Source organism: Gammaproteobacteria bacterium (assembly GCA_015709615.1).
GTDB lineage: Bacteria > Pseudomonadota > Gammaproteobacteria > Burkholderiales > Nitrosomonadaceae > Nitrosomonas.
The window spans coordinates 1,203,999-1,434,684 of sequence record CP054179.1 but is presented as its reverse complement, the minus strand read 5'-3'; the positions used below and the strand labels follow the sequence as shown (position 1 = coordinate 1,434,684).

Here is a 230,686-nt window from a genome sequence, read left to right as displayed (position 1 = left end):
AAGCGCCGTCACCGACGGACAATGCTTCATCGATCACCAGAATATCCGGATCGACATTAATGGCCACGGAGAACGCCAGGCGCACGTACATGCCACTGGAATACGTTTTGACCGGCTGGTCGATGAAGTCGCGGACGCCGGAGAAGTCGATGATGGATTCGATGCGATCGGCGACTTCCGCGGGATTCAGTCCCAAGATTGCCGCGCTCATGTAAATATTTTCGCGTCCGGTGAATTCCGGATTGAATCCGGCACCCAGTTCCAGTAGCGCGGCGACGCGGCCGTTTATCCGCACTTCACCCTGTGTGGGTGTCAGTGTGCCGCAAATCAATTGCAGTAACGTCGATTTTCCCGAGCCGTTTTGCCCTACGATGCCGACCACTTCCCCCGGCATGATCAGCGCATTGACATCATGCAGTGCTTTCAATTCGCGGTAATACTGCCGCGAACCCAACCAGCGGTGCGGCCATAAAAACTGTTTTAAACGATCGGAGGGGTGCTGATACAGCTGATAGCTTTTGCCGAGATTAAGCGCTTGTATGGCTGGCCCGGAATCCGTGGCATTAAAGGACATCGGCGAATCCTTTGCGTGTTTTTTTAAACCATGCCAAGCCAAACCAAGCGATAAAAAAGGCGAGCGGATAGTATAGCGCCAGGCTGCTCCAGCCCGGCGGCTGACCATAGAGAATCACGGCGCGCGCCTGTTCGATAATCAGCGTCAGCGGATTGAGGAACAAATAATCGCGGATGGATTCCGGTAAAGCGGAAGCGGGATAGAAAATCGGGCTGAGGAACAGCAGCATGGTCAGGATCAAGTTGATCAATTGACCGATATCACGGACAAAAACTCCGAGCGAGGCCAGTATCCAGGATAATCCCACGGTAAGCAGCATGAGTGGAAACAAGATGATAGGGAGAAAAACGATGGTCCATTCGATCGGATGTTCCATGATCAACAGAAAAACGAATAATACCAAGAAACTGATTCCGGCATGAAACAGCGCGGAGCCAAGTGAAACCAAAGGCAAAATTTCCAGAGGAAAGATCACTTTCTTGACATAATTTACGTTGGCCAGTATCAACCCCGGTGCGCGTGATAAGCATTCGGAAAATAAATTGAACAGAATCAATCCAGTGAACAACAACATGGCAAAAGCAAACTTATCATCGTGCAGATGACTGTTTTGCGGTTCCAGGCGGACTTTAAACACCACGCCAAATACAAATGTATAGATGGACAACATGAGAACAGGATTGATTAATGTCCATAGCAAACCCAGAAACGAACCCCGATACCGGGCAATGATTTCCCGTTTGATCATTTGCAAAATGAGCGGAAAGTGTTGTCTCAAGCTGGAAAAGTTATTGAAAATAAGCAAGAAGTGGATGTGAAGTTATAAAACAAGTTTGGATATTATCGCAAAAAAATACGTAAAATTAACAAACCGGAAAAAATCACCCGGTTTTTTGTAGTTCCACGGATTTAATATTTCTAATTTTAAAGCAGATGGTGTTCAAAATTTAGAGTTACGAATGTTTGGACTTTTTCTCGGGTATTGGGTATTTTTTGGTTCTTCATTCAAATTTTATTACGATAAAAAATAGTTGCTTATGCGATGTTTTTATAAGTGAAATATTAATTAATGTGAGAAAAGGCACATTTTTATTGCTTATTTTAGATTTAAAATAGACGATAGCTCTGTTAAGGTACTAAATACTTTATATTGTTGCAAATAAGCAACATTCTAAATGGAAACTTCAGTCGCATACTTGCAAAGCGGGTTTGTTTTGGGCAGAATGCGCTTTAACTTGGCTTTTGTGGTAACTTCTGGTAAAAGAATTACTTATTGCACAGGGGTTACATAGAGACAAAGTGAGAAGTGAAAAACTTGCAAGTAATTTACTTTCGTAACTATTTTTAATTTTTTATCAAGGGAGCTCCCATGGCTATATCGAGTACACAGCAAACTGAAATTTTGAAGGTTGTTGCAGGTTTGTTTAATGCGGCACCGGGCGGTGTCTATTTGTCTGAATTGGCAGGTCTGGTTGAAGGTGGAATGACCACAAGCCAATTGGCCGATACTTTGGCTGCTAGTCCAGTATTCACGACTGGAGTTCTGGCCGGTAAAGTTACGGTTGATGATCAAGTCGACGTTCTGATGAAAAACTTCGGTGTGACTGCTGATAGCGATCCTGCCAGCGCGGGTTCTCAAGCAAAAGCGTACTTTACTGAACAACTTACCAACGGTGTCGGATTCGGTAAAATTGTTTTTGATGCAGCATCATTTCTGACAACTACCACTGATACCGCGTTTGCGACAGCAAAAACATTGCTGGAAAACAAGGTGTTGGTGGCGGCTGCTTATTCTAAAACAGCTTCTACCACTAACTTAGATACTTTGCAAAGCGTATTGAGTCCAGTGACAGGAGATCATCCTTATACTGCCGAAGAAGCAGCAAAAATCGCTAATCCTGGCGGTGATCCTGGTGAGGTCGGTCAAACATTTACGCTGACCAATACAACGGACAATATCACCGGTACTTCCAAGAACGATATTTTTATTGGTGATGGTACTTCGGCAAGTGCGGGTGATACGCTGGTTGGCGGTAACGGTACCGATACGTTGAGAATGTTTGGAACGGCCATTGTTCCAAATCTCTCCGGTATTGAGCAGGTGTATTACAACACTCCGGGTGCTGGTATTGATTACTCAACGAAATCGGATGTGAAATCGATCGAGCTGGATACCTTTGGCACAAACACAGTGACTGTTGGCGCTGATCAAGCCGTCAAACTGACGAATCAAGCGTCTGGTACAACTGCTACTATTGCCGGTAATACACCGACAAGCTTGGGATTGACATTGGATAAAGCAGGCAACAAAACCGGCGGTAATGCGACTGTAGCATTGACGGGAACGGCATTGACCACATTGAATACAACCGCTTCAGGAAATGATAGTTATGTCACATTAACGAATGCGGGTGGTAAGCTTGCTACGATCAATATAGCTGGCGATAAGAACCTCAGTTTGGATACATCAGGTATAGCAACAGTTACCAAAATCGATGCGAGTACAGCAACAGGTAACGTGACAGTTGGTCCAACCGCAGTAGCTGCTTCTGACTTGACCTTCACTGGCGGCAAAGGTGACGACAAGATTGTAATGGGTGCAACAATCGATGCTAAAGATGTTCTGACCGGCGGCGACGGCACTGACACCTTGAGCGTTTCCGATGCTGACACAGTGGATACAGCAGCGGAAGTAATTGGTATTTCAGGATTCGAAACGTTTGAAGCGGCTGGTGCTGATGCGACAACCTACAATTTGGCAATTATCGGTGCTAAAAATACCCTTACCGGCCTGGTTATCAGCGAGACCGGTGGCGCAGCAACCGTATCAAACATCAACGCTGCTACGACGGGTAATATTACTATTAACGGTGCAGCGCCAACCACACTGACATTGACCGCAATTGATTTCGTATCAGGCGGTACCAGCGATACTACAACGATTTCGTTGGATAACAGCGTTACTAAGAGCGGTACTGGTATTGATGTTACCTCACTGGTGTTTGCAAATGCCGACGTAATTAACTTGAAATCGATCGGTGATGGTTCTTCAACCAAAACCGTAGGTGGTGCAGAAGAAAACTCAGTAATTCTGACTGCAACCGATGTCGAGAAAGTGGTTATCACAGGCGACGAAGCATTGAATTTTGCAACGGCAACCGGAACGAATCCTACCGAAGTTGATGCGTCAGGATTGACTAATGATGCAGCAGTAACTATCGACACCGATGCATCGGCCATCACATCGCTGTTGGCTAAAGGTACTGGTAAGAACGATACCATCGATATTGATAATGCGGCCACACTGACATCAACATTGTATACAGGCGGCGGTTCAGACACCTTATTAGCAACAGGTGGCGGTACTGCAGCTCACACAATGATATATACAGCAACCGCGTTAAATGCAGGCGATATCAAGGCAGGCGATTCTTCAACGCTTACACTAGCTGGTGCAGCAGCAGGCGATACTGTAACGATCAACTTCACAGCGGCTTTGGAAGGACTGCTGAAGAGTGGAAGCACATTGTTATCGGCAACAGGTGCAAACATCAATGTTCATGGTACAACAATCAGTGCAACCACAAATATCGCAGCAGCAGAAGCTGGCGGTGTTATGACGCTGCAAATCGATATCAATGGTGACGGTTCTTACACTGCAGCAGATGACTATCAACTGACCATTACCGGTACAGGCACCGACGATACGTTGATTTACAACGCGTCTACCGATACCCTGGTATTTACAGTTGTATAAGAAAAAAACGAACTTAGCAGTCATAAGTTTGTAACTGCAAAGGCCAAATCAGAATTGATTTGGCCTTTGTTTTTTTGTGTACATGTATCTAAGGTGCATGTGGCCAGAATTGCCAAGAGTTCAGGAGCTAGAAATAAAATTAATAGATCTCAGCAATGTATCTAGCGTATCTAGCCTCTCTACCATCGTATATTAAAAATTAATGTTATGAACGACTGGACTAGTGGATATGTAGCAGATATAGGCTATACCTATGGTTATTATTCCGAGTTAAATCCACTGAGAATCAAGCAAATTCTGACGTTTGCCGGTTTGAAATATCCGGAAGTAGGAGCTGCTTGCGAATTGGGTTTCGGTCAAGGAGCGAGTGTCAATTTTCACGCTGCTGCATCTTCCATAGAGTGGTATGGCACTGATTTCAATCCCACGCAAGCAGCTTTCGCGCAAGAAATGGCGGATGTGTGTGGTTCTGGTGCAAAGTTATATGACGATAGCTTTGAAAGCTTTGCCACGCGCTCCGATTTGCCGGATTTTGATTTTATCGGCGTGCATGGTATCTGGAGCTGGATCAGTGATGAAAATCGTGCGGTTATCGTGGATTTCATTCGCCGCAAACTGAAAGTCGGCGGGGTACTTTATATCAGTTACAACACTTTTCCAGGTTGGTCATCGTTTGCGCCCATGCGGCATCTAATGACCGAGCATGCCAGAATTTTTGGGGCGGAGGGACATGGCATCATCAATCGCATTAACGGCGCATTGGATTTCACGGAAAAATTGCAGACGGTAAATCCGGGATTCTATCGGGTTAATCCGCTTATTCCGGAGCGGATGAAAAAGCTGAAAGAGCAGAACAGGCATTATTTGGCGCATGAATATTTCAATCGCGATTGGCATCCCATCTATTTTTCGGCCATGCAGGATTGGCTGGCACCGGCAAAGCTGAATTATGCGTGCTCAGCGCATCAATCGGACCATTTGGATATCATCAACTTATCAAACGAGCAGCAAGTGTTCTTGAACGGGATTCCCGACATAACATTCCGCGAAAGTGTGCGGGATTTTATCGTGAATCAGCAATTCCGCCGCGATTACTGGGGTAAGGGGTTATGCAAGTTGTCAGCCGTAGAACAAATGGATCGGTCACGCGTTATCCGGGTTGTTCTGACCGTGCGGCGCACCGATGCGGAATTAAAAGCAACGGGTATACTCGGTACAGCGACGTTTAGCGAACCGATTTACGTTCCTATCTTGGATTATTTGGCGGATCATAAAGTCAGAACTCTAGGACAAATAGAACAGGCGGTGAAGGACAAAGGCATTACGCTGCCGCAGATTATCCAGTCGGCGATGTTTCTCATTGGTTCAGGTCAGTTGGCTTTGGCGCAAGAAGAAAATGTCATTGTCAAAGCGAGGAAACAAACTGAAAAACTGAATAGCTTTATTCTACGCAAGGCGAGCAGCAGCGGAGAAATTTCTTATTTGGCAAGCCCCGTCACCGGCGGCGGTGTAGCAGTCGGCCGTATTCAACAGCTCTTTTTAGTAGGATTGGGAAAAGAATTGAAGCAACCGGGAGATATTGCGCAATTTACTTGGCAAATAGTTTCCGCGCTAGGGCAGAAAGTGATTAAAGAAGGTAAAAGACTGGAAACCGATGCGGAGAATATCACCGAACTGACCGAACAGGCCAAAGCGTTCTTGGAAAAACAGTTGCCCATTCTGAAAGCGTTGCAAGTTGTCTAGTCTTTGTCGCGACATCATTGTGGTAAGGAAGCAGTAGCGAAGATCGAAAAGCAGGAAACCCGGAAACCCGGAAATGGATTCTAGCCTGCATCGGCAATTTCTGCATTCAATCGTTGACACATGAGAAGTGGATCGCTGGCTTGCGTAATCGGCCGTCCGATGACCAGATAACTGGCGCCATTACGCATAGCTTGCTGCGGTGTGGTAATTCTTTTTTGGTCGTTAGCTTGACCATCAGCCGGACGGATACCCGGTGTGACCAGACAGAAATCAATGCCGAATTGTTGTCGTAAATTGGCCGCTTCCAGCGCTGAACAGACCACGCCATCCAATCCGCAATCTTTGGTCAATTTTGCCAAGCGCGCAACAATTTGTTCCGGTTCTCCTTGTAATCCGATATCTGCAATGTCGTTTTGATCCATGCTGGTCAGCAAAGTAACGGCGATCAGTTTGGTTGATCCTTGTGGAATCGCATCACGTGCTGCAGCCAGCATTTTCCGCCCGCCCAATGCATGTACATTGATCATCCACACGCCGAGACTGGCAGCGGCCTTGCAAGCGCTGGCGACGGTATTAGGAATGTCGTGAAATTTAAGATCGAGAAAAACTTCAAAATCCAAAGCCATCAGCTGTTCGATCAGCTGCGGACCAGCCGCAGTGAAAAGCTCTTTGCCGACTTTCAGTCGGCATAAATGAGGCCTGAGTTTTCTGGATAAAAGTAGTGCATCCTCGGCGCTAGAAAAATCCAGCGCCACAATAATGCGAGGGTCGTGCATGGACAATAAAGGTGGTTTATTCGCTGGAATTGCAGCGGCAGCGGACAAATATAGCGGTAATGAGAGCGCCTAGTGCAAAGAAAATCAACAGGGCCACGCTAAAGGGGATCTCTATAGATTGATCCAGATAATATTGAAGCGTAACAGGTTGAGAGTTTTTTGAGGCGAATACGGCGAGAACAACAAAGACAGCGATGCGCAAAAGCCAATTAATTAGATTCATCATGATAAGTCGCCTACGAGTTGATAGATTGTAATTATTTAAACTAATAAAACAAATTAATTCACAATTGCTAATTCACGGGTAATCAGTTGTGCTTTTGAGAATAGGAAAGAGTGCTTCAAAGATTCTGAAGCACTCTTCTGCATTTTATTTCTTTTCCTTGTAATCAACACGCTCACGCATTTCCTTACCTGCTTTGAAATGCGGAACATATTTCTCGGGCACTTTGACTTTTTCTCCTGATTTCGGGTTACGCCCGATCCGTGGCGGTCTGTAATTCAAGTCAAAGCTGCCAAACCCGCGAATTTCAATACGTTGACCTTTTGCCAGGCTTTTCGCCATGGCATCGATAATCATCTTGACTGAGAGCTCGGCATCTTTGGTTACCAGTTGCGGAAAACGCGCCGCAAGCCGGGTAATTAATTCAGATTTCGTCATGAATTTTCCTTATTGCTCGGTGTTCTTGCTATCCATTTTCGCTTTCAGCAAAGCGCCCAGGCTGGTGGTGCCAGCGTTGGCAGGTGCTTTGATTTTTTGCATAGCGGTAGATTCATCCGATTTATCTTTGGCCTTAATGGAAAGATTGATGGAGCGATTTTTGCGGTCAATGTTGATAATCATGGTTTCGACCTTATCGCCTTCTTTCAAATGTGTGCGAATGTCTTCGACGCGATCGCGCGAAACTTCGGAAGCACGTAAATAACCTTCCACATCGTTGGTTAAGGCAATGACGGCGCCCTTGGCGTCAATGGATTTTACCGTGCCTTCGATAATGCTGTTTTTATCGTGTTCTGCGACAAAACTGGTGAATGGATCGCCTTCCATTTGCTTGATGCCGAGTGAAATACGTTCGCGTTCGACATCGATGGAAAGGATAATAGCTTCAACTTCATCGCCTTTCTTGTAATTCAGCACGGCTTCTTCGCCAGGCTGATTCCAGGATAGATCGGACAAATGCACCAGGCCGTCGATATTGCCAGGCAAGCCGATAAATACGCCAAAGTCGGTGATCGACTTGATTTGGCCTCGAACTTTGTCGTTTTTTTCATGATTGGCGGCAAATTCTTCCCACGGATTGGTCTGGCACTGTTTCATGCCAAGCGATATGCGACGGCGTTCTTCATCGATTTCAAGAATCATGACTTCAACTTCGTCGCCTAATTGCACAATTTTGGAAGGATAAACATTCTTGTTGGTCCAATCCATTTCGGAGACGTGCACCAAACCTTCGATGCCTTGTTCAATTTCAATGAATGCGCCGTAATCGGTCAAATTGGTGACTTTACCGAACAAACGGGTACGCGCCGGATAACGCCGCGACAAACCAACCCACGGATCTTCACTCAACTGTTTCATGCCCAGTGAAACGCGATTTTTTTCCTGATCGAATTTGAGAACCTTGGCGGTAACTTCATCGCCGATATTGACGACTTCGGATGGATGCTTAACGCGACGCCATGCCAGATCGGTAATATGCAACAGGCCGTCTATGCCACCCAGGTCGACGAATGCGCCGTAGTCGGTGATATTCTTAACGATGCCGTGAACGATCGAACCTTCCTGCAAATTGGACAGCAAGGTTTCGCGATCCGCACCTTGGGTTGCTTCCAGTACTGCGCGGCGGGATACCACCACGTTATTGCGCTTACGATCCAGCTTAATAACTTTGAATTCCATTTCCCTGTTTTCGTAGGGGGTGGTGTCTTTGACCGGACGAATATCGACCAGCGAACCGGGAAGAAACGCGCGAATGCCGTTGATCATGGCGGTCAAACCGCCTTTTACTTTGCCGTTCACCATGCCGACTACGATCTTACCGCTTTCCATTGCTTCTTCCAGATCATGCCAGGCGGTCAGACGCTTAGCTTTATCGCGGGAGAGCCGGGTTTCTCCATAGCCGTCTTCCAGAGATTCGATGGCAACACTGATAAAATCTCCCGGCTTAACTTCGATTTCACCGCGATCGTTTTTAAATTCTTCAACGGGAATAAAACTTTCGGATTTGAGGCCGGCGTTGACGATCACGATGTTGTAGTCGACACGGACCACTTCGGCGGTAATTACTTCACCTACGCGCATTTCTTGGCGCGCAAGGCTTTCTTCAAAGAGTGCGGCAAAACTTTCGGGAGATTTTTGGTTTGCAGTGGAAGCTTTAGTCATTATAAAAATACCTGATGTGTCATTCCGTCTGGATGAGTATCCTGCGGACTGGGTTGGTTAATAAAAAATGTTCGAAACGGTTACTCCATTTTCCTTTCTGCATGGGAATGTTAAGAAAAGCGGCTGGATTTCGTGTTCAAACGCGGGTTTTTGCAAAGATGTCATTATACCAGGAGAGAACGGTATCTTGCGCCTGGGATATGGTCAATGAAGTCGTATCCAGTAGTTTGGCATCAGTCCCTTGTTGCAGAGGCGCGATACTGCGATTACTGTCGCGTTCATCCCGTTTCCGGATATCCTGCAATAAGTTGGCGATATTAGCACTCATTCCTTTCTCTATCAACTGTTTATGCCGCCTTTGCGCGCGCTCTTCGGCACTGGCGGTTAAATAAATTTTCAGATCGGCATCGGGAAAGATAACGGATCCCATATCCCGTCCATCCGTGACCAGTCCAGGCGGTTGGCGGAATGCGCGTTGACGCTCGGTAAGGGCTGCACGCACCTGCGCATACGCAGCCAGTTGGGAAGCCATGATGCCGCATTGTTCGGTACGAATATCATCCGTAACGATTTTACCGTCCAGGTAAATTTGCTCGTCCTTGAAAAAAACATTCAAATTTCTGGCAATTTCCGCAAGTTGACCGGAATTTTGCATATCCGTATCCAGTTGGATCGCTTTTAAAGCCACCAAACGATAAAGCGCGCCGCTGTCGAGATAATGAAACCCAAGCTTGCGGGCAACCAATTGGGCGATGGTACCTTTGCCGGACGCGGATGGACCATCGATGGCGATGACGGGGATCTTGTTCGTATTCATGAAACGATGCTGTGATTAATTTAAATGAACGAGGTGAAAATTATTTCATTTCAGGGTGAATTATTTGTGAAAATTTTTCAAAATAATCAGGAAATGTTTTGGCGACGCAACCGGGATCGTTAATGCGCACCGGTGCTCCCAAGGATGCCAGGGCGAAACACATGGCCATGCGGTGGTCGTCATAAGTATCGATCGCAGCATTTGGAATTAAGCCGTGCGCGGGCGGTGTAATGCGCAAATAGTCCGCACCTTCTTCCACGATTGCGCCCAGTTTGCGCAATTCGGTGGACATCGCCGCGAGGCGATCGGTTTCTTTTTGACGCCAGCTGGCGATGTTGCGCAGTGTGGTGGGGCTTTCGGCGAATAATGCGGTAACGGCTAAAGTCATGGCAGCATCTGGAATGTGATTGCAATCCAGATCGATGGCGCGTAACTTGGCTTCGCCGTTGCGTGCGCCAGCACTTGCTTCAATCCAGTTGTCGCCCATGGATATTTTCGCGCCCATTAATTCCAATGCGGCTGCAAAGCGAATATCCCCTTGCACGCTGTCGCGGCCTACACCTTGAACGCGCACCGGACCTTGTCCGATCGCGCCGGCCGCCAGGAAATACGAGGCGGAAGATGCATCGCCCTCGACAAAAATGCGGCCAGGGCTTCGGTATTTTTGTTGCGCCGGTATCACGAATTGCTGCCAGCCGCTGTGTTCGACTTGCACGCCAAAACGGCGCATTTGAGCAAGTGTGAGTTCGATATAAGGCTGCGAAATGAGCGTGCCGGATACATTGATAATGGATCGTTTTTCGCTCAATGGCAGCGCCATGAGTAATCCAGTGAGAAACTGACTGGAAACATCGCCTTTAACTGTGACGTTTTGTATGTCATCTGGCGCGCTCAATGCTGCTGGTTTGATTTCCAAAGGCGGGAAACCGGGATTGCCCAGATAACGGATGTCCGCGCCCAATTGCCGCAAAGCATCGACCAAATCCGCAATGGGCCGTTCGTGCATGCGCGGTACGCCGGATAACCGGTAATGTCCTTGCATTAAGGACAATACTGCCACCAGAGGCCGGAAAGCGGTGCCGGCATTGCCGAGAAATAAATCAACTTCCTTGATTGGGAAGATACCGTGACCGCCTGTGACCGTGTAATCATTTTTGTCTGTTTGTGTGACGGTAATGCCCAGTTTGGTCAGCGCATCCAGCATGCGGGCGGTATCGTCGGAAGCCAATAAATCATGAATTTCCGTCACACCTTCCGCCAAAGCGGCCAGTAACAGAATCCGGTTCGAAATGCTCTTTGATCCAGGCAACCGCACAGCGCCTTGAGCATTCTTCGCAAATGGAAGGTCAAGCCATTTCATGATGCGTGCAATGATAAAATTGCTAGATAATATCCGATAACGATACTCGAAGCTAAAATTATTGATTTTTAGACAGTGCGAATTCTATTGAAATTACCAGGATTGATTTGCCGTCTTTGGAAAAATCTTTATTAAACCGTCTTGTTTAAGGTAATCTATCCCTTTTACCAAAAAGACACTTTCACATATAAAAAGAGGTTGAAGAATGCAAGATGCAGAAATTGTTTTAATGTTTTCTTTATTGATGATTCCGGTTGCCGTCTGGCTGCAATTATGGGTAAAAAATCGTAGAGAGAAACGCAAGAATGATTTGGGAGAGGAAGAGTTTGAAAATACGGCGCGCGCATTCGCATCGATTATTCTGGAGGGTGCGGCCATTGTCGGCGGACTTATCATGATTATCATGGGGTCCAGCGGCGTGCTCAAGTACGTTCTAAATTTTTATAATACATAAATTCATTGAGATTATTGAGCGGTTGTCCGGGCAATTGGCATGTGCTGATGCCCGGATTATGAAGCAGTGCTGTCGGCTGCTTGAGTTTTTGCTTGCTTGGTTTTCGATCTCGTTCCGGTAGTTTTCTTCGGCGTTTTCTGTTCAAACTCGAAACCAATCTTGCCATCCGCATTTCTGACCAAGTAGGCTGAAAAAGGCTTGCCTTTTTTCGAGATGAATTTTGTCAGCAAGTCTGTTTTGCCGGTTTCCAGCAATTTAGTGATCTGTTCCCGTTCGATCGGGCGTGCCAGAATGATTTTGCCGGTTTTAAAATTGCAGGTGCGGTCAGCACCGACAGATTTCTCGCACACATACTGCATACCGTGCTCGTACACTGCATGACTGCATTTCGGACATTTGCCCAAGGCTGTTTGAGCGCTGAAATCGACGGCTTCCTGGTTTTCGTCGCTGTTGCCAAAATCAAATTTCATTTCGAACGTATCGGTTAATTTGATGATGGCGCTGAACGGTTGTCCCATTTTGCTGCGAAAACCCTGCAGCGGACCGACTTCACGCTGCGTGATGAGGGTTTCCATTTCCTCTACTTCGAATTGGCGGCCGGCTAAAATTTTCCACAGCGCGAAATCACATTTCTGGCACTGAAATTTTTTATAGGTTTCATGCACGGTGCCGCCGCATTTAGGACATGGAGATTTGAGTATCGAGAAATCTCCCGCGATGGTTTCGCCGCGGTGTGTTTTGGCTTGCTCCACGATATGCCGCGTCATGTCGGCAATTTTTTCCATAAACGCAGCGCGTTTGAGATTGCCCTGTTCAATCTGGCGTAACTGAAATTCCCAATTACCGGTTAATTCGGGTGAGATCAATTCCGGGATCTTGAGACCGCGCAGAAGCGTGATTAAAGAAAAAGCTTTGGCCGTTGGATGTAGTTCGCGGCCAACGCGCTGGATATAATTTTCCAGTACCAATCCTTCGATAATCGCTGCGCGCGTTGCTGGCGTTCCCAATCCTTTGGTGTTCATCGCTGCGCGCAATTCTTCGTCTTCCACCAGCTTGCCCGCGCCTTCCATCGCAGAAAGGAGCGTAGCTTCATTAAACCGCGCTGGGGGGCGAGTCTGATTGGCGACGATCTCGATTTCCTCAGTGGCGACGGGTTTGCCGGGTGTAATGGCTACGAGCGTTGTATCTTCTTCCTCGTCGTCCGGTTTGACGGATTTGCCGTAAACCGCTCGCCAGCCCGGATTGACCATGACTTTGCCTTCGGTTTTGAATGGCTCATTTTCAACTCGGGTAATGCGGGTGGTTACCAGAAATTCAGCAGCAGGAAAGAAAATGGCTAGAAAACGCTTGGTAACCAGATCGTACAGCTTCGTCTCGGCTTCGTTCAATTTGGACGGATTCAACGACGTCGGAATAATGGCAAAGTGATCCGAAATTTTGGCGTTGTTGAAAATGCGTTTGTTCGGCACTACCCAGCCGGATGCCAGAATTTTCCGGGCAAATTGTCCGTAGCCGGTATTTTCCAGATTGAGCAAAGTATCTTTAACGGTCGCAATATAGTCTTCCGGTAGTGCACGTGAATCCGTGCGCGGATACGTCAGTACCTTATGTTTTTCATACAGCGCCTGCGCCAGACCGAGCGTCGTTTTGGCGGAAAAGCCGAAGCGGCTGTTGGCATCGCGTTGCAAGCTGGTCAAGTCGTAAAGTAACGGACAGATTTCTTTGCTGGGTTTGCTTTCTTCGCTGACATGACCGGGCTTTCCTTGGCATTTGTTGCGGATGGCTTCGGCTTGTTTTTGTTCCCACAGCCGCTCTGGTTTCGCTTCCTGCGCGGCTTTATCCTTGTTGAATTTTTCATCAAACCATCTGCCGGTATAGTCGCCGCTACCGGTTGCAAACGTGGCATGGATTTCCCAGTAATTTTGCGGACGGAATTTTTTAATCTTTTCTTCGCGTTCGACCAGAATCGCCAATGTCGGCGTCTGCACACGTCCCACAGTGGTTTTGTGGAATCCACCCTCCTGGGAGTTAAAGGCGGTCATGGCGCGCGTGCCGTTAATGCCGACCAGCCAATCCGATTCCGAACGGCTGACGGCTGCCTCGGCCAGCGATTGTACCGCCGAGTTGTCGAGTAGCTGGGTGAATCCTCCGCGGATGGCATCGGGTGTCATCGATTGCAGCCACAGGCGTTTAACCGGCTTGCTGGAACCGACATGGCGCAGGATGTAGTAGAAAATCAATTCCCCTTCGCGTCCCGCGTCACATGCGTTGATCAGCGTTTCGATATCTTTGCGCTTGATGAGCTTGCTGAGAAGTTTCAGGCGTGCGGAAGTTTTTTCGATCGGACTCAAATCGAAATGCGGCGGGATAACCGGCAGATTGGCAAAACTCCATTTGCCGCGCTTGACTTCAAATTCTTCCGGGATGACAAGTTCAAGCAAATGACCAACCGCTGAAGATACAACGTATTGGTCGTTCTCAAAATAATCGGTATGCTTGGTAAAACCGCCCAATGCCCGGGCAATATCCGCTGCAACAGAGGGTTTTTCCGCGATAATCAGTGATTTACTCATTAAACTCCAAACAAAAATCATTATCCGGCAATGAACTGCCGGATAGGTGTGTCGTTACTAAACTGGAAGAATGAGTAAGAAGTGCGAACATGATCGGAATTTGATGCGTGTAAAAGAAAATTAGCTCCGGTAGCTGTTTTAACTCAGTCTGATTCAATAAAAAATACAGTGAGCTTAGTGCCGGTAATGAGAATCGCTGACAATCAGCAATTTCTCAAGAATGGAATCATCCGTAAGCTGGTTTTGAATCCATAACTCCGTTAAAACAATCAGTTTGATTTTTTCCAGACTCGATGAATTTTCATCCATCGCAAGCACGCGATCGATCAACAGTTCACGTTGTAACGGGTTAATGATGCCGGCCTGCTCCAGGAAGAAAATAAACCCTCTCCCTTCCGTATCGATTTTTTCCATTTCATATTCGGTATAGCAGCGGAAAGAATCGTTTTCGGCAAAACTGGCCGGATAACTGCCGATGTCATGGCGTTCGAGTTCCGAGAGCCAGTTTAAAGTCTCGCTGATATCCTCATCGGCGAATCCGGCCATCGTCAGTTTGCGAGTCAATGTCGCAGAGTCCGGATAACTGCCTGAATCAAAAAAATTTTCAAATAAATAAACGAGTATATCGAACATAATGGTATTTAAGAAAGCGAGTATATTTACAGATTAGTACCTTTGGTTAATGCCATCATGCATTACTGAATTCGCTGATAACACCCTCCCGGTAAACTGCTGATATGGCCGTCAAGCTCAAGTGTTAATAGCATGGCTGATACAACTTCAGCCGTCAAGCCACTGCGCGAGCAGAGCGTATCGATATCAACGGCATCATATCCTAGGTGTTTGAGTAATATTACGTTTTCAGTTCCTTTTTTAACAACCAATTCTTTTTTTGCGGCAATTTCCTCATTTTGGACTAAGGTTAAATAATTTAATTCATCCAAAATATCCTGCGTATTTTCAACCAGCTTGGCGCCTTGTTTAATCAATGCATGGCAACCTTTGGATAACGGTGAATGAATGGAACCCGGGATCGCCATGACTTCGCGCCCTTGTTCCAGCGCTTGGCGTGCGGTGATGAGCGATCCGCTTTGCAATGCCGCTTCCACCACCAAGCAACCGTGACTCATGCCGCTGATGATACGATTTCTGCGCGGAAAGTTCCTGCCGATAGCAGGGGTACCCAGCGGAAATTCGGAAATTAATGCGCCTTCTTTCGCCAATTTGTGGGCAAGCGGGTGATTTTTCGCCGGATAAACGATGTCCAATCCGGTGCCGACCACGGCGATGCTGGCAGCGGAGCCGCGCAAGCCGCCGTGATGTGCGGCCGTGTCAATGCCCAGCGCCATGCCGCTGATGATGCAGAGTCCGGCGTTGCTGGCGGCTTCGGAGAACGCTTCCGCATTCGATAAGCCTTGCGGCGTGGCATTGCGGCTGCCGACGACCGCCAGGGCGGGCTGTCGCAAAAGTTCCCGGCGCCCTTTGAAATACAGCAGCGGGGGCGGAGCGTCAATATTGAGTAATTGAGCGGGATAATCCGGATCTGCCAGGGTGATGATGGCGTTGAATGGATCCTCCAGCCATCGCAGCACGGCGGCAATTTTAGCGCGGTTAGCGCCTTGCGCGATGCGTTGAGCGAGCGGTTTTTTAACGATGCGCTCCAATGCGCTGGGGTGTGCCGATAGAATGGCAGCAGGATTGCCAAAAGCGATCAAAAGCTTGCGGATGGATTCGCCACCCACGCCATCAATCAGATTAAGACTCAGCCATGCTTCAAGATCCGGTGCATGTTTCATGACGATACGAATGAATTTCAGGGCGTTTTGACGGCGTCCGATACTTTGATGGATTGTGTGCTTTGTACCACCAGCGCATAGGCTATTTTATCAAAGACCCGGAACACGAATACCAGCCCGGTTCTCTCATCCGGCAATTGCACCATCTGTCCTTGCAGAGACTTTACTTGACTTCTCCGGTATATGGCTAGAACATGACCCATTTCCAAGCCATCCAGTTCACCCTTGTTGAGTGCGACAATATCGCCTCTGCCGATTTCTGTGACGCCGCCATAAACCGAAATGATCCGTCCGTTGAGCGAAAAATCCGGTGCATGGGGCGCGTAGTTATTGAAGATGGTGCCGGGCGCGGGAACCAGGCGATCGCCTTTCAAAATTTCTTCCGATGCGTGCGTGATGATTACCGTGCTGACATCCGCAAAAGCGGTTACTTTGGCGTTTCCCAGGTAAGTCGCTTCATAACCCAGAACGGAATCTTTTTGATCCGGATCCTTCAGTGCTTTGCCGGGGCGGAAAATTTGCCATGCTGTGCCTTTGTTCTTGGGCAGTTCGCTGACATAAGCGGTATTGCCCGTGCTCAAAGCGACTCGGCCCTCGCTGGAGCCCAGTATATACGGCGCATTGTCGAGGCCGTTTTTTTCGATAATCAGCGGTTGACTCAGGAAAGGTTCGATCGCGGCTGCCGGAATGCTGGGAATTGCCGAAGTGCCCGATTGTTCGGTGCGGATTTTCGGCGATAATTTAACGGTTTTGACGCCGTATTCATCGTCTTCGGAAAGGCGTAGGCGGGCTCCGCGCAGTGTTTTTTCCAGGATGACAACGTCGCCGGGGTAAATCTTATGCGGATTTTTTACCTGCACGCGATTGAGTTCCCAGATTTCCGGCCAGCGCCAAGGGTCTTTAAGAAACCGGGAAGCGATTCCCCACAGCGTATCGCCCGGCACGACTACATGACGATCGGGTGAGTCATCGCGCAGCGCTATCTCGTCAGCTTTGATCGGTGTGATGGAAAGCAGGCTCGGAATTAAAATCAAAGTTATAATAAGCTTTCGCATGGATGATCCCAAAGGCAGTGATAACGCATACAGAATGATTGCTTAATGATACGGTCTAAATGCGGCGCTAGGTTTACTAAACTACACATTTTTTTCATGGCTATTTTAAAAATACTACAATATCCAGATGAGAGGCTCCATACTGTAGCGGTTCCAGTCGCACAAGTCACGGATGAAATCCGTTTGCTGATAAAGGATATGGCCGAAACGATGTACGCTGCGCCTGGTATCGGGCTGGCGGCAACGCAGGTGGATGTGCACGAGCGTATTATCGTGATCGATACCTCCGAGACGCGCGATCAGTTGCTGGTTTTGATCAATCCGCAAATTATCGCCAGTCACGGCTTATCGGATTATGAAGAAGGTTGCTTGTCGGTGCCCGGCATATACGGGAAAGTGCAACGTGCCGAGTTTGTAACTGTGAAAGCCTTGAACGCCCAGGGCGAATCGTTTGTTCTGGATGCCGATGGTTTACTGGCGGTGTGTATTCAGCACGAAATGGATCATTTGGCGGGAAAAGTGTTTGTGGAATACTGGTCACGGCTTAAACAAGCGCGCACATTGGCAAGATTGAAAAAGAAACAACGCAGCACTATGTAGTTCAGCGCCGATATGAAGCAAGCTGCGATCGGTATCGCGCGGATTGGATAAAATCGCGATTCTCATCAATATAATCAAATCCCTCCATTACTAATTAAAAAGTGATCAATGCGTTAGCATGAAAGTTATATTTGCTGGAACCCCGGTGTTTGCTGCTGTGGCGCTGGATGAGCTGATTCGGGCCGGTCATGAGATCGTCATGGTACTGACCCAACCGGACCGGCCTGCGGGCAGAGGCATGAAGGCAGCCGCCAGCGCCGTTAAATTGCTTGCCGAACAACATCATCTGGCATTGTTGCAGCCGTTGACCCTGAAAACTGCCGAAATACAACAACAGCTACAAGCGCTGCATGCGGATGTGATGGTGGTGGCGGCATATGGATTGATTTTGCCGCAGGCGGTGCTCGATATTCCCCGTCTGGGTTGTCTGAATATCCACGCTTCGTTATTGCCGCGCTGGCGTGGCGCTGCGCCGATTCAGCGTGCAATTCTGGCGGGCGATCGCGAAACCGGTATCACCATCATGCAAATGGATGCCGGACTGGATACCGGCGGTATTTTGCTCATGCACAGCATGGAAATCACGCCGCAGGATACGACGCAATCGTTGCACGATAAATTGGGTTTGCTCGGTGCGCGCAGCATTGTTGAAGCACTTGCATTACAACCTCAAGGAAAACTAGTTCCCGAAACGCAAGATGGAGCGCAAGCCTGTTATGCGGCCAAAATAACCAAAACCGAGGCGGAAATCGATTGGCGCCAAAGTGCGCAACAGATAGACCGGCTCGTGCGGGCCTTCAATCCGAACCCGGGTGCTTATACGCATTTCCGGGATGCCGCGCTGAAGATCTGGCAAACCAAGGCGATTGAAGGAAGGGCAGAAAAGCCGGGAGAAGTCGTTGCGGTTGACCAGGCAGGCATTACGGCAGCCTGCGGTTCGGGTCTGTTGCGGCTGGAAATGGTGCAGAAGCCCGGCGGCAAGAAAATGAGTGTGGCGGATTTTCTGGCCGGTAATCCGGTACAGCCGGGTGAATGCTTTATGAGCGCGCTTCATTCCGCTGCGCCGCATGATTAAAACGCAACTGGCGGCGGCTTCCGCGATCGGTAAGGTATTGGCCGGATCAAGTTTGACCGAGGTGCTGCAGGAAATCTGGCGTGCCGATCCGGTGTTGTCGAAACAGCAAAGGGGGGCGATTCAGGATTTAAGTTATGGTGTGCTGCGTTTTTACGGTCAATTGCAAGCGATTCTTGGGTTGCTGCTGAAAAAAGCGTTACGCGATAAAAACCTGCATCATCTGCTGTTGGTCAGCTTGTATCAATTGCAGTACAGTAAGTCATCTCCGCATACGGTGGTGGATCAAGCCGTTTCAGCTTCACGCACCTTGGCGCAGGGTAAAGGAATGCAGGGGCTGGTAAATGCCGTGTTGCGTAATTTTATCCGGCAGCGCGAAAGTTTGCTGCAACAGGCGATGGTGAAAGAAGAGGGGCGTTATTCGTATCCGCAATGGTGGATCGATAAATTGCGCCAACAATATCCGGAAAAATTTCGTGCGGTACTGGAAGCCGGTAACAAACGGCCGCCGATGACGTTGCGGGTGAACCGGCGCAAGATGAGTGTGGAAGCTTACCGCGGTTTATTGACAGACAATGGAATGACAGCGGAATTGTTACAGTCCGATGCGCTGCAATTGGGTCAGCCGGTTGCGGTGGAGAATTTGCCCGGCTTTGCCGAGGGTTGGGTGACAGTGCAAGACGCCGGCGCGCAGCTTGGGGCATCGTTTCTGGATGTACACGGCGGCATGCGGGTGCTGGACGCCTGTGCGGCGCCGGGAGGGAAAAGCACGCATGTGCTGGAATTGGCCGATGTGGCACTGACGATACTGGAGAATGACGCGGCGAGGCTGGTGCGGGTGCAACAGAATCTGCAGCGCTTGAACATGACGGCGGAAAGAATGGTATGCGGTGATGCAGCGAATCCCGATACCTGGTGGGACGGGCGTCCCTATGACCGAATTCTGGCTGATGTGCCGTGCTCGGCATCCGGCGTGGTGCGCCGCCATCCGGATATCAAATGGTTGCGGCGTGAAAGCGATTTGGTTAAATTTGCGCAAAATCAACAGGCGATTTTGCATGCGTTGTGGAAAATTTTGAGTAAGGGTGGTAAGTTGCTGTATGTGAGTTGCTCAGTTTTTGCTGAAGAAAATACCATGCAGATAGAGAAATTTCTTAAACACCATCCGGAAGCGCAATCATTGCCGCTTCCGGCTACGGCAATGTCAATGTATGAGGGACAACTGTTACCTGCTGTTCAACACGATGGCTTCTTCTATGCTTTATTGCAAAAAGCCTGACCCGCACGTCCGCCGAGTAAAGCCGCCATTCTTTAATCTGATCGTTTTGTTATTGATTTTGCTGTTGCCGGCGGCGACTGTTCAGGCGGCCGGCATTCAGATAAAGTCCGTCAATCTGACGGCGGCTGAGAGAGGTTATGAAATCAGCATGGACTCGGAGATTGCGCTCAACGATACGCTGGAGCAGGCGCTCGAGAAAGGTATTGTGCTGTATTTTGTCACCAAATTCAGCTTGTTCGATGCACGCTGGTATAAGCTGAATGATGAAGTGGCGCGTAGCAAGTTTGTGGTCGGTTTGCGCTATTATGCGCTAACCCGGCAATATCATCTGAATCATCCTGTATTTTCGCAAAGTTACTATTCACTAAAGGAAGCATTGCAAGCGCTGGGACGGATCCGCGATCTACCGTTGACCGTTAAATCCGAATTGAAACCGGATGCTGATTATGTGGCGTCAGTTCGAGTGTGGCTGGATCTGACGCGTATGCCCAAACCGTTCCAGGTTGAGACCATCGGCTCCAGTCAATGGGATTTGAGTTCGGACAAGCTGGAATGGCGCATGAAGCTGCCCACGCCGGAGGAGCCGGTGCGGATTAAAGGCCATTGATGAAATACGTGCTCATTGTCGGCGCCGGTGTCGGAGCGGTGATGCTTTTTCTGTTGGCTACCGCGGGCGCCAATACCGAATTTTTTGAACGAAAATACCGCTTATTGCTGGGCATCAATATCGCCTTCGTCGTATTTCTCATGGCGATCCTGGGTTTTTTGTTGTGGCGCTTCAGGCGCCGCCTCAAATCGGGGGTTTTCGGGTCCAGGCTGGCGCTGCGTTTAATGCTGGTTTTTTCCCTGATGGCGACACTGCCCGGTGTTTTGGTGTATGCCGTATCGGTGCAGTTTCTCGAGAAGAGCATTGAATCCTGGTTCGATGTGAAAGTGGATCGGGCACTGGAAGGCGGATTGAATCTGGGGCACACCATGCTGGATAACCTGCTGGAGGAATTGCAGCGGAAAGCGCAAGCGACCGCGCTGATTCTATCCGATCCCGCCAATCCGCCTTTGTTGGTGCTTAATGAATTGTTGTTGCAATCTCAGGTGGAAGAGGCGACTTTGTTTAATCAAGATGGCAAGGTGATCGCATTTTCCAGCGAGAGCAACCTGGCGTTATTTCCTGGGATACCGAACGCGGTTGTGATGCGCTATATCCGCATGCAGAAAGCTTACGGCGCAATCGAGTCGATTGCCGACAAGGGTTTGTATTTGCGTGTGGTTGCACCTGTCAACGTATTGAGTTTGAAAGAGGACATCCGGATATTGCAGCTGCTGCAGCCGGTTCCGCTGCAATTGGCAAAGGACGCCGAGCGGGTGCAAGCGGGTTATCAGGATTATCAGGAGCTTTCCTTGTCGCGTCACGGATTGACCCGGTTGTATAGCGTCACTTTGACGTTGGCGTTGCTGTTATCGTTGTTTTCGGCTTTGGCGACAGCCTCATTGCTCAGTGAAAAGCTGAGCGCACCCTTGGGCATGCTGGCGGAGGGTACGCGCGCGATTGCGCAAGGCGACTACAGCCGCCGCCATCTGGTGCAGAGTAGCGATGAGCTGGGCGTTCTGACCGAATCCTTCAATTTGATGACGCAACAGCTGGAAGAAGCGCAGGCAGCTGCGCAGCATAATCAGCGGGCGGTCGAGAGCGCGCGCGCGCACTTGGAAAGTATCCTGGCGAATTTGTCGTCGGGTGTGTTGGTGTTCGACGATCAGCTGGTGTTGTCCAAGGCAAACCGCAGCGCGGAGCAGATACTGCAAATACCGCTGATCAGTCTGGACGGCTCGATTATCGAGGGTTGCGTGCACAATGAGCCGCAACTGAATGCCTTGATCACCGAGATCAAGGCGGGTTTTAATTCCGGTGAAAGTGGCGTTTGGCAGCGCCAATTGACGCGTTCGGACGACGGTCGCAATCAGGTTTTATTGCTCCGCGGAACGCGCCTGCCCAGGTTGTCGGGTGGCGGCGGCGTGGTGGTTTTTGACGACATTACCAATCTACTGCAAGTGCAGCGCGCGGTTGCTTGGGGTGAGGTTGCGCGCCGCCTGGCGCATGAAATTAAGAATCCGCTGACGCCTATTCAGCTCTCGGCCGAGCGCGTGCAGCACAAATTGATCAATAAGCTGAGCGAGGAAGACGCCAAGTTTTTGCGGCGCTCAATTGAAACCATTGTCGATCAGGTGGAAGCGCTGAAAAAAATGGTGAATGAATTTAATCAGTACGCGCGCATTCCCGAAATGGAATTGCGTCAGCTGGACTTGAACCGGTTGGTGCGCGAAGTATTGTCGCTTTATGAAACAGCGAATATGGCGGCTGAAAATAACCAGCATGTGCATGCGCACATCCAGCAGATATTGGCGCATGATTTGCCGCTGATCAGGGGCGATTCGGCGCAATTGCGCCAAGTGCTGCATAATTTGCTGCAGAATGCACAAGATGCCTTGATTGACACCCCGGAGCCCGTGATCGAAGTGAAAACCGAGAAGGTGCACGGTGGCGTTCAATTCAGTGTGCGTGATAACGGTTGCGGTTTCTCGGATGAGATCAGAGCCCGGGTTTTTGAGCCCTACGTTACGACTAAGCCGAAAGGAACCGGACTGGGATTGCCGATTGTGAAAAAAATTGTGGAAGAGCACGAAGGCATCATCCATGTCGAAAATATCAAACCGCATGGCGCGCAAATTTCAATTATTCTGCCGGCGGTGGAAAAGAGTGCGGCCGCGGAACATGACCGGCCGGTATTGAATTCATCGCATAATAATCGGTAACGGCAGAAAAGATATACGGAATCTTTGTTACCAGGGTATTCGTCAATCAAAAAACTTGAAATTCATAGTTGACCGGGAAATTTGACAGTTGTAACCAAGCTGATTAGATTCCGGTCGTGGAGAGAATGCTAAATGATAACGAACAATACAATACTGATTGTCGATGACGAAATTGGCATACGCGAATTGCTGTCCGAAATTTTGCGAGACGAAGGTTATCGGGTGGCGCTGGCGGAGAATGCCGAGCAGGCGCGAATCTGGCGTGCGCAAACGCGCCCCGATCTGGTGCTGCTGGATATTTGGATGCCGGATACGGATGGCATTACTTTGCTGAAAGAATGGGCCAGTAACGGTCTGCTGACGATGCCGGTGATCATGATGTCCGGGCACGGCACGATTGATACGGCGGTGGAGGCTACGCGCATCGGTGCCTTCGGTTATCTGGAAAAGCCGATACCGTTGCAAAAATTACTCAGCACCGTGAGCAAGGCTTTGCGTGGCGGGCAAAACAAGCAGCAATCGGCGCTTTCGCTGGTTTCGCTGGGCAAGGGCGCATTGATCAGCGATCTCAGAAAGAAATTGGAACAAGTGGCGAATCTGAAAACGCCACTGTTGTTGATGGGCGAGCCGGGCGCCGGCGCGGAAATCTGTGCGCGTTTCATGCACCGTCCCAATACGCCCTGGGTGGAGCCCGAGACGCTGACGGTATTGGCCGAATCGCCGCTGCAATTGCTCGAGCTTGCGCGCGATGGTTTGTTGTTTCTGAAGGATGTCGGTGAAATCAGCAAACTGGCGCAAAAAGGTTTGTTGTTATTGCTGAGCAAGCTGCAGAAATACAACGTCCGGTTGGTTTGCGCAACCTCTCAACCACTGGCGGAGTTGACGGCGCAAGGCGCTTATCATCCCAAGTTGTACGAAATATTGAGCAGTCTCAGCATCGGCATTCCGGCATTGCGGGCGCATCGGGAGGATATTCCCGAACTCGCTAATCAGATTTTGTCGCGCTTCGCGGAATCGGGAGAAGCGCCATCCACGTTGCAATTCAGCACTGCGGCGCTCAATTGTTTGCGCAATTATGACTGGCCTGGCAATCTGACTCAATTGACCGGCGTGGTGCATTCTTTAGCGTTGACTTGCAGCGGCGATGAGATTTCCGCTGAAGCCGTGCAGCAAGCGATGGCTTTTCCGGAATCGACTTCGACATCGGTTGCTCCGGAGATTCCCCTCGATCTTTCGTTGCGCGAAGCGCGCGACCTGTTTGAGAAAACTTATTTTGAGCGATTGATCGATCAAGAAAGCGGCAACATGACACGGGTTGCCGAGCGGGCCGGATTGGAGCGAACCCATTTGTACCGCAAAATAAAATTACTGGGAATCAAATTGCGGGGGAACTGATTTTGTCAGGATATTCCGCTGCTAGCAGATTGGTTTTAGACACAAAAAAGTGAAGATCTCTAGTTGTCGTATCCTCTATCTTAGGGGATAATACCGCATTTTATTTAGTGCCGATACGATGTGCTCCTAATAAGGGGGTGCAGTTAGGCGTTTTCTATATTAGGGAGTTAGTATCAATGGGGACATTCAAGGATTTTGACGCGCCGGTGTTTAAGGAATTAACCAGTGCGATACGCGCATTGGCGATGGATGCCGTGCAAAAAGCTAATTCCGGTCACCCCGGAATGCCGATGGGTATGGCGGAAATTGCTGAAGTGCTGTGGATTCATCATCTGCGTCATAATCCTGGCAATCCCGCGTGGGTTGATCGTGACCGTTTTATTCTTTCCAATGGGCATGGATCGATGCTGATCTATGCATTATTGCATCTGACCGGCTACGATCTGCCGATGGAAGAAATCAAGAAATTCAGGCAGTTTCATTCAAAAACACCAGGTCATCCTGAGTACGGCTATACCCCGGGTGTAGAAACCACGACCGGCCCGCTGGGTCAAGGCATTACCAATGCAGTAGGTATGGCACTGGCAGAGAAAGTGCTCGCTGCTGAATTTAACCGTCCCGGTTATAACATTGTCGATCATTTTACCTATGTTTTCCTGGGAGACGGCTGCTTGATGGAAGGTATTTCGCACGAAGCTTGTTCTTTGGCGGGTACCTTGGGATTAGGAAAACTGATTTGTTTTTACGATGACAACGGCATCTCCATTGACGGTCATGTGGAAGGCTGGTTCACCGACGATACGCCGAAGCGTTTCGAGTCTTACGGCTGGCACGTCGTACCCAATGTGAACGGCCACGATCCGGTGGCGATCGAAGCAGCCATTGAGGCCGCCAAGAAAGTGAACGACAAGCCGTCGATGATTTGCTGCAAAACGGTCATCGGGATGGGATCACCCAATTTGGCTAATACCCATTCGGTGCATGGCGCTGCATTGGGTGACGCTGAAATTGCCGCAGCGCGTCCGCATATCGGTTGGCATCATCCGCCGTTTGAAATCCCGCAGCATGTCTATAGCGCCTGGGATGCCAGAGCGAAGGGGCAGAAACTGGAAACCGAATGGAATGAGAAATTCACCGAGTATGCGGAAAAATATCCTGCCGAGGCGGCCGAATTCAATCGCCGCATGGCGGGTGAATTGCCTGCCAACTGGCGCAGTCATGCCGATGGCGTCATCAATCAGGTCAATGCAAAAGCGGAAACCATTGCGAGCCGCAAAGCTTCACAGAATGCAATTGAAGGTCTGGCACCCGTTTTGCCTGAATTGATCGGCGGTTCCGCTGATTTGGCAGGCTCCAATCTGACCTTGTGGTCGGGTTCCAAGGGGATCAGCAAACAGAATGGCGGTAACTACGTATACTACGGGGTGCGCGAATTTGGCATGAGCGCCATGATGAACGGCTTGTCGTTGCACGGCGGTCTGATTCCTTATGGCGCAACCTTCCTGATGTTCTCCGAATATGCGCGTAATGCCTTACGCATGGCGGCATTGATGAAGATTCGCAATATTTTTGTCTTTACGCATGATTCGATCGGGCTGGGTGAAGACGGTCCGACACACCAACCGGTAGAGCAGACTTCAACCTTGCGTTTAATCCCTAACATGGATGTATGGCGTCCTTGCGATACGGTTGAGTCAACCGTGTGTTGGGCGCGTGCCATCGAACGCAAAAACGGTCCGTCGACATTGATATTCAGCCGTCAGAATCTGCCGTTCCAAAAACGCGACGCTGCTACCATTAAGCTGATCGATAATGGCGGTTATGTGTTGTCCGAAGCCGGTAATGGCAAGCCGCAAGCCATTCTGATCGCGACAGGCTCGGAAGTGGGTTTGGCGATGAATGCGCAAAAAGCGCTGGCGGACGAAGGCATTCATGTGCGCGTGGTTTCCATGCCTTGTACCAACGTATTCGATCGTCAGGAACCATCGTACAAAGACAGTGTCTTGCCAAAGGGTGTTAAACGCGTTGCAGTAGAAGCGGGTGTGACCGATTTCTGGCGCAAGTATGTCGGTCTGGACGGCGCGGTCATCGGCATGGACACGTTTGGTGAATCAGCTCCGGCCGACGTATTGTTCAAACACTTCGGCTTCACCGTCGAGAACGTCGTCAAAACAGTTAAAAGTATTCTCTAAAACGGATTTTAATTTAAAGACCGGAGTTTAGATCCGGCGAACAGGTTTTTTATTTAAGGAGTTTAGAATGACAATAAAAGTAGGTATTAACGGGTTTGGTCGTATCGGGCGCATGGTTTTCCGCTCAGCAGTGCAAAATTTTCCAGATATCGAAATCGTTGCAATCAATGATTTGCTCGAGCCGGACTACTTGGCTTATATGTTGAAGCATGACTCAGTGCACGGACGTTTTCATGGCGACGTTTCCATTGATGGCAACACGCTGGTGGTGAACGGTAAAAGAATCCGCTTAACCGCAGTTAAAGATCCGGCCGAACTGAAATGGAATGAGGTGGGCGCGGAAGTTGTCATCGAGTCGACCGGTTTATTTTTGACCAAGGAAACTTGTGAAAAACATCTGACAGCGGGTGCTAAGAAAGTCATCATGTCGGCGCCTTCTAAAGACGATACGCCGATGTTCGTATACGGCGTGAATGATAAGTCTTACAAAGGTGAAAGCATCATTTCCAATGCTTCCTGCACCACCAACTGTCTGGCGCCGATTGCCAAAGTATTGAACGATAAATGGGGTATCAAACGCGGTCTGATGACCACTGTGCATGCGGCAACAGCAACGCAGAAAACCGTGGATGGCCCATCCAATAAAGATTGGCGCGGCGGCCGCGGTATTTTGGAAAATATTATTCCTTCTTCAACCGGCGCTGCCAAGGCTGTGGGCGTGGTTATTCCGCAACTGAACAAAAAACTGACCGGTATGGCTTTCCGTGTTCCGACATCGGACGTGTCGGTAGTTGATTTGACCTGTGAGCTGGAAAAAGAAGCGACCTATGACGAGATTTGTCAGGCAATGAAAGAAGCTTCCCAAGGTTCGATGAAAGGCGTTCTCGGCTATACTGATCAGAAAGTGGTGTCCACCGATTTCCGTGGCGAAAGCTGCACTTCCATTTTTGATGCCGAAGCAGGCATGGCGCTGGATAAAAGCTTCGTCAAAGTGGTTGCGTGGTACGACAATGAATGGGGCTATTCCACCAAAGTACTGGAGATGGTTCGTACCGTCGCCAAGTAGTCGGGTGTTTTCAGATCGGCAATCAAGCGTTAGGATCCTGATTGCTATCTGATTTCAATAGTTAATTTATTAAGACATAAAGGGTAGCGTTTGCTATCCTTTATACTTTCTTAAAGACAATTCTGGAGCTTAACGTGTCTGTTATTAAACTTGTCGACCTTGATCTTAAAGGTAAACGTGTATTCATACGCGCCGATCTCAACGTGCCCGTGAAAGATGGGAAGGTGACCTCGGATGCCCGTATCACCGCTTCGATGGCAACCATTAATCACTGTATCAAGCAAGGCGCCAAAGTGATGGTGACTTCTCACTTGGGCCGTCCCGAAGAGGGCGTATGGACGGAAGAAAATTCTCTGAAACCGGTGGCCGATAATATCGCCAGCCGCCTAGGGAAGCCGGTTCGTCTGATCAAGGATTGGGTTGATGGCGGATTTGATGTGGCAGCTGGAGAGCTGGTGGTATTGGAAAATTGCCGCATTAATAAGGGTGAAAAGAAAAATGTAGAGGAAACCGCGCAGAAATATGCGAAGTTGTGTGATGTCTTTGTCATGGACGCATTCGGTACCGCGCATCGCGCGGAAGCTTCAACGCACGGGATCGCCAAATATGCGCCGGTGGCTTGCGCCGGTATCTTGCTGACAGAAGAATTGGATGCGCTGACTAAAGCACTGTTGAGTCCGGCGCGGCCGATGGTGGCGATCGTCGGCGGTTCTAAAGTTTCCACCAAGTTGACGGTGCTGGAATCGTTGTCCGAGAAAGTCGATCAACTGGTGGTCGGTGGCGGTATCGCCAACACATTCCTGAAAGCGACCGGTAAAAATGTCGGCAAATCGTTGTGTGAAGATGATTTGGTTCCGACAGCCAAAGCATTGATGGAGAAAATGGCGAAACGCAATGCCTCGATCCCGGTTGCGGTTGATGTCGTAGTGGGTAAAAAATTCGATGCGAACGAACCGGCGGTATTGAAAGATGCCGGCAGTGTGGCCGACGATGATATGATTTTTGACATCGGCCCTAAGAGCGCGCAAGAATTGACGGACATCATCATGAAAGCCGGTACGGTAGTCTGGAACGGTCCGGTGGGCGTGTTCGAATTCGATCAATTCGGCGCCGGGACCGAGAAAATCGCGCGCGCGATCGCGGAAACGAAAGCATTCACGTTAGCGGGCGGCGGTGATACCATTGCGGCTATTCAGAAGTATGACATTTACGACAAAGTTTCTTATATCTCAACCGCGGGCGGTGCGTTCCTGGAGTTTCTCGAAGGTAAAAAACTACCAGCTGTGGAAATACTGGAAATGCGCGCCAAATAACCTGCAATAAAATTATGATCCGAAGAACGAAAATCGTCGCAACACTGGGGCCCGCTTGCAACAATCCTAAAATCCTGGATCGCCTAATCCGGGCCGGTGTTGACGTCGTTCGGATCAATTTTTCCCACGGTACGCGCGAGCAGCATATCGAATTTGCCGAAATGACCCGTTCGTTGGCCCGTGCGGCCGGTTTGACGGTCGGTGTGCTGGCCGATTTACAAGGGCCGAAGATACGCGTCGGCAAATTCGAGCATGGCAAAATCCGCCTTGAAGTCGGCGATCAGTTCATTCTGGATGCCAATTGTGAGCTGGGTAATCAGGAACGCGTCGGCTTGGACTATAAAGAACTGCCGAATGACCTAGAAACCGGCGCCACGCTGATGCTGGACGATGGTCGCATCGTGCTCGGTGTTTCGCACGTGAAAGGACATCAAGTATTCTGTGTGGTCGAGCAGGGTGGCATACTGTCGAACAATAAAGGCATCAATCGCAAAGGCGGCGGGCTCGGCGCGCCGGCGTTGACCAGCAAGGATCTGGAAGACATCAAAACCGCTGCGGAATTCGGCGCGGATTATTTGGCCGTATCGTTTGTCCGTTCCGGAGACGATATCCGCCAGGCGCGCGCATTGTTGCATGAGGCGGGTGGCAGAGGCATGGTCATGGCCAAGATCGAACGTTCCGAGGCCATTCTGGCGTTGGATGACATCCTCGAAGCATCGGATGCGATCATGGTGGCGCGCGGTGACTTGGCAGTCGAAGTCGGCGATGCCGCCGTTCCGGCGCTGCAAAAACGGATGATCCGTTCGGCGCGGGCAAATAATAAAACCGTCATTACCGCTACGCAAATGATGGAGTCGATGATTACCAATCCTATACCGACACGCGCTGAGGTTTCCGATGTGGCCAACGCGGTATTGGACGGCACCGATGCGGTGATGCTGTCGGCGGAATCCGCCGCTGGAGAGTATCCGGTGGAGGCGGTTGAGGCGATGGCCCGGGTTTGTCTGGAAGCGGAAAAGGAATATTTGGTCAACACCGACCGGCGCATGCAGAATATTAACCCGGCCACGATCGAAGAAGCGATCGCCCGCGCGACGATGCATACCGCCAGCGGTTTGCAGATCCGCGCCATTGCCGCATTGACGCAAAGCGGCGTGACGGCGTTGTTGATGTCGCGCCGGAGCTCCAAAGTACCCATCTTCGCTTTGAGTCCGAATGAAGAAACGCGCCGCCGAGTGACGCTGTTCCGCGGCGTTTATCCGGTCGAATTCGGCGCGGGATTGAACGATCCGGAAGAAATCTTGAACCTGGCGGAGCAAGAATTGCTCAATCGCGGTGTAGTGCGGAATGGCGATATCATGGTGATGACGATTGGAGAACCGGTGGGTAAAACCGGCGGCACCAATACGATGAAAATTATCAAAGTCGGTGAGTGGAAGACAAGACAGGGTATTGATGCAACTTGAGCAATCGGTTGCATCACTGCTCAGATAAGCGCACTGGCAATCACGCAAGAAATAATCATGCGGTATTCATGCGACATAATCGCATATACTAACGGCTATAGAATTTTATTAAGTAAATATAAGGAGATCTAAATGGCACTCGTATCATTAAGACAACTACTCGATCACGCGGCGGAAAACGGCTACGGTTTACCGGCTTTCAACGTCAACAACCTGGAACAGATCCAAGCAATCATGCAAGCAGCGGATGAATGCAACAGCCCGGTGATCATGCAAGGTTCCGCCGGTGCGCGCAAATATGCCGGTGAAGCATTCTTGCGTCACCTGATTGAAGCAGCCGTTGAATCTTATCCGCATATACCGATTGTGATGCATCAGGATCACGGCGCTTCTCCATCGGTTTGCGTGAACGCGATCCGTAGCGGTTTCTCGAGTGTCATGATGGACGGTTCCCTGCAAGCGGATGCTAAAACACCATCGACCTACGAATACAACGTCAAAGTCACATCGGATGTCGTAAACATCGCGCACTCTGTTGGCGTATCGGTAGAAGGCGAACTGGGTTGTCTGGGATCTCTGGAATCCGGTATGGGTGAAGCCGAAGACGGTCACGGCGCGGAAGGCGTGTTATCGCACGATCAACTGCTGACCGATCCGGAAGAAGCTGCCGACTTTGTGCGCAAAACCGGTGTGGATGCCTTGGCGATTGCGATTGGAACCTCGCATGGCGCGTACAAATTCACCCGCAAACCTACCGGCGATATTCTGGCGATCCAACGCATCAAGGAAATTCACGCGCGTATCCCCAATACTCACCTGGTGATGCACGGTTCCAGCTCAGTACCGCAAGAATGGCTGGAAATCATTCGCCAATTCGGCGGCGACATTAAAGAAACCTACGGTGTTCCGGTCGAAGAAATTCAACAAGGCATTAAATATGGCGTGCGCAAAGTCAATATCGACACCGATATCCGTTTGGCCATGACCGGCGCGATCCGCCGTAGCCTGGAAAAAGACAAAAGCAATTTCGATCCACGCAAATTCCTGAAAGAAGCAACCGCAGCAGCTAAAGACATTTGTAAAGCACGCTTCGAAGCCTTCGGCTGCGCCGGACAGGCCGGAAAAATCAAACCGATTTCTCTAGAAAGTATGGCGAACCGCTATGCTAAAGGCGAATTGAACGCGGTTATTAAGTAGTCAAAGTCCAGTAGTATTCAATATTCCCATGATTGATTGCGCGGTTTGCATTATCAATCATGGGATTCAGGTTAGAAAACTGTAGTAGTCTTTTCTTTCTTCACACGTGCCTAGCGCAACAATCAAATATTCCTGGTTTACGGAGATCCTAAACGGCTTCGTACTGCGGAATTGTCGAATTGGACTGGAAAGGCTGTCGCCGGTCCCAGAAGTGAGTTTGAAGGGGTCTTTTCTCGTGAAGAATCGAGCGGTGCGGGAGTCTATTTTTTGACGGGTTCCGATCCTGAGTCGGGAAAACCCGCAATCTATATCGGTGAAGCTGAGAGCATTCGCGATCGAATCAAAGCTCACTTGGAAAAAGATTTTTGGAATCAAATCATCTTCTTTATCAGCAAAGACGAGAACTTAACTAAGGCACATATCCGCTTTCTTGAAGGAAAGCTAATAGAACAGGCGCGCAAATCTGGACGAGCAGTGGTTACAAACGGTCAAAGTAGCGGAGCTCGATTGCCTGAATCTGATCGAGAGGATATGGAAATATTTTTAGAGAAGATTAACCAACTATTGCCAGTTCTCGGGGTCGAGCTCCTCGTGCCAACAGCAGCAGAAGCCGTCACAGAATCCGAACACAAGAAACTGTTCTGCGAGATTAAGGGGGTTAGAGCAGAGGGTCATTTGGCACCGAATGGTTTTGTGGTACTTAAGGGTTCTCAAGCTATTTTGAACGATCGGGCTTCAGCTCAAAAGTGGCCATGGACAGTGAATATGCGACAGCGCTTAAAAGATGAGGGTGTATTAGAGATCAAAAACGATACATTGGTATTTACAAGAGATGCGGAGTTTACAAGCCCGAGTTCGGCAACAGCGGTTATTCATGGCGGACATGCAAATGGACTCACCGCATGGAAAGATAAAAGCGGGAAAACTCTTAAGGAAATAGAATCTTTATAACCAGCCATTTCACACGGCGCTGTTCGATAAAAGTTCGTCTATGATTTCAATGTTATGTTTTAGGTATATGTCAAAAATTAAGATTAATTCTTAGGAGGCACATACCCCGCTGCCTGTTCCGCGCCTTCCCCAAAAAAATGCGCTTCCATTTGTTCCGCCAGGTATTTACGGGCTTTCGGGTCTGATAGATTCAAGCGGTTTTCGTTGACCAGCGTAGTTTGGTGTTTGATCCACTGGCTCCAGGCTTCCTTGGAAACATTCTCAAAAATCCGCTTACCCAGTTCGCCGGGGTAAGTTTGAAAATCCAGGCCTTCTGCTTCGCGGCCCAGTTTGATGCATTTCACCATTCTTGCCATTTCGTATCCTTGCTCCGAGTCAGTAAAAGAGTATTGGAAATTCTCTAAAAAAACTTGTTGCTGTGCGTTCCGAACATGCCGAAGGACATAACCAGAGTTTCCTTTTGAGGAAAGACCGGCATTATGAAACGTTCGTTTCATTGAGTAAACAGCCGAAGCGTATTTTGTATGAAAAATTACAAGTGCTTGATCAGCACTTTCGAGCGGCGCTGGTAGTTATATAAATTCTGTTTGGTTTTCGGTAATTCGGCCGGGGTGGCTTGGCTGAAGCCGTGTTCGATGAACCAATGCGTGGCATGCGTGGTGAGTGCGAACAGTTTGTGGATGTCCTGCGCGATGGTTTTGTTTTCGATGTGTTTGAGTAAGCGTTCACCGTGCCCCTGGTCGCGATAATCCGGATGGATCGCCAGACAGGCGAGCTCGCAGGCGTGTTCCTCGGGGAATGGATATAGCGCGGCGCAACCGAGGATAATGCCGTCGTGCTCAAAAACGGTAAAACGATCGATTTCGATTTCCAGCAATTCCCGTCCGCGTCTAACCAGGATGCCTTCCGCTTCGAGCGGCTCGATCAATTGCAGAATGCCGCCGACATCGTCGATTCTCGCTTTGCGCAAGGCTTGCAGGGTTTCCTGCGAGATCATGCAACCGATGCCGTGGTGTGTGAACAGCTCTTGCAAAATGGCGCCATCGTTATGACGGCTGATCAGATGCGCGCGCGCGACACCTCTATCGCAGGCTTTGGTGGCCGATTGAAATGCTGGTAAAACTGTCTCGGGTATTTTGCGTGTGTCGGCGGGAATTTTCTGTTCCAGCAGCAATTTGCTTTCGGCAACGGTCAATTCGCGCGGTAGCATTCCGGCTTTGTTTTCCTCGGCAGCTTTGCAGTCGATGGCATCCAGCAGAAAAATCAGTTTGTCGGCGCGTAGCGCGATAGCGGTTTCGGTCGCAACATTTTCCATCGTCAAGTTAAAAATTTCACCCGTGGGTGAGTAACCGAGCGGCGAAATCAGCACTACATCGCTTTGTTCCAGCCGGGAATGAATCGCCGGTGCGTTGATCTTGCGCACTTTTCCGGTGTGCATCAGGTCGATGCCTTGAATCACGCCCTGCGGACAAGCAGTGACGAAATTTCCGCTGGTGACGCGGATGGCGGCGTTGGCCATCGGCGAATTGGGTAAGCCCATCGACAGCAATGCGGCGATTTCGTGATGTACGCGTCCCACGGCTTCCTTGACGCACTGCAACGCGGCAGGATCGGTGACGCGCATGCCCATGACCGTTGGCGTTTCCAATTGCGATTCGTCCAAGCGCAACTGGATTTGCGGACGCGCGCCGTGCACCAGCACCAGCCGGACACCGAGACTGGCAAGCAAATTGACGTCGTGGATAAAATTGACAAAGGCCGCGTTCGTGACCATTTCACCGCTGAAACCGATGACGAAGGTTTTCCCTCGGAATGCGTTGATATACGGAGCGACCGAGCGGAACCAGGCGACAAATTCAGCGGGTGAGTTCATGGTGTGTGAAGATGGCGGATTTTTGTTCATACGATCGATTAAAAATCACCCCATAAAGTTTGTATCGCGGCGATTGCCGCCAAAGCGGCGCTTTCGGTGCGCAGGATGCGTTTTCCTAGCCGTATCGGGGTAAAACCGCCGCTGTGCAAGATGGCGGCTTCTTCTTCCGCCGTAAATCCGCCTTCGGGGCCGGTCACAAGTGTTACATGGGCGTTGGCAGCCGGTTTTACGATGTCATGCAGACTTTGCGAGGCTGTTGGAGAGAGCATGAGACAGAGATCGTGAGGCGATTTGTCCACTTTTTTTTGGCTCAGCCACTGTGGCAGTGTCATAAGTGGAGACACTACCGGTACTTGGTTTCTGCCGCATTGTTCGCACGCGGAAACGATGATTTTTTGCCAGTGCTGCTGGCGTTTGCTGGCGCGCTCGCCGGATAGATGAACGATGCTGCGTGCGGTGGAAACCGGCTGAATGTGCGTTACACCCAGCTCTACCGTTTTTTGTATGATCCAATCCATTTTTTCGTTGACACAGATCGCCTGCGCAAGCTCGATGAACAGCGGCGATTCGCGGTCAATGTCGTGATAAGCGCCGACCAGAACGGTTGTGCCGGATTTTCTAACTTGGTCGATGTGCGCGGTGAATTCACCACCCTGGCCATTGAACAGCGTAACCGCATCGCCTTTTTTCAGCCGCAACACTTGCGCGGCGTGATGCTGATTGGCATCGGATAATTCGATGAGCTGTCCGGCGGAAATTTCCGCGGGGTGATAGAAGCGCGCGTGCATGATGGGAGTTTAGCCGGGGTAAGTAACCATTTCGATAAATAGACTCATGATAATATAGCACGTTATGCATCCGGCATTGTCTGAGCGCTGTTTCGATCCGGAACGCGGCAAGCCGGAAAATCGATTTTTAAGAATATATTGTAGGAGAAAAAGATATGGCAAGTTTGGAAACACCGGTCTGCGATTTTGGCTGGAAAGCGGTTGATTTTGATTTATTGGGTGTCGACGGCAAGCGCTATAACCTGGCTACGGCAAAAGGGGAGAATGGTTTGCTGGTGATGTTCATTTGCAACCATTGTCCGTACGTGAAAGCGGTGCAGGACCGCATCATTCGCGATGTGAATGAGTTGAAAGCGCATGGCATCAGCGCCATCGCCATCATGTCGAACGATCCGGCCGATTACCCGGAAGATTCGTTCGACAATATGGCGCTGGTGGCGAAAAAACTGAATTACCCTTTCCCGTACGTTTGGGATGAAACGCAGGAAATAGCGAAACGCTATGGCGCGGTGTGTACGCCTGATTTTTTCGGCTTCAACAGCAAATTGGAATTGCAGTACCGCGGACGACTGGATGCATCGCGCAAAGAAGCGGCGCCGGCCGATGTGCGCCGCGATTTGTTCGAAGCCATGCTGCAAGTGGCTAAAACCGGTCGCGGTCCGGCGGAGCAAATTCCAAGTATCGGTTGTTCGATTAAGTGGCGTGTGGAGTAAATGTGCTGGAAAAAGTGATCACAGCAGTAAGAGAAGTTGCGCAGCAAGTTATCATGCCGCGCTATTTGCAAGTAGACCGGCAAATTAAATCGGATGGCAGTTTCTTTACCGAAGCCGATGTGGCGGCGCAGCAGGCTTTGCTGGAAAAGCTGCAAGCGATTCATCCCGCCGCTGCGATGGGTGAGGAAATGACCGAGCAGGAGCAAGAGACGCAGTGGATCAAGGGGCAATCCGGATTGTGGAGTATCGATCCGATCGATGGCACGTCCAATTTTCTTAACGGATTACCGTACTTTGCCATTTCGGTGGCCTTCATGGAACAGGGAAAAAGTGTTCTGGGTGTGATCTATAACCCGGTGACTGACGAGATGTTTTATGCCACGAAAGGCGGCGGCGCTTTTTTGAATGGCGCTGCATTGCCACTGAAGAAACATGTGCCGGCATTATCCGGCGCGATGGCCAATGTCGATTTGAAACGGCTGGACCGGGAATTTGCCGCCCGGGTGGCGGCCTATCCGCCGTTTGCTTCGCAGCGTAATTTTGGCGCGTGCGCGCTGGAATGGTGCTATACCGCCGCCGGTTATTTTGATTTGTATTTGCACGGCGGGCAAAAGCCGTGGGATTACGGCGCGGGTTCTTTGATTCTCGCCGAAGCGGGCGGGCATATGTGCGGTTTCGAGCACGACGATTACTGGGCGGGGTCGCCGTGGACACGATCCGTGATCGCGGCGCTGGATCCCGGACTATTTGCGCAATGGCGCGATTGGGTGCGCGAGAACCGCAAAGGATAGGCTGTTTAATTGAAAATCATCATTCTGGGCGCAGGCCAAGTCGGTTCATCGGTGGCGGAAAGCTTGGTCAGCGAAGCCAATGACATCACGATGGTCGATGTCAATCCCAAGCGTTTGGCGTTATTGCAGGATCGTCTGGATTTACGCACCGTCGTCGGCAATGCTTCGCATCCGTCGGTGCTCGTTAATGCCGGTGCGCCCGATGCGGATATGGTGCTGGCGGTCACCGAGCACGATGAAACCAATTTGGTGGCATGCAAGCTGGCCGCCACGCTCTTTAATACGCCGACTAAAATTGCGCGTATTCGCTCGACCGAATATTTGGCGCACCCGGAAATTTTTTCCACGGAAAACTTCTGTGTCGACTTTGCCATTTCTCCCGAGCAGATTCTGACCGAATATATCGAGAAACTGGTCGAGTTTCCCGAAGCTTTGCAGGTGCTCGACTTTGCGTTGGGGAAAGTGAGTCTGGTTGCGGTGCGCGCATTAAAGGGCGGCTCATTGGTCGGGCAGCAGTTGCAGCAATTGCGTAAACATGTGCCCAATGTGGATACCCGTGTGGCGGCTATTTTCCGCCAAGACCGGCCGATTATTCCGGAAGGCGATACCATCATCGAAGCGGAAGACGAAGTATTCTTTATTGCCGCAACGGAAGATATCCGCACGGTGATGCGGGAGTTGCGCAAAATGGATAGACCGGTCAGGCACGTCATGATTGCCGGTGGCGGAAGAATCGGTAAGCGCCTCGCAATGACATTGGAAAAAGATTATCAGGTGAGAATTATCGAACGCGACTACCCGGCTTGCGAGCGCCTGGCGGGTGAATTAAGTAATACGCTGGTGCTGCATGGCGATGCAACGGATGAGGATCTGCTGGACGACGAGAATATCGCCGAGATGGATTTGTTTTGCGCGCTGACCAATGATGAAGAGAACAATATTATGGCTGCGCTGCTGGCGAAGCGCATGGGAGCGCATAAAGTCATCGCGTTGATCAACCGGCGCGCGTATGTGGATCTGGTGCAAGGCAGCCGCATCGATATTGCAATTTCGCCAGCGCAAGTGACGATCGGCTCACTCCTCGCATACGTGCGTCATGGTGATGTTGCTGCCGTGCACAGCTTGCGGCGTGGTGCGGCGGAAGCATTGGAGCTGGTTGCGCATGGCGATGCGCGATCGTCAAAAGTGGTCGGGCGCAAAGTTGAAGAAATCAAATTGCCGAAAGGTGCAACCATTGGCGCAATCGTACGCGGTCTGCCGAAATCGGAAGCATTGTTTGGTGAAAGTCTGGTTTCCGGGCAGGAAACGGAATTATCAGAATCGATTCACGCGGCGCGCGTTATCATCGCGCATCACGATACGGTGATTGAATCGGAGGATCATGTGATCTTATTCGTGATTAACCGCAAAATGATCCGCGAAGTGGAAAGACTGTTTCAGGTAAGTGTCGGTTTTCTGTAGCCAATAACCGTATGAATCGTTTGTTTGCTGTTGTTAACGTGCTCGGCAAGATGGTGCTGGTGTTTGGTCTGACCATGTTGATTCCGCTGGGTTTTGCGATGTGGAGCAACGACGGCACGCACGTGGTCTTTGGAAAATCCATCATCGTTACGCTGGGCAGCGGGTTGATCATGTCGATTGCAACGCAGCGCTTTAAGCGCGAATTGCAAACACGAGATGGCTTCTTGCTGGTTGTGCTGGTGTGGTCGGCACTGCCGGCGTTTGCCATGCTACCGCTGTTGTTGCAGCTTCCGGAGCTTAATCTCAGTATGGCCTATTTTGAAGCGGCTTCGGGTTTGACCGCGACGGGCGGCACGGTATTGTCCGGTTTGGATACGTTGCCGCCATCCATCAATTTATGGCGCGGCGAAATGGTATGGCTTGGCGGTATGGGATTGATCGTATTGGCGGTCGCGATTTTGCCATTGCTGGGGGTGGGCGGGCGGCAATTGCTGAATGCCGAGATACCGGGGCCGATGAAGGAAAATAAGCTGACGCCGCGTATCGCCGAGACTGCAAAGGGGCTGTGGTCCATTTATGCGAGTCTGACACTAGTTTGTATTGTCGCTTATAAGTGGGCTGGCATGAATTGGTTCGATGCGGTGATGCACGCCTTCACGACTTTGGGATTGGGCGGTTTTTCTTCGCATGATGCGAGTTACGCTTACTGGAATTCGCCGCTCATCGAAGTGGTTGCGATCGTATTCATGTTGATTGCCGGGATAAATTTTGCCACGCATTTTCTGGTGTGGCGTGCTAAAAATCTGATCTTTTACCGGCATGATTCTGAGGTGGGATGGTATATCGTGATTGTGTTTGCGAGCTGCATGGGGCTGGCATTTTATCTATGGTTTTCCGGTATTTATGCAGAACCTCTGACCGCATTACGTTACGCCGCTTTTAACGTAGTTTCGGTGGCGACAACCACTGGCTACAGCAATACCGATTACAGCTTGTGGCCGATATTTGCTCCGCTTTGGATGTTGTTTTTATCTGGGTTTTGCACCTCCTCAGGTTCCACTGGGGGCGGCATTAAAATGATACGGGCGCGAATTTTATATCAGCAACTGTATCGTGAAATTATCACGATCATGCATCCGAGTGCTGTTATTCCGGCCAAATTGGGTAGAAGTGTGCTGGCAAATCGAGTCATTCTTGCGGTGCTGGTATTTCTGTTTGTGTATACGGCGAGTATCGTGTTGATGACGCTCGCTTTAACGCTTAGCGGATTGGATGTCATCACATCTTTTTCTGCAGCAGCGGCTTGTATTAATAATCTGGGACCAGGACTCGGCGATATCGGGCCGGCAACAACCTACGCATCACTGACGGACTTTCAAACATGGGTTTGCAGCTTTGCCATGTTGTTGGGTAGATTGGAGTTTTTTACAGTACTCGCTATATTCACGCCGGCATTCTGGAGGAAATAAATTCAATAGCGGTATGCTGATTTTATAAGCTGTTGCCAAATTTTCATAAGGAGCGTGGGTGGATAATACCGGTGTGTTGAAAGGTATCAAAGTCATGGTGATCGATGACAGTAATACAATCCGGAAAAGTGCTGAAATTTTTCTAAAACCTTTTGGTTGTCAGGTTATATTGGCGGAAGACGGATTTGAAGCGATGTCGAAAATTGTGGAAAACCAACCTGATATTATTTTTGTTGATATTACAATGCCGCGTTTGGATGGCTATCAAACGTGCAAGCTGATTAAGAATAATCCGATTTATCAATCGACTCCGGTAGTTATGCTATCCAGTAAGGATGGGTTATTTGATAAAGCCCGAGGCAGGATGGCAGGGTCGAATGATTATCTGACAAAGCCATTTACCGCAGAGGGTTTATTGAGCATAATACGAAGCTATACTTTGCAGTCAAATTGAGTAGCGTATTTGGGTGTTGAGAATGCGATTCGTATCTTCAATTGAGTTTAGTAAGAAGATTGAATTTGATTTGAATATATCTGAAGATTATTCTCTTAGTATTTGTATGCGAAGTAGAATCAGGCATTTAGTAAATAAGAAGCCCCTGAGGGATGGAGGGGATTTTATGACAAATGACTTGACTTTGGACCCCAAGGTCGACTAGCCTGAGAGGTGTGGTTAAATTAGGTTGCAGGAGAGGCTAATTTAGCTGCCGAGATCTAGCAGTACTAATTAATTAGTATTAGGAAGTAGAACGAGAAAGAAGAACGAGAAGTAGTTTTGATTAACAGTTAGGAGGTAGAAACATGGCAACAACCTATGGCACGTCAAGTGCATCAAGCGCAAGCTATGACATGTCGCTGTGGTACGACTCGAAGTACTACAAGCTGGGCATGTTAACAATGCTGTTGGTAGCGATATTCTGGATCTGGTACCAAAGGACGTTTGCATACTCACACGGTATGGACTCGATGGAACCGGAATTTGACAAGGTATGGATGGGACTGTGGCGCGTTCACATGACCCTGATGCCGCTGTTTGCGTTGGTAACCTGGGGCTGGATACTGAAGACCCGCGACACCAAAGAACAACTGGACAATCTGGACACCAAACTGGAAATTAAACGTTATTTCTACTGGATGATGTGGCTGGGTGTGTATCTGTTTGGTGTTTACTGGGGCGGTAGCTTCTTCACCGAGCAAGACGCATCGTGGCACCAAGTGATTATTCGTGACACCAGCTTCACACCAAGTCACGTAGTGGTGTTCTACGGCTCATTCCCGATGTACATCGTGTGTGGCGTAGCATCCTACCTGTACGCGATGACCCGTCTGCCGTTATACAGCCGCGGTACATCATTCCCGCTGGTTATGGCGATTGCCGGCCCGCTGATGATTCTGCCGAACGTTGGTTTGAACGAATGGGGTCACGCATTCTGGTTCATGGAAGAACTGTTTAGCGCGCCACTGCACTGGGGCTTTGTAATTCTGGGCTGGGCAGGTTTATTCTCGGGCGGTATTGCAGCACAAATCATCACCCGTTACTCGAACCTGACCGACGTAACCTGGAATGGTCAAAGCAGAGAGATTCTGAACAACAGAATCGTACCTTAATTCTTGAGGTTAATTCTTCCTGCCCGGCTGGGCGGGAAGGATAGAAGAATTTAAGAAAGATTAGCAGCAGTCATGAAAACGGCCGATAGGCTGACGACAAAAAGAAGCAAGGGAATCGTCAAGTTTTCATAATTTAATATCACACGAAATGAAGAAGGGAGGGTCTAGTGAGTAGAACAGACGAAATTTTAGCAGCGGCGAAGATGGTGCCGGAAGCGGTCAAGATGTCCAGATACATAGATGCGGTATATTTTCCGATTCTGTGTATATTGCTGGTAGGAACCTATCACATGCACTTCATGCTGTTAGCAGGAGACTGGGATTTCTGGTTGGATTGGAAAGACCGTCAATGGTGGCCGGTAGTGACACCGATTGTAGGTATCATGTACTGTGCAGCACTGATGTATTACCTGTGGGTAAACTATCGCCTGCCATTTGGCGCGACACTCTGTATCGTATGCCTGTTAGTAGGTGAATGGCTGACCCGTTACTGGGGCTTCTACTGGTGGTCACACTATCCGCTCAACTTTGTACTGCCATCGACCATGATTCCAGGTGCGTTGATGATGGATACGATTTTACTGTTGACGGGTAACTGGCTGATCACAGCCCTGTTAGGCGGCGGCTTCTTTGGTTTATTCTTCTACCCGGGCAACTGGCCGATTTTTGGCCCAACCCACTTACCGGTGGTTGTTGAAGGCGTATTGCTGTCAGTAGCTGACTACACAGGTTTTCTGTACGTACGTACGGGTACACCTGAATACGTTCGCCTGATTGAGCAAGGCTCACTGCGTACCTTTGGTGGTCACACCACAGTGATTGCAGCGTTCTTCGCAGCATTCGTATCCATGCTGATGTTCTGCGTATGGTGGTACTTCGGTAAACTGTACTGCACCGCTTTCTACTATGTTAAAGGCGAAAGAGGACGCATATCAATGAAGAACGACGTAACCGCGTTTGGTGAAAAAGGCTTTGCACAGGGGATTAGATAATGAACATAAGAAGCATATTTAAACTGGGCGTATTAGGCCTGTATGGAGCAGCGATTGGAGCGGCATCGCTGGCGATGACGCTGACGCTAGATGTTAAGACAGCAGCGGCACACGGTGAACGTTCACAAGAACCGTTCCTGCGTATGCGTAGTATTCAATGGTACGATTTGAAATGGCAACCGAAAGTCACCAAAGTCAACGACATTGCGACGATGACTGGTTTCTTTCACTTAGCGGAAGATTGGCCACGTGCGGTAGGTAAACCAACACGCGCCTTCTTTAACGTAGGTAGCCCAAGCCCGGTGTTTGTACGTTTAAGCACCAAACTGAACGGCGAACCGACGTTTATTTCAGGTCCTTTGGAAATTGGCCGTGACTATGCATTTGAAGTCAGACTGAAAGCCCGCATTCCAGGACGTCATCACATGCACGCGATGGTAAACATCAAAGACGCAGGTCCTATTGCAGGTCCAGCCTCATGGATGAACATCTCTGGCAGCTGGGATGACTTTACCAACCCAGTGACCACACTGACCGGTAAAACCATCGACCTGGAAACGTTCAACTTCAGCAACGGCTTATTCTGGCACATCGTATGGCTAGGCTTAGGCTGCTTCTGGATTGGCTACTTTGTAGCGAAACCGATGTTCCTGCCACGTAGCCGTGTACTGCTGGCGTATGGTGACGAATTATTGACCTCACCAACGGACAGAAAAGTAGGCCTTGCAGTAGCGATACTGACCTGCGCGATCGTCTGGGGCGGCTATCGTTACACCGAAAGCGTACACCCCTACACAGTACCGATCCAAGCGGGCGAATCGAAAGTGGCGCCGTTGCCGATTGCACCGAACCCTGTTGCAATCAAAGTAACGCATGCTAACTACGACGTACCAGGTCGTGCACTGCGTGTAACGATGGAAATCACCAACAACGGTGACTCAGCGGTCAACATTGGTGAATTCACGACAGCGGGCGTACGCTTTGTGAACGAACTGGGCCGCAAGCACCTGGATCCTGACTATCCAAGAGAACTGGTAGCGACCGGTTTGACGATGGATGATGACAAAGGCGTCCAACCTGGCGAAACCCGCGAAGTTAAGATGGAAGCTAAAGACGCGCTGTGGGAAGTACAACGTCTGATGGCACTGTTGGGTGACCCTGAGAGCCGTTTTGGCGGGTTGCTGATGACCTGGGATGAAGCAGGCAATCGTTATATCAACAGTATTGCAGGCGCGGTAATTCCAGTCTTTACCAAGCTGTAAGAGAAGTTAAGGTAACAACACCGGTACACCACTGTCGCAAGACAGCCGGTGTACCGGTTTTTTTATCGGTCAAAGAAATAAGTAAAAATTTAAGGCAGTAAAAGAATGCAGACACAAGAACTGGCAACATTAGATGCACTCATCCAAGAGGAGGATTTGTCGTGGTCAGGCAAATAGCACAAACGGGGATTGCGGTCTTGACACTTGTGATGGCGCTGTATACGAACACTGCTGGCGCACATGGCAAAGTAACCATGGAAGAAGACAGCTGTATGCGCCGGATCGGTGAAAACATGATTCACCTCAGCACCTATCAACCACAAGTAGACGAAGAAGGTCATTACTGCACGGAAATACCCAAAGCGGGTAATGCCATACTCGTGATAGATTTGGTAGATCCTGCGCTGCGCGAGATGCCGATAAGCCTGAAAGTTGTGCAAGGCAGCAAAGCAGGTGAAGGAGAAGCGGTCACAAATTTGCGTCCGGCGATGTATCAGGACGGCGTGATCAGCACGCAAAGTCAATTAGCGCAAGGGAAGTATCTGGTACAGATTACAGCGGAAGGCGTACCGCCGTTAAACTATGAATATCACTTGCGGGTAGAGATGATCAACTACGCGGAAGTATTCAGAGCCGCCATAGGACCGGCAGTCGGCCTATTGCTGACCACAATACTTGGGTATAAACTCACCCGCTCAAGACGCTTCAGAGACTGGCTGGCGACGCGTCGGTCGGACAAGAATTGAACAATCCGAAAGCAGAAAGAATATATTAGAGACTAATCATTTATCGACACAGGAAATGCAAACAATGTCAGCAAGACTAATAGATATAAAACAAGCGATACTCACGATAATACTCGCAACGGGCATGATATTCACCTCACAAGTACAAGCGCACGGTGGTTTGGCACTGGCGGATGACATGTGTGTGCTGACGGTAGGGCCATACCGGATGCACTTTACCGGCTATCAACCGCTATCTCAGGAAGAAGAATTCTGCGAAGACATACCGGAAACAGGCAAGACAGTGATAGCGCTGGACTATATACAAGAAGAATTGCGACCGCTGACGACGGAAGTACGGATAATCCGGGATACGGGATCGGAAGCGAATCTGGACGAAATCACGGTATTCCATTTACCGCCCAAAGTATATCCGTCGGCATCGATAGCGGTGGAGCATGTATTTCCGGAGAAGGGCAAGTTTGTAGGATTGGTGACGGTAACGGGCGGGGCGCAGGAATATGTATCGCGTTTTCCGTTCTCGGTAGGTGAAGGCCGTCCGACCCCGAAAGCGGCGATTATTGCACCGGTGGTACTGGTCATCGCCGTTGCTGCTTTCTTCTTCATGCGTAAGCGTAAGCCGAAAGCTGCTTGATAAGACATAGCAAGTCAAAAAATACAAAAAGCACAACAGGAAATTTCCTGTTGTGCTTTTTTTCTATCCAAAAATTAGAAATGCGCGCTGTTTGATCAACGGGTATCACTAGTTGATTCATCCATGCGATTGTAAAACCTTATACAACCGCGCCATCATTATCTAAAGGTTTCTTCTCAATCTTAACAAGATCTTCGCGTTTGACGCCTAGAAGCATGATGATTGAACTTCCGACCATAATCGACGAATAAATCCCGAACCAAATACCGATGGTCAATGCCAGCGCAAAGTAGTGAAGCACTTCACCGCCGAATAAAAGCATCGCGATGACGACCATCTGTGTGCTTCCATGAGTAATGACTGTGCGTGACATCGTTTGTGTAATGGCGCTATCGATGACTTCGGTAATGGATGCTTTGCGATATTTACGGAAATTCTCGCGAATGCGATCGAAAATAACGACCGACTCATTAACTGAGTAACCCAGTATGGCCAATATGGCGGCGAGTACCGTGAGCGAAAATTCCCATTGGAAAAAAGCAAAGCAGCCAACGATGATAACGACGTCATGCAAATTGGCAATAATACCCGATACGCCAAATTTCCACTCGAACCGTACTGCCAAGTAAGCAACGATACCCAGTGAAACAAATAGTAAGGCAAGCGCACCGTTTTCCAGCAATTCTGCTCCAACTTGCGGACCGACAAATTCCACCCGTTTCATTTCGACGGATGAGTCAACTTGTTTCAGCGCAGTCATTACAGTTTCCGATAACTGGGCACTGGAGATTTCAGGTTTGATCGGCAGACGTATGAGAACATCGCGAGAAGTGCCGAAATTCTGCACACTGGCGTCCGGCATCTCGAGACTGGCCAATACCCCCCTAACTTTCTCAAGATCGGCGGTTTGGCCGTAACTGACTTCCAATACGGTTCCGCCTGTAAAATCGACGCCGAGATTGAGTCCTTTTGTGGCAATAAAGAAAACAGATAGAGCAAATGTCACAATTGAAATGACAGCCCCGACCCGTCTCCATCGCATAAAGGGAATGTTACGATTAAATCTAAAAAATTCCATGATTTACTTTACTTCCTTATAAATCCGATCAATCAGCTTTTGGATTGCTTGGTATCAGATGATTTCCGCTTGTTTTTAGCCTTACCCGGCTTTCTTTCGCTCGATTCAGCTTGAACATCAAGATCAGTTTCTTGGATAACTTCAGTTTTAGCCTCAGGCTGTTCTGTAACTTTTTTCTGAATATCGATCGATTCTTCGCCTGCTTTGCTACGAGCTAATGCAGTTCTATGAGCAGTCTTATTTTGTTCCGGTATCCAGATTTTTCCAATCGGGACATAATCAAGTCTGCGACGACTTCCATAGACCAAATTGACTATGCCTCTTGTCACAAAAGTGGCGGTAAATACGGAAGTCATAATGCCTAAGCAAAGTACTACCGCAAATCCTTTTACCGGACCTGAACCAAAAGCAAACAACGCAATACCGGCAATGAGGGTGGTAATGTTGGAATCAACAATCGTACCGAAGGCACGCTCGAATCCGGCATGAATAGCCAATTGCGGAGAAGCGCCGGTGCGTAATTCGTCCCTAATCCGCTCATTGATCAGCACATTGGCATCAATCGCCATGCCGACCGTCAGGGCCAGTGCAGCCATTCCGGGGAGTGTCAGCGTAGCCTGCATGATGGATAATAAACCAACCAGCAGCAATAGATTCATGGCCAGTGCAACGACCGAGATCATGCCGAACGCCGTGTAGTAGATGGCAACGAAGATAGCGACACCCAAGAAACCATATAATGTCGAGTTAAAGCCCCGGGCAATATTCTCCGCGCCCAAGCTTGGTCCTACTGTGCGCTCTTCAATGATGTCCATCGGTGCTGCCAAAGCACCAGCACGCAGTAATAACGCAACATCGCGCGCTTCCTTGCTGGTCATGCGCCCGCTGATCTGCACGCGCCCGCCGCCGATTTCTTCACGAATGACCGGCGCGGTGATGACTTCCGCTTTATTTTTCTCAATCAGTAAAATGGCCATTCTTTTGCCGACATTATCTCGTGTTAATTGTTTGAAAATGCGCGATCCGCCATTGTCTAAATTGAGATGTACCGCAGGCTGATTGTCTTTATCAAAGCCAGGTTGCGCATCGGTGATATGTTCACCCGTCAACAATACTTGTTTTTTAACGAGTAATGGACTTCCCCCCCGCTCTTCATATAGTTCGGTACCCGCTGGCACCTTACCCCGCAACGCGGCATCGAGATCGTGTTCGTCATCGACCATGCGAACCTCCAGCGTAGCGGTGCGTCCGAGGATGTCTTTGGCTTTGGCGGTATCCTGCACGCCCGGCAATTGCACGATGACACGATCCACGCCGGCTTTCTGAATGATCGGCTCCGCAACCCCTAATTCATTGACGCGATTGCGCAGGGTTGTGATGTTCTGCAATACCGCCGAGTCTTGCATGCGGGCGATCGCTTCGGTTTTAATTGTTGCGATCAAGTGGTAGCGGCTATCGAGATTTTCTTCCTTCCAACCGAGATCCGGGTAATTCGACTTCAATTCGGTCTCGGCTTTTGCACGTGATTCGGCATCGCGGAATTTCAGAGTCAGTCTCTTAGCATGTTTCTCAAGTCCGGCATAGGAAATTTTTTGTTCGCGCAATTTGGCGCGTATATCCGCGCTGTAGCGATCCAGTGACTTGTCGAGCGCACCTTCCATATCGACCGCCAGCATGAAATGCACGCCGCCGCGCAAATCCAGCCCTAAATACATCGGCAAGGCGCCGAGATCGGTCAGCCACTGCGGAGAATTCGGCAGCAAATTCAGCGCGATTATATAGTCGCTGCCAAGTGCGGATTCCAGCAAATCTTTAGCTTTGATTTGGGTATCCGTATCGGCGAAACGTACCTTGACGCTTCCTTCTTCCAGAAGTGTTCCATCCGTTTCAAGATTGGCTTGCTTCAATGCGTCTTCGACTCGTTGCAACAAGGCGGTATCAGTGCTTGCGGAAATCCGTAAAGGAGAAATCTGTACTGCGGGCGATTCGCCGAAGAAATTCGGCAAAGTGTAAAGCAGGCCGAGTAACAGTGAAACCGCAATAATCAGGTATTGCCAAAGTGCGTAGCGGTTCATGTGTGTCAGTTAATAATTAATAGATGATAAAAGGTAAAAAAGAGGTGTCATGCCAGGCAGTGCAGTCAATACTTTTTCTTGCCTGCGCAGCTATTTTTTTGCGCTATGTTGTTCAGCTTCGGCATCCTTACCGGCTGAGTTTTCTGCTGTTTCCGCCTCATTATTTTCTAATGTGGCGGTTGTTTTGGTTATTTTGGATTTTTGTGTTTTACCTTTCGGTTCGATACTCTTCAATGTTCCTTTCGGCAGCAAAGTCTGCACCGAAGATTTCAGAACGGTGACTTCAGTGGCAGGCGCTATTTCGATAATGACATAATTCTCGCTGACATTGAGAACCTGCCCGAGGATACCGCCGTTCGTGATGACTTCGTCACCTCTTTGCAAACTATCCACCATTTGCTTTTGTTCTTTTGCGCGTTTGGCCTGTGGACGGATCAGCAGAAAATAAAATAACAACAATAATCCGAACATCGGCAGCAGACTCATCCAATCTGCAGTGTCTTGTGCCGACGAAGCGGCTTGGGCAAATGCATCATTAATCAGCATAAAACTCTCCCTTTTCTAAAAAGGCTACATATTAACATGATGATCCCTTATGCCAGAAATTCTTCTGCATATTCCTCAAATTGTTTGTTTTCGATTGCACTACGGATTTCTACCATTAGTTGCTGGTAGTAAAACAGATTGTGCACGGTGTTCAGGTGCGCGCCCAACATTTCATTGATGCGCTGCAAATGGTGCAGATAAGCGCGGCTGAAATGCCGGCAGGTATAGCAACCGCACTGCTCATCCGGCGGCGAGGTATCCAACCGGTAACGGCTGTTGCGCAATTTGAGGATGCCGTGGCGCGTATACAGCCAGCCGTTGCGGGCGTTGCGCGTCGGCAGCACGCAATCGAACATGTCAATGCCTTGCGCTACGGCATGCACAATATCCGCGGGCGTGCCGACGCCCATCAAATAACGCGGCTTATTGGCGGGCAACAGCGGTGCCGTATGTGTCAGGATGCGCTGCATGTCTGCCTTGGGTTCGCCCACGGATAATCCGCCGATCGCGTAGCCGTCAAAACCGATGGTCTGCAAACCGGCCAATGACTGGTCGCGCAGATGCTCGAACATGCCGCCTTGCACGATGCCGAATAACGCATTCGGGTTATCGTGATGCGCTTGTTTGGAACGTTCCGCCCAGCGCAGGCTGAGTTCCATGGATAACTGAGCAGTGGTTTCATCCGCCGGATAAGGCGTGCATTCATCAAAGATCATCACAATATCGGAATTGAGCGTGTGTTGAATCCGCATCGATTCTTCCGGCGATAAAAAACAGTTGTCGCCATTGACCGGCGATTTGAAGTGAACGCCTTGCTCGGTGATTTTGCGCAATTCACCCAAGCTGAAAACCTGGAAACCGCCCGAATCGGTCAATATCGGGCCGTGCCATCCCATGAAGTCATGCAATCCGTTATGCGCTTCGATAACTTCCAAGCCGGGGCGCAGCCACAAATGAAAGGTATTGCCCAGAATGATTTGTGCGCTCGTCGCTTGCAGCGCGGCGGGCGACATGCTTTTGACCGCGCCGTAAGTGCCCACCGGCATGAAAACCGGGGTCTCGACCGTACCGTGCGCGAGCGTTAATGTTCCTCGGCGAGCGGCTTTATCAGTTGAATGCAACTGAAATTTCATGACTTCCTCTCAATCAACATGGCATCTCCGTAACTGAAAAAACGATAGCGTTCATTAACCGCATGCTGATAAGCGCGCCGGATATTATCCATGCCGGCAAATGCCGAGACCAGCATCAGCAACGTCGAACATGGTAAGTGAAAGTTGGTCAGCAAGCGTTCGACCACTTGGAAACGATGGCCCGGCGTAATAAAAATCCGCGTATCGCCATAGCCTGCAACCAACTGACCCTGGTGCAGCGCTGCGCACGATTCCAGCGCCCGCAGCGAGGTGGTGCCGACAGCGAGAATGCGTCCGACCGATTGCTTGGCTTGTCGGATTGCATCCGCGGTGGCTTGGGGGATATGGTAGGTTTCGCGGTGCATGACGTGATCGGCGATATTGCTAACCCGCACCGGTTGAAATGTTCCTGCGCCGACATGTAAGGTGACATAAGTGATCATGACGCCCATCGCACGCAATTGATCCATCATGCCGGCGTCAAAATGCAATCCGGCCGTCGGCGCAGCGACAGCGCCCGCATTTCGCGCATAAACCGTTTGATAACGCGCTTCGTCTGCCGAAGTGGCCGGGCGGCCAATATACGGGGGTAACGGCAGTTGGCCGTAGCGTTCGAGCAATTCCGCAACCGTCTTTTCATGCTCGAAGCGTAAAGTATAAAATTCCAGCTCACGCGTGACCACGGTCGCCGGTATTGCATCCGCCAGCAGTAACGTTGAGTCCGGTTTGGGCGCATGGCTGGCGCGGATAACCGCTAAAACATGGCGATCATCGAGTATCCGTTCCACCATGACTTCCACTTTGCCGCCGCTATCCTTCTTCCCGAATAAGCGCGCTTTGATGACTTGAGTATCATTGAATACCATCACATCCCCAGCGCGCAGGTAATCAGGCAGATTGGAAAATATCGTATCCTGCCAGCGATTTTGATTGCTATCCAGATGGAGCAACCGGCTGCCGGTGCGATGTTCAGCGGGGAATTGTGCAATCAGTTCGGCGGGCAGGTGGAAATCAAAATCCTGAGTCTTCATGCCGGTATTATACCGGTAGCGGATGTTTTCCGCCCATGCGGCTTGCTGTACTTGCGCTTTTCAGTGATAATTGCGCCTTCTGTTTGTTCGAAAACAGGCGAAGTGTTTAGCCGAGATGGCGGAATTGGTAGACGCACGGGACTCAAAATCCCGCGATGGTGACATCATGGGGGTTCGATTCCCCCTCTCGGCACCACTCGAATAAATCAAGAAAATCACTGTGTATAAACTGTGCACTGCATGCAAACGATTCTTCGTTCTTATAATTTCCTGTAAACAGCGTAGTGTTGATCTTCGTGTAGCGTGCAATCGGCCTATACGCTCAAAGACTATTCATTCAACGCAAGCATTGATTTTGTAATCAATCTTTTTCTTATTTATCAAAGTATATTATTCATTATCCACAAATTCTGTGGATAACTTTGTGAATAATTGCTTGGCTTCAGTACTTAACCTGCATATTTCTAAGGATTTTTGTTGATCTGATTAATTATTTAACACAATAATTATGTGACACTTATCATATGGTTATGGGATACTTTTCATCCTGATACAAAATTGTGAGGAAGGATTTCTAGAATCTGATCGGATTGTGGATTATTTGAAATGTCAAGGAAAAACTGAATGGCTTGCCGGTGGAAAAGTGAGAATGCTGGCTGGTTAGGCCGGTAAAGAATCGATTTGTCCAATTGATAGCGTATTTAAATTGTCGAGTTAAAGGCATTCGCGGTGGTGGCTGCAATCAGCCGTCAGCGTTTTTTGCGTCACGTATCAGAGAAATTTTCTTTTCGAAACTTCAATATAAAGTCCAATATTAGCTTTATTCAAAGCATTCATGTAGGAATTTTTGAGTATAATAGTAAGAAAATGCCCTAAAATAATTTTTTAATATAATGATATATATGTATTATTTAATGTTTTGTGGAAAGTTAATCGGATAAATGGTTTAGGATTATTGAAAGCTGACAATGCTTATTTTTTTCTCCCAAGAAAAGACCGATTTACCGGATCACTATCAAGATCTGTTCGAAGTTTGCCATTTCAGTGATTTTTCCGGCTGGAAAAAAAATAAAATCACTCCTTCCGCATTCATCATCGCTGGAAAAGACCGGCAATATATTTCTTCAGTGCTTGGAAAAATACGCAGAGATGATGACGTTTTTGCATCATTGTGTTTCGCGGCCGACCCGGTTGCTCCATTCGATAGTTTATTATTGGATGGCCAATTGCCGCAGCCGCCGGTTTTACGGGAAGCGGTGAATCAAGTTGAGGATTTGCTGAAATCGCTGAAGAGTAATGAGACTTACATTACACGCCAAGGCCGATTAATCAAATATTTGTGGTTACGTCCGGATTTTATTCTGCAGCCGCACCATGAGTGGCAATATCCACGTTTTTACCGCTATCCGCTGCTGGAAGCACTGAGTCAGGATGGGGCCGACTCTTTCGAATGGCTGCGTAATCTCGCCAATAATAAAATAATCGAAGCTTTGACGATGGTTGACCGGCAGCGGGAATGCAGTTATTGCCGTTCGGCGCATTTGAGTTTTATCGATGTATGCCCGAATTGTCTGTCGATCGATATCAAATTGCAGGCTTCCTTGCATTGCTTTACTTGCGGTTGCGTCGATGTGCAGGATAGATTCATGCACAGCGGCACTATCGTGTGCCCTAAGTGCCATACGCATTTGCGGCATATCGGCAGCGACTATGACCGGCCGATCGAGAACTATCGCTGTCAATCGTGCAGTCAATCATTTGTGGAAGGCGATGTGCAGGTCCGTTGCGCGATGTGTGAAAAAGAAACGAAGCCCGGCGATCTCGTTCTGAATGAAGTGCATAGCTGGCGCTTGAGCGATAAAGGCAGGACGATTGCTTTTCGCGGCGAAGTATTCGATTTGTCTTCGGGTTTCGATCAACTCGATTTTATTTCTCGTGAATTATTTATTCACGATCTCGATTGGATGATGGTGACATCGCAACGTTATCTCAATGTGCATTTCAGCTTATTCGGTATCTATTTTGCCAATTTGCCGGATTTGGCGGAGCTGTTTAACCATGCGCGGTTGCTGCAAATGCTCGAATCCTTTGCGCAACGCTTGAGAAGCCTGCTGCGCACCCCCGATCTTTCCACGCGGACTTCCGAGAACATGTTGTGGCTGTTGCTGCCGAATACCGATGAACAAGGGCTACACGGCTTTCAAAAACGTATCGAAAGCAGTATGAAAACGCTGCTGGAAGAAAGTGAGCACAAACTGGATTTCCGTTTTATCGGGATTTCTTCGCGGAATATATCCGGTAAGGAGAATGCCCAGCTCCTATTGGCGCGTCTTGCGGGCGAGTTGTTATAGTTCATGGAAAGTCTGCAACTGGTCTGGACCTTTTTTCTTGTAACAACTTCGCGCTATCACGATTTGCAGTATATTTTCATGCTGATTCCATTCGTGTTGTTTTTTGAATTACCGCTGTATTTTCTCAATTGGATAAGTGTCTTCCGCTATCTGTTCAAGAAATCGGCGGAAGCGCCGGAGTCTCTTCCGTACCACCCCAAGGTGACTTGTGCGATCACCTGTTACGCGGAAGGAAAGGCGGTGCAAAGTACGGTGATTTCTTTGCTGGAGCAAGTCTATCCGGGGCATATTGAAATCATTGCGATGGTCGACGGTGTGCAAAAAAATCTGGCTACTTATCAAGCTTTGAAGGAACTTGCCTCGGTGGTTGCGAATTACACCAAGCGCTCGTTGATCATTGTTCCGAAAATTCAACGCGGCGGACGGGTCTCATCATTGAACGCCGGTTTGAGCCGGGCGCATGGTGAGATTTTTTTTGCGCTGGATGGCGATACTTCGTTCGATAATCAGATGGTGAGCGCTGCCGTGGCGCACTTCCGCAATCCCGGTATTGTGGCGGTTACTGGACCGATGCGTGTGCGCAATGCCCGGAGTACGCTCATTACCCGGCTGCAGAGTCTGGAGTACATGCTGACCATGCAAATTGGCAAGCTAGGATTTGCAAAGCTGAACGTCATCAATAACGTTCCCGGCGCATTCGGTATTTTCAGAAAATCGTTCATTCAAAAGATTGGCGGATGGAATACCGGTACGGCCGAAGATCTCGACTTGACACTGCGCATCAAGCAATACCATAAGCGTTATCCACATCTGCGGATTGAATTTGAACCCGGAGCGGTTTCCCATACCGACGCACCGGAGACTTTCAAGGATTTTCTCAAGCAACGCTTACGCTGGGATGGCGATCTTTGGTATATCTACTCGAATAAACACAAGTACGGAATCTCAGCAGCCATGATGGGGTGGAGCAATTTTATATTTCTGCTGTGGTACGGCATCTTGTTTCAAATCGTCATGCCTTTTTCGATCGTGATTTATACCGTCTATTTGGCGGTAAAACTGCCTCTCCATACTTTTCTGCTCAGCATGATATTGGTTTATATATTCTATTTATGCTTGATTACGCTGCAATATATTTTCTACCTTGCGCTGGTCTCGGATAGGAAATGGGAGGACTGCGAAGCTGCTTTAATTCTTCCGGTTTACCCGCTATTCCAGTTTATTTCGCGCATATGGAGCACTGTTGCGATTTTGAATCAGATACTCAACAAAGGTCATCTGGATTCCGCGATGGCACCCTTGTGGGTGCTTAAAAAAGGGAAGCAGTAAAATGCGTTGTTTCTTGCTTTTGTTAGTGCTGCTGACGGCCAACGCAACCGCAGAAGTGAGAACGCTGACCGAGTTTTATGCGAATCTTGACGAAGCGGCAACAGTTCTAAAGGCAAAAGCCGATTTGGACGCGCAACAATCGCAATTGCACGTGCAGGAAGCGCAGAAGGGCTGGGAAATATTCGGCGGGGTGTCCGCCGGTTATCAAAAAAGTCCTTTTGCCCGAGAGCCTTTCGGGCACTTCTTTGACCCGCTGGGCCGCATTGGCGTGCGTTATCCTTTGCTGGGCAGTGCGGAAAGACAGCAACGGGCGATTGATGACGCCGCAACCCAAGTGAAAATCGAAGGCATCCGGCTGGATTGGAGTAAACGGCTGGCGAAACTTTTTCTGGAAGAGAACTATGCCGCCTATTGGAGTGCAAGAAAGATGCTGGCTTTGACCGAATCTTACCTGCGCTTGCGCGACGACGGGATCACTAATGTCCTGAATAAACGCCGTGAGGCAGGTTTGTTATTTACGTCGGATTATCTCGAGTTCCTTTCCGCTTTTGATCGTGCGGAGCGGCTGAAAATAGAATTCGGCAACAATCGCGATCAAGCGTTAATCCGGTTGGGGTACCTGACGAATGCCAAAATTTCCCCTTTCGAACCGGTGAAGCCCGAGCTGCACGAAATTGCAGGCAACACACTCATGGACATCGAGCAGCTGGATCTGAAAATACTGCAAGCGCGCATAGAAAATATTCAAAACACCAAGGAAAAGGAAAATTGGCGCGGTATCGAGTCCGATGTCAACGCGACGGCTTTCGGTGGGCCGGCTATTCCGCATCCATCGCCGGAATCGATGCAGCTTGGTTATGGCGGATCTGTCGGTTTTAATTTCAGAATGCCGCTGGAGATTATGAGTCTGCGGAAAAATGAGGAATCCCGGTTAAATAGTCAATTGATCAGCCTGCGGGCGGATTACACCCATCGCGATCAGGAATTGCAGCATGAATTCCGCGCGCTCCTCAGCAGTTATCAACAATTGGCGCAGCAAATCAAATTTCAGCATACGCGCCTGGAAGCGGCGCGGGAATTGATGCGGGAACGGAATCTGCGTTTGCAGGTTATCGACGGCGATGTGATCGAGAAGTACTTGCAAGCGGTGAATACCTATTACCGGATTGCGATTGAGAATGTCGAAGCCGAATCGGAGCAATGGAAGCTGCATATCCGCTTGCGGCAATTTATTTCGTTGCTGGAAGCTCAGGGAAGAAATTCTCATCCGGAAATCAATGTGAGCGAACTGATGCAACCGTTGCAGCAGGCTGTGTCGTTTCTGGTCGGCGGCGAGAAGCAGGCAGGGCCGAAGCATGTTAATCAACTGGCTAGAGTGAATGCACAAGTTTCTCTCGGACGAGTGGCCGTGTATGTCTGGAATTTTGATCAATTAATGGCGCAACCGGGTTTGTGGGAGAAAAAACAGGTTGTCGAGATCGACCGCTTCCTGGTTTCCTTGGATGAACAGCAGATTTCCATGGCTGCGGCGAAGTCCGCGCGGCTGAAAAAATTTCTGACGGATGCGCACCGGCGCGGGAAAAAAGTTGAATTGCTGCTGGGCGATCCCGATTGGATTCTGCCCGCGCAACGCGGCAAGTTATTGCAGCTGGTCAAAAAATTGAGCGGTATCAATTTTGATGGTCTGCACCTCGATATCGAGCCGGACCAATTGGTGGCGGATTTATCCGGAAAAGAGCGGCTGGAAGCATTGCTCGAAACGGTGCGCCAGGTATCCGCTACTTCCCCGTGGCCGGTAGGTATCAGCATCCATCCACGCTATCTGACGCCAGCGGCATCATTCGATCTGTGTGTTCCGTGCGAGCTGAAAGCCAAAGGTGTCAACGAGATTACCGTCATGTATTACTCGACCAATCCGGCCAATATTGTTGCTGTGCTGAAGCCGGTCATGAACCAATACCCGGATCTCTCGTTCAGTCTGGCGCAAAGCCTGGAACGTGAGTTGGGTCCGGAAAACAGTTATGCGCACAAACCGCAAACCACTTTCCTCCAAGCAATGAAGCAATTGCAGGAGCAGCTTCGGGCGCCTAATTTTACCGGGCTTGTGATTCAATCATGGCAAGATTTGGGAAGCTATCTTCATGAAAATACGCTTTAATCAACCAGAAAATAAAGCTCCCGATGTCGATCGGGGATTACGTGTTCAATACAGCGCGGCCAAGCGATCTGCCAAGCCGTGGCGCTGGTACTTGATCATTGCGGTATCCAGCCTCCCGGTCGTTTATCTACTTGCGGTGATTGCCTGGGAAGTGATCAATATTGAAGCCAACGGCCGCATCCGGGTGCCCAATTTTACCGTGCGCACGGCTGTCGATGGTTATATTCAACAGTTATTTGTGGAGCCGCTGCAAACGGTTTCCGAAGGTGCGCGATTAGCTGAGTTGGTCAATACTGCATTATTCGATAACCGCGACCGGCTGCAAGTCGAGCTTGATGCGCTCGTGCAGGAGAAAAGAAAAATGCTGTTGCGGGCTGATCACTCCAGAGCGAGCGCAATGGAACTGCTGAGATTCGCCCAAGAGCAGAAAAATTTTTCCTCTCAGCGCTTGCGCCAGTACGAATCGCTATTCAAACAGGGTGCCGCAACGCAAGCGGAAGTTGCGTTAGCCCGGAGTCAGCATCATTCAGCGTTGGAAAATCTGGCGGCGCTGGAACGAGCGGAACGCCAGGAACGTGACCGGCAATATAGCCAGGAGCACGGTCAGTCGCCGGAAATACGCATGATCTCGAACCGGATCAACCAGTTGCAACTGGAGTTTGATAAGATTCAAGATCAAATTTACCAATTAACACTCGTTGCACCGGCGGGAAACGGGATGGTGGCGGAATTATTCGCGCAGCCTGGTGAATTTCTGGGCCGCGGCCAGCCTCTGCTGGAGATTATATATCCCGAAAAAGTGCATATCGATGCCTACATTCCGCCGAAATACCAGGATTATGCGGTGGTGGGTCAAACCGTTCAGGTTAAGTTTCCTAACGGCGAGAAAGCCAAGGCCAAAATAGTATCCGTTCCGGGTGTCATGCAAAAATCTTTTTCTGCGGAAATCAGTCCGCTGGAGACCGTTCAATTCGCGATATTGGCGCAAATGGAATTTGTCGGGAATGTCAAAAACCGGCTGATCAACGGGATGCCGGTGACGATCTATTTACAATGAGCAGGTCACTCTCGATATATAAACGCGTTTGATCCGGCAAGGCCAAAAATCATGGTCAAGCAAAAAGAAAATCAATTCAGCAGACACCGTGGCGTCAAGAAATTCGCTCAAGCGCATAAGCTATCGTCTTCTTAACCCTCCGCAATTTTCATTTATCCACATTTTTTGTGGATAACATTGTGCATAAGGTCCGGCTTTGATAATTAACTTAGCGGAGGATAAAGAGAATCCTCAGTCTGCTTAATTATTTAACAATTTTGTTATGCTTTAATTATCATGTGGTTATATGTTTGTTTGGTTTTTGTGAAGCAACCGTATAGGCGCTGCCGCGCGTGCCGGCTTGGTTTGCTGCAAAGTTGGATAAGTTGATCATTCATATCGTGTATGATCGCGCCTTTATTTTCTTCAGTTGTTCTTTGTTCGATCGGCAGTACTAAAATTTCTGAGATGTTATGCTGAATATTCAGTCGTTGACTTATTTGCAAGGCGGAACTCCATTACTGGAAAATTGCCATTTACAGATTTTTGGCAATCAGCGCGTGGGACTGGTCGGTAAAAACGGCTGTGGTAAATCCACGCTGTTCCGGCTGATTCGCGGGGTAATCAAACCAGATAGCGGCGAAGTTAGTTTGCAAGCCGGTAAAACCGTCGCATTCGTCGAACAGGAAATCGCCAATTCCGAGCAATCAGCCATTGAATTTGTCCTGGATGGCGATGTCGAGTTACGTCAACTGGAAAGAATTCTGGCACAAGCCGAGCACAATGCTGCCTGGTTTGAAGCGCAGCAGCGCTACGAAGCCATTGACGGTTATACCGCGCCAGCACGTGCGGCGCAGCTATTACGCGGATTGGGTTTTGCCAATGCCGCACTGGAGCGGGCGGTCAACCATTTTTCGGGCGGCTGGCGCATGCGTTTGAATTTGGCGCGCGCTTTGATGCATCGCGCCGATCTGCTGCTGCTTGACGAGCCGACCAATCACTTGGATCTGGAGGCGATTCTGTGGCTGGAACAATATCTGGCGCGTTATCCGGGCAGTCTGATCGTGGTGTCGCACGATCGCGAATTTCTCAATGTCTGCGTCAATCGCATCGCGCATATTCATAACCATCAAATCGACGGGTATAGCGGCAATTATGACGATTTCGAGCGTGCTCGCGCCGAGCGTCTGCTGCAACATACCCAAGCTTTGCAGCAGCAACAAAGGCAAATCGCGCATATGGAAGACTTTGTGCGCCGTTTCCGTGCCAAGGCGACCAAGGCCAAACAGGCGCAGAGCCGTATCAAGGCGCTGGAGCGCTTAACCCGGTTAGCGCCAGTGCAGGTTGAAGACGGACATTTTGCATTGCAGATTGAAGCGCCCGAACGCAGTCCCGATGTCTTATTGCGCGCCAGCAACATGAGCTTCGGTTACGGCGATCAACCGCTGTTCCAGCAGGTGAATCTGATCTTGCAAGCAGGGATGCGGATTGCACTGCTGGGGCCGAACGGCGCGGGGAAATCCACGTTGATCAAGCTGTTGGCCGGAGATATTCAGTCGGCCACCGGTTCGTTGGAATGGGCGCAAAATATCCGTATCGGCTACTTTGCGCAGCATCAGCTGGAAAATCTCGACGGCGCGGCGACGCCTTTAGAGCACATGCAGCAACTGGCGCCGGCGCAAACCGAGCTGGATCTGCGCAAATTTCTGGGGCGGTTCGGTTTGGGCGGGGATGGCGAGAATCGTCCGGTCGGTAGCTTCTCCGGCGGAGAAAAGAGCCGCTTGGCGCTGGCGTTATTGGCCTGGCAAAAACCCCATTTGCTGTTATTGGACGAGCCCACCAATCATCTGGATCTGGATATGCGCGATGCGTTGACGCTGGCATTGGAAGCTTATTCCGGCGCCGTGGTACTGGTATCGCACGATCGCAGCCTGGTGCGAGCCGTGGCGGATGAATTATGGCTGGTGGCGGATGGTCAGGCGCAGTTGCTGGACGGTGATTTGGAAGATTATAAAAGCTGGCTGGAAGCGCGCCGTTCCTGTGAAGCCGCAGAAACAAAGGCGGCGGTGCAAAAAACGCAACCCAAAGCAGCGTCAAAGCCGAACAAAAAAGCTTTGCTGTCCAAGCAATCCAAACTTGAAGCAGCTTTAACCATTGCACAAAAAGAATTGGCCGAAATAAGCCGTCGTTTGGCCGATCTGGCGACGTATACGAACTATCCGCGCGAGGAGATTGACCGGCTTAGTACGATGCATGCCACACTGGAGAAAAAAGTGGCCGAGCTGGAAGAAAACTGGCTGGAACTGGAAATGGCGCTGGAAGAATAAAAAAGTGAAACCGATGTGACGGCTATCCGCCGGTCCTAGACCTGCATGTTCATGATTTCCTGATAGGCGGTCACCAGTTTATTGCGGACTTGCACCATCGATTGAAAGGACACATTGGCTTTTTGCAATGAGATCATCACTTCATGTAAATCGACATTCGATTGGTCGCTGACAAATTGTTCGCTCAGCTTATCTGCGCTTTTCTGTGCCGCATTGACTTGATCCACAGCCACTTTTAGCTTTTCGCTGAAATCGACACCGGTAACTTCGTCCGTGCCCGCCGATTTTTTTACCCCGGAAGCAAGCGCCGACGTTGCTTGTAATTGCTGCAAAATGCTATCGATCCCGGATTTGTCCATGCTTTACTCCACTCTCAATTTTTGCTGTTGCTTGTAAAATTATAACTGTCTTAAAATTTTTCAAAATCGCACATGTCTGTTGTATGGGAAATCCGTGGTTAACTGGTCATGCGGTATTGTTGCAATTTATAGCGCAGGGTTCGTTCGGAGATGCCCAACTTCTTTACGGCCAATTTGCGCGAACCATTAACAGCGGCCAAAGTTTCCAGTATATGCTTGCGTTCGAGCGTCTTGATATCCTCGGAAGACGGTTCCGCAGCGGCTTCATTGGTTTCATCGGCTTGCCGGTTGGGATCAGCGTGCGGTAAATGAATATGTTCCGCATCGATGAGATCATCCGCCGCCAGAATAAGGGTGCGTTGCATGACGTTTTCCAATTCTCGGACATTACCCGGCCAGGAATAGCGCATTAACTTATCAATCGCGGCTTTTGTCATTGCACGAGCGGCATGGCCGGAACCGGCGGCTGCTTCCGCAAGTGCGCGCTGCGCCAAAGGTTCGATATCCAGCGGCCGTTCCCGCAGGGGAGGGATTTCGATCGGAAACACGTTGAGGCGGTAGTATAAATCTTCACGAAACCGGCCGCTTTTAACCGTCGCCATCATGTCGCGGTTAGAGGTTGCCAGCACGCGGATGTCCAATTTAATCGCTTTATGCCCGCCGACGCGTTCCACTTCCCTTTCCTGCAGCACGCGCAACAATTTGGCTTGCAGTTCCAGCGGCATTTCCGATACTTCATCCAGCAATAATGTGCCGCCCTGCGCTTGCTCGAACTTTCCGGGTTGCGCTTGCGCCGCGCCGGTGAATGCGCCTTTTTCGTAACCGAACAATGTGGCTTCCAGCAGATTTTCCGGAATGGCCGCGCAATTGATGGCGACAAACGGCTTGGCGGAACGTGCCGAATGCTGATGAATGAAGCGTGCGATGACTTCCTTGCCGCAACCGCTCTCACCGGTCAGCATGACCGTGGCCGGCGATTGGGCAACGCGCTTGGCCAGGGATAATAATGCCCGGGTGCGTGGATCTTTGGCGACCACTTTATCATCCTGTTCCGGTTGGGATAGAGCATGCCGTTGGACATGCGCGAGCAAATTATCCGGATCGAATGGTTTGAGCAAATAGTCGCACGCGCCAGTCTGCATGGCGGCTACCGCTTTTTCCACATCGCCGTAGGCGGTCATCAGCAATACCGGCAACTCCGCATCGAATGCCTTGATCTTCTTTAATAGCGTAAATCCGTCAACGGGTTTCATCTGGACATCGCTGACCACCATGCCGACTCGTGTTTGTTGCAGCAGAGTCATGGCATCATGGCCGTTGGCAGCCGCCAAAGCCTCGTAACCGGCCAGTTTCATCGTGGCGCAAACGGCTTCGCGTAAATCCTCATCGTCTTCCACCACCAGAATGGGTAAAGATTTCATATTTTTTCTCCTGTAGTTCTCGGCAGCCGTACCCTGAATTCGGTTCCTTCGCCCGGTGCTGAATGGATTTGCACATCACCGCCCATGGACTCGATGACACCGCGGACAATGGCTAAACCCAATCCCGTGCCCTCCGCGCGCGTGGTGAAAAAAGGCTCGAATAATCTTTCCTGCAATGCGGCATCGATACCGGGACCATCGTCGCGAACGCTCAGCATGATGTTTTTTTCCTGCAAACGGCAGGCGAGAACGATTTGTCCGCCCGCAGCAGAAGCTTGCATGGCATTTTCCAGCAAACTGATCATGGCGCCGCATAAAGCCTGATGATCCGTAATCATGGTTTCCGCCGCGCTGTGGTCAGCGACGGTGAATTGTAAATCGCGCTGCGCCATTTGCGGTTCGACAACTTGGCGCAACTCGGCTAATAAATCGCTGACGACCACAGGTTCCCGCCGTCTCGCCTCGCCTTTTACAAAACGGAGCATATCCTTGGTCAAATGCTCCAGATGATGCAGGCGCTCGATGGTTTTGGCGGCGAATTTCTTCCGTTCGGTGGAAGGGAGCGTATCGTTTCCCAGATGATTGGCGTACAGCAACGCGGTCGAGAGCGGTGTGCGCAGCTGATGTGCCAGGTTAGCCGCCATTTCGCCCATGGAAGTCAGGCGCTGGTTGCGCCGGATTAGCTCCTGCATGGCATACGCTTCGGTGATGTCGTTTACCAGCAGAATGCGTCTGCCGGCCGGATCGGTTGCACTGCTTTCGATGCGGATGCGCCGTGACCGCACTCTGTGTTCTTGCTTTAGCAGCCATTCATTGATGATCGCGGTCGGCGCTAAGCGCTCCTGGATGACTTGCTGCCAGGCCGAACCCAGCAGCGATTCGCCGAGGATGGCAATGGCCGCCGGATTGACTTGCTCGATACGTTCCTGCGCATCCAGAGCGATCACACCGCCGGGTAATGCATTTAACAACAGACTTAACTGCTGTGACAGATTTTCTTTTGCGCTTAGCTGTTTGTGCAATTCGCCATTGGCGAGTGCCAGCTGGCGTGTGAGTTGCGCCACTTGGTGTTGTAAATCCTGATAAACACCGGATAGCTGTTCCGATGCCTCGTTAAAAGCCGCAAACGCCAGCTTGAGCTGCTCCTGATCGGCCGATACCGGCTTAATTTTGCTGACCTTTTTACTTTGCACGAATTTAGATGACGGTGATTGGGGATGGTCGCTAGCTTACCACTGCACCCGGTTTCGACAATGCCGCAAATAAGGCGAGCAAAACTATTCTATTCACCCATTCAGATTTTATAGGTTTATAGATAATCATCGCATCAATAAAAATCCATTCCGTATGCAGGTGGCTGATGCCTGTTACGACAAGGCAATGAATAAATTGAAGGGTAATGGCGCAAGCGGCGTGCCCGGATGTTTTTACTCAACCGCCTTATATTGAATGGATTTTGGAAAAGAAATTTCGGATTTGTTATTGATAACGAATGGCCTATTGATTGGCAACCCAGAATTTAAGCAGGAGAAAAGCACGTGGCAACAGTACCGAGTGAATCCAATACAACAGCACCAGCTCCGTCGATGGGTCTGGGTCAGTTAAGTCAGTTACCCAATCAAAAAAAACTGGGATTGATTCTCTCGGCCGCGGCTGTTGTGGCGTTGCTGGTTGGCGCGTTGATGTGGAGTCAGACGCCGGAGTATCGCGCGCTCTACAACAATGTGCCGGATCAGGATGGCGCGGCCATCATCAGCGCTTTGCAGCAAATGAACGTGCCGTATAAATTTTCCGAAAGCGGTGGTGCAATTCTGGTGCCCGAAAAGCAAGTGCACGAAGTGCGCTTGCGTCTGGCGGGTCAGGGATTGCCGAAAGGCGGTCTGGCCGGATTTGAGTTAATGGAGAATCAAAAATTCGGCTCCAGCCAATTTCTCGAACAGGTTAACTACCAGCGCGCGCTGGAAGGTGAGTTGGCGCGCTCGATTCAGTCCTTGGCCGCCGTGCAAAGCGCGCGCGTGCATTTGGCGATGGCTAAGCCTTCGGTATTTTCGCGCGAGAAGCAGCAACCGAGTGTCTCGGTATTGTTGCATTTGCACCCGGGCAGGGTTTTGAGCGTCGAACAAGTCAGCGCGATTGTGCATCTAATGGCCAGCAGCGTGCCTAATCTGCCGGTAAAGAATGTGACGGTGGTGGATCAAAACGGCAATCTGCTCAGCACGCAGAACGATAAACAGGATGCCCGCTTTGACGCCAAGCAGTTGGAATATATACAGGAAATCGAAGAAAACTATATCCGCCGTATCGAGACTATTCTTATACCCATTACCGGCGCCGCCAATGTGCGCGCGCAAGTGACTGCGGATGTGGATTTTTCCCGGATTGAACGCGCCGAAGAAATTTACCGGCCAAACAATAGCGAGTCGGAAGCTGCCGCAATCCGCAGCCAGCAAACGCTCGAGGCGACTTCCACGGGCTCAAAGGCAGATGGCGGCATTCCGGGCGCGCTGACCAATCGTCCGCCTGAACCGGCAACGGCGCCGATTGAGGCGGGCGGTGAGAAGAAAGAAGGCGACGATAAAGCGGTACCGACTGACAAGAAAAAAGAGTCGACGATAAATTACGAAGTCGATAAAACGGTACAGCATGTACAGCAATCGACCGGCAATATCAAACGATTATCCGCTGCGGTGGTGGTGAATTACCGCAAGAAAGTGGATGAAAACGGAGAAGTGACGCATGAGCCGTTAACGGCTGAGGAAATTAAGGAAATCAACAACCTTGTGCGCGAAGCCATGGGTTATAGCGAGAAACGCGGGGACTCGCTCACGGTGACCAACAGTTTATTCACCCACAACGGCGAAACGGTGCTGGATGTGCCGCTCTGGAAAGATCCCGAAGTGATCCTGCTGGCCAAGGATATCGGCAAGCAATTGCTGATCGCGGCGGTGGTTTTGTTTTTCTTGTTGAAGATACTCAAGCCGTTCCTGAAAAGCTTGGCGCCGCCGCCACCGCTACCGGCAGTTGAACAGGAGAAACTGCCGGGCGCAGCAACGGCGCAAGGACATTTGCCGGGGCAGGTGGATGAGGCGGCCATTCAAGCGATTCAGAAATCGATATTTGATGAAAATCTCAAGCGCGCCAAGCAATTGGCTTTGGATGAGCCGGCGATTGTCGCCAATGTGGTAAAAGACTGGATGGCTAAAAATGGCTGATGAAGTTGATGGAATCAAAAAAAGCGCCATCTTGCTGATGACGCTGGGCGAACAGGAAGCGGCGTCGGTCATCAAGTTACTGGGTCCTAAGGAAGTGCAAAAACTGGGCGAGACGATGTCCACGTTGCAGAATATTTCACGCAATGAAATCGACAATATCCTGACGGAGTTTTGCAATGAAGCCGAAGGAAGAACCACGCTGGGGCAGGATTCGGCGGATTATATCCGCAAGGTGCTGACCAGCGCATTGGGCGATGAAAAGGCAGCCAATCTGATCGATCGTATTTTACAAGGCGGCGATACCAGCGGCATTGAAGGGTTGAAGTGGATGGACGCGCCTTCGGTGGCCGAACTGATCAAGAATGAGCATCCGCAGATTATCGCCACCATTCTGGTTCATTTGGAACGGGATCAGGCCAGTGAAATTTTAAGTCTGTTTTCCGAGCGGCTGCGCAACGATACGTTGTTACGCATTGCCACCCTGGACAGTATTCAGCCCGACGCGCTGCGCGAACTTAACGATGTACTGACAAAATTGCTATCGGGCAGCAATAGCATCCGCAAAGCGGCCATGGGCGGAGTCCGGGCCGCCGCGGAGATTCTCAACTTTGTGCCGACCGCGCAAGAAACCAGTGTCATTGAGAACGTCAAGCAGTACGACGAAGAATTGGCGCAAAAGATCATGGATGAAATGTTCGTCTTCGATAATCTGATCGACATCGATGATCACGGTATCCAATTGCTGTTGCGCGAAGTCCAGTCGGAATCTTTGATCATTGCGTTGAAAGGCGCGCAAGAAGAACTGCGCAAGAAAATTTTCAAGAATATGTCGCAGCGTGCTGCTGAAGCTTTGCGTGAAGATCTTGAAAGTAAAGGTCCGGTGCGGGTATCCGAAGTCGAAGCCGAGCAAAAAGAAATTCTCAAGATTGTGCGTCAATTGGCTGACGATGGACAGATTGTACTGGGCGGAAAGGGCGACGATGGCTTCATTTAACCGGTTGTTTTTTTATCCGATCAATTGAGTCAATGGTCAATAGCCGGGGCCGTTTAATACCGAACTAAAGATATATAGCGATGATGGCAAGTAATTTTGTTCCTAAAGAAAAACTCAGCGCGTATCGGCGCTGGGAAATGGATTCCTTTGAAACATCCGATGCGCCGCAAGAAATTCCAGAGGTCGAAGCGGAATCGAACGTAACGCCGGATGATCAGCCGCAGGCTGCTTTGCCGAGCGAAGAGGAAGTGGCGACCGTTTTTCAGAACGCAAAAGATAAAGGGTATGCGGCTGGTTTGCAAGAAGGTCATGCGACTGGATACGCGGAAGGCCGTGCCATTGCCGAGACCGAAGTCAAAGCCGAGGTTGCCCGCATCCAGGCATTATTGCTCAAATTGGATCAGGATCTGCAACAGATGGATCAGCAGGTGGCGGCCAGTTTGCTTGAACTGGCCATCGCACTGACGAAGAAAATGGTGACGGAAGCGTTGCAGCTGCAACCCGAGCTGATTGTGCCGATTGTGCAGGAAGCAATCCGCAATTTACCCCATGTGACGCAACATCCTCGCCTGTTCCTGCATCCCGAGGATGCAAAACTGGTGCTTGCGCATCTGAGCGAGCAATTGGAGCAGGATCATTGGTGCGTCCGTGAGGATGAACAGTTATCCCGCGGTGGGTGCCGTATCGAAGCGGGCGGCAGCGAAGTCAACGGCAGCATGGAAGTGCGCTGGCAACGGGTATTGTCAACCATAGGCCAGACCGACGGCTGGCTGGATAAGGCAGATCGGCATGACGCGTCATGAACAATGGGGCGGTTTCCTGAAAAACTGCACCCAGTTGATCGATCCCGCAAACCCTTTCCTGCTCAGTGGAACCATTACGCGTGTTTCCGGGTTGGTGATGGAAGCGGTCGGACTCAGATTGCCGGTCGGCAGCAGTTGCACCATTTCCTTATCGAACGGTTTTAGCGTTTCAGCCGAAGTGGTTGGATTTTCCGGGGAACGCTTGTTCCTCATGCCTTCCAGCGATGTTTACGGTTTGTCGCCTGGGGCCAAAGTAATTCCTGCGGAGCTGCCGGGTGAATTGCCCCGTCTGGGCAGCGTTTTGCACCCGCGCCGGCGTGCGGCCGATCGCGCCAAGCATGTTGCGGTCGGTCCGGAACTGCTGGGGCGTGTGCTGAATGGCGTCGGTGAACCGCTAGATCGTCTTGGACCCACCCGCGCCGAACATAGCGTGCCGTTATACAGTCGGCCTTATAACCCGCTGGAACGGGTTCCGGTGACTGAGCCGCTCGATGTCGGCGTACGTGCGATTAACACGCTGTTGACGGTCGGGCGCGGACAACGCATGGGTTTGTTTGCTGGTAGCGGGGTGGGTAAAAGCGTGCTGCTGGGTATGATGGCGCGCTACACCACAGCCGATGTCATTGTTGTGGGATTGATCGGTGAACGGGGGCGTGAGGTTAAGGAATTCATCGAAAATATTCTGGGAGAAGAAGGGCTCGCCCGCTCGGTGGTTGTCGCCGCACCGGCCGATACCTCGCCGCTGCTGCGCTTGCAAGGCGCGGCTTATGCCACGGCCATTGCCGAATATTTTCGCGATGCCGGCAAGCATGTATTGCTCATCATGGACTCGTTGACGCGCTATGCCATGGCGCAGCGGGAAATTGCGCTGGCAATCGGCGAACCTCCGGCGACTAAAGGTTATCCGCCTTCGGTGTTTGCCAAATTGCCGCAGTTGGTGGAGCGAGCCGGTAACGGCAATCAGAACAGCGGTTCGATCACGGCTTTTTATACCGTGCTGGCCGAAGGGGATGATCAGAACGATCCGATCGCCGACAGCGCGCGCGCCATTTTGGATGGCCACATTGTACTCACGCGGCGATTGGCCGAATCGGGACATTACCCGGCCATCGATATCGAAGCTTCGATCAGCCGGGTCATGACCAGCGTGGTGCCGCAAAAACAGACGGATATGGCGCGGCAATTTAAAAGCCTGTATTCGCGTTATCAGCGCAGCCACGATCTGATCAGCGTCGGCGCTTATGTCGCTGGAACGGATGCGGAGTTGGATCGGGCGATCAGACTGTATCCGTCGCTGGAGAAATTTTTACTGCAAAATATGTTTCAGCACGACAACTTTGCCGATAGCCTGGAGAAATTATCCAAGTTATTTGAAAACGAAGGGATTCGGTAATTAAGGAAAATCGATCATGGCAACGTCGTCGTCATTAAAAGTGCTGCTTGAATTGGCTCAGCAACAAGCGGATGCTTCCGCAAAGAATCTCGGAAAGTTGAATGCTCAGCAGCAGGAAGCGGAAAAGAAACTGAATTTGCTGTTGCAGTACCGCCATAGCTATCAGTCTCATTTGCAGAACTCTACGGAAAAGGGAATGGATCATATTGAGTGGCTCAATTTTATCGCTTTCATGGACAAGCTGGACGCCGCGATCACAGAGCAGCGCCAGGCAGTCTTATTTGCGCAAAATAAAAGAATGGCGGGTAACGATGAGTTTTTATCCCACCAGCGCAAACTGAAATCCTACGACACGCTGTCACAGCGTCAGCAACGTGCGGAGAATCAGAAACAACTACAACAAGAACAAAAAGCACTGGATGAGTTTGCCTTGAATTCCTTTCACCGCAAAGACGGCTAGCGATATCGCCGGCAATAGTTGGATTGGTATGGATATTGCTTTTTCACTGCTAGTATTATTAATCGTACGAGACCATAAGTTATGTTAAACATATCGATTGCACCTCAGATTCTATCACCGGCGGATAACACAGCAGCGGCGATGAGCTCTGGTTCGTCAGGAACCAAAGATACTGCTGCCGGAGATTTTGGTAAGGTTCTGGAGCGGGAAGTATCCGAAACCGCCAATAAGCAAGAGAAAAATGATACTGCAAGCGCGCAGGACCGGCCCGATAACGATGTATCCGCAAAAGACAAGGATACGGCCGATTCTTCAAAGGACGCTCCGGCGGATGGTTCCGGCAGTTTTATCCAGAATCTCTTGAGTGATACATCCTCTGTATTTAAAACGGTCCCCGCACTGCAAGCGATGGGTGCGATGGCCAATCCGGATGCAACGGGCGCAGCTTCCGTGCCGCCTCAAACGGCAACTACAGTATCTGCCGATATGCTCCAGCCGCAAGATAGCGGACAAATTGCCGGTGCGGTAATCCCGGCTGTCAATCAAATGTTGCAGCAAAGCCAGAATCCGGTCGATTCGGATACGCTCAATGTTAATTCCTCATCCAATAATTATTGGCAATTTCTGGGAACGGCAGATTCTGCCGCTTACGGCAAATTTGCACCTCCTGCTTCGGAACTGAGTGAGGATACTCAACTCGACAATGCCGTGCCGGTCTTTAAAACCCAGGAAGAACCATTGACATCACAATCATTCGGCTTGAATAACACCACAGCGGCAACTTTGCAGAATGCGGTTTCTCAAGAAGTTAAAGTCGATGCGCCCGTAGGTCAACATAAGTGGGGCGGCGAGTTTGCGCAAAAAGTTGTGTGGCTGAGCACACAGCAGCATCAGGTGGCGGAAATCCGTTTGAATCCTGCGCATTTAGGGCCTGTTGAAGTGATGTTGAGTATTACGCAAGACCAGGCGACGGCACAATTTGTGTCTCCTCATTCGGCGGTGCGTGACGCTATTCAGGAGGCTTTGCCGCGCTTAAGGGAGATGATGGCTGAGAATGGTATCCAACTGGGCAATGTGATGGTCAGCGCCGATTCGTTTCAGCAGGAAAATAAGCAGCAACAACCTTTTTATGCGGCAAGAAGCTCCGGTAGTATGAATGATGCTGGGCAGGAGGTTGCCGGTCAAATGCAAACGACCGCTGTGCCGGTCAGGCATCAAGGTCTCGTTAACACATATGCGTAATGGTTGACGGGGGGGTATCCTTGTTCTCGATGCAATAGTAATTTCGTAGGTAGCGCCGGTCATGCTGATAGTCTTGCCAGTGTGGCCGGCGAGCAAGCTCTCATTTCATTCTTTAGCCCGTTCGGGTAAGAATTAATTCAAACGATTGATCATGCCAAAGTCTTTCCTTTCAGCAACTTAAAACCAGAAGGTGTGCGCTGCGTTGCTATCCGTTCCAGTATCTGAAAATAGCGACATTATTTCAGTGTTATTTGTGGCATCGGTTTATTGTCGTGTCGACCATAATGAGCTCCATTCAATGAGGAGTTCGCAAAATGGCAAAAACGATGGAAGCACCGGCTGCTGCAGAAGGTAAGAAAGGCAAGAAGGGACTGATAATTACCCTGTTGATAGCAATCATCGCGATCGGCGCAGGCGCCGGTGGCGCATGGTATTTCATGAAAATGTCAGGGGACGAGGAAGCCGAGCCGGCAAAACCGAAACCGAAGCCAACGAAGTTTGTGGACTTGGATGTTTTTACCGTTAACTTGCAGCCCGAGGAAAACAATCAATATCTGCAAGTGGGATTGACGATAAAAGCCAGAGAGACCGAAGTCATTCAGGAAATTACCAAACAAATGCCGGATATTCGCAATCGCATCCTGATGTTGCTTTCCAGCAAGAAAGCAGTCGAGATTGCGGGCATTCAAGGAAAACAGTTATTGAGTCAGCAGATCGTTGACGAAATCAGGCAATCGCTCGGTTCGGAAGAGTTGCAAGACGATATCCGGGAAGTGTTATTTACATCATTCGTGATTCAGTAACCATTCATGGCTGAAGATTTTCTTTCACAAGACGAGGTCGATGCACTTCTCAAAGGCGCTACGGGTGAGAGCGATGAAGTGCAGGAGGAAGAGGATCGCGGGGGTGTCCGGCCCTACAATATCGCGACGCAGGAGCGCATTGTTCGTGGCCGGATGCCGACCTACGAGATCATCAATGAACGTTTTGCGCGTTTCTTCCGTATCGGCTTGTTCAATTTTATGCGCCGCACGGTGGATATCGCAGTTGGTCCGGTCAAAGTGATCAAGTTCAGTGAATTCGTGCGTAATCTGGTGGTGCCGACCAACCTTAACATGATTCATATGAAACCGCTGCGCGGCACGGCCTTGATGGTTTTCGATCCGAATTTGATTTTCCTGATTGTGGATAATCTGTTCGGTGGTGACGGACGCTATCACACGCGTGTGGAAGGAAGGGATTTTACCCAGACCGAGCAACGCATCATCCATCGGCTGCTCGAAGTGGTGTTTGAAGATTATGAAAAATCGTGGAAATCGGTGTATCCGATTAAATTTGAATACATCCGGTCGGAAATGAATCCGCAATTCGCCACGATTGCGACCCCGAACGAGGTTGTCGTTACCGTCACTTTCGATATCGATATGGGTAATCAAGGCGGCGAATTCCATGTCTGCATTCCTTATTCGATGATCGAACCCATTCGCGATACTTTGTACAGCGCGCTGCAAGGCGATCATCTGGAAGTCGATAAACGCTGGATCAAGTTGCTGTCGCAGCAAGTGCAAGGCGCTGAAGTCGAATTGATTGCGAACCTCGGGCAAACGAAAGTGACTTTTGAACAAATTCTCAGTATGCAAGCCGGAGATATTATCCCGCTGGAGATACCTAAATCCATAACCGCGCACATCGACGGAGTGCCGGTTATGGATTGCCGCTACGGCACGATGAATGGGCGCTATGCGCTGAGAGTCAACAGCATGATCTCGCCGTCAGAGTCTGAATAATTTATTGGAGAGTGGTGAAATGTCAGAGCCTACAGCAAACAATCAAACCGAGACTGACGACTGGGCTGCTGCAATGGCGGAACAGGCGGGTTCGCAAAATACTTCTGCGGGGCAAGAACCGGAAGTAGACGATTGGGCCGCTGCGATGGCGGAACAAGCGGCAGCCGATCAAAGTCCGTCCGCGGAAAAAAATAGTAATCCCTTGATGGGGACGCAGGCGGCAACCGCTTCGGTTTTTCAGGAATTCTCGAAAGACGGCGTGGCGAATAATACCCGCCATGATATCGACTTGATTCTCGATATTCCCGTGCAAATGACGGTTGAACTGGGGCGCACCAAGATTGCAATCAAGAATTTACTGCAACTGGCCCAGGGTTCGGTGGTGGAGCTGGACGGCATGGCCGGTGAGCCGATGGATGTGCTGGTCAATGGTTGTCTGATTGCGCAAGGTGAAGTCGTGGTGGTGAATGATAAATTCGGTATCCGCCTGACTGACATCATCACCCCCAGCGAACGTATCCGCAAACTTAACCGCTAGGACGCAGATATGCTAATTCGATTTTTGATTTTCTTAATGCTGGCGATAACCTATCCAGCTTCCGCGGAAACCGTAAAGCCAGGGTATGTGCCGCCCGCTCCGGTGATTTCCACGGAAAGCACGTTGCAGATGATCGGCGCATTGTTGTTGGTACTGGCGGTTATCGTGGGCGGCACTTGGCTATTGAAGCGTTTTGCTTTGCTGCCGACGGTAGCGTCGGGTGTGGTCAAGGTGGTTGCAGCCGCCGGTGTGGGACAGAGAGAACGGGTGGTCGTGGTCGAAATTGATCAGACCTGGCTGGTGCTCGGTGTTGCCCCCGGACGTGTCAACAAGTTGCACACGATGGATAAACCGTCAAGTGAGCCTGCGGCCAAAACGGATCATCCCCCGGTGGAAACATTCGCCGCGCAGCTTAATCAGAGTATGGAAAAAGATCATGTATAACAGGCCTGTATCGCTCGCTCGTTCATTGTGTCAATGCCACGCATTCCGAACGGTTCTTGAATATTGTTTAGGCAAATTGAACGGGCGTAATTTATTGCGGGCCATCGTATTATTTGCCAGTTTGGTCGCCTTGCCCGCCTTTGCGCAGAAATCCGGTTTTCCGGCCTTCACCAGTTCGCCCAACGCGGACGGCAGCGCAACCTATTCGCTCAGCATACAAACGCTGATTTTGTTGACGTCACTGACGTTTTTGCCGGCAGTGGTGCTCATGATGTCGAGCTTCACGCGCATCATCATTGTGCTGTCGCTGCTGCGATTGGCACTCGGTACGCAATCTTCCCCGCCGAATCAGGTGTTGCTGGGACTGGCGTTGTTTCTGACCTTCTTCATTATGTCGCCGGTCATTGATCGGGTGTACAACGAGGCGTATTTGCCGTTTTCGCAAGACAAGATCAATATCATGGAAGCGGCCGATAAAGCCAGCGTGCCGCTGAAAGCATTCATGTTGCACCAGACACGGGAAACCGATCTGGCGCTGTTTGTGCAAATTTCCGATAGTGAAGAAATCGAAAGCCGCGACAAGGTGCCGCTGAAAATCCTGGTGCCGGCGTATATCACCAGTGAGTTGAAAACCGCATTTCAGATCGGCTTCGTGATTTTTATCCCCTTTCTGATCATCGACTTGGTCGTGTCGAGTGTTTTGATGGCGATGGGTATGATGATGTTGTCGCCGATGATCATTTCACTGCCGTTTAAATTAATGTTGTTTGTTCTCGTCGATGGCTGGCACCTGATTATCGGTTCATTGACGCAAAGTTTCTATACCTGAAAGGAAATTCATTATGACTCCAGAAAGTGCGATGACGATCGGCCGGCAAGCGCTGGAAATCACCTTCATGATTTCCGCGCCGCTGTTGCTTTCGGCGCTGGCGACCGGTTTGCTGGTCAGTATCTTCCAAGCGGCGACGCAGATCAATGAAATGACGTTGTCGTTCATTCCGAAATTGCTGGTTATGTTTCTGGTCATGGTATTGGCCGGGCCCTGGATGATCACGCTGATGACCGATTATATGCAGCGCCTCTTTACCAGCATTCCTTGGCTGGCGCTTGGTTAATTCCGCAAAGTGCTCAGCGGCTTTTTTTACTGGAATTAAGTTGGCTGAGCACATAAATGGCCCGGTATCATGATCAGTATAACAACTGCGGAATTGAACACATTGCTGGCGGCATTTCTCTGGCCGCTCAGCAGAATACTGGCGCTGGTGGCGACGGCTCCTATTTTTGGAAATCCAAGCACGCCGATCAGAGTGAAACTGGGGCTGGCCATTGCCATCACTATCCTGGTTATGCCGCTGGTGGAGAAATCGTTGCCGCCGGTCGATCCCGCCTCGGGCGTCGGTTTAATTATCTTAATGCAGCAAGCGCTCATTGGCATCGCCATGGGGTTTGTCATGCGGATTGTTTTTGTCGCCGTGGAAATGGCGGGTGAATTGATTGGCTTGCAGATGGGGCTTGGTTTTGCGATTTTCTTCGATCCGCAGAATTCCGGTCAGATCGATATCGTCGGCCGTTTCCTGGGCGTGATCGCCACCCTGGCGTTTTTAGCCATCGACGGACACCTGATGATGATCGCCCTCATTTCGCAGAGTTTCGATACTTTGCCGGTGGGGCTGGAAGGATTGACGGGAGCGACATTGACTACACTGGTCAATTGGGGCAGTGAAATTTTTAAATCCGGCTTGCAATTATCACTTCCCGTTCTGACCGCGCTGTTGATCACTAACTTGGCTTTGGGGGTGCTGACACGCGTGGCGCCGCAGTTAAATATTTTCGCGGTAGGCTTTCCCTTGACGTTATCCATCGGCCTGTTTGTATTGGCGCTGAGCATGCCTTTTTACGCACCGATTCTGGAACATTTGGTGCATGACGGCTTGAATCTGATGATGGGGATTCTGAATATCAATAAAATCAATATGCCGTAGCCGTTTCTCTGTATTTTTCAGAGCAAATTCAGCTAGGTACTTAAGAAAAAATGCTTTTCGATTCTCAACGTATAAACAGGCAATTTTCCCCTTCTTTTTCAATGTAAATCATGGTTGCAAAGCTGCTAAAGTGACCATCTGTTGAGCGGGAAAATTGCTGACTTATTGATGTGAGCAAGACCCTAATAATGGCTGGCTTGGTTAATCATTTATGACATTTAAGACGCGTTTATTCAGTTCGCTGCGCAAGCTCTCATCTCAGCAAGATGAAGGGATCGCCGCGTCTGACGATGAATCGCAGCCGGACAGCGGTGCTGACCCCGGTCAGCAATTTGCATCGGCCGATGAGATCAAACAATTGCTTGATTCCGCTTTCCGCGACCGGTTAAATGCCGAGGATCAGGCGATCAAAGAAGCGCATAAGCGCATTGAAGCGGAAAATATCGCGAAAGTGGCTGCGGAAGCGCGTGCCCGTGCTGAAGCCAATGCCAGGATCGCAGCCGAGACAAGAATTCAATCCGAGGCGATTGCCACCGATCAGGCCCGGGCGCGAGCCAAAGTTGAAGCGCTGGCTATCCGGGAAGCCAATGCCCGCCGGGAATTGGAAATAAAAGCAAAGTTGTTGGCGGAAGAAAAGATCAAAGCTGAAAAGGCCTTGAATGCTTTATTGGAAGCAAAAATCAAAGCGGAAGCTTCGATTGTTGAAAAGATGCAGCGACGGATTGAGCAGGAGGCGGCTGCCTTAGATAAAGCGCATGCGGCGGCATTGAAAGAAGCCGAAGCGACCGAGGCCGCCCGGCATCGGATCAAAGCAGTGGAAGAAGCGCGTCTGGCAGAGCAAGTCAGGATTGAAACGGAAACCAGCGCAGCGGTACTGGCTCAGGCGCGAATTCAGGAAGTGCAGCGTGCGACGGCATTGGCTAGAGCGCAGGAGGAAACTGAGCGGCAGGCGATCGAAGAAGTGCAAATCCGCTTCCGGCTGGAAGCGCAAATGCTGGCGCAAGCCACCCGGCGTCTGGACGCCGAGAAGAAAGCCCGGGAGATAGAGGAGGAAAGGCTGCAAGCAGAAAGTGCCGCAGTGCAGGCAGCGATTGAGAAAGCCGAAGCGGAAGCCGCCGCAGCCGCAGAAGCCAGGAAAAGAACCGAGCTGGATTCACAGGCTGCTGTTGCAGCTCGCGATAGAGCCGATGCGGAAAAAGTGGCTGCGGAACTGGCCGAATCGATTCTGGCAAAGGAAAATGCGGCTGCAGATGCCATAAAAGCGCGACTGGCTGCCGAATCCGGGTTGCTGGAAGAAGCCAATCAGCGAATGCAAATCGAAGCGGATGCGCTGGCCGCAGCAGAAGCCGCTCTGCGTGCTGAAAAAGAAGCTAAGGCAATCGCCAGTGAGAAAAAGAAAGCGGAGGCCGCTGCTGTCAGAGAGCATCAAAAACACATGAAAGCCGATGAAGAAGCGATTAAGACAGCCGAAGCGCGCACCGCCGCTGAGAAGGTTGCACGTGAAGCGGCAAAAAGCCGGTTGGCGGCTGAGTTGCGGCTAAAAGCAGCAGCAGAGGCAAAAGCGCAAATGGATATCCTGGCGGGTGAAGAAATGAACAATAAGGCAGATTTGGAGCAACGATTGCTGGAAGATGCGGAAATACGCGCTAAAACGATTGCTGACGCAAGGCAGGCGGTGGCCGAGCGGCTAGAAATTGAGCAAAAAATCACAGGACTTGCCATTACCCGAGCACAAGCGAAGATTATTGCAACCAATAAAGCCAGAGCACAGCTCGAAGCGGAAAAAAGTGCAACGAGAATGGCGTTGGAAAAAGCCAGAAAAGAGTCGGCCGCACTTGTGGCCATGCAAGAGCGCATCGCACTGGAATCTAAAGCGTTAGAGGCTGCAACAGCACGGGAAGCTGTTGAAACAATGGCGAAAGAAGCTTTGTTTGTGCGCTCCCAAGCGGATAAGGAAGCTACTGCAGCCGCAACGGCAAGGATCCGGGCGGAAATTGCCGCAGCAGAATACTCCCGTAGCAAAATAGCTTCTATTACCAACCCCCAGCAGTCGAGTATTTTGTTGTCCAAAACGACTGTAACGACTGTAGAAAATCCGTCTTCCTATCGATCAAAACGCTGAATGTATTGAGTGCAGTGATGCTTTGAGATATTTTTCTCACTCAAGTACTTCTCAATAGCTTCTTTTTGCAGAAGCTGCTGATTTTATATCAGCATTCCCAAAATGCGTTATCCGCTATAATTCAAAAAACGCAAAAATGGTGTACAAAAAACAAGAAGTATGCGGATTGTTGTTTTGGTGCAACACCAGCATAATATTGCCTTGACAGGAAAAAGCACCTTATATAAGCTGCGGATTGGTCAAATATGACACACTTATATTGATTAAGCAATGTCAGCGGTAAGCGTTTGAATGAGAATTTTCAGCCAGCAAAGAATGTATTTATTTGAGATTAAAAATCAGTGCTGGTACGCTCAACCAGAATTCCTTGCTCATAGAGGCAAGATGACAAGTCCTATAACTTCGAGGGGAAGATCTTGAGTTCGACAATAACCAAGTTGAACGCTCCGCTAACGCAAGCGTTTGATTTTCAGCCTTCAAGCGAATTGCAGTTAATGCCGACGCCTACGCTCAATACACTAGCACAGCAGCTGGCGGGTTTTGATACTCTGACGAGTGCTTTGGAGTATGCAGCAGAAGGGGTAACAGGGTATAACTTTTATGATGCGAGAGGTAACTTACGTTCGATTCTGCCTTATGGTTTGCTTCGGCAGAATGCTCGCATAACAGCTCAGCGCTTGTTGGGTTTAAATTTACCTCGCGGCAGTAGAGTTGCGATCGTTGCGGATACTTCACCAGAGTTTGTCGAGTTGTTTTTTGCATGCCGCTATGCGGGATTGGTGCCTTTTGCAATGCCGATTCCTGTGAATCTTGGTAGTCATGCGATATATGTCCAGCAGTTGAAAGGTATGCTCGAAAGCAGTCAAGCGAGTATTGCGTTAGCTAATATTGATTATGTCGGTTTTTTGGAAGAAGCCGCTGCAGAAGTAGGGTACATAGCGTGGGTGGGGACTCCTGCAAAGCTAAGTGAACTGCCAGTACTAGATATTGAATTACAACCCAATCATCCTGACGAAACTGCGTATTTGCAATTCACTTCGGGGAGTACGCGTACCCCAAGAGGTGTGATTATTACTGAGCGGGCGTTGATGTGTAATCTGCAAGGCATAGTGCGTAACGGTTTGGAAATAAAGCCGGATGATCGCTCAGCGTCATGGCTGCCCTTTTATCATGATATGGGATTAGTTGGCTTGGTTCTGGCCCCTATGGTTACGCAGATTTCTGTTGATTATTTGGCAACACGTGATTTTGCAATTCGCCCGTTGCAATGGTTGCGCTTAATTAGCCGTAATCGTTGTACCGTCGCATTTAGCCAACCTTTTGGTCTTAAACTTTGTACTCTTCGTGTCAGAGAGTCTGATCTTAAGGAACTGGACTTAAGTAGCTGGCGAGCGGCTGGTATTGGTGCAGAAATGATTCGGCCTGAAACCCTGAGGAATTTTGCAGAGAAATTTGCATCAGCAGGTTTTGATGAAAATGCTTTTTTACCTTGCTATGGTCTTGCGGAATCAACGCTTGCGGTTACTTTTTCGAAGATTGGGGAAGGATGCAGAAGCATACAGATCGATAGTAAGACACTGATCGATAAGAGAATGGCCGCTAGACTGCAAGCTGATGGGCGTAAACAGAATGAGTTTGTGAATTGTGGTCGTCCGTTACCTGGGCACATTGTAAAGATAGTCGATGAGAATGGTCAGCAATTATCAGAAATGATGGTCGGTAGTGTTCTGGTGCATGGTGACAGTGTGATGACTGGCTACTATAATAATCTGGAAGAAACCAATAAAGCTCTTAAGCCGGGCAATTGGCTGGATACCGGTGATATTGGATTTTTGTTTGAAGGTGATTTATTTATCACTGGACGGCGTACTGATGTCATCATTGTGAATGGTCGGAATATTCGCGCACAAGATATTGAAGAATTAGCTGAACAGCAACCGGAAGTTAGATCGCGGGAAGCTTCTGCATTTGGAATTAATGATGAGGATGGTACTACAACAATCGTATTGGTTATTGAATGCAGGCTTACCTCTGTGGCAGAACGCCAATCGTTAATTATCAGATTGCAGCAGCTTGTTTATATGGCTTTTGGGGTCAATTGCGTAGTGGAGCTGGTGCCACCGCATACTTTACCTCGGACCTCATCTGGAAAACTTTCACGTTTTGCGGCCAGACAGGGTTATATTCAGAGAACAAACTTGACAGGTCAATTGTCTTTCGTAGAATCGGGTGACAGGTAACACACATAACAAAATTGTAGCCATAACAGGTGCTACTGGCTTCATTGGTCATGTGCTGGTGCAGAAACTGATTCAAAGTGGATGGATTGTTCGTGCATTAACTCGAGTTAACCGTTCGTCAAATAGCAAATATCTCCAGTGGATTCAAGGCGATTTAAATAATTTAACGGCGCTGCATCATTTGATCGATGATGCAGCGTTTGTTGTTCATGGGGCTGCAACAGTTAGAGGTAGTTCTTTTCAAGAGTTTGCAGACACTAATATTGAAGGCACTAAAAATCTTTTATGTGCCATAACTCAAAAAAAACAATCCCCGCGCTTTTTATTAATTTCGTCATTGGCTGCGCGTCAACCTGAACTGTCATGGTATGCGCAGAGTAAATACTTATCTGAGCGGATGCTCACTGAAAACTCAGAGTCATTGCAATGGACTATATTCCGGCCAACGGCTGTTTATGGACCTGGTGATAAAGAGATTAAGCCGCTCTTTCAGGCGATGCGGCGTGGTCTATTCCCTGTTGTCGGAAAAATGAGTAACCGGTTCGGGTTAATTCATGTTTATGATTTAGTAACCGCAATCGAAGCTTGGCTAACGGCAGAACAGAACATCCAAGGTGTTTTTGAACTAGATGATGGTACACCAGGCGGATACAGTTATCAGGGATTAACAGAATTGGCGCAACAGGTTTGGAAGCGACCAGTTCATTGCATCACGATTCCGGATCCGCTAATTCGCAGCATTGCTTCGGCAAATCTCTGGTTTGCTCGATTATTCCATTACTCGCCCATGCTGACCCCGGGAAAGGTAAATGAACTGCAACATCCTGATTGGGTATGTGATAATGCGTCCTTAATCCATCAACTTCCCGGATGGCATCCGAGTATCCGTTTACAAGATGTATTATCTGAAGTAATCTAACTTCAAAATTTAACCACGCCGAATTTAATTTATGACTGACAGTAATTACGATGAGATCATGCAGTTGCTCTGCGATCGCCTAAGTAGTTTAACCAATTCCAATACGCAGATTTCCCCCGAAACCAATCTAATCAGCCAATTATCGATCGATTCGATTAAACTTCTTAATCTGATCATGGAAGTAGAAGATGCTTTTGATATTTCAATTCCGATTAACGCTCTAGCCGATGTTCAAACTGTGCGTGAGTTGGTCGATTTAGTGCATAAAATTAAATCAGCGTCATAATGAATTTATTAGAGAAAATTGATGCAGCCGCTGCTGCAAGAAAGGCACTTTTGCCTAATGGCGTGGGCGCATTTGGTATTCCGATTGAAGAAGTTTATTCTGCTACTGAAGCGAGAATCGGCGATCGCCGCGTGCTTCTGCTGGGTACAAATAATTATCTGGGGCTAACTTTTGCCCCTGAGTGCATTCAGGCAGCGCATGAAGCCATAGATAAGGAGGGTACGGGAACCACAGGTTCGCGAATGGCGAATGGCAGCTATTTCGGTCATCGCGCGCTCGAAAAAGAATTCGCAGATTTTTATCAATGCAGTTCCAGCATTGTATTTACAACCGGTTATCAAGCCAACTTGGGTACGATTTCCGGTTTGGTCGGCCCAGGGGATACAGTATTGATCGATGGCGATTCGCATGCGAGTATTTATGATGGTTGTATTCTCAGCGGTGCGGATATCATTCGCTTCAAGCACAATGATGTAGTCGATATGGAAAAACGGCTGCGCCGCTTGGGTGATCGTGTTGAGACTACATTGGTTATCGCTGAAGGCATTTACAGTATGCTCGGCGATCAAGCGCCTTTAGCCGAGATCGTTAAATTAAAGAACGCCTATGGTTGCATTCTGTTGCTGGACGAGGCGCACTCGCTGGGCGTGCTGGGCGAAACCGGTCAAGGTCTTGTTGAAAAGACCGGCTTATTGCAAGAGGTCGATTTCATTACCGGTACTTTCAGTAAAAGCTTGTGCAGTATTGGCGGATTTTGTGTCAGCAACCACCCGCAGCTTGAACAGCTTCGCTACATCAGTCATCCCTATATTTTTACAGCATCACCCTCTCCCGCCACGATTGCATCGACCCGTGCGGCGTTGGAATTGTTGCGCAAGGGTAGCCACCTGCGCAAACAATTATGGAATAACTGCACGCAATTATATTCAGCGCTCAAGGAAGCCGGTTATGTTCTTGGCCCGGACCCTGGACCGGTCATCGCCGCTGTTGTGGATACGCCGCAACAAGCACTGTTGTTGTGGCAACAGTTACTCGAGCATAATATTTATGTGAATTTGATTTTGCCGCCCGCTGCGCCCGAGGGTAAATCACTAGTGCGATGCAGTGTGAATGCCGCCCATACCGGAGATCAGATCCGCTATGTGGGTGATACTTTTGCCAAGCTATACAGCGCAATCAGTTCGCATTCATAAGTTTCTGAAATTTCTTGATTGGGTAACTGCCGATTCGCATTCATCGGTCAAGAGAACTTCTAAGCGTATCGGGTTTTCTGGTAGGTAGCTAAATTTAGGCTTGTCTCATATTCAGGACACTTCTATGAAAATAGCGCAGATATTGGTCTTTGCACTTTTGTTTTTGTTGTTACAGAGCAATGTTCATGGGCTAAGTATTACGTACGAAGGATTTGAGTGCCGGAGTGCCGTCGATACGGAAGATCCGGCTCCGGATAGCGCAGCATCAGTACAAAGCAGGTTTGAGGTTATAGAAGATTCTGGTGGCGGAGTGTACCGGTTGAGCTTAACCGGTGGTATTCCCCGTTTTGTCGATAACGATCGTACTGTTTGTATCGATAAAGCCACTGCAATCGGGTATTCCGGAATTCCGGATATTGATGGTTTGCCGCAACCACTGGATTCAATTGATGCGACAGCTTATTTTAACGGTCAGGAGCTAATCATTGTCGTCAGTTCAATGAATACCGACTTGAGTGCAAGGAGATATCCGCTTTCGGTATTCAGTACCAGCCTCATCTTTGCGTTCACCAACACATTAATCTTCAGGTTTGATCCTCCAACATCCTCGTTCAGCTTAATCAAGCTGTTTCGTAACCGGGGATTTACACAAACTAACGGCTCGACAAACTCAATAACACCTTTTCTTGAAACGATTTTGCCGTCCTTTAACAAGGAAGCGCGAGATAAACCAAGGATTCTGACTCCACTCGCCGCTATCGAATATAAGCTGGGGAATTAATTTTTTTCAACAAAACAATTGATTGAGTTGATAAACCTTGGAATTGAAGCTCGGCTATGGTTTTTTTAGGGGTGATGGAATTAGGAAAGTGCTCCATTCTTTGCCGAGCAGGTACAGCGGATCGCCGGTGTAAACAATAGTCCAGTGAAATTTCCATCAAAATACAGCTACGCTTAGCGACAATTTATCGCAGTGACGCGATTGGCGCTTCCTAATTAACGTATTCGCATTGCGTTATGATCAGAAAAGTGTGATAGTTCACATCGCAACATGATAAGTTAGTCCGCATAACCATAAATAAAATCAAGAATGTTGCTGTAGCTTCGGGGACTAAATGGGTAAGGCAATGAAGTTAAATGAGTTTGTCATTGGAATGTGCGCTTGATGCAAATTTGATGACTTTTCAAGTTATATATTTTTACTATGGAGGGTAGCAATGAAATTTAGTAAGATTAGCAAATTAGTGGCTTATACTATTCTTTTGTTATCAGTCGGATTGTTGCTTGGCTGTAAGCCGATTTTTGAAAAGAAACCGCTTCCTAAAGAAAATAAAGATGCAGCGGCGGCACCTGCAGCAGCTCCAGCAGAGCCTGCACCGGCAGCAGCTCCAGCCCCAGCCGCTCCCGCTCCAGCAGCACCAGCCGCGACCTCAGCTGAACCGGCAGCCAAGGTTGAAGACGTTCAAAGTATACAAAGCATTGAATCAGCAGCCTCAGCTCAAGATGCGCAGCCAGCTGTAGCGGCACAACCCGATGATGGCGATGATGTGGTAAAAATGACACCGGCGATCATGCGCAAAGTGCAACAAGCGCTCGTAGACGCAGGATTTAATCCAGGACCAGTCGATGGTGTCAGTGGTGCTAAAACAGTTGCAGCTATCGAAAGTTTCCAAAAACAAAATAACATACCAGCTGGCAAAGTGACCAAGAGAACGCTACGCGCAATGGGTGTGGATTTCTAAATAGTCGTTGCGTTTTGTGATTTTTTGACGCACCAAGAATCATTGATTGATTCTTGGTGCAATTCACCAGGTAGAAATTTCCAATTTCAGGCTGTTTATCTCCCCTGTAATATTAATGCCCCTGCTTAATTCCCTTGGTTGATTAAAAATATTTGCTATCGAAAGATTCATGTTCTATAGTTGAAAGTAAAATCCGGTTTCATAGCTTTTTCAGGTAATTATCGATATTCTGATAGGGATACTATCCATAGTTGCTGGTTGCAATATCTGCTTTGGTGTTTAAGTCTTCAGCATATAAATGTGTTTCGTCATATAAAACAGACTGATTGCATACATAACAGTATTGTCCGGATAAGATTTGAGTTGATAATGCATTGGCTTTGTTAAATTAGCCCGATAGCATTAGTTATTAATTTGCTTGTGATGTATTTTTGGAGGTTTTGCTCATGGGAGTTCCATTACGTCAACAGATCGCGGTTGGCACTTATCTAATCAAACAAAAGTTAAAAGGAGTCAAGAAATACCCTCTGGTACTGATGCTGGAGCCTTTATTTCGCTGCAATCTGGCATGCGCCGGATGTGGAAAGATTGCGCATCCGGAAGATGTGCTCGATCAACGTCTTTCTTATGATGAGTGCATGCAGGCAGTCGATGAATGTGGTGCGCCGATGGTGTCAATACCTGGCGGTGAACCATTACTGCATAAGGAAATGCCGCAGATTGTCGCAGGCATCATTAAGCGCAAGAAATATGTTTATCTGTGCACAAACGCGCTGTTGCTGAAGAAGCGGATCGATGATTATACGCCGTCGCCCTATTTGACTTTCTCAATCCACTTGGATGGCATGCGGGAGCGCCATGATGCATCGGTTTGTCAGGATGGTGTCTTTGACCGTGCGGTTGAGGCGATAAAGCTGGCACTGGATAAAGGTTTCCGAGTGACAGTGAATTGCACGCTGTTTCAGGGTGAAACGCCAGAGGATGTCGCTGAATTTCTTGACTATGCTATGGAATTGGGGGTCGAGGCAGCAACAATTGCACCGGGCTTTAGTTACGAGAAAGCGCCGAAGCAAGATGTATTTATCAAAAGCCAGGATACCAAAATATTATTCCGCGGCATTTTTGAATTAGGCAAAAAATTAAAGCGGAAATGGCGGTTGAACCATTCCGCGTTATATCTGGATTACTTAGCTGGAAATCAGAACTATAAGTGCACTCCGTGGGGAAATCCGACACGTAATGTCTTCGGCTGGCAAAAACCTTGCTATTTACTGTCTGACGAGGGTTATGCAAAAACCTTTAAAGAGCTTCTCGAAGATACGCCATGGGAAAAATACGGCACGGCCAATAACCCAAAATGTGCGCAATGCATGGCGCATTGCGGATATGAAGCGACCGCAGTGGAAGACACGCTGCAGCATCCATGGAAAGCGCTGGTGACTTCGCTAAGAGGGCCCAAAACAACAGGTCCCATGGTGACTGAGCCTGCGCCAACATGGGCCGCTGAGGAAAACAAAACACCGAAAAAGCTATCCGATATTGCGGTAACGCTGATTGATAAATAGGCGAATATCAAATCGGAGTATTGATGCAGGCCAAAGAATGTGCTTGAAATAATGCTGGAATTTGTATTATACACAGCTGTTTTTGGTGTCATCTGCTGGGGGGCATTGATGCTGCTTCCGTGGTGTCCTTGGAGCACGCGTGAGAACATTGAAGCTCCGGCATTATTCGAATCCGCTGTCGATCTGAGCGATATTACCGTACTGATCCCGGCGCGCAATGAAGGCCCTTATATCGGTCATACGCTCGGTGGTGTCAAAGCACAAGGTGCTAATATACGTATTATCGTAATCGATGATCAATCAAGCGATGATACCGCTGAGCAAGCGGGACGTTGCGGCGCGCAGGTATTATCCGGTACCGCACCGCCTGCTGGGTGGAGTGGCAAATTATGGGCGCTGGAGCAGGGATTGCGGGAAGTTAAAACGCCCTATACCTTGTTGCTGGATGCCGATATCGAGCTGACTCCGGGGATTATCTTCGAACTGCAACGCAAAGCGCGTGATGAGAATCTGGCGCTGGTATCGTTGATGGCCGAGCCGCCCATGGATAACTTCATAGAACGTTTACTGATGCCGGCGTTTATATTTTTCTTTAAACTTTTGTACCCTTTCGGCTTGGCTAATAAACCGGAATCCCGCATTGCGGCAGCAGCGGGCGGATGTATTCTGGTGGAAACGCAAGCATTGCACGCCACCGGTGCTTTTGCCAATTTACACAATGCGCTGATTGACGATTGTACGTTAGCTGACCATATCAAACACGCTGGCTTTCGTACGTTCATCGGACTCAGTCATGCAGCGCGAAGTCATCGCGGTTATCAAACGCTAAAACCTATTTGGGAGATGGTGGCGCGGACTGCATTTACGCAATTAAAATATTCAGTGGTTTTACTGGCTATTTGCACTTTGATTATGACAGCTATGTTTTGGGCGGCACCGCTTGCATTTTTGCTGTCATCGGCCCAGGAAGCCTATATGGTCAGCGTAGCAGCGTGGCTGGCTATGTTCTTTACCTATGTGCCAACTTTAATTTATTATCACCGCTCGCCGCTCTGGAGTCTGGCGTTGCCCGTTATCGGCACGCTGTATCTTGCCATGACTTGGACATCGGCATTGCGCTACTGGCGCGGGGAACGCGCTCGTTGGAAAGATCGCCATTATGAAAGTAAAGCAAACTATTAAACTGATCGTATGGTCTTTGATTTTGCTGCTGCTATTGTCTGTTTCACCGGGATTTAGCGCGTCTGATCGAGGATCCGGAACACCTGAACAAGTGATCGGCCATTTACAATCTTCATTACTGCAAGTCATGCAGGAAGGTGAGAAATTGGGCTACGAGGGACGCTACAAATTTCTCGAACCTGTCATCGATCAATCACACGATATCGATTTGATCATCAAGACCATACTCGGCGCAACTTACTGGTCGCAGTTGGATAAAGCACAGCAAGACTTGATTGTCGATACTTTCCGGCAATTGAGTGTCGCCACATACGCCGGCCGGTTCACTCAATATGAAGGAGAGCAATTCAAGATCCTGGAGCAGCGCCCGTTGCCGCGTGAGCAAACGCTGGTGCGTAGTCAATTGACGAAGTCCGACGGCGGTGCGGTCAATTTTGATTATGTGCTGCATCAAACGGATGGAGGCTGGCGGATTGTCAATATCCTATTCGACGGCGTGAGCGATCTTGCCATAAAGCGAGGGGAATATCGTGCTGTGATGCAACGGGATGGCTTCCCGGCATTGATTCAGCTGCTGAAAGAGAAAATAGCGCTGGCGCAGCATAATCAATAGCAAATTTCTCTTGCCGATGCGAGGGGAAAAGAAAGACGCGGCTCAACGTTTCATTCCGCTTTTGTTGTGTCAATGCGAGTCAAAGCAGCCGCGAAGAAACCGTCCGTTTGATGAAGCTGCGGCGATAACTGTAGAAATTCTCCGGTATTCAACGGTATTTTTTGCTGCGCCAGTAATTCCGCACAATTCAGCAAGGTAAATTGCGGGTGCTCGGCCAGAAAACCGCTGATAATAGCTTGGTTTTCTTCCGGCAATAAACTGCACGTCGCATAGATCAGCCGTCCGCCGGGTTTCAGCAAGCCAGCCGCCGCAGACAGAATGGCTGCTTGTTTTGTTTTCAATTCTTCAATGCTCTGCGGGGACTGACGCCATTTCAAATCGGGATTGCGCCGCAGGGTACCGAGACCGCTGCAGGGCGCATCCACCAATACGCGATCTATTTTTCCGGTTAATCTTCTGACTTTGCTGTCATTTTCGTTGGCGATGAGTTGGGCATGCAAATTCGACAAGCCGGAGCGCTTAAAACGGGGTTTCAGGTTGTTCAATCTTTTTTCCGAGACATCAAAAGCATAAAGACGGCCTTTGGAATGCATCAAGGCCCCTAGCAACAATGACTTACCGCCAGCACCAGCGCAGAAATCGACCACCATTTCACCGCGTTTCGGCGCCAGCAAGTAACCGAGCAGCTGGCTGCCTTCATCCTGCACTTCTATTTTTCCCGATAAAAAGAGCGTATGGCGATTGATGGCGGGTTTCCCGCTCAGGCGGATACCGCAAGGAGAATAGGGCGTTGCTTGCGCTGCGATACCTTCTTGCTGGAAAGTTTCGAGTATTTCATCACGCTTGGCGAGCAGGGTATTAACACGCAGATCCAATGGCGCCGGCTGCTGCAAGGATAATCCCAGCTCCAGGATATCCTGATCCGGCATGCACGGCTGCAATTTTTCCACCAGCCATGCGGGAAATTCGGCGCGTATGGCCAATGGCAATGCATCCGGTTTACTGGCTTTGACTTCCACTAGCCACTTGGCTTCCGATTCACTGATCAGCGGAGTCAGTTCACGCAAATTCATACCTTGGAATTTGACTAGAAAAGCGAGTACCAAAGTGCGCGGTGTTACTTGTTTTGCTAAGCTTTCAAGAAAAAAACGGTGGCGTAAAATGCCAAAAACGGTTTCCGCGATGATTGCGCGGTCTTGCGCACCCAGCATGGGATTGTCTTGGAAGAAACGCCGCAAGATAGCATCGGCGGGGTACGCCAACGGCAGCACGGTACGCATGGCAGTAACGGCTGCATTCAGTTGAGGGTGAGTTAAATGCATTGAATCCGGTGTATGTGATGGATGGCAAGATTGATTAAGAATGCTCTGAGCTATTCAGCACTTCTTAATGTTCGGTTTTATAGCTGATATTGATTTCGGTTACCATTTTGTCGATTTCGCGGCCATTATCCTCCACCGAGACGATGCGTACGGGTAGCATATGATTGTTTAATGCCAACCATAATTTTCTCTTGAGCTTGGAGTGTTTTTCCTCCTGCCGGGTTAATGCCACGGTTTCCATTTTTCCGATCGGCGTATCGAGTATTTCTTTCGTGATGGTGTAGCGCGATAACTGCAAGGTATCGCCATTGGTGACGTGGCGTTCTACATGGTGTTTGGGGAGTCCGGTGAATATAAAATTGTACGACATGCTGAGACGATCCAACGTGCCGTCCGGCATTACTTCTTTCGCGTGGTGTCCTTGATGATGGAGCGTAATGACATGATTCTTCCAGTCGAATTCGGCCACACTGGCTTTTTTCTGGCCGCGCTTCTCATAAGCGCGCACCGGCCGTAGCCCCTGCTTGGTGATGAATCCTTCGCTGTGGCGTATGATGCTGTTGGGTTCGATGAGTTTGTACATGCCGGTGGCTTGCGCTTTGCTGTTGATCGAATAATGCGCTTTACCCTCGACGTGCTTGATCTCCATGACTTCATCGATTTCACCTTCGCCGATATCGGTCGTCACGGCGTACTTGATTTCGATGCGTGACGGCAGATCCGTTGCCATTACTGAGAAACTAAGCAGCCCTAGCAGAAAAAACAATGGAGTAAATTTCATTCCGGCAATCCTGGCGAATACAGTGCAGCAGCGCTAACGCTGGAGTCGATTACTTCAATCCGATTGCCGTCCAATCGAATGCGGTCTTCCATGAACCAGCGCACTGCCTGCGGATAGATGCGATGCTCTTGTTTCAAGACCCGGGCAGCCAGCGTTTCTTCGGTATCATCGGGTGCCACCGGGATGGCGGCTTGAATGACAATCGGGCCGTGATCCAGTTGAGCGGTGACAAAATGAACCGTGCAGCCGTGAATCTTGATGCCTTCCTGCAGTGCTCGCGCATGCGTTCCCAATCCGGGAAAGGCGGGCAACAAGGAAGGGTGGATATTCATCAGACGGTCTTGATAGCGTTGTACGAAGCGATCGCTTAGTATACGCATGAAGCCCGCCAGTGCAATCAGTTTTGGCTGGCAAGCATCAATTTTTTCCGCTAATGCCGCATCGAAACTTTGCCGGTCCGGGAATGCGCGATGGTCGAGAACGATGGTTTCGATACCATGTTGCCGCGCAATTTCCAGTCCCGATGCATGGGTGTTGTTGCTGATTACCGTAATGCGATCCAGCGGCAATTTTGCTTCCAGCAGCGCCTGCATATTGCTGCCGCGGCCGGAAATCAGAATGACCAAAGATTTCATGGATTATTGCCGGGAAATGGCGGCTTAAACCAGAACCGTTGCGGCTTGATTGGCCGCGCGCGGCTTGATTTCACCGATCCGCCAGGCAGTTTCTCCCGCTGCGCGCAAACTGTGCAGCGCATTTTCCGCATGCTCGGGGGCGACGACGACGACCATGCCGATACCGCAATTAAACACGCGCGCCATTTCATGATCGGTGACGTTGCCTCGTTGCTGCAGCCAACGGAACAACGGCGGCATTTCCCAGGCATCGCGGTGTAAAACTGCCGCAAGTTGACCGGGTAAAATACGCGGCACATTTTCCACCAAGCCGCCGCCGGTGATGTGTGCCAGCCCCTTGACCGGCAGTTGGTTGATCAGTGCTAGCAACGGTTTGACGTAAATGCGCGTCGGCGCCATGACGGCATTGGCGAGAGGCTGGCCGTGAAAATCTTCGGACAAGTCGGCGCGACTATGCTCAATAATTTTGCGGATCAGCGAATAACCGTTGGAATGCGCGCCACTGGAAGCGATCCCCAGCACCATATCACCCACTTGTATGGTGGCGCCGCTGATAATCCGCTCCTTCTCGACCACACCCACGGCAAATCCGGCCAGATCATACTCGTCGTGCGGATACATGCCCGGCATTTCCGCCGTTTCCCCGCCGATCAACGCACAACCGGCTTGTTCGCAACCCGCGGCGATGCCGCCGACCACCTGGGTTGCCGTTTCGACATGCAATTTGCCGCAAGCGAAGTAATCCAGGAAAAACAGCGGTTCGGCGCCTTGCACCAGAATATCGTTGACACTCATCGCCACCAAGTCGATGCCGATGGTGTCGTGGCGCTTGAGCTGGAACGCCAGCTTCAGTTTGGTGCCTACTCCATCGGTGCCGGATACCAGCACCGGGTTTTGGTATTTCTTGGAAATTTCAAACAAAGCGCCAAAGCCGCCGATGCCGGTGAGCACTTCGGGACGCAACGTGCGCTTGGCCAGCGGCTTGATGTTGTCGATCAGCCGATCTCCTGCGTCGATGTCGACCCCGGCATCGCGGTAGGATAATGGCGTTGTGGTATCCGGATGATCAGATCGTGATGAAGTCAAGTTGGATTCTCTTGCGGTTAAAAATAGATGCGGTTCACAAAGTGTGATTTTACCGCAAATGAGCGAAGCGAACGGCGCACACCGATAAAAATCTCCGCAGAATGATTGTGATGAACTTGGGAATTGCCCGAAATGGCTTTGTATTTTGTTATTTCACCGGTTTCACTTATACTCAAAAAGCGGTTGAAGTAAAAGATGTTCATTCAGTATGCAGTTATGTAACGGTAGATTGATCAACGTGCTTTTATGGGAGAATGAAAATGAAAACAATTCATGGCCGTGGCCTTGGCTGGCATAGAGACCTACCCGATATGCGGGACCACACACTGGAAACGGAAGCGGTGGCAAAAGTGCTGGCAAAGTCGTCACCTTTGAAAAAAGCGGCAAAATCCTTGCCCGCGTCGGTCGATTTGCGCAAATACTGCTCACCGATCGAAGATCAAGGACAGCTCGGTTCGTGTACCGCGAATGCCGGCGTGGGCATGGTCGAATATTATGAACGCCGCGCCTTTGGCAAACATATCGATGCATCGCGGTTGTTTTTGTACAAAGTCACCCGGCAGCTGCTCGGTTTCACCGGCGACGATGGCGCCTATCTGAGGGACACCATGAAAGCGCTGGTGTTGTTTGGCGTGCCGCCGGAAAAATACTGGCCCTACGACATCGCCCGCTTCAATGACGATCCCTCCGGTTTCTGCTTTTCATACGCGCAGAATTATCAGGCGATCAAGTATTACCGTCTCGATCCGCCCAATACCCCGACAGCAACCGTATTGAAAACTGTAAAAACAAGCCTGGCGGGAAACCTTCCCGCGATGTTCGGTTTTGCGGTTTACAGTTCGATGCCGCCCGGCGGCGATGGCAAGGGTGAGATTCCCTATCCTACCAGCGGTGATACCCTGGAAGGCGGCCACGCCGTGCTGGCAGTGGGCTATGACGATCAAAAGAAAATCGGCTCCACCAAGGGTGCGCTCCTGATCCGCAACTCATGGGGAACAGGCTGGGGTGATCATGGCTACGGATGGCTGCCGTATGCGTACATCGAGAACGGCTTGGCGGACGATTTCTGGTCGCTGGTGAAAGCGGAGTATGTCGATAGCGATTTGTTCAAATAGTGTTGCGTCAATCGGCTGCGGTCTGAGTGCTCGGTTCTTAGCATGCAGCCGCTGGTTATGAGCAAGATCGCATGCCGGCCGGCTTGTGATTCCCCCGTGGTTTCGCCACGGGGGGTGTTCATTTTTATTTCATGGTACTTACTAATACGATATTGACGATAAACATCAAAACGCCGAGTATCAGCCAATTTCTTCCGGCTTTTTTTGCAGCCGGACTGTCTTTTCTAAAATAAGTAAAGCCCATGGCGATACCGATCACCGGGAAAAGTATAGTGCCGATGATCACTGCCAGATTGACTCCCGCTGAAACTGCCAGTTTCTCTTCTGGGGAAGAGATTTCGCTTTCTTTCTCGTTCATAGTTCTGATCATTTCAAATAGTAAAAAAGCCGATGCAATCGAGACCGGTAATATACGGATCGGTTCGCTATAATAGCATCATAAATAACCCGGCATACCAGCAGCCGTGCTGAAGCCGGTCTATGGAATTGTAGTGAGTAAGCACCTGACTGCCAAAGGTTCATTTTTTACAAAATCCGGAAAATATTCCGGGACTTGTTCAATTTTTCTTCCAGCAAAATTTTGCCTCAGTAACGGTGTCACCCCGATGCATCATGACAATGATAAATAACACATTGATGGTGTATTTTTAGCAGCAAAAAAAAGCGGTGGAGTGGTATGATCTGCGCTTATTTTATTTGCTGTGGTATCAGTTTTTCATTCAGGAAATTCATAGATTTTAGCCGCCGGTTTTGCTGCCGGTGTTTTTAATGCAGAGGCCGTTCATGTCTTTCAGTATTACCGATTTGTTATCGCAGCATCGCACCGACAAATTTGATTTGCACGATCACTACCTGAATGCGCAGATGGTGCGGGTGCTGAAAACGATCGGCTATGATCGCAATTATGAGCGTGCTGTCGGGCAATATCTGTATGACGAGCAGGGTAACGAATATCTCGATTTGCTGAGCGGCTTCGGCGTGTATGCTTTTGGCCGCAATCATCCGGTCATCGTTAATGCGTTGAAAGAGGTATTGTCGCTGGAAATGCCGGATCTGGTGCAGATGGATGTTTCGATTCTGAGCGGTTTGCTAGCCAAGGAAATTTTGACCACGACACCGGATAATCTGGAACGCGCATTTTTCTGCAATTCCGGCACCGAAGCCGTGGAAGCGGCGATCAAGTTCGCGCGTTATTTTACCAAGCGCAATCGCATTATTTGCTGCGACCATGCCTATCATGGGTTGACAATGGGCGCGTTGTCGCTGAACGGCGAGCAGATTTTCAAGGACGGTTTCGGGCCGCTGCTGCAGGATTGCGGCTCGGTTCCGTTCAACGATCTGGCCGCTTTGGAACAAGCGCTCAGCGGTCGTAACGTCGCGGCGTTTGTGGTCGAGCCGATCCAGGGCAAGGGTGTCAATATTCCGGATGACAACTATCTGCCCGAAGTGGAACGGCTGTGCAAGAAATACGGCACGCTGTTTGTCGCCGATGAAATTCAAACCGGCTTGGGCCGCACCGGAAAATTCTGGGCAGTCGAACATTGGGGCGTGAAGCCCGATATGATTTGCATGGCCAAGGCGTTGTCCGGCGGGTTCGTTCCGGTCGGTGCGGTCGCCATGACGCAACCGATCATGGAAAGTGTGTTCAACCGCATGGACCGGGCGGTGGTGCACGGTTCCACGTTCTCCAAGAACAATATGGCGATGGCGGCGGGGTTGGCCAGTTTGGAAGTGATCAAAACCGAGAAGCTGGTCGAAAATAGCGCGAAAATCGGCGCGGATATCATCGGGCGGATCAATGCTCTGACCAATCAATATGAATTCCTGAAAGAAGCGCGCGGCAAAGGATCGATGATTGCAATCGAATTCAAATCGCCCGGCAGTTTCTCGTTAAAGACGGCGTGGATGATGCTGGAAGCCGCCAACAAAGGATTGTTCTGCCAGATGATCACGATTCCGTTGTTTAAAGAGCACAGAATCCTGACGCAAGTGGCCGGGCATGGCATGAATGTCATCAAGTTGCTGCCGCCATTGATTCTGTCGCAGAAAGATTGCGACCGCATCGTCGGCGCGTTGACCAAAACCATCGCCGATACCCATCAAGTACCGGGTTCGATCTGGGAGCTCGGCAAGAATCTCGCCAGTCACGCATTAAAAGCGAAAGCCGGGCAAAGTTAAGGTTGGGTATGAGCACGGAACATTCCGACGGCTTGCATTATCTGTGGTGGCTGGCGCTGGCGTGCGTGTCGGGCGGAGTGCTTTATCTGCTCAGTCCGATTCTGACGCCTTTTCTGCTGGCTGCGGTGATTGCGTATATTTGCAACCCGATCGTGACACGCATGGCGAGCCACAGATTGTCGCGCACAGTCGGCACGATTCTGGTGATGCTCTTGCTGTCCGGTATGTTTGTGGCATTGATTTTTATCATGGTGCCACTATTCGAGGAAGAAGCCAGGCGGCTGATGGATAAAATGCCGGTGTACCTGGATGTGTTGAAAAATCACGTGATGCCGTGGCTGGAAGCCCGGTTTAACATCAGCCTCCAGCCCGACATGAATGTGCTGAAACAAGCAATTTCGGAACACTGGCAAAGCGCCGGCGGGGTGGCGGCAAAAGTGCTGCCGTCACTGACCAGCGGCGGCATGGCAATCATGGAGTTTCTGGTCAATATGCTGCTGGTACCCGTTGTTCTGTTTTACCTGCTGCGCGATTGGGATATGTTGATCAAACTGATCGATGAAATGATTCCGCGTTATTGGCATCAACAAATTTCGGTATTGGCGCGTGAGACCGATCAAATTCTCGCGGAATTCCTGCGCGGCCAGCTAGCCGTCATCGTGTTGATGAGTATTTGCTATATTACCGGCCTGTGGCTGGCGGGATTGGAATTCGCATTACCGATCGGCTTGGTCGCCGGCATTCTGGTGTTTGTGCCGTACCTGGGTATGATTGTCGGCTTGACGCTGGCGACGCTGGCTGCGGTGATGCAATTTCAAGACTGGAGCGGAATCATTCCGGTATGGATTGTATTCGGTGCCGGTCAATTGCTCGAAGGCATGTTGTTTACCCCTTGGCTGGTTGGAGACCGTATCGGCTTGCATCCGGTGATGGTGATTTTCGCCTTGATGGCATTCGGTCAATTATTCGGTTTTTTCGGCATCCTGCTGGCGCTGCCGGTGAGTGCCATACTGCTGGTGTGGCTGCGTCATCTGCATCAACATTATCTGGTCAGCAATTTCTATAAATCATAGCCACTGCCGGTTTACAGTCCGGCGATTATCTTGAATCCCGATGATGCAACAATTGCTGCTCGACATTCTGCCGCCGTCACTGCCCACGCTGGAAAATTTTCAACCCGGAAAAAATGCCGAATTATTGTACATGCTGACCGGTATCGTGTCGGGACGGGAACAGGATCGTTTTGTTTATTTGTGGGGCAGTCCGGGCAGCGGTAAAAGCCATTTACTGCGAGCCAGTGTCGCCGCGTATACCCAAAGCAACCGGAAAGCGGTATATTGCTGCGTCCAAAACGGCAGCGAATTTGTGTTCGATAGCGGCATGGATTGCATTGCGATCGACGATGTCGACCGCCTGGATGCGGCGGGGCAGATTGCCTTGTTCAATGTGTATAACCGTTTGCGCGACGAAGGTCATGCATTCTTGCTGCTGAGCGGCGCGGTTGCGCCGGTGTATCTGGCGATGCGCCAGGATCTGGTGACGCGCTTGGGTTGGGGACTGGTGTTTCAAGTGCACGAATTAACCGAAGAAGAAAAAATCCAGGCGATGAAAATGCATGCCGCCGATCGTGGTTTTGCCATTCCGCAGGAAATTTGTCTTTATCTATTGCGGCACGGGCGGCGCGATTTGCCGTCGCTGATGATGACGCTGGACGCGCTGGACCGTTATTCGCTGGCGCAGCAGCGTCCGATTACCATTCCATTATTACGAGAATTATTACAGGTGGCTTCATGAATTTGGCATTATTTGATTTGGATAACACGTTGATCGCGGGCGATAGCGATTTTCAATGGGCGCAATTTCTGATCGAGAAAAAAGCCTTGGACCGGGAATTGCACGAAGCGAAAAATATCGAGTTTTACGAGCAATACAAAGCAGGTACGTTGGATATTCATGAATTTCTGAATTTTCAGCTCAAGCCGCTGGCGCGTCATCCGCGTGCGCAACTGGAAGCCTGGCGCAAGGAATTCATGGCGGAAAGGATCACGCCGCTGATCGCACCCGGTACGCGCCAATTGATCGAACGGCACATGCTCGATAATGACCTGTGCATCATCATCACCGCCACCAACAGTTTCGTCACCGCGCCAATCGCCCACGCACTCGGTATCGAACACTTGATCGCGACCGAACCGGAAGAAAAAAATGGCGAGTTCACTGGCCGCGTGACCGGCACGCCTTCGTTCCGCGAAGGCAAAATCGAACGGCTGGAAAAGTGGCTGGACGAGCACAATCTGACTTGGCTGTCGTTCCTGCGCAGCTGGTTTTACAGCGACTCGCTCAACGACTTACCACTGCTGAGCAAAGTCACCCATCCGGTCGCCGTCGACCCCGATCCGACATTGAAAAGCCACGCCGAGAGAAATAACTGGCCGGTTATTAGTTTGCGTTAATGGGATGAGTTGGCAATCGGAGGCTTAGAGAATGCTTTTTTATCCCGGATGACGCAGACTTTCCGGGCTACTTGCTGGTCGTGGCAAATGCGAAAATTTCACGCCAGTCGCTAAGTGTTTAGTTCCGCAAACAGATCAACGGTGCACGGTGGAACTAAGCAACTAACTACCCCATTCTGCGCAACGGACGTACAAATATTCCCGATTGGGAATATTTTCTCAAGTAAAATTGATTGAAGCATAATTTTTCCCGATCAGGAAAATTAACTTGCTCGGATGTGTGCTTTGTTTCATAATTTCCCGAACGGGAAAATCGACAAAGTGAGATTCATGATCCGCATCCACAGCACTCAATCGCTCGGGCTTGCCCTGCGCACAGCACGCAAGCAGCTTGGCCTGACACAGTCTCAGCTCGCTTTGGCAGCCGGTGTCGGGCTACGTTTCATTGTCGATCTCGAAGCGGGAAAGTCCACGTTGAGACTTGAGCAGGTCTTGCGGGTCATCGATGCCTTAGGCGGTGAAATCGTTCTTGCGGGCCTGCCGGAACAACAATCCGCGGTGATGAAGATAGACAGCGATGGCACATGAACTCGAGGTCTGGCTGTTTGCTTATCATGTCGGCACCTTGTCGCTGCAGGAGGGACGGCTCAGTTTCCACTATCTCGAAAACTGGCTGAATCGACCGGGAGCCATCGCGCTGTCTTGCTCGCTCCCCTTGCAAACGGATGTATTCGATGACATCCACACGCGCCCATTCTTTGCCGGTCTGCTCCCCGAAGGTCATCTGCGCCGCTTGATCGCACAGCAATTCCAGGTATCGGGTCAGAATGACTTTGCCTTGCTCGATCACATCGGCGGAGAGTGTGCCGGAGCCATTACTTTTCTGCCGCCTGGAACACCTCCTTCACCACTCGGGGATGATCGCGTTCAGTGGCTGAACGATGATGAGCTGGTTGACATCCTTGATGAATTGCCTCGCCGCCCGATGATGGCTGGCAAGGATGGCTTGCGGCAGTCATTGGCCGGTGTGCAGGATAAGCTGCCGGTTGTTTTTGACGGACAGCGCATTGGTCTGCCTCAAGGAGGGCAACCCAGCACCCATATCTTGAAGCCGCTCATCCAAGGCGTGGAAGATAGTGTTACCAATGAAGGCTTCTGCCTCGCCCTGGCTCGCGCCATGAAGCTGCAAGCCGCTCAAGCGCAAATCCGCGCCGTTGCCGGCCGCCGCTTTTTGCTGGTGGCGCGTTAGACCGGCAAACCGGCACGCAAGGCCGGGTAGCACGCCTGCATCAGGAGGATTTCTGTCAAGCGCTGGGCGTGGTGCCCGAGATGAAGTATCAAAACGAAGGGGGCCCCGATCTCGCCGCGTGCTTCAGCCTGTTGCGTCATGTTACCCGGCCTAGCGCACCGCAAGTACTGTACCTGCTCGATTACGTGGTGTTCAACGCCTTGATCGGTAATCATGACGCGCATGCCAAGAACTTCTCCTTGCTTTATACCGGCAAGTTTCCGGTACTGGCACCGTTGTACGACACCCTGTCGACGGCGGTGTACCAGACCCTCACACCCAAGATGGCGATGAAGATCGGCAGCAAATACAAGTTCAGTGAGGTGCAGGCTCATCACTGGGATCAGTTCGCCGAGAGCGCTGGTTTGAGCCGGGCTCAAACCCGCAAGCGCATTCTGGAACTGGCGCAGAGCCTGCCGAAGACGGCCCGCCAGCTTCAATCGCAAAAAGAGCTTGGATTCACTGAAAGTCCCTTGGTCGAGCAGATTATTACCCTGATAGAGCAGCGAGCCGCGCTGACAATACGTCGGCTCACCGAGCCGCAAGGAGACGCATAGACTCGATGGGCGCAGATTCGATTCTTATTTGGGGGGGTGAACCGACTTGGAATGACATAAAAAGGTTCAGGTCGCGAATGCAGAAATAGTTCTTGATGCAACGCCTCTGTTTTATTCGAAGAGCAAAGATTACAATTGTTATTTCTCTTCCCGACCTCATGCCGGAAGAAACAACTGGCCGGTTATTAGTTTGCGTTGATCGAATAGATTGGCAATTGGCGGTTTAAAAAACGCCTTTGTCTGATTGATAAGAGGAAATGGTTTGAGGTCAAAGATGTGATTCTGTGTCGTTCGGATTGCTTGATTCTTTATTCTACAATTCGATTGAGCCAGTAACCGGGCTTTCTGCTTTGATGCATCACAGCAATCACATAGATTTTTTCGTTTGATTGCCTGTAAATTACCGCGAATGGAAAACGAGTCAGAATATAACGCTGAAACCCTTTGCTGAATTGGGGCCATACGGCAGGGAGTTCGGCGATAGCTTCATAGGCGTTTTCAAGTTCATTGATGAAATCACCACCCAGTCCTTTTGCTTGCGATTCATACCAGACGACCGATTCATGGATGTCGCGCGCAACTTCAGGATGGAAGTAAACGTTCGTCACAACTCACGTTTCAATTTCAGCTTGATTTCTTCCCAGCTAACCGGTTCCACCGCACCGGATTCAAGTTGCGCGAACCGGCGTTCTGCGATTTGAATCCACGCCTCATCGACATGCTCCTCGTTGGCATCATCCAAACTTGAAATCAGGCAATGCGCGAGCGTCGCTTTTTCATGGGGCGACAACGTCTTGATATTTTCCAGAATCCATTTCATCTTATCGGGCATGATAAACTCTCCGAAACCTTTATTAATATGCAGTTTATCATTGAAAGACGAATTGGATTCCAGTATTAATGTCTGGGAAATTTATCCTGGATGACGCTGGCTTATCCGAGCATGTTAAGCCTATAAGGAGGCGAGGTAATTGAAGAAAGAGATCAAGTTCTTTGTCTCTTATGTGTAAGAAATCTCAGGGTTGTTTACAGAGAGGTTGATTGAAATAAGCGTTGAGTATTTCATAAGGGGTTGCGTTATACAAACTCTTATGGGGTTTGACGGTGTTGTAGAAGTTAATGAAACGGACAAGTTGAATACGTCGGTCAGCAGTGTCTTTAAAACAGAATTTGTTGTGCCACATGTCCATGAGCGTGCGGATCACGCGCTCAGCTTTCCCGTTGGTTTGAGGACGATTGACACGAGTAAACTTCTGACCGATACCGTGTTGCCTGCAAGCTTTGACAAAAGCATGATCGTCAGTTCCTTTAAATTCCGTGCCGTTATCGGAATAAGTGCAATCGATTTGATAAGGACATTGGGCAACAGTAGCGATGAGAAAGCAAGCGGCGCTGTATTGAGTTTTATCGGGGAAGATATCGGCATATAATTCCCTGGAGAAATCATCGATGGCCACAAACAGGTACTCGCGAGGTTCATTGGCAGACTGTCCTTTCAATAATGGAAGCCGCTTGGTATCGAGGTGAACGAGCTCGCCCGGATAAGATTTGTTATAGCGCTTCGCTTCACGCTTGAGACGTTCCTGGATGGTTTGCTCTACTTTAGCCAAACGTTTGAGGCCATACTGCAGTGTCTTGAAGCGCTGATTGGTACTGCTACGCGGAGTAAATTCCTGGAGTCTGGCTCGTTTCAGTACGTCATAAATCGTTGGCCGGCTGACGTGAAAGTATTCTGCCAGCTGAACTACCTTCCACAGCCGGGTTTGATACAGCCGCCAGATTTCCTGACGATCCAATAATGTTAAACGAGTGCGTTTGTGTATGTTCATCTACAGTATTCTCCTGAATACTGTAAACAACGCTAGAAATTCTTACATCTTATGCACACAGTAACAAGGATCTGGCTAATAGTTTTCTTGAAAAACTAAGAGAGATGCTCGCACCATCGAAAAAGCATGAATATGTTATTTGGCATGACACTGGACTGGAAGTTGGTGAAGAATGGGAAAAACAAATACTAGAGGCAATAGATAATTGTGATTTTGGTCTGCTGCTTGTTAGTCCCGGGTTTCTCGCATCCAAGTTCATTTCGGAGAAGGAATTGCCTGTTTTTGTGTCAGGGAAAAAGCCCTCGATACCAGTAATGCTGCAACCCATCGATTTTTCAAAGCATGATCTTAAAGGTCTAGAGAAGAGTCAAATCTTCCGATTGGACTTCGAAGGTTTTAAGGAGCCTAGGGCATATGGCGAGTGTAGGAAGCAAAGAAGAGACACATTTGTTCTTGAGCTTTTTCGTGCAATTGAAGATAGATTGGCATAAATAAGTCGCTTTTTTGGATCAAACTACGCTTCATTTGCACTGCACAGCTTTGAGTTAGACCATAACGCATATGGAGTGGATATGCGCATCTCACGCATCTTGCAGGCAAAGAAGCGCACTCTAGCATCACTCATCCGCAAAAAGTGTGTTTTAGGCTATCGGCGAATTTTTCAGCACTTCCCTAATCTTCCCGCCTTAACTGCGGAAACAAAATAACATCTCTGATGCTCGGGCTGTCGGTCAACAGCATGACCAGCCGGTCGATGCCGATGCCTTCTCCGGCGGTCGGTGGCAGGCCGTATTCCAACGCGCGGATGTAGTCCGCGTCGTAGTGCATGGCTTCGTTATCGCCGGCATCCTTGGCTTTGGCCTGCTCCAGAAAGCGTGCGGCCTGGTCTTCCGGGTCGTTTAGTTCTGAGAAACCATTGGCGATTTCGCGTCCGGCGATGTAGAGTTCGAAGCGGTCGGTGATTTCGGTGTTGTTGTCGTTGCGCCGCGCCAAGGGTGAGACTTCCGCCGGATAGTCGACGATGAATGTCGGTTCGAACAGCAGATGCTCCGTGGTTTCGTCGAATAGCGATAGTTGCAAGCCGCCGATGCCATCTTTCGGGTTAAAGTGTATGTTCAATGCTTGCAATTTTTTCACCAGAAAATCGCGGTCATTCAGTTGCGCATCAGTGTATTCCGGATGGAATTTCCGGATGGCTGCGGTGATGGTCAGGCGGGCAAACGGTTTCGCCAAATCCATGGTTTTACCCTGATATGTGACTTCGGTGGTGCCCAGCACTTTTTGCGCGATTTGCGCCAGCATTTTCTCGGTGAAGTCCATCAGATAAGTAAAATCCTGGTAAGCCTCGTAGAACTCCACCATGGTGAATTCCGGATTATGCCGCGTGGAAATGCCTTCGTTGCGGAAATTGCGGTTGATCTCAAACACCTTTTCCATGCCGCCGACCACCAGCCGTTTCAGGTAAAGCTCCGGCGCGATGCGCAAGTACAACGCCATATCCAGCGCGTTGTGGTGCGTGGAAAACGGCCGCGCCGAAGCACCGCCGGGAATCGGGTGCATCATTGGGGTTTCGACTTCCAGGTAGTTCCGCGCCACAAAAAATTCGCGCATGGCCTGAATAATTTTCGAGCGCACGGTAAACACCTTGCGCGCCTCTTCATTGGTGATTAAATCTAAATAACGCTGGCGGTATTTTTGTTCTTGATCGGACAAACCATGAAATTTTTCCGGCAACGGGCGCAGCGATTTGGTCAGTAATTGCAAATCCGTGACGCGGATCGACAGTTCATTAGTTTTGGTTTTGAACAACGTACCCTGCGCGCCAAAAATATCGCCCAAGTCATGATGCTTGAACGCCGCGTGCACGTCTGCGCCGGTGAGATCGTCCGAAATGTACAGTTGAATCCGTCCGCTCATATCCTGGATCGTGGCGAAACTGGCCTTGCCCATGACGCGCTTCAACATCATCCGTCCTGCCACTTTGACCGCAACCGGAGATTCTTCCAGTTGCTCCTTAGTTAAATCATCGTATTGCCGGTGCAGATCCGCCGCTACATGTTCGCGCCGGAAGGTATTCGGGAAAGCGTTGCCTGCTTGCCGCCATTCAGCCAATTTGGCGCGGCGTTCGGCGATAATTTGGTTTTCATCTTGAGGAGTGGCTGATGGATTTTCCTGGGTCATATTCTTGTTTATGAAGGTTGGAATCGATTTAATCGGTTGATTTGCATTTGGGCGCACATTATACGCTGCGCACGGAAATTTCGTGACCGTTGGGTGTTTCTAAATTTTAAGTCATATACCGGATGGGGGCGGAGAATGTCATTGCGCGACTTCAACCCGGTTGCGGCCTTTATGTTTGGCCTGATACAGCGCTTCGTCGGCGCGCTGTATCAGCAAATGTTCATCCAACCCAGCTTCGTTCGCGGCGATGGCCACACCCAGGCTGATCGTTACCGGGACCGATGTTTGGCTGGCGTTGATTGCTTCAGCGGCAATAGCGACGCGGAATCTTTCCGCAGCTTTGATCGCGCCTTCCTGGTTATACGGCGAGATAATCGCCAGAAATTCTTCGCCGCCGTAGCGCCCGATATATTCATGAGAGCGGGCGGATCGCATCAAGCGGCAGGCGATTTCGCACAGCACGGCATCGCCGATGAGGTGGCCGCAGGTGTCGTTGATGGTTTTGAAGCGATCGATGTCGATCATGATCACGGCGATACCGAAGCCGCCGCGCTTGGCGCGCAAAATTTGTTTGTGCAAGATATCGAAAATGGCGGGACGGTTGAGCAAACCGGTCAGCGCATCGTGCGTGACGCGCTCTTCCAGTGATTTCTTTTGCGCGATGAGCAGTTTGTTGAGCTTGATGCCTTTGTAGAGTTGCGTTTTCTCGATAATGACAGCGAGCTGGCTGGCGATTTGCAGCGATAAATCCTTATGCAGATTTTGATACGAATTCTTTTGGCGGCAGGAAAAGAAAATAAAGCCGACCGGTTTACCGGCGGCGATCAACGGGCAAATGAGGCAAGAACGGATGCCCTCCTTGGCAATGGCTTGCGCCAGCCGGGATTCCGCATATTTTTGCAAATGCACGTTTAGATCGTCGATGATCTGCATTTGATCGAGGCCGATGAGTGTATGCAAACTACGGTCGGATACCGGAATCGACAGGCCGGTGATTAATTCCTGTTTGTCGTAGCTGGCGCGCGACCAGTGCAGTTTCAGCTTGCTGCCGTCGTTCTCCAGTAAAGCCAGGCTGATCCGGTCGTAAGGCAAATGTTCCTGGAAGGATTCATAAATGTGATTCAGCACATCGATCAACTGCAAATTGAGGTTGCACTCGACCATGATCTGGTACAGAGATTGGTTTCTTTCAGCTTGTTTTTGCAGGTACGAGGACAACGCTTTGAGCGATTTGCCCAGATGGCCGATGTCGTCGTCACCCACTGGGATATCCGCTGGGAAATCACCGCGCGCCATCGCTTCAGCTGCTTTACGCAAAGCCAGGATTCGGTCATTTTTTTTCATTCTTTTACCAACCCTACTTAAATAGTGACACGCTTCAGATCAAAACATTCCGGTATCCGTTTTATATCGACTGACGCAACAGGGGCTTCAAGTTTGAGTAATTCACAGTGTAATTAATTTGTTGGAATAAATATAACGTATTCAGCAAGCGAATAGTTGGATATTATCAACGAAAATATTTTTCCGTAAATTGCCGGTAATGCAAGCTATGGAGCGCGTAGTCAGTGCTAAAATCCCCGGATAAATATCGAAAACCTGAATACAAAGTGATCGCAACATGATTGGAATTTTACTTCTCACGCACGAAGACTTGGGCGAGCATCTGATCCGCTGTGCCAGCCATGTCGTCGGTATGAAACCGCCGCAGTTGATGGCGCTGGGCGTTTTTATCCAGGACGATCCCGATGTTTTGCTGGTCAAGGCGCGCGATATGATCCAGCAACTGGACAGCGGTGACGGCGTGCTGGTATTGAGCGATATGTTCGGCGCGACGCCGTGCAATATCGCCTGTCGTCTGGCGCAGCCGGGCAAGGTCGAATGTCTGGCCGGCGCCAATTTGCCGATGCTGGTGCGGGTGTTGACCTATCGTAACGAACCGCTTGCAGCCGTGATCGAGAAAGGATTGAGCGGCGGCCAGCGCGGGGTGGTGCAAATCAATGCGGAGTCTTCCCATGCAAATTAAAGAGGTCGAAATTGTCAACAGACTGGGGCTGCACGCGCGTGCATCGGCCAAGCTGACCAAACTGGCCAGTCAATTCAAGTGCGAAGTCTGGGCGACGCGCAATAACCGCCGAGTGAATGCGAAAAGCATCATGGGCGTGATGACGCTGGCGGCCAACAAAGGCTCGCGCATACAACTCGAAACCAACGGCGATGACGAGATTGATGCGATGACGGCACTGGTGGCGCTGGTCGAAGATTATTTTGGTGAGGGCGAATGAGCTTTATTCTGCAAGGCATCGGAGTATCGGAAGGCATCGCCATCGGCCATGCGCATCTGGCCGCACCGGCCGCATTGGAGGTGATGCATTACCTGATTCCCAAGCATCAGGTGGATAAGGAAATCGCCCGGCTCGACAGCGCTTTTGCCGTGGTGCGCAAGGAGTTTGAAGCGCTGCAAAAATCCGTTGCCGACGGGCATGCGCGCGCCGAGTTCAGCGCGTTCCTGGATTTGCACTTGATGATTCTGGACGATCCGACGCTCTCGGAAGCGACGCACAGCATGATTGCGCAGACGCTGTGTAACGCGGAATGGGCGCTGACGCAACAGATGCAGGTGTTGCTGGCGCAGTTCGAGGAAATTGAGGACGCCTATTTGCGCGAACGTAAAGCCGACGTCGTTCAGGTAGTCGAGCGCATACTCAAGGCGATGCTGGGGCATCCCGGTTATTTACCGGTGGCGTCGCGGCTGACCGGCGACAGCATTCTGGTGGCGCATGACTTGAGTCCGGCCGATGTGATGCAGTACAAGCAGCACCAATTCACAGCTTTTCTGACCGACTTGGGCAGCCAAACGTCGCATACCGCGATTGTGGCGCGCAGTCTCAACATTCCTTCGATCGTGGCGCTGCATCACGCGCATCAACTGATTATCGAGAATGACTACCTGATCGTCGACGGCACGCAAGGCATTATCATCGTCAATCCGGACAAATACGTTCTCGACGAGTACCGCCTGCGGCAAAGCCAGCTCGAGCTGGAAAGGAAAAAGCTGCAACGCATCAAAAGCATCGCCGCGATGACGCTGGACGGCACGCTGGTCGATTTGCACGCCAACATCGAACTGCCGGAAGACATCGTGCAGGTGCAGGAAAACGGCGCGACCGGCATCGGCCTGTTCCGCAGCGAATTCTTATTTTTGAACCGTGACGATCTGCCGGGCGAGGACGAGCAATTCGAAGCGTACCGCACCGTTGCCGTCAAAATGCACAAGCAGCCGGTGACTATCCGCACGTTCGATCTGGGTGCGGACAAAAACCTGAAAGGCAGCGAACAAGTGGCGGCTAATCCCGCGCTGGGGTTGCGTGCAATCCGCCTGAGCCTGGCGGAACCGAAAATGTTTCACACGCAGTTGCGCGCGATTTTGCGCGCTTCCAAGCACGGCGACGTGCGCATTCTGGTGCCGATGCTGTCCAATGCGGCGGAAATCGATCAGACGCTGGTGCATATCGAATACGCCAAACAGACCTTGCGCGACGACAAAATCGATTTCAACGAGCATATCAAGGTCGGCGGCATGATCGAGATTCCGGCGGCGGCGCTGAGCTTGGAATTGTTCATGCGCAAACTGGATTTTTTGTCGATCGGCACCAACGATCTGATTCAATACACGCTGGCGGTCGATCGCATCGACGATACTGTGGCGCATCTGTACGATCCTTTGCATCCGGCGATTCTGTGGCTGGTGTCGCATATCATTCAGAGCGCCAACCGCGCCAAAGTGCCGGTATCGATCTGCGGGGAAATGGCGGGTGACAAACAATTTACCCGGCTGCTGTTGGGATTCGGCTTGCAGCAGTTTTCCATGTACCCGGCGCAGCTGTTGACAGTCAAAAACCAGATATTGAAAAGCCATCTGCCCGACATCGTTCCACTGACACAAAAAATTCTCAAAGCCGATCACCCGGAAAAGATCGCCACACTGTTGGCTAAGTTGAATGATTGAAAACTCTCTGGCGTGTTGAATTGGAGTTTTTCAATAGCCTGCTAGTGTACGCGGTTTTTTTGGCGATATAATGAAGCCGATATATTGCGTTATTTCATCCGGATTCTTCTAATTTCTATACATGCAAGATTCAAAATCAGTCGGTGTGGTAACACCGCAGTACGTGCAGATCGATAAGCCATTGCAGTTGAAAAGCGGATTGTCGCTGGAGAGCTATCACCTGGTGTATGAGACCTACGGGCGGTTGAATGCTGCGCGTTCCAACGCGATCTTGATTTGCCATGCGCTTTCCGGCAACCACCATGTGGCCGGCGTATATGCCGAGAATGAAAAGAGCGTCGGCTGGTGGGACAATATGGTTGGTCCCGGCAAGCCTATCGATACTGATCGTTTTTTTGTCATCGGTGTGAACAATCCGGGCGGCTGTCACGGCTCCACCGGCCCGGCCAGTATCGATCCGCGCACCGGTAAGCAGTACGGCGCGAGCTTTCCGGTGGTGACGGTGGAAGACTGGGTTGAGGCGCAAGCGCAATTGGCCGAGCATTTAGGCATCGAGCAATTTGCCGCCATCGTCGGCGGCAGCCTGGGCGGCATGCAGGCGATGCAGTGGACGCTCGACTATCCGGAAAAAGTGCGTCATGCGCTGGTGGTCGCCGCCGCGCCGAAATTGACCGCGCAGAATATCGCGTTTAACGATGTGGCGCGCCAGGCGATCATGACCGATCAGGAGTTTTACGGCGGTAATTTTTATGCTTACGACACGTTGCCGCGCCGCGGCTTGCGCCTGGCGCGCATGCTCGGGCATATCACCTATCTGTCCGACGATTCGATGGCGGCGAAATTCGGCCGCAGTTTGCGCAAGGGCGAGCTGTCTTTCGGTTTCGATGTGGAGTTTGAAATCGAATCGTATCTGCGCTATCAAGGCGATAAGTTCGCCGATTTGTTCGATGCCAACAGCTATCTGCTGATGACCAAGGCGCTGGATTACTTCGATCCCGCCGCGTCGTACGACGGCGATTTGAGCGCGGCGTTCCGGGCTGCCAAGGCGAATTTCCTGGTGATTTCGTTTACTTCGGATTGGCGTTTCTCGCCGCAGCGTTCGCGGGAGATCGTCAAAGCGTTGTTGGATAACGAACTCAACGTGAGTTACGCGGAAATCAACTCCAGCCACGGTCACGACTCGTTCCTGATGGAACCGTCCGGTTATCATCAACTGGTGCGAGCGTATATGGACAATATTGCGATCTAACTAAAAACATGACGGATAACTCGACACCTTCACCCCTGGCATTACGTCCGGATTTCGCCGCCATCGCGGCATGGATCAAACCCGGCGCGAAAATACTCGATCTGGGCTGCGGCGACGGTTCGTTGCTGCGCTATTTGCGCGACACGCGCAATGTGTTCGGTTACGGCGTGGAAATCGACGAAGCCAATCTGCTCAGTTGTTTTCGCAACGGCATCAACGTGATACAGAATGACCTGGAAGCCGGATTATCCAGCTTCGAATCGGATTCGTTCGATTATGTGATTTTGTCGCAAACCCTTCAGGCGATGCGGCATACCGAAGGCATCATCGAGGAAATGCTGCGCGTCGGTAAGGAAGGCATCGTTTCCTTTCCCAATTTCGGTAACTGGAAAAACCGCGTGCAAGTGATTTCCGGCCGTATGCCGGTGTCGGAAACGCTGCCGTACCGTTGGTACAACACACCCAATATTCATCTCTGCACCCTGAGCGATTTCGAAGACCTGTGCCGGCAATGCAACGCGCGCATTCTGGAGCGCAAGGTGATGAGCAATCATTACCGTCCGGTTAATTTTCTGCCGAATCTGCGCGGCATGCTGGCGTTTTACCGCTTTGAACGGCGTATGTAATTTTTGACTTTGTTGGCGGCTGGTTCCGCCATTCACGGCGTTGTATTTCCGCCCTGTACCTTGCCGGTTCCCATTTGTTCAAGCGCTTCGAGTTCCGCTGCGGAAAACCCCGCTTGTTGTCTCGCTTCATAGTGGAAAGGGCCGCAAATCTGCCCGGGAAAATAGTGTCCGACCAATTCGTGAAATGTCCGCGCGGCGTCGAGTCCGCGCTGCTGGCATAAGTACTGGAACCAGTGCGATCCGATCGCGACATGCCCGATCTCATCGCGCAAAATAATCTCCAGCACTGTCACCGTTTTCTCATCGTCCGCCTGACGTAATCGTTCGATCATGCCGGGCGCGACATCCAATCCTCTGGCTTCCAATACACGCGGTACCAGCGCCATGCGTACCAAAGGATCGAACGCCGTGCGCACCGCCATATCCCACAAACCGTTATGCGCCGGGAATTCACCGTAATCGCTGCCGAGTTCGTTCAATCGCCGTCGTAACAATTGGAAGTGATACGCTTCCTCGGCGGCCACTTTGATCCAATCTGCATAAAACTGCCGCGGCAGGTTACGAAAACGGTACACCGCATCCCACGCCAAATTGATGGCGTTAAATTCGATATGCGTGATGGCATGGATCAGTGCCGCTAATCCCTCGTGAGTGCTCATGCGGCGCTTAGGCACATCGCCCGGCGCAACCAAAACGGGTTTGTCAGGGCGTCCCGGTTCGAGGATGGGCTCGGGTTCATCGCATGACGTCACCGTTAATAATCCATCTTGCCAGGCTTGTGCGGTTTGTGCGGTCAGCCGCAACTTTTCTTCGGCCGTGCAGGCCATGAGGCAGTCCTGGGCGGCGTCAAACAAGGATTCCATGCCGGCTTTTCGAGAGCTGTGTGAGAAAAAGAAATCGGATTTAAGCAAAAACGCTATTATATCTTTGCGCAGTAGGCCGGAAAAAATTATATGAGACGGAAGCACAAATTAAATGAGACGCGCCGGATTATATGAGATTCCGGCATGTTTAAACTTATTTAAAATTCCGGTGCTTTAATTTTCGGGATATCGTTGACCGTGATGATCATCTTGCCTTTGATCGTTTTAGCCAGTTCGGCCAGCCGGTCGTATTGATCCAATCCAAAGTCGACGACGGGCTGTGGCTCACAGGTTTAGTCTGTGGGTTACGACGGCCGGGTTATATGTTATCCCGGATAGCGATCCCAGATCTCCCACGGGCCGACACGCATCATATTGGGGTTCGCGCCATTGGAGTATAGGTTTACACCCAGGCGGTTAATAGGCAATCCTTCCGGATCAGACAGTCTGCCGCCAGCGTAATCGCAGATGGTTATCTTCTGCTCGCCGTCAGGTTGCACAGTAACCCACCATCTGCCGGTAGTTAAATCGTCTTTATCTTGAGGCGGATTGTAAAACCACTCGAAAGTATTCCATCCGGCAAACGCTGATGGAGCAAGAAAGTTAGTATGTTGTTGAGGACTTTGCCAAAGTTGCACAGTAGGATAGCCCGGAATCCCGCCAACCCCAACACCATTAGCGTTACTGTCCACAGTGCCTATATAATAAAGACCGTTATTACCCTTAACGACTTCGATTTTTAGCCGAAAGACACCGAAGAATTTACCTTCCCAACCGCCTGATTTTGCCCACAGAAGCTCGATGTAATTAGTTAGAGCCAGATTAGAAACGATATTAGGGTCAAGATACAACCTTATCTTGTAGTAATGAGTTTTTAAATTCGTGGCCGGGGGCGTGGTCGGGCTGGCGTTAGGTCTATCAATAACCAAATTGCATTGAGGAGTATTGGCACCGTCACGCTGGGTAAGCTCAAAGTAAAGCTCATTGCTATAATCATTAGGGCCGATAGGAGACGCCAAATCGCCCTTAATCCAGGCAGTGACAGCGTTTTCATCCATCAATCCGGCTTTGTTAGGAAGCTTATAAATCGATAGAGTGGCCAAAGGGCCGAATATGTTATATAAACTATCTGGAATCTTCCTTGCCGTAAAATCCTCGATAGCAGGTGTAGTAATAAGGTACTTATACCCACTATTTTGTAACGAAGGGAATACCGAACCACCGGAGAGTTCGCCTCTAACAACACCACTCCCCCAGACCGTCATAAAATCAGGCCCTGGCGTGACTGCAACTTTTTTAACTTTACCGTGGCGCGCACTGACTAGCATATTAGTTCCTTACTATCTCGACCATTAAAAACAAAAGATCGTACGAATCTCCCGCCGACTTAGCAGGCAACGCCACATTGACATACATACCGCCTAATGCATCGGTATTGATATTGCTTGTTTTTTCCAGCAAACCGCCATTTGTGGAACTGCCTTGATTGTCGGGATTTGCATAGCTTGTTCTGTAACTGGTTTTACTGCCGAAAGTAATTATTGGACAAAAATCCAGTGTATGGCCGTCCGTATTTGCAAAACTTCCGGCCCAGGCACTAGGATCGGATGAAACCACGTTATTCGTTGTGCCCAAATATAAATTAGGACTGAGTGATCCAGTAGTGCCATGTTTTTTTATCTGCCCCATTATTCTTATCACGCTATTCTGATTTAGCATGTATTGAGGGATATTAATTGTGCCGTGAGGAAATGGCGTTGATGCAGACAAAGACGCGGTTCCCAGTGAACAAGTTGGGGCCGCATCGGTACCAAAAACCTGAGAGTAGATAACCGCTCTGTTAGTTACCCATCTGCCAACTGCATGCATGTACACAAACCAAGCTTTATAAGCAGTTACAAATATACATAAGCCATCATTAACTGATGATTTCGGGATTGCTTGCAGTGCGGCCCAGTCTGCAACCGAGTTGGTTTGCGGCACGGCTAAACCAGTATCTGGATCGGTCAATCCAACCGGAACGCCGCCGGAATAAATCCAGCGCGGTACTTTAAGAGCATTCAACATCGCGGCTATACTAAATTGTCCCGTTTAACTCTCCCATGTAATCGAATCGATCTCTTCTGCCGTTGCGGCTGCTGCCACTGCGGCTTTTTTGGTTTCCAGCGTTTCATCGGCGTCATAGCCACGGTCGGATATCGCGCGGCCGAGCGCTTGCAGGTCTGCGTATGTCATAGTGTGTTTTGCTCCGGCGGCATCGCGCCAGTAGGCATTGGCCCGGACGCTGCCGGGTGACAGCACTTGCGCGAGCAGGGCGCGCGCGTCTGTGTCTGTTTTCCAGGTTTGCCCGGCGTGCGTGATGTCGGAGTATTCCAACGCCAGGCGCGCGGCTTCGAGTTCGGCTATTTTTGCGGCGCGTTTTGCTGGCAGCATGTATTGATTGCCGGTGCTATTCGGTGTCCATGCGCCGTTGTCGTATGTCCATCCGCCGGCAACATAAAATTCCGGCAGGCCGTCGACTTCAAGGATTTCCAGCAGCGTCACATCCAGGTTCTTGCACGTCCAACCATCGCCGGTCACCATTGTGTCGCCGAGCGCGAGCACGGGCGCTGCAAACAGCACCGCATGATCAGATCTGCGCCGGACGATTTTGATAGCCATTTACGCGGCGATCTCCACTGTTTTCACGCTGAGGTACGTGTCCTTGTTGCGGCACACCTCGATGACGTGCGCGCTATCTAACGCGGCGCAGGCAACGCGATTGTTGGACGCTTCTATTTTCTCCTCGATTTTTTCCGCAATTTCGCCGGCGATGATCTGGTCATCATCGGTGATCTTGATCTTCATGCCGTCTGTTCCCAGGCTGCCACCTCCTGTCCAGGTGGCATAAAGGTTATTGGCGTCGAGTTTGGCCGCATCGAGATCCAGCGAACCATTCGCGCCCACGCGGATCAATTTATTGCGCAGCAGCACTGGCGACGATCCGGAGATATCGACCAGCGAAATCATCAAATCAGCATAAGTGCGGTCGACGGCGGTGACGACCACGGCGCGAGTTGTGCTCATCACCACCAGGCCGAATTGCAGCGCGGGCGATGTACCGGGCATACCAGACAAATCGAGCACGCTGCCGGATGGCGCCGGGGTTGATCCGGTAATCGTCTGCAACCGCAGTTGCACCCGGTTTCCGGAGTTGTTACGGAACGCCACCACGGCTTTGGTGCTGCTCACTTTGCCCGCGCGCATGTGCGTTGCAGCGCAGTTTGTGCCGTCCGCCGCGACTTCCGCGCTCTCGTTGACTGCGCTGGATACAATATCGAGCACGCGCATTTTTGGCGTCGTGCCGCTTGAGCCTTGATAAACCGCGAGCAATTGCGTGGAGGATTGCGCGCACACCGCCGTGCCGCTGCCGCCGGTGGTGGCGTCGATCTGTTTGGCCGTGCCCGGCGTAAACGTGGTGCTGGTGGTGATATCGAGCACCACGGCTTTGGTTTCGCCGGTTGATTTTTTATAAACCACCGTCGCCTGGCTGCCGGTTTGCGCGGCAATGCTGATGTCTTTGCACGCATCGGCAACGACTTGCGCCGGGGATCCGGAGGATGAGCCGTAGTTGAGCACCACAGCATTCAAATAGGTGGTTGATTCGTTGCGGAACGCGCAAATCGCTTGCGTCGCGCCCAGCATTGCCACGGCAACAAACCGGGAATCGACAGCATTGAGCACCTCGGCGTTGCTGCCGGTGTAAATATCCGGCACCGGCGCGCCGCTGGCTTGCCATACCCCAGCGGATGAACCGGTATCCGAGCAATGCAGCGCGATGACCTGGCCGGGCAAAAGGTAACAGATAAAGCCGCCGCCGTTTTTATGCACCGAAACCCGGTAAGTCCCTGCGTTTTTAAGCACAAACACCGGAGTGCCCTTGGTCAGCGTGCTGGCGGCTGGCATGATGACCTTTTTGCCCGCTGCGGTCATGGCGATGATCTGCAAGCGTCCGCTGCTCGATGTCAGCGTGATGTCAACGGCGCTGCTGGTTGTATCCGCGCCGCCGTTGCCAGTTCTGATACGCGGCACCCAATTGGCTGGATCGAGTGCCGGGTCGGTTGTTCTGCTTCCCGAGCCTTTGTTGCGGTAATCTTGATGATCTGTCGGAGACCAGCGTACGTCGCCATCCGCGAATGTGCCGGACACCCACATTGCATTCGGCAGCGCCGCCACGGCGGCTTCCGCATCGAGCGCGTATTGTTCGACTTGCGCGCCGAGGGCATTGAGGGCCGAGCCATAGGGGTTAAGATTCCCCAGCGCCGCGTACCAGGCCGCATTGAATTCGCTTTCGGTCATCGTTAATTCGTTCGGCATAGTGCCGAAAAGCGGAACGGTTATGCTCATTAAATACCCCTGATTTTTACACTCAGTGAAGATTGTTTATGGTTGTCCGTTGAAATCTTGAAACGCTGGTACGGCCCGATCATCGTGTGCATTTGCTCATATGCAGAAATCGTTGGCATCGCCGACCAAACGATGGCTTTCCCGTTGCCAAGCTCTTTGAATTGCAGCGCGCGGTTGATCCGATTGGAATCGATCACGATGGGCAGCTCAAGCCCCGGCATGTTCGGCACCGGCTCAAAATTGGCCCGGCCAGCCTCGTATGTGATTGGCGAATAGTTTTCATCCTCAAGCGCCGTGTTCCACTCAACCTCGCCCAGATCGATCGCTATGCCGGTCGCAAAGCGCTCAACTTCGCAAACACCGCTAGGATGCGTGAGGCGCAGCGTGATAACCGGGTCGCCAACCGGCGGCACGTCGAACGTTGCAAACACTTTGTCGTAAATGAAGGGGGTGAATATTATTTCGTAAGGCGTTACTGCATAGCGCGCCAATAGATTTTTGCTGATCTGGAACACCACATCGCCGCCTATGCCGTTCTGTACCGTCAGTTCCACGTTTGCCGCCTTCAGACCAAGCAGCATGATCGAATTGATGCATCGGCCTGGACGTATCACGGTAGTGGCCGGAGAACCGCCCACGCTTGGCAATCCGCGATTCCACTCGAACATACGCCAGCGGTTGGTGTAGCTTTTCAGAATCCACCACTCGTTAGAAATTGCGGGCAGTGTCGGCGGCGCGTGATTTGTGTTGCCGGATTGCAGCGACTCATATACCAGGTGGCTATTCGCCGTAATTACGCTTACCTTGTCAAATTCCGCATAAGTCGGCACGGGGCTCCATGCAGGCTCGGATGCGGACGGCTCGACAATCGAGCTGCTTACCAGCATCGCATCCGTAATATCAATCGGGATCATGGCTTTGACGTAACGCTTTGTCATGTCCCCGTCCTCAACACGATTTTTCCATTTGAAATCGTCGTTACTGCGTCCAGCTTATCGGACACACGCTTGTTATATGTCGTAGTTTCTTCTATCTTTCCGATTAGAGTTTTCAACTGCTCAACCACATCCGCATTGCTCAACAGCTTGGTCAGATCGTTATTGCTGGTAATTCTGCTCGGGCCGGTCGATTCCAGTTCCGGGCCGTTTTCGCCAACGATGCGCATGCCGCCGCGATGAAAACCGCCTTTTGCAAAGCGTGGAATGTCCGGGTTATCGCTAAAAAACTTGTCCGCTTCGGCTTGGGTAAATCGTCCGGTGGCAACGATCTGCGCCGATGACACGCCATATTTGCCCGCGTCTCTGGCGATTTCGTCCGGGGTGTGCGCGGTTTTGAAATAATCGATAATCTGCTGGTTGCTGATGTCCGGATTGCCCAGCGAACCGCCGCTGATCGCACCGCCACCGGCCGCCATGCTGGCCGCGTTGAATTTGCCGATTGCGTCCGCCAGTGAAGCAATGCCGGTATTGATGCCGTTCAGCGCATCGATCTGCGCTTGGCCCTGCGTCAGCAAGTTATCCAGCCGCGCGGTTTCGGCTTCAAAACCGGCGGTCAAGCGGTCGCGCTGCGCTTCCAATGCTGCCAGGCTGCGTTCATCGAGCGTGAGCTGATCGTCGGTCATTTTGCCCAAGCTGGCCACCAGATTGGCCGTTTTGGCTTGTTCGCGCGCATATTCAAAGCTGCCGGTGAATCCCGGCGCGCCTTTGCCCAATGTGCCCAGCGCTTCGCGCAGGCTATCGGCTTCCGGCAGCGCGCCACCGGCGCGCGCGGCGGAGATGGCGTCCTGAATTTGCTGTTTTGCGGCATCGCGGCTCATTGGCCGGATCTGGCTGACGGTGGCTTTGAGCGCATCGGACAGGGTGCGCAGTTTGCCGACCGATTGGGTTACATCCTCAATGCGGCCGTTGACGGTTTTAAGCGCGTCGTTATATTGCTGCGTGATTTTTGTTTTTTCCACTTCGACGGCTTTTTGCAATCCTGCGAATGCCGCGCCGGTCAGGTTTGCAGTTTCGGTGCGCACTTGCGCAAATGCCGGGGCCAGCGTTAACAGCGCTTGCAATGTTTCTTCGGTGATTCCGTTAACCTGCCCGAACGATTGCACAAGTCCACGGAATTGATCGCGCGTTAAATCGGTTGATAAACCGAGGCGTTTTAATTCATCATTAACTTTGCCTTGTACCGGTGCCAGGCGCTCGGCTTCGGTCAGGAAATTGTCGGCGAAAAAAGCCACTTTCTGATTCAACACATCCAAACCGCCCGCCGCATCGACAAACGCGGTACGGCCCTGATACGTGCCGCCATTAATCATCGCCTTCGCATCGGCGGAAGATTTACCCAGCAACAATTCAGCGCCGCTGACCAGTGCGTTGAATTCAGCGCCCAGGCGGCTGATTGTTTGGATTGATGTTTCGCCGCGTTTAGAGAATTCATCCACCGTTGGCAATAGCTTGCGCACCATTGCATCGGTCATGCTCTCGATTTCCTTGCCGATTTGTTCTTCCGTTAACGCCTTGCCTTTTTCCGATACCAAATTGATCTGGTAATGAAAATCCTTCAGCGCATCGGTGCTTAAACCCAGATCGCCGCCGACTTGCTTTAATGCGGTTGATGTTTGTTTTGCAGTATCGTTAAAAACACCGAATATTTCCTTGGATGCTTTCGATAAACCTTCCGCGAATGCGCCAAGCTGCTTTTGATTGTCAGTCCAAACGTCTCCGGTGACCGCATCGACACGCGCGAAATCCGTTTTATTGCTGCGGAACAAGCCGCCTTTTGCCACAAAGCGCGTTTGCAGCATGCCGGATTCAAAACCTTCCATCCCAATCGAACCGGTTAGCGATGTTTCTTTTTGTTTCAATGGCCCACGGCCAAACAGTGCATTGATCAGCGGGATGATCGGCATCATGTCGCCCAAGATGGGGATATCGCCGATTTTGTTCATAACATTACCAAACCCGCCGCCCAGCCTTTTGTCACCGGCCAGCATTTTCAAGCCTTGCGTAGCCGCGAAAGCGATGGCTAAAGGCCCGGCCGCAGCAGCCAGCCCAGCACTTAACCCGGCTCCAGCTGCCGCCATACCGCCAAATTCCGCACCAGCTCCAAGCGCTGTTCCAGCACCGCCAAGGTAATTCAGCCCACCCGCACCAAACACACCGGCCGTTGCCGCACCGCTAGCTCCGGCACCGAATGACGAGAATCCAAGTGCAGACGCGCCGCGCCCAATCAGCGAGCCGATATTCAGGCCATTTGATAAAAGATTCGAGCCGCTGCTGATGATGTTGCCAGCCCCGGCCGCATTGGCGGTACCGGCACCCAGCACACCGCTGAGCGATGCCCCGATATTGATGATCCACTTGCGCACGGTGAGCTGATACAACACATCGATAATCGCCACCTTGATCGATTCGCCGATGGACTGCATCGCGGATTTGCCGTGCGCGGCGAATTGCACAAATGCCGTTTTGGCAGTCTGCTCGACACCGCCCCACAATTGGTTCCACTCGGCTGCCGATTTTCTGGCTGCTTCCTCAGCCGCGCGCGCCGCATCCTGTTCGGCTTTTTCGATGGCCTTGATGCCTTCCATGCGCTCTTTTTCCGCAGCCATCAGTTCTTCTTGTTGCTGCGTCGCCATCGCCCAGGCTTGCGCCGATGCCATGATTTCTTGCGCCAGCTCTTCGGTCGGCGCTTTTGCGGCCTCCGTGGCTGCCACGAGCATTTTTTTCTGGATGGCGTTCAGGCCGATTTGCTCGGTTTCTAGCTTTAGGGCAGCGATGGTGCGGTTTGCGCCATCAATCGATTGTTGATAAGCGCGTTTCTCCGCTTCCGCGCGCGCATTGGCTGCCGCGATGGCGCGTTTGCTGGCTTCTTCGGCGGCTTTAGCGGCTTCCTCGTCGGCCTTTTTCTTGGCAATCGCCGCGATCTCAGCTTGCTGCGCCGCTTTCTGCCGCGCCAATCCTTCATCGGCAAGCGCTTGCTGGGCCGGATCGGCCGCTGCCGCCGGTGCATTGCTTTTGGCGATCATGTCCGGCGTTTTCAGGCCGATGGTGAAAAATGCCAGACGGTCGAGCCAGTCTCCGGACTCGATAACCTGCCGCATGTCTTTCAGGTAACCTGTCCATGAACCCAATACGATATCGACACCGCTTTTAACGGTATCCGTGCCGCCAACGGTTTTGAGCAGATCATCCCAGGCCATGCTGGCATCACGCGATGATTGGGTGATTCCCTGGTTCATCGATTCAGCGACGCCGTCGAGCCCTTGCTCTTTCATGGTTTTCAGGATCAGCGTGATGGCTTCGGCTTGTCGGCCGGTTTCCACCAGATCCTTAATCATGTCTTTTTGTGTCTCAGAAAAAGACACACCCGAGCGTTTCAGCGCCGTTAATCCTTCGTCCGGGCTTTCCAACGCTTTACCGAGTTGCAACACCGCCGATTTAAGATCGGTTTGCATGACCGCTGCCAAATTCGCGGATGTTTCCAGCGCCTCGCCGAAGCTGTTGCGCGAAATGTTGCGGAAAGTCAGCAAAACAGCCATCGAATCGCGCAGCGCGTCATCGTCGATGCCCAGCTTGTCCTTCATGCTGTCGGCCATTTCGTCCAGATTGGCTTTGGTCAACCCTGCCGCGTGACGGGTGCTATTCAGCACAGCTCCAAGCCGCAAGTGCGACTGCTCCGCCTGACCGGCTGCGGTAATCGATGCTTTTAGCCCGGCAACCAGTGCAGTACCGACGGCAACACCGGCCGCCGCCGCACGGGTTCTGAGATCGTCCAGCGCTACCTGTTGATTTTCGTACGATGTAATCGCCCGGTTGCTCGCTTCCACCGAGGCGCGCTGGGCTTGTGTCATCTCCATTTGTGCCGCGTCATACGCGCGCACTTGCGCGGATGTCATGCCGAGCGTATCAGCCTGGCGTTTCAGGTTTGCGGTAAAACGCTCAGCGGAAGAAGCCGCTTCGTTGTTTGCGCGCTTGGCGGTTTCGCCGAGTTGATTCAGTGCATCCTTTGATGCACGCGCCTCACCAACCAGACCTTTTCCGTCCGCCGTGATTTTTACGCCAACTTCGAGGTTTTTTGACATTTTTAGGCTTTACGATTGAGGATAGGGAGTGCCGCATCTTCCATGATTTCCAGCTTTGCCAATATTTCCGGACGGTCTTTTTTCTTGATGCCCAGCATTTTTAGCGTGCTCTCTATCGCAGGGCGATCCAGGCCGTCGTACACACCGGCAAAGCGATCAACGCGCCAGCAACGGCGCAGCCGCACAAAAACCATGACCGCTTGCCAGTTTTCCGGGAAAACCCCGAAGAGCTCGGTTTCATCGTCGTTTTCGTCGTCATCATCGCCTTGCTCCCGTTTTGCTATTGCTTCTTGCCACTCCGGCGGATCGGCGGCGCGGGGATCCATCTCCCGCTCCATCCGCACCGGCCTTGCTGCCCACCACCGGGCGGCGTCCTTTAGTTTTTTGCTGCTGCGGCCTTGTTGCCGTGCATGCACCAGATGTAGGATCTGACGATGCCGTTTCGTACGTACGGAATCGCTATTAGCTTTTCGCGGTTTTCGTCATTGAATTCGAGATGGTTTCCGTCCTCGTCAAAAACATCATCACCCCAGCCTGTCAGCACACGCCGCGCAAGACCGATATCTTTTTCAGCGCTTTCTTCCGCATAAAATGCGTCATATTCCTTTTGGCTGATCAGCTCGAATTGCGCGGTGAATTGCTGTTCTTTGGTTTCACCGCCGTCTTGCGGAACGTTAATCGTGATCGGCCAATTGATCTTTCTTGTTTTTTCGATTTTGAACATATTGATCTCCTTGGTTATTTGGGTTTGGGCGCACGCAACGCGCCCCAACGTTTTGCCCGGATGGGGGCGCAATCGCCCCCATTGGCGGTGCCGCCGGGTGGTTATTGGGTTGCGTACGTCAATTCGTTGCTGCCTGCATCGGTTGCGGGCAAGTAAATGGCATCCATTGCCAGCATGATCATGTTGTCGCCCTCGCTGGTGCGCGGGTTGGTCAGTTGCACGTTGCTTGCGGCGAGAATGGCTTTATTGCCAACCACGGTACCGTGCGTCATTGCCAGTGCGCCTGTGGTGCCCGCCCGGCAGATGGCATAAAAATCTTTCACGTCGGTTTTGGGCAGCAAGATTGCAACTTGGCCGGTAACCTGGCCGTCGACAAAATGCATTTGCTCCGAGTTCGGCCGGTTTTTATAAACGTTCTGAGCACCGCGATTGATCGTCAGCGATTCGAGCGCGGCTGCGTAGCCGTGGAGCGAGAAGGTGGTATTCGCCTTGGTAACAGCGACTGGTTTTTTGAATGCCGTGTAATCAGGCGTGCCACCCAGTGCCGCAACGCCGATTGCTCCAACCAACCCTTCTACAGTGACGTGGATGTACGCAATACCTCCCGCTGTGTATCGCCATTCGCAATTGCCGCGAACACCGAGCGCTATGTGTTGCACGCCGTCCCAGTTGAAATAGAATGTGGCCGATTCTTCACCGTCGGATATGATTCCGTATGTTACGGGCCCGGTTGTTGGCGTAACCGTTTCAGACATGGCGCAGATGCGCAGCAGCTTACCGTAAGCCGGTATCCCAACAACCGTACCCGCGCCGGAAACCTCGATGTCAAACTCCATTTTCACGGTGTCGCCGACATTAATCTTTTCCCGTGCGGCGAAGTACGGCCGGGCCGTGTTGCGCTCGGCGTATTTGATGTCTAATGGCACTATCGTGAAATTTGAAACCAACACATCATCAGTACCGATTGCAGGTGTTGCGTCGGTGCCGTAAGTGGTTTCTATTTTGACTGCCAAAAATTTCTTATTCGCTTTCATTGGCTAATGCCTCCCCTTGGGGTTGTTCGGTTTCCGGTTGTTCGGCCGGGCTGGCACTATCCGCCCCTACGGCCGGGCCTTCGATGCGGATGCGTTTACCGGTGGCCTGGTCAATAATGTAACTGCCGCCCATACCGTGCCATTCATCGACCTGCAAGGCTGGCGGGGTTCCCGCGTCCGGTACCGGTACCTCTGTTTTGTCGTTGGTTTTTTTCTTGACCATCACACGCTCCTGATTAAATGGGAAGTTACGAATTCTTCGCGCCGCCACAGCACGGCTTTGCTCATTTTGATGAGGCGGCCGGAGCGCTTTTCGATTGGATTAAATTCGTTGTCCGGACTCCAGGCGTGCAGCGCATTCAGTATCGCTGTGCGAATCGTGCGCATATCCGCCCCGGCATGCTGTCCGCGTGAATCCCTGAAATTCATTGTTGCGATCGCGACAACGAACCTGACCTTGTTCTGCTGGGACACAACCATCGTTCCGGTTGTGTTTTCGCTGGCATCATCACCTGCTTCAAACACATACGCCGACGGCGTTTGCTTAAGATCAGCCTCCGCGACGGCCAGCTCCGCCGAGCCGCCGACAAATTTCAGCGTCGGGACTTCGGTTTTCAGCCGTGCGATGATCCATTCCGGGTCAAACAGGGTTATCACGGCCAGTTCTCCGTCTCACCGAATGCGGATGTGCCTGATTCAAACGCCACACCGCCGCTGTTCTGGGATGTGCTGCCTACCGCCAGATCCAGATCGCCTTTCGCTACCGCTTGCAAAAATTCGATTGCCACGCTGTTCCTGTCCGCCACGCTTTCCGGCGCTTCGTTGCCGTGGAGCAGGTAGCGGGCGATGTCGCAGCCGATCCGCTTTAGCACCGCCGGTACCGTGGCCAGGGGCAGCGTGTAGCGCGTGCCAAGGTAAGCGTCCATCGTTCCAGTAGCGTCATCGATGGCGGCACCGAGCACGGTGGCGTCTATTTCGCCGGTTTGCTCGCGGTCGGTCAGTTGGATCAGCTCCTCCTCACCGTACCGGTCGATCATGTCCTGTTGCGTGCAGTAGGCCATCGCTATTCCGCTTTGGTTTTGGTTTTGCTGTCTTTTTTGCCGGTTTTAGATGCGTCGGAACCGGCGCCATTGGTCTGATTGTTGTCCGGAGAGCCGCCGCCGTCATCGACCAGATCTGGCGATTTTTCCGGTACCGCTTCAATCGCGCCGATCTTGATCAGCGGCGCGGCGTCTTCATCGCTCATATCGAGCAATTCACCCGGTACGCGCTTGCGGCCGCCGTGGTTAAGATAATCGATTAACACTTTGTACATTCTGGTCTGCTCCGGTTGGTTTGTTTTTAGGGCGCATGCGATGCGCCCCCCCATGGGTTGATTGCCGGGTTATGCGATGGCGTTGATGACTAGGAAACCGGCGTCGGCACCTGCAATTACGGGCGATACACTGTCCGTGCAGGGGTAGAGCCATGATCTATAGCCGTTGTCGTAATAAGCCGCCTCGGAGACCGGATAGCCGGACAGTTGATAGGTGTAGCCATAGCTCGGCGCGCCCATGTCGGCCACGGAACCGGTGTTGGTGTACGCAAGAATTACATCCTTGCCCCAGACATCTTGCATGTTGCCGTCGGCATCCTGATAAACGCCTTTGCCGATAACCACATTTTCGACTTCGAACAATCCGGCCAGAATTTCCGGCGTTGCCGAATCGCGCCCGGTGTATTTGATGCGCTCCAATACTTTTGGATGGTTTTTGACTTTCCGGAACACTTTCGACGGCAGCAGTATCGTGTTCGGGTCAACACCTACTTTTGCCCGTACCGCCTCTTTGTAGTCGTCGACATCGCGGATCGGATCGGATGTGCCGGAATAATCAGACCACTGGGCGGTGCTAGATAGCGTTATTTTATTGCTCGATGCGTATGTCCCGGCCGTGCGCGCAATGGTTGCCTGATCTATTTCAAGCCGCTGCAGGATAATGTTGCGGGCGAAATTAACCGCGCCGGTTGCCAGATTGATGCTCGGCGCTTGATTGGCGGCTTCTTGCAGATGCTCGACAGGCACCAATCCGCTGATCGAATGATCGGTCAGCGCATACGGCTTGCCGGTGTAACCGAATTGCGCAACCGCAACCTTCGATCCCGGCGCGCGCGCCGTGTTGTAAAGCCGGAAAGATTCCTTGCCGAATTCGATGATGTTGCCGCCGCGCAAACCGACAGGCACAACCGGGAACAATGCATTGCCGACGAATGCGGGGTTTTTATAACCGCGCGCGATCTGCGTGAGAACGGGATCGGCGACTAAAGGGGCTGCCATCTGGGACATTTTGGTACTCCTAATTAATTAAAAATCCATTCGGGCGCATGCCATGCGCCCCTACGTGGTTACGCTGCCGGGAGCACCAATATTTCGATGCGCTGTCCGGCACCGGTTGATTCCTGCAATGCGATACCGGTTGCCGTGCCCGTGTCATAAGTCAATGCGCGACCATCCGCGCCGGATTTGACCTTTGTTCCTTTCGATATCGAGCCGCCCGCCTCGATGATGGCCGTACCGTAAGTGTCGACGGTCATCGATGCACCATTTGCGGCGGTCATGCGCGACACGCCGATTGCGGCCGCCCCGGCGGATGACACTTGCGCGCCCGCCGGGGTCACGAAACGCTCGGCCGTTACCGCGCCGGATGCGGTCATGGTGAGCGGTAAAAGTGGGGTGAATTGCATGGTTGTCTCCTGAGTTTATTGATCGATACGGATGGTTATGCGGTACGCTCGACTGCCGCCACGGCCGTCAGGTACTCGGTGCCGGGATGCTGCTCGATGTACGCAAGTGCTTTGTCATGCAACGCGGCGGCTTTGGGGTCGACATCGAACCCCTGCGGAACATTGACTATTGCGCGCTGTTTGCCGGTTTTGCCGTCGTCCGCCGAGCGTTCGCCAAAATCGACGATTTTCGGGAAACTGGATAAAGCGGCCTTGAATTTGTCGACGGTCAGTTGCGCTGTGTTGCCCCCCTCGCTGAATTCGAGCGGTTTTTCCTGCGCCGCGATCAGATCCAGCGCAGCCACGGCCACAGCCCTAGCAACAGGCAATAGACGTCCGTCGTCGACCAGTTTGTCGCAAAAGGCTTCATGCGAGTCATGTCTGGCGGCGCGCTCGCGGTCGGCCAATGCCGTCTGTGCAGCAGCGGCCTGTTCCTGATAATTCGCGGATTGTGTCTCAAGCGCTGCTTTCTCGGCTTCCAGTGCTGCAATTTTCTTAGTAAGGTTTTTGAGCTCATCATTTTCCTGCGTCATTGGTTTCTCCGTGTGGTCGATTGGGCCGGTTTGGCCGGATTGCATGAGATTTGCGGCGGGGTGGTAGTACATTTGTTCCTCGTAAATCAACGCGCCGTCGGATTCCGATAAATTGACTGCGGGCAGGTTTTTCAGCGCCGGTGCGGCCGCACCCAAAAAGCCTACATGCCGCAAATAAAAAACGCCAGGCTTCGGATTGGCCGGGGAATCCGGCAAATAAAAGCTGGCGGAAATCTTTTTGAACCGCTTGGCGCGCACCATCTCGACAAAATTAGCGTCAAGATCACGAAGCTTTGCGGACAGCACCCCGCCCTTAATCGCGAGCGATTCCACCCAGCCCCAGGCCGGGCCGTTGTGTTCCGGGTGGCCGATGACCGCCGGGGCATCAAACAACGCCGGATCGTAAGCGGCAGCCGTTGCGGCCAGATCGGCATCCGAATAAGCGCGTTGATCGCCGCTCATTGCGGTGTGTGTGCCGGGTTTGAAAATTGGGATTTCGATATTCATACCGGACAGAATAGCCCGGCGGATCAGACTGTTAAATTAAAGCAGTTTAAATTTTAATAGGGGTGTTGCGGGGGCATGTTGGGGTATGTAGGGGCGAGTTGCACGCGCCCATGCAACCAGTGCGCATGCAATGCGCCCCTACGGTTGAATTTGTTTTTCCAGGTAATCGTTAAAAAGGCCGATGATCATTTCTTCATCTTCATCCGAAATGCCGATGAACGGACGGGCGGGGATGTCGCCCCAGAGGTGCGGGAATTCCGCTTTGGTGCCGCCGAATTGCTGCATGGCGGCATAAACGGTCGGGCTGCCGACTTCGAGCGTATCGTCGCTGAGCTGATAATTGATTTGATCCATCAATGTGCCGCCTGCCGTCAGCGGTTTATCGCGGCCCTTGCGCTTGATCGTCGACGCCTTATTGCGCGCCCACGGCGTACCGTCCGGCCCCGATTCGGTTTCAAAGCGTTTTTTGGTGGAATCCACCAGTTCTTCACCGATTTCCAGCAGCGCCGGGCGCGGATTGCCGCCCGCGTCGATCAGACGTTGCAGCAACCGCGTGACTTCCTGATCGTCGTAATCGACCTGGATGCGCATGATCAGTAGTAAATGTTATTGCGGACTTTGCAGATTTCCAGCGTTGCCGTGCCGGAAGAAGACATTGCAAAGATTTTATCGTCCTTTTCGACGATCACTTCGATCATGTTCCCGGCAATCAACCGTTGACTGTTTTCGTCCATCGTATCCAGCGCCGTGCTACCCGTCCGGACAAAACAGTCGACCAGCTCCTTGCAATAAATACTGTATTCACCGGCTGGCAGCGCCGCGGTGCCGGATGCAGTGGTTGCGTTGATCGATAAATCAGGCTCGCGGTCGCGATTTTTCAGATAATACGAGTTTGGCATTTTGCATTTCCTCCTGTTGATAAAATTTACCGCTTAAGCTATCCTGCATCGCATAGGCGGTTCGTTTCGGACGTATAGTTCGGGGGCGCGCAAGCGTGCATTGGATCCCGCCTGCCTTATTTTTTGTCCTTTGTTTTAATCACCATTGATTTCAGCGCAATGGCCTGATTTTTCTTCCCCTTAAGAATTTCAAATATCAGTCGCGCAATTTCATTTTTGCTCGTTTTACCCAGCACTTTGATTGTTTGATGGCCTTTGCCGCTTTGCTTGCCGCCGGATATTTCGCCGTTGCTAAAAACATCCATCACATCCCGAAAATCATCCGGTTCAGCCGGACGCTGTCCGCCGCCATCGAATGCACGGCTGCTTTCCACGTGTCGCACTGCATGACCAGGCAGCAGCACCATGTACCCGGTTAAGTCATCGTCAATCGTTTGTTTGATTCTCTCCGGAGCATCCACAAAACCCAGCCACAGATTTTCGTCCGCATTCCTCTCGGTCAAGGCTCGGCGCGCAAAACCGGCGATATCGGCCGTTGCATTGATGTAGCGGTTGACATCACGGCTCAGCGCCTTGCTGATCGCATCCGGCTGCTTGATCAATTTTTCCTGCACGAACTCGCGCAGCTTGGTATCCGTGCGTGCGCCAGGCTGATAATCGAAACCGTAATCGATGCCGTTGGGTACGGTGTGGTGCACACCGGCGCTGTCGATATGCGTGCGCGTTCCATCGTCCGGCGCTTTTGCGCCTTTATATTCGGATGCGCGCATCGCTTTGACGCGGCAACGGCAGCCCCAGCCGTTCGGCGGGTAGTGCGTCTGCCACCAGGGATCATCCTTGTGCAACACCATGCCAGACCAGCTCACGTGCAGCGGGCGCGGGTGCTGCACGGTGTCGTTGTGGATGTATTGCCAGTACGGCCGCACGCTGGCCAGATCCGGATCGTTCAGTTGTTTGTGCCTCCCGGCGGCGTAGCTGGTGGATAGATTGGTTTGATAAATCACCCGCGTGCGCCAGTCTCGCCCCTTTTGACTGCCGGAACCGGTCCAGCCTTCCCAGCCGTGTTTTTTGACGATATCGTTGAAGCGGCTGCGGAATGCGCCTATCGACTCGCCGTTGACGATGGCTTTATCCACCGCGTCGCGCAGATCATTGAGCAGATCCGCCTTGGCGGCACCGGCGACGATAAAAGCGCGATCGTGCGCGTTTCTGACAATATCATCCCAGCGCTCGGTCGGCAGATTGAGCTTACCCCGGAAGAAATCCACCTGCTCCTGGAACTGCTTATTAAACTTGCCGTCACCGCGCGCATTGAAAGCAATTTGCGTCTGGGATAGATTAAGCGGCATTCGTACCCCGATACGGAATCGATTTTAAGGGGTTCAATCGGGGTTCAATTTTGATTGTTATCGCCTTTGATAACCGTTGATATATCCAGGGCTGAGAAAACCGCACAAATCGCGTTTTATGCGGTTTCATTTTTCTTCCTGCACATCGTAGCGGCCGGACAAGTCCGCCGCGATGAACGCCAGCTCCATGACGTTGACGAGCTGACTTGAATCCAGATCGCCGTAAGCGGCCAGTAAGTCGTCGCGCAGCTGCTCGAGAGATTCGGCGTTGTCGACCAGGTCGCGTACTTTATCCAGCATCACTTTGCCAGCGTCGGCTGACTGATCCGCCAGAATGTCGGTTTGGCTGTCGCTGGATGTGGGGTCGATATCGGTTTCATCGTTTTCCGCGAAAGCGGTTTTTTTACCGCCGTCGCCGGATTGCGTGAGATTTGCGCCGCCGTCCGTTGCCGGTGCGGCGGATTCCTGCCAGTCTCCGCCGTAGGTTTCCTGGATGTATTTCAGCGTCGGCCTGAAACCCATGCCGGAAATTTTCACATCCCGGTCAATGCGCGCATTCAGATCTTCGTCCGAGAAGACTCGGTAAACCGTGGGCGGTACCGCGCCGGGGAAGTTCCACTCGGTCAGCCAGGTGATGATGGTGCGGTTAAACTGTTCCGATAGCATGTCGCTATCCGCTTTCAGGATGGCGTCCTTGACCGCTTCGCGTTCGGTGTCCCCGCCGAGCTTTCCGGCGGTGCCTTGGGCGGTGGCGGTTTGACCCAGGCAGACCATTAAGATCGCCTCGTTCATTTGATCGATGAAGCCTTTGTGATCCGCAGCCGAACTCTTCAGCGCTTCCAGCAGAATCACTTCCATGCCTTCCGGTACCACCACGGCGGAATCGCGTTGTATCGCCCGCAATGCGTCCAGCAATTTCTGCTGATCCGGCTTATCGGTTCCGGACGGGTATTTGCCCACGGCCGTGGGTGAGCTGAATTTGTCGAGATAAAACGCCCAGAACCGGGTGACATTGCGCTTGAGCCATACCAGCCAATACAAATAATGCGCGAGGCCGAGACCATACGGCGCATCGTCGTGATCCGCGCCGAACGTGGCGACGATAAACTTGCGATCCGGCATCAGTTCGCCGGGCATTGTGTTGTTGACGGTTTTCAGCCGCAGATTGCCTTCGCCATCAAAAGCGAAGCGCCGCCGGTTGCGCACCTTGACGCCATCGCGCGCTTTATCCAAGACGATGCGCGCGCCATCTCGGGCAACCATCGCCTCGCCGACCGAGAAGCCGTAAAAAACGCCGTACAGCATTTTCATCGTGATGCGGTCAAATTCAACGCTGGAAAGTTGTTTCTTGATGAAATTGGACGCTTCGATGTCGAGCGGCCTTTCTCCGCCCGGCTTGACTTCCCAAGGCTTGGCGATGACGCCGTAAATGCGTTGATTGATGCCGGTGCGCACACGATCGTCACGCAGCACATCGGCATAGACCTGATAATCGCCGCCGCCGCGTTCGACCACGATCACATCGTCAATCGGCGCATGCATCAGCGCAGACAGCCAGCCGCGCGTGATGTCGCGGCCGTCGCGGCTGGTGGCGATTTCCTGTAATTCCGGTTGTTCAGTTTTATTATCTGCCATTGAATCCGCTCCAATCTATTCTGCCGCCGTTATAACCGGTTGGCGTTGTTTCTCGATTTCCCGCGCTCATAAACTCAATCAGGCCGCCTTTCATTTCCCGGCTGGCGTAATAAGCCAGCGCGATGGCGATTGCCGCGTCGCCGTGGCGTTTTCCTTTGTCCTGCCCGGTGGTGCGTGTGTCCGGAATCCTTGGCACGCCGCGCACCATTTGCACTGCGCGCAGATCGTCCAGCACGTCGGCGTCTTTCGGTAGATCAACCAGTGTGCCGTCCTCAAGCGCCGCTTTGACCGGGGGCATGTGCTCGCGGTACCAGGATTCGGACAGCATGACCTGCTGGATACGCTGCGGGCCGTAGCGTTGCATCGCGACTTCGGCCAGGAATTGGCCGTTGCCGCGCGCATCGAACGCACCGCCGCGAAAGCGTGGCAGGCCGTCCAGCAGATAAAAAGCGACCTGCTCCTGCTGGCGGAATGGCACGTTGCGCAGCTCGAGCAGAAAGGGCATGCGGCGCGTAAGGTTCTGCATTTGCAGCAAGGGTGCATGCACGGTCAGATCGCCGGAGCGGCCGAAATCCTCGCCATTGAATGAGACGGCTTCTTTCGGCAGGCTATCCAGCAGCGGCTTGAGATTGGCAATCAGCCAATCCTGGCATTCCGCGTGCCGGGTGTGATCGGGCAGCAATTCAAAACCGTCCTTGCATTCCCAGCGCAACACCGGCGTGTAACCGGACATGCGCGATTCGATCAGGGCGCGGGTCAGCCACGCGCCGCTGGAATTGGCCGGGATGCAATCCAGCTCCTCAGCGGCACCGTCACCGTAAAATTCGTAAACGCTCGCCACCCAGGCGGTTTCTTCCTCCGCTGTCCATTCTTTACCCAGCCGCATGCAGACGCGCCGGTACAGCCCGTCTGCAACCGCCTCCCGGAATGTCACCCGGTGCACGCTGCCTTTGCGTTTTCCGGCGCGGATATCGTTGATCAGTTCGTTAAATTGATTGTCCTGGCCGTTGTGCGTGGAAATCACGCGCACTTTGCCGCCCCAGATCAGCATCGCCAGGGCGGCTTTCAGCAGCTCGCCCAGCTTCTCATGGAATGCGGCCTCGTCGATGACGATGGTCCCTTGGCGGCCGCGCAAGTTGCTTGGGCGGCTGGACAGCGCCACGATCCTGAAACCGGAACTGGGAAATCTTATCGTGTACGTCTTGATATGCTTGTCTTCTTCGTCCTCGCCATCCCAGAAGCCTTCTTCGATTTCACCGGCGGCGTAGTTAAACACCCGCGCCCACATCGCGCACGCCTGGATATACTCGATGGTCATGTCCTGGTTGTAGGCGATGTAATACACGTTCATCCCACCGGCCGAGCGGGCGGATGCTGCGGTCAGCACATTGTCCGACGCCTCTCCCCAGGTCAGCCCGGTACGGCGGGATTTCTCAATGACCTTGAGCGGCGAATCGTCCGCCACCCAGCGCTGCTGGTAGGCGAGCAGAACCGCAGGCGTTACATTGTCTGCGGCTGTGTCGGGGATGACGACGGGGATGGTCACTCGGCAATTCCCAGGATTTCACGGCGTATTTGTTCGCGGGATTGCGCCGACAGGCCGCCTTTCTTGGCGATTTTTTCAGCGGATGCGGCTGCTTTTTCGATGCGATCGCGCGCTTCGTCCTGCCATTTGCGATGTGTGACTTTGGCGCGGGCCAGGTTGGATATCGCCACCGCAGCCCGGCTGAGCAGCTTGACGCGCTTGGCCGGATCGCTTTCGGCATCCGCCTCTTGCAGGTCCACCATGACCTCGAACAATTCGGATTGCGCCATGCGAATCACGGACGCGCTCAGTTCGTCGGATTGATCCGGCGTATTTTTGGCCAGCATCTGCGCCGCTTCGGTGGCGGCACGAATGGCGGCCATGCGCTTTTCGATTTTCTGCCCGTAGCGGTGCACGGCGGCATGGCTGATATCATAGCCGCGCGTTTTGAGTTCTCCGGACAGCAATTGATAACCGCTGAAATTGCCCTCGGACAGGGCAGAATCCAGCCAGTCTTTGACTTCTGCGGGCAGGGTGTCTATTTTAGATTGGCGGGCCATTTTCCTACGCAACCTTTAATCACTTGCCTTCTGGCCGCTTGTCCAATCCTTTTTCTGCCAGCATTTCAGCCACGTCATCGATGTGGAGGCAATCAACCATGCAAGCGCCTTCTGTTGCGGGCTGAACAACCGCTATATTTCCGTTGCAGTAGTCGTTACCTGGTGTCGCGCCGTGAAGAACCCCAAAGGCAACAACTTTACCTCCTGCGAGTTTCACAAGCTTGTCCCCGTTTTTTGCTTCGCGTCCATTTCTGTAGTGCATTTCTATCTCCTTGAAACAATTTCCCCAAATTAGCGTGCAGGGGTTAACACGTAACTCACCACTTCGGCGGCCGTGCAACACCTTCCGGTGCGGCCGCGCGAAAATCCACCACGTCCTCGCCTTCGGCGGTGATTTCTGCGTGCCAGAGCGCCTGGTTTTCGTTCACGGTGATCAACTTTTTACCTTTGAGATAGCCCAGCTCCTTGCGCACCATGTCGAGCGTTACCCGCAGCGGGATGTCGTGCGCCGTGCGCAACAATACATGCTCAGAGGTGCCGTAGGGCCGGGCGTGCCACAGCGCCAGCAGCAATATCCAGCGCAGGCTTTCGCGTTCCGCTCTTGCGAGATCGACGATATCTTGCGAGTTCATTTTTTCCTTAGCTCCATTAGCAATTCATAAAGGCGATCCAGCTTGCTGTTGACCGCGGTGTATTCCCGGATGGAATCCTCGCGCCGCTGGTATTCGATCGGCAGTTGCGTCATCAGCCGTTTCAGATCCGCGTCGGTTTGTCTCAGGCTGGCGTCGATCTGCATCCACTTTGCGGTGCAATCGTCATTGTTGGTTTTGAGCCGTTCGTCCAGATTCCGGATCATCCGCCCGATCAGCCACTTGATGATGCCGATCAGAAAAGCCGTCCAGGCTGTCATCAATCCAACCGCCCAGATAAGCACCTGCCATGTAATCGTTATATCCATTTAGTGCCGCGCCTCCCAATCGTCCCGGCATTCCGGCGAACACCAGCGCACGTCCGGTTTCACATCCTCGCCGCAAAACAGGCATTCGCCGGTGGCGGAGGCTTCCGGGGGGCGGTTTCTGGCTTGCTGCACAAGCTTTTCATTCATCATGTCGATCAATTCCCCTGCGCGGTCAATGTCGTCCATTCAATCCCGCATCCCATATTGCAATCGCCTCTATGCGGCCGGTGCATTGTTCGTACAGTTTTTTGACTGTTACTGCCCAGGCGGCGATGTCGGCGTCGGTGGTGTACCGGTCGACGCTATCTGCGGCAGGGGTGGCAGCGGCTCGATCAGCGCTTCCGGTATCCTTGGGCATTCGTTGTTGTTGAGCCGCTGTGGTGTTGAGCACGCGGCGAGCATCAGCAGACAGGCAATTGCGGCCGGTCGTATGTTTTTTGAGTTCATCGGTCAAATCCTCGGCGTGTTGCTGGGTTTTGATCAAGCTTCCGGTCAGGTGGCTGAACGCACGGCTGGCGGCGTTTTGTGCGTCGCGCATCCGGTCGGCGGTTTCTTTTTCATGCGCTTCGAGCATTTTTTCCGTATCCAGCTCGCATTGCATGAGATTTGCATCGCCGATTTTGTCGGCGACAAAGAAGCCGCCGCCGAATCCGATCAACAGCGCAATGGCTATTAAATATTGCATGCTAGCCGATGCGTTTGACTGCGGTGATGCGACCGTACAGCGAGAGCAAGCCGCCCAATACAGCGGATATTTGCTCGGCCAGGCCGTTGGTGTCGCCGATATCGAAGCCGAACATTAGCGAGACGGATGCCGCAATAGTAACTACCGAGCCGATCACCGTTTTACTGGTCAGTGCGCTTTTGGTTTCTTCCATGATTTCCTCCTTGATTGGGGCGCAAGCATTGCGCCCTTACGAAATCCCATCGGGAGCGACCCGCCAGACCAGGTGGTGACGAACACCTGCGGCATGACAGCCTTGTTCCCCCGATGGGGATTGCCTTACTTGCTTGAGGGATCAGTATCGCGGAAAGCGCGGATTGGCTAAATTAAAGCGGTTTAAATCTTGGGGGGATATGGTGATGCGAGATTAAAACGAGGTGTGGATTTTGCATCAGAACCCGCCGAAGCGGGTTTGTTAGTCAGTAGGGGCAAATAATCATTTGCCCCTACGTTGCGCGTCGATTTATGCTGCTTGTTTCGGCATTTCCAATCCGCTTCTGGCTGCTTCGTATTCCGTATTCAGGAAGTTGGTCAGCATGGCCAGGTCGTCTCTGGCATCGGTGCTGCTGATATCCACATCCGGGCCTAGCAGGTTGGACAGAGCGCGCCAGCAGGCGGCGATTTCGTCCATGCGGTTGATGGCGTCTAATTGTTCGCGTGTCAGGCTCATTTGGCACCTCCGGCGATCAATGTAAACCCGAGTTCGCGCATTCTGGCCAGGTTGGCCGGGGGTTTGAGCAGGCCGCAGGCTTCCATGCGGCGGCGGTGTTTGCGGATGGTTGCCACGTTGCATTTAAGCAGCAGGCCGATTTCCGCACCGGTCAGGCCCATACCGATATACTTGGCGATGCGGTTCCACAGCGGCTTGGCTTTCAATAGCTCTTCGCGCGCACGGCGGGCTTGCACTTCTTCGACTTGGCCGGGGCGCACGGCATCCGGTAGCAATACCGGTTCTTCTCTTGCGATTGCCAGCTTCAAGGATGCGAAATTTCTAAATTCCTTGCCGATTTTGGTTTTGGCGAAAAAACCAAGCTTGATGCAACCGGTGTCTGAAAAAATGTGTGTTTGTCTATCGCCTTTTAAGGTGGTCAAATTGACCACCGCTACATCTTGCTCAGTAAATTCATCCTTGTGGCGTTTGTATAATTTCAGAATTGCCCGGCGCTCTTCGCCGACAGAATAGCCAAGACATTTACCGGCTTCTTCCGATGTCAGCCATCGCCTTCCGGCATGTTCAACGATTGTGATTGATTCACCGAGAAATTCGGATGAGATAAGTTGATTTGTCATTTTGATGCTCCTTCTTAGGGGTTATGCCCATAAAGGTATGGGCGGCCAAGAGCTAAGAACCGGCATCAGTCGGCGGAGTTATTCGCGGCAAGCCGCTATTTTATTCCTCGCACTCCCGGCCATCAAAACGATGGACGTAAAAAAACCACAACTATCGGGCGCGGTCTCCGCTGATGCTGCTCGTGTTCTTAGCACTTGCGGCGAACCATACACCCGTTATTTATTATTTGTCAACTATCAATTTCTGGCTCATAATTTCCAGATGGATGAAAAAACAAAAGCCGTTCTCAGAGAGCTGATCGAATCAAATCTATGGCTGACTCGCGCCGTAACTACGCTTGCGACCCATAACCAGGAAGAGATCGACGAGAACTTTGAAAAATACATGCTAATCAATGCCGAGGCGATTGAGAAAGCCGCTAGGATTCTTCATGACATTCCCGACACCGATTGATAAACATCTTTCCAGTGCCGAAAAATTCAACCGCGCCAATATTCTAGCAAAGCGCGGAGGGGATTCCGGCGGCACTACGCCGCCCTCAGGAATAGAATCCCGCGTTGCCCGCCTGGAAGCTTCCGTTTTACACATCGAGTCCGATATCAAAGATATAAAATCCGATATCAGGGACTTGCGCAAAACCGACGAAATCAATTTCCGCATTACGTTCGCAGCAATTATTACCACCGCACTCGGACTTGCCGGTTTGATGGCCAAGGGTTTTGGCTGGTTGTAATTCATTTTCGTTAGTTTCTTTACATTCTGATTGTTATAAGTAAAAGCAAACCGGTTTACTTTTACTTATAACCACCAGGGGCGCAAGTGATGCGCCCCTACGGGTCAATACTTAAATTGATTGAATGAGCTCTTGACCGGGCATTGTGGGTCTATCACGTAGCTGGTTTGGTCGAACTTATTCCATGCGCCGGTTCCTGCGCCATCCACGACCAGCATTGAAATCAACCCAAAATCTATCAGGATTCCGAGCAAGGTTGTTGCGTCAAATGATTTCGATGCGGGAATTGAAACCGCATTGCAGCCTTCTTTGCGGGCCGTGATGATGTATTCTTCCTTTTTCTTGAATGTGGTTACGGTATTACCTTTTCCGACCAACGCTTCGTTGACGTACAACTCTACATCCGGTTGATTGCTGCGGATCGAAACTTGTTGTGAAGCCCCATTAAATATGGTTGCGCATCCCGAAAGCGTAACTGTTATTACCGCTATGCTGATAATCCTTCTCATAATTTCCCCTTTTTAGTTAAAAATATATTATTGCGAACAGAATCATAAAACAAACAGGTGTTGGGCGCGAGCATCGCGCCCCTACGGTTAATTTCTTATTTTGCTTCTAATGCCTCTGCCGATGGCTCCGGTTGGCTGGCCGGTGCCGGTTTGTTTTTCCTGCCGCTTGCTGAACGGTTCGACCGGTTGCCATTCGTGGGTTTCTACTGTTCCGTCGTCGTAGGCAAACAGGGTAATGATGCTGGGCGATAGTGTGAGCAGGGTTAAATCGTCGACGTAGCCGTCATCCGCGCGGATTGTTACCTTGGCGGTGTTTTTTTCTACTGAAATAATTGCTCCGCCGCTGTTTTGCACGACGTGATCACACACGCCGGATTCGCAATAGGTAATGTCTTGGACGAGGCGGCTGCCGTTAATTCTCATGCTGCCATTTACCGAGAAACCGCCTAGCGCTGAGTCATCGACTGAGCCGTCATTCCAGGTGATTACTGCGCGTTTGAGTGTGTAATTTTGCGCGCTGGCTGGCGATACAAACACGGCTAAAAACAATGCAGCGATTAATAGGTTTGATATTTTCATGCTATCCCCTAAAGTTTTTTAATTTTTAATCGATATCTAAATTGCTACTTCATGGCATCGATGCCCGGCGGAACATTGCCGGGCGTCAATCAGTCAACCTCGGATACTTTGTTGGCGATATCGATATCCTTAACTCTGCCGCAAGACACGTCGCCATCATCATTTTCCGCGCAGAGGTAATGCACGATTAGAATCTTTTCGTGCTGTTTCGGCCACACAAACTCCATCACCCTGTTACCTGCGACCACTAACATGCCGAGCACAAATACCAAGATGCAAAATTTACCGGCATATTTTAAATTTTCCATCACATTCTCCATATTGTGTTAATCATCCAGCTCTTCGCCGGTACCATCGCATTCCGGGCATTCGCCAGATCCAAAACAGCAGCCGCATTTATTGCCATTCTCAAGCCCTGTTCCTTCGCACATCGGGCAATTGCCGGTGCCGTTGCAGTTCATGCATTCGTCCATTATTTTCTTAATCCCATAATCGCGCCGAAGGTGTTTTCACCGGCTTTGAACATCAGCATCCGCTCATCTACCTTCGCGCAAAACTGCAAATCCGGTTCTTCGATGACCAGGCTTAGATATTTAGCCTGGATTTTGATGCCCAGAATCTCCACCGCAGCATCTTTTTCAAAAACATTCCCGGAGCCTTCACAGTCCGGGCATGTTTGGTCTGTTCGCGTGTCGGTTTCGTAGCCGATGCCTTCGCATGATCCGCATGTCAGATCATAATAAGTATTGAAGTTGTTGCTGGCATCCACGACGCCGTCCCCTTGGCATTCTTCACATTCTTCTTTGGTTGCGTGACCACCCCCTTTGCAGATAGGGCACCAAATTTTTTCCGGCCATGCGATTTGCTCTTTGTCGATTGGTGCGTAACCGCTGGCGGATTCTATGGTGTCGATTATTATCATGACGTAGCTCTCATTCACTCTGAGCTCATAATATGGCCATTCAAAGTCGTGCAGAATTAACATGACGTGTCCGTTTGTTGCAACCACCCTCTTGTTGAGCAAGAACGGTTGATTTAGCCAGTCGCGGATATCCTCGCCATTGCCGTGAAATTTATTGATATCGACCATGGTTATCTCCCAATGCACTGACGACGCAGGCCAAAAGCCATTTCCAGCGCATTTAAGGCCGCGCTTTGTTGCAAGGCTGTTTTCTCGGGGTCTTTTTTGTAGTCCGCCATGATTTCCGGCAGGCGTTCCGGTTGGACGTCGTATAGATTTTTTCTGCCGTGAGCGAAACTCACGACGGTTTTTTTAACGTTTGCGCGACGCAATGCCGATTCGGCCGTTGCGCGGCTGCATTTCAGTAATTTTCTGATTTCGTGGATGGTCATCATGTTTAAATCTCCTTTAATTATTCGAACAGTTCCGGCTGCACTTCACGCATTTTGATTGCTTGCATTTTCTTGACGATCGAGTACACCCATTGCATGCTGATTTTGTATTTGCGCGCTAGCTCGGCGTGGTTTGAGCCGTTGAATTCATTGTAAATTTGCAGGTCGCGTTCGTGGATGTACATGCCGAGACCTTCCGGGATATAAACCAGTTGTTTTTTCCATTTGTCGGCGATGCTGCGTGCCAATTTCACGCCGATATGGCTGGCTGTTACGGGGTCTATTTCGATGCTTTCCCGCAGTATTTCCGCCGTTTTTTCTGCCAGATCGGACAACAATTCGGGCATTTCTGCGTTGCTGGTCGGTTGTTTCATGGCTCTAATATCTCCTTCATCCGGGCTATCGCCGCCATCCGGATGTGCTTTTTGCTGTTGCTCGGCGCTGTCAGTTTCAGCGGTTCTAGCCGTGCCGGGAGCGACAGCAGCAGTTGTCTTGGCACCGGCCAGCGCTCCGAATTCAAGGCGAGTTGCCGGAATCCTTCGCTGATCCTTGTCTCATCCAATGCGGCGCACCAGGCGCGCGTGGGCCATAGCGTGTCGATCCAGGTGGCGGTGGTGAGTTCGATGGTTGCCGCTGCCGGGGTGCCGTCGAGGCTCAGTACGTAGAGCCGCTGCACGCCGCTGGCGATGGCCACTGCAAACCATTTTTCCGCCTTTTTAATCATATCTATCCTTCAGGCTTTCGATGCTCATCAACGCCTGCTCGGTTTTGCTCATGCGCGCGCCCTTGCCGGTTTGTGGTTTTGTGCAAGTTGGTAAGTTGGCGGATTTTTCTACACTTTCCACCACGCTTTTTAAATAATTGTGATTTTTCATCGAATCACCACCTTTTGCGCGGATCTGCTCGACGGTTTTTGCCAGAGCTTCCGCGAGCGTTGCATGATCGTTTGTCAATGCCATAACCTCCTGGCACAGCTTCAAAGCGCGGTCATTCGGCAAATCGCGCTTGGGTGTACGAAACAGGCCGAGGTACGTGACCATCGCACGCGACAGTTCCGCGTCCATACCGGAGAGGATGCCGACTAGCCTGGATGCAGCTTCGTCCTGGATAATGGCTTCCAGTTGGATGTGGCTGTGGCAGACGGGGCAGCGGCCGAGGTTCATGGTTGCTCCGTTGGGGATGCGATGGGCGCATTGCCATGCACCCCTACGGTTTTTTCGCGGATTTGTTGCAGCCAGCGGCGCAGGCCGGTGATGACATTGGTCGCTTGCCATTGCATCAGGAAGCGCACGTTGTCGACCGTGGCGGTGTGTTGTATGAATTTGGTCAGGCGTTCGTCATCCAATCCATACGTCCACCCCATTTGCAGCGCCAGTTGTTCTATTTCACCCAGTTGCCGGGTGGATGGTCTGTCCCAGCGTTTGCCGCCTTTGCGCGGCGGGTGCGGGATGCCGATTTGCGCTCCGAGGCGCTTGAGGTGCCAGCACCAGTCGAGCAGTTCATTGTCCGTCATGTCGCGTAGCGACCCCTTGCCGGTTTTGTCATGCTGCATTTGCCGCCGCATGTCGTCATCCCAGCCGAGCTGCTGGCTGGCCATGTGCGCGAGACCGGTTAACACGTGCCGGTTGATCGCGCTGGCGGTTTCATCGGTTTTTCTTCTTTTTGGTTCCATGTCCGTAATCTCGTTTAAAAACCCGCCTGATGGCGGGTGTGAGTTTTAGCCCATATGTGGATGCCAACTGATATTCACGATGTCTTTTATCGTGATGCAGCCGCGCACCTCCGGTGAGAGCGGATTGTCCGCGTCGCAGGCGATTTCGATCAGGTCGTTGGTGGCGATTTCCTCATCCGTGACCAGGGTTGCAAAGCTTTTTCCGAGCACGACTTTTAACCGCTCTATATTGTTTATGTAAGCACCCTTCGTTTTACTGATGTAAATGTTGCCCAGGTTTCCGATGATGTCCATGTCATATCCGTGCCGTTTTGTTATTTCCTTGTTTGCGGCTTTGATAAAATCTTTCAGCTCTTGATCGTGCGTTATCCGCCATAAACCTTCGTGGATAATTGCCGCGATATCATCATCGACGGGGTAGGTGTCGCCTTTCTTATCGATCATTTGATAGTTAACCGCTGGTGCCGGCGCCGCCGCCTGATTAACTTCCTGATCCAATGCTGCTTGATTGCTTGCTGCCATTTGCTTGCTCCTTATGGTTGCGTTTCACGCCCGGCCAGGCGTTTTTTGCCCTTATGTGTTGGTTATAACTTGGAAAAATCGAGCGATAGCTGTTCAAATTTTTCGCCGTTACCGATGCGCCGGTAAATGCGCATGTACGTTGTAGTACCAGCGACTTGCATCGAGTCTTGCACGGCTTTCATTGCGGATTTCCATTGTTCGTCGTCAATTTTTAGCCGTGTCAGACCGAGCACGCGGCCTACGGAAATCTTGCCTTCTTTGTCGGTCTGAAATGCGTGCTCTACCAGGGCACGGATTTCAGCGCCGCTGCCTTCCGCCCATTTATGGATACATTCATCCACCAGCTTCTTGGCGATCTGCAAGCGCTCATCGAATGTGATGCATTCGGATACGTCGATTCTGATTTTGTAGCGGCCGTCAAAGCTGGAGAAGGTCGTATTACCCTTTTTACCGCCCATATTGACGCCGTATTTTTCCGCCGACAGGTCTACGAATGCGGACAGGTCAGCCATGACATCGCGCTTGAATACGGACATCTGTTCTCGCAATTTCTGGCTTTTGGCGATGATTTCGCGCACCAGATCGTCGCGGGCGATGTCGATATCGTTAATCATGTCTACCGGCACCAGGTGGCCTTGGGCGTTACGCATGTAGCCTTCCGGTGTAGCTTTGGTTTCCGTGGTATGCATCGTTTCTCCTTTGATTAAAATGGCAAATTCTTTTGCGCTTCGCGTTTGGCTATTTCCAGATCGCCCCAAGAAATCAGGCATCCGGCAATTAGCAAACCCGAGTCCGTCGCTAAAACAGAAATTTGCAAAGCTGGGTAACAAGCCGCCACCAATTTCCAGCAATGCTCGTTTTTATCGTTAAATCCTTCTTTCGTGACCATTCTTCAATCCATTCTCAATCGATCAGTTCAGCCAATCGGCAGCCGGTGCAGTCATCCCTCGGGCAGGCTGCGCAGATGCTGTCGTGGCCGGCTGCTCCGTTGTTTTCACTGACCGCTCTTTCAACTACTTTTAACAGTGCTTCGTACCGTTCCACCGTTTCCGCCGCCGGATATTTGCCGTTTTTCAAGGCCGACGCGGTGGGCTTGGATACCCCCAAGACCGCCGATATTTCGCTTAATGTGAGATTCATGCGGCATCGCGGCGATTTGCAAACCAGTTGAGCGCGGCATCCAGGATGCCCATCGTGAGCGCCTGGCTGTTGTTGAGTTGCGCCAACCGCAGGCATTCACCGGCGAGTTCCACGGCTTCGCCCCAGTTGCCTTTTCTGCATCCGGTCCAAAACCGGGTGGCGATTTCCTTGTCCACTTCGCCAAACTTTGGCGAGAGCAGGAAACGGGCGCAGTCGGCGCGATCCAGGTGGCCCATGCGTACGCGCTTGGCACCGATGCGGCGGCCGAGTTGCAGCAGCAGCGGTTTGGTGCGCGCGTTGGCGAATTGCCGTTCATACAGTTCGGTACCGACCAGCAGGACGGCAAAGCCGCATTCGTCGGCGATGTAGCGCAGCACTTCGAGTGCTTGCCATTTGAGCTTGTTGGCTTCGTCGACGATTACCACCGGTTTTTTTGCCCCTTGTTGCGGGTATTTTTCGAGCAGTTCTAGCCAGCGTGTCGACGGGCCTTCTATTTCCAGTCCGGCTGTGATTCGCGCCACCAGTTGATAGCGTGTCATGCCTTCGTGGCAGCAGATGCGCACGCCGTCGAATTCATTCAGTACCGCGTGCGCGGCTTGCGTTTTGCCGGTGCCGGTTTCGCCGACGATTTCACCGACTGCCGCGCCGTCTGTTTCGATCAGCAGTTGCGCGAGTTGCAGCGCTTCGCGTACTGGTTTGGTTTTTTGTATGTCGATGCCCATTTTTAAGCCCCTTATTTACAGATATTCAAATTCGATTCTGTTTACTAACTGGTCCTGCTTGCATTTATTGTAAAAACAAAACATCCGAACGAAGTCCTGCGGTAAAAACTCAGGGAATCCCTCCAGGATGCAATCCTCTTTTGTGATCACATTCAGCGGTTCTGCTCTTACGTTCACAACCCTAATCATTCCGAGCCGCGTTACTTTTTGGCCTTTTCGCAACCCCATAGATTTCTCAACACCGCATAAAACCGTTCCTGGTTTCAGGTGCGCCCACCCTAAGCGTCGCGTCACTGTTTTTGTTTTTTCCAGAAAAGCGCACCTGGTTAATCCAAAGCTCATGTTCCTAGCCATACTTAGCTCTCCATATCGCGTCTTCCGGATCCTCATCCACGTTCCAGCGTTTGATTTTGGTGTGATCCGTTTTATTGGCCGCTTCGATCAATGCCGCCTCGGCTCTTTGTTCCAGTGCCTTTTTCTTGGCTGCGATCAGCGCCTTGGCTTCGTCCGACAGCTCGACATGCGTGGCCTCTGCCTGCGCTCGCTCGACGGTTTGTTCAACGCCCATCAGTTGCCCGCGCGATCCGATGACGTCCATGACATCAATCGTTTGCACTTGGCCTGCCATGTTTTCAATTACTTTGTTGAGCACGCCACGGCGGCGACCCGCTTCGACCGCTCCGGCGTTATCGAGCAGGCCATATTTGTGATTCGGTAGCGCAGCCCCCAAAAAGCGGCCGTCATCGAACACAAACAGGCATTGCGGGTCGTGTTTGGGGTAACGCACGTCGACTTTTTTATCCAGCCCCACCAGGAAATCCGCGTACCATTCGCGCCCGGCATAGTTGATGATGCCTGCGCGCACTTGGCGTTTTTCTTGCTCCGAGAATGCGAGCAGGAGCACTTCGCGGTCGACGCGCACCGGTTTCCAGCCGTTGTTCAGGTGCATGTCCAGCGCTTCTTGCGGGGATTTGCCGTTTAAGTGCCCGCTTTGCGGGGTGGCGTGGTAGTCGGCCATGGCGGCTGCGACGAAAGCTTGCAATTCATCAAATGGGATTGGCTTAATGGCTTCACCCAGGTTCGCGCTGCGCTTGGTCATGCGGTTGCCGCCCTGGAAGGCGGGGTGCCAGCCAAACAGGTGGCGCAGGTTGCCGAATGCGCCTTCGATCAGTTTGCCGCGCGGTCTGAAAGGAATTGAGCGCACGATTTTGCCGGATGGCGGCAGCGTGGCCGCGATTTCTACACGTGTTGTATTTCCGGACAAATAAGCCAGCTCAGTCCAGGCATTGAGCATTTCTTCCCATTGATATTCCGAGCCGTTATCCAGATATAACCGCATGGCCATGCCGAACGGGGAGGATTCGCACAGGTTGGTAAACGATAAGGCTACGTGCTCTTGCCGCACGCCGGTTCCAGGTGGGCATAGATATAATGTGGTGAACATCCAATTGATTGCGGCGTCCATCCAGCAGATCATGCGCGCGTAGGCAATCGATCCGTCCGGGCGCAAGGTTGGAATGTCGAGCGGCGAGACGTCGCCAAACACCAGGTCACCGGGTTTAAATCCATCGCGGGTGCGGGCGACGGCGGGGAGGTGATTATCGTAAACTGATTTGCCGTCACGCTCCGCAATTCCGAGCAGCCTGAAATCTTTTTCGGCCTCAACGAACCGCTTAGGAAATTTGATTTTGCCAATGGCGCGCGCGGAAGTCTCATCGATTCCGGCTTCGATCATTTTTAAGCCCAGCTTTGCGATAGCTTGCCCCCAGATTTGCTTGGGCGATGTGCCGCCTGCCGCCCACAGGGCACGTACCATTTGCATCAGCTCCTCGGCTAGGGTGATGATCTGCTCGCGCGGAATGCGCAAGCCGGTCATGACGCGCTCGAATTGCTCCGAAACCAGCACGCGCGCTTGGCCTAGATCGGCGCGGTGTTTGTCTACCAGCGCTACCAGACCGCCGTTCTGATAACGCTCGACCCATCTGTAGATGGTGGCTGCCGAGGTATCGTTTTGTTTAGCTATTCCCTCTATAAATGCGCGTCTCCCCGTAAATCTTGCGGGTAGTTTCAATATCGGTTCGATAATTCGCAACCGGAGCGCGGCTTCAGCTATGCGCGCTTCGCGGTTGTCGTCCTGTACTGTTTGCATGATCATTCCGACTTGAATTTCTTGTTTTCCCTCTGAAAAAGACCCGGCATCCGCAGAAAAGGAAGAAACTGCGGAGCCGGATGAAGGGCGTTTCTCGTTAACGCCCGGAGGGAGACTGCATGGCAACGCAGTTCCGCTGAACCCACCCGACTGCGTGGCCGCGCAGTCATCAACGGGCAAGGGCGTACCCGCTTGGATGGGTTCAGCGGAAATGGCTGACATGGCTCGCTGTCTTACTAAAAATTCCTCAACCAGTTGTTGTACCATGATTTTTTGGCCTTTTCTCTCGATATACTCCGGCAGTTCCGAGACGATCCAGACAAGCTTTCCGCCGGTGCCGACGCGAATTCCTGCCGGCCATGACGGGTATTTTTTCCAGCGATTACGCACCGTCCTTTCATCGACACCACAAGCCGCCGCAATCATTACTGAGTCGATTCTGTCTTGGCTTTTCATGCGGCATCCTTTGTCAGGTAGCGTTTTCCGGACAGGTATAATTCCTCGTAGATCGAGTCGCTCTTGATATCCAAATCGCACAGTGGCAATAGAAAATCATTTTCGGCGTCTCGAAGGATTTTCTTGGTCATGGATATTGCATAAAGCCGCGCCCCGGTTATAAACGCATCATCTTTAAATACACACCTGTTTCCTTTTACGCGCACGGCTTGACGCACCAGCGCCTGCGTGATGGCTTCCGCCACAACGCGCCCAAGCGTTACATTGCCAAGACCTATCAGCACTTCAAAAAGACAATCAACATCCTGGTCACGCAAATCGAAATCAATCAACGGCCAGGGAAGCATGTGCTTTCCGTTCTGATTACTCATAATCAAATCATCCCCTGCGCAAGGCTTCGGATGGCAAAACATCATCAGGGATGATCAAGCCATCCTTGATTCCCAACGCGACAGCCACTTTGTGCGCATCGCCACGATTGCCTTTTAAATCTCCACGCAAAACTTTACGCACCGTTTCAGGGTGTACACCGATTTCGTTTGCGAATTGCGGAACTGTCCGTCCGACACGCTTGAAGCGGGATTTCGCTTCTTCTAGTGATACAAGGTTATTTGTCATACAATTCCATTTGATATAAGTTACGATGAGTTCATTATTGTGCAGAATTCTGCACTTGTCAAGGGGTATTTGTGCAGATAAAGGAACAAATTGGGGAGCGATTCAAAGAAGAACGTAAGCTTCTAGGGATATCGCAAACAGAACTCGCTGAATCGTTAGGCGCTTCTCGTCGCTCAATTATTGATTGGGAAAAAGGTGTGGCAACTGCAAACGCGGAAGTTTTATCGTCATTTCATAAGCTTGGCGCAGACATCCTTTATATCCTCACTGGCAAGCGAGAACATAAGAAAATCACGTCTATTGACGACAAAGACCGGCTACAGCTTGCCATTGAAGCTGTTGAAGAAGGACTTGAAGCCATTCAAAAAAAACTGCCCGCAAATAAAAAAGCCGAGTTGATTGTGGCTGCCTACGACTTGATTACAGAACCCGGAAATGCGGGTGAAAAGGTGGTCAAATTGATCCGTTTGGTGGCATAAAGAACTGCAATAATCAGCTTTTATGTGTGACAACTTCAAATATTTTTAATATTTTAAATATATATCTTAAATGTATTTAAAAACAATCATATAAACTGAAGTTGTCACAGATCATGTGTGACAACTTCAAGTGTGACAACTTCGGTTTTTAAGTTGTCACACTTGTTTATAAAAAGGGATATAAAAAATGACTGATCGTGAAGACCATAAAAAGAAGATTATTGACATTATCAAGAGTGCAAATAACGAACAGGAAGATACTCAGCCATCATCAATTTCCGTTAACGGCAACGGTAATATGACGGCTGGAAGAGATTTGAATATTAATCCAATTATCCAGAAGAAGGTCGTTGTAAAGACCGGTGAGGGCGCAATTAATGCCCAACAAAAAGCGGAGATTCAGACGCGGCTAAAAGCTTGGATAGATTCTCATAATTCAGTCAAAAAGACCGAATTGACCTATCCGGCAGCGTGGGGGAAGTTTAAAAAACGCTTTAAAGTTAATAGTTATCATGAACTGCATCAAGACTTATTTGAGAAAGCAGTAAAATGGCTGAACACACAAAAAGCCATTATACAAAGCATGAAATCTGCTCCAAAAAAAGACCCAACTTTTAGGCCCAGCGCTATTCGTTTTATAAAGGCTAGATGCAAGGAACTTGGCGATGAATTTTGTTATGGTGATTATATTCAGCGCCGATTTTCTAAAACCAGTCTGGCTGATCTTGATGATGACGAACTTCGCGCAACTCGTGCGTACATAAGCAAGAAAAAGCCTATTTGATCGACCTCAAACAAGTATTTTTATCCGCAAATCTCATTTAATCCGGCCTTTCATCATTTTTTCACATTTCATTAAATCAATTACTTACACATCACACTTTATTACGTCTCATCACGCTTAGTCTCATATAATCCTTCCTTCCCTAGCAGCGTGCAGACACGTGCGCATATCTCTCGATAAAACTCACATGAGCGGACACCATCATGATTCCTGACGATCCTTCATTACGTGTTTCATTACCGGATGGGCAGCCGGTATTGCGCACCGTGCCGATGCCCGCGAATACTAATTACGCCGGCGATATTTTCGGCGGCTGGATCATGTCCCAAGTCGACATGGCTGGCAGCATCCCGGCCATCCGCCGCGCGCGCGGACGGGTTGCCACTGTGGCGGTCAACTCGTTTGTCTTCAAACAACCGGTATTGGTTGGCGATTTGGTCAGCTTTTACGCCGACATCGTCAAAGTAGGCCGCACCTCGATCACCGTCGATGTCTCGGTCTACGCCCAGCGCGGCGTGCGTGAAGGTGGCGAGGAAGTTTGCATCAAAGTGACCGAGGCGGTGTTGACGTATGTGGCGATTGATAGTAACCGGCGGCCAAGGGCTGTGCCGGAGAGGTGAATTCTGACCGGCTTCGGCTTAACGAATGTTTCTAACTTTAAGCGTATCTGAATTCTGATTTCTCCATTCAGTCATTAAACAGACTAAAGCGGCAGAGCATATCCCGGAAAATTTGCATTCATTAAAACGATTGGTACACGGCGGCGCACTTGCCAGCAGTATCGCATTGCTCATTGATAACGTTAATTAGGTGTTTGCTTGCTGTTTTTCCTCATGGGGTGCGCCGCCGACCGGCGCGAAGGGCATGCCCGAACTCTGGTAAGTATTAACTTGATTTTTACTTCTCCTTATTGCTGAACAGAGAAGATTTTTTACGCTTCTACTTCTCTTTGTTGCTATTTGTCTGCGGCTTACATTGTGCTATATAATTTGGGTGGAATGATAGGGTATTTAAATACGAGTGAGGAGAATGTGCCATGAAAAGAAAAAAACTAAGAATTAACGTATTACCTGCATTTTTAATATCCGTAGGAATTTTCTCTGCTCCGGTAGTTGCGGCAAGCAATACTTGGCACCTTGATGAAACTTTTGCTTCGGGTGCAACATTCAGTGGCGACCTAACTTTTGATAGTAATTTTGACAACCTTTTAAGTGTCACAGGCTTGTTATCTGGTGGTGGTTATGGAAATGTCCCAATCACATGGACATGGTGGGCTGGTACTTTGCAGGCTCCCGTAATTCATTACACCGGTGACTTATCTACCTCTCAAGACTGGCTCATGAGTGGAACACCTGGAATTCCAACAGCTTATACTACACCAGGTTTCCCAGAATTTGATGGAACTGCGGCTTATGATCATTTTATTGGTATTTCTTGGTTAGATCCCTCACCAACGGGTAAGTTAGTACTAGATTCGAGAAATTTATGGTTTTATAGCAGTGTTTTAAATAATGACAGTGGACACAGTGCCGTTTTTGATGCTGTAGTCGATGCTGTCGTATCGCCTATTCCAGAATCAGAGTCCTACTTGATGCTGTTGGCAGGATTAGGATTATTAGGTTTTACATTACGCCATCGAAAATTTGAGAAAACAAGAGTTTAAGCGCATTAGTGAATATTAATAGACTCAAGTTAGTAAACACCGCCTGTCAGTCTTGAGTCTATTAAAATCTCTTGAATCTTGTGGTTATGGAGATTTTGCTTGCCGAAAAACTTCACGCTAGAAGCCATAACGAAATACCTAATAGAAGATATGAACCATGTCTCGATTGATGCGCTTCTCTTTACATCGACTCATCCTACCGTGCTGGTTCGGAAATGATAACTAAATGTCATTTTCCTTTCTAATCTTTGTCAGTTTCAAAAACCGCAACCTGTAACCGCGTATGTTGCATTAACCAAACAATCGGCAATCCTGCATCAGGTTTCTGGCTGATCCGGTCCAGCAATCTCAGCTTCTTCTCGCCCGTCACCACCAGCACAATCTGTTCACTGCTTGCCAGCATTTCCAGCGAAAGACTCATGCGCAGCGATGGCGCGATGGGCGGGGCGACGGCGATGTAGTGATGCGCCGGTAACAAATCCGGGTTCATGCCGGGAAACAGCGAGGCGATGTGACCGTCTTCGCCTAAGCCCAACACTGTCAGGCTGACCGGTAGCGGCAGAGAATCCAGGCGTTGATGGAGGGTTTCGACAGCGTCGAACGGATTGTCGTGTGCGGTTTTTAAGCCAACGAACGGGGTATTGGCCGGGAGGTGTGACAGCAAGTGCTGTTTAATCAATTTTTCATTCGATTGATCGTCGCTGGTATCGACCCAGCGCTCATCGGATAACGTGACAGTAATCCGATCCCAAGGCAGCTTACATTTTGCCAACGCGGGCAGGTAATGGCGCGGGGTGTTGCCGCCGGGGACGACGAGGGTGGCTTGGGGTTTGCGGCTTAAGGTGTCGCGTAGTGCGGCAGCGGCAAATTCGGCGAAGCCTTGGCTTAACGATTCGATATCGTGGTAAACCTTGCGTTGCAGCGGCATGCGGGCGTTATTGCACCAGGCTGCGCAGATCCGGCACGGTTTCGATGTGCGCCGGGAACGGATTCGGATCGCCGGGAAAGACGCGGCCCAGAAAAGCGGTGTTATTGGCTTGCGCGCCTTCCAAATCCGCCATTGCGTCGCCGATCATCAACACCGACTCGGGTTTCAGTCTATGTACTGCCAGAATTTCCGCGATGATGGTTTTCTTCAGCGCCGGAGCACCGCGTACATCAGTAAAGTAGGGCGTGAGGCCGCGGCGTTCGACGATGACTTTGAGCTCGACCTCCGGTGTGCCGGAGGCGACAAATAATGGAATTTTTTGGGATTGTTGGCGGATCAGTTCGATCGCGCCGGGTACGGCTTCGGCGGCGATAACGGCTTCAACGACCAGTTCGGAAAAGCGGATGTCCAGTTGCTGTTCTTCCGCTTCCGTTAGCGGCGGCTGGTTGAGAAAATGTTCCTGAAAATGCCGGAATTTGCGGTAGCGCGACATGCCGCCGTTTTGCGTGTGGAATTGCACCACTTTGGCGACAATGTCGTCGCCATAAGCACGGTACAGTTCGGCAAACGCCTGCGTTTTGATTTTGCCGGATTCGACCACGACGCCGTCGAAGTCGAAAATGATCGCTTGCCAGTTAAGTTTTTTCATGGCTAAGCGCGATTGTCGGATGTGGACGGCGTGGCGTCGTCGTTTTCGTCGCCGTGGTGTAAGTCCTGGTGGATTTCGCGCAGGCAATCGAGAATGCCTTGCCCCAGATCGACATGTTCATTGAGCACCAGCTTGCGGCCAACGCGCGGTTGAAACGCATACGGCGTAATTTCGTAGTGATGCACCGCGTTGGCTTCGTCGAAATGCAATTCCACCGGCCACGGCAGGATTTCCGAGATCATGGTCATGACATCCTTGATGCGTAATCTTTCCTGGCCGGTCAGGATCATGTGCCGGTTGGCGAATTCGGGTGCCAAAATTTGCACGCTCATACGCGCCGCGTCTTCCACGTGGATATATTCGCGCATCGCGTCGCCGCTACCTTTGTAGGTGATGGAATGATGCGCGACCGCTTCGTGCAGCATGCGATAGATGCCGTTGCGTTTGTCGGCGCGGCGGCCGTACAGCGAACCGTAGCGCAGAATGCTGTAATCCAGGCCGTAGCGCTCGTGATAGGTTTCCGTGAAGCGTTCCGCCGCCTGCTTACTGGCGCGATAGAACGAGCCGGATTCGGAATAGACATAAATGCTGCTGGCAAAGACAAAACGGCGCGCACCGGCGATGCGAGCGGCTTCCAATGCGTGCATATTACCCAGCACATTGATGGTGGCGGTGGGAATGGGCTTGTCGTTGGCTTCGTCGATGTCGGCGATCGCGGCGAAGTTATACACGATCGAAGTTCCCTTGGCGGCCTCGATGACTTGATCGAGATTCATGATGTCGCCGATGATCATTTCCTGGTTACTTTTCAGAAACGGCGACGGGCTGCGGTCAAATAACCGCACCCGGTAGCCCGCAGCGGATAATGCGTCCGCGACATGGCTGCCCAAAAAACCGCTGGCGCCAAATACCACAACCTGTTCATTCACCATAATGCTATCCGTTATTGACGAGACCGGCTTTGATCAAACCCTGCAGCAGATTTTCCGCCGCTTCGATTTCCATGCGCTGGCGCGATTCGCGCGCCAGCGATCCGACATGCGAAGTCAGAATGACGTTGCCGTTTTCGATGAGCGGGCCGTGATACGGTTCCTGCTCAAAAACATCCAATGCCGCGGCGCTGACTTTGCCGGACTGCAATGCGGCCAGCAGCGCGCTTTCATCGACCAATCCGCCACGTGCGGCGTTGATGACGATGACCTCGGGTTTCATCGCCGCAAATGCTTTGGCATCAAGCAGATGATGCATAGCCGCGCTGTAAGGCGTGTGCAGCGTGATGATATCGGCGGTTGCCAGTAATTGTTCCAGCGATACTAACGTCACGCCATCCGGTACCTGCGTGGCGAACGGATCGTGCGCGATCACCGTGGCTTCAAACGCCTGGCATAAGCGCGCAACGCGGCGGCCGATGTGTCCCAGGCCGATGACGCCGACGGTTTGGGCCGCGAACAAGCGGCCTTGCGTGCGCGGCCATTCGCCATTGCGCACTGCGTGATCAATTGTGTTGATTTGCCGCAATAAGCTCAGGATGTAACCGAGCGTCAGCTCCGCCACGGCCTGCGCTGGTGCTTCCGGTGTGTTCAGCACTTGAATGCCGTGATTTTTCGCTGCCGCCAGATCGACGCTATCCATTCCAGCGCCACAGCGTGAAATGACTTTCAGATTCGGCGATGCCTGGAATACTCGCGCGGTCAGCGGCTCGATCCCGGCGATCAAGCCGGTGGCGCCGCCGTTCAGCAATTCGATGATTTCATCTTCGGTGAGTTTACGCTTATGCGGATTGGTGATGACCTGAAAACCTTGTTGCAACAAGCGCTGGATGACCGGATTGTTGCCGGTATCGAACGACGAAGTGGAAATGACCAATGAGTTCATGATGTTTTCAATGTTGCGCGAATGCTTTGTAAATGGGTGCGGCAAATCGAATCGAGAATACGGATATCCAGCGCGTAGCCGAGGAAGTTGAAACCGGCTGCGATGCGTTGCTGTAACGCCTGAGGATCGGGTTCGATGACATGAATACCACCCGGTTTACCGGCGCGGCGGCCGGCTTCCAGCACTTGCGCGATGGCCGCTTGCACGTCCGGATGATTGAGATCGCCGGGGCGTCCCATCGAGCCGGATAAATCGTACGGACCGATGATATAGGCATCGATGCCGGGAACAGCCAGAATCTCATCGATGGCTTTGACTGCGTCGACATGTTCGATCATGACGACAATCACGGCATTTTCTTCCAGCCACTGGCGGTAAGCCTGGAAACTTGCGCCGTAACCTTGCGCGCGCGCCAGACCGACGCCGCGTTGCCCGCGCGGCGGATAATACACACCATCCACGGCTGCTTTAGCGTCGGCGGCGGATTTGATCATCGGCACCATGATGCCGGTTGCGCCGGCGTCCATGACGCGCTTGATCTGATCGGGATGATTCGACGTGAGGCGCACGATAGCCGGGCATTGCTTGGCATCCAGCACTTGGATGATCATTTGCACTTCGCCGAGTTCCAGCACGCTGTGCTCCATATCCAGCACCAACCAGTCGAATCCGGCGGATGCCATGATTTCGGCAATCGATGGATGCCCCAGCGTGACCCATGAACCGATGGTCAATTCGGACCGGTTCAATCTTGATTTTAATGACATGATCGTTCCTAATATTGGGACAGCAGCGGATCTGCTGCCATCAGTTTCTCGACGCGCGCCAGATCCTCCGGGGTATCCACCGCCTGGGTATTGTATTCGGTAGGTACCATCTTGACTTGCATGCCGTGCTCAAGCAGCCGCAGCATGTCGATGGATTCTAGCTGTTCCAGCGGTGTCGGTGTCAAATGTGTGTATTGATACAAGGTGCTGCGGCGGAAAGGAATGATGCAGACTTGCTTGTAAGCGGCTGTATTGGCGAAACCAGTTTTGGCGATTGTCGGAATCGGGCGGCGCGACATATACAGCGCGTCATTGTGCTGATTCATGACGACTTTGATGGTATTGGCGTCGAGGTAATCGGCTTCATGGTCAATTTTGCGCACCAGGTTGACGCAACCCAGTTTCGGATCATCTTTGAAAGGCGCTACGGCGGTATCGATCATATCGGGGTGTGTCATCGGTTCATCGCCTTGCACCATGACGATCAGATCGGCATCCAGGTAGACAACCGCTTCCGCGACGCGATCGCTGGCGCGTTCGTGTATATCGGATGTCATGATGACTTGCGCGCCGAAACCTTCCGCGACTTGGCGGATTTCCTCGTCGCAGGTGGCGATGTAAGTGGCATCAAGCGATTTGCTCATCGCCACGCGTTTGTAAATATGTTCAATCATCGGGCGTCCGAGGATTTTTGCGATGGGTTTGCCTGGGAAGCGCGATGAGCCCATGCGGGCCGGTATGACAGCGATTGTTTTCATGAAAATGTCGTGTGATGAATTAATGGTTGAGTACAAAAAAGTTGCCGCCGAAGGCAATGCGCTGATTATCCGGTTTTTCCTCTATTCTGGGCAATATGTATTGCTAAATTTAACGCATGTGTTGTTTCACAGCGATTATTATAAAGCCGGTATGGATGCGTTACTGGTAATTGCAGGGTTGCCAGAGTAAAATGGCGCGCATTTGCAGAATCTGCTGTTTAAACTGGGAAAATACCTGAAATGCTGCGAATCCTGAATAACGTTACCGTTGCATCGCCGCTATGAAAGCGCTTTTTTTTCTTCGCCACTATAACGACATCGATCATGTTACACCGGTTATCTACAAATGGATTGGATCGGGTCATCAGTGCGATGTGGTGCTGATCGGTTCCACCCAATTCCGCCGTGATTTCCGCGTTAAATACCTGGGTCAACTGCCGGGTGTGCGCGTGGCGCATATGAAAGAGCTGTTTCCGCTGACCGTGTATATTAAATGGCGTTTACAGATGTTGATGTTGACGCGTAATGTGCGGCGCATTACAGCGATCGGCAAGTTGGTGGAAAAAGTGGCTGAGCGCTTTGATGAAAAACGGCGTGAACCGTTGTGGCGGCATACCGCCGGATTCCTGTTGAACCGTTGTTTCGGCGATACCGGTAAGGGTGTTGTGGCATTCGATTGGATCGAACGCAATTCGGTAATTTGCGTGGAGTGGGTCGAGGTTGTCATTGCGATGGCGAAAGCAAGGGGGCTGGGTACGGTTTCGCTGCCGCACGGCGATAGTCCGCATTACAGCCAATTGATCCGCCGCGGCGAGCGGCGCGTTGAACCCGATGTCACATTTTCGGCGGCGACGATGTTCGATAAGGTGGTGGTGCCCAATGAATTATGCGCGGTGCGTTTCCGTCCTTTTATGAGTGAAAGCCAACTGGCGGTGTTGGGTTCGCCGCGTTATTGCGAAGAGTGGCTGAAAATACTCGCCGGATTGATGCCGCTTTCACCGCTGACGCATTCGGACAGCCGGTTGAAAATTGTCATGTTTCTGAGAAAAGCCAACTTCACGACGTTCTGGGAAGAAGTGGGCGAAGTGGTTCATATGATCGCCGGGTTTCCCGGTGTGGAATTGGTCATCAAACCGCATACCCGCAGCGGCTGGAAGCAGTCGCTGACCACGGACAGTTCGATCAAAAAACTGCCCAATGTGCGTGTCGCCGGTGACGATGCGCATTCGGTTCATCTGATGAACTGGGCCGATGTCATCATCGATCTGGCGACTTCCGTGGTGTTTGAAGCCGTGCGGGCAAAAAAACCGGTATTGGCCGCCGATTATTTAATCGCGGCGCGTTCGGCGGTGGCGTATTATATGCCGGAAACCGAACTGAGATGCCGCGACGATGTGTACGAGAAAATCAATCATTTTCTCAACAACGGCTGCGATTCTTTCTATATCGAAGAACATCGACAGCGTTTTTTAAAAGAAATGCTGGATTATCCCGATGCCGATGTGCTGCCTCGTTATGTTTCTTTGCTTGAACAGTTAGCGAGTTGAATTACACCGTCAGATAGCCGGGTAAAGGGCAGGTTTACCGATAAGCCATGAGGTGGGTGAATGCGGCTAAAAGACATATTCAACGAATTGGTTGTAGCTGCCTACAAATTGAAGGGTGGCTACACCGGTGTGCTGGTCAGAGGGCAGCGAATTTTAATTTCTGTCGATCACTTGCGCACACTCAACCGCGCTCGAACCTATTCAAAAAAAGAACCGGATACCCTTGACTGGCTGGATAGCTTTGAACCGGGTTCGTGCTATTTCGATATCGGCGCTAATATCGGTCAATATTCGTTATATCCGGCCAAGAAATACGGCGATAAGGTGCAAGTGTTTGCTTTTGAGCCGCAAAGTAATAATTACTATGCGCTCAATAAGAATATTTACCTGAATAACCTGGGGAAAAATATTCTGTCTTACTGTGTGGCGGTATCAGGGCGTAGCGAATTTTCTAAATTGTATATTCCTAAGTTTATACCCGGCGGAAACCGCTCGCAGTTTGGGCAAGAAGACCTGGAGAATATGAAAATGCCGGCAACGCATATCCAAGGGATGTTCGGTGTGACGCTGGACGATCTGTGTAGCCAATGGGGATTTCCGGTGCCGAATTACATGAAAATCGATGTCGATGGCATCGAAATTCCCATTTTGCAAGGGGCGTCCGCGGTTTTGGCAAACCCGGCGCTGAAATCCGTGATCATAGAGCTTGGCACGGATTCCGAACAGGAAAAAGCCATTGTCATCATGAAACAGGCCGGCCTCGAAGTGAAACAAAGACCGTCAAAAAATTGGGGCGAAAGCTATTTGATTTTTGGCCGGGTGTGATGCATTAAAATTTCTTAGGCGGAACATGACGAGTGAAACTGCTGCCCCGATAATTGATGTCGTAATCCCTGTCTATAACGCGCCGGAATTGACCAAACGTTGTATTGATTCCGTCGTAGCCTATTTAGGTTCATCGATCAGAACCATCCATATCCAGGACGATGCATCGGGTGTCGAAACCCGCATGCTGCTCGACAGTTTGTCTTATCCGCAGTTGCATATTTTCCATGCGCCGCAGAACCAGGGATATGGCCAATCGGTCAACGAAGCGGTGGCGCGATCGCACGCCGATTGGGTACTGGTGCTGAATTCCGATATCGAAATAGCGGACAATTTCTTACCGTTACTGTGCGGCGCTTTGGCTGCTGATCCCAAGCTGGCGATCATTAGTCCGACGGAAGGCGATATTCCGGAATCGCAAGCCGGCCGTTATGTGCGACAACCCGGCGGGTATATTGCGACTTATCGCTTCAGGGGTTACGCGTTTCTGATCCGTCGCGCTGTTTTTCAAGCGCTGGCAGGTTTTGATGAGCTGTTTGGCCGGGGCTATTATGAAGATACCGATCTGGGGCGCCGGGTGATTCAACAAGGCTGGCGCATGGGGGTGCATCCCGATGCGGCGATTCGTCATGAAACCGGCGCGTCGTTCGGACGTGGAAAATCATACCGGGAATTGGTGCGGCGCAACCGCTCGTTGTATCTTTCGCGTTATCCGCTGGCGCGGCAAAATGTGTTGGTTGTTTCGGGCGATTGCACGTTGTCCGGTTTGCCGGCGCAATTGGCTGAATCGTTGGAACAAGTGATGCGGCAAGGCGGACGCTTACACTGGCTGACACCGGCGCCGCTACCGAAGTTATCGTGCTTGCAGATGCGTAACGGCCCGGCCGGCTTGCGAAAGATCATGCAATTGATGGTGCGCGGCTGGTTACGGAAAGACAAGTGTATTACCGCTGTCTGGATTCTGCCGGGTGTGTCTGCGGGATTGCAGTTTTTATTAAAACTGTTGGCGCGCATGCGTCATGTGGAACTGCGCGAGTGGCCGGAGGATCAGCCGGAATTTGTGCAACCGCTGCCGGATGCGCGGCACAAAATGCCGATCCGGGCGGCGCTCAAACAAGACGCCGACGGCAAGCAAAATACCAAATAACCGCGTTGCCGGAGTCGATGCAAACTTCGCAGCCGTATACAAAAAATATTGATTGATTTTATGCGCACATTCCCATCATGGCAGGAATTATTCATCCGGTTTGCGCTGGTTTTTGTTTGCATTGCGTTCTGGCGCGGCGAGCTGAATATTTATGCTTTTTCGTTGCTGGTCATCGCGTGGCTGATAGACGGCGGTCTGCGCCGCTTGTATCAGGTGCTCAAACTGCCTTTGGTGCAAGCGATTGTGCTGTTGTGCGCACTGTTGCTGATCGGATTGTCATGGGGTGAATTGCCGGATAACGGACGGATGAAATGGCTGAAGTACTTTATTTTGCTGATTCTGATCCCGCTGTATTCGCTGCTGAATAAAGCGCGCATGCCGTGGGTCATCGGCGGATTGGTGGCCGGTTATCTGACGGTTTTGGGGTTAGGTATTTATCAGTGGTTAGCGACAGGGGAGCAGGGCATTGCGCTGCTGAAGATGTCCTATCTAAGTTTTTCCGCGATGCTTGGCGCGGGTGCGATTGTCGCTGTCGGACTTGCGTGCGTGAGCCGCTCGGCAGTGACCGGAGGGGCGTTATGGATAGCCGCGCTGGCGTTAATTTTTATTCAATTTCATCAATCCGGCAGAATTCTTCTGCTGGCGACGCTGATCGCCATTGTGTTGCAAGCCTATTTGCGCTTCAGAATTGACATCCGGAAATTCGCCGGCATTTTTATCGCGCTGTCCCTGGCTGCCGGGATTTTTGCTTATAGCAGTCCTGTTTTTAAAGAGAGACTGCTGCTGGCAAAAAGCGATATCGCATCGTTGCAACAAGGTCACTACAATTCCAGCCTGGGTTATCGCTTGGCCATGTGGGATGTCGGTGTGCATGCGATTGCCGAGCGTCCGCTGACGGGCTATGGCACCGGTGTGCCGGAGCGTTATTTCGAGATGGCGATCCAGACGTATAAAGGCGGTCTTTATAAGGACTTACCGGCATTTCAGAAAACTTCGCATTATCATAACGATTGGATTGAGATCGGTATGCACGTTGGTATTCCTGGCATGCTGGCCTTGCTGTTTCTGTATTGGGGGTGGTATCAGGCATTTAAGCGCAGCGGCTTGAGCATACTCGGTGCGGGCTTGGTAACTTATATTGTCCTGGCCGGAATGACCGATGCATTTCTGATTTTTAGCAGAATGCCGGTGCTGCTGTTGGCGGTTACCGCGTTTGCGATGAGCAGCCACAAACAAAATAATCGAATTTGATTGACTAGCGTTAAAGGGAAGTTCATGAATGATATGCAACCCCGGGGGCGTCGAAAGTCTCGCGGGATTATTCCGGTCGATCCCGCAATCGAGACGTACATGCGCACACTGGTTACGCCGACCGATCATCCGGTTCTCACCGAAATGGAAGCGTTTGCGCAGCAGAAGAACTTTCCCATCGTGAATCGTCTTGCGGGTGTTTTTCTTGCAATGCAGGCGAAAATGATCAATGCCAAACGGATATTCGAGTTTGGCAGCGGCTATGGGTACTCGGCATATTGGTTTGCGAAGGCTGCGGGCGCTGATGGGTGTGTCATTTGCAGTGATGCCGATGCGATCAATCGCGAACGTGCGGAAAAATATCTTACCGCAGCTGGCTTATGGCAACGCATCGAGTTTAATGTCGGTTTGGCGCAAGAGGTTTTTGCGCAAACTGAAGGGTTGTTCGACATTTGTTATAACGATGTCGATAAGGGTGACTATCCGGATATCTGGTTGATGGCCAAGCAGCGGATACGTCCCGGCGGGCTTTATATCGCGGATAATGTGTTGTGGTATGGCCGGGTTGCCTTGGAGGATTTTCAGGGCGTGGAACAGGGCTCGACCAAGGCGATCATGGATCATAACCGGCTGATTTTCAATGATCCGGATTTCGATGCATTTATTAATCCGACGCGTGACGGGTTGATCGTGGCCAGAAGGAAATAGTCTTTGCATGTGCTTGAAGCAACGGGATGGTGACGTAATTGACATGGCGGTTTAATGGATAAATTGGTATAGTTGCGGTACTTTTTGTTCGCAGTACAGCACGTTGTTCCGGTGTGCTGAGTGCCTTACTTTTTTTCAAGGAAAATTATTATGCAAATTCATGTTTACGATACTTATGTCAAAGCAAAAGACGGACATACCATGCATTTTGACGTGTTTACCGCGGTGAAAGATGACCAGAAAGCCGTTGAATATGCAAAACAATGGTTGAGTTCGATTGGTGAAGGCAATGCGGTGGTTACCAGCCGGGAATGCAGTTTTTGCCATAGCCAGAGCGCTCCGGAAAATGTTATTGATGAGATCAACAAGAACGGTTTTTATATTTACAAAATGGAAGGCTGTTAATCATCACTGGCTCATGGTTGGGAATTTGGATTGAAGATACTTTTATCTTGACTCTGAATCAATCGCAAAGAATCGTATCGATAATATTTCTCAGGGTTTTCAAAATGAAGCGGAAATGTACAAAATTGATCATGGCTGGCGTTGTTTTCGCACTGTGTAACGCGGCTCTTGCCGCCGAACCTAAATTGATTGGGCAACATGGCGACTGGACCGCCTATATGTTCATGGAAAATAACAACAAGGTTTGTTACATGGTGAGTCAGCCTAAAAAATCGGAAGGGAATTATTCAAAGCGTGGCGATGTGTTTGCTCTGGTCACGCATCGTCCTGCAGAAAAAAGTAAGAATGTTTTCAGCTATATTGCGGGTTATCCTTATAAGCCGGGCAGTGACGCAACTGTTATCGTGAATAATCAGAATTTCCGGTTGTTTACTCAAGATGATTCAGCGTGGGCTCCCGATCAAGCAACCGATAATAAAATCACCGATGCGATCAAGCGCGGTAGTTCATTAGTGGTAAAGGGCGCCTCGGCACGCGGAACGGAAACGGTGGATACATTCGGCTTGAGTGGTTCAACGTCTGCGTATAAAGCGATTTCAGCCGAGTGCGGTGTGAAATAATCAATTGAGTCGCAAACAGTGTGTTTGTGACAGCTTTGAAAGTGCCAGTCCAATGAGTAACAAGATCGTAATTTATCAGAAACCCACCTGCAGTAAATGCCGAGCGACGTTATCCTTGCTCCAGGAGAGCGGTGCGGAATTTGAGTCTGTGAATTATTATGAAACACCCTTAACGGTCGATGAATTACGGGAATTGATCGGAAAACTCAATCTATCCGCGCGTGATATTTTGAGAAAAGATGAGCCATCAGCCGGTCATTTGGCCACAGCACCCGAGGATGAGATCATTAAAGCGATGATAGACAACCCGGATTTGATGCAGCGTCCTATCGTGGTACGAGGAAATCAGGCAAAGCTATGCCGACCGCCGGAGAATGTTTTAGAGCTGCTTAAATAGGGGGGGGCAGAGCATAAACACGTTTTTCGCAGATTTCTAGCGTCAATTACAAAGCGATGCCCGGTTGATAGTTTTGGTAGAAGATTATTGCTTACCCGGTTACGGCAATGTGACCGGGTAAGATGCGGTTATTACTTGAAAATTTTTATTCCGGCGATGTCGTGTTTTTGTTGCTACTAGCGCGAGCGGGTAATTTCTCACGAATCCGCGCAGACTTGCCTGCACGATCCCTGAGATAATAAAGTTTCGCGCGGCGAACAGCCCCGCGGCGTTTGATTTCGATATCAGCGATTAAAGGAGAGTAGGTTTGGAAGGTTCGTTCCACGCCTTCTCCGCTGGAAATTTTGCGCACTGTGAATGCTGAGTTCAGGCCGCGATTGCGCTTGGCTATCACGACACCCTCATAAGCCTGTACCCGTTTGCGATCGCCTTCAACGACATTAACATTGACAATAACTGTATCCCCGGGGGCAAAATCAGGTATTTGTTTATTCAGGCGTTTAATTTCTTCTGCTTCTAATTGCTCGATTAAGTTCATAATATTTTTCCCTCTTTCTCCCTGGATTTACAGGATTGTTTAAATTCTTCCAACAGTTTTTCTTCTTCTGCTGTCATGCCCTGCGCAAATTTTGACGCAAATAAATCGGGGCGTTTTAACCATGTTCTACCCACTGCTTGCTGTAAGCGCCAGCGGTGGATGTGCGCATGATTGCCTGACATTAATATTTCCGGTACACGATTACCCTGATACACCTCAGGGCGGGTGTAATGAGGATAATCCAATAATCCCGCTACAAATGAATCTTGATTTGCAGATTCCGGATCGCCCAATGCGCCCGGAATCTGCCTTATGATGCAATCAATCAAAACCATTGCGGCTAACTCGCCGCCGGAAACAACATAATCGCCAATGGAAATCTCCATGTCGACTTGACGGTCGATTAAACGTTCGTCTATGCCTTCGTACCGTCCGCAAAGCATTATCAGTCCCGGCAGCGTACTAAGCTGCGTGACCATCTTATGGTCAAGCCGCTTGCCTTGCGGAGTTAAGTAAACCACCGCGGGTTTCTCAATCCCGGCAGTATTTTGCCTTGCCTTGGCCTGTATGATGGCATCTTCTAATGGCTGCGCCATCATGACCATCCCGGGACCCCCTCCGTAGGGATTGTCATCCACAGTGCGATAATTGTCGCTGGTAAAGTCGCGTGGATTCCACGTGTTAAGACAAAAAATATTACTTCTATTCGCCCTTCCTGTTATGCCGTATTGTGTCAGGGCTCTAAACATTTCCGGAAATAGCGTGATAACATCGCATTCAAAAGGCATTGATTTTTACCTTCTTAATAGTCTACGCCCCAATCAACTGTAATCCGTGAAAGCTTCAAATCCACTGTGACGATGTACTGTTCAACAAACGGAATGAGAATTTCTTCTTTATCCTTATTTGCATTCTGTATGCGCAAAACATCGTTTGCACCGGTTTCAAACAAACCGACAACTTTACCTAATTCTTCGCCTTTTAGATTTAAAACCTCAACGCCGATCAAATCCGACCAGTAATAGCCATCTTTTCCATTTTCGGATAGATCGGGAAGCTGATCACGCGGGATTGCAATTTGCATTCCTTGTAACTTTAGTACTTGCGTGCGGTCGCTATATTCCTTTAACTTTACATTTAGTATGTTGCCGTTCATGCGACCGGCAACCACATGCACCATCTGCCAATCTTTATTATCTTTGGCTAACCACCATAATGGATATTCCATCAATCCATCAATATATTCTGTATACGGATTAACTTTTATCCAGCCATAAACACCAAATGGGCCGATAATATGACCCATTATCACCATTGGTGTGTCTTGTGTATTGACTTTAGCTATTTGCAGATGCTGCTTTATTGGTAGAAAACTGTTTGATCAGCCGGGTTGCTGTGGACGATAGCTGAGCGCCTTTGGATTGCCAGTAGGCAACCCGGTCTAATTGAACGCGCAGCGCTTCTTCACCTTCAGCGGCACGTGGATTATAAAAACCGACGCGCTCAATAAACCGGCCATCGCGGGCATAGCGCGAATTCGCTACAACCATATTAAAAAACGGGCGCTTTTTTGCTCCCCCTCTTGCTAATCGGATAATAACCATATTTTCCCTGTAAATCTGTCAGTCTTGAATTTAAATAACATTTAATTTTACAGTAATTCTTGTGATTCTGACAAGTGATAAAATAGCCGTGCATTTGCCGCGGTATTCTTTATAAATAAGCTTGAATTTAATTGGCTGAACATCCTTGCTTCTAAGGTTTCAGATGGAGAAAAAATTGCTTTCAAAGCATTCCAAGGATTTGATTGTTGAAGAGTCGAATCAATGTGTTTCATGCGGTTTATGTTTGCCGCATTGCCCAACGTATCGAGTGCTGAAATCGGAAGCTGATTCTCCGCGTGGGCGTATCGCTTTGATGAATGGCGTCGCGAATGAGCGAATTCCATTGAATGCGCGATTTGTTCAGCATATGGATCGTTGTCTGACATGCAGGGCATGTGAAGCGGTTTGTCCCAATCAGGTTTCTTACGGACGGCTGATTGATGAAGCTCGCGCTTTAATTGCAAATCAGCCGGAATCAGTAGTAACTATCCGGAAATCAACTGTGCGAAGTTTGCTGGACAGGCTGCTACTTATGCAGCCTACTCGTCTGGATCGGTTGCGCTGGTTGTTTTACTTTCTACAAAAGCGAAAATCGCTGCGATGGCTACGAAAATCAAATTTTGTGGAAAAAAACAGATTGCTCAAATTTATTGTGCAGTTGCCATTGGTAAAGTTTCCCTATGCAACAGCTGCGGAAGGGAAAAATGCTGCGGGCAATTTTTGGCAGCCGGTTTATCCCGCGAGCGGCGAAGTGCGCGGTGAAGTTGCTTTGTTTTTGGGATGTGTGGCGCGCGTAACCGATGTGGCAACTTTGAATGCCAGTATTTATGTATTGAATCGGCTGGGTTACACGGTTCATGTTCCACTAGACCAAGTGTGCTGCGGTGCTATCCACCAGCATAGCGGCGATCCTGAGCAGGCGAATGAGCTGGCGCGGCGGAATCAATCGGCATTTGTTAAGTTCAGCACGATTATCAGCACCGCATCGGGGTGTGGTGTGCAATTACTTGAATCCTGTGTTGCTAGTGATCAGTCGCATATTGTAGATATCAGTCATTTTTTGATGAAGGCTGAAGGATGGGAAGGCATTGAAATTGCGCCATTGCCGCAAAAAGTTTTGGTGCATGAGCCGTGTAGTTTGCGGAATGTGTTGCGTGATCATGCATATCCTTACCAATTGATTGCCCGGATACCCGGTGCGGAAGCCGTGCCTTTGGCGGGTAATGATCAATGTTGCGGTGCTGCGGGGACTTATTTCATCGATCAACCCGAAATCGCGGATATATTGTTGAAGGACAAGATAGTCGCGGTGCAGGAAGGCGAGGCTCAGTGCCTGCTGACCTCCAATATCGGTTGTGCCATGCACATGGCCAATGGATTGTACGAGCAAGGAATGAACATCGAAGTGCTGCATCCGGTCGCATTGCTGGCCAGACAAATGGGGATGAAATGATAGCCGGGTAAATTTTAGTGTACCTAAATGCGTGCATATCGTCCTATAATGGTGCGTCAATTCTTATTCACGGATGAAGTAAAAGACAATGATTACGATCGATAAGCTTATCATTGGGTTTGACAGTGCCTTGCGCACGCTACTGACACCGGCGCAGACAGTGCGGCCTGTACCTGGCAATGAATTGCCGGAAGCCGAGATGACGGATGCGGAAAAACGTTTGTCTTGTGCGTTGATGCGGGTAAATCATGTCGGCGAAGTATGCGCGCAAGCATTGTATCAGGGGCAAGGACTAACGGCGCGCAACGAAACAGTGCAGCAAACGCTGATGCAGGCCGCGCGCGAGGAAACGGAACATTTGGCTTGGACGGAGCGCCGTATCGCTGAGCTGGGCGGGCATAAAAGCTTGCTGAATCCGCTCTGGTACGGCGGATCTTTTGCCATCGGGGTCGTGGCGGGCATGCTGGGAGATAAGTGGAATCTGGGCTTTCTGGCCGAGACGGAGCACCAGGTCGGTGCGCATCTGGCCGGGCACTTGGAACGCTTACCCAATCACGACGAAAAAAGCCGTGCCATCGTGACGCAAATGAAAGTCGATGAAGCCAGTCATGCGACCATGGCATTGTCATACGGCGGCGCAGAGCTGCCGTTGCCGGTGAAGTTAACCATGAAACTTGGATCGAAAGTAATGACTCATACCGCATACTGGGTTTAAGCTCGGCATTATTTCGAGAGTTGCCGGATACGAGAGAAATGAGAATAATCAGGTCATTGATCAAAAAGCATTCACAATGAAAAGTATCAATCTGACACATCATTTTCTGATTGCAATGCCGACAATGGCAGATTCTGTCTTTTCCAAGACACTGACGTACATATGTGAACATAACGAGCAAGGCGCGCTCGGACTCGTCATCAACCGGCCTACCGATCTGACAATAGTAAATCTTTTCAAGCAATTGGGTATTCCACCGACTGATTCTCTCGTGGAGTCAATGCCTGTGCTGTTTGGCGGGCCGGTGCAGCTGGATTGCGGATTCGTGCTGCATCAACCGATCGGCAAGTGGCAATCCACGCTGACCGTGAACGGGGAGGTGGGGCTGACCACTTCATTGGATATTTTAAAAGCCATTGCCAACGCCGAAGGACCGAATCAAGTTTTGATCGCGATGGGGTATGCGGGTTGGGCTGCGGGGCAAATTGAGCACGAATTGGCGCAGAATGCATGGCTGACGGTGCCGGCTTCAACCGCTGTGATATTCGATATGCCCACGGAAGAAAGACTCCCGGCTGCCATGCAGCTGCTGGGGATTCACGATGCCAATCTTTCCAATGAAGTAGGGCATGCCTAATCATTCATCAGTATCGGAAAACCACTCATTAGAACAGCTTCAAACGGGGGCTGTTTTAGCTTTTGATTTTGGAAAAAAACGCATCGGCGTGGCTGTGGGTAATACGGCTGTGAAGGTGGCGCACCCACTGGCAACGGTGGATAGCGAAGTGACGGAGCGGCGTTTCGTGCTGATCGGACAGTTGATCGAAACCTGGCAACCGGTTTTGCTGATTGTGGGGTTGCCGTTGCACAGCGACGGAACGGCGCATGAATTGACGCAATTAAGCCAACGTTTCGCGCGGCGGCTATCCGGCCGTTTTAATATCAAAGTGATCATGAAAGATGAACGCTATACCAGTGAAATAGCCAGCGTAACGTTACGCGAAGCCGGCATCGCCGGAAGAAAACAAAAAGCGGTATTGGATCAGATCGCTGCACAACAAATTCTGCAATCATTTTTTGACGAGCCGCATGCCACTACCTGACGCTGAAGCCGTATTCGAAAGTCTTGCTAAGAAAATCCAAGTCGATGTGAGCAGGGATTTTGCGCTAATCGGTATTCACACCGGTGGGGTGTGGCTGGCCGAACGCCTGCATCAACAACTGGGGATCAAGCAACCGCTCGGTACCCTGGATGTCGCTTTTTATCGCGACGATTTCGATAAGATCGGCTTGCACCCGCAAGTTAAGCCGTCGGAAATACCGTTTGCCGTGGAAGGCGCGCATATTTTGCTGGTGGACGATGTGCTGCAGACGGGACGTACCATTCGTGCGGCGATCAACGAGTTGTTCGATTACGGCCGGCCCGCTTCGATCAGTTTGGCCGCTTTGGTCGACCGGGGGGGCAGGGAATTGCCGATAGCGACGCAGTACACCGGCATAGTGCTGGAACTACCGGCGGATAAAATGCTTGAATTAAGACGTGGGAAGAACGGCAAGTTAAGCTTTCATTTGTACGATAAGAGTCTGCCGGAATGATCATCAATCGAAACCCGCAACTGGATGAGCATGGCGCGTTGCAGCATTTGCTGACTACCGAAGGATTACCCGCTTCCGTGTTATTGCATATCCTGGATACCGCCGAATCGTTTGTCGGGGTCACGGAACGTGATGTGAAGAAAATCCCCCTGTTGCGCGGCAAATCGATATTCAATCTTTTTTTTGAACCTAGCACACGTACGCGCACGACTTTTGAAATCGCTGCCAAGCGCCTATCTGCGGATGTGTTCAATCTGAATATTGCCGTTTCCGCGCAATCCAAGGGCGAAACGCTGCTGGATACGGTCAACAACCTTTCCGCGATGAACGCGGATATGTTTGTCGTGCGGCATTCGCAGAGCGGGGCGGCGCACTTGATTGCGAAGCATGTGCAGCCGGAGATTCATGTCATCAATGCCGGCGACGGTAGCCACGCACACCCGACGCAAGCGTTATTGGATATGTTTACGATCCGGCGCTACAAACGCGATTTTCGTAATTTACGCGTGGCCATTATCGGTGACATTTTGCACTCCCGTGTGGCGCGCTCGCAGATTCATGCACTGACCACGCTTGGCGTGCCGGAAGTGCGCGTGATCGCGCCCAAGACTTTGTTACCCAAAATGGTGGAGCGTTTGGGAGTGCATGTTTATCACGATATGGCGAAAGGGTTAAAGGATATCGACGTGCTGATGATGTTGCGCTTGCAGAATGAGCGTATGAAAGGCGCGAATCTGCCCAGTCCGGAAGAGTACTTTAAATATTACGGACTCACGCCGGAGAAACTGGCGCTGGCCCGTCGCGATGCCATTGTGATGCATCCTGGGCCGATGAATCGCGGTGTCGAGATTGATTCGGAAGTCGCGGACGGGAAACAGTCGGTCATTTTGCCGCAGGTCACCTTCGGCATCGCGGTGCGCATGGCGGTGATGTCGATTCTGGCGGGCAATCAGGTTTAGAGGTGGTTGCATGAGAATTCATATCAAAAACGGGCGCTTGATCGATCCTAAGAACGGGATCGATGCCGTGCAGGATATTTTTGTCGCCAAAGGTAAAATCGTGGCCATTGGTTCGGCACCAAGCGAATTTCAAGCCAGCCGGGTGATCGACGCGCAATCATTGGTGGTGTGTCCGGGATTGGTGGATTTGTCCGTGCGCTTGCGTGAACCAGGGCTGGAATATATGGCCACTCTGGAGTCGGAAATGGCTGCGGCAGTTGCCGGTGGCGTCACGAGTATCGCCTGTCCGCCGGATACCGATCCGCCTTTGGATGAGCCAGGATTGGTGGAGATGTTGAAACATCGCGCCAAAAATCTCAATCAGGCGCATGTGTATCCGATCGGCGCATTGACGCAGGGATTGAAGGGTGAGCGCCTGACCGAGATGGCCGAACTGAACGACGCCGGATGCGTGGTGTTCGGGCAATCGGATGGTTTGTTGCCGAACTTGCGCGTGCTGATGCAGGCCATGCGCTATGCATCGACGTTCGGTTTCAGCGTTTGGTTGCGCCCGCAGGAAATTACATTGACGGGCGATGGCGTGGCGCACGACGGCGAAGTGGCGACCCGGCTGGGCTTGCTGACAGTCCCGGTGTGCGCTGAAACAATCGCCATCGCCAATATTGTGTTGTTGACTAAGGAAATCGGTGTCAGCGTGCATCTGTGCCGGATTTCCAGCGCCGAGGGCTTGGCGATGATTCGCGCCGCGAAGCAGCAAGGCTTACCGATTACCTGCGATGTGACGATCAATCATTTGCACTTGTCGGATATGGACATCGGTTTTTTTGATTCCAATTGCCATCTGATGCCGCCGTTGCGCAGCTCCAGCGATCGTGACGCGCTGCGCTACGGCGTTCTGGATGGCACGATCGATGCGATTTGCTCGGACCATGCGCCGGTGGACGAAGATGCCAAATTGTTGCCGTTCGCTCAATCCGAGGTCGGCGCGACGGGAGTGGAATTGTTGCTGCCGCTTACATTGAAGTGGGCCGCCGAAATGCGCTTGCCGTTGCTGAAAGCGCTGGCGAAGATTAGCACGGAATCGGCGCAGATACTGGGAATTGACGCGGGCCATCTATCCGTCGGCAGTGCCGCGGATATCTGCATTTTTGACCCTGATTATTACTGGAAAGTGACTTCGGCAGCTATTCAGAGTCAAGGAAAAAACACGCCTTTCATGGGTATGGAATTGCCGGGTGGTGTTAAATATACGTTGGTGAATGGCCATATTGTTTACGAGCGTTGAGTCTTCAGCAAAATTTCCCCATCATTTTTGTTTTTAACCGATCCATTTGGAGCAACATGTCAAACCCATTACTAGATTTTTCCGGCTTGCCCCGTTTTGCAGAAATCAAGAACGAACATATTACACCGGCGATTGAAGCGTTGCTGAAGGAAAACCGCGCGGTGATTGACAAGATCCGAACGGATGACGGCGCGCCAACCTGGCAGACGTTTGTGCAGCCGATGACGGATGTCAATGAAAAGCTGTCGCGCGCCTGGGGACAGGTGTCGCATCTGAATGCGGTGATGAATACACCGCAGCTGCGCGAAACCTATAACGCCAATCTGCCGTTGATTACGCAGTTTTATGCCGAGTTGTCGCAGGATGTGAAGCTGTTTGAGAAATTTAAGCAGTTACGCGCGAGCGCGGAATTCGACCGGTTGATGCCGGCGAGAAAGAAAATCATCGAAAATGAATTGCGCGATTTCCGTTTGGGCGGCGCGGAATTGCCGGCCGACAAGAAGCAGCGATTCCTGCAGATTCAGGAAGAATTATCGAAATTATCTTCCACATTCAGCGATAACTTGCTCGATGCTACCAATGCATATTCCCTGTTGATCGAAGATGCAAAAGACGTGACCGGGATTCCGGACGATGTGCTGCAAACAGCACAGCAATTGGCCGCTGCGGATGGCAAAACGGGCTGGAAATTTACCCTGCATATGCCATCGTATCTTCCCGTGCTGCAATACGCCGATAACCGTGCTTTGCGCGAACAAATGTACCGCGCCTATGCAACGCGCGCCAGCGAGTTCGATAGTCAAGCGGATTCGAGCAAAGATAATATGCCGCTGATTAATAAAATACTGGGGTTGCGCCGGGAAGCGGCGCAAATGCTAGGTTTTGGGAATTATGCCGAAGTTTCCCTGGCATCGAAAATGGCAACTTCTCCGCAGCAAGTGCTCGAGTTTCTGAGAAAATTGGCGGGAAAAGCAAGACCGTACGCAGTGCAGGATTTGCAAGCACTACAGCAATTTGCTGCCGAGCAATTGAATCTGCCGGAATTGGAAGCTTGGGATTTGGCGTATGTCAGCGAGAAGCTGCGGCAAGAACGCTATGCTTTTTCAGATCAGGAGGTTAAACAATACTTCCCGGAAGATAAAGTATTGGCCGGTATGTTTAAGGTGGTGGAAAAACTGTACGGCATCCGCATTTCGCTTGCAGCCCCTGAGCGCAAGATTCAGTGCTGGCATCCCGATGTGAAGTTTTTTGATATTCATGACGCTAACGGTCAGTTGATCGGCCAGTTTTATTTGGATCTGTACGCGCGGTCTGCCAAGCGGGGCGGTGCCTGGATGGACGATGCGATCACGCGCCGGCGGATCGATCATCAACCAACGGGAAAACACACCATACAATTGCCAGTGGCTTATCTGACGTGTAATTTTTCCGCGCCGGTCATCGTTGGTGATCAGCCGCGCCCGGCTTTGTTTACACATAATGAAGTGATCGTGCTGTTTCATGAATTCGGTCATGGCTTGCATCATTTGCTGACCAAGGTGGAAGACTTGGGGGTGTCCGGAATCAACGGTGTGGAATGGGATGCGGTGGAATTGCCGAGCCAGTTCATGGAAAATTTCTGCTGGGAATGGGATGTGCTGGCGGGAATGACGCAGCATATCGATAATGGCGAGCCGTTACCCCAAGCGCTATACGATAAGATGATAAAAGCCAAGAATTTCCAGAGCGGGTTGCAAATGTTGCGTCAGATTGAGTTTGCGCTGTTCGACATGCATGTCCACTTCGATTTTAATCCGGATGGCGGCAAGACGGTTTTACAGCTGCTGGACGAAATCCGCAGCGAAGTCGCGGTGGTCATTCCGCCGGACTTTAACCGTTTTCCCAACAGTTTCGCGCATATTTTCGCCGGCGGTTATGCCGCTGGCTATTACAGCTACAAGTGGGCGGAAGTGCTTTCGGCGGATGCCTACAGTATGTTTGAAGAAACCGCTGCGGATGGGGTGGTGAATGCAGCCACCGGTTCGCATTTTCTGGAAGAGATTCTGGCGGTGGGGGGCAGCCGTTCGGCGCTTGAGTCGTTTATTGCGTTTCGCGGACGCGAGCCGGAATTGGATGCGTTATTGCGCCATAGCGGAATGGAAACCGCTTAACCGGAGAATTGCATCATTTTGTCCATCCTATTGCTGCATGGATACTTTATTTAGTTCTGGCATAATCTGCCGTATATTGCGCGGGGTATCTGATTAATTGGGAGCTTTCTAATTATTCCGTGCAGTATGGATGCATGAATGCCTGAACAAAACGGCATACTTTGTGCGAGGGTGTATTGAACCAATCGTATAAATATGGCAAGATCGACCGAATTTTTACTAAAAGAAATAAGAACATGATTAATATTATCCGTTCCATAGCCGTCGCTACTCTGGTTTCTAGTTTATTTTTAACGGGTTGTGCTTCAACGAAGCCATTAAGTGCGAATGGGAACAACCAGAATGGCGTGAATGATCCGCTGGAATCCATGAACCGTGCGGTTTTCAATTTTAATGAAGTGTTCTATCGCAATATCATGGATCCGGTTGCCAGGGGATATCAGAGAATTACACCCGATCCGATTGAAATGATACTCGGCAACATGTTCTCCAATGTGAACGAAGTGGTGGTAATAACTAACTCTGTCTTGCAATTGAATTATGAGAGCGCATTGGCCAGTAGTGCGCGATTATTGGTTAATACCACCTTTGGTATGTTCGGTATGATCGATATTGCCAGCGACATCAGTGCCGTGAGCGACGTCAATCTCAATAAGCGCAATGAAGATTTTGGTCAGACACTGGGCCGCTATGGTATTGCCAGCGGACCTTATATCGTGCTGCCGTTCCTGGGACCAAGCTCAGTTCGTGATACGGTCGGTCTCGCTGTCGACAGCTTCATATTTGATCCTATCACGCAAGGGGTTACAGGTATTTTCGTGAACAACGTTGCTTATATCAATTCAACGGCGGTGCGTTTACCCATTGGGGCGACAAGAACTATTCATTTGCGTGCGCGGCATCTCGAAAATGATAAAACCCTTGAAGAGGCTGCTTTAGATAAGTATGAATTCGTTCGTGACGCTTACTTGCAAAGGCGCACCAGCTTGGTCAATAACAAGAATGAAGTCAAATAAAATAGCGCATGTAGTCATTTTTTTTCAATCTTTGGACGTGGAATTACATCCTTGAATTGACATTACAGATTGTAATAAAGGCACATTGATTTGGAGTCATGCTTCAGTAATCAGTGTGCCTTGTTTTTTGTCAATGAAGGAAAGAAATAAAAGAATTTCAATGTGGATAGCGCAGCTTGTCTTATTGGCGGTAAATGGGTCGGTGATCAAGAATATGAGTGAAGTAGAATTTTGGTCGAGGGAGATCTGAGTTAATGGGAAATCCAGTGGTTATCGTAGGTAGCGGGTTAGCCGGTTATGCGGTCGCGCGTGAGTTGCGCAAGCTGAATGCCGAGGTTGCTATCGTCATGTTATCGGCTGATCATGGCGGTTTCTATTCCAAGCCCATGTTATCGAATGCATTATCATCCGGAAAAACTCCCGGCTCTATTTTGAACGGCGATGCGGCGCAAATGGCGGCGCAACTGAAAATTTCCATCCGCCCGCATTGCCGCGTGATTGCAATTGATCCGGCAGGGTGTGCGGTAGCTTTGGCTGATGGCGAAAAGATTGGCTATGACCGGCTGGTTTTGGCAGTAGGCGCTGATCAAATCCATTTGCCGCTATCCGGCGATGGTGTGGCAAAGATACTCACGATTAACGACCTCGACGATTATAAAAAATTTCGTGATACGCTGACCGGGAAGAAGCGGATCAGTATCATCGGTGCGGGCTTGATCGGCTGCGAATTCGCCAACGATCTGGCAACTGCCGGTTATCATGTGGACGTGATCGATATCGGTGCGCAGCCACTGGGACGCTTGTTGCCTCCCGCAGGCGGAGCTTTTATACGGCAAAGGCTGGAGGCGGCTGGTGTGGTTTTTCATTTGAGCGCGACCACACAATCGGTTGATTCGGCGCATGAAAAATTGCGTCTAACGTTTGCCAGCGGCGAATCAATTGAATCCGATATCATACTGTCCGCAGTCGGATTGCGTGCGCGCACACAATTGGCAGCATCAGCCGGTATCCCGGTTAATCGCGGTATTGTCGTCAATCGTTTATTGCAGACGCAGTTTAACGATATTTACGCCGTAGGCGATTGCGCCGAGGTAGAAGGAAAAGTGCTGCCTTTTGTCATGCCGATCACGCATGCAGCCCGGGCTTTAGCGGCGACACTCGCGGGTAATCCGACTCAGGTTCGTTATCCGGCGATGCCGGTAATTGTAAAAACACCCGCATGTCCCGCGGTTGTTTCGCCGCCGGATTTCAATATAAAAGGCGAATGGCATGTGGAAGCCGATCAAAATGGCGTGAAGGCGCTATATCGAGACGAAGCGGGCCATTTGCTTGGTTACGCCTTATTGGGTGCTGCAACACAGGAGAAAAATAACCTGACGCCGCAGTTACCACCGGTATTGGAATGAGAACATTTCCTGTATTTAATGATCTATCTATTAGCTTGTTTGTTATTGAAATAAATTCAGAATATTCGTGGCGATGAAATTTCTATTCGATCTATTCCCGGTGATTTTATTTTTCCTGGCGTTCAAGCTGTACGATATTTTTATCGCGACCGCGGTTGCGATAGCCGCGGCTATCGCGCAGATAGGCTGGCTGTGGTTCCGTCGGCGGCAAGTCGATAAAATGATGTGGGTGAATTTGGCGATCATCGTCATTTTTGGCGGTGCGACCTTAATTTCTCAGGATGAAACGTTTATCAAATGGAAACCGACGGTGTTGTATTGGTTGATTGCAGCCGTTTTAGTGGCATCCCATGTCATTTTTAAAAAAAACCTCATTCAAGCGATGCTTGAGAAACAAATGGTTTTACCGTTACCAATCTGGAGCAGGCTCAATTGGAGCTGGGCGAGTTTTTTCTTAATCATGGGGTGCGTCAATCTGTATGTCGCATTCAGCTTTCCGCTCGATACCTGGGTTTCATTCAAGCTTTTCGGCGCTACCGGACTGATGCTGGTTTTTGTCATCGGGCAAGTGATGCTGCTGGGGAAATATTTGCAGGAAACATCGGCAGTTGTGACGGAGAATGTTGCCGACAGCGAGCAAATTGACCAGAAAAAGGAAGGCGAAAATAAAATGAGTAAGGAGTAAGGATGTTGTACGTCATAAACGGTGAAGACATACCCGATAGCCTGGAAAAAAGAATGACGGTTCGCCCGGAGCATCTAAAAAGAATTCGAGCGCTACAGGATGCTGGGCGATTGATTCTGGCCGGGCCGTATCCGGCGATCGATAGCCAGGATCCTGGTCCGGCAGGATTCTCCGGTAGTTTGATTGTGGCCGAGTTTGAATCTTTGGAAGCAGCCCAGGCTTGGGCAAATGCTGATCCTTACGTGGATGCGGGTGTTTACCGGAAAGTGACGGTTAAACCTTTCAAAAAGGTATTACCGGCGTGAAGCTTCCGGGTTATTCTCGGAACAATCACAAGTTGTTCAATAGAAATAATGGTATATAGAGTTCACGTCTACTCAGTTAAGGCGTATACTTTCTCGCAATGTACACTTTAATTTTATCTTAATCACAAAAAAGGAAATTCCATGCGTTTGACGAAATTTTCACAAGCAATGATGGTTAGTATTTTGGGAATGGTTGCCCTATCCGCTCAAGCTCAGTCGACAGGCACTGTGGCTAAAGTGAATGGCGTAGCAATTCCACAGTCGCGCCTGGAATTAATGGTGAAGGCGAGCGTTGCACAAGGTCAGCCGGATGGTCCGGAAATGAGAAAAGCATTGCGTGAGAATCTGATCGCTGAGGAAATTCTTGCGCAAGAAGCGATTAAGAAGAAACTGGATAAAGATCCTGATGTTGTCGCGCAGCTTGAGATAGCGCGTCAGGCGGTGCTGGTCAGAGCGTTCCAAGCTGATTACATAAGGCACAATGTGGTGAGTGAAGATACGCTGCGCAAGGAGTACGAAGTTCTGAAAGTGCAAATGGGCGATAAGGAATACAAGGCACGCCATATCCTTGTGGCCAGTGAAAGCGAAGCCAAAGATATTATCGCCAAGCTTAAGAAAGGCGGTAATTTTGCCAAAATTGCCGAAGAAAAATCGCTTGATGACGGCAGTAAGGAAAACGGCGGTGAGCTTAACTGGAGCCCGCCGGCAGCTTACGTCAGACCTTTTTCCGAAGCGCTGGTGAAATTATCAAAAGGGGGATTGACGGAACAACCGGTGCAAACTTCTTTTGGCTGGCATGTGATTCAACTGATGGATGTGCGTCCGATGGAAGTGCCGCCTTTCGAAGAAGTTAAGCAGAACATACAACAACGCGTGTTACAGCGCGAATTCGGTACCGTTGTGCAAGAATTGCGCGGTAAGGCAAAGGTAGAGTAACGAGCGTCAAATTCGTATGCTGCGGTGGACTGGATTGCAACGTTGCGTTGCGCGTCAGAGCGAAGCAGTCTTTTCCACCCGCGGTGCCAACGCACAAAGTAGTTCATAACTGGTAGTACCGGCACTCAAAGCCACTTCATCAACACTCAATCCCTTTCCCCACAATATAACCGAGCTGTTTAATCCGGCATTTTCGATACCGGTTAAGTCAATGGCCAGCATATCCATGGATACCCGGCCCAGTATCCGGCTGCGCTGATTATTGATCAGTACCGGTGTGTTCGTTGGTGCGTGGCGCGGATAACCATCCGCGTAACCGCAGGCGACAATCCCGACGCGCATTGGTTGATCGGTTTTAAAAAGACCGTGATAACCCACTCTTTCACCGGCTCCCAGATCCTGTATCGCAATAATTTTGCTTGCAAGTGTCATAACGGGGCGGAGGTTCAATTCCGCCGCGGTTACGTCCGGGAAAGGCGAGGCGCCGTATAGCATAATGCCGGGGCGCACCCAGTCGGTGTGCGTGAAAGGATAACGAATAATCGCCGCTGAATTTGCCAGTGAGTTTGGATAGTGCCGATATTCTTTCGTGATTGCTTCAAAGCGCTGCAACTGCTGCATGACGTTTTCTTGTTCGCAAGGTTCGTCCGCAGAAGCGAAATGCGTCATCAAGGTAATGTTTTTTTGATATTGTTTTTCTATCAGTTTGCTGACGGCTTGTGAAAATTGCCCTGGCGCTAACCCCAAGCGATTCATCCCGGTATTGATTTTTATGAACAGATCCAAATTGCGATGCTTGGAGGCTGACAGCATTTCAATTTGCTCGGTATGATGAATAACCGCACTCAAACGGTATCGTTCAAAGATTGCTAGCTCTTCCGTCGAAAAGAAACCTTCCAATAGCAGGATGGGTTGCTGATAACCGGCGTCACGCAGGCATATTGCGGCATCCAGTTCCAATAGCGCGAATCCATCGACATCTTTTAGCGCTCTGGCGGCATGAAGCAGCCCATGACCATACGCATTGGCCTTAAGGATGGCCATGATGCGTGAATGGGGAGCATATCGGCGAACTACGGTCAGGTTATGAGTTAAGGCGGAAAGATCAATAAAAGCTTGGGTAGGGCGCGGCATTAATGTAATGTTCAGAATAAGCAAGAGCGAGTATTATTCGCAACGTTTTATCATAATCTAAATTTGCAGTGCCGATTTAACTTTTATGTCGCGATACCTTCATCTGCGAAGCGGTATGATGTGCTAATCTAGCCTAGCGGAGGGGAAAGCAATTGATAGCGAAGATGATTCTTCATACTGAGTCGACTAAGAAAAATAAATAAATAAGGAAATAGCTTGGAACGCGGTTTTTATACGATTATGGCGGCGCAGTTTTTCTCTTCTTTGGCGGATAACGCGTTGCTGGTTGTGGCGATTGCATTACTGATTGATTTGCATGCGCCAGCCTATTTGACACCTATGCTGAAGTTTGTTTTTGTGTTGTTTTACGTCATTCTGGCCCCTTTCGTCGGCGCGTTTGCCGATTCGATGCCGAAAGGGCGTGTCATGTTCATCAGCAATACCATCAAAATTACCGGTTGCGGGTTATTGTTCATCGCTATGCACCAATATTTCGCGTTGACCGCCTACGCAGTCGTGGGCTTGGGCGCAGCGGCATATTCGCCGGCCAAATATGGCATTTTGACCGAATTGCTGCCGCCGGAGAAATTGGTGATTGCCAATGGCTGGATCGAAGGGCTAACGGTGGCGTCGATTGTGCTGGGTACGGTAATGGGCGGTGTACTGATCACGCCCGCTGTTGCGGATGTGTTGCTGGGATTTGACTTTCCGTGGGTGGATACCGGAATCGATAGCGCGCTGGAAAGCGGTATCCTGATCATCGCCGTCATTTATGCCATCGCGGCATTGTTCAATTTGTATATACCGAATACAGGCGTCGATCATCGCATTCCGAAGAAAAATCCTTTTTATCTCATTCATGAATTCAGACACTGTGTGAAATTGCTCTGGACCGACAAGCTGGGGCAAATATCGCTTGCCGTGACGACATTATTCTGGGGAGCGGGTGCGACATTGCAGTTTATCGTGTTGAAGTGGGCGGAAGTAGCGATGAACTATCCCCTCAATCAAGCCGCGCAATTACAGGGCGTAGTTGCCGTCGGTATCGCCGTGGGCGCGGTCATGGCGGCGCGGTGGATTTCGCTGCGGCAGTCGGTCAAAGTGATTCCGCTGGGTATTGCAATGGGAATTGTCGTGATGGCGATGATTCTGGTGAAAGATTTATGGATCGCGATCACATTGCTAATGCTGATCGGCGGTTTGGCAGGTTTTTTTGTCGTGCCGATGAATGCCTTGTTGCAGCATCGCGGTCATATTCTGATGGGTGCCGGACATTCCATTGCGGTGCAGAATTTCAATGAAAATCTGAGTATTCTGACGATGCTGTTACTTTACGCTTTGCTGGTATGGTTTGAAGTGCACATTTACATTGTGATCGCCGCTTTTGGATTATTTGTCTCCCTTACGATGGCGTTGATCAGAAAATGGCACTTGCTCAATCAAAGAAGGGAAGATTCGCTGCATCTGATCGGTGCAAAGAAAATTCACTGATTATTTAGCGCGAGGACAGTATGATCGACCGGGCGAAACATAAGTCTTTCCAGGCTTTTGCTTTGTCCGGCAGCGAACGCAGCAAGTAGGCCGGATGGTAGGTCACAATCAGCGGTATGCCGGAATAACTGTGCACTTTGCCGCGCAGGCTGGAAATGCTGTCGTCGCGGTTGAGAAGATTTTGCGCGGCTACTTTGCCTAATGCCACGATGAGTTTCGGCTTGATCAACGCAATTTGCCGGGTTAAAAAAGGCGCGCACTGTTGCGCTTCACTCAACGCCGGGTTTCTGTTATTGGGCGGGCGGCATTTGACGATATTGGCGATGTACACGCCTTCGCCACGTTTGAGTTGAATGGCGGTGAGCATTTGATCCAATAGTTTTCCGGCCTGTCCGACAAACGGTTCACCGATTTCATCTTCGCGTGCACCGGGGCCTTCACCGACAAAAAGCCAGTCGGCATTCTGGTCACCTACACCGAACACCGTTTGTGTGCGTGTCTGGCTTAACGGGCACGCAACACATTGCGATACCGCTGCTTTCAACTGATCCCAGTTCATTTGTGAAACCGGCGGCTGCGCTGCGTCTTTTTCCGGCGCGGATGAAAACAATGATTTCCCGGTTGCTACTTCCGGCGGCGCTGGTAGTGTAGGTAGTGTATTTTGCTGCGCGGCATCAGATTTTAAACGCCACACCGGCAGCAAGTTCAGCTCCTTCAGTATTTGCCTGCGCCGGGGATTCATAGCATCAAGCGCATGACAAGTGCATCTTCGCGTCCGCACATGGCAGGATAATAGCCTTTGCGCGTGGCGATATGTTGAAAACCCATTTGTTGATAGAGTTGCGCCGCGCCGTGATTGGATTCGCGTACATCCAGGAAAACCGACTTGGCGTTTTGTTCCCGGGCGGATTGTATGAGGAACTGGAGCAATTTTCTCCCCAGCCCTTTTTTCTGCCAATCCGCCGCGATGCCGAGGGTCAGAATGTGAGCTTCTTCGGGACTCATCATCATGATTCCGTAACCCATCAATGTGTCGGTTTGTTGCAGCACGTGGCATGCGTAGCCAGCTTTGATTGAATCGGCAAAATTTCCCGGTGACCATGGGAAAAGAAAAATCTCGCGTTCGATCAGAATAATGCGATCCACATCCGCTAGCAGCATCGGTCTGATTTCAATGGTTTGTTGCGCGGTCATGTTTGTCGCTCGCTTTCTTTTAGCGCAACTTTATTGCGGATATATATGGGTGCGGCAAACGCCGCATCGGTATAAGCGCCATCGCGAAATTTCGGCAGAGCGAGTTGCGCCATTTCATGCGCGCGTGGATGGAGTCCGGAGTGAATCTGCCGGATATTTTTACAGTATTGCATTGCCAAGACATCACGATAAACATCAAAACCGCTGCCGCATCCATGCCATTCATTTCCGGCTACAACAGGTGCATGCTGCGGCGCGCAAAGCACGGGTGGGCTGATCATTTCCCAACTTTGAGCGGTTAATTTCCGAAAAGCGGCATGATAAATCTCACGCATGCGAGCATCAAGCGCCACGATGACGCTGTCCTGATCAACATGTTGCGCAACTGCCTCCAGCGTGCTGATGGCCGCAACCGGCAATTCGGCGGCGAAAGCCAATCCTTGCGCCACACCACAGGCGATGCGCAAGCCGGTGAATGACCCGGGGCCTGCGCCAAAAGCGATGCCATCGATTTGCTGCAATGCTAATCCAGCTTCCGCCAGTATTTCTTGCACCATTGCTAAGATCATCTCGGAATGGTTGCGCCCGGCAAGGATTTCTTTGCCGGATACTTCGCCATCCAAATTTAGTGCAACTGAACAAAATTCGGTAGAGGTTTCTAGCGCAAGGATTTTCACGGTGATTGTGAGGAGAGAATTGAACTGAACATGCGTTTTATTGAATTGAGTCCCTGGAGCTTTTATCGCTTATTTTAAGCGCCAATGACCGAGCGGAACATAGTCAACGCCTGCCGGAACTGGTTTCGATTGCAACAGATGCCATTGATTAACCGGCCAATGAATGGGGTTGATCAGATCCGTATTGACTGGATGGATTGCTTTGCGGAATAGCGTGATGTGCGGTTTATATTGCCGGCGATCGAATCTAAATCCGGCTTCCAACAAGGTTGCTTGTATAGCATCAACCAAAGCGAACAGTTCTGCCGGGAATTGTTTTGCATGGAGATAAACAATTTGATTGTGTTTCCAGTAGCTGATTTGGTCCAGAACCAGCGTAAATTTCTTTACCGATATTTTTTTCATGATTTGCCGCAACGTTTCGATGTGCTGAACGCAAACATCGCCCAGAAATACCAGCGTGAGGTGAAGATGCGGCATTTTAATTTTGCGCCCGCCGCAAAGAGGCTCCAGTAATTTAGCCTGATGCGCGAGTTGTTTTTGCACGGATTGAGTGGGAGAAACGGCGAAGAATACCCGAATCGGCTTTGCTCCCGGATCGGCGCTTTGGTTGGTCAATTTTTTTCCGTGCGCTCAATCAGGCATACGACTTCGGCCACAATGCCTTCTTTGCGGCCGATCGCGCCGAGATGCTCGGCGGTCTTGGCTTTGATGTTGATATTGAGCGCCGATGTTTGCAGGTCTTGTGCGATATTGGCGATCATTGCCGGAATATGCGGCGCCATTTTCGGTGCTTGCGCGATGATGGTCGCGTCGATATTGACGATCTCGTAATGATTGGTTTCCAGTAAATTGTAAACATTGCGCAATAACACGCGGCTATCGATATTTTTGTAGCGCGGATCGGAGTCGGAGAAATGTTGTCCGATGTCTCCCAATGCGGCAGCGCCTATCAGTGCATCGCAAATGGCATGCAACAACACATCCGCATCGGAGTGGCCGAGCAAGCCTTTTTCGTGCGGGATCGTCACTCCGCCTATGATCAGTTGACGGCCTTCAACCAGTTGATGAACATCGAAACCTTGTCCTATTCTTAGGGTACTCACGGATTATTCCTTTTTTGTAATATCAATTCGGCCAAAGCCAGATCGTGGGGATAGGTTACTTTAAAATTGTAAGCATCGCTGGCCACCAGTTTGGGATGCAGTCCTAATGCTTCAACCGCGCTGGCATCATCGGTCACATTAATGTTAGTTGCATTCTGCAATGCCCGAGTGAGGAGGTCGCAGCGAAACATTTGCGGTGTCTGGGCTTGCCATAAATTGTCCCGCGATTCGGTATTTTTCACGCGGTTCTCAGAATTACTGCGTTTTAGAGTATCGGCAACCGGTACGGCGAGTAATCCGCCTACAGCATCGCTGGCTAATTCATCAATCAATTGATTGAGCTGTGCTGGAGTTAAGCAAGGCCGGGCGGCGTCATGTACCAGAATCCAATCTTGAGTATTGATTAAGTTTTTTTGTTGTGCAGCGGTGAGACCATTGAGCACACTGTCCGCCCTAGTTGCTCCGCCGCAGTTCAGCACGATTAATTTTTCAGAGAACTCAGACCAATCGTATCGAGACCATTCGGCGTCGCCGGGCGCAAGTACGGTGATTACGCCAGCGATCGATTGATGATCGCATAATGTTTTGACTGCATGATAAATCATGGGTTTTTTGCATAACGGCAGATATTGTTTGGGAAGTTCATTACCCATGCGTGAACCGGAGCCTGCTGCGGGAATTAGAGCAAAAAACTTGGACATGATTGAATTGGTGAGACAGAGTTAAGAAAACGGATTAACAAATATAAAACAAGAAATGCTGATTGAATAAATAGGCGATTATAGTTTTTTTACTTATGCATTGTTTGGAATTGTTACTAAAGATTCCGGTGCGTGCTCGGTATAAAGGGTATTGAAGGAAGGTGCCCGGAACTAAAATCCGGTACAAGGTATAATCAAGCAATTCAATGTTAAGGTGGAATTTATGGAAGCAGAACAAATCAATGCAATTGCCAATCATCTCCAGGATCTCGCTAGCCGAGCCGACGAATTACGGAGGTTTCTTTGACTTCGATGCCAAGCAGACCAGGCTGAATGAGTTGACACGTTTACTCGAGGACCCGGCGATTTGGAATGACAGTCAGCGTACGCAAGAGATAGGGCGTGAGAAAAAGCAGCTGGAGGACACGATTGTCACTTTGGAATCGATGGGGCAACAACTCAATGATGCGCGCGAGTTGTTTCAGATTGCTAAGGATGAATCCGATGAGGCAGCGCTAGAAAGTATTGCCGGTGATGTCGATGATGTAGAAAAGGCAATTGCAAATCTGGAATTTCGCCGTATGTTTTCCGATCCGATGGACCCGAAGAATTGTTTTGTCGATATTCAATCAGGTTCCGGAGGAACGGAAGCGCAAGATTGGGCTGCGATGCTCGAACGCATGTATCTGCGCTATTGTGAAAGGCAAGGATTGGCTGTTGAAGTTTTGGAGGAATCGCCTGGAGATATTGCTGGTATCAAAAGCGCTACTTTGAAAGTAACGGGTGAATATGCTTATGGGTATTTGCGCACGGAAACGGGCGTTCATCGTTTGGTCAGAAAATCACCGTTCGATTCGGGCAATCGCCGCCATACGTCTTTTGCGAGTGTTTTTGTTTATCCGGAAGTCGATGACACGATTGAGATTGAAATTAATCCGGCCGATCTGCGAATCGATACGTTTCGCGCATCGGGAGCGGGAGGGCAGCATATCAATAAAACTGATTCCGCAATTCGCATTACCCATAATCCAACGGGAATAGTAGTGCAGTGCCAAAGCGGGCGTTCACAGCATCGCAATAAAGCCGACGCGCTGGTAATGTTGAAATCACGCTTGTACGAAGCGGAGTTGCGCAAACGCAATGAAGAGAAGCAGGCCATTGAAGAGACGAAAACAGATATCGGCTGGGGCCATCAGATTCGATCTTATGTATTAGATCAATCGCGCATCAAAGATTTGCGGACAAATGTTGAAATTGGAAACACGCAAAGTGTGTTGGATGGAGACTTGAATAGCTTTATTGAAGCAAGTCTTAAACAGGGTGTTAAATAATATCTCTTGTGATGAGATGTGTGAGTATTTGTAATTAAAAGAATTTTGCAGAAAATTAGACATCCTGAGATTATCGTATGAAAATTTTTTACAGAAATAGCTTGACCGGTAATCTAGAGTCTGTATAATTCCGCTTCTCGCTGCTTCGCAACATTTAAAAAGTAGCAACGCTCTTTAAAAAAATACAATCGATAGGTGTGAGTACTTAATGAGAAAATAGATTCGAATAAGAATCTAAAAAAATTAGTACTCGCAAGAAATAGTAGATATTGGTTTTATTAATCAACATCAAAACGTCAAGCGAGAGTTTTACCAGAATTAAACTTAAGAGTTTGATCCTGGCTCAGATTGAACGCTGGCGGCATGCTTTACACATGCAAGTCGAACGGCAGCACGGGTGCTTGCACCTGGTGGCGAGTGGCGGACGGGTGAGTAATACATCGGAACGTGTCCTAAAGTGGGGGATAACGCATCGAAAGATGTGCTAATACCGCATAATCTCTAAGGAGAAAAGTAGGGGATCGAAAGACCTTATGCTTTTGGAGCGGCCGATGTCTGATTAGCTAGTTGGTAGGGTAATGGCTTACCAAGGCGACGATCAGTAGTTGGTCTGAGAGGACGACCAGCCACACTGGGACTGAGACACGGCCCAGACTCCTACGGGAGGCAGCAGTGGGGAATTTTGGACAATGGGCGCAAGCCTGATCCAGCAATGCCGCGTGAGTGAAGAAGGCCTTCGGGTTGTAAAGCTCTTTTAGTTGAAAAGAAAGAATCGCGATTAATAATCGCGATTTATGACGGTATCAACAGAAAAAGCACCGGCTAACTACGTGCCAGCAGCCGCGGTAATACGTAGGGTGCAAGCGTTAATCGGAATTACTGGGCGTAAAGGGTGCGCAGGCGGTTCTGTAAGTCAGATGTGAAATCCCCGGGCTTAACCTGGGAATTGCGTTTGAAACTGCAGAACTAGAGTGCGGCAGAGGGAGGTGGAATTCCATGTGTAGCAGTGAAATGCGTAGAGATATGGAAGAACATCGATGGCGAAGGCAACCTCCTGGGCTAGCACTGACGCTCATGCACGAAAGCGTGGGGAGCAAACAGGATTAGATACCCTGGTAGTCCACGCCCTAAACTATGTCAACTAGTTGTCGGGCCTTATTGGGCTTGGTAACGTAGCTAACGCGTGAAGTTGACCGCCTGGGGAGTACGGTCGCAAGATTAAAACTCAAAGGAATTGACGGGGACCCGCACAAGCGGTGGATTATGTGGATTAATTCGATGCAACGCGAAAAACCTTACCTACCCTTGACATGTCAGAAAGTTTTCAGAGATGAAATCGTGCTCGAAAGAGAATCTGAACACAGGTGCTGCATGGCTGTCGTCAGCTCGTGTCGTGAGATGTTGGGTTAAGTCCCGCAACGAGCGCAACCCTTGTCATTAATTGCCATCATTTGGTTGGGCACTTTAATGAGACTGCCGGTGATAAACCGGAGGAAGGTGGGGATGACGTCAAGTCCTCATGGCCCTTATGGGTAGGGCTTCACACGTAATACAATGGCGCGTACAGAGAGTTGCCAACTCGCGAGAGGGAGCTAATCTCAGAAAGCGCGTCGTAGTCCGGATCGGAGTCTGCAACTCGACTCCGTGAAGTCGGAATCGCTAGTAATCGCGGATCAGCATGTCGCGGTGAATACGTTCCCGGGTCTTGTACACACCGCCCGTCACACCATGGGAGTGGGTTTCACCAGAAGCAGGTAGTCTAACCGCGAGGAGGGCGCTTGCCACGGTGAGATTCATGACTGGGGTGAAGTCGTAACAAGGTAGCCGTAGGGGAACCTGCGGCTGGATCACCTCCTTTCAAGAGTATCTCATAAGTACTCACAACCTATCGATTGTTAATAGGCAGAGTTAAGAGCCAAAAGCTTGTGCTAGTTTTGATATGTGGAACTTAGACTCATCGAGGGTCTGTAGCTCAGTTGGTTAGAGCACACGCTTGATAAGCGTGGGGTCGGTGGTTCAAGTCCACCCAGACCCACCACAAAAAGGGGGTGTAGCTCAGCTGGGAGAGCACCTGCTTTGCAAGCAGGGGGTCATCGGTTCGATCCCGTTCACCTCCACCAATTTTCTTAATGAGTTCTATCGCTGAGATAGATAAAATTGCCTATTGAAATATTTTTTTTTGTTCTTTAAAAAAGTGGAGAAGTAAAATATTTATTTATGTTAAACAATCATTAAGAATTGATTGTTTTTGTAGATAAATTTGGGTTAGATTGTATCTCTGTAATAAAAAGTAGGAAAAATTCTATAATAAACTATTAAGTTATTAATGTTATAGGATCAAGTGAATAAGTGCATGTGGTGGATGCCTTGGCGATTACAGGCGATGAAGGACGTGGAAGCCTACGAAAAGCTTCGGGGAGCTGGCAAGCAAGCTTTGATCCGGAGATGTCCGAATGGGGAAACCTGGCTCTTGTTTAATTGGCTTTAGAAATTTTTAAATTTAAAGAGTTAATTAAGCAAGAGTCAACTTTAGCTGAATATATAGGCTAATTGTAGCGAACCTGGAGAACTGAAACATCTAAGTAACCAGAGGAAAAGAAATCAACCGAGATTCCCAAAGTAGTGGCGAGCGAAATGGGATCAGCCTTCAATATTTAGTATTTAGATTAGTCGAATTTTCTGGAAAGTTAAACCATAGTGGGTGATAGTCCCGTAGACGAAAATTTAAATATGGAACTAAGATTGAGAAAAGTAAAGCGGGACACGTGAAATCCTGTTTGAAGATGGGGGGACCATCCTCCAAGGCTAAATACTCGTAATCGACCGATAGTGAACCAGTACCGTGAGGGAAAGGCGAAAAGAACCCCGGAAGGGGAGTGAAATAGATCCTGAAACCGCATGCATACAAACAGTGGGAGCTCGTAAGAGTGACTGCGTACCTTTTGTATAATGGGTCAGCGACTTACATTCAGTAGCAAGCTTAACCGAGTAGGGGAAGCGCAGCGAAAGCGAGTCTTAATAGGGCGTTTAGTTGCTGGGTGTAGACCCGAAACCAGATGATCTACTCATGGCCAGGATGAAGCGAGGGTAACACCTCGTGGAGGTCCGAACCCACTAATGTTGAAAAATTAGGGGATGAGCTGTGAGTAGGGGTGAAAGGCTAAACAAATCTGGAAATAGCTGGTTCTCTCCGAAAACTATTTAGGTAGTGCCTCATGTATCACCTTTGGGGGTAGAGCACTGTTATGGCTAGGGGGTCATTGAGACTTACCAAACCATTGCAAACTCCGAATACCAAAGAGTGCGAGCATGGGAGACAGACATCGGGTGCTAACGTCCGGTGTCGAAAGGGAAACAACCCAGACCCTCAGCTAAGGTCCCTAAGACACAATTAAGTGGGAAACGAAGTGGGAAGGCATAGACAGTCAGGAGGTTGGCTTAGAAGCAGCCATCCTTTAAAGAAAGCGTAATAGCTCACTGATCGAGTCGTCCTGCGCGGAAGATGTAACGGGGCTCAAATTGTGCACCGAAGCTAGGGATTTACATTTTATGTAAATGGTAGGAGAGCGTTCCGTAAGCCTGCGAAGGTGGTTTGTAAAGACTGCTGGAGGTATCGGAAGTGCGAATGCTGACATGAGTAGCGATAAAGGGAGTGAAAAACTCCCTCGCCGAAAACCCAAGGTTTCCTGTGCAACGCTAATCGGCGCAGGGTGAGTCGGCCCCTAAGGTGAGGCAGAAATGCGTAACTGATGGGAAACTGGTTAAAATTCCAGTACCTTTATTTAATGCGATGTGGGGACGAAGAAGGTTAGCTCAGCCGGGTGTTGGATGTCCCGGTTCAAGCGTGTAGATGTGTTGCTTAGGCAAATCCGAGCAGCTGAATTGAGACGTGATAACGCAACATTCTTAGGAATGCCAAGTGAGTAATACCATGCTTCCAGGAAAAGCCACTAAGCTTCAGTTAAATGAAGACCGTACCGTAAACCGACACAGGTGGGTAGGATGAAAATTCTAAGGCGCTTGAGAGAACTCAGGAGAAGGAACTCGGCAAAATAGCACCGTAACTTCGGGAAAAGGTGTGCCCTTAGTATGTGTAGCGCTTCGCGCGTGAAGCAGAATAGGGTTGCAATGAAATGGTGGCTGCGACTGTTTAATAAAAACATAGCACTCTGCAAACACGAAAGTGGACGTATAGAGTGTGACGCCTGCCCGGTGCCGGAAGGTTAAATGATGGGGTGCAAGCTCTTGATTGAAGCCCCGGTAAACGGCGGCCGTAACTATAACGGTCCTAAGGTAGCGAAATTCCTTGTCGGGTAAGTTCCGACCTGCACGAATGGCGTAACGATGGCCACACTGTCTCCTCCTGGGACTCAGCGAAGTTGAAATGTTTGTGAAGATGCAATCTCCCCGCGGCTAGACGGAAAGACCCCGTGCACCTTTACTGTAGCTTTACATTGGACTTTGATAACATTTGTGTAGGATAGGTGGGAGGCATTGAAGTGAATTCGCTAGAATTCATGGAGCCAACGTTGAAATACCACCCTGATGTTGTTGAGGTTCTAACCTAGATCCATTATCTGGATTGGGGACCGTGTATGGTAGGCAGTTTGACTGGGGCGGTCTCCTCCCAAATTGTAACGGAGGAGTACGAAGGTACGCTAGGTACGGTCGGAAATCGTGCTGATAGTGCAATGGCAAAAGCGTGCTTAACTGCGAGACTGACAAGTCGAGCAGGTGCGAAAGCAGGTCATAGTGATCCGGTGGTTCTGTATGGAAGGGCCATCGCTCAACGGATAAAAGGTACGCCGGGGATAACAGGCTGATTCCTCCCAAGAGTTCATATCGACGGGGGAGTTTGGCACCTCGATGTCGGCTCATCACATCCTGGGGCTGTAGCCGGTCCCAAGGGTATGGCTGTTCGCCATTTAAAGTGGTACGTGAGCTGGGTTTAAAACGTCGTGAGACAGTTTGGTCCCTATCTGCCGTGGGCGTTGGAAGTTTGAAAGGACCTGCTCCTAGTACGAGAGGACCGGAGTGGACGCACCTCTGGTGTACCGGTTATGACGCCAGTCGTATCGCCGGGTAGCTATGTGCGGACGAGATAACCGCTGAAAGCATCTAAGCGGGAAACTCTCCTTAAGATAAGACTTCCCGAGAGTATAACTCTCCTAAAGGTTCGTCGAAGACTACGACGTTGATAGGTCGGGTGTGGAAGCATAGTAATATGTTAAGCTAACCGATACTAATTGACCGTGAGGCTTGATCCTATAACTTTAATAATTTATGCGTATATAATCTAATCATAATTTTACTTTTCCCATTATGAATAATGTTTATTATGAATAATGTTTAAATAGATATTATTCAATTACAAGTTACGCTTGGCGGCCATAGCACTTTGGACCCACCTCTTCCCATCCCGAACAGAACCGTGAAACGAAGCTGCGCCGATGATAGTGTGCATTCGCATGTGAAAGTAGGTTACCGCCAGGCATTCTATATTAAAGATACCTCTCATCAAGAAATGTTGATGAGAGGTTTTTTTATTTCTATCGAATACAGACAATCTTACAGTTAGTTCCGCTACAGTAAAAAAACATTTTGTTATCCACTACTTTGAGCCTTGCTATTAGCAAATATTAGCGTTCATTGGATGATGAGTGAGAAAATAAATGTGTCTTAGCATTTTTTTTAACGAATGTGAGAATGAATTTGTAGAGAGCAGGTATTGCAAATATCCACAAACCAAGCATCAAACGAACATTTGAGTGTGTGCTGTTATGAGTGAATCTGAAATTAAAAAAGAAGATTGGGAAAGGCAATTACTTGAAAAACTTGCTTTGGCCTCGCTGCAGGAGCAGCGCCGTGCCCGTATGTGGAGCATTTTTTTTAAACTGATTACTTTTCTCTACCTTTTCATTCTATTGTTTGTTGCACTAGGCTGGATAGAAGATGGAAGGGTACGAATTGCCGAAAAGCACACCGCGTTGATTGACTTAAAGGGAATGATTACTGCAGATAGCATCAGCAACGCAGATAAAGTCAATGCGAGTTTGCGTTCTGCTTTCCAAGATAAAAATACGCAAGGAATAATATTACGAATCAACAGTCCCGGTGGAAGCCCAGTCCAAGCAGGTTACATCAATGATGAAATACGGCGCTTGCGCTCCAGATATCCCGATATACCCGTGTATGCGGTGATTAGTGATATTTGCGCTTCCGGAGGCTATTATGTCGCTGTGGCTGCTGACAAAATTTTTGTTGATAAAGCAAGCTTGATCGGTTCAATCGGTGTTTTGATGGATGGTTTTGGTTTTACTGGCACTTTGGAGAAGCTCGGCATAGAACGCCGATTGCTGACAGCAGGTGAAAACAAAAGCTTTCTGGATCCATTTACTCCATTAGATCCTGCGCAAAAGGAACATGCAACACGGTTACTGCGTGAAATACACGAACAATTCATTCAGGTCGTAAAACAAGGGCGGGGTGAACGTTTAAAGGATGCGCCGGAAATATTCAGTGGAATAGTTTGGACGGGACAAAAAAGTATCGATTTAGGACTCGCCGATGAAATGGGCGATGCGGATTATGTTGCGCGTGAAATTATACTGGCAGAAACATTAGTAGATTTTACGCCGCATGAAGGCTTATCCGATTTATTCAACAAACGCTTCAGTCAAATAGCCGTTAACATTTTATCTGATCTTGCCGTGAGCTTACGCTAAACGAAGTTCTGTCATCATTTATTGAATATTTCGGTTAGTGCGCGTTCTACTCCGGATTGCCATGCTGGAAGCATAAAGTCAAAAGTTTTTGCCAGTTTCAGTGAATTTAAGCGTGAGTTGAATGGGCGTTGTGCCGCTGAAGGAAAATCGCTGCTGGCAATCGGCTGCAAAGCCGACGATTTGATTTTGAGCGGCAAATTTGCACTTTCTGCACTTTCCAGAATGAATTTGGCAAATTCGTACCAAGAAGTGCTGCCGCTTGCAGTCAGATGATACAAGCCCGAGATTTCGGGTTTATGCTTAATCATAAACAGTGTCAGGGCTGTAATGTCGGCGATCAATTCAGCGCCTGTCGGCGATCCGATTTGATCATTGACGACCGTTAATTTATCGCGCTGCTGCGCTAAGCGAAGTATGGTTTTTATGAAATTATTTCCATTGGCCGAATACACCCAGCTGGTGCGAAAGATCAAATGTAAACAGCCGGAAGCTTGAATATTTTTTTCACCTTCCAGCTTGGTTTTTCCATATACGTTCAACGGTTCTGTAGTGTCGGTCTCAACAAAAGATTGGTCGCCGTGGCCGTTGAAAACATAATCCGTTGAATAATGAATTAACCAGGCCTTCAGTTCCTTTGCTTCATGCGCAATAACACCGGGCGCTTGGGCATTCAGCCTATGAGCCAATTCAGGCTCATTTTCCGCTTTATCGACAGCAGTATAAGCTGCCGCATTGACAATGATATCAGGGGTGATTTTCCGTATTGTCTGCTGAATCCCGGCAAGATCGGTAAGATCACCGCAAAAATCGGTGCTTGTTGAGTGTAGTGCGATCAATTTGCCCAGAGGTGCAAGACTGCGCTGCAACTCCCAACCCACCTGGCCGTTTTTACCAAATAACAAGATTTTTTTCACGGTAATCCTGCGTAGTTTTTGTTTATCCATTGCTGATAAGCGCCGGTTTGCACATCGATAACCCACTGTTGATGATTGAGATACCAGTGAATGGTTTTGCGGATACCACTAGCGAATGTTTCGACAGGTCTCCAATTGAGCTCGCGTTCGATTTTCATTGCATTAATGGCGTAGCGCCGGTCATGTCCCGGCCGATCGTCGATATGCGTAATGAGACTATGAAAATCCGTATCAGGATACGAGTCTTCCAACAAAGCACAGATCGTTTGCACGATTTCGATATTGGGTTTTTCATTCCAGCCACCGATATTATAGGTTTCTCCCGGAATACCCGCATCCAGAACTCGGCGGATTGCACGGCAGTGATCAGTCACGTAAAGCCAGTCGCGGACTTGCTGACCGTCGCCATAGATCGGTAAAGGTTTTCCTGCGAGTGCATTGACGATCATTAACGGAATCAATTTTTCCGGAAATTGAAACGGACCGTAATTGTTGGAACAATTTGTGGTTAGTACGGGTAAACCGTAGGTATGGTGATAGGCGCGCACGAGATGATCGCTGGATGCCTTACTGGCTGAGTATGGACTATTGGGTTGGTAGCGGTGTTCTTCGGTAAAGGCCGGCTCATTTTTGGATAATGAACCATAAACTTCATCGGTTGAAACATGCAGAAAGCGAAAATCCTGCTTTGCGACGGAATCCAGTTCACGCCAATAAGCATGCGTTGCTTCCAATAAACGAAACGTTCCCAAAATATTGGTTTGAATAAAATCCGCCGGACCATGGATCGAACGATCGACGTGACTTTCGGCCGCCAGGTTGATAATGGCACGCGGTTGATACTGCGCCAGTAATTGCGAAACCCTTAAACTATCGCCGATATCGCCTTGTACAAAAATATGCCGCGAATCTTGAGATAAGGAAGAAAGATTGTGCAGATTTCCGGCATACGTCAACTTATCCAGATTAATGACTTTTTCATCCGATTGCGCCAACCAATCCAGAACGAAATTGCTGCCGATAAATCCTGCGCCTCCTGTGACTAAAATCATTCAATTTTCCGGAAGAATAAGTTGATGATTGCGATTAGTATGGAAATACCCTTGAAATTTGAAGCCACTTTGACATTGATTCATTCAGGTTCCCATAGCGGTAAAATTCCCGTTTCGCCGGATTTTACTTGAAATTCACAATCGATGCCGATTCCCGGAACCCATACCAAGTATTCACCGCAGAATAACAGCGGCATACTGCTGCGTTGCCAGGGCGGAATGGCGGTTTCCTGCAGTAAGTTTTTCAAGCTTCTGCGCGGACGGTTGCAAGCCGGTGTAAAACGTTCGCCGCCTGTGCGGACACGCACGGTAACCGATCCGGTTTGTAATTTGTGCCGATCGATACCTTGATTTGCAACCTCGGTAAAACGGATCGAGCCGTTTAAATGTGGCAGTGCTAAACGTGCTTCACCCTGCCAAGCGCATTGATCAAAGTTTCGAGGATGTGATTTTTTATGCAGAATGTAAACGGCGCCTTTAAAACAACGAATTTCGTGATTGCCGAAAGTGATGTGGAGCTGGTTGTCTCTACTTGCCGACAGCAACTGATTGGCAATATCTTCCAATTTTGCCGTGCTGGGAAGCATCGCGCCCTGTTGTGCCAAGGTATAGCGTAGGAGATTTTTTGCACGCGCAAAATTCAGTTTGCGAATGCGATCGATCTGCAGCAAACCCGAGACATCGCAATTCTCACTATCCATTGCCGCCAATTCATCCTGCAGTTGCGATGCCTCGGAGAAGTGGCGGCTGGAGCGCAACAGTGTTTTTGGGTAATTGGGATAGCGTTTTTTTAGTAAAGGAAGAATATCATGGCGCAGAAAATTCCGATTGAAAGCGGTGTCGTCATTGCTTTCGTCGTTAATCCAACGCAATTTATTTTGCTGGGCATAATCTTCGATGCTATGGCGGGAGCTTTCCAGCAACGGCCGCAGTATTTGCGGTGCGATTGCAGATTGCTTTCTCAGAACCGGCATTGCGCTCAGTCCGCGTATTCCGGCACCGCGAAATAATTGCAATAACAACGTTTCGGCTTGATCATCGAGGTGTTGCGCGACGACGATGAAGTCCGCCGACATGCGACTGAAAACGCGATAACGTTCTTCCCTTGCAATCGCTTCGAGGCTCACTCCGGTTTCTTTTTTTATTTGCAGATAGGCGATGTGGATGGAGATGCCATATGCGCGGCAGAGATCGCAGCAGAATCTGCTCCAGCGATTTGCGTTACTGCTGATGCCATGATTGACATGCACAGCGGAGAGCGTAAACGGTATTTGCTTGGATAGTACAGTAAGAATATCCAGTAGCACAACTGAGTCGACGCCGCCGCTCAAAGCAATCGTCAGGTGATCGCCCGGTTTGATATGAGCCAGTAAAACTTCCCGGACGTCACTGATCAGGTTATTCGATTTTGACTTCCTTGAATGAGCCATACGCCATCAGCCGGTCCAGACGTTTTTCCAGAAGCGCTTCGATGGAACGATCTTGAAGTTTGCGCAGCGATTCCTTCAGCACCGCTTTTACCGATTGCATGATGGCCGGGTAATCACGGTGAGCGCCGCCGATGGGTTCGGTAATGATGCTGTCGATCAGATTCATGGTTTTCAAACGATCCGCGGTAATGCCCATGATTTCGGCAGCTTCCGGTGCTTTGTCGGCGCTTTTCCATAAAATCGAAGCGCATCCTTCCGGCGATATGACGGAATAGGTTGCATATTGCAACATATGAATCATGTCGCCGACGGCGACAGCCAAAGCGCCGCCCGAACCGCCTTCGCCGATGATGACGCAGATGACCGGAATTCTTAGCTCCGCCAAAACGTATAGGTTTCTGCCGATGGCTTCCGACTGGCCGCGTTCTTCCGCATCGATGCCGGGATATGCGCCGGGTGTGTCGATAAAAGTAATCAGGGGAATCGAGAATTTTTCTGCCAGACGCATCAAACGCAACGCTTTGCGGTAACCTTCCGGTTTCGGCATGCCGAAGTTGCGGTGAATTTTTTCCCGGGTATCGCGGCCTTTTTGATGGCCGATTACCATCACAGTTTGACCGTTAAAGCGTGCCAGGCCGCCGACAATGGCATGATCATCGGAGAAATTCCGGTCGCCATGCAGTTCTTCGAAATCGGTAAATAAATGTTCGATGTAATCCAGTGTATAGGGGCGCTGCGGATGACGGGCGACTTGTGAGATTTGCCACGGTGTCAGTTTTGCATAGACATTTTTTGTCAGGGACAAGCTTTTTGCTTGCAGGCGCGCAATTTCAGCAGAAATATCCAAAGCCGAATCATCCTGTGCAAAACGCAATTCCTCTATTTTTGATTCAAATTCTGCAATATTTTGCTCAAATTCCAGAAAAGTGATTTTCATGTGGGTTAAGCTATAATCCGAAAGCTGAAATGATACAGGATTTGCAGCCCGATCGGCACGGCTCAGTGGATCAAGCGAATGGTTTCTTTCGCATCGATCGAAAGGATTCTTCTCCGGTAATTAAAGCTGCCGGTGGCAAAAATAAATAGCTGGGGGTTATTCTATGAACAGACGCACTTTTTTACAGCGAATGAGTGCATTCGCAGCATTTCCTGTCACTCCATTGGTTTTCCCGGCGCAACTCAATGCCAGCGGTGTCAATCCGGCCACAATCGGGTTGCTTAATAAGCCGAAAGAGACTTGGCGTCAATGGATAACGCCGGAAGCTTATCGGGTTCTATTTGAAGAAGATACCGAGGAACCCGGAAGCAGTGAGTTAAATTCTGAAACGCGCGAAGGAACCTACATCTGTACGGCCTGTCATTGGCCGCTGTTCGAGAGTCAATATAAGTACGAAAGCGGAAGCGGGTGGCCTAGTTTTACTCAGCCCATTGCCGGTCATGTCGCTACCAAACCTGATTATCAGCTCATTTTTTTGCGCACCGAGTATCATTGTGCGCGTTGCGGAGGACATCAAGGACATGTTTTTAGAGACGGTCCGCCGCCGCGAGGCGAACGCTGGTGCAATAACGGCTTGGCGTTGAAATTTGTAGCGCAAGCGGAGCCGTTGCCGCCGCTTAGAAGCTAATCCAGGAATCAGCGTTGTTATCTGACGATTGCTTTGAAAAATTTAATGGGGGAATTTAAACATTAACAAAACAAAAATTATTTCCTTGGGCGATATCACGCCGCAGGTTTTCTTGCGCGATTACTGGCAGAAGCGGCCTTTGCTGGTGAGAAATGCATTACCGGGATTTAATGGTTTATTGTCGTGTGAGGATTTGATGACTTTGGCCTGTGATGAAGATGCGCAATCGCGTCTCGTCATTCAACGAAAGGGTCAATGGCAACTCAAGCATGGTCCGCTGGAACACGATGATCTGGCGCGCTTGCCAAAAAAAAAGTGGACTCTGCTGGTGCAGGATGTCAATCATTTTCTTCCCTCTGCACGTGATTTATTAACACAATTCCGCTTCATACCGCACGCGCGGCTGGATGATCTGATGGTCAGCTATGCACCCAAAGGCGGTGGAATCGGGCCGCATTTTGATTCCTACGATGTATTTCTGCTCCAGGGAATGGGCTCCAGATGCTGGCAGATATCCGCACAACTGGATGATGAGTTTATTGCGGATGCGCCGCTCAGGATTCTGAAGAATTTTCAAGCGGAGCAGGAATGGGTGTTAAACCCCGGCGATATGCTGTACTTGCCACCCAAGTACGCACATAACGGCATTGCCGAAGACGACTGCATGACGTATTCAATCGGTTTTCGCGCGCCCAGTCATCAAGAATTGATAACGCAGTTTCTGGTTCACTTGCAGGATAATCTTGTAACTGATGGTTGGTATTCAGATCCTGATTTACACCTGCAATCTCATCCGTCACGAATTAGTGCGGCGATGCAATCCCAAGTTAACTCGATACTGAAGAAAATTAAGTGGGATCGAGAGGATATCGAAAATTTTTTAGGTATTTATCTTTCTGAGCCGAAACCCCATGTTTTTTTTGAACAGCCAGAGAAACCGTTAACAATGCGTGCATTTCTGCAGCGGATCGGCGTAAATGGGGTGCAACTCGATTTAAAAAGCAGAATTTTAAGCAGCGGCGGTAAATTTTATATTAATGGAGAAATTGTGGCAGTGAGTGCTGGCGCGTACAAAACGCTGATCAAACTCGCCGATCATTACGAATTGCCGCCTGTATCCGAATTGGATCAAGACACTGGAGAGATTCTGTATCAATGGTACATCAATGGTTATATTAAAAATTAAGCTTAGGGAGGCGCTGATTAATTCGACGAACGTGATGAAGGGCGAGGTGCACGGAACACAACAACCGAGATATATCAATCAGATAGGTGAGGGAATGAGTGCCGCGCAACGAAGCGGACTCGCTCGTGCAGTCAATTAATCAGCGCTTCCTTAGTAAACTGTGAGGCATGCCAAATTTTAATCAGATATTTGTAATATCTTGTTAGTTCGATTATGCTATTACATACAAATCAGAACGAAGAACATGGGAGATTAAATGTTTAGATTTTCACTTGTAGCAATGGCTTTTGCTATTTTGACACTGAGTGCGTGTGAAGGGAAGAAAAGTCTTGATGGTTATCCAATGGATAAACCGCCTCCATCAGCTTATACACCGAGAGATTCTGAACCTCAAGAATTAAAATAAACGGAATAAGCAAATAGCAGCAAAATTTCAGAAATAACACTTCTTAAGCCACAAACTCTCGAAGTAAGGAAGTTTGTGGTTTCTGGTTGATAATCAAAAGAAGATTCACCGAATGTTGCTGGTAAATTATTTTTTTGCCCATCAACCAAATCTCTGGCTTCCATTTTCTTATCGGAATACTAAAATACCATGAAGATGGATTTTCAGAAAACAGGGGATCATTTAGATGCTGTTTTTTATCCGGATGATTAAAACCTGAATAGCAGTTACGGATAGCGATTGACTTTCAGCAAGGAAGCGTGCTTGAAGGGCAAACCAAATTCGTTATATACTGCGCGCTTTATATTTTAAGAACTTTTTATAAGGAAAATCACATGAAATATACTCTTCTGGCTGCATTCTTACTCGCTTTAACGTTATCCGCATGTGGCAAACCTAGCCAAGCATTGCCTGAGACCGAAAAAGCAAACTATGAAAAAGTTATGGGTGGTGGAGAACCAGACGTTAAAAAGTAATAATTTTTCTTTTTTCTTTTTCTGTTTGAGAAATAAAAAACCGCCTTTCAGGGCGGTTTTTTATTTCTAAGCTTGCTTGCCGCTTTAGTTTGGTTATTTAAGCTGCTCATGCAATAGCTTCAGAATACGGCTGGAAGTAGCTGTGCTTACGTCGGTTCCATCATCATTCAGTAAACTGACGGTGCTGGTGTTTGTGCCGGTATTGTGCACTTGGATACGGTATTTTGCCGCTTTTGCGCCATCCTTGTCGCTGCTGCGCCAGAACATAATGTTTGAGAGAATGCCTTCGTCGTCCCCCTTTTTCTTTCTGTCCACATCTGGATTAACGTACCGTACAAAATAGATCCCTTGTTCACGGTTGCGGTCTTCGACGGTGAAACCGATCCGATCCAGTGCTAAACCCACTCGCCGCCATGACCGGTCAAACGCTTCATTCACTACCAGCGAAGTGCCTTCCTTATTGATAAATGCGCGTTCCTGAGTGGAGCTTCTGCCCGTGGTCAATTCCAGTTTGGCCTTTTGTTCCTCAACACCAAAGCGCATCATTAATCGCGATAACATTTCGGCTTCCAAATTGGGGTCAGCCGGGCGCGGCTGCCAGATGGTGCGATTAAGGTTACCGCCTTCCAAAACCTCGGTCATGCCGCGGTGGCTGATATAGACTTCAGTGCTTCCGCTTTCATTGCGTTCCAGCCGGGTGCGGAATTTATCCCGTTCGGCGGTTGAATAAATGCTGTCCAGGAAAGTGGAAAGAAAAGTACGGATGATGTCTTGCGGAATCTTGGCCCGATTCTCAGCCCAATCCGTTTCCATGATACCGGCTTCGGGAACCTCTACTTTGATCAAAAAACCAAGTTCTTGCCAGAATTCCTTAATCACAGGCCACACGATCTCGGGAGGTTGGGGTATTACCAGCCAGCGCTGTGTGCCGGAACGCTCGATGTGCACATTCTGAACGGAGGTGGGTATTAAGGATGTCGTGGCATTTTTTTGCTGTCCGCCGCTATAACTGGAAAAAGTTGTGCTGCCGGATGACCCCTCAGGTATTGAGTAACGTTCATCGATCGCTGGCTGAATAAGATCGGGCGGAATTTCCAGAGGCGGCAATTTGCCCGCCGACTTGTAATCGATGGTTTTGGTATCCGGAAACAGGTCGATCATTTTGCAACCTGTGGTTGTCAATGAGAGCGTCACTACTAGAGACGGTATAGCTACTTTCCGCCATTGCATTTTTGACATCTTACCTCTTCACATCGTGGATATTGGCTGATTGCATCGCTTCGCGCAGCAGTTGATGATACTGACCGGATAAGGGTGTCAGCGGCAGACGGATTCCAGGGCCGATTAAACCCATTTGCGCGACGGCCCATTTCACCGGGATAGGGTTGGCTTCAACGAACAGATCGATGTGTAAACGCAAAAGCTTGTTGTTAAGCGCGCGCGCGGTATTGAGATCGCCGGCGAATGCGGCGGCGCACATGTCATGCATCATGCGCGGGGCTACGTTAGCGGTGACTGAAATCACACCATGTCCGCCTAATAACAGAAAAGCCAATCCACTGACATCGTCGCCGCTGTATATAGAGAAACCGGATGGTGCGCGCTGTAACAGATCGGAACCGCGTCCGATATCGCCGGTTGCATCCTTGATACCGACAATATTCGGGATTTGCGCTAAACGCAGAGCGGTGTTGTTATGAATATCGGCCACGGTGCGGCCCGGGACGTTATACAGGATATGCGGAATATCAACGGCCTCGGCGATCGCCTTGAAATGTTGATACAACCCTTCCTGCGTCGGTTTGTTGTAATAAGGTGCAACCGAGAGGCATGCATCAACCCCGGCATTCTTGGCATAAATCGATAAATCGATAGCTTCACGGGTCGAGTTTGCTCCTGTGCCGGCGATCACCGGTATGCGTCCGGCGACATGATCGACCGCAGTACGCATCAGCAGATGATGTTCTTCAAAATCCACAGTCGGGGATTCGCCTGTAGTACCGACGACAACGACACCGTCGGTACCCTGATCTATGTGAAAATCAAGCAGAGCGCGGAAGCGATCCAGATCCAATCCGCCCTCTTCGTCCATGGGCGTAACGATAGCAACCAAGCTACCTTTAAACATAACAATCTACCCGGTAAAAAGAATGCATTTTACCCGAATCTCATAGCGTTTAAGTATATTCACCACGCTTCCCGGAATATTTTAATGCCTGCCGCCAATTTCGATTACCTGTCCCAATCGATTAACATCAGGGCATTATTCGCTTGTCCGAGTGAAGCTGATCTGGTCATCGCGGCAATCGACGGTAATGGTATCTTTGGCCACAAATTTTCCTTCCAGGATCTCTTTGGCTAACGGATTTTCAATTTGCGCCTGGATCGCCCGTTTTAGCGGACGTGCGCCGAACACCGGATCAAAGCCCGCTTGGGAAATAACGGACAATGCCGCATCGCTGACTTCAAGGTGCATGTCGAGTTTGGCCAATCGTGCTTCAAGATTGTGCAGTTGTATTCTGGCGATGGATTGAATATGTTTTTGATCCAGCGCATGGAACACGACCACCTCATCGATGCGGTTGATGAATTCCGGCCTGAAGTAAGTTTTTACTTCGCCCATAACGGCGTCTTTGATGACTGAGTACGAATTACCGGCCATCTCCTGGATCATCTGCGATCCAAGATTGGACGTCATGACGATCACGGTATTTTTAAAATCGACGGTACGGCCTTGACCGTCGGTCATGCGGCCATCGTCGAGAACTTGCAGCAATACGTTGAATACATCCGGATGCGCTTTTTCCACTTCGTCCAGCAAGATCACCGCATACGGTTTCCGGCGCACCAGTTCGGTCAAGTAACCGCCTTCCTCGTAGCCGACATACCCTGGGGGCGCGCCGATCAGGCGTGCAACCGAATGTTTCTCCATGAATTCGGACATGTCGACACGGATTAAATGCTCTTCCGAGTCGAATAAGAAACCGGCTAGCGCTTTGCATAATTCCGTCTTACCGACGCCGGTCGGTCCCAGGAACAGGAAAGAGCCGTACGGCCGGTTCGGATCGGACAAACCGGCGCGGGAACGGCGGATGGCATCGGATACCAGCCGCACTGCTTCATCCTGACCGACAACCCGTTCGTGCAGCTTTTGCTCCATCAATAGTAGTTTTTCCCGTTCGCCCTGCATCATTTTTGAAACTGGAATGCCAGTCGCGCGCGATACCACTTCGGCGATTTCCTCGGCACCAACCTGCGTGCGTAATAATTTAGGGGCAGCTGCTGTGTTAGCTTCTACGCTGCTGGCTTGTTGCAGTTGCGCTTCCAATTGCGGCAGGCGGCCGTACTGCAGTTCCGAAACTTTTTGCCAATCGCCCTTGCGTGTAGCCGCCTCGATTTCCAGCTTGATTTTTTCCATTTCTTCTTTGACTTGCTGGGAACCTTGCACCTGGAATTTTTCAGTTTTCCAGATTTCCTCTAAATCGGCGTATTCGCGTTCTCTTTGCTTGATTTCATCTTCGAGCAATTGCAGGCGTTTTTGCGATGCCTCGTCTTTCTCTTTTTTCATTGCTTCGCGTTCGATTTTCAATTGGATCAAACGCCGATCCAGTTTATCCAGCGCTTCCGGTTTGGAATCGATTTCCATTTTGATCCGGGCTGCGGCTTCGTCGATCAGATCGATCGCCTTGTCCGGCAGGAAACGGTCGGTGATGTAGCGGTTGGATAATTCCGCGGCTGCGACGATGGCCGGATCGGTAATATCCACGCCGTGATGCACTTCGTATTTCTCTTGCAGACCGCGCAGGATAGCGATGGTGGCTTCCACAGTCGGCTCTTCCACCAGCACCTTCTGGAAGCGCCGCTCCAGCGCGGCGTCTTTTTCAATGTATTTGCGGTATTCGTCCAAAGTTGTCGCGCCGACGCAGTGCAGTTCCCCGCGCGCCAAGGCCGGTTTCAGCATGTTGCCGGCGTCCATCGCACCTTCCGCTTTGCCTGCGCCCACCATGGTATGCAATTCGTCGATGAAGACAATGGTTTTGCCCTCGTCTTGCGCAAGTTCTTTGAGTACCGATTTGAGGCGTTCCTCGAATTCGCCGCGGTATTTTGCGCCGGCCAGCAGCGCGGCCATATCGAGTACCAGAACGCGCTTGTCTTTCAAGCTTTCCGGCACTTCGCCATTGACAATGCGCTGCGCCAAGCCTTCGACGATGGCGGTTTTACCGACACCCGGTTCACCGATCAGCACCGGGTTGTTTTTGGTACGGCGCTGTAACACTTGAATTGCGCGGCGGATTTCATCGTCGCGGCCGATGACCGGATCCAGTTTGCCTTGGCGCGCGCGTTCGGTGAGGTCCAGCGTGTATTTTTTCAATGCTTCACGGCTGCCTTCAGCTTCCGCGCTGCTAACTTGTTCACCACCGCGGATGGCATTGATGGCGCGTTCCAGCGCCGCGGCATTGGCGCCGTGTTGTTTGAGCAGTGCGCTAATCTCGCCCTTGTCTTGCAGCATCGCAAGCAGGAACATTTCTGAGGCGATGAACTGATCGTTGCGTTTTTGCGCTTCCTTATCCGCCAGATTGAGCAGATTGTTCAGCGCGCGGGAGATATTGACTTCCCCGCCGGTATTTTCCACTTTCGGTAAGCGCTGCACGCTCTGTTTGATACTCTCCAGCAGTGGCGCAGTATTAACGCCGGAACGTTGCAGCAAGGATAACGTGCTGCCATCCTCCTGTTGCAGTAAAGCCAGCAGTAGATGTTGCGGCTCGATGGTCGGGTTATCCTGGCCGACGGCAATACTTTGCGCATCCGCGAAAGCTTGCTGGAATTTAGTCGTGAGTTTGTCAAAGCGCATGAAGTTCTCCCATGGTAGGTTATTGTTGCTTAGGTGGGGGGAGAAACGCGAAATTTCAAGAGCCGGTTATTTTACCGAACGAATCGCGCGGATCGTGTGCTTTTGCGGCACCGAGCTGGTGAGCATCGGTTCGATTTCAGCCGCTGCAACCGGTTTGCTGAAATAATAGCCTTGGTAGTGATCACATTGTTGTGCTATCAGAAGATTAAGTTGCTCCTCGGTTTCTATGCCTTCGGCGGTAACATCCATGCCCAGACTGTGCGCCATCGCTATGATGGTGGCGACAATGGTGTGGTCGTTTTTATCGGTGACGATATCGCGCACAAAGGTACGGTCGATTTTGAGGGTATGAATCGGGAAGCGTTTCAGATAACTGAGACTGGAGTAACCGGTGCCGAAATCGTCGATGGAAATTCGGATACCCATGGCGTTGAGCTGGTTCAACGTTTCCACGACTTTCTCAATATTATCGATCAGCATGCTTTCGGTGATTTCCAGCGTGATGTAGTGAGCCGCTACACCGGTTTCATCCAATATCCGCGCAATATTATGGATTAACTCCTTGTCGCGGAATTGTCGCGCGGATAGATTAATGGCGACTTTGGGCACGTGGTAGCCTTGCGCTTGCCAGGTTTTGATTTGCTCGCATACTGTTTTTAATACCCATGCGCCGATGGGAATGATTAAACCGGTTTCTTCCGCCAGTCCGATAAATTTATCCGGGGCGATCAGTTTGTGTTCGGGGTGCCGCCAGCGCAGCAATGCTTCGACACTATGCAACCGGTGATTCGGCCGATCCATGATCGGCTGGTAAAATAAAACCAGTTCGTTGCGTTCCAGCGCGTAGCGTAAATCGAGGCTGAGCGTATGTCTTTCATGAGCGGATTTATTGAGCTCATCGGTAAAGAACTGGTAATTGTTGCGGCCATTCTCTTTGGCGTGATACATGGCAACATCCCCACTTTTTAACAATGTTTCGGCATTGGTGCCATCTTCGGGGAAAACAGCAATGCCGATACTGCCGCCGATATGCAATTCATTCTTGTGGATATAGTAGGGGCGCACTAAAGCATCGAGAATTTTCTGTGCCACTTTGGCCGCATCCAGGGATTCCGCAATGGAATTGAGCACCACAATGAATTCGTCCCCGCCTTGGCGGGCGACGGTATCTTCGCTGCGCACGCAGGTCAGCAGTCTCTCTGCGACCGCTTGCAGCAAAAGATCGCCGATATCGTGACCGAGCGAGTCATTGATGGTTTTGAAATGATCCAGATCGATAAACAGCACCGCCATATGCATTTGGCTGCGCGCATCATGAACCAGCGCCTGTTCGATGCGGTCTTGCAGCAAATGCCGGTTGGGTAAGCCGGTTAGTGCGTCATGCGTGGTCATCTCTATGATGCGTTTTTCCGCTTCTTTGCGTTCAAACCAGCGGCCCAGATCATGTGCAATGGTATCGGTCAGATGCTGTTCGTAAGGTAACGCGAATGGAAAGTCTTGTGTGTAAGATACGGTTAACTGTCCGCATATCTCCCCATTGGCGATAATTGCAGCGTTGAGAGTATCCGGAAGATCATGCTCAAATCCGGCAGTAGTGAACTGCTCGTTTCCGAGCGTGATTGATGCAACGGCGATATCCGGGAATTGTAACGCGCGGGTTAACGATTCCAATACGTTCTGGCAAGTTGTTGCGCTATCTTGATTCAGATCCAGATAATTGCGCACCTTATGCAAGCAGTTACTTTCCTTGAGCCGTTCGTTCAAATCGAGATCCTTTTGCTTGCGAGAAGTTATGTCTACCCGCACGGAAAGGTAGCGATCGATTTTTCCGCTGGAGTCAATCAGTGGCACTATGGTTGAATCGACCCAATAGAATTTGCCCGATTTGTTACGGTTACAGATTTCCTGATGCCAGGTTTGGCCTTTTGCGATAGTCGCCCACATCTCGGAGAAAAACGATTTGGGATGCGTGCCTGAGTTCAAAATGCGATGATCTTGCCCGATCAATTCCTGTTGTGTATAGCCGCTGATCTCATAAAATTTTTCATTGGCTTGAATAATTCTGCCTTTGTGATCGGTGATTGAAATTAAAGCAAGCTTGCCGATGGCGTTCAAATAAGCGGTCAGTTCCGATGAGACTTTCTCGGCGCTATCTTTTGCCTGTATCAATTCATGATGAGCCTTGATCGAAGCATTCTTCGATTTTATTGTCTGGTAGATGAGCGGTCTGGTTAACCAATAGACCACCGCCATGCCGGCTAGAACAAGCAAGGTTAGGTTGAATAAAATCTTTTTTAACTGACGCGAAAGATCACTGTACAGTTCTTCTTCATCCATCTTGAGCACCGCGGCTAAACCGTAAGCGACCGGCAAGTGTGCCGCGACGACGTCAATTTGCCGGTAATCCTTGGTAAATTGAATGCCGTCTTGTCCTTCCAACGCAAGATGTGCCGGTAACGGCTTGCCGTACATGATGCGCTGTATACGTTTAAATTGATTGCCGTCAGCTGCGCGCAAAAAGCAATCCATATCGAGATTACTGTCCTTGACCGGCGCGCATAGGAGAAAATCACCCGTTTTACCGATCAACACAGCTTCAGTAAAAATCCTCGTAAGATCCGGTATGCGCTCTTCGGTTACGATCCGACCAATGTATTGATGGTTGCCATTCAGGATTTGCTGAGTGTTACGAACAAAAAACTGGTCTTGCCAGATTAGTGCCGTCTGAATGCCGGGTTCCGTGTCCAGTTTGATACCCGGACTTGAATGACCGGAACTGACCCCTGCATCCGCGATGAGATTGTCTTTGCCATCATAGATCCTGATACCGGATAGGCGGGTGTTTATTATCTTCTCAGCAGCTTTCGATAACTCAGGAATGTCCGTATGGCCGGATTTACCGCTATGAATTTTTTCCAGGCTGTGAATCAGCGCGATGTTAGTGGAAATGGTCCGGGCATTGGATATCGCGTGTGAAATTTGATTCTCGATCAGCTTGACGGTATTGTCCAACGCGACTCTGAGTCCTGAGGCAGCCATAGCCTCGGTCTGCGGTTGCATGACGCTGTAAACAGAGAAACCCGCTGACAGGATGAGTATGCTCAACGTCAGTCCGCTGATTACACGGATTTTCTTGTCATCCTGATTGATAAAAAAACGAAACATTGTTTGTCGTTTGATTTCTTGACAGCCGGTAGGGGGTTCAAAGCATACATTATCGGTAGTCGGATAATAGACTTAAGCTTTGTTTAAGGGGGGGTTTCTCCCTTTATTCCCGGCATGATGGAAGTGAGCATACAAACCGGCAATCATTTTCAGGAGAGCAGCCGGGCTGGATAAAACACCGTGAGCCCGCTGGAAAACCGGAAGCCGGAAGGTGAATCTATGTTTTTTTTCTGGAAGGTTCCGGGTATGGATAAAGAATATTCAGCGCTACGCTTTTGCCCGCGGTTTCAACAATACGCACATGCTCGCGCTTGAATTCCCTGGCGTGACGCAAGCCGCAGGAATGGGCGATCATGTTGATTTCCTTGTTGACATTCCGGGCGTAGTTGGCAACTCGCAGGTATTTTTCTTCCACCACCAAGCCGTTTTGCAGCCGTTCGTCGTGCGTCGTAATGCCGGTCGGGCAGGTATTCAGATGGCAACGCATTGCCTGGATGCAACCGAGCGAAAACATAAAACCGCGTGCGGTGTTGACAAAATCGGCGCCGGCGCAGAGCGCCCAAGCGCCTTCCGCCGAAGTGACCAATTTTCCGGCAGCGATGACAAAAATGCGTTTCTTTAAATCCGATTGTATTAACGAATCGACGACGCGCGGCAAGGCTTCCGCGATCGGCAGGCTGACGTGATCCATCAAGGTCTGCGGTGCCGCGCCGCTGCCGCCTTCGCCGCCGTCGATAGTCAAAAAGTCCGGTGCGTATTCCAGACCGCGGCGGTTGATACTGTTGCACAGTTCATTGATGAAATTCCATCCGCCGATCGCTGTTTTGATACCGACCGGGCGGCCGGTCAGTTCGCGGATATAGATGATTTTGTCGAGCAGCTCGTCGATGTTATTGATGTCCTTGTGGCGATTCGGGCTGATCGAATCCTGATGCACCGGAATACCGCGGATCGCGGCGATTTCTTCATGTACTTTACCGGCTGGCAGCAATCCGCCCTTGCCGGGTTTCGCGCCTTGCGATAGTTTGATCTCGAAGGCTTTGACCACTTTGCTCAGTTCTTTTGCACGCTGCGGCGAGAAATTGCCGTGCTCGTCGCGGATGCCGTACTTTGCGGTACCGATCTGCATGATCAAGTCGCAACCGCCTTCCAAATGATACGGCGCTAACCCGCCTTCGCCGGTATTCATCCAGCAACCCGCCTGCGCAGCGCCGAGCGATAACGCCCGCACCGCGGGCTTGGAAATGGCGCCGTAACTCATACCGCTGATATTGATGATCGATTTCGCCTCGAACGGCTGTGCGCAGTAGCCTTCGCCGATGCGCAACGACGGCGTCGGCAACTGATCTTCTTCCTGAATCGGAAAAGCGGCATTGACAAAAATGATCGAGCCCGGTTGGCGCAGATCATTGGTGGAACCGAAGCCAACCAGACTGCCCTTATTTTTGGCATTTTTGTAAATCCAGCCGCGCGTGGCGCGATTGAACGGCATCTCGTCGCGATCATTGGCGAAAAAATATTGCCGGAAATATTTGCCCTGAATTTCGAAAAAATAGCGCAACCGCCCGATGACCGGGTAATTGCGCAGAATCGAATGCTTCTTTTGTGTAACGTCCTGGATGAACCAGACGGCGATCAAACCGACAGCGGCCACGCCCAGCATTGCGGCCAAGCTGAAAAAGATCAAGTCAAAAGCGCCGGACATATGCTCTCCTAATATCGCAAGCCAATCGCTATACTAGCCGTTCGATTGGCGGAAGTGAACCACTTGTGTGCACTATAATGCATGGCTTCATGGCAGGTAAGGATAAAAATGCAGGATTTACACGATGAAATTCGCGCTAATGTGCAACGCGCATTGCAAGAGGATATCGGCAGCGGTGATTTGACGGCGTCGCTGATTCCCAGCGGCAAAGTGCTGAGCGCAACGGTTGTCAGCCGGGAAGATGCTGTGTTGTGCGGCCAACAATGGTTCACGCAATGTTTCACATCGCTGGCGCCCGATACGGCTATCGATTGGTTTGCGGATGATGGCGATCGGGTGCGGGCAGGGCAGAAGCTTTGTGAAATTAAAGGTGCAGCGCGTGCGTTGCTGACGGCGGAGCGTTCGGCGTTGAATTTTCTGCAATTGCTGTCGGCCGTGGCGACCCAAACCAAGCGGTATGCCGATGTTGTCGCCGGAACCGGGACGGTGATCGTCGATACCCGCAAAACCTTGCCGGGTTTGCGGCTGGCGCAGAAATACGCGGTGACGTGCGGCGGGGGGGTGAATCATCGCATTGGTTTATACGACGGGATTCTGATCAAGGAGAACCACATCATCGCCGCCGGAGGGATTCAAGCGGCTTTAAGCAGGGCACGCGAAATCGCGCCGCCGGGTGTGTTTATCCAAATCGAAGTGGAATCATTGCAAGAATTGCAGGAAGCATTGGCAGCGGGCACCCGCATGGTGTTGCTGGATAATTTCACGCTGAATCAGTTATCGGAAGCGTTGACGTTGATTCGCAAGCAAGCGGGTGAATCTGTCATATTGGAGGCATCCGGTAACATTACCTTGGATAACGTGCGGCAGGTGGCGGAAACGGGGGTGGATCGGATTTCGATTGGCGGCTTGACCAAAAATATTCAAGCCATCGATTTGTCGATGCGCTTTGTCGAACTGGAATAAAACAGCCAAGGCGGGCGGGATTGTTATTCGGGTGAAGGTTTGCCGGATTGATCCAATGCCAGTAAGTGTGCTTGCGTGTTTTCCGCATCCGAAGCCGGTTCGAACCAAGCGAGGTTTTGATGTAGTTTGACGACTTGTCCGACGATGATCAGGGTCGGCGGGGTCAAATGGGCGGCTTCCGCCAGACTGGGCAATGTTTGCAGGGTGCCGGTCACAATTCTTTGTTTTTGCGTGGTGCCTTGCTGAATGATGGCGGCAGGTGTGCTGTCTGGCAATCCGTGCGCGATCAATTGCTGGCATAGCACGGGCAGACCAAGCAATCCCATGTAGATGACGATGGTCTGATTGGGACGTGCAAGATGCGGCCAATCGAGATCGATGCTGTTATTTTTCAGGTGGCCGGTGACAAACATGCACGATTGCGCGTAATCACGGTGCGTCAACGGAATACCGGCGTAAGCGGCGACGCCCGATGCGGCGGTAATGCCGGGCACGACTTGAAAAGGAATGCGGTATGCAGCCAGGGTTTCGATTTCTTCGCCACCGCGGCCGAAAATAAACGGGTCGCCGCCTTTCAGCCGCAGCACACGTTTACCTTGTTGCGCCAGCCGCACCAGCAGCTGGTTGATCGATTCCTGTTGCAATGTATGGCGGTTGCGTTCCTTACCGGCGTAAATGCGTTCGGCATCGCGGCGCACCATGTCCAGAATCGCGGGTGAAACCAGGCGGTCATAAACGACTACGTCGGCTTGCTGCATCAAGCGCATGGCGCGGAACGTCAGTAAATCCGGATTTCCCGGCCCAGCGCCAACGAGATAAACCTCACCACGCGGCGGTTCGTCTTTTTCCTGTTGCAAGGACTGCAACAAATAATCCTGCGCAGCCGCGTCTTTTCCCGCCAGCACCATTGCGCTGAACCGGCCTTGCAGTGTTTTTTCCCAGAAAATCCGCCGCTTTTCCGGGTGCGTGAAATGTTGCTTGACTTGTTCGCGGAATTTACCCGCCATCGTGGCGAGGCGGCCGTAAGCGGCCGGTATCATGGTTTCCAGTTGCGCGCGCAGTAACCGTGCGAGAACCGGCGATTGCCCGCCGCTGGAGATGGCGATCAGCAGCGGTGAACGATCGATGATCGACGGCATGATATACGTGCACAGATCGGGATTATCCACCACATTGACGGGAATCTGCCGCTGTTGCGCGGCTGCGGAAACCTGCCGGTTGGTGTCGCAGTCGTCGGTTGCGGCGATGACGAGTGTCATGTTTTGCAGCAGAATGGGTTGAAAAATTCCCGCGTGATAGTTGATTTTTCCTTGCTCGTGGTACTCATTCAGCGTGGCATTCAGCTCCGGCGATACCACCGAAACGTGCGCACCGGCTTGGAGCAGCAACATGGCTTTACGCGCAGCGACTCCGCCGCCGCCAACCACCAAGCAAGTTTTATTTTTAATATCCAGGAAAACGGGCAGAAAATCCATAGCAACTTTTCATCCAAAAAATAACAAAAGCGCCGATCAATTCTAAGCCAAATACCGGCTTGTGCGTTAATCAGCGCTTTCTTGCTTTTTGCTGAGTTATTTTCGATTGATGCTCGAGCGGTCAGAAAAATTCCCAGCCTTTTCAGGGTTCCCTTCGGATTCTACAAACTGGACTCTAATTTAAGTATGTCTTCCAGTTTTATGTTCGCTCCCGTTCCTTTGAATACCGTACCCAGCTTTTTCTTGTTCAAGTGTTCGAGGTTGAGATTGTAAACTTCTTTGGAGAGCGGAAAGTATTTCACTTCTTTTACCAGTTCCGTGGCATTCTGCATGTAGAAATTAATAAATTCCGTAACTTCCGCTTTGTCTGCTGATTTGGCATTCACGTAAATAAATATCGGACGCGATAACGGTTTGTAGCTGTTGTTTTCCACACTCGCAGTCGACGGCAGCACACCGCCACTGCCATTGTCGATTGCAACGGCGCTAATTTTTTTGCTATTTTCGATGTAATACGCGAAACCGAAGAATCCCAGTGCGTAAATGTCGCTGGCAACGCCTTGTACCAGTACGTTGTCGTCTTCAGAAGCGGTGAAATCGCCGCGGCTTGACTTGGCTTTGCCGACGACGGCTTCGGTGAAGTATTCGAATGTGCCGGAATCAGCGCCGGGACCGTAGAGTTTAATTTTTTTGTCCGGCCAGTCGGGGTTGATTTGATTCCAATTGGTGATTGTACCTTGCGCGCTCGGTTCCCAGATTTTTTTCAGTTCCTCGACGGTGATGGTTTTGCTCCAGGTATTTTTGGGATTAGCAACGACGGTCAAAGCATCAAATGCGATCGGCATTTCAATATATTGCACGCCTGTTTCCTTGCAGGCTTCCATTTCCAGCTGCGTGATGGGACGCGAGGCATTGACGATATCGATTTCATTGCGGCAGAATTTCTTGAAGCCGCCGCCTGTGCCGGAAATGCCTACGGTGACACGAACTGCACCGCGCTTGGCGATTTGAAAGTCTTCGGCGACTGCTTCGGTAATGGGAAAAACGGTACTGGAACCGTCGATTTTTACGATCGGACTGGCAAGGGCGCTTCCCGTGGTGACGGCCGCACTGAGCAGCGCAGTGGTAAGAAATATTCTGAAGTTAAACGAGGTCAACATTGATATGTTCTCCGAGTGAGTCAATAAAATGGTCATGCTAGATTGTTGCAACCGGCGCGCTATCTTATTGCAGAATTATTACAGGATTATGACAATAATTTTTTTGTTATTAAGCAAGCTCCAGGCGTCTTAATTTTCGCGCAGCTTCGCAAAGCGAACTGCTGGTGAAACGCTCCTTGCATCAGGAATTGCTGGCTGTCTGGATAGTTTCCGCGATACGCTCGGCCCAGTGGTTGATTTTATGCTTCGATTCACCTTCCACCATAACGCGGATCAGCGGTTCCGTGCCCGATGCGCGAATCAGCACGCGTCCTTTGTCATTCAGATCGGTTTCGGCTTCTGCGCGTACGGCTTGGATCGCTTTATTGGCGCTGAAATTAAAGGGTTTGGGAGTTTTTACGTTGATCAGGCGCTGCGGGTACAGTGAGACGCCGCGCATGAGCTCGGCCAGAGTTTTATCCGTATCGCGTAAAGCGTACAGTACTTGCAGGGCGGAGATAATGCCGTCGCCCGTGGTGTGTTTGTCCATGCAAATGATATGTCCGGAATTTTCACCGCCGAGCTGCCATCCTTTTTCTTGCAGCAGTTCCAGCACGTAGCGATCACCAACGTTGGCACGGAGAAACGGAATGTTCATTTTCTTGAACTGCGCTTCGATCGCCAGATTGGTCATCAAGGTTCCGACAACGCCACCGGTCAGCGCTTTTTTCTGCAGACGGTGCTTGGCGATGATATAGATCAGTTGATCGCCATCATAAATTTGGCCTTTTTTGTCGACCATCATGAGCCGGTCGCCGTCGCCATCCAATGCAATACCTAAATCTGCATGATGCTGTTTGACTGCTTTCTGCAACGTCTCGCAATGTGTAGCGCCGCACTCAAGGTTGATATTCAGTCCATTGGGTTGCACGCCAATGGTGACGACATCCGCGCCCAATTCGTGCATGACGTGACCGGCGATATGATAGGCGGCGCCGTGCGCGCAATCAACGACGATGCGTAGTCCGCGCAGGTCAAGGTGGTAGGGGAAAGTGCTTTTGCAAAATTCGATATAGCGGCCGGCAGCATCGTCAATACGCTGTACTTTTCCTAATTGCGCCGAAGGCTTGGTTTCAATCGGCGTATGAATACCGCTTTCGATTTTACGCTCTATTTCATCGGGTAATTTTCTACCTTCGGCGGAAAAGAATTTGACGCCGTTATCCTCGAACAGATTGTGCGATGCCGAGATCACGATGCCGGCTTGCAGCCGCAGAGCGCGAATCAGGTAAGCGATGGCCGGAGTCGGCATCGGCCCGGATAGAATGACATCCACACCGGCGGCGCATAATCCTGCTTCCAGAGCGGATTCGAGCATATAACCCGATACCCGGGTATCCTTACCGATCAGAACGGTCGGGCGCTTGCCTTGCATCAGATGCCAATCGGCAGCTGCGAGAACTTTACCGGCTGAATAGCCTAAATGCAGAATGAAATCCGGCGTAATGGGTTCTTTGCCGACACGCCCGCGGATGCCATCAGTGCCAAAATATTTTTTAGTCAATTTGAGCGGTGTTTAATTGCGATTAGAAGTAGATGTGTTGGTTTCTGGTGCAGTACAGTTTTTCATGGCATTGTGGATGGCGAGTGCTTCCTTGGTTGCCTTAACATCGTGCACACGCACAATTTTGGCACCTTTGACCACTGCAAGCAAGGCTGCTGCGATACTTTCATGAATGCGGCGATCCACGCTGTTTCCGGTAATCGCCCCGAGCATGGATTTGCGCGATATGCCTGCGAGCAGGGGAACACCGAGATCGAGCAACTGATCCAGCCGATTTAACAAGGTGAAATTGTGCTGAAGTGTTTTGCCGAAACCAAAGCCGGGATCGATAACCAATCGGTCTTTCGCTATACCGGCTGCTGTTGCCGCTTGGATACGGTGCTGCAGGAAGTCTTTCACTTCTTGGATGATATCGTGGTACTGCGGGTTTGCTTGCATGGTCTGCGGTGTGCCTTGCATATGCATTAAACAGACCTGCACATGATTGCTTTGCGCGACAGCTTCCAATGCACCGGGGTTGCGCAATGCATTGACGTCATTGATCATGAAAGCGCCTGCAGCTATGGCGTGTTTCATCACTGCAGGTTTGGAAGTGTCGATCGATAGAGGGATTTGAGTATTGGCTAGGGCTTCCAGTACGGGGATAACGCGTTTTAGTTCTTCGTCGATGCTGACTTGTTGACTCCCCGGGCGCGTTGATTCTCCGCCGATATCCAAAATATCGGCACCTTCTTCGATCAAGTTTTTAGCATGTGCAATCGCTCGTTGCGTTGAAAAATAGTGCCCGCCATCCGAAAAAGAATCGGGTGTGACATTGATGATTGCCATGATCAATGGGCGATTGCTTGAATGAATAAGGTTTTGGTGCGATGAGGACACGATGCGGTTAAAGGAGTTGCAGAAATAAGAACGGGATACGATCATTTAATCGCATCCCGTTTGCTTAAGCTATTGATGTTTAATCTGCTTCTTTAGCGATTTCTTGCGGTGCTGCAGGCTCTTTGCCACCATCCGTTTTTACCGCTGCAGCAGGTTCTTCACTTGCTTTTGTAGAAGACATGGATTGCGGTGGTTTAGGCGGACGTGGCGGACGGCCGTCCATAATATCGTTGATTTGATCGCTATCGATCGTTTCCCATTCCAATAAAGCCTGTGTCATAGCTTCAATCTTATCTTTGTTTTCTTCAATGAGTTTGCGAGCAATCGCATACTGTTCATCCACAATGCGGCGAACTTCTGCATCAACAGTTTGCATCGTTTTTTCACTCATATTTTTATGCGTGGTTACTGAACGGCCGAGAAAAACCTCGCCTTCATTTTCACCATAAACCATCGGTCCAAGTTTGTCAGACATCCCCCATTGGGTAACCATTTGCCGCGCCAATTCGGTGGCGCGCTCAAAATCGTTGGATGCGCCCGTGGTCATTTGATGCATGAAAACTTCTTCCGCGATACGGCCGCCGAACATCACGGAAATTCTTTGGAGAATTTCTTCACGTTCCATACTGAAACGGTCTTCCGTCGGTAATTGCATCGTTACACCTAATGCACGGCCACGCGGAATAATCGTTACTTTGTGCACGGGATCGGTTTTTGGCAGTAATTGAGCCACTACCGCATGACCTGATTCATGGTAAGCGGTATTGCGGCGTTCGTGTTCCGGCATGACCACTGAACGGCGTTCCGCGCCCATGAAGATTTTGTCCTTGGCGCGCTCAAAATCTTCCATGTCGACCAAACGCTTGTTACTGCGTGCGGCAAACAACGCTGCTTCATTGACCAAGTTAGCCAAATCAGCACCCGACATACCGGGTGTGCCGCGCGCCAGGATCTCTGCTTTGACATCAGGCGCTAAAGGTACTTTCCGCATGTGAACATGCAGAATTTGTTCGCGTCCGCGGATATCAGGCAACGGTACGGTTACTTGACGATCGAAACGGCCCGGCCGCAACAATGCCGGATCCAATACGTCAGGACGGTTGGTCGCTGCGATTACGATTACGCCCATGGCGCCTTCAAAGCCGTCCATTTCCACCAGCAACTGATTGAGTGTTTGTTCCCGTTCATCGTTTCCACCACCCAGTCCGGCACCCCGTTGGCGACCTACCGCATCAATCTCATCGATGAAAATGATGCACGGCGCATGTTTTTTGGCTTGCTCGAACATATCACGTACCCGGGAGGCACCCACACCGACAAACATTTCAACGAAATCCGAACCGGATATGCTGAAGAAGGGCACTTGCGCTTCACCTGCGATTGCACGTGCCAACAATGTTTTACCTGTGCCCGGACTACCGACCATCAAAACACCGCGTGGGATCCGTCCGCCCAGTTTTTGGAATTTTGACGGGTCACGCAGGAATTCAACCAGTTCCGCCACTTCTTCCTTGGCTTCCTCGCAACCCGCAACATCGTTGAAAGTAACGGTGTTGGCCGATTTATCCAGCATACGTGCCTTGCTTTTGCCGAATGAAAACGCGCCGCCACTACGCCCGCCACCTTGCATTTGCCGCATGAAGAAAATCCATACCGCAATCAGTAACAGCATTGGGAACCATGAGATGAAAATGCTCATCAGCATGGACGGTTCTTCTTCCGGTTTGGCTTCAACAATGACGCCGGCTTTGAGCAAATCGCTGACCATCCAAGGATCGGACGGCGCATAAGTTGTAAATCGTCTGCCGTCAGACTTGGTACCTTTCAGGGTACGGCCTTCAATCACAACCTTGGCAATTCTGCCTTGATTCAATTCTGAAATGAATTGGGAATATTCCATCGGTACTTGCGCCGGTTGACGTACGCTGAATTGATTAAATACGGTCATCAACACAAGTGCAATTACCAGCCAAATGGCCATGTTTTTAATTAAGTTATTCAAGATAGCTCCTTGGTTTGCACCTTAAAAATCATTGATTGGACATTCTAACTCTATTTTGTCAAATAGAACAGAACAGTTCGTGTGATAAAAATTTGCTATCAAACCATAATCCTACTCTTAACATTTATCTTAATCACTGAGGGGATCCATTTATTTCTCAGGAATCACCGTTATTGCTTTTTTCCAAGACCTACCAGATATAACTCATTACTGCGATTTCTCGAGGCTTCCGGCTTTCTTACCAGTACGTTGCTAAACCCGGCACGCATGTCACGGATAAACGAATCAAAATCCCTGCCCTGGAAAACTTTGACTAGGAAATTTCCGCCATAGTTCAGATTCTCTATCGAGAATGCCAGTGCTAATTCAGCCAAATACATGCTTCTGGCCTGATCGCTGACAACAATACCGCTCATGTTGGGCGCCATGTCGGAAATAACAAGATCCGGTTGATGTTCCCCCAAGTGCTTTCTTAATTCCAGCAAAGCGCGCTCTTCTCTAAAATCATCCTGAATAAATTCCACACCGGGTAATGGCGCCATTTCCAGAATATCCAGCGCAATGACTTTTCCTTTGTGACCTATTTTTTGGCTGGCGACTTGAGACCAGCTGCCGGGGGCAGCGCCTAAATCGACAACAATCATGCCTGGCTTTAATAAGCGATCCCGATCGGCTATCTCCAGCAGCTTATACGCGGCACGCGATCGATAGCCCTCTTTTTTGGCTTGCTTGACGAAAAAATCGTTGACATGCTCTTTCATCCAAGCTTTACTGGTTTTAGCCCGTTTCATCAAGTAAAATAATATATTTAAGAGAGTTTAATGTTAACACTGTCTATTGCGCAGCGGCGTGAACTGAAAGGGCGAGCGCACGCGCTCAATCCGGTTGTGATGATTGGGAAGTCTGGATTATCCTCAGCTGTTATCGAAGAATTGGAGCGCGGGCTTGCAAGCCATGAACTGATTAAGATTAAAGTTCAAGTCGATGATCGAGTGACGAGGAATGCACTTTTCGAGGAAATCTGTGAGAAGCTGAGCGCTGCGCCGGTGCAGCATATCGGTAAAGTTTTTGTTATTTATCGCCCTAAGCCTGAAGAGACTGGTAAAAAAACCGAACGTTCTTCTCTTAAAAAGAAGCGCGAGCCGTTCCGAACCAAACCCAGTGTTCAGGACTGAGTTTTACCGGCATTTTTAGATATATTTGACATCCAGTATTTCATATTCCCGTATCCCGCCAGGCGCTTGAACTTCGGCAATATCTCCCGCGTACTTACCGATTAGAGCGCGCGAAATCGGCGAACTGATGGAAATTTTTCCGCTCTTGATGTCGGCTTCGTCGTCGCCGACGATTTGATAGGTGACGGTTTCACCACTTTGTAAATCTTCCAATTCGACCGTGGCGCCAAAAACACAAGCGCCGTCCGCATTAATCAATGCCGGATTGATGATCTGAGCGCTGGAAAGTTTGCTTTCCAGTTCGGCGATGCGGCCCTCAATAAAACCCTGTTTTTCTTTGGCGGCATCGTATTCCGCATTTTCGGAAAGATCGCCGTGAGAACGCGCCTCAGCAATCGCCGCGATGACGGCGGGGCGATGGATGGTTTTCATTTCGTGCAATTCTTTGCGTAGTGCTTCGGCTCCCGCCACCGTTAAGGGAATCGTACTCATTGTGATTTTTTGCCTTTCATTTTCATCCTGTTTCTCAATAACCAAGAAAAATTGATTGCTTATGCCTTGAGTTGCACATGCAGTTTCTGCAAATTATACGCTTGCAGTTCGCGTCTATTGGTAATGCCGACACAGGCCGCGCGAGCGCCCGCTAACGTCGTATAGTAAGTCACTTTTGCCTGAAGCGCGGCATGACGGATCGAATAAGAATCCCTTATCGCGCTGCGCTGGTTTTTTACCGTATTGATAATCAGGCTGATCTCTCCGTTTTTGATCATATCGACAATGTGCGGGCGGCCTTCCGCTACCTTATTAATGACGATGACATCGATGCCTGCTTCGTTTATGGCGGCGGCGGTGCCGCGCGTGGCGTAAAGGGTAAAGCCGAGTCCGGCCAAATTGCGTGCGATTTCAACCGCATGCGGCTTGTCGGATTGCCGCACACTGATAAAAATTTTACCCGATGCGGGCAAGCGGACATCGGTTGCCAGTTGCGATTTGACAAACGCTTCGGCAAAAGTAGTGCCCATTCCCATGACTTCGCCGGTCGACTTCATTTCCGGTCCCAGTATCGTATCCACACCGGGAAGCTTGATGAAGGGGAAGACTGCTTCTTTGACCGAGTAATAAGCCGGTATCACTTCTTCGGTAATGTTCTGAGCAATCAGGCTATTACCCGTCATGCAACGCGCTGCGATTTTGGCCAGCTGCAAACCGGTTGCCTTGGAAATGAAGGGTACCGTGCGGGATGCCCGGGGATTGACCTCGAGGACGTATACCGTATCGTCCTGAATCGCGAACTGCACGTTCATTAGTCCGACGACATGCAGCGCACGCGCCATTTCGGCGGTTTGGCGCCGTAATTCATCCAGGGTTTCCAGTGACAAATTAAAAGTCGGCAGCGAACACGCGGAGTCGCCGGAATGTACGCCGGCTTGTTCGATGTGTTCCATGATGCCGCCAATCAGCACTGTTTCCCCGTCGTAAATGGCGTCGACATCGACTTCCGTGGCGTTGGTCAGAAAATGATCCAGCAAAACCGGGGAATCGTTGGAAACCTTGACGGCTTCACGCATGTAACGTTCCAGATCGGCTTTCTCATGCACGATCTCCATAGCGCGCCCGCCCAGCACGTAACTGGGCCGCACCACCAGCGGGTAACCGATTTCCTCGGCGGCGATCAGAGCCGCTTCGGGATTACGGGCGGTACGGTTAGGCGGTTGTCTCAGGCCAAGCTGATGCAGCATTTTCTGGAAGCGCTCGCGATCCTCGGCGCAATCGATCATATCTGGACTGGTGCCGATAATCGGTACACCATTGGCTTCCAGATCGCGCGCCAGCTTGAGCGGCGTTTGCCCACCATATTGCACGATTACCCCATCGGGTTTTTCCACCGCCACGATTTCGAGTACGTCTTCCAGCGTCAGCGGCTCGAAATACAAACGATCGGATGTGTCGTAGTCGGTCGAAACCGTTTCCGGGTTGCAGTTCACCATGATGGTTTCAAAACCATCTTCCCGCAGCGCCAATGCTGCATGCACGCAACAGTAGTCGAATTCGATGCCTTGCCCGATGCGGTTAGGGCCGCCGCCCAGCACCATGATTTTCTTTTTGCTGGATGGATTGGATTCGCACTCGTCTTCGTACGTCGAATACATATACGCGGTGCTGGTTGCAAACTCGGCCGCACAGGTATCGACCCGTTTATAGACCGGGTGTAGATTGAGCTGATGCCGGTGTGTGCGAACCGCGCTTTGTCCGGCGTTGAGCAGTTTGGCCAAGCGCCGGTCGGAAAAACCGCTGCGTTTCAGTTTACGCAGCGCCGGACGATCCAGCGTTTCCAGCGCGACGCCGGTCAGTGCTTGTTCCTGTTTGACCAAATCCTCGATTTGCGCCAGAAACCAAGGATCGATATGCGTCAATTGATGCACTTCTTCCAGCGACAGTTGACAGCGGAACGCATCGGCGATGTACCACAACCGGTCCGGGCCGGGATTGGCCAGTTCGGTGTGAATGGTTTCCAGGTTATCGGTTTTTTCGTCCAAGCCGTCAACGCCGGTTTCCATTCCGCGCAAGGCTTTTTGCAGCGATTCCTGAAAGGTGCGGCCGATCGCCATGACTTCGCCGACCGATTTCATTTGTGTGGTCAGGCGGTCGTTGGTTTGCGGGAATTTTTCAAAGGCAAAGCGCGGCACTTTGGTGACGACGTAATCAATGGTCGGCTCGAACGATGCCGGCGTAATGCCGCCGGTAATGTCGTTGCCCAACTCGTTCAGGGTATAGCCGACGGCAAGCTTGGCGGCAATTTTGGCAATGGGAAAACCGGTTGCTTTCGAAGCCAGTGCGGAAGAGCGCGACACGCGCGGGTTCATCTCGATCACCAGCATGCGGCCGTTGTCCGGGTTGATGGCAAACTGCACATTGGAACCGCCGGTTTCCACACCGATTTCCCGCAACACGGCGATCGATGCATTACGCATCAGTTGATATTCTTTGTCGGTGAGTGTTTGCGCCGGTGCAACGGTGATCGAGTCGCCGGTGTGAACACCCATCGGATCGAGATTTTCGATCGAGCAGACAATGATGCAGTTGTCATTTTTGTCCCGCACCACTTCCATTTCATACTCTTTCCAGCCGATCACGGATTCTTCGATCAGTAATTCCTTGGTGGGAGAGGTTTTCAATCCGCGTTCGCAAATGTCGAGAAACTCTTCGCGATTGTAAGCAATGCCGCCACCGCTGCCACCCATCGTAAACGAAGGGCGGATAATGACCGGATAACCCAGCATGGCTTGCACCTGCATGGCTTCCTCCAAGCTGTGCGCCACGGCTGAGCGCGCCGAACCCAGGCCGATACGGGTCATCGCCTGCTTGAATTTTTCTCGGTCTTCGGCCATGTCGATGGCTTCGCGCGAAGCGCCGATGAGCTCGACGCCGTATTTTTCCAGCACCCCATGTTTGACCAAGTCGAGCGCGCAGTTAAGCGCCGTTTGTCCGCCCATTGTAGGCAGCAACGCCTGCGGCCGTTCAATTTCGATGATTTTCTCGATCATGGTCCAGGTGATCGGCTCGATATACGTCGCATCGGCCATTTCCGGGTCAGTCATGATGGTGGCGGGATTCGAATTCACCAGAATGATGCGATAGCCTTCTTCGCGCAAGGCTTTGCAGGCTTGCACGCCGGAATAATCAAATTCGCAAGCCTGGCCGATGATGATCGGGCCGGCACCGATGATGAGGATGGACTGAATGTCGGTACGTTTAGGCATACTTTCTAACGGATAAATAGGGCGTAATTATTGAGAGTGCTGGCTTTTATGGCGCTGCATCATGGCGATAAACTTGTCGAACAAATAATCCGCTTCGTGCGGACCGGGACTAGCTTCGGGGTGACCCTGAAAACAGAAGGCGGGTTTATCGGTTAACTCGAATCCTTGCAGACTCCCGTCGAAAAGCGAGACATGCGTGATCCGCGCGGTTGCGGGCAACGTATCGATATCGACGGCGAAACCGTGATTCTGGCTGGTAATGATCACCTTGCCGCTGGCTACGTCCTGCACCGGATGGTTGGCGCCGTGATGGCCGAATTTCATTTTGATGGTACGCGCGCCGGCGGCTAACCCAAGCAATTGATGACCCAGGCAGATGCCGAACAGCGGGATATTCTTTTTCAGCAAGGCTTGCGTGGCGGAAATGGCGTAATCGCACGGCTCCGGATCGCCGGGACCATTCGACAGAAACACGCCGTCCGGTTGTATTTTTAAAATCTCTTCAGCCGGCGTTTGCGCCGGGAATACCGTGACATTGCAACCGCGCTGCGCCAGTTTGCGCAAAATCGTGCGTTTGATGCCGAAATCAAAAGCGGCGACGTGAAATCTGGGATTGTCCTGAGTCCGGAAACCGGATTCGAGCGACCATTCACCTTCACTCCAGGTATACGATTGACGGCAGCTCACCACTTTGGCGAGATCCATGCCGGCTAATCCGGGAAACGCCTGAGCGGTTTTTAATGCATGCGCTTCATCCACATCACCCGCCATGATGCAACCGGCTTGCGCGCCTTTTTCGCGCAAAATCCGCGTCAGTTTGCGCGTGTCGATTTCGGCAATGGCCACAACGTTTTGCTCTTGGAGGAACTCGGATAATGTGCGCGTTTTGCGAAAGTTGCTCGCCATGAGCGGCAGATCGCGGATTACTAAACCGGCTGCGTATACTTTTTCGATATTACCGGATTCATAATCTTCCGCATTGGTACCGGTGTTGCCGATATGCGGGTAGGTCAACGTGATGATTTGGCGGCAATAAGACGGATCGGTCAATATTTCCTGATAACCGGTCATCGCCGTATTGAATGCTACTTCGCCGGTATTGATACCTTCGACACCAATAGACACGCCACGAAAAATTGTTCCATCGGCAAGTGCGAGGATGGCGTGCGGTCGTTGTGACACAAAAACTCCTTGGAAACTGACAAGATCTGGAAAAAAGGACCGGAAACCATCGTTAAAATGCTCCGGCTATTGAAGGCGCAATTATACGTGAAAACGGTTTATTTTTGTATGTGCGCGGTTTTACTCATAACGGAATTGCCTTATATTCCCGTCTACCGGAGTATTGGATGAATTATCCCGGTTCGATTGCAAAAAATTGATTTTATAAAGCGGCCATTAACGGCGATCAAGAATGGGTAAAATGAGCGCGGTCTTGTCTGTTCAATTTCACAAAGATTAAATCATGCATGTCTTCAAGTCTAAAATCGATAATTGGGTCCTGATTTGTTTATTGCTCTCCATTTCGGCCTGTCTGATGGGTGCATCGGTCGCACTGATGGTCGGCGGAACGGTCAATTACGTGTTTGCCGCGATCATATTGATTCTGGGTGCCGGCTTCCCGGTTTGGCTCTATGCTTCAACCCGGTACATCGTAACGGACGATGATCTCAAAATCATCAGTGGCCCATTTTCCTGGACTATCCCTATTCAATCGATCGTATCCGTGCAGGAGACGCAGAGTGCGTCGGCAAGTCCGGCGTTGTCGTTTGACCGTCTGGAAATCATCTACGGAGAAGATAAAGCGATCATTGTCTCGCCGCTTGATAAAGCAAAATTCATACAGAAACTGGGCAAGGACAAATTGATCGTCAACCGCAAAAATGCCCGGACAAAAGCCGCGGACAAGGATTCCAAAAACAATCCCAAAAAAAACAAGGCAAACCGAAAGAATCCACTGGTCTGATTGATAAGCGGAAACCTCAGGTTGTCCGGATGCGATGCAGCCGGACACATGAACGGAAAGAATCGCATTCTTCGATAGTTAAATGCTGAATTGCGATTCTTTTCGTGTTTATGTGTATTCATCACTGCGGTATGATTCCGATCCGGATTGTTGACTTTACAATCCGGTCAATCATTGGGGTGATCATACATGGGTAATGCCAATCGAACGAAGTCTCAACTGCTGGAAGAAATCGAGCGGTTAAATTCCGAACTGGCAGCCGTCAAGCGGATGACGGAGCAACGCACCCATGAGTTGTATGTCAGCGAAGAGCGCTTTTCCCTGGCGATGCGCGGAGCTAACGACGGGTTGTGGGATTGGAATCTGGAAACGGACGACGTCTATTATTCACCGCGCTGGAAAAGTATGCTCGGCTATAAAGAAAGCGAGCTGGAAAATAATCTGAATACTTGGGCCAGCCTAGTAAATTCGGACGACAAGGTTGTTGCGCTGGAAAAGGTTCAGGATTACTTCGACGGCCGTAAAGATTCCTTCGAGGTTGAGATGCGCATGCGGCACAAGGATGGCCACGAAGTTTTCGTACTTTCCCGCGCAATTCTGGTTACGCGCGGATCGGACGGTAAACCGGTTCGTCTCGTCGGTACGCACGTCGATATCACCGAACGCAAAAAAGCCGAAGCGCATGACAGTAAACAGGCCGAAATCCTTGAAATGATTGCAATCGGGCGTCCCGCACCGGAGATCTACGATGCCATAGCGCTGATGTACGAATCCCGCCACCCCGGCATGCGCTGCTCGATGCTCGAATTGAGCGGCAACAAGCTGCTCCACGGCGGTGCGCCGAGCCTGCCGAAAATTTATTGCGAAGCGGTGCATGGCTTGGAAAACGGACCCAGCGTCGGCTCCTGCGGAACATCGACGTTTACCGGGAAACGTGTCCTGGTGGAAAACATCGAGACCGATCCCAAGTGGGAAAAAATCAAACAGTTCGCCCTCCCGCATGGCATGCGTTGTTGCTGGTCAGAGCCGGTCAAGGATTCCAGCGGAAAAGTATTGGGCGCGTTTGGCATGTATTACAACCACCCCGCGCTGCCCGATGAGAGTGAATTAAAAGACCTGATAGCAGGCGCCAGACTGACGGGAATTGTCATGGAACGCGATCAAGCGCAAAAACGCATCCGCACGCTGGCGTATACCGATGAGTTGACGGGGCTGGCCAGCCGCGCTTTTTTCATGCAGCACACGGAAGAAATCACTAAATCGTCGCACCGGCATGGCCATCGTTTCGGGCTGCTCTACATCGATCTGGATGACTTCAAATGTGTCAACGACAGTCTTGGGCACGATGCCGGTGACTTGCTGCTGAAGACCATTGCGCAGCGCCTGCTAACCACTTGCCGCGAAACCGATTTCATAGCGCGGCTGGGCGGGGATGAATTTTGCATTCTCATCGAAGAAGTCGAAGAAGATTACGCCGCCAATGTGGCCAAACGTTGCCTTGAAGCGATCTCGCAGCCGATCGAAATTTATTTCCGCAAACTGGTGCCGGCGTGCAGTATCGGGATCGCCTATTATCCCGACGATGGCGACAATCTTTCCGCTTTATTGAAGGCGGCGGATATTTCGCTGTATACAGCCAAGGAGAATGGCAAAAATCATTATGCTTTCTATAAAGCGGAATTGACGCACAAAGCGGAGTACCGTTTCCAGATCGAGCAGAGCCTGCGGGAAGTCATCGAAAAGCAGCAGTTATCGCTGGTTTATCAACCTCAGGTCAATATCGTTAGCGGAGAAATTCTCGGTGTCGAGGTGCTGTGCCGCTGGCATCATGCGCAATTGGGGCAAGTCCCGCCCAACGAATTTGTCGCCACCGCCGAGAGAATCGGCATGATCAAACCGCTCACCGAATGGGTGCTGCGAACCGCATGCAGTCAATTGGTCGCCTGGAAGAAAGCCGGTTTTCAGCAGTTGCGCATGGCGGTTAACATTTCCCCGAGTCTTTTTCTGGACAAGGGATTCGTGCTGCTGGTTAAGCGCATCCTGGATGAAGTCGGCGTCGCTCCAGCCGAGTTGGAACTCGAGGTGACGGAAGGCATCGTGCAAACCGATCCGCGCAATCTTACCGTTTTTCAGGATTTGAAAGATTTGGGCGTGTTGTTATCCATTGACGATTTCGGCACCGGTTATTCGTCGTTTGCCTCGCTGAAACACCTGCAAGCCGACTACCTGAAAATCGACCGGTATTTCGTTGACGGCATGCAGACCGACCCGAAAACCCTCATGCTGGTCAGCTCGATGATAGAAATGGGACGGAAACTGGGCTACGGCATCGTGGCCGAAGGTGTCGAAACCCTCGCGCAACTGGAAATTCTTAGAAACCTGAACTGTGAAATCGTACAGGGCTATCTGTTCAGTAAACCGGCCGCCGCTGGCAGCATTTCAGAATTGCTGAACGGTCAGACGCACAGGGAAATTCTCGGGCAGTGCCGGATGGATGAGATGGTGTGAATGGATTGGAAACTTTAAATTTAGGATGACTCCGGGAAATTCCGCATATCGAGCGGGATTTCCCGGTTGTGTTACCAGAACTGATTAAGCATTCGCTTTTCTGCTACGCAGCATAAAGCCCAACATTCCTAAACCGGCTAGCAGCATGGCATAGGTTTCCGGTTCCGGAACGGCGGATACCGATACGTTATCGAGCAGTAATCCAATATTATCTCCGCCCAAATTTTCATAGCTGAAGCTATAAATACCCGATGCGGATGGCGTGAAATTCAAGCTGTGTGCTGTCAACGGATCGGAGCTATTCAACGTAAAGGATGCAGTGGCAGTACCGAAACTGACATTGGCCGTTTCAGTGGAGCCGCGCTGGCTGCCGGCCAGGTCAAAGGATAGTGTATAGGTAACGCCGCCGGTCAAATTGACGCTATTGGCAAAGACGCCGCTATCAGCCGTGCTGCCGTCCAGATCGATATAGTTTCCGTTGCCAGGCAAGATATCGATAAAACCGACTCCGATTAAATCAACTGTGCCGCTGGAAACTGTCCATCCGCTTGCAAGGGGTGGCGTCCAATTGAGTGCCAATGGCGAATAGCTATCGAAATTGTCGGAGAAAACAGTCACTGCCGCGCTGGCAGGCGCAGCAAACACGACTGCTGTCGCTGTGGCGATAATGGTTGATTTGAGTTTATTCATGGAATCTCCAAATTTTATTAGGTTAATCGGTGCATCTCGTTTGTTGGACCGGGTGTTATATATTTATTGTTACTGTTACAAGTGATTGTTTACTGCCATTTTTGGGCCCATTTCCTCCAGTCGCGATGTTAATTATCGTATCATGTGTGAGCAATAGCAAATGACTCCCGATTTTTCTAGTATGTTTGTCCTATCGCTATGCTATTGAGGGATTTGACAGGGGTATGAAAAATGTTGGTGACGGGGGGAGCGATTCGGCGGGATGGGTTTGCTCATTTGAAGGCAATCGGCATAAAAAGTGAACACTAGCTGCTCAGTTATAGAAATTCAGATCGATCGTACAATTATCAAGTTGATAATAAAATCAGGATAATTCTTCAGTAATTATCCCCCAATCTCAATCAACACCTCATTCGGATTTACCGATTCGCCTTTAACGACGTGCACAGCCTTGACGATGCCGCTGATCGGGGCGGTGATTTCGGTTTCCATTTTCATCGCTTCGGTGATCAGTACCGGTTGTCCGGCGCTGACTTTCTGGTCTTCCTTGACCAGCACGTCGAGGATGTTGCACGGCATGCTGACGACGACGTCGCCCTCGGCGGCGGGGCGGCGGCGTTTGCTGCCGATAGTGCTTTTGACGGCGCCTTGGGTGCCGCCGTCGAGCACGATTTCATCGAGCGTTTCGACGACGATTTCTTCCGGCATGCCGTCGACCATGAAATAAAAGTGCCGCAACGATTGATTTTTTGGGCTGGTGCCGGTGACTTTGACGTGGTACGACTCGCCGTGCAATGCGACATTGAACTCGGTCGGCGCTTTTTGCACGCCGTTGCTGCCGGTCGTTGCAATTTCGAGCGGTTCCGGCACGAGGTGGCCGGTGGAACGCAGTTCCAGGAATTGCTTGCCGATTTCTGGAAACATGGCGTAACTCAGTACGTCTTCGTCGTTCAGCGCCAGATGCCCGATTTCTTGGCGCAGGTGTTCGAATTCCGGTTTCAACAGATCGGCAGGACGGCAATCGATGATGTCTTCCTTGCCGATGGCGCGCTTTTGCAGACCGGTATCGATCGGCGCCGGGGCTTTGCCGTAGCCGCCTTGTAAATAGCGTTTCACTTCATTGGTGATGGTTTCGTAGCGCTTGCCGGTCAGCACATTCAACACCGCCTGTGTGCCGACGATTTGCGACGTCGGCGTGACCAGCGGCGGGTAGCCCAAATCTTTACGTACGCGCGGAATTTCCGCATAAACTTCGCTGATGCGATCCAGCGCATTGCGTTCCTGCAATTGATTGGCCAGATTCGAAATCATGCCGCCGGGCACCTGGAACACATGCACGCGCGTGTCGACACCGGTGAATTCGCTCTCGAAACGGTGGTATTTCTTGCGCACTTGCGCGAAATAATCGTTCACTTCTTGCAGCTTCTGCAAGTTCAGTCCGGTATCGTGTTTCGTGCCTTGCAACGCCATGACCAGACTCTCGGTTGGCGGATGGCTGGTGCCGCCCGACCATGACGACAAGGCCGTGTCGATGTGGCGGCAACCGGCTTCGATGGCTTTCAACTGGCACATTTCGGCCAGGCCGGAAGTGGCGTGCGAATGCAGATGGATTGGCACGTCGACGGTGTCTTTCAGGGCTTTAACCAGCTCGCTGGTGGCATACGGCGTCAGCAATCCGGCCATGTCCTTGATGGCGATCGAGTCGCAACCCAGCGCGGCCAGCTCTTTGGCCAGCGTAATAAAACTGGCGGTATCGTGCACCGGGCTGGTGGTGTAGCAAATCGTGCCTTGCGCGTGCTTGCCGGTTTCCTTGGCTGCTTCGATTGCGGTTCTGAGGTTGCGCACGTCGTTCAGCGCATCGAAAATGCGGAACACGTCCATGCCGTTGGCGGCGGCGCGCTTGACGAACGCGCGCACGACATCGTCGGAATAATGACGGTAACCGAGCAGATTCTGCCCGCGCAGCAGCATTTGCAGCGGCGTGTTCGGCAACGCGGCCTTGAGTTTGCTCAGGCGCTCCCACGGATCTTCTTTCAGAAAACGCAAACAGGCGTCGAATGTCGCACCGCCCCAGCATTCCAGCGACCAATAACCGATATTGTCGAGCATCGAACAGGCCGGCAGCATGTCCTCGGTGCGCATCCGGGTGGCGATCAGGGATTGGTGCGCGTCGCGCAAAATGACGTCGGTGATGTGAACTTTTTGCATGGATTTTCCTTGGTTAACCGATGAATGCTGCTACAGACCGGTGTGCGAAGCGACCACGGCGGCGATCACGCTTGCCAGCACTTCCGGCCGGGGTTTATCGGAATATTGGATCAGATTCGGGTTCTGCTCGACAAAGCCGGTATTGAATTTGCCGCTGCGAAATTGCGGATGCTTCAAAATCTTTAAATAATACGGAATCGTCGTTTTGATGCCGAACAATCCCATGTCGCGCAAGGTACGTTGTCCGCGCTTGATCGCATCTTCCCAGGTCAGCGCGCTGACGATGACTTTTGCCACCATCGAATCGTAAAACGGCGGAATCTCGTAACCGGTATAAATCGCCGTATCGGTGCGCACGCCAGGACCGCCCGGCGCGTAGTAACGCGAAATGCGGCCGAAACTCGGCAGGAAATTGTTTTTCGGGTCTTCGGCGTTGACGCGAAACTGAATGGCAAAACCACGCCGCACGATTTCCTCCTGCTTGAAACGCAACGGTAAGCCCGCCGCCACACGGATTTGTTCTTCGACGATGTCAACACCGGTGATGGTTTCGGTGATAGTGTGCTCGACCTGCACACGCGTGTTCATTTCCATGAAATAAAAACGACCGCTATCGTCCAGCAGAAACTCGACCGTTCCGGCGTTGGTGTAGCCGACCGATTTCGCCGCGATCACCGCCAAGCCGCCAATGTACTGGCGCTGCGCTTCGTCGAGTTGCGGCGATGGTGCGATTTCGATCAGTTTCTGATTGCGGCGCTGAATCGAACAGTCGCGTTCGTACAAGTGAATGACATTGCCGTGGTGATCGGCCAGCACTTGCACTTCGATATGGCGCGGGTTGACGATGCACTTTTCCAGAAACACGTCGGCGCTGCCGAAAGCCTTGGTCGCTTCGGAAATCACCCGGGCGTAATTGCGTTTGAGTTCTTCCGCGTTGTCGCAACGGCGGATGCCACGCCCGCCGCCGCCGGACGTCGCTTTCAGCATCACCGGATAGCCGATTTTTCCGGCGACTTGCAACGCCTCGTCGACCGAATGCAGATTGCCGTCCGAGCCGGGTGTCACCGGAATCCCGGCAGCGATCATCGCATTGCGCGCCTCGGTTTTGTCGCCCATGCGATGGATCACGTCCGGTTCCGGACCGATGAAAATCAGTCCGCGTTCCTTGCAGGCGCGCGCGAATTGCGCGTTCTCGGACAAAAATCCATAGCCCGGGTGCACTGCATCGCAACCGGTCGCCAGCGCCAGATCGACCAGCGCATGGATGTTCAGATAGCACGCCATCGGCTCGCTGCCGATGCAATACGACTCATCGGCCTTCTTGACATGCAACGCGAAACGATCCGCCTCCGAATAAACCGCCACCGAGCGGATACCCATCTCGGCACACGCGCGAATGATGCGCACCGCAATTTCGCCGCGATTGGCGATGAAGATTTTACGTAACATCTTTTGGCCTGTTGTAAAAACGCAATGACGGTATTTTACCCGATCAATTCCGGTTAGGGCGGTCGAAAGGAAACTTGTGAAACGACCATGCCTTACACGCGATGATCGTCTTCCGGCAGCCGCTTGCTTCTGTTTTCCGAGCTTCCCTGGATTGGCGCCTATTTAAAAAGGAATCATCGCATCCAGCGAGAATAAAAGTTGATCTTTTTTGCCGTCGAATGGGTGAAAAGCCATGTCGATGCCGTCCGCCCGGTCGTAGCGGATATTCTTGCGGATATTGAGATTGCGCACCGGTTTCCAGCCTTTTTTCCAGTGCATCGCCGGTTTCCAGTTCATGCCCACGGTAACGGCGTAATAATCCGCGGGTGCGCTCACGAGAGGAATATTGCCGGCGTAACTAACGCCCTTGTTATTCATTGCCGACAGAATGCGGTAAGGGGAGAACACCCGCCAGCCGTTGCGGTCGTGAAACCGTTCGGCGCGAATGCCGATCGACAGGTTTTTTTTCAGATCGTAAGTCAGGTGGGTATTGATGCTATACCAGGCGGCGTTGCGGATTCCTTCGGGTAGATTGATGTCGGCCGCCCAGCCGTTGGTATGCTGCAATACGCCGTGCATCTTGGGTGTGAACCAATGTTGCAGCACCACGCTGTACATCATCCAAGGTTGATTTACCGCCGTTTGGCCGTAGGTGCCGCCCAATGCCATACTGGTTCTTTTATCGTCGCTATTCCATGTTAGATTGGCCAGTCCGCCCCAGTTGTCGAGCTGTTTGTCAAAGCCGCCATCCCATCCGCCGGTGGCGCTGCCGGTCGTCGCCGCGCCCTGGATGGTCCAGTTTTTATCGATATTGTAAGTGCCTAAAAAACCGGTGTGTGTGAACGGTTCGCCGCTGTTCAGGATATAAGCGCGGGTGTAAAAGAAATTGTCGGGCGCAGGGACGCTTTCATAACCCAACGGTGTATAAAAATGTCCCGCCTTGACATTCAGGCCGTTGCCGACCGGTACGTGCGCTTCCAGATAGGCTTGCGGCAGCGCGATGCCATAGGTGCGCGTCGATTTGCAACAGAGATTCAGATCCCAGTTGCCGCGATCCGACGGTTCGCCGGTATTTTCGTCGAACGCGGAGATACCGAAGGCCTGAGTGTAAATGGCATCGGTTCCGAACAGGAAATCGAAGCGTCCGCCCAGGCTCCAATTCGAAGTATCCGTTTCGACGCTGCGTTCGATGAAGAGATTGAGCTGATTCAATTGAAACCGGTTGGCGCGATCGGCGAAGGTAACCGTGCCGTTGAAACCATCCGACGGATTATTGGCATTGTAGGTTGCCCCGCCGTTGATCCAGCCGCCGATTTCCAAGCCGCTGCGTTTGTACAAATCCGCCAAGCTGTTGGCAAAAGCATGGTCAACCGTGATGATTGCCGATAAAACTATTCCGAGTACTGCGCTGATCGTGTTGATGTGGTAATTCATAGTGTTGTTCCTGATTTTTGATCACGATAACATGGAAGTCGTTGAAAATATGATGCATTGTGCTTTGAAGTGTTTAACTCGAGTGCGAAATACTCAATGCTTTTTCGCACACTGCGCTTCTTGCTTGATTCCATCTTGCTGGATCGTTTGTTGTTCTCTTTCTCCGGAATTGTGCAAGTTGGGGTGATTGCATTGTACCTTAACGCGATTAATGGATGAGATAATCGAGAAAAAATTCAGCATAATCAATGGTTAATATCTATGGTGCAACAGTAATGCGCTGCATTACACCGACCAGAATAACAACAAGGAAAGTTATGAGAACGGTAATGGCAAGCGGTGACAAATTGCTCAGGTTGACCTAAGCCTATTTGCATGGGCTTCTGTTTCACTTTTCTTGTGGCGTGCTTTATCTTTATCCCTTCAGACAGCCGCTCAAAACTTCTCAGTTATTCTTCAGCTGATCGATCACTATTTGACGGATGTCGGTGTTTTCACCCGGATTGATGATGACGAAATCCGGGGTGCCGGGTTTCAGATAATCCAGACCATGTTCCTTGCCGGAAGCGAGAAAGTCGTTGATCGCCAGTCGGTAGGTTTTTTTCGCATCGATCGGAGTGTCGTTAATCTGCCAGGCACCGTTGACTTGCTGGGTATTGACGGATTGCAGAAAGCCGCCCGCGCCGGTGTTCGCCATGCCTTGGTTCAGCACTTTTATGAGCAAACTGCCTTTGATCGCGGCCAGTTGCACTTTGCCGCCGAACGGCAGCACCCGGATCACGTCGTAGACAGTAATTTGGCCCGCGGGCAGTACGTCGTCGATGCGGATCGAGCCGCTGTTGTAGAGCGAGAGTTCGGCTTCCGGGTAGGGACGCAGCAGGCTTTGGGCGATCAGTTCGGTCAGGTTGGTTTTGCGGGTGCGCACATTGGATTCGAGTCCGTCCAATGCTTTGCTGGTGGTTGTGACCACGGCTTCGGGTTCAAAGCCTTGTTGCCGGAAGGCGTCGAAGGCGATGTTCATCCATTTGTCGACCACGGTTTTGACGGCTGGATCTTCCGGAAGATTGTCGTTGATCGGGACAAATTCCGGTTTGACTTGGGTTTTACCGGTTTGCGGATCGAAATAGAGATCGACCACGTAAACCGAGCGCACGTTGGCGTCGCCTTTCAGCAGCGGGGTAAAATTGCCGCGCCAGTTTTGATAATTGACATGTTCGTGACCACCGAGCAGCAGGCCGATTTGCGGAAATTTTTGCAGCAACTCGATATCATCGTCGATGGCCTGATGCGTCAGGGCGATCACAAAATCGATTTGGCCGCTGAGCTGTTTGATTTGCTCAGCGGTGGCTGCAATCGGATCGGAATAACGCACGTAACCCGGATTATTGGCCGCCAGCGTCAATCCGAACATGCCGATTCTGAAAGTTTTTCCGCTTTTTTTATCGGTGACAGGAATCACCAGATTTTGTTTGACGCCGGCATACGGTTGACCGTCGGCGGCGAATACGTTGCTGGATACCCAGGTGAATTTCGCTTCTTGCATGCGCTGGTTGAATTGACTCTCCTTGACGTCGAATTCGTGATTGCCGAATGTGGCGTAGTCCAGTTGCAAGTGATTTAACACATCGACCATCTGCCGCCCGGCGAGCCGGTCACCTTCAAATTGGGCGGTGCCGATCGCGGACGGGCTGAACAGATCGCCGCCTAAGGTGGTGATGGTATTCGGATTACGCGCCAGCAGTTGCTTGCGTAACGTGGCGACGCGTGCGATTCCGCCTTCCTTGCCGCCACTGACCGGGGTGATTTCATAAATATCGTTAAAGTGCAGGATGGTGACGTGTATCCGGCCATCACTGATTAATGGAGCCGGTGTTGTGGCGCAGGCGGTCAGTGTGAAAACAACGATGATCGAGAGTAGAACAGCAAAAGATTTTTTCATGATAATGCCCTGTAATTGGGGGATCTGTTTTGTTCAAAGCTACGTCTGCTGCGAGTGTATGGCAAATTGCACTCACCCGGTAGCCGTCCATGTGCTTCCGGTTCCAGTGTTCTCATGCATCCGAAATATGTTCTAGGATGCGAGAATCTCGCTATCAACGGCAGCCGATTGTGAATATAATCGGAAGCCGCACATAATAACAATACAATCCGCCAAGATTGAGCGTTAAGCACGGGCTTCGGAAAGGGTGATCCAAAGTCAAGTAACGTAAGGAGAGCACTGATTACAGAGCGATTGGCTGATTCGATTCCATAGCCTTCATTTCATCCTTATCAATACTGATTCAACAAATTCAAGCGAAAGGGGAATTATCGTGAAAAAAATTTTTGCATTATCGAGAAAGCGGCTGTCGTTTTTTATTGCAGCGGTGGGTTTATTCATTGCGATTCTATCCGCTTGCACATTAATTCCGGGAACCGATACCGATCGCGGTGCGGATACGGTTAAGCAAGATCCGTTCGGCGATAGCTATGAAACGGTCAAATATCTCGATCAAGGCTGGAATGTTTCCGATAGCCTGTGGTTTTACACCACGACGCAGGGATCCAACCTAATGCCCTACGATTTTTTCATGGTGCTGGAAAAAGCAGGGGAATCCGAGCTGTTCCGCTCCAATGAAAACATGAATTTCTATCGCTACTTACCACAAAAAGCGACTTCCACCAATCCGGATGCATTACCGGTCGGCTGGGTCAAGGATGACTATAAGGGCCGGGAATATATTGGGTTGACTTGCGCCGCGTGCCATACCGGGCAGGTGAATTATAACGGCGTCGGTATCCGCATCGACGGTGGTCCGGCGAGCGCGGATATGGAAGAGATCATGAAAGGCTTATCGGCAGCGTTGAAACACGTGCGCGAGAATGAAGAAGCCAAGAGCCGGTTTGTCAAGAATGTGCTGGCGCGCGGCAATTACAAATCGGAAACGGAAGTGCTGGGCGATCTGGCGAAATATGAACAGCGCCTGACCAACTACACCATTATCAACCGCAGCCCGACGCCTTACGGTTATGCGCGGCTGGATGCGTTTGGACGCATTTATAACCGCGTGCTCGAGCATCTGATTAACGAAAGGGAGCTAAGGGATTTATTGCGCGATCGCCACATCATGCGCGACGATGGCATGTCGGAAGAGGAGCTCGACAAAGTTCTGGCGGATATGGAAAAAATCCCGACGGGCGATCAACGTGACCGTGTGGTGGATCGCTTGACACAAAATTTAACCAAGTGGCAGTTGGGCCGCTTGCGTAAAGCGTTATTCAATCCGGCGGATGCGCCTGTCAGCTATCCTTTCTTATGGGACATCCCGCAGCACGATTATGTGCAATGGAACGGTCTGGCCGCCAACGCCGGGCTAGGACCGGTCGGACGCAATACCGGCGAAGTCATCGGCGTATTCGGCACGCTGGATTGGAATGAGGAAAAAGGGCCGACCCTATCCACATTGATCGGCGGACAAAATACCCGTACCAAAATCAGCTTTGATTCATCGGTGAATGTGCATAATCTGCGTGAAATTGAATTCCATCTGCAAAAATTGCAATCGCCGAAGTGGCCGGAAGATGTGTTAGGCGCCATTGATAAGCAACGCGCATCGCGCGGTCAATCCTTGTTTAACGAGTATTGCGCCGGTTGCCATGCGAATATTGTGCGCGACGATCCG

General features: G+C 50.6%; 226 protein-coding genes, 3 tRNA genes, 3 rRNA genes and 5 pseudogenes (2 of these 237 only partly in view). 112 read left to right on the top strand and 125 right to left on the bottom strand.

The window, feature by feature from the left end; all coding sequences use genetic code 11:
- Together HRU77_06950 and HRU77_06945 are read right to left on the bottom strand one after the other, a co-directional pair.
- Nucleotides 1-574, bottom strand: partial view of an ABC transporter ATP-binding protein gene (locus HRU77_06950; GenBank protein QOJ20456.1) — the beginning only. Its footprint begins 713 nt before the window's first position; only the first 574 of its 1,287 coding nucleotides appear in the window; its start codon is at nt 572-574; its stop codon lies beyond the left edge, outside the window.
- A complete protein-coding gene (locus HRU77_06945) occupies nt 564-1,322 on the bottom strand; it encodes an ABC transporter permease (protein ID QOJ20455.1) in 759 nt (252 codons plus the stop codon). The genes HRU77_06950 and HRU77_06945 overlap by 11 nt, the downstream gene beginning before the upstream one ends.
- 621 nt (nt 1,323-1,943) lie before the next feature.
- On the opposite strand from HRU77_06945, the gene HRU77_06940 reads away from it, so the two are divergent.
- On the top strand, nt 1,944-4,331 hold the full coding sequence (locus HRU77_06940) for a hypothetical protein (GenBank protein ID QOJ20454.1): 2,388 nt from the start codon (nt 1,944-1,946) through the stop codon (nt 4,329-4,331).
- A 207-nt stretch (nt 4,332-4,538) separates the two neighbouring features.
- Entirely contained in the window at nt 4,539-6,074 is a 1,536-nt protein-coding gene (locus HRU77_06935; protein ID QOJ20453.1) for a methyltransferase regulatory domain-containing protein, read from the top strand.
- Between the two features lie 80 nt (nt 6,075-6,154).
- On the opposite strand, the gene pyrF is transcribed toward HRU77_06935, so the two are convergent.
- From pyrF to aroA, 6 genes are all read right to left on the bottom strand, one after another.
- Nucleotides 6,155-6,850, bottom strand: coding sequence for an orotidine-5'-phosphate decarboxylase (pyrF, locus tag HRU77_06930; GenBank protein ID QOJ20452.1), 696 nt, complete (start codon nt 6,848-6,850; stop codon nt 6,155-6,157).
- A gap of 16 nt (nt 6,851-6,866) precedes the next feature.
- Nucleotides 6,867-7,076 carry a LapA family protein gene (locus tag HRU77_06925; protein ID QOJ20451.1) on the bottom strand — a complete coding sequence of 70 codons (210 nt, stop codon included), beginning with the start codon at nt 7,074-7,076 and terminating at the stop codon, nt 6,867-6,869.
- Nucleotides 7,077-7,220: 144 nt separating this feature from the next.
- The gene (locus HRU77_06920; GenBank protein QOJ20450.1) at nt 7,221-7,511 is read right to left on the bottom strand and encodes an integration host factor subunit beta; all 291 of its coding nucleotides are present in this window, start codon (nt 7,509-7,511) and stop codon (nt 7,221-7,223) included.
- Between the two features lie 9 nt (nt 7,512-7,520).
- Complete coding sequence (gene rpsA / locus HRU77_06915; protein ID QOJ20449.1) at nt 7,521-9,233, bottom strand: 30S ribosomal protein S1; 1,713 nt, start codon at nt 9,231-9,233, stop codon at nt 7,521-7,523.
- A gap of 136 nt (nt 9,234-9,369) precedes the next feature.
- Nucleotides 9,370-10,050, bottom strand: coding sequence for a (d)CMP kinase (locus HRU77_06910; protein ID QOJ20448.1), 681 nt, complete (start codon nt 10,048-10,050; stop codon nt 9,370-9,372).
- A gap of 40 nt (nt 10,051-10,090) precedes the next feature.
- Nucleotides 10,091-11,410, bottom strand: a complete 1,320-nt coding sequence (gene aroA / locus HRU77_06905) for a 3-phosphoshikimate 1-carboxyvinyltransferase (protein ID QOJ20447.1) — start codon at nt 11,408-11,410, stop codon at nt 10,091-10,093.
- A gap of 205 nt (nt 11,411-11,615) precedes the next feature.
- Here aroA and HRU77_06900 point away from each other — a divergent pair, with 205 nt between their 5' ends.
- Nucleotides 11,616-11,864 (top strand): hypothetical protein, encoded by a 249-nt coding sequence (locus HRU77_06900; protein ID QOJ20446.1) that lies wholly within the window; start codon nt 11,616-11,618, stop codon nt 11,862-11,864.
- Between the two features lie 56 nt (nt 11,865-11,920).
- On the opposite strand, the gene HRU77_06895 is transcribed toward HRU77_06900, so the two are convergent.
- The 4 genes from HRU77_06895 to HRU77_06880 form a co-directional block, all read right to left on the bottom strand.
- Nucleotides 11,921-14,437 carry a DNA topoisomerase III gene (locus HRU77_06895; protein QOJ20445.1) on the bottom strand — a complete coding sequence of 839 codons (2,517 nt, stop codon included), beginning with the start codon at nt 14,435-14,437 and terminating at the stop codon, nt 11,921-11,923.
- A gap of 174 nt (nt 14,438-14,611) precedes the next feature.
- Nucleotides 14,612-15,070: a DUF494 domain-containing protein gene (locus HRU77_06890; protein QOJ20444.1), complete on the bottom strand. Its 459-nt coding sequence runs from the start codon at nt 15,068-15,070 to the stop codon at nt 14,612-14,614.
- A gap of 62 nt (nt 15,071-15,132) precedes the next feature.
- Nucleotides 15,133-16,233, bottom strand: a complete 1,101-nt coding sequence (dprA, locus tag HRU77_06885) for a DNA-protecting protein DprA (protein ID QOJ20443.1) — start codon at nt 16,231-16,233, stop codon at nt 15,133-15,135.
- Between the two features lie 17 nt (nt 16,234-16,250).
- Nucleotides 16,251-17,288 (bottom strand): LysM peptidoglycan-binding domain-containing protein, encoded by a 1,038-nt coding sequence (locus tag HRU77_06880; GenBank protein ID QOJ20442.1) that lies wholly within the window; start codon nt 17,286-17,288, stop codon nt 16,251-16,253.
- Nucleotides 17,289-17,384: 96 nt separating this feature from the next.
- On the opposite strand from HRU77_06880, the gene def reads away from it, so the two are divergent.
- From def to HRU77_06820, 12 genes are all read left to right on the top strand, one after another.
- A complete protein-coding gene (gene def, locus HRU77_06875) occupies nt 17,385-17,888 on the top strand; it encodes a peptide deformylase (protein QOJ20441.1) in 504 nt (167 codons plus the stop codon).
- A gap of 118 nt (nt 17,889-18,006) precedes the next feature.
- Entirely contained in the window at nt 18,007-18,963 is a 957-nt protein-coding gene (locus HRU77_06870; GenBank protein ID QOJ20440.1) for a methionyl-tRNA formyltransferase, read from the top strand.
- Complete coding sequence (gene rsmB, locus HRU77_06865) at nt 18,956-20,239, top strand: 16S rRNA (cytosine(967)-C(5))-methyltransferase RsmB (protein ID QOJ20439.1); 1,284 nt, start codon at nt 18,956-18,958, stop codon at nt 20,237-20,239. The genes HRU77_06870 and rsmB overlap by 8 nt, the downstream gene beginning before the upstream one ends.
- On the top strand, nt 20,217-20,846 hold the full coding sequence (locus HRU77_06860; GenBank protein ID QOJ20438.1) for a DUF4390 domain-containing protein: 630 nt from the start codon (nt 20,217-20,219) through the stop codon (nt 20,844-20,846). The genes rsmB and HRU77_06860 overlap by 23 nt, the downstream gene beginning before the upstream one ends.
- Nucleotides 20,846-23,047, top strand: a complete 2,202-nt coding sequence (locus HRU77_06855) for a HAMP domain-containing protein (GenBank protein ID QOJ20437.1) — start codon at nt 20,846-20,848, stop codon at nt 23,045-23,047. The genes HRU77_06860 and HRU77_06855 overlap by 1 nt, the downstream gene beginning before the upstream one ends.
- Nucleotides 23,048-23,179: 132 nt before the next feature.
- Complete coding sequence (locus HRU77_06850) at nt 23,180-24,442, top strand: sigma-54-dependent Fis family transcriptional regulator (GenBank protein QOJ20436.1); 1,263 nt, start codon at nt 23,180-23,182, stop codon at nt 24,440-24,442.
- Nucleotides 24,443-24,618: 176 nt separating this feature from the next.
- Nucleotides 24,619-26,634 (top strand): transketolase, encoded by a 2,016-nt coding sequence (tkt, locus tag HRU77_06845; protein ID QOJ20435.1) that lies wholly within the window; start codon nt 24,619-24,621, stop codon nt 26,632-26,634.
- Between the two features lie 67 nt (nt 26,635-26,701).
- A complete protein-coding gene (gap, locus tag HRU77_06840; protein QOJ20434.1) occupies nt 26,702-27,700 on the top strand; it encodes a type I glyceraldehyde-3-phosphate dehydrogenase in 999 nt (332 codons plus the stop codon).
- Between the two features lie 134 nt (nt 27,701-27,834).
- Nucleotides 27,835-29,013 (top strand): phosphoglycerate kinase, encoded by a 1,179-nt coding sequence (locus HRU77_06835; GenBank protein ID QOJ20433.1) that lies wholly within the window; start codon nt 27,835-27,837, stop codon nt 29,011-29,013.
- A gap of 14 nt (nt 29,014-29,027) precedes the next feature.
- On the top strand, nt 29,028-30,479 hold the full coding sequence (gene pyk, locus HRU77_06830) for a pyruvate kinase (GenBank protein ID QOJ20432.1): 1,452 nt from the start codon (nt 29,028-29,030) through the stop codon (nt 30,477-30,479).
- Nucleotides 30,480-30,611: 132 nt separating this feature from the next.
- Nucleotides 30,612-31,676 carry a fructose-bisphosphate aldolase class II gene (locus HRU77_06825; GenBank protein ID QOJ20431.1) on the top strand — a complete coding sequence of 355 codons (1,065 nt, stop codon included), beginning with the start codon at nt 30,612-30,614 and terminating at the stop codon, nt 31,674-31,676.
- A gap of 126 nt (nt 31,677-31,802) precedes the next feature.
- The gene (locus HRU77_06820; protein QOJ22087.1) at nt 31,803-32,627 is read left to right on the top strand and encodes a GIY-YIG nuclease family protein; all 825 of its coding nucleotides are present in this window, start codon (nt 31,803-31,805) and stop codon (nt 32,625-32,627) included.
- A gap of 83 nt (nt 32,628-32,710) precedes the next feature.
- On the opposite strand, the gene HRU77_06815 is transcribed toward HRU77_06820, so the two are convergent.
- The 3 genes from HRU77_06815 to HRU77_06805 form a co-directional block, all read right to left on the bottom strand.
- Complete coding sequence (locus HRU77_06815) at nt 32,711-32,983, bottom strand: oxidative damage protection protein (protein ID QOJ22086.1); 273 nt, start codon at nt 32,981-32,983, stop codon at nt 32,711-32,713.
- Between the two features lie 176 nt (nt 32,984-33,159).
- Nucleotides 33,160-34,500, bottom strand: coding sequence for an amino-acid N-acetyltransferase (gene argA, locus HRU77_06810; protein ID QOJ20430.1), 1,341 nt, complete (start codon nt 34,498-34,500; stop codon nt 33,160-33,162).
- A gap of 38 nt (nt 34,501-34,538) precedes the next feature.
- Nucleotides 34,539-35,288 carry a 16S rRNA (uracil(1498)-N(3))-methyltransferase gene (locus HRU77_06805; protein ID QOJ20429.1) on the bottom strand — a complete coding sequence of 250 codons (750 nt, stop codon included), beginning with the start codon at nt 35,286-35,288 and terminating at the stop codon, nt 34,539-34,541.
- A 155-nt stretch (nt 35,289-35,443) separates the two neighbouring features.
- Between HRU77_06805 and HRU77_06800 the strand changes: the two genes are divergently transcribed.
- The 10 genes from HRU77_06800 to HRU77_06755 all read left to right on the top strand — a co-directional run bounded on the left by HRU77_06800 (nt 35,444) and on the right by HRU77_06755 (nt 44,964).
- A complete protein-coding gene (locus HRU77_06800; GenBank protein QOJ20428.1) occupies nt 35,444-36,001 on the top strand; it encodes a thioredoxin family protein in 558 nt (185 codons plus the stop codon).
- 2 nt (nt 36,002-36,003) lie between these two features.
- On the top strand, nt 36,004-36,792 hold the full coding sequence (locus HRU77_06795; protein QOJ20427.1) for an inositol monophosphatase: 789 nt from the start codon (nt 36,004-36,006) through the stop codon (nt 36,790-36,792).
- 9 nt (nt 36,793-36,801) lie between these two features.
- Entirely contained in the window at nt 36,802-38,253 is a 1,452-nt protein-coding gene (gene trkA / locus HRU77_06790; GenBank protein ID QOJ20426.1) for a Trk system potassium transporter TrkA, read from the top strand.
- An 11-nt stretch (nt 38,254-38,264) separates the two neighbouring features.
- The gene (locus HRU77_06785; protein ID QOJ20425.1) at nt 38,265-39,722 is read left to right on the top strand and encodes a TrkH family potassium uptake protein; all 1,458 of its coding nucleotides are present in this window, start codon (nt 38,265-38,267) and stop codon (nt 39,720-39,722) included.
- 94 nt (nt 39,723-39,816) lie between these two features.
- Nucleotides 39,817-40,176: a response regulator gene (locus HRU77_06780; protein ID QOJ22085.1), complete on the top strand. Its 360-nt coding sequence runs from the start codon at nt 39,817-39,819 to the stop codon at nt 40,174-40,176.
- Between the two features lie 347 nt (nt 40,177-40,523).
- Nucleotides 40,524-41,330, top strand: coding sequence for a methane monooxygenase/ammonia monooxygenase subunit C (locus HRU77_06775; protein ID QOJ20424.1), 807 nt, complete (start codon nt 40,524-40,526; stop codon nt 41,328-41,330).
- Between the two features lie 167 nt (nt 41,331-41,497).
- Nucleotides 41,498-42,322, top strand: a complete 825-nt coding sequence (locus HRU77_06770; GenBank protein QOJ20423.1) for a methane monooxygenase/ammonia monooxygenase subunit A — start codon at nt 41,498-41,500, stop codon at nt 42,320-42,322.
- Complete coding sequence (locus tag HRU77_06765; GenBank protein ID QOJ20422.1) at nt 42,322-43,584, top strand: methane monooxygenase/ammonia monooxygenase subunit B; 1,263 nt, start codon at nt 42,322-42,324, stop codon at nt 43,582-43,584. Before HRU77_06770 ends, HRU77_06765 begins: the two co-directional genes overlap by 1 nt.
- A 161-nt stretch (nt 43,585-43,745) precedes the next feature.
- Complete coding sequence (locus HRU77_06760) at nt 43,746-44,330, top strand: hypothetical protein (protein QOJ20421.1); 585 nt, start codon at nt 43,746-43,748, stop codon at nt 44,328-44,330.
- A 64-nt stretch (nt 44,331-44,394) separates the two neighbouring features.
- A complete protein-coding gene (locus HRU77_06755) occupies nt 44,395-44,964 on the top strand; it encodes a hypothetical protein (protein QOJ20420.1) in 570 nt (189 codons plus the stop codon).
- A gap of 139 nt (nt 44,965-45,103) precedes the next feature.
- Here the strand turns inward: HRU77_06755 and secF are convergent, their stop codons facing one another.
- The 5 genes from secF to queA all read right to left on the bottom strand — a co-directional run bounded on the left by secF (nt 45,104) and on the right by queA (nt 50,827).
- Nucleotides 45,104-46,042: a protein translocase subunit SecF gene (secF, locus tag HRU77_06750; protein QOJ20419.1), complete on the bottom strand. Its 939-nt coding sequence runs from the start codon at nt 46,040-46,042 to the stop codon at nt 45,104-45,106.
- Nucleotides 46,043-46,074: 32 nt separating this feature from the next.
- Nucleotides 46,075-48,117, bottom strand: coding sequence for a protein translocase subunit SecD (secD, locus tag HRU77_06745; protein ID QOJ20418.1), 2,043 nt, complete (start codon nt 48,115-48,117; stop codon nt 46,075-46,077).
- A 90-nt stretch (nt 48,118-48,207) separates the two neighbouring features.
- Nucleotides 48,208-48,663, bottom strand: a complete 456-nt coding sequence (gene yajC / locus HRU77_06740; protein ID QOJ20417.1) for a preprotein translocase subunit YajC — start codon at nt 48,661-48,663, stop codon at nt 48,208-48,210.
- 47 nt (nt 48,664-48,710) lie between these two features.
- Nucleotides 48,711-49,796 (bottom strand): tRNA guanosine(34) transglycosylase Tgt, encoded by a 1,086-nt coding sequence (tgt, locus tag HRU77_06735; protein ID QOJ20416.1) that lies wholly within the window; start codon nt 49,794-49,796, stop codon nt 48,711-48,713.
- A complete protein-coding gene (gene queA / locus HRU77_06730) occupies nt 49,793-50,827 on the bottom strand; it encodes a tRNA preQ1(34) S-adenosylmethionine ribosyltransferase-isomerase QueA (protein QOJ20415.1) in 1,035 nt (344 codons plus the stop codon). Before queA ends, tgt begins: the two co-directional genes overlap by 4 nt.
- Nucleotides 50,828-50,936: 109 nt before the next feature.
- On the opposite strand from queA, the gene HRU77_06725 reads away from it, so the two are divergent.
- The 6 genes from HRU77_06725 to HRU77_06700 all read left to right on the top strand — a co-directional run bounded on the left by HRU77_06725 (nt 50,937) and on the right by HRU77_06700 (nt 60,028).
- Nucleotides 50,937-51,023, top strand: a tRNA-Leu gene (locus tag HRU77_06725).
- A gap of 772 nt (nt 51,024-51,795) precedes the next feature.
- Entirely contained in the window at nt 51,796-53,178 is a 1,383-nt protein-coding gene (locus tag HRU77_06720) for a diguanylate cyclase (GenBank protein QOJ20414.1), read from the top strand.
- 3 nt (nt 53,179-53,181) lie between these two features.
- The gene (locus HRU77_06715) at nt 53,182-54,507 is read left to right on the top strand and encodes a glycosyltransferase family 2 protein (GenBank protein ID QOJ20413.1); all 1,326 of its coding nucleotides are present in this window, start codon (nt 53,182-53,184) and stop codon (nt 54,505-54,507) included.
- Nucleotide 54,508: 1 nt separating this feature from the next.
- The gene (locus HRU77_06710; GenBank protein QOJ20412.1) at nt 54,509-56,665 is read left to right on the top strand and encodes a TolC family protein; all 2,157 of its coding nucleotides are present in this window, start codon (nt 54,509-54,511) and stop codon (nt 56,663-56,665) included.
- Nucleotides 56,649-57,722 (top strand): HlyD family efflux transporter periplasmic adaptor subunit, encoded by a 1,074-nt coding sequence (locus HRU77_06705; protein QOJ20411.1) that lies wholly within the window; start codon nt 56,649-56,651, stop codon nt 57,720-57,722. The genes HRU77_06710 and HRU77_06705 overlap by 17 nt, the downstream gene beginning before the upstream one ends.
- Before the next feature lie 452 nt (nt 57,723-58,174).
- Nucleotides 58,175-60,028 (top strand): ABC-F family ATP-binding cassette domain-containing protein, encoded by a 1,854-nt coding sequence (locus HRU77_06700; GenBank protein ID QOJ20410.1) that lies wholly within the window; start codon nt 58,175-58,177, stop codon nt 60,026-60,028.
- A gap of 35 nt (nt 60,029-60,063) precedes the next feature.
- Here the strand turns inward: HRU77_06700 and fliE are convergent, their stop codons facing one another.
- From fliE to HRU77_06685, 3 genes are all read right to left on the bottom strand, one after another.
- Nucleotides 60,064-60,387 (bottom strand): flagellar hook-basal body complex protein FliE, encoded by a 324-nt coding sequence (fliE, locus tag HRU77_06695; protein QOJ20409.1) that lies wholly within the window; start codon nt 60,385-60,387, stop codon nt 60,064-60,066.
- 98 nt (nt 60,388-60,485) lie between these two features.
- Nucleotides 60,486-61,808, bottom strand: a complete 1,323-nt coding sequence (locus HRU77_06690; GenBank protein ID QOJ20408.1) for a sigma-54-dependent Fis family transcriptional regulator — start codon at nt 61,806-61,808, stop codon at nt 60,486-60,488.
- Complete coding sequence (locus tag HRU77_06685) at nt 61,805-63,001, bottom strand: PAS domain-containing protein (GenBank protein ID QOJ20407.1); 1,197 nt, start codon at nt 62,999-63,001, stop codon at nt 61,805-61,807. Before HRU77_06685 ends, HRU77_06690 begins: the two co-directional genes overlap by 4 nt.
- Before the next feature lie 345 nt (nt 63,002-63,346).
- Here HRU77_06685 and fliF point away from each other — a divergent pair, with 345 nt between their 5' ends.
- From fliF to HRU77_06570, 23 genes and pseudogenes are all read left to right on the top strand, one after another.
- Entirely contained in the window at nt 63,347-65,020 is a 1,674-nt protein-coding gene (gene fliF, locus HRU77_06680) for a flagellar M-ring protein FliF (protein QOJ20406.1), read from the top strand.
- Complete coding sequence (gene fliG / locus HRU77_06675) at nt 65,013-66,014, top strand: flagellar motor switch protein FliG (protein QOJ20405.1); 1,002 nt, start codon at nt 65,013-65,015, stop codon at nt 66,012-66,014. The genes fliF and fliG overlap by 8 nt, the downstream gene beginning before the upstream one ends.
- 80 nt (nt 66,015-66,094) lie before the next feature.
- Complete coding sequence (locus tag HRU77_06670; GenBank protein ID QOJ20404.1) at nt 66,095-66,817, top strand: flagellar assembly protein FliH; 723 nt, start codon at nt 66,095-66,097, stop codon at nt 66,815-66,817.
- A complete protein-coding gene (gene fliI, locus HRU77_06665) occupies nt 66,804-68,210 on the top strand; it encodes a flagellar protein export ATPase FliI (GenBank protein QOJ20403.1) in 1,407 nt (468 codons plus the stop codon). Before HRU77_06670 ends, fliI begins: the two co-directional genes overlap by 14 nt.
- Nucleotides 68,211-68,226: 16 nt before the next feature.
- Complete coding sequence (gene fliJ, locus HRU77_06660; GenBank protein ID QOJ20402.1) at nt 68,227-68,670, top strand: flagellar export protein FliJ; 444 nt, start codon at nt 68,227-68,229, stop codon at nt 68,668-68,670.
- 81 nt (nt 68,671-68,751) lie between these two features.
- Nucleotides 68,752-69,912, top strand: a complete 1,161-nt coding sequence (locus tag HRU77_06655) for a flagellar hook-length control protein FliK (GenBank protein QOJ20401.1) — start codon at nt 68,752-68,754, stop codon at nt 69,910-69,912.
- A gap of 314 nt (nt 69,913-70,226) precedes the next feature.
- Entirely contained in the window at nt 70,227-70,715 is a 489-nt protein-coding gene (gene fliL / locus HRU77_06650) for a flagellar basal body-associated protein FliL (protein ID QOJ20400.1), read from the top strand.
- 6 nt (nt 70,716-70,721) lie between these two features.
- On the top strand, nt 70,722-71,699 hold the full coding sequence (gene fliM / locus HRU77_06645) for a flagellar motor switch protein FliM (GenBank protein QOJ20399.1): 978 nt from the start codon (nt 70,722-70,724) through the stop codon (nt 71,697-71,699).
- A gap of 19 nt (nt 71,700-71,718) precedes the next feature.
- The gene (fliN, locus tag HRU77_06640) at nt 71,719-72,237 is read left to right on the top strand and encodes a flagellar motor switch protein FliN (protein ID QOJ20398.1); all 519 of its coding nucleotides are present in this window, start codon (nt 71,719-71,721) and stop codon (nt 72,235-72,237) included.
- A 9-nt stretch (nt 72,238-72,246) separates the two neighbouring features.
- Nucleotides 72,247-72,681 (top strand): flagellar biosynthetic protein FliO, encoded by a 435-nt coding sequence (fliO, locus tag HRU77_06635; protein QOJ20397.1) that lies wholly within the window; start codon nt 72,247-72,249, stop codon nt 72,679-72,681.
- 76 nt (nt 72,682-72,757) lie between these two features.
- Complete coding sequence (gene fliP / locus HRU77_06630) at nt 72,758-73,510, top strand: flagellar type III secretion system pore protein FliP (GenBank protein ID QOJ22084.1); 753 nt, start codon at nt 72,758-72,760, stop codon at nt 73,508-73,510.
- A 13-nt stretch (nt 73,511-73,523) separates the two neighbouring features.
- Nucleotides 73,524-73,796, top strand: a complete 273-nt coding sequence (gene fliQ, locus HRU77_06625; GenBank protein ID QOJ20396.1) for a flagellar biosynthesis protein FliQ — start codon at nt 73,524-73,526, stop codon at nt 73,794-73,796.
- A gap of 69 nt (nt 73,797-73,865) precedes the next feature.
- Nucleotides 73,866-74,663, top strand: coding sequence for a flagellar biosynthetic protein FliR (gene fliR / locus HRU77_06620; protein ID QOJ20395.1), 798 nt, complete (start codon nt 73,866-73,868; stop codon nt 74,661-74,663).
- A 211-nt stretch (nt 74,664-74,874) separates the two neighbouring features.
- Nucleotides 74,875-76,695, top strand: a pseudogene (locus HRU77_06615) (hypothetical protein).
- 506 nt (nt 76,696-77,201) lie between these two features.
- Entirely contained in the window at nt 77,202-79,025 is a 1,824-nt protein-coding gene (locus HRU77_06610; protein QOJ20394.1) for a fatty acyl-AMP ligase, read from the top strand.
- A complete protein-coding gene (locus HRU77_06605; GenBank protein ID QOJ20393.1) occupies nt 79,015-79,944 on the top strand; it encodes an NAD(P)-dependent oxidoreductase in 930 nt (309 codons plus the stop codon). Before HRU77_06610 ends, HRU77_06605 begins: the two co-directional genes overlap by 11 nt.
- A gap of 31 nt (nt 79,945-79,975) precedes the next feature.
- On the top strand, nt 79,976-80,230 hold the full coding sequence (locus HRU77_06600) for an acyl carrier protein (protein QOJ20392.1): 255 nt from the start codon (nt 79,976-79,978) through the stop codon (nt 80,228-80,230).
- The gene (locus tag HRU77_06595; protein ID QOJ20391.1) at nt 80,230-81,423 is read left to right on the top strand and encodes an aminotransferase class I/II-fold pyridoxal phosphate-dependent enzyme; all 1,194 of its coding nucleotides are present in this window, start codon (nt 80,230-80,232) and stop codon (nt 81,421-81,423) included. The genes HRU77_06600 and HRU77_06595 overlap by 1 nt, the downstream gene beginning before the upstream one ends.
- 124 nt (nt 81,424-81,547) lie before the next feature.
- On the top strand, nt 81,548-82,204 hold the full coding sequence (locus tag HRU77_06590; GenBank protein ID QOJ20390.1) for a hypothetical protein: 657 nt from the start codon (nt 81,548-81,550) through the stop codon (nt 82,202-82,204).
- 436 nt (nt 82,205-82,640) lie between these two features.
- Nucleotides 82,641-83,165: a peptidoglycan-binding protein gene (locus HRU77_06585; GenBank protein QOJ20389.1), complete on the top strand. Its 525-nt coding sequence runs from the start codon at nt 82,641-82,643 to the stop codon at nt 83,163-83,165.
- Between the two features lie 446 nt (nt 83,166-83,611).
- The gene (hpnH, locus tag HRU77_06580) at nt 83,612-84,730 is read left to right on the top strand and encodes an adenosyl-hopene transferase HpnH (protein ID QOJ20388.1); all 1,119 of its coding nucleotides are present in this window, start codon (nt 83,612-83,614) and stop codon (nt 84,728-84,730) included.
- A gap of 51 nt (nt 84,731-84,781) precedes the next feature.
- On the top strand, nt 84,782-85,912 hold the full coding sequence (locus tag HRU77_06575) for a glycosyltransferase (GenBank protein ID QOJ20387.1): 1,131 nt from the start codon (nt 84,782-84,784) through the stop codon (nt 85,910-85,912).
- A complete protein-coding gene (locus HRU77_06570) occupies nt 85,890-86,525 on the top strand; it encodes an HpnM family protein (protein ID QOJ20386.1) in 636 nt (211 codons plus the stop codon). Before HRU77_06575 ends, HRU77_06570 begins: the two co-directional genes overlap by 23 nt.
- Nucleotides 86,526-86,575: 50 nt before the next feature.
- On the opposite strand, the gene HRU77_06565 is transcribed toward HRU77_06570, so the two are convergent.
- The 4 genes from HRU77_06565 to purM all read right to left on the bottom strand — a co-directional run bounded on the left by HRU77_06565 (nt 86,576) and on the right by purM (nt 90,349).
- The gene (locus HRU77_06565) at nt 86,576-87,847 is read right to left on the bottom strand and encodes an RsmB/NOP family class I SAM-dependent RNA methyltransferase (GenBank protein ID QOJ20385.1); all 1,272 of its coding nucleotides are present in this window, start codon (nt 87,845-87,847) and stop codon (nt 86,576-86,578) included.
- Nucleotides 87,848-87,911: 64 nt separating this feature from the next.
- Nucleotides 87,912-88,628 (bottom strand): DUF3108 domain-containing protein, encoded by a 717-nt coding sequence (locus HRU77_06560; GenBank protein ID QOJ20384.1) that lies wholly within the window; start codon nt 88,626-88,628, stop codon nt 87,912-87,914.
- Nucleotides 88,625-89,263, bottom strand: a complete 639-nt coding sequence (locus HRU77_06555; protein ID QOJ20383.1) for a phosphoribosylglycinamide formyltransferase — start codon at nt 89,261-89,263, stop codon at nt 88,625-88,627. The genes HRU77_06560 and HRU77_06555 overlap by 4 nt, the downstream gene beginning before the upstream one ends.
- 24 nt (nt 89,264-89,287) lie before the next feature.
- Complete coding sequence (gene purM / locus HRU77_06550) at nt 89,288-90,349, bottom strand: phosphoribosylformylglycinamidine cyclo-ligase (GenBank protein QOJ20382.1); 1,062 nt, start codon at nt 90,347-90,349, stop codon at nt 89,288-89,290.
- 260 nt (nt 90,350-90,609) lie between these two features.
- Here purM and HRU77_06545 point away from each other — a divergent pair, with 260 nt between their 5' ends.
- Entirely contained in the window at nt 90,610-91,464 is an 855-nt protein-coding gene (locus HRU77_06545) for a cysteine protease (protein ID QOJ20381.1), read from the top strand.
- Between the two features lie 124 nt (nt 91,465-91,588).
- Here HRU77_06545 and HRU77_06540 read toward each other — a convergent pair whose 3' ends face one another.
- Nucleotides 91,589-91,822, bottom strand: a complete 234-nt coding sequence (locus HRU77_06540) for a hypothetical protein (protein ID QOJ20380.1) — start codon at nt 91,820-91,822, stop codon at nt 91,589-91,591.
- Between the two features lie 410 nt (nt 91,823-92,232).
- Here HRU77_06540 and HRU77_06535 point away from each other — a divergent pair, with 410 nt between their 5' ends.
- The 6 genes and pseudogenes from HRU77_06535 to HRU77_06510 all read left to right on the top strand — a co-directional run bounded on the left by HRU77_06535 (nt 92,233) and on the right by HRU77_06510 (nt 97,940).
- Nucleotides 92,233-93,642 carry an aspartate aminotransferase family protein gene (locus HRU77_06535; GenBank protein QOJ20379.1) on the top strand — a complete coding sequence of 470 codons (1,410 nt, stop codon included), beginning with the start codon at nt 92,233-92,235 and terminating at the stop codon, nt 93,640-93,642.
- A gap of 8 nt (nt 93,643-93,650) precedes the next feature.
- On the top strand, nt 93,651-94,715 hold the full coding sequence (locus HRU77_06530; protein ID QOJ20378.1) for an AI-2E family transporter: 1,065 nt from the start codon (nt 93,651-93,653) through the stop codon (nt 94,713-94,715).
- A 43-nt stretch (nt 94,716-94,758) separates the two neighbouring features.
- Nucleotides 94,759-95,436, top strand: coding sequence for a DnaA regulatory inactivator Hda (gene hda / locus HRU77_06525; protein QOJ22083.1), 678 nt, complete (start codon nt 94,759-94,761; stop codon nt 95,434-95,436).
- Nucleotides 95,433-96,095, top strand: a complete 663-nt coding sequence (locus tag HRU77_06520; GenBank protein QOJ20377.1) for an HAD family hydrolase — start codon at nt 95,433-95,435, stop codon at nt 96,093-96,095. The genes hda and HRU77_06520 overlap by 4 nt, the downstream gene beginning before the upstream one ends.
- Nucleotides 96,096-96,425: 330 nt before the next feature.
- Nucleotides 96,426-96,683, top strand: coding sequence for a helix-turn-helix transcriptional regulator (locus tag HRU77_06515; GenBank protein ID QOJ22082.1), 258 nt, complete (start codon nt 96,426-96,428; stop codon nt 96,681-96,683).
- Nucleotides 96,673-97,940: pseudogene (locus HRU77_06510) on the top strand (type II toxin-antitoxin system HipA family toxin). Before HRU77_06515 ends, HRU77_06510 begins: the two are co-directional and overlap by 11 nt.
- Before the next feature lie 308 nt (nt 97,941-98,248).
- On the opposite strand, the gene HRU77_06505 reads toward HRU77_06510, so the two are convergent.
- The 3 genes from HRU77_06505 to HRU77_06495 all read right to left on the bottom strand — a co-directional run bounded on the left by HRU77_06505 (nt 98,249) and on the right by HRU77_06495 (nt 99,769).
- The gene (locus HRU77_06505; protein ID QOJ20376.1) at nt 98,249-98,548 is read right to left on the bottom strand and encodes a type II toxin-antitoxin system RelE/ParE family toxin; all 300 of its coding nucleotides are present in this window, start codon (nt 98,546-98,548) and stop codon (nt 98,249-98,251) included.
- Nucleotides 98,545-98,772, bottom strand: coding sequence for an addiction module protein (locus HRU77_06500; GenBank protein ID QOJ20375.1), 228 nt, complete (start codon nt 98,770-98,772; stop codon nt 98,545-98,547). The genes HRU77_06505 and HRU77_06500 overlap by 4 nt, the downstream gene beginning before the upstream one ends.
- Before the next feature lie 184 nt (nt 98,773-98,956).
- The gene (locus tag HRU77_06495) at nt 98,957-99,769 is read right to left on the bottom strand and encodes a transposase family protein (GenBank protein QOJ20374.1); all 813 of its coding nucleotides are present in this window, start codon (nt 99,767-99,769) and stop codon (nt 98,957-98,959) included.
- Between the two features lie 38 nt (nt 99,770-99,807).
- On the opposite strand from HRU77_06495, the gene HRU77_06490 reads away from it, so the two are divergent.
- Nucleotides 99,808-100,260: a toll/interleukin-1 receptor domain-containing protein gene (locus HRU77_06490; GenBank protein QOJ22081.1), complete on the top strand. Its 453-nt coding sequence runs from the start codon at nt 99,808-99,810 to the stop codon at nt 100,258-100,260.
- 181 nt (nt 100,261-100,441) lie between these two features.
- Here HRU77_06490 and lysS read toward each other — a convergent pair whose 3' ends face one another.
- Together lysS and HRU77_06480 are read right to left on the bottom strand one after the other, a co-directional pair.
- Entirely contained in the window at nt 100,442-101,950 is a 1,509-nt protein-coding gene (gene lysS, locus HRU77_06485; GenBank protein QOJ20373.1) for a lysine--tRNA ligase, read from the bottom strand.
- Nucleotides 101,951-102,088: 138 nt separating this feature from the next.
- Nucleotides 102,089-103,294: a diguanylate cyclase gene (locus HRU77_06480; GenBank protein QOJ20372.1), complete on the bottom strand. Its 1,206-nt coding sequence runs from the start codon at nt 103,292-103,294 to the stop codon at nt 102,089-102,091.
- Between the two features lie 277 nt (nt 103,295-103,571).
- Here HRU77_06480 and HRU77_06475 point away from each other — a divergent pair, with 277 nt between their 5' ends.
- From HRU77_06475 to metW, 5 genes are all read left to right on the top strand, one after another.
- On the top strand, nt 103,572-103,976 hold the full coding sequence (locus tag HRU77_06475; GenBank protein ID QOJ20371.1) for a PTS fructose transporter subunit IIA: 405 nt from the start codon (nt 103,572-103,574) through the stop codon (nt 103,974-103,976).
- Nucleotides 103,966-104,235 (top strand): HPr family phosphocarrier protein, encoded by a 270-nt coding sequence (locus tag HRU77_06470; GenBank protein ID QOJ20370.1) that lies wholly within the window; start codon nt 103,966-103,968, stop codon nt 104,233-104,235. The genes HRU77_06475 and HRU77_06470 overlap by 11 nt, the downstream gene beginning before the upstream one ends.
- On the top strand, nt 104,232-105,959 hold the full coding sequence (gene ptsP, locus HRU77_06465) for a phosphoenolpyruvate--protein phosphotransferase (protein QOJ20369.1): 1,728 nt from the start codon (nt 104,232-104,234) through the stop codon (nt 105,957-105,959). Before HRU77_06470 ends, ptsP begins: the two co-directional genes overlap by 4 nt.
- A 121-nt stretch (nt 105,960-106,080) precedes the next feature.
- The gene (locus tag HRU77_06460; GenBank protein ID QOJ20368.1) at nt 106,081-107,208 is read left to right on the top strand and encodes a homoserine O-acetyltransferase; all 1,128 of its coding nucleotides are present in this window, start codon (nt 106,081-106,083) and stop codon (nt 107,206-107,208) included.
- An 8-nt stretch (nt 107,209-107,216) separates the two neighbouring features.
- Nucleotides 107,217-107,834, top strand: a complete 618-nt coding sequence (metW, locus tag HRU77_06455; GenBank protein ID QOJ20367.1) for a methionine biosynthesis protein MetW — start codon at nt 107,217-107,219, stop codon at nt 107,832-107,834.
- Between the two features lie 32 nt (nt 107,835-107,866).
- On the opposite strand, the gene HRU77_06450 is transcribed toward metW, so the two are convergent.
- The 32 genes and pseudogenes from HRU77_06450 to HRU77_06295 form a co-directional block, all read right to left on the bottom strand.
- A complete protein-coding gene (locus HRU77_06450) occupies nt 107,867-108,697 on the bottom strand; it encodes a ferritin-like domain-containing protein (protein ID QOJ20366.1) in 831 nt (276 codons plus the stop codon).
- Nucleotides 108,698-108,873: 176 nt separating this feature from the next.
- Nucleotides 108,874-108,972, bottom strand: a pseudogene (locus HRU77_06445) (DNA adenine methylase).
- 51 nt (nt 108,973-109,023) lie between these two features.
- On the bottom strand, nt 109,024-110,025 hold the full coding sequence (locus HRU77_06440) for a hypothetical protein (protein ID QOJ20365.1): 1,002 nt from the start codon (nt 110,023-110,025) through the stop codon (nt 109,024-109,026).
- Nucleotide 110,026: 1 nt separating this feature from the next.
- On the bottom strand, nt 110,027-110,764 hold the full coding sequence (locus tag HRU77_06435) for a hypothetical protein (protein QOJ20364.1): 738 nt from the start codon (nt 110,762-110,764) through the stop codon (nt 110,027-110,029).
- Nucleotides 110,765-110,788: 24 nt separating this feature from the next.
- Nucleotides 110,789-111,358 carry a DUF4376 domain-containing protein gene (locus tag HRU77_06430; protein ID QOJ20363.1) on the bottom strand — a complete coding sequence of 190 codons (570 nt, stop codon included), beginning with the start codon at nt 111,356-111,358 and terminating at the stop codon, nt 110,789-110,791.
- Nucleotides 111,359-113,083 carry a hypothetical protein gene (locus tag HRU77_06425; GenBank protein QOJ20362.1) on the bottom strand — a complete coding sequence of 575 codons (1,725 nt, stop codon included), beginning with the start codon at nt 113,081-113,083 and terminating at the stop codon, nt 111,359-111,361.
- Nucleotides 113,083-114,021: a hypothetical protein gene (locus HRU77_06420; protein ID QOJ20361.1), complete on the bottom strand. Its 939-nt coding sequence runs from the start codon at nt 114,019-114,021 to the stop codon at nt 113,083-113,085. Before HRU77_06420 ends, HRU77_06425 begins: the two co-directional genes overlap by 1 nt.
- Nucleotides 114,018-118,160 (bottom strand): phage tail length tape measure family protein, encoded by a 4,143-nt coding sequence (locus tag HRU77_06415; GenBank protein ID QOJ20360.1) that lies wholly within the window; start codon nt 118,158-118,160, stop codon nt 114,018-114,020. Before HRU77_06415 ends, HRU77_06420 begins: the two co-directional genes overlap by 4 nt.
- A 2-nt stretch (nt 118,161-118,162) precedes the next feature.
- Nucleotides 118,163-118,486 (bottom strand): DUF1799 domain-containing protein, encoded by a 324-nt coding sequence (locus HRU77_06410; GenBank protein QOJ20359.1) that lies wholly within the window; start codon nt 118,484-118,486, stop codon nt 118,163-118,165.
- A 50-nt stretch (nt 118,487-118,536) separates the two neighbouring features.
- Nucleotides 118,537-118,884, bottom strand: a complete 348-nt coding sequence (locus HRU77_06405; GenBank protein ID QOJ20358.1) for a hypothetical protein — start codon at nt 118,882-118,884, stop codon at nt 118,537-118,539.
- Nucleotides 118,885-118,985: 101 nt separating this feature from the next.
- Nucleotides 118,986-119,918 (bottom strand): hypothetical protein, encoded by a 933-nt coding sequence (locus HRU77_06400; protein ID QOJ20357.1) that lies wholly within the window; start codon nt 119,916-119,918, stop codon nt 118,986-118,988.
- The gene (locus tag HRU77_06395) at nt 119,905-120,141 is read right to left on the bottom strand and encodes a hypothetical protein (protein ID QOJ20356.1); all 237 of its coding nucleotides are present in this window, start codon (nt 120,139-120,141) and stop codon (nt 119,905-119,907) included. Before HRU77_06395 ends, HRU77_06400 begins: the two co-directional genes overlap by 14 nt.
- Nucleotides 120,141-120,575, bottom strand: a complete 435-nt coding sequence (locus HRU77_06390) for a hypothetical protein (protein ID QOJ20355.1) — start codon at nt 120,573-120,575, stop codon at nt 120,141-120,143. The genes HRU77_06395 and HRU77_06390 overlap by 1 nt, the downstream gene beginning before the upstream one ends.
- The gene (locus tag HRU77_06385) at nt 120,572-120,979 is read right to left on the bottom strand and encodes a DUF1320 domain-containing protein (protein QOJ20354.1); all 408 of its coding nucleotides are present in this window, start codon (nt 120,977-120,979) and stop codon (nt 120,572-120,574) included. Before HRU77_06385 ends, HRU77_06390 begins: the two co-directional genes overlap by 4 nt.
- A gap of 2 nt (nt 120,980-120,981) precedes the next feature.
- Nucleotides 120,982-121,233 (bottom strand): hypothetical protein, encoded by a 252-nt coding sequence (locus HRU77_06380; protein QOJ20353.1) that lies wholly within the window; start codon nt 121,231-121,233, stop codon nt 120,982-120,984.
- Nucleotides 121,234-121,302: 69 nt separating this feature from the next.
- Nucleotides 121,303-122,241: a major capsid protein gene (locus tag HRU77_06375; protein ID QOJ20352.1), complete on the bottom strand. Its 939-nt coding sequence runs from the start codon at nt 122,239-122,241 to the stop codon at nt 121,303-121,305.
- A gap of 59 nt (nt 122,242-122,300) precedes the next feature.
- The gene (locus HRU77_06370) at nt 122,301-122,639 is read right to left on the bottom strand and encodes a DUF2190 family protein (protein ID QOJ20351.1); all 339 of its coding nucleotides are present in this window, start codon (nt 122,637-122,639) and stop codon (nt 122,301-122,303) included.
- Between the two features lie 35 nt (nt 122,640-122,674).
- Entirely contained in the window at nt 122,675-123,718 is a 1,044-nt protein-coding gene (locus HRU77_06365; protein QOJ20350.1) for a peptidase, read from the bottom strand.
- 138 nt (nt 123,719-123,856) lie between these two features.
- Nucleotides 123,857-124,309 (bottom strand): phage virion morphogenesis protein, encoded by a 453-nt coding sequence (locus HRU77_06360; GenBank protein ID QOJ20349.1) that lies wholly within the window; start codon nt 124,307-124,309, stop codon nt 123,857-123,859.
- 2 nt (nt 124,310-124,311) lie between these two features.
- Nucleotides 124,312-124,617, bottom strand: coding sequence for a hypothetical protein (locus HRU77_06355; protein ID QOJ20348.1), 306 nt, complete (start codon nt 124,615-124,617; stop codon nt 124,312-124,314).
- 116 nt (nt 124,618-124,733) lie between these two features.
- The gene (locus HRU77_06350) at nt 124,734-125,966 is read right to left on the bottom strand and encodes a head morphogenesis protein (protein QOJ20347.1); all 1,233 of its coding nucleotides are present in this window, start codon (nt 125,964-125,966) and stop codon (nt 124,734-124,736) included.
- 126 nt (nt 125,967-126,092) lie between these two features.
- Nucleotides 126,093-127,601 carry a DUF935 family protein gene (locus HRU77_06345; GenBank protein QOJ20346.1) on the bottom strand — a complete coding sequence of 503 codons (1,509 nt, stop codon included), beginning with the start codon at nt 127,599-127,601 and terminating at the stop codon, nt 126,093-126,095.
- A gap of 73 nt (nt 127,602-127,674) precedes the next feature.
- A pseudogene (locus tag HRU77_06340) lies at nt 127,675-129,147 on the bottom strand (hypothetical protein).
- Nucleotides 129,144-129,686: a DUF3486 family protein gene (locus HRU77_06335; GenBank protein ID QOJ20345.1), complete on the bottom strand. Its 543-nt coding sequence runs from the start codon at nt 129,684-129,686 to the stop codon at nt 129,144-129,146. The pseudogene HRU77_06340 and the gene HRU77_06335 overlap by 4 nt, the downstream one beginning before the upstream one ends.
- A gap of 19 nt (nt 129,687-129,705) precedes the next feature.
- Nucleotides 129,706-129,948: a hypothetical protein gene (locus HRU77_06330; GenBank protein QOJ20344.1), complete on the bottom strand. Its 243-nt coding sequence runs from the start codon at nt 129,946-129,948 to the stop codon at nt 129,706-129,708.
- 55 nt (nt 129,949-130,003) lie between these two features.
- Nucleotides 130,004-130,318 carry a cytoplasmic protein gene (locus HRU77_06325; GenBank protein ID QOJ20343.1) on the bottom strand — a complete coding sequence of 105 codons (315 nt, stop codon included), beginning with the start codon at nt 130,316-130,318 and terminating at the stop codon, nt 130,004-130,006.
- Entirely contained in the window at nt 130,315-130,644 is a 330-nt protein-coding gene (locus HRU77_06320; GenBank protein QOJ20342.1) for a hypothetical protein, read from the bottom strand. The genes HRU77_06325 and HRU77_06320 overlap by 4 nt, the downstream gene beginning before the upstream one ends.
- Nucleotides 130,645-130,830, bottom strand: coding sequence for a DUF2116 family Zn-ribbon domain-containing protein (locus HRU77_06315; protein QOJ20341.1), 186 nt, complete (start codon nt 130,828-130,830; stop codon nt 130,645-130,647).
- On the bottom strand, nt 130,817-131,329 hold the full coding sequence (locus HRU77_06310) for a hypothetical protein (GenBank protein QOJ20340.1): 513 nt from the start codon (nt 131,327-131,329) through the stop codon (nt 130,817-130,819). The genes HRU77_06315 and HRU77_06310 overlap by 14 nt, the downstream gene beginning before the upstream one ends.
- Before the next feature lies 1 nt (nt 131,330).
- Entirely contained in the window at nt 131,331-131,522 is a 192-nt protein-coding gene (locus HRU77_06305; GenBank protein ID QOJ20339.1) for a hypothetical protein, read from the bottom strand.
- A gap of 309 nt (nt 131,523-131,831) precedes the next feature.
- Complete coding sequence (locus tag HRU77_06300) at nt 131,832-132,038, bottom strand: hypothetical protein (protein QOJ20338.1); 207 nt, start codon at nt 132,036-132,038, stop codon at nt 131,832-131,834.
- Nucleotides 132,035-132,658, bottom strand: coding sequence for a hypothetical protein (locus HRU77_06295; GenBank protein ID QOJ20337.1), 624 nt, complete (start codon nt 132,656-132,658; stop codon nt 132,035-132,037). The genes HRU77_06300 and HRU77_06295 overlap by 4 nt, the downstream gene beginning before the upstream one ends.
- Before the next feature lie 37 nt (nt 132,659-132,695).
- Here HRU77_06295 and HRU77_06290 point away from each other — a divergent pair, with 37 nt between their 5' ends.
- On the top strand, nt 132,696-133,112 hold the full coding sequence (locus HRU77_06290; GenBank protein QOJ20336.1) for a hypothetical protein: 417 nt from the start codon (nt 132,696-132,698) through the stop codon (nt 133,110-133,112).
- Between the two features lie 91 nt (nt 133,113-133,203).
- A complete protein-coding gene (locus tag HRU77_06285) occupies nt 133,204-133,392 on the top strand; it encodes a hypothetical protein (protein QOJ22080.1) in 189 nt (62 codons plus the stop codon).
- A 104-nt stretch (nt 133,393-133,496) separates the two neighbouring features.
- Here HRU77_06285 and HRU77_06280 read toward each other — a convergent pair whose 3' ends face one another.
- The 19 genes from HRU77_06280 to HRU77_06190 all read right to left on the bottom strand — a co-directional run bounded on the left by HRU77_06280 (nt 133,497) and on the right by HRU77_06190 (nt 143,112).
- Nucleotides 133,497-133,901, bottom strand: coding sequence for a lipoprotein (locus HRU77_06280; GenBank protein ID QOJ20335.1), 405 nt, complete (start codon nt 133,899-133,901; stop codon nt 133,497-133,499).
- Nucleotides 133,902-133,988: 87 nt separating this feature from the next.
- Nucleotides 133,989-134,480, bottom strand: a complete 492-nt coding sequence (locus HRU77_06275) for a hypothetical protein (GenBank protein ID QOJ20334.1) — start codon at nt 134,478-134,480, stop codon at nt 133,989-133,991.
- Nucleotides 134,481-134,569: 89 nt separating this feature from the next.
- A complete protein-coding gene (locus tag HRU77_06270) occupies nt 134,570-134,788 on the bottom strand; it encodes a hypothetical protein (protein ID QOJ20333.1) in 219 nt (72 codons plus the stop codon).
- 18 nt (nt 134,789-134,806) lie between these two features.
- Nucleotides 134,807-134,953: a hypothetical protein gene (locus HRU77_06265; protein QOJ20332.1), complete on the bottom strand. Its 147-nt coding sequence runs from the start codon at nt 134,951-134,953 to the stop codon at nt 134,807-134,809.
- Complete coding sequence (locus HRU77_06260; protein QOJ20331.1) at nt 134,953-135,570, bottom strand: hypothetical protein; 618 nt, start codon at nt 135,568-135,570, stop codon at nt 134,953-134,955. The genes HRU77_06265 and HRU77_06260 overlap by 1 nt, the downstream gene beginning before the upstream one ends.
- A 2-nt stretch (nt 135,571-135,572) precedes the next feature.
- Nucleotides 135,573-135,836, bottom strand: coding sequence for a hypothetical protein (locus HRU77_06255; GenBank protein QOJ20330.1), 264 nt, complete (start codon nt 135,834-135,836; stop codon nt 135,573-135,575).
- Between the two features lie 17 nt (nt 135,837-135,853).
- On the bottom strand, nt 135,854-136,207 hold the full coding sequence (locus HRU77_06250) for a transcriptional regulator (GenBank protein ID QOJ20329.1): 354 nt from the start codon (nt 136,205-136,207) through the stop codon (nt 135,854-135,856).
- On the bottom strand, nt 136,204-136,557 hold the full coding sequence (locus HRU77_06245) for a hypothetical protein (GenBank protein ID QOJ20328.1): 354 nt from the start codon (nt 136,555-136,557) through the stop codon (nt 136,204-136,206). The genes HRU77_06250 and HRU77_06245 overlap by 4 nt, the downstream gene beginning before the upstream one ends.
- Nucleotides 136,550-136,996, bottom strand: a complete 447-nt coding sequence (locus HRU77_06240) for a hypothetical protein (GenBank protein QOJ20327.1) — start codon at nt 136,994-136,996, stop codon at nt 136,550-136,552. Before HRU77_06240 ends, HRU77_06245 begins: the two co-directional genes overlap by 8 nt.
- Complete coding sequence (locus HRU77_06235) at nt 136,993-137,505, bottom strand: regulatory protein GemA (protein ID QOJ20326.1); 513 nt, start codon at nt 137,503-137,505, stop codon at nt 136,993-136,995. The genes HRU77_06240 and HRU77_06235 overlap by 4 nt, the downstream gene beginning before the upstream one ends.
- 45 nt (nt 137,506-137,550) lie before the next feature.
- On the bottom strand, nt 137,551-138,027 hold the full coding sequence (locus HRU77_06230) for a hypothetical protein (GenBank protein QOJ20325.1): 477 nt from the start codon (nt 138,025-138,027) through the stop codon (nt 137,551-137,553).
- A gap of 62 nt (nt 138,028-138,089) precedes the next feature.
- Nucleotides 138,090-138,716: a DUF3164 family protein gene (locus HRU77_06225; GenBank protein ID QOJ20324.1), complete on the bottom strand. Its 627-nt coding sequence runs from the start codon at nt 138,714-138,716 to the stop codon at nt 138,090-138,092.
- 14 nt (nt 138,717-138,730) lie between these two features.
- Complete coding sequence (locus tag HRU77_06220) at nt 138,731-138,916, bottom strand: hypothetical protein (protein QOJ20323.1); 186 nt, start codon at nt 138,914-138,916, stop codon at nt 138,731-138,733.
- A 14-nt stretch (nt 138,917-138,930) separates the two neighbouring features.
- A complete protein-coding gene (locus tag HRU77_06215) occupies nt 138,931-139,167 on the bottom strand; it encodes a helix-turn-helix transcriptional regulator (GenBank protein ID QOJ20322.1) in 237 nt (78 codons plus the stop codon).
- On the bottom strand, nt 139,164-139,883 hold the full coding sequence (locus HRU77_06210; GenBank protein ID QOJ22079.1) for an ATP-binding protein: 720 nt from the start codon (nt 139,881-139,883) through the stop codon (nt 139,164-139,166). Before HRU77_06210 ends, HRU77_06215 begins: the two co-directional genes overlap by 4 nt.
- A 21-nt stretch (nt 139,884-139,904) precedes the next feature.
- Nucleotides 139,905-140,243: an ASCH domain-containing protein gene (locus tag HRU77_06205; protein ID QOJ20321.1), complete on the bottom strand. Its 339-nt coding sequence runs from the start codon at nt 140,241-140,243 to the stop codon at nt 139,905-139,907.
- Nucleotides 140,236-142,494 (bottom strand): helix-turn-helix domain-containing protein, encoded by a 2,259-nt coding sequence (locus tag HRU77_06200; GenBank protein QOJ20320.1) that lies wholly within the window; start codon nt 142,492-142,494, stop codon nt 140,236-140,238. Before HRU77_06200 ends, HRU77_06205 begins: the two co-directional genes overlap by 8 nt.
- A complete protein-coding gene (locus tag HRU77_06195) occupies nt 142,491-142,865 on the bottom strand; it encodes a hypothetical protein (protein QOJ20319.1) in 375 nt (124 codons plus the stop codon). Before HRU77_06195 ends, HRU77_06200 begins: the two co-directional genes overlap by 4 nt.
- 7 nt (nt 142,866-142,872) lie before the next feature.
- Nucleotides 142,873-143,112, bottom strand: a complete 240-nt coding sequence (locus HRU77_06190; GenBank protein ID QOJ20318.1) for a DNA-binding protein — start codon at nt 143,110-143,112, stop codon at nt 142,873-142,875.
- Nucleotides 143,113-143,183: 71 nt separating this feature from the next.
- On the opposite strand from HRU77_06190, the gene HRU77_06185 reads away from it, so the two are divergent.
- The 4 genes and pseudogenes from HRU77_06185 (at nt 143,184) to HRU77_06170 (ending at nt 146,038) form a co-directional block, all read left to right on the top strand.
- A complete protein-coding gene (locus tag HRU77_06185) occupies nt 143,184-143,591 on the top strand; it encodes a helix-turn-helix transcriptional regulator (protein QOJ20317.1) in 408 nt (135 codons plus the stop codon).
- Between the two features lie 187 nt (nt 143,592-143,778).
- Entirely contained in the window at nt 143,779-144,375 is a 597-nt protein-coding gene (locus HRU77_06180) for a hypothetical protein (protein ID QOJ20316.1), read from the top strand.
- 203 nt (nt 144,376-144,578) lie between these two features.
- Nucleotides 144,579-144,995, top strand: a complete 417-nt coding sequence (locus tag HRU77_06175) for an acyl-CoA thioesterase (protein QOJ20315.1) — start codon at nt 144,579-144,581, stop codon at nt 144,993-144,995.
- Nucleotides 144,996-145,933: 938 nt separating this feature from the next.
- A pseudogene (locus HRU77_06170) lies at nt 145,934-146,038 on the top strand (PEP-CTERM sorting domain-containing protein).
- 241 nt (nt 146,039-146,279) lie between these two features.
- Here HRU77_06170 and pgl read toward each other — a convergent pair.
- From pgl to HRU77_06140, 6 genes are read right to left on the bottom strand one after another with little or no spacing between them, the layout of a single operon-like run.
- The gene (gene pgl / locus HRU77_06165) at nt 146,280-146,966 is read right to left on the bottom strand and encodes a 6-phosphogluconolactonase (protein QOJ20314.1); all 687 of its coding nucleotides are present in this window, start codon (nt 146,964-146,966) and stop codon (nt 146,280-146,282) included.
- A 7-nt stretch (nt 146,967-146,973) separates the two neighbouring features.
- Nucleotides 146,974-147,615: an HAD family hydrolase gene (locus HRU77_06160; protein ID QOJ20313.1), complete on the bottom strand. Its 642-nt coding sequence runs from the start codon at nt 147,613-147,615 to the stop codon at nt 146,974-146,976.
- A 2-nt stretch (nt 147,616-147,617) separates the two neighbouring features.
- Entirely contained in the window at nt 147,618-148,547 is a 930-nt protein-coding gene (locus HRU77_06155) for an NAD(P)-dependent oxidoreductase (protein QOJ20312.1), read from the bottom strand.
- A 4-nt stretch (nt 148,548-148,551) separates the two neighbouring features.
- Nucleotides 148,552-149,490 carry a phosphoglycerate dehydrogenase gene (locus HRU77_06150; protein QOJ20311.1) on the bottom strand — a complete coding sequence of 313 codons (939 nt, stop codon included), beginning with the start codon at nt 149,488-149,490 and terminating at the stop codon, nt 148,552-148,554.
- The gene (locus HRU77_06145) at nt 149,487-150,257 is read right to left on the bottom strand and encodes a 2,4-dihydroxyhept-2-ene-1,7-dioic acid aldolase (protein ID QOJ20310.1); all 771 of its coding nucleotides are present in this window, start codon (nt 150,255-150,257) and stop codon (nt 149,487-149,489) included. The genes HRU77_06150 and HRU77_06145 overlap by 4 nt, the downstream gene beginning before the upstream one ends.
- An 8-nt stretch (nt 150,258-150,265) precedes the next feature.
- Nucleotides 150,266-151,015 carry a 3-deoxy-manno-octulosonate cytidylyltransferase gene (locus HRU77_06140; protein QOJ20309.1) on the bottom strand — a complete coding sequence of 250 codons (750 nt, stop codon included), beginning with the start codon at nt 151,013-151,015 and terminating at the stop codon, nt 150,266-150,268.
- On the opposite strand from HRU77_06140, the gene HRU77_06135 reads away from it, so the two are divergent.
- The 9 genes from HRU77_06135 to HRU77_06095 all read left to right on the top strand — a co-directional run bounded on the left by HRU77_06135 (nt 150,996) and on the right by HRU77_06095 (nt 157,915).
- Nucleotides 150,996-151,205, top strand: coding sequence for a hypothetical protein (locus HRU77_06135; GenBank protein ID QOJ20308.1), 210 nt, complete (start codon nt 150,996-150,998; stop codon nt 151,203-151,205). The genes HRU77_06140 and HRU77_06135 overlap by 20 nt on opposite strands.
- A gap of 91 nt (nt 151,206-151,296) precedes the next feature.
- Nucleotides 151,297-152,562, top strand: a complete 1,266-nt coding sequence (locus HRU77_06130) for a hypothetical protein (protein ID QOJ20307.1) — start codon at nt 151,297-151,299, stop codon at nt 152,560-152,562.
- Nucleotides 152,563-152,622: 60 nt separating this feature from the next.
- On the top strand, nt 152,623-153,387 hold the full coding sequence (locus tag HRU77_06125; GenBank protein ID QOJ20306.1) for an FkbM family methyltransferase: 765 nt from the start codon (nt 152,623-152,625) through the stop codon (nt 153,385-153,387).
- A gap of 25 nt (nt 153,388-153,412) precedes the next feature.
- Entirely contained in the window at nt 153,413-154,534 is a 1,122-nt protein-coding gene (locus HRU77_06120; protein ID QOJ20305.1) for a glycosyltransferase family 2 protein, read from the top strand.
- Between the two features lie 60 nt (nt 154,535-154,594).
- A complete protein-coding gene (locus tag HRU77_06115) occupies nt 154,595-155,785 on the top strand; it encodes an O-antigen ligase family protein (protein QOJ20304.1) in 1,191 nt (396 codons plus the stop codon).
- 24 nt (nt 155,786-155,809) lie between these two features.
- Complete coding sequence (locus HRU77_06110) at nt 155,810-156,493, top strand: O-methyltransferase (GenBank protein ID QOJ20303.1); 684 nt, start codon at nt 155,810-155,812, stop codon at nt 156,491-156,493.
- Nucleotides 156,494-156,643: 150 nt separating this feature from the next.
- Nucleotides 156,644-156,898: a DUF2024 family protein gene (locus tag HRU77_06105; GenBank protein ID QOJ20302.1), complete on the top strand. Its 255-nt coding sequence runs from the start codon at nt 156,644-156,646 to the stop codon at nt 156,896-156,898.
- Between the two features lie 104 nt (nt 156,899-157,002).
- Nucleotides 157,003-157,518, top strand: coding sequence for a hypothetical protein (locus HRU77_06100; GenBank protein QOJ22078.1), 516 nt, complete (start codon nt 157,003-157,005; stop codon nt 157,516-157,518).
- Nucleotides 157,519-157,570: 52 nt separating this feature from the next.
- Complete coding sequence (locus HRU77_06095; GenBank protein ID QOJ20301.1) at nt 157,571-157,915, top strand: arsenate reductase family protein; 345 nt, start codon at nt 157,571-157,573, stop codon at nt 157,913-157,915.
- A gap of 145 nt (nt 157,916-158,060) precedes the next feature.
- On the opposite strand, the gene rplS is transcribed toward HRU77_06095, so the two are convergent.
- From rplS to rpsP, 4 genes are read right to left on the bottom strand one after another with little or no spacing between them, the layout of a single operon-like run.
- On the bottom strand, nt 158,061-158,453 hold the full coding sequence (gene rplS, locus HRU77_06090; protein QOJ20300.1) for a 50S ribosomal protein L19: 393 nt from the start codon (nt 158,451-158,453) through the stop codon (nt 158,061-158,063).
- Nucleotides 158,450-159,241: a tRNA (guanosine(37)-N1)-methyltransferase TrmD gene (trmD, locus tag HRU77_06085; protein QOJ20299.1), complete on the bottom strand. Its 792-nt coding sequence runs from the start codon at nt 159,239-159,241 to the stop codon at nt 158,450-158,452. The genes rplS and trmD overlap by 4 nt, the downstream gene beginning before the upstream one ends.
- A 14-nt stretch (nt 159,242-159,255) precedes the next feature.
- Nucleotides 159,256-159,768, bottom strand: a complete 513-nt coding sequence (gene rimM / locus HRU77_06080) for a ribosome maturation factor RimM (GenBank protein QOJ20298.1) — start codon at nt 159,766-159,768, stop codon at nt 159,256-159,258.
- Nucleotides 159,769-159,790: 22 nt separating this feature from the next.
- Entirely contained in the window at nt 159,791-160,057 is a 267-nt protein-coding gene (gene rpsP, locus HRU77_06075) for a 30S ribosomal protein S16 (protein ID QOJ20297.1), read from the bottom strand.
- A gap of 163 nt (nt 160,058-160,220) precedes the next feature.
- Here rpsP and HRU77_06070 point away from each other — a divergent pair, with 163 nt between their 5' ends.
- The 13 genes from HRU77_06070 to HRU77_06010 all read left to right on the top strand — a co-directional run bounded on the left by HRU77_06070 (nt 160,221) and on the right by HRU77_06010 (nt 172,563).
- On the top strand, nt 160,221-161,510 hold the full coding sequence (locus HRU77_06070) for a (Fe-S)-binding protein (GenBank protein QOJ20296.1): 1,290 nt from the start codon (nt 160,221-160,223) through the stop codon (nt 161,508-161,510).
- A gap of 88 nt (nt 161,511-161,598) precedes the next feature.
- Complete coding sequence (gene coq7 / locus HRU77_06065; GenBank protein QOJ20295.1) at nt 161,599-162,225, top strand: 2-polyprenyl-3-methyl-6-methoxy-1,4-benzoquinone monooxygenase; 627 nt, start codon at nt 161,599-161,601, stop codon at nt 162,223-162,225.
- A gap of 76 nt (nt 162,226-162,301) precedes the next feature.
- On the top strand, nt 162,302-162,862 hold the full coding sequence (locus HRU77_06060; GenBank protein ID QOJ20294.1) for a YqgE/AlgH family protein: 561 nt from the start codon (nt 162,302-162,304) through the stop codon (nt 162,860-162,862).
- Nucleotides 162,855-163,328: a Holliday junction resolvase RuvX gene (gene ruvX / locus HRU77_06055; GenBank protein QOJ20293.1), complete on the top strand. Its 474-nt coding sequence runs from the start codon at nt 162,855-162,857 to the stop codon at nt 163,326-163,328. The genes HRU77_06060 and ruvX overlap by 8 nt, the downstream gene beginning before the upstream one ends.
- Nucleotides 163,315-163,821 carry a bifunctional pyr operon transcriptional regulator/uracil phosphoribosyltransferase PyrR gene (gene pyrR / locus HRU77_06050; protein QOJ20292.1) on the top strand — a complete coding sequence of 169 codons (507 nt, stop codon included), beginning with the start codon at nt 163,315-163,317 and terminating at the stop codon, nt 163,819-163,821. The genes ruvX and pyrR overlap by 14 nt, the downstream gene beginning before the upstream one ends.
- The gene (locus HRU77_06045) at nt 163,818-164,780 is read left to right on the top strand and encodes an aspartate carbamoyltransferase catalytic subunit (GenBank protein QOJ20291.1); all 963 of its coding nucleotides are present in this window, start codon (nt 163,818-163,820) and stop codon (nt 164,778-164,780) included. Before pyrR ends, HRU77_06045 begins: the two co-directional genes overlap by 4 nt.
- A 10-nt stretch (nt 164,781-164,790) precedes the next feature.
- Complete coding sequence (locus HRU77_06040; protein QOJ20290.1) at nt 164,791-166,065, top strand: dihydroorotase; 1,275 nt, start codon at nt 164,791-164,793, stop codon at nt 166,063-166,065.
- Nucleotides 166,066-166,121: 56 nt separating this feature from the next.
- Complete coding sequence (locus tag HRU77_06035) at nt 166,122-168,215, top strand: M3 family metallopeptidase (protein ID QOJ20289.1); 2,094 nt, start codon at nt 166,122-166,124, stop codon at nt 168,213-168,215.
- Nucleotides 168,216-168,451: 236 nt separating this feature from the next.
- Entirely contained in the window at nt 168,452-169,231 is a 780-nt protein-coding gene (locus HRU77_06030) for a VacJ family lipoprotein (GenBank protein QOJ20288.1), read from the top strand.
- A gap of 254 nt (nt 169,232-169,485) precedes the next feature.
- Nucleotides 169,486-170,637: an FAD-dependent oxidoreductase gene (locus tag HRU77_06025; protein ID QOJ20287.1), complete on the top strand. Its 1,152-nt coding sequence runs from the start codon at nt 169,486-169,488 to the stop codon at nt 170,635-170,637.
- Nucleotides 170,638-170,710: 73 nt separating this feature from the next.
- Nucleotides 170,711-171,322, top strand: coding sequence for a septation protein A (locus HRU77_06020; protein ID QOJ20286.1), 612 nt, complete (start codon nt 170,711-170,713; stop codon nt 171,320-171,322).
- Nucleotides 171,323-171,324: 2 nt separating this feature from the next.
- Nucleotides 171,325-171,627, top strand: coding sequence for a YciI family protein (locus HRU77_06015; protein ID QOJ20285.1), 303 nt, complete (start codon nt 171,325-171,327; stop codon nt 171,625-171,627).
- 141 nt (nt 171,628-171,768) lie between these two features.
- The gene (locus HRU77_06010; protein ID QOJ20284.1) at nt 171,769-172,563 is read left to right on the top strand and encodes a peptidylprolyl isomerase; all 795 of its coding nucleotides are present in this window, start codon (nt 171,769-171,771) and stop codon (nt 172,561-172,563) included.
- A 54-nt stretch (nt 172,564-172,617) separates the two neighbouring features.
- Here HRU77_06010 and alr read toward each other — a convergent pair whose 3' ends face one another.
- Entirely contained in the window at nt 172,618-173,697 is a 1,080-nt protein-coding gene (gene alr, locus HRU77_06005; protein QOJ20283.1) for an alanine racemase, read from the bottom strand.
- Between the two features lie 216 nt (nt 173,698-173,913).
- Here alr and lplT point away from each other — a divergent pair, with 216 nt between their 5' ends.
- Complete coding sequence (gene lplT / locus HRU77_06000) at nt 173,914-175,188, top strand: lysophospholipid transporter LplT (protein QOJ20282.1); 1,275 nt, start codon at nt 173,914-173,916, stop codon at nt 175,186-175,188.
- 4 nt (nt 175,189-175,192) lie between these two features.
- On the opposite strand, the gene HRU77_05995 is transcribed toward lplT, so the two are convergent.
- The 6 genes from HRU77_05995 to HRU77_05970 form a co-directional block, all read right to left on the bottom strand.
- Nucleotides 175,193-175,930, bottom strand: coding sequence for a uracil-DNA glycosylase (locus tag HRU77_05995; GenBank protein QOJ20281.1), 738 nt, complete (start codon nt 175,928-175,930; stop codon nt 175,193-175,195).
- On the bottom strand, nt 175,927-176,382 hold the full coding sequence (gene rimI / locus HRU77_05990; protein ID QOJ20280.1) for a ribosomal protein S18-alanine N-acetyltransferase: 456 nt from the start codon (nt 176,380-176,382) through the stop codon (nt 175,927-175,929). Before rimI ends, HRU77_05995 begins: the two co-directional genes overlap by 4 nt.
- Nucleotides 176,379-177,059 carry a tRNA (adenosine(37)-N6)-threonylcarbamoyltransferase complex dimerization subunit type 1 TsaB gene (gene tsaB, locus HRU77_05985; GenBank protein ID QOJ20279.1) on the bottom strand — a complete coding sequence of 227 codons (681 nt, stop codon included), beginning with the start codon at nt 177,057-177,059 and terminating at the stop codon, nt 176,379-176,381. The genes rimI and tsaB overlap by 4 nt, the downstream gene beginning before the upstream one ends.
- A gap of 69 nt (nt 177,060-177,128) precedes the next feature.
- Nucleotides 177,129-177,677: an RNA 2',3'-cyclic phosphodiesterase gene (gene thpR, locus HRU77_05980; protein QOJ20278.1), complete on the bottom strand. Its 549-nt coding sequence runs from the start codon at nt 177,675-177,677 to the stop codon at nt 177,129-177,131.
- The gene (locus HRU77_05975; GenBank protein ID QOJ20277.1) at nt 177,674-178,165 is read right to left on the bottom strand and encodes a 2-C-methyl-D-erythritol 2,4-cyclodiphosphate synthase; all 492 of its coding nucleotides are present in this window, start codon (nt 178,163-178,165) and stop codon (nt 177,674-177,676) included. The genes thpR and HRU77_05975 overlap by 4 nt, the downstream gene beginning before the upstream one ends.
- Complete coding sequence (locus tag HRU77_05970; protein QOJ20276.1) at nt 178,162-178,866, bottom strand: 2-C-methyl-D-erythritol 4-phosphate cytidylyltransferase; 705 nt, start codon at nt 178,864-178,866, stop codon at nt 178,162-178,164. The genes HRU77_05975 and HRU77_05970 overlap by 4 nt, the downstream gene beginning before the upstream one ends.
- Before the next feature lie 223 nt (nt 178,867-179,089).
- On the opposite strand from HRU77_05970, the gene prfB reads away from it, so the two are divergent.
- The 7 genes from prfB to HRU77_05935 all read left to right on the top strand — a co-directional run bounded on the left by prfB (nt 179,090) and on the right by HRU77_05935 (nt 186,922).
- A protein-coding gene (gene prfB, locus HRU77_05965; protein ID QOJ20275.1) for a peptide chain release factor 2 occupies nt 179,090-180,197 on the top strand; the annotation gives its coding sequence in 2 pieces (ribosomal slippage) (nt 179,090-179,170 and nt 179,172-180,197; 1,107 coding nt in all).
- Between the two features lie 317 nt (nt 180,198-180,514).
- Nucleotides 180,515-182,056 (top strand): 16S ribosomal RNA (locus HRU77_05960).
- 102 nt (nt 182,057-182,158) lie between these two features.
- Nucleotides 182,159-182,235: transfer RNA gene (locus HRU77_05955), tRNA-Ile, on the top strand.
- Nucleotides 182,236-182,241: 6 nt separating this feature from the next.
- Nucleotides 182,242-182,317: transfer RNA gene (locus HRU77_05950), tRNA-Ala, on the top strand.
- Between the two features lie 208 nt (nt 182,318-182,525).
- Nucleotides 182,526-185,473, top strand: a 23S ribosomal RNA gene (locus HRU77_05945).
- A gap of 104 nt (nt 185,474-185,577) precedes the next feature.
- Nucleotides 185,578-185,690 (top strand): 5S ribosomal RNA (rrf, locus tag HRU77_05940).
- The 16S, 23S and 5S rRNA genes sit together here with 2 tRNA genes alongside, the layout of an rRNA operon.
- Before the next feature lie 287 nt (nt 185,691-185,977).
- On the top strand, nt 185,978-186,922 hold the full coding sequence (locus tag HRU77_05935) for a S49 family peptidase (protein ID QOJ20274.1): 945 nt from the start codon (nt 185,978-185,980) through the stop codon (nt 186,920-186,922).
- Nucleotides 186,923-186,936: 14 nt separating this feature from the next.
- On the opposite strand, the gene rfbD is transcribed toward HRU77_05935, so the two are convergent.
- The 4 genes from rfbD to HRU77_05915 form a co-directional block, all read right to left on the bottom strand.
- Nucleotides 186,937-187,866 (bottom strand): dTDP-4-dehydrorhamnose reductase, encoded by a 930-nt coding sequence (gene rfbD, locus HRU77_05930; protein QOJ20273.1) that lies wholly within the window; start codon nt 187,864-187,866, stop codon nt 186,937-186,939.
- Nucleotides 187,833-188,888: a dTDP-glucose 4,6-dehydratase gene (gene rfbB, locus HRU77_05925; GenBank protein ID QOJ20272.1), complete on the bottom strand. Its 1,056-nt coding sequence runs from the start codon at nt 188,886-188,888 to the stop codon at nt 187,833-187,835. The genes rfbD and rfbB overlap by 34 nt, the downstream gene beginning before the upstream one ends.
- Before the next feature lie 80 nt (nt 188,889-188,968).
- Nucleotides 188,969-190,318, bottom strand: coding sequence for a tRNA lysidine(34) synthetase TilS (gene tilS / locus HRU77_05920; GenBank protein ID QOJ20271.1), 1,350 nt, complete (start codon nt 190,316-190,318; stop codon nt 188,969-188,971).
- Complete coding sequence (locus HRU77_05915; protein ID QOJ20270.1) at nt 190,287-191,255, bottom strand: acetyl-CoA carboxylase carboxyltransferase subunit alpha; 969 nt, start codon at nt 191,253-191,255, stop codon at nt 190,287-190,289. Before HRU77_05915 ends, tilS begins: the two co-directional genes overlap by 32 nt.
- A 163-nt stretch (nt 191,256-191,418) precedes the next feature.
- Here HRU77_05915 and msrB point away from each other — a divergent pair, with 163 nt between their 5' ends.
- The 3 genes from msrB to HRU77_05900 all read left to right on the top strand — a co-directional run bounded on the left by msrB (nt 191,419) and on the right by HRU77_05900 (nt 193,535).
- The gene (msrB, locus tag HRU77_05910) at nt 191,419-191,943 is read left to right on the top strand and encodes a peptide-methionine (R)-S-oxide reductase MsrB (GenBank protein QOJ20269.1); all 525 of its coding nucleotides are present in this window, start codon (nt 191,419-191,421) and stop codon (nt 191,941-191,943) included.
- Between the two features lie 76 nt (nt 191,944-192,019).
- Nucleotides 192,020-193,129: a cupin domain-containing protein gene (locus HRU77_05905; protein QOJ22077.1), complete on the top strand. Its 1,110-nt coding sequence runs from the start codon at nt 192,020-192,022 to the stop codon at nt 193,127-193,129.
- 256 nt (nt 193,130-193,385) lie between these two features.
- The gene (locus HRU77_05900) at nt 193,386-193,535 is read left to right on the top strand and encodes a hypothetical protein (protein QOJ20268.1); all 150 of its coding nucleotides are present in this window, start codon (nt 193,386-193,388) and stop codon (nt 193,533-193,535) included.
- Here HRU77_05900 and HRU77_05895 read toward each other — a convergent pair.
- Nucleotides 193,520-193,699 (bottom strand): hypothetical protein, encoded by a 180-nt coding sequence (locus HRU77_05895; protein QOJ20267.1) that lies wholly within the window; start codon nt 193,697-193,699, stop codon nt 193,520-193,522. The genes HRU77_05900 and HRU77_05895 overlap by 16 nt on opposite strands.
- Nucleotides 193,700-193,909: 210 nt before the next feature.
- Between HRU77_05895 and HRU77_05890 the strand changes: the two genes are divergently transcribed.
- Nucleotides 193,910-194,050 carry a hypothetical protein gene (locus tag HRU77_05890; protein QOJ20266.1) on the top strand — a complete coding sequence of 47 codons (141 nt, stop codon included), beginning with the start codon at nt 193,910-193,912 and terminating at the stop codon, nt 194,048-194,050.
- 93 nt (nt 194,051-194,143) lie between these two features.
- On the opposite strand, the gene bamC is transcribed toward HRU77_05890, so the two are convergent.
- From bamC to HRU77_05865, 5 genes are all read right to left on the bottom strand, one after another.
- Nucleotides 194,144-195,289, bottom strand: a complete 1,146-nt coding sequence (bamC, locus tag HRU77_05885; protein QOJ20265.1) for an outer membrane protein assembly factor BamC — start codon at nt 195,287-195,289, stop codon at nt 194,144-194,146.
- 1 nt (nt 195,290) lies between these two features.
- Nucleotides 195,291-196,178, bottom strand: a complete 888-nt coding sequence (locus HRU77_05880) for a 4-hydroxy-tetrahydrodipicolinate synthase (GenBank protein ID QOJ20264.1) — start codon at nt 196,176-196,178, stop codon at nt 195,291-195,293.
- Nucleotides 196,179-196,313: 135 nt separating this feature from the next.
- Complete coding sequence (gene clpB / locus HRU77_05875; GenBank protein QOJ20263.1) at nt 196,314-198,902, bottom strand: ATP-dependent chaperone ClpB; 2,589 nt, start codon at nt 198,900-198,902, stop codon at nt 196,314-196,316.
- A 66-nt stretch (nt 198,903-198,968) separates the two neighbouring features.
- The gene (locus tag HRU77_05870) at nt 198,969-202,067 is read right to left on the bottom strand and encodes an EAL domain-containing protein (GenBank protein ID QOJ20262.1); all 3,099 of its coding nucleotides are present in this window, start codon (nt 202,065-202,067) and stop codon (nt 198,969-198,971) included.
- A gap of 217 nt (nt 202,068-202,284) precedes the next feature.
- On the bottom strand, nt 202,285-203,772 hold the full coding sequence (locus tag HRU77_05865; GenBank protein ID QOJ20261.1) for an FMN-binding glutamate synthase family protein: 1,488 nt from the start codon (nt 203,770-203,772) through the stop codon (nt 202,285-202,287).
- Nucleotides 203,773-203,880: 108 nt separating this feature from the next.
- On the opposite strand from HRU77_05865, the gene nadC reads away from it, so the two are divergent.
- The gene (gene nadC, locus HRU77_05860) at nt 203,881-204,735 is read left to right on the top strand and encodes a carboxylating nicotinate-nucleotide diphosphorylase (protein ID QOJ20260.1); all 855 of its coding nucleotides are present in this window, start codon (nt 203,881-203,883) and stop codon (nt 204,733-204,735) included.
- Between the two features lie 23 nt (nt 204,736-204,758).
- Here the strand turns inward: nadC and cobA are convergent, their stop codons facing one another.
- The 6 genes from cobA to HRU77_05830 form a co-directional block, all read right to left on the bottom strand.
- Nucleotides 204,759-206,210, bottom strand: coding sequence for a uroporphyrinogen-III C-methyltransferase (cobA, locus tag HRU77_05855; protein ID QOJ20259.1), 1,452 nt, complete (start codon nt 206,208-206,210; stop codon nt 204,759-204,761).
- 161 nt (nt 206,211-206,371) lie between these two features.
- Complete coding sequence (locus tag HRU77_05850) at nt 206,372-207,370, bottom strand: PstS family phosphate ABC transporter substrate-binding protein (protein QOJ20258.1); 999 nt, start codon at nt 207,368-207,370, stop codon at nt 206,372-206,374.
- 181 nt (nt 207,371-207,551) lie between these two features.
- A complete protein-coding gene (gene glmM, locus HRU77_05845) occupies nt 207,552-208,913 on the bottom strand; it encodes a phosphoglucosamine mutase (protein ID QOJ20257.1) in 1,362 nt (453 codons plus the stop codon).
- Between the two features lie 12 nt (nt 208,914-208,925).
- Nucleotides 208,926-209,837, bottom strand: a complete 912-nt coding sequence (gene folP, locus HRU77_05840; protein QOJ20256.1) for a dihydropteroate synthase — start codon at nt 209,835-209,837, stop codon at nt 208,926-208,928.
- A 34-nt stretch (nt 209,838-209,871) separates the two neighbouring features.
- Nucleotides 209,872-211,794: an ATP-dependent metallopeptidase FtsH/Yme1/Tma family protein gene (locus HRU77_05835; GenBank protein QOJ20255.1), complete on the bottom strand. Its 1,923-nt coding sequence runs from the start codon at nt 211,792-211,794 to the stop codon at nt 209,872-209,874.
- A 170-nt stretch (nt 211,795-211,964) separates the two neighbouring features.
- Nucleotides 211,965-212,585 (bottom strand): RlmE family RNA methyltransferase, encoded by a 621-nt coding sequence (locus tag HRU77_05830; GenBank protein QOJ20254.1) that lies wholly within the window; start codon nt 212,583-212,585, stop codon nt 211,965-211,967.
- 30 nt (nt 212,586-212,615) lie between these two features.
- On the opposite strand from HRU77_05830, the gene yhbY reads away from it, so the two are divergent.
- Entirely contained in the window at nt 212,616-212,969 is a 354-nt protein-coding gene (gene yhbY, locus HRU77_05825) for a ribosome assembly RNA-binding protein YhbY (protein QOJ20253.1), read from the top strand.
- A gap of 15 nt (nt 212,970-212,984) precedes the next feature.
- On the opposite strand, the gene greA is transcribed toward yhbY, so the two are convergent.
- The 3 genes from greA to carA are packed head-to-tail and all read right to left on the bottom strand — an operon-like array spanning nt 212,985 to nt 217,912.
- Entirely contained in the window at nt 212,985-213,461 is a 477-nt protein-coding gene (gene greA / locus HRU77_05820) for a transcription elongation factor GreA (GenBank protein QOJ20252.1), read from the bottom strand.
- Between the two features lie 59 nt (nt 213,462-213,520).
- Nucleotides 213,521-216,730: a carbamoyl-phosphate synthase large subunit gene (carB, locus tag HRU77_05815; GenBank protein ID QOJ20251.1), complete on the bottom strand. Its 3,210-nt coding sequence runs from the start codon at nt 216,728-216,730 to the stop codon at nt 213,521-213,523.
- Nucleotides 216,731-216,757: 27 nt separating this feature from the next.
- The gene (gene carA / locus HRU77_05810) at nt 216,758-217,912 is read right to left on the bottom strand and encodes a glutamine-hydrolyzing carbamoyl-phosphate synthase small subunit (GenBank protein QOJ20250.1); all 1,155 of its coding nucleotides are present in this window, start codon (nt 217,910-217,912) and stop codon (nt 216,758-216,760) included.
- 283 nt (nt 217,913-218,195) lie between these two features.
- Between carA and HRU77_05805 the strand changes: the two genes are divergently transcribed.
- Nucleotides 218,196-218,696: a PH domain-containing protein gene (locus tag HRU77_05805; protein QOJ20249.1), complete on the top strand. Its 501-nt coding sequence runs from the start codon at nt 218,196-218,198 to the stop codon at nt 218,694-218,696.
- A 189-nt stretch (nt 218,697-218,885) separates the two neighbouring features.
- On the top strand, nt 218,886-221,204 hold the full coding sequence (locus HRU77_05800) for an EAL domain-containing protein (protein QOJ20248.1): 2,319 nt from the start codon (nt 218,886-218,888) through the stop codon (nt 221,202-221,204).
- An 84-nt stretch (nt 221,205-221,288) separates the two neighbouring features.
- Here the strand turns inward: HRU77_05800 and HRU77_05795 are convergent, their stop codons facing one another.
- The 5 genes from HRU77_05795 to HRU77_05775 all read right to left on the bottom strand — a co-directional run bounded on the left by HRU77_05795 (nt 221,289) and on the right by HRU77_05775 (nt 228,963).
- Nucleotides 221,289-221,894 (bottom strand): PEP-CTERM sorting domain-containing protein, encoded by a 606-nt coding sequence (locus HRU77_05795; GenBank protein QOJ20247.1) that lies wholly within the window; start codon nt 221,892-221,894, stop codon nt 221,289-221,291.
- Nucleotides 221,895-222,278: 384 nt separating this feature from the next.
- On the bottom strand, nt 222,279-224,102 hold the full coding sequence (oadA, locus tag HRU77_05790) for a sodium-extruding oxaloacetate decarboxylase subunit alpha (GenBank protein ID QOJ20246.1): 1,824 nt from the start codon (nt 224,100-224,102) through the stop codon (nt 222,279-222,281).
- Between the two features lie 30 nt (nt 224,103-224,132).
- On the bottom strand, nt 224,133-225,551 hold the full coding sequence (locus HRU77_05785) for an acetyl-CoA carboxylase biotin carboxylase subunit (protein ID QOJ20245.1): 1,419 nt from the start codon (nt 225,549-225,551) through the stop codon (nt 224,133-224,135).
- Nucleotides 225,552-225,713: 162 nt separating this feature from the next.
- Entirely contained in the window at nt 225,714-227,024 is a 1,311-nt protein-coding gene (locus tag HRU77_05780; GenBank protein ID QOJ20244.1) for a porin, read from the bottom strand.
- A 445-nt stretch (nt 227,025-227,469) separates the two neighbouring features.
- On the bottom strand, nt 227,470-228,963 hold the full coding sequence (locus HRU77_05775) for a bifunctional metallophosphatase/5'-nucleotidase (GenBank protein ID QOJ20243.1): 1,494 nt from the start codon (nt 228,961-228,963) through the stop codon (nt 227,470-227,472).
- A 373-nt stretch (nt 228,964-229,336) separates the two neighbouring features.
- On the opposite strand from HRU77_05775, the gene HRU77_05770 reads away from it, so the two are divergent.
- Nucleotides 229,337-230,686, top strand: partial view of a ribonuclease E gene (locus tag HRU77_05770; protein ID QOJ20242.1) — the 5' portion only. The gene runs 705 nt beyond the window's last position; the window shows 1,350 of its 2,055 coding nt (coding positions 1-1,350); the start codon lies at nt 229,337-229,339; its stop codon lies beyond the right edge, outside the window.

Excerpts from the sequence above, each read along its gene's own strand:
- HRU77_06945 (QOJ20455.1), bottom strand. The coding sequence starts at position 1,322 with ATGATCAAACGGGAAATCATTGCCCGGTATCGGGGTTCGTTTCTGGGT.
- HRU77_06940 (QOJ20454.1), top strand. The coding sequence starts at position 1,944 with ATGGCTATATCGAGTACACAGCAAACTGAAATTTTGAAGGTTGTTGCA.
- HRU77_06935 (QOJ20453.1), top strand. The coding sequence starts at position 4,539 with ATGAACGACTGGACTAGTGGATATGTAGCAGATATAGGCTATACCTAT.
- pyrF (QOJ20452.1), bottom strand. The coding sequence starts at position 6,850 with ATGCACGACCCTCGCATTATTGTGGCGCTGGATTTTTCTAGCGCCGAG.
- HRU77_06925 (QOJ20451.1), bottom strand. The coding sequence starts at position 7,076 with ATGATGAATCTAATTAATTGGCTTTTGCGCATCGCTGTCTTTGTTGTT.
- HRU77_06920 (QOJ20450.1), bottom strand. The coding sequence starts at position 7,511 with ATGACGAAATCTGAATTAATTACCCGGCTTGCGGCGCGTTTTCCGCAA.
- rpsA (QOJ20449.1), bottom strand. The coding sequence starts at position 9,233 with ATGACTAAAGCTTCCACTGCAAACCAAAAATCTCCCGAAAGTTTTGCC.
- HRU77_06910 (QOJ20448.1), bottom strand. The coding sequence starts at position 10,050 with ATGAATACGAACAAGATCCCCGTCATCGCCATCGATGGTCCATCCGCG.
- aroA (QOJ20447.1), bottom strand. The coding sequence starts at position 11,410 with ATGAAATGGCTTGACCTTCCATTTGCGAAGAATGCTCAAGGCGCTGTG.
- HRU77_06900 (QOJ20446.1), top strand. The coding sequence starts at position 11,616 with ATGCAAGATGCAGAAATTGTTTTAATGTTTTCTTTATTGATGATTCCG.
- HRU77_06895 (QOJ20445.1), bottom strand. The coding sequence starts at position 14,437 with ATGAGTAAATCACTGATTATCGCGGAAAAACCCTCTGTTGCAGCGGAT.
- HRU77_06890 (QOJ20444.1), bottom strand. The coding sequence starts at position 15,070 with ATGTTCGATATACTCGTTTATTTATTTGAAAATTTTTTTGATTCAGGC.
- dprA (QOJ20443.1), bottom strand. The coding sequence starts at position 16,233 with ATGAAACATGCACCGGATCTTGAAGCATGGCTGAGTCTTAATCTGATT.
- HRU77_06880 (QOJ20442.1), bottom strand. The coding sequence starts at position 17,288 with ATGCGAAAGCTTATTATAACTTTGATTTTAATTCCGAGCCTGCTTTCC.
- def (QOJ20441.1), top strand. The coding sequence starts at position 17,385 with ATGGCTATTTTAAAAATACTACAATATCCAGATGAGAGGCTCCATACT.
- HRU77_06870 (QOJ20440.1), top strand. The coding sequence starts at position 18,007 with ATGAAAGTTATATTTGCTGGAACCCCGGTGTTTGCTGCTGTGGCGCTG.
- rsmB (QOJ20439.1), top strand. The coding sequence starts at position 18,956 with ATGATTAAAACGCAACTGGCGGCGGCTTCCGCGATCGGTAAGGTATTG.
- HRU77_06860 (QOJ20438.1), top strand. The coding sequence starts at position 20,217 with ATGCTTTATTGCAAAAAGCCTGACCCGCACGTCCGCCGAGTAAAGCCG.
- HRU77_06855 (QOJ20437.1), top strand. The coding sequence starts at position 20,846 with ATGAAATACGTGCTCATTGTCGGCGCCGGTGTCGGAGCGGTGATGCTT.
- HRU77_06850 (QOJ20436.1), top strand. The coding sequence starts at position 23,180 with ATGATAACGAACAATACAATACTGATTGTCGATGACGAAATTGGCATA.
- tkt (QOJ20435.1), top strand. The coding sequence starts at position 24,619 with ATGGGGACATTCAAGGATTTTGACGCGCCGGTGTTTAAGGAATTAACC.
- gap (QOJ20434.1), top strand. The coding sequence starts at position 26,702 with ATGACAATAAAAGTAGGTATTAACGGGTTTGGTCGTATCGGGCGCATG.
- pyk (QOJ20432.1), top strand. The coding sequence starts at position 29,028 with ATGATCCGAAGAACGAAAATCGTCGCAACACTGGGGCCCGCTTGCAAC.
- HRU77_06825 (QOJ20431.1), top strand. The coding sequence starts at position 30,612 with ATGGCACTCGTATCATTAAGACAACTACTCGATCACGCGGCGGAAAAC.
- HRU77_06815 (QOJ22086.1), bottom strand. The coding sequence starts at position 32,983 with ATGGCAAGAATGGTGAAATGCATCAAACTGGGCCGCGAAGCAGAAGGC.
- argA (QOJ20430.1), bottom strand. The coding sequence starts at position 34,500 with ATGAACTCACCCGCTGAATTTGTCGCCTGGTTCCGCTCGGTCGCTCCG.
- HRU77_06805 (QOJ20429.1), bottom strand. The coding sequence starts at position 35,288 with ATGCACGCGCGCTTCTATCACCCCGCGGAAATTTCCGCCGGACAGCTC.
- HRU77_06800 (QOJ20428.1), top strand. The coding sequence starts at position 35,444 with ATGGCAAGTTTGGAAACACCGGTCTGCGATTTTGGCTGGAAAGCGGTT.
- HRU77_06785 (QOJ20425.1), top strand. The coding sequence starts at position 38,265 with ATGAATCGTTTGTTTGCTGTTGTTAACGTGCTCGGCAAGATGGTGCTG.
- HRU77_06780 (QOJ22085.1), top strand. The coding sequence starts at position 39,817 with ATGGTGATCGATGACAGTAATACAATCCGGAAAAGTGCTGAAATTTTT.
- HRU77_06775 (QOJ20424.1), top strand. The coding sequence starts at position 40,524 with ATGGCAACAACCTATGGCACGTCAAGTGCATCAAGCGCAAGCTATGAC.
- HRU77_06765 (QOJ20422.1), top strand. The coding sequence starts at position 42,322 with ATGAACATAAGAAGCATATTTAAACTGGGCGTATTAGGCCTGTATGGA.
- HRU77_06755 (QOJ20420.1), top strand. The coding sequence starts at position 44,395 with ATGTCAGCAAGACTAATAGATATAAAACAAGCGATACTCACGATAATA.
- secF (QOJ20419.1), bottom strand. The coding sequence starts at position 46,042 with ATGGAATTTTTTAGATTTAATCGTAACATTCCCTTTATGCGATGGAGA.
- secD (QOJ20418.1), bottom strand. The coding sequence starts at position 48,117 with ATGAACCGCTACGCACTTTGGCAATACCTGATTATTGCGGTTTCACTG.
- yajC (QOJ20417.1), bottom strand. The coding sequence starts at position 48,663 with ATGCTGATTAATGATGCATTTGCCCAAGCCGCTTCGTCGGCACAAGAC.
- tgt (QOJ20416.1), bottom strand. The coding sequence starts at position 49,796 with ATGAAATTTCAGTTGCATTCAACTGATAAAGCCGCTCGCCGAGGAACA.
- queA (QOJ20415.1), bottom strand. The coding sequence starts at position 50,827 with ATGAAGACTCAGGATTTTGATTTCCACCTGCCCGCCGAACTGATTGCA.
- HRU77_06720 (QOJ20414.1), top strand. The coding sequence starts at position 51,796 with ATGCTTATTTTTTTCTCCCAAGAAAAGACCGATTTACCGGATCACTAT.
- HRU77_06715 (QOJ20413.1), top strand. The coding sequence starts at position 53,182 with ATGGAAAGTCTGCAACTGGTCTGGACCTTTTTTCTTGTAACAACTTCG.
- HRU77_06710 (QOJ20412.1), top strand. The coding sequence starts at position 54,509 with ATGCGTTGTTTCTTGCTTTTGTTAGTGCTGCTGACGGCCAACGCAACC.
- HRU77_06705 (QOJ20411.1), top strand. The coding sequence starts at position 56,649 with ATGAAAATACGCTTTAATCAACCAGAAAATAAAGCTCCCGATGTCGAT.
- HRU77_06700 (QOJ20410.1), top strand. The coding sequence starts at position 58,175 with ATGCTGAATATTCAGTCGTTGACTTATTTGCAAGGCGGAACTCCATTA.
- fliE (QOJ20409.1), bottom strand. The coding sequence starts at position 60,387 with ATGGACAAATCCGGGATCGATAGCATTTTGCAGCAATTACAAGCAACG.
- HRU77_06690 (QOJ20408.1), bottom strand. The coding sequence starts at position 61,808 with ATGAAATCTTTACCCATTCTGGTGGTGGAAGACGATGAGGATTTACGC.
- fliG (QOJ20405.1), top strand. The coding sequence starts at position 65,013 with ATGGCTGATGAAGTTGATGGAATCAAAAAAAGCGCCATCTTGCTGATG.
- HRU77_06670 (QOJ20404.1), top strand. The coding sequence starts at position 66,095 with ATGATGGCAAGTAATTTTGTTCCTAAAGAAAAACTCAGCGCGTATCGG.
- fliI (QOJ20403.1), top strand. The coding sequence starts at position 66,804 with ATGACGCGTCATGAACAATGGGGCGGTTTCCTGAAAAACTGCACCCAG.
- fliJ (QOJ20402.1), top strand. The coding sequence starts at position 68,227 with ATGGCAACGTCGTCGTCATTAAAAGTGCTGCTTGAATTGGCTCAGCAA.
- HRU77_06655 (QOJ20401.1), top strand. The coding sequence starts at position 68,752 with ATGTTAAACATATCGATTGCACCTCAGATTCTATCACCGGCGGATAAC.
- fliL (QOJ20400.1), top strand. The coding sequence starts at position 70,227 with ATGGCAAAAACGATGGAAGCACCGGCTGCTGCAGAAGGTAAGAAAGGC.
- fliM (QOJ20399.1), top strand. The coding sequence starts at position 70,722 with ATGGCTGAAGATTTTCTTTCACAAGACGAGGTCGATGCACTTCTCAAA.
- fliN (QOJ20398.1), top strand. The coding sequence starts at position 71,719 with ATGTCAGAGCCTACAGCAAACAATCAAACCGAGACTGACGACTGGGCT.
- fliO (QOJ20397.1), top strand. The coding sequence starts at position 72,247 with ATGCTAATTCGATTTTTGATTTTCTTAATGCTGGCGATAACCTATCCA.
- fliQ (QOJ20396.1), top strand. The coding sequence starts at position 73,524 with ATGACTCCAGAAAGTGCGATGACGATCGGCCGGCAAGCGCTGGAAATC.
- fliR (QOJ20395.1), top strand. The coding sequence starts at position 73,866 with ATGATCAGTATAACAACTGCGGAATTGAACACATTGCTGGCGGCATTT.
- HRU77_06600 (QOJ20392.1), top strand. The coding sequence starts at position 79,976 with ATGACTGACAGTAATTACGATGAGATCATGCAGTTGCTCTGCGATCGC.
- HRU77_06595 (QOJ20391.1), top strand. The coding sequence starts at position 80,230 with ATGAATTTATTAGAGAAAATTGATGCAGCCGCTGCTGCAAGAAAGGCA.
- HRU77_06590 (QOJ20390.1), top strand. The coding sequence starts at position 81,548 with ATGAAAATAGCGCAGATATTGGTCTTTGCACTTTTGTTTTTGTTGTTA.
- HRU77_06585 (QOJ20389.1), top strand. The coding sequence starts at position 82,641 with ATGAAATTTAGTAAGATTAGCAAATTAGTGGCTTATACTATTCTTTTG.
- hpnH (QOJ20388.1), top strand. The coding sequence starts at position 83,612 with ATGGGAGTTCCATTACGTCAACAGATCGCGGTTGGCACTTATCTAATC.
- HRU77_06575 (QOJ20387.1), top strand. The coding sequence starts at position 84,782 with ATGCTGGAATTTGTATTATACACAGCTGTTTTTGGTGTCATCTGCTGG.
- HRU77_06570 (QOJ20386.1), top strand. The coding sequence starts at position 85,890 with ATGAAAGTAAAGCAAACTATTAAACTGATCGTATGGTCTTTGATTTTG.
- HRU77_06565 (QOJ20385.1), bottom strand. The coding sequence starts at position 87,847 with ATGCATTTAACTCACCCTCAACTGAATGCAGCCGTTACTGCCATGCGT.
- HRU77_06560 (QOJ20384.1), bottom strand. The coding sequence starts at position 88,628 with ATGAAATTTACTCCATTGTTTTTTCTGCTAGGGCTGCTTAGTTTCTCA.
- HRU77_06555 (QOJ20383.1), bottom strand. The coding sequence starts at position 89,263 with ATGAAATCTTTGGTCATTCTGATTTCCGGCCGCGGCAGCAATATGCAG.
- HRU77_06545 (QOJ20381.1), top strand. The coding sequence starts at position 90,610 with ATGAAAACAATTCATGGCCGTGGCCTTGGCTGGCATAGAGACCTACCC.
- HRU77_06540 (QOJ20380.1), bottom strand. The coding sequence starts at position 91,822 with ATGAACGAGAAAGAAAGCGAAATCTCTTCCCCAGAAGAGAAACTGGCA.
- HRU77_06535 (QOJ20379.1), top strand. The coding sequence starts at position 92,233 with ATGCAGAGGCCGTTCATGTCTTTCAGTATTACCGATTTGTTATCGCAG.
- HRU77_06530 (QOJ20378.1), top strand. The coding sequence starts at position 93,651 with ATGAGCACGGAACATTCCGACGGCTTGCATTATCTGTGGTGGCTGGCG.
- hda (QOJ22083.1), top strand. The coding sequence starts at position 94,759 with ATGCAACAATTGCTGCTCGACATTCTGCCGCCGTCACTGCCCACGCTG.
- HRU77_06520 (QOJ20377.1), top strand. The coding sequence starts at position 95,433 with ATGAATTTGGCATTATTTGATTTGGATAACACGTTGATCGCGGGCGAT.
- HRU77_06515 (QOJ22082.1), top strand. The coding sequence starts at position 96,426 with ATGATCCGCATCCACAGCACTCAATCGCTCGGGCTTGCCCTGCGCACA.
- HRU77_06500 (QOJ20375.1), bottom strand. The coding sequence starts at position 98,772 with ATGCCCGATAAGATGAAATGGATTCTGGAAAATATCAAGACGTTGTCG.
- HRU77_06495 (QOJ20374.1), bottom strand. The coding sequence starts at position 99,769 with ATGAACATACACAAACGCACTCGTTTAACATTATTGGATCGTCAGGAA.
- lysS (QOJ20373.1), bottom strand. The coding sequence starts at position 101,950 with ATGACCCAGGAAAATCCATCAGCCACTCCTCAAGATGAAAACCAAATT.
- HRU77_06480 (QOJ20372.1), bottom strand. The coding sequence starts at position 103,294 with ATGAAAAAAAATGACCGAATCCTGGCTTTGCGTAAAGCAGCTGAAGCG.
- HRU77_06475 (QOJ20371.1), top strand. The coding sequence starts at position 103,572 with ATGATTGGAATTTTACTTCTCACGCACGAAGACTTGGGCGAGCATCTG.
- HRU77_06470 (QOJ20370.1), top strand. The coding sequence starts at position 103,966 with ATGCAAATTAAAGAGGTCGAAATTGTCAACAGACTGGGGCTGCACGCG.
- ptsP (QOJ20369.1), top strand. The coding sequence starts at position 104,232 with ATGAGCTTTATTCTGCAAGGCATCGGAGTATCGGAAGGCATCGCCATC.
- HRU77_06460 (QOJ20368.1), top strand. The coding sequence starts at position 106,081 with ATGCAAGATTCAAAATCAGTCGGTGTGGTAACACCGCAGTACGTGCAG.
- metW (QOJ20367.1), top strand. The coding sequence starts at position 107,217 with ATGACGGATAACTCGACACCTTCACCCCTGGCATTACGTCCGGATTTC.
- HRU77_06450 (QOJ20366.1), bottom strand. The coding sequence starts at position 108,697 with ATGGAATCCTTGTTTGACGCCGCCCAGGACTGCCTCATGGCCTGCACG.
- HRU77_06440 (QOJ20365.1), bottom strand. The coding sequence starts at position 110,025 with ATGCTAGTCAGTGCGCGCCACGGTAAAGTTAAAAAAGTTGCAGTCACG.
- HRU77_06435 (QOJ20364.1), bottom strand. The coding sequence starts at position 110,764 with ATGTTGAATGCTCTTAAAGTACCGCGCTGGATTTATTCCGGCGGCGTT.
- HRU77_06430 (QOJ20363.1), bottom strand. The coding sequence starts at position 111,358 with ATGGCTATCAAAATCGTCCGGCGCAGATCTGATCATGCGGTGCTGTTT.
- HRU77_06425 (QOJ20362.1), bottom strand. The coding sequence starts at position 113,083 with ATGAGCATAACCGTTCCGCTTTTCGGCACTATGCCGAACGAATTAACG.
- HRU77_06420 (QOJ20361.1), bottom strand. The coding sequence starts at position 114,021 with ATGACAAAGCGTTACGTCAAAGCCATGATCCCGATTGATATTACGGAT.
- HRU77_06415 (QOJ20360.1), bottom strand. The coding sequence starts at position 118,160 with ATGTCAAAAAACCTCGAAGTTGGCGTAAAAATCACGGCGGACGGAAAA.
- HRU77_06410 (QOJ20359.1), bottom strand. The coding sequence starts at position 118,486 with ATGGATCCCCGCGCCGCCGATCCGCCGGAGTGGCAAGAAGCAATAGCA.
- HRU77_06405 (QOJ20358.1), bottom strand. The coding sequence starts at position 118,884 with ATGTTCAAAATCGAAAAAACAAGAAAGATCAATTGGCCGATCACGATT.
- HRU77_06400 (QOJ20357.1), bottom strand. The coding sequence starts at position 119,918 with ATGAAAGCGAATAAGAAATTTTTGGCAGTCAAAATAGAAACCACTTAC.
- HRU77_06395 (QOJ20356.1), bottom strand. The coding sequence starts at position 120,141 with ATGGTCAAGAAAAAAACCAACGACAAAACAGAGGTACCGGTACCGGAC.
- HRU77_06385 (QOJ20354.1), bottom strand. The coding sequence starts at position 120,979 with ATGGCCTACTGCACGCAACAGGACATGATCGACCGGTACGGTGAGGAG.
- HRU77_06380 (QOJ20353.1), bottom strand. The coding sequence starts at position 121,233 with ATGTACAAAGTGTTAATCGATTATCTTAACCACGGCGGCCGCAAGCGC.
- HRU77_06375 (QOJ20352.1), bottom strand. The coding sequence starts at position 122,241 with ATGTCCCAGATGGCAGCCCCTTTAGTCGCCGATCCCGTTCTCACGCAG.
- HRU77_06370 (QOJ20351.1), bottom strand. The coding sequence starts at position 122,639 with ATGCAATTCACCCCACTTTTACCGCTCACCATGACCGCATCCGGCGCG.
- HRU77_06365 (QOJ20350.1), bottom strand. The coding sequence starts at position 123,718 with ATGAATATCGAAATCCCAATTTTCAAACCCGGCACACACACCGCAATG.
- HRU77_06360 (QOJ20349.1), bottom strand. The coding sequence starts at position 124,309 with ATGCGCATCCAGGTCGATTACGACGATCAGGAAGTCACGCGGTTGCTG.
- HRU77_06355 (QOJ20348.1), bottom strand. The coding sequence starts at position 124,617 with ATGCCAAACTCGTATTATCTGAAAAATCGCGACCGCGAGCCTGATTTA.
- HRU77_06350 (QOJ20347.1), bottom strand. The coding sequence starts at position 125,966 with ATGCCGCTTAATCTATCCCAGACGCAAATTGCTTTCAATGCGCGCGGT.
- HRU77_06345 (QOJ20346.1), bottom strand. The coding sequence starts at position 127,601 with ATGGCAGATAATAAAACTGAACAACCGGAATTACAGGAAATCGCCACC.
- HRU77_06335 (QOJ20345.1), bottom strand. The coding sequence starts at position 129,686 with ATGGCCCGCCAATCTAAAATAGACACCCTGCCCGCAGAAGTCAAAGAC.
- HRU77_06330 (QOJ20344.1), bottom strand. The coding sequence starts at position 129,948 with ATGCACTACAGAAATGGACGCGAAGCAAAAAACGGGGACAAGCTTGTG.
- HRU77_06325 (QOJ20343.1), bottom strand. The coding sequence starts at position 130,318 with ATGAACTCGCAAGATATCGTCGATCTCGCAAGAGCGGAACGCGAAAGC.
- HRU77_06320 (QOJ20342.1), bottom strand. The coding sequence starts at position 130,644 with ATGGATATAACGATTACATGGCAGGTGCTTATCTGGGCGGTTGGATTG.
- HRU77_06315 (QOJ20341.1), bottom strand. The coding sequence starts at position 130,830 with ATGGACGACATTGACCGCGCAGGGGAATTGATCGACATGATGAATGAA.
- HRU77_06310 (QOJ20340.1), bottom strand. The coding sequence starts at position 131,329 with ATGCAATATTTAATAGCCATTGCGCTGTTGATCGGATTCGGCGGCGGC.
- HRU77_06305 (QOJ20339.1), bottom strand. The coding sequence starts at position 131,522 with ATGGAAGAAACCAAAAGCGCACTGACCAGTAAAACGGTGATCGGCTCG.
- HRU77_06300 (QOJ20338.1), bottom strand. The coding sequence starts at position 132,038 with ATGAGCCTGACACGCGAACAATTAGACGCCATCAACCGCATGGACGAA.
- HRU77_06295 (QOJ20337.1), bottom strand. The coding sequence starts at position 132,658 with ATGACAAATCAACTTATCTCATCCGAATTTCTCGGTGAATCAATCACA.
- HRU77_06290 (QOJ20336.1), top strand. The coding sequence starts at position 132,696 with ATGGGCGGCCAAGAGCTAAGAACCGGCATCAGTCGGCGGAGTTATTCG.
- HRU77_06280 (QOJ20335.1), bottom strand. The coding sequence starts at position 133,901 with ATGAGAAGGATTATCAGCATAGCGGTAATAACAGTTACGCTTTCGGGA.
- HRU77_06275 (QOJ20334.1), bottom strand. The coding sequence starts at position 134,480 with ATGAAAATATCAAACCTATTAATCGCTGCATTGTTTTTAGCCGTGTTT.
- HRU77_06270 (QOJ20333.1), bottom strand. The coding sequence starts at position 134,788 with ATGGAAAATTTAAAATATGCCGGTAAATTTTGCATCTTGGTATTTGTG.
- HRU77_06265 (QOJ20332.1), bottom strand. The coding sequence starts at position 134,953 with ATGGACGAATGCATGAACTGCAACGGCACCGGCAATTGCCCGATGTGC.
- HRU77_06260 (QOJ20331.1), bottom strand. The coding sequence starts at position 135,570 with ATGGTCGATATCAATAAATTTCACGGCAATGGCGAGGATATCCGCGAC.
- HRU77_06255 (QOJ20330.1), bottom strand. The coding sequence starts at position 135,836 with ATGATGACCATCCACGAAATCAGAAAATTACTGAAATGCAGCCGCGCA.
- HRU77_06250 (QOJ20329.1), bottom strand. The coding sequence starts at position 136,207 with ATGAAACAACCGACCAGCAACGCAGAAATGCCCGAATTGTTGTCCGAT.
- HRU77_06245 (QOJ20328.1), bottom strand. The coding sequence starts at position 136,557 with ATGATTAAAAAGGCGGAAAAATGGTTTGCAGTGGCCATCGCCAGCGGC.
- HRU77_06240 (QOJ20327.1), bottom strand. The coding sequence starts at position 136,996 with ATGAACCTCGGCCGCTGCCCCGTCTGCCACAGCCACATCCAACTGGAA.
- HRU77_06235 (QOJ20326.1), bottom strand. The coding sequence starts at position 137,505 with ATGGAACCAAAAAGAAGAAAAACCGATGAAACCGCCAGCGCGATCAAC.
- HRU77_06230 (QOJ20325.1), bottom strand. The coding sequence starts at position 138,027 with ATGGCAGCAAGCAATCAAGCAGCATTGGATCAGGAAGTTAATCAGGCG.
- HRU77_06225 (QOJ20324.1), bottom strand. The coding sequence starts at position 138,716 with ATGCATACCACGGAAACCAAAGCTACACCGGAAGGCTACATGCGTAAC.
- HRU77_06220 (QOJ20323.1), bottom strand. The coding sequence starts at position 138,916 with ATGGTCACGAAAGAAGGATTTAACGATAAAAACGAGCATTGCTGGAAA.
- HRU77_06215 (QOJ20322.1), bottom strand. The coding sequence starts at position 139,167 with ATGAATCTCACATTAAGCGAAATATCGGCGGTCTTGGGGGTATCCAAG.
- HRU77_06205 (QOJ20321.1), bottom strand. The coding sequence starts at position 140,243 with ATGGCTAGGAACATGAGCTTTGGATTAACCAGGTGCGCTTTTCTGGAA.
- HRU77_06200 (QOJ20320.1), bottom strand. The coding sequence starts at position 142,494 with ATGAAAAGCCAAGACAGAATCGACTCAGTAATGATTGCGGCGGCTTGT.
- HRU77_06195 (QOJ20319.1), bottom strand. The coding sequence starts at position 142,865 with ATGAGTAATCAGAACGGAAAGCACATGCTTCCCTGGCCGTTGATTGAT.
- HRU77_06190 (QOJ20318.1), bottom strand. The coding sequence starts at position 143,112 with ATGACAAATAACCTTGTATCACTAGAAGAAGCGAAATCCCGCTTCAAG.
- HRU77_06180 (QOJ20316.1), top strand. The coding sequence starts at position 143,779 with ATGACTGATCGTGAAGACCATAAAAAGAAGATTATTGACATTATCAAG.
- HRU77_06175 (QOJ20315.1), top strand. The coding sequence starts at position 144,579 with ATGATTCCTGACGATCCTTCATTACGTGTTTCATTACCGGATGGGCAG.
- pgl (QOJ20314.1), bottom strand. The coding sequence starts at position 146,966 with ATGCCGCTGCAACGCAAGGTTTACCACGATATCGAATCGTTAAGCCAA.
- HRU77_06160 (QOJ20313.1), bottom strand. The coding sequence starts at position 147,615 with ATGAAAAAACTTAACTGGCAAGCGATCATTTTCGACTTCGACGGCGTC.
- HRU77_06155 (QOJ20312.1), bottom strand. The coding sequence starts at position 148,547 with ATGGTGAATGAACAGGTTGTGGTATTTGGCGCCAGCGGTTTTTTGGGC.
- HRU77_06150 (QOJ20311.1), bottom strand. The coding sequence starts at position 149,490 with ATGAACTCATTGGTCATTTCCACTTCGTCGTTCGATACCGGCAACAAT.
- HRU77_06145 (QOJ20310.1), bottom strand. The coding sequence starts at position 150,257 with ATGTCATTAAAATCAAGATTGAACCGGTCCGAATTGACCATCGGTTCA.
- HRU77_06135 (QOJ20308.1), top strand. The coding sequence starts at position 150,996 with ATGACAGCGATTGTTTTCATGAAAATGTCGTGTGATGAATTAATGGTT.
- HRU77_06140 (QOJ20309.1), bottom strand. The coding sequence starts at position 151,015 with ATGAAAACAATCGCTGTCATACCGGCCCGCATGGGCTCATCGCGCTTC.
- HRU77_06130 (QOJ20307.1), top strand. The coding sequence starts at position 151,297 with ATGAAAGCGCTTTTTTTTCTTCGCCACTATAACGACATCGATCATGTT.
- HRU77_06125 (QOJ20306.1), top strand. The coding sequence starts at position 152,623 with ATGCGGCTAAAAGACATATTCAACGAATTGGTTGTAGCTGCCTACAAA.
- HRU77_06120 (QOJ20305.1), top strand. The coding sequence starts at position 153,413 with ATGACGAGTGAAACTGCTGCCCCGATAATTGATGTCGTAATCCCTGTC.
- HRU77_06115 (QOJ20304.1), top strand. The coding sequence starts at position 154,595 with ATGCGCACATTCCCATCATGGCAGGAATTATTCATCCGGTTTGCGCTG.
- HRU77_06110 (QOJ20303.1), top strand. The coding sequence starts at position 155,810 with ATGAATGATATGCAACCCCGGGGGCGTCGAAAGTCTCGCGGGATTATT.
- HRU77_06105 (QOJ20302.1), top strand. The coding sequence starts at position 156,644 with ATGCAAATTCATGTTTACGATACTTATGTCAAAGCAAAAGACGGACAT.
- HRU77_06100 (QOJ22078.1), top strand. The coding sequence starts at position 157,003 with ATGAAGCGGAAATGTACAAAATTGATCATGGCTGGCGTTGTTTTCGCA.
- HRU77_06095 (QOJ20301.1), top strand. The coding sequence starts at position 157,571 with ATGAGTAACAAGATCGTAATTTATCAGAAACCCACCTGCAGTAAATGC.
- rplS (QOJ20300.1), bottom strand. The coding sequence starts at position 158,453 with ATGAACTTAATCGAGCAATTAGAAGCAGAAGAAATTAAACGCCTGAAT.
- trmD (QOJ20299.1), bottom strand. The coding sequence starts at position 159,241 with ATGCCTTTTGAATGCGATGTTATCACGCTATTTCCGGAAATGTTTAGA.
- rimM (QOJ20298.1), bottom strand. The coding sequence starts at position 159,768 with ATGGTGATAATGGGTCATATTATCGGCCCATTTGGTGTTTATGGCTGG.
- rpsP (QOJ20297.1), bottom strand. The coding sequence starts at position 160,057 with ATGGTTATTATCCGATTAGCAAGAGGGGGAGCAAAAAAGCGCCCGTTT.
- HRU77_06070 (QOJ20296.1), top strand. The coding sequence starts at position 160,221 with ATGGAGAAAAAATTGCTTTCAAAGCATTCCAAGGATTTGATTGTTGAA.
- coq7 (QOJ20295.1), top strand. The coding sequence starts at position 161,599 with ATGATTACGATCGATAAGCTTATCATTGGGTTTGACAGTGCCTTGCGC.
- HRU77_06060 (QOJ20294.1), top strand. The coding sequence starts at position 162,302 with ATGAAAAGTATCAATCTGACACATCATTTTCTGATTGCAATGCCGACA.
- ruvX (QOJ20293.1), top strand. The coding sequence starts at position 162,855 with ATGCCTAATCATTCATCAGTATCGGAAAACCACTCATTAGAACAGCTT.
- pyrR (QOJ20292.1), top strand. The coding sequence starts at position 163,315 with ATGCCACTACCTGACGCTGAAGCCGTATTCGAAAGTCTTGCTAAGAAA.
- HRU77_06045 (QOJ20291.1), top strand. The coding sequence starts at position 163,818 with ATGATCATCAATCGAAACCCGCAACTGGATGAGCATGGCGCGTTGCAG.
- HRU77_06040 (QOJ20290.1), top strand. The coding sequence starts at position 164,791 with ATGAGAATTCATATCAAAAACGGGCGCTTGATCGATCCTAAGAACGGG.
- HRU77_06035 (QOJ20289.1), top strand. The coding sequence starts at position 166,122 with ATGTCAAACCCATTACTAGATTTTTCCGGCTTGCCCCGTTTTGCAGAA.
- HRU77_06030 (QOJ20288.1), top strand. The coding sequence starts at position 168,452 with ATGATTAATATTATCCGTTCCATAGCCGTCGCTACTCTGGTTTCTAGT.
- HRU77_06025 (QOJ20287.1), top strand. The coding sequence starts at position 169,486 with ATGGGAAATCCAGTGGTTATCGTAGGTAGCGGGTTAGCCGGTTATGCG.
- HRU77_06020 (QOJ20286.1), top strand. The coding sequence starts at position 170,711 with ATGAAATTTCTATTCGATCTATTCCCGGTGATTTTATTTTTCCTGGCG.
- HRU77_06015 (QOJ20285.1), top strand. The coding sequence starts at position 171,325 with ATGTTGTACGTCATAAACGGTGAAGACATACCCGATAGCCTGGAAAAA.
- HRU77_06010 (QOJ20284.1), top strand. The coding sequence starts at position 171,769 with ATGCGTTTGACGAAATTTTCACAAGCAATGATGGTTAGTATTTTGGGA.
- alr (QOJ20283.1), bottom strand. The coding sequence starts at position 173,697 with ATGCCGCGCCCTACCCAAGCTTTTATTGATCTTTCCGCCTTAACTCAT.
- HRU77_05995 (QOJ20281.1), bottom strand. The coding sequence starts at position 175,930 with ATGAATCCCCGGCGCAGGCAAATACTGAAGGAGCTGAACTTGCTGCCG.
- rimI (QOJ20280.1), bottom strand. The coding sequence starts at position 176,382 with ATGACCGCGCAACAAACCATTGAAATCAGACCGATGCTGCTAGCGGAT.
- HRU77_05970 (QOJ20276.1), bottom strand. The coding sequence starts at position 178,866 with ATGTCCAAGTTTTTTGCTCTAATTCCCGCAGCAGGCTCCGGTTCACGC.
- HRU77_05935 (QOJ20274.1), top strand. The coding sequence starts at position 185,978 with ATGAGTGAATCTGAAATTAAAAAAGAAGATTGGGAAAGGCAATTACTT.
- rfbD (QOJ20273.1), bottom strand. The coding sequence starts at position 187,866 with ATGGATAAACAAAAACTACGCAGGATTACCGTGAAAAAAATCTTGTTA.
- rfbB (QOJ20272.1), bottom strand. The coding sequence starts at position 188,888 with ATGATTTTAGTCACAGGAGGCGCAGGATTTATCGGCAGCAATTTCGTT.
- tilS (QOJ20271.1), bottom strand. The coding sequence starts at position 190,318 with ATGGCTCATTCAAGGAAGTCAAAATCGAATAACCTGATCAGTGACGTC.
- HRU77_05915 (QOJ20270.1), bottom strand. The coding sequence starts at position 191,255 with ATGAAAATCACTTTTCTGGAATTTGAGCAAAATATTGCAGAATTTGAA.
- msrB (QOJ20269.1), top strand. The coding sequence starts at position 191,419 with ATGAACAGACGCACTTTTTTACAGCGAATGAGTGCATTCGCAGCATTT.
- HRU77_05900 (QOJ20268.1), top strand. The coding sequence starts at position 193,386 with ATGTTTAGATTTTCACTTGTAGCAATGGCTTTTGCTATTTTGACACTG.
- HRU77_05895 (QOJ20267.1), bottom strand. The coding sequence starts at position 193,699 with ATGGAAGCCAGAGATTTGGTTGATGGGCAAAAAAATAATTTACCAGCA.
- HRU77_05890 (QOJ20266.1), top strand. The coding sequence starts at position 193,910 with ATGAAATATACTCTTCTGGCTGCATTCTTACTCGCTTTAACGTTATCC.
- bamC (QOJ20265.1), bottom strand. The coding sequence starts at position 195,289 with ATGTCAAAAATGCAATGGCGGAAAGTAGCTATACCGTCTCTAGTAGTG.
- HRU77_05880 (QOJ20264.1), bottom strand. The coding sequence starts at position 196,178 with ATGTTTAAAGGTAGCTTGGTTGCTATCGTTACGCCCATGGACGAAGAG.
- clpB (QOJ20263.1), bottom strand. The coding sequence starts at position 198,902 with ATGCGCTTTGACAAACTCACGACTAAATTCCAGCAAGCTTTCGCGGAT.
- HRU77_05870 (QOJ20262.1), bottom strand. The coding sequence starts at position 202,067 with ATGTTTCGTTTTTTTATCAATCAGGATGACAAGAAAATCCGTGTAATC.
- HRU77_05865 (QOJ20261.1), bottom strand. The coding sequence starts at position 203,772 with ATGTCCGGCGCTTTTGACTTGATCTTTTTCAGCTTGGCCGCAATGCTG.
- nadC (QOJ20260.1), top strand. The coding sequence starts at position 203,881 with ATGCAGGATTTACACGATGAAATTCGCGCTAATGTGCAACGCGCATTG.
- cobA (QOJ20259.1), bottom strand. The coding sequence starts at position 206,210 with ATGGATTTTCTGCCCGTTTTCCTGGATATTAAAAATAAAACTTGCTTG.
- HRU77_05850 (QOJ20258.1), bottom strand. The coding sequence starts at position 207,370 with ATGTTGACCTCGTTTAACTTCAGAATATTTCTTACCACTGCGCTGCTC.
- folP (QOJ20256.1), bottom strand. The coding sequence starts at position 209,837 with ATGATCGTATCCCGTTCTTATTTCTGCAACTCCTTTAACCGCATCGTG.
- HRU77_05830 (QOJ20254.1), bottom strand. The coding sequence starts at position 212,585 with ATGAAACGGGCTAAAACCAGTAAAGCTTGGATGAAAGAGCATGTCAAC.
- yhbY (QOJ20253.1), top strand. The coding sequence starts at position 212,616 with ATGTTAACACTGTCTATTGCGCAGCGGCGTGAACTGAAAGGGCGAGCG.
- greA (QOJ20252.1), bottom strand. The coding sequence starts at position 213,461 with ATGAGTACGATTCCCTTAACGGTGGCGGGAGCCGAAGCACTACGCAAA.
- carB (QOJ20251.1), bottom strand. The coding sequence starts at position 216,730 with ATGCCTAAACGTACCGACATTCAGTCCATCCTCATCATCGGTGCCGGC.
- HRU77_05805 (QOJ20249.1), top strand. The coding sequence starts at position 218,196 with ATGCATGTCTTCAAGTCTAAAATCGATAATTGGGTCCTGATTTGTTTA.
- HRU77_05800 (QOJ20248.1), top strand. The coding sequence starts at position 218,886 with ATGGGTAATGCCAATCGAACGAAGTCTCAACTGCTGGAAGAAATCGAG.
- HRU77_05795 (QOJ20247.1), bottom strand. The coding sequence starts at position 221,894 with ATGAATAAACTCAAATCAACCATTATCGCCACAGCGACAGCAGTCGTG.
- oadA (QOJ20246.1), bottom strand. The coding sequence starts at position 224,102 with ATGCAAAAAGTTCACATCACCGACGTCATTTTGCGCGACGCGCACCAA.
- HRU77_05785 (QOJ20245.1), bottom strand. The coding sequence starts at position 225,551 with ATGTTACGTAAAATCTTCATCGCCAATCGCGGCGAAATTGCGGTGCGC.
- HRU77_05780 (QOJ20244.1), bottom strand. The coding sequence starts at position 227,024 with ATGAATTACCACATCAACACGATCAGCGCAGTACTCGGAATAGTTTTA.
- HRU77_05775 (QOJ20243.1), bottom strand. The coding sequence starts at position 228,963 with ATGAAAAAATCTTTTGCTGTTCTACTCTCGATCATCGTTGTTTTCACA.